General features: G+C 63.6%; 212 protein-coding genes and 2 tRNA genes (1 of these 214 running past the window's edge). 104 read left to right on the top strand and 110 right to left on the bottom strand.

Annotated features, from left to right (window positions below; genetic code table 11):
- Positions 1–499, bottom strand: partial view of an N-formylglutamate amidohydrolase gene (locus JQ553_RS27535; RefSeq protein ID WP_212503178.1) — the 5' portion only. The gene continues 389 nt to the left of window position 1, outside the view; 499 of the gene's 888 nt are visible here — the first part of the coding sequence; its start codon is at positions 497–499; its stop codon lies beyond the left edge, outside the window.
- Between the two features lie 302 nt (positions 500–801).
- Here JQ553_RS27535 and cpdR point away from each other — a divergent pair, with 302 nt between their 5' ends.
- A complete protein-coding gene (gene cpdR, locus JQ553_RS27530) occupies positions 802–1,161 on the top strand; it encodes a cell cycle two-component system response regulator CpdR (protein ID WP_044539148.1) in 360 nt (119 codons plus the stop codon).
- Between the two features lie 80 nt (positions 1,162–1,241).
- Positions 1,242–1,316, top strand: a tRNA-Val gene (locus tag JQ553_RS27525).
- A 916-nt stretch (positions 1,317–2,232) separates the two neighbouring features.
- Here JQ553_RS27525 and JQ553_RS27520 read toward each other — a convergent pair.
- From JQ553_RS27520 to JQ553_RS27505, 4 genes are all read right to left on the bottom strand, one after another.
- Positions 2,233–2,490, bottom strand: a complete 258-nt coding sequence (locus tag JQ553_RS27520; protein WP_212503177.1) for a hypothetical protein — start codon at positions 2,488–2,490, stop codon at positions 2,233–2,235.
- Between the two features lie 345 nt (positions 2,491–2,835).
- Complete coding sequence (locus JQ553_RS27515; RefSeq protein WP_212503176.1) at positions 2,836–4,500, bottom strand: phospholipase D-like domain-containing protein; 1,665 nt, start codon at positions 4,498–4,500, stop codon at positions 2,836–2,838.
- Between the two features lie 470 nt (positions 4,501–4,970).
- Entirely contained in the window at positions 4,971–5,834 is an 864-nt protein-coding gene (locus tag JQ553_RS27510) for a tetratricopeptide repeat protein (protein ID WP_212503175.1), read from the bottom strand.
- Positions 5,835–5,920: 86 nt separating this feature from the next.
- Positions 5,921–6,577 (bottom strand): FecR domain-containing protein, encoded by a 657-nt coding sequence (locus JQ553_RS27505; protein ID WP_212503174.1) that lies wholly within the window; start codon positions 6,575–6,577, stop codon positions 5,921–5,923.
- A 441-nt stretch (positions 6,578–7,018) separates the two neighbouring features.
- On the opposite strand from JQ553_RS27505, the gene JQ553_RS27500 reads away from it, so the two are divergent.
- Entirely contained in the window at positions 7,019–11,398 is a 4,380-nt protein-coding gene (locus JQ553_RS27500) for a VCBS domain-containing protein (RefSeq protein WP_212503173.1), read from the top strand.
- 227 nt (positions 11,399–11,625) lie between these two features.
- The gene (locus JQ553_RS27495) at positions 11,626–12,690 is read left to right on the top strand and encodes a ketopantoate reductase family protein (RefSeq protein WP_212503172.1); all 1,065 of its coding nucleotides are present in this window, start codon (positions 11,626–11,628) and stop codon (positions 12,688–12,690) included.
- Positions 12,691–12,783: 93 nt separating this feature from the next.
- Here JQ553_RS27495 and JQ553_RS27490 read toward each other — a convergent pair whose 3' ends face one another.
- The 9 genes from JQ553_RS27490 to JQ553_RS27450 form a co-directional block, all read right to left on the bottom strand.
- The gene (locus JQ553_RS27490; protein ID WP_212503171.1) at positions 12,784–13,188 is read right to left on the bottom strand and encodes a hypothetical protein; all 405 of its coding nucleotides are present in this window, start codon (positions 13,186–13,188) and stop codon (positions 12,784–12,786) included.
- Positions 13,188–14,786: a lipopolysaccharide assembly protein LapB gene (locus JQ553_RS27485; RefSeq protein ID WP_249144614.1), complete on the bottom strand. Its 1,599-nt coding sequence runs from the start codon at positions 14,784–14,786 to the stop codon at positions 13,188–13,190. Before JQ553_RS27485 ends, JQ553_RS27490 begins: the two co-directional genes overlap by 1 nt.
- Before the next feature lie 169 nt (positions 14,787–14,955).
- Complete coding sequence (locus tag JQ553_RS27480; protein WP_212503228.1) at positions 14,956–16,818, bottom strand: bifunctional sugar phosphate isomerase/epimerase/4-hydroxyphenylpyruvate dioxygenase family protein; 1,863 nt, start codon at positions 16,816–16,818, stop codon at positions 14,956–14,958.
- A 43-nt stretch (positions 16,819–16,861) separates the two neighbouring features.
- On the bottom strand, positions 16,862–17,695 hold the full coding sequence (locus JQ553_RS27475; protein ID WP_212503170.1) for a shikimate dehydrogenase: 834 nt from the start codon (positions 17,693–17,695) through the stop codon (positions 16,862–16,864).
- 57 nt (positions 17,696–17,752) lie between these two features.
- Positions 17,753–18,292 (bottom strand): lipocalin-like domain-containing protein, encoded by a 540-nt coding sequence (locus tag JQ553_RS27470; protein WP_212503169.1) that lies wholly within the window; start codon positions 18,290–18,292, stop codon positions 17,753–17,755.
- Complete coding sequence (gene pcaG, locus JQ553_RS27465) at positions 18,285–18,911, bottom strand: protocatechuate 3,4-dioxygenase subunit alpha (RefSeq protein ID WP_212503168.1); 627 nt, start codon at positions 18,909–18,911, stop codon at positions 18,285–18,287. The genes JQ553_RS27470 and pcaG overlap by 8 nt, the downstream gene beginning before the upstream one ends.
- A gap of 2 nt (positions 18,912–18,913) precedes the next feature.
- On the bottom strand, positions 18,914–19,639 hold the full coding sequence (gene pcaH, locus JQ553_RS27460) for a protocatechuate 3,4-dioxygenase subunit beta (protein ID WP_212503167.1): 726 nt from the start codon (positions 19,637–19,639) through the stop codon (positions 18,914–18,916).
- Between the two features lie 85 nt (positions 19,640–19,724).
- On the bottom strand, positions 19,725–21,116 hold the full coding sequence (locus tag JQ553_RS27455; protein WP_212503166.1) for an MFS transporter: 1,392 nt from the start codon (positions 21,114–21,116) through the stop codon (positions 19,725–19,727).
- A gap of 192 nt (positions 21,117–21,308) precedes the next feature.
- Entirely contained in the window at positions 21,309–22,226 is a 918-nt protein-coding gene (locus JQ553_RS27450) for a LysR family transcriptional regulator (protein ID WP_212503227.1), read from the bottom strand.
- Between the two features lie 189 nt (positions 22,227–22,415).
- Between JQ553_RS27450 and JQ553_RS27445 the strand changes: the two genes are divergently transcribed.
- Positions 22,416–23,171, top strand: coding sequence for a ThuA domain-containing protein (locus JQ553_RS27445; protein WP_212503165.1), 756 nt, complete (start codon positions 22,416–22,418; stop codon positions 23,169–23,171).
- Positions 23,172–23,226: 55 nt separating this feature from the next.
- Here JQ553_RS27445 and JQ553_RS27440 read toward each other — a convergent pair whose 3' ends face one another.
- Together JQ553_RS27440 and JQ553_RS27435 are read right to left on the bottom strand one after the other, a co-directional pair.
- Positions 23,227–24,162, bottom strand: a complete 936-nt coding sequence (locus JQ553_RS27440) for a ketopantoate reductase family protein (RefSeq protein ID WP_212503164.1) — start codon at positions 24,160–24,162, stop codon at positions 23,227–23,229.
- A gap of 223 nt (positions 24,163–24,385) precedes the next feature.
- Positions 24,386–24,718 (bottom strand): HNH endonuclease, encoded by a 333-nt coding sequence (locus JQ553_RS27435; RefSeq protein ID WP_212503163.1) that lies wholly within the window; start codon positions 24,716–24,718, stop codon positions 24,386–24,388.
- A gap of 206 nt (positions 24,719–24,924) precedes the next feature.
- On the opposite strand from JQ553_RS27435, the gene JQ553_RS27430 reads away from it, so the two are divergent.
- The 5 genes from JQ553_RS27430 to JQ553_RS27410 all read left to right on the top strand — a co-directional run bounded on the left by JQ553_RS27430 (position 24,925) and on the right by JQ553_RS27410 (position 30,380).
- On the top strand, positions 24,925–25,989 hold the full coding sequence (locus JQ553_RS27430; protein WP_212503162.1) for an amidohydrolase family protein: 1,065 nt from the start codon (positions 24,925–24,927) through the stop codon (positions 25,987–25,989).
- A gap of 16 nt (positions 25,990–26,005) precedes the next feature.
- On the top strand, positions 26,006–27,118 hold the full coding sequence (locus JQ553_RS27425; RefSeq protein WP_212503161.1) for an amidohydrolase family protein: 1,113 nt from the start codon (positions 26,006–26,008) through the stop codon (positions 27,116–27,118).
- Between the two features lie 70 nt (positions 27,119–27,188).
- Positions 27,189–27,602 (top strand): Rieske (2Fe-2S) protein, encoded by a 414-nt coding sequence (locus tag JQ553_RS27420; RefSeq protein ID WP_212503160.1) that lies wholly within the window; start codon positions 27,189–27,191, stop codon positions 27,600–27,602.
- Between the two features lie 15 nt (positions 27,603–27,617).
- Positions 27,618–29,099, top strand: coding sequence for an aldehyde dehydrogenase (locus JQ553_RS27415; protein WP_212503159.1), 1,482 nt, complete (start codon positions 27,618–27,620; stop codon positions 29,097–29,099).
- 132 nt (positions 29,100–29,231) lie between these two features.
- Positions 29,232–30,380 carry an ABC transporter substrate-binding protein gene (locus JQ553_RS27410; RefSeq protein WP_212503158.1) on the top strand — a complete coding sequence of 383 codons (1,149 nt, stop codon included), beginning with the start codon at positions 29,232–29,234 and terminating at the stop codon, positions 30,378–30,380.
- Positions 30,381–30,558: 178 nt separating this feature from the next.
- Here the strand turns inward: JQ553_RS27410 and JQ553_RS27405 are convergent, their stop codons facing one another.
- On the bottom strand, positions 30,559–30,882 hold the full coding sequence (locus JQ553_RS27405; RefSeq protein ID WP_212503157.1) for a hypothetical protein: 324 nt from the start codon (positions 30,880–30,882) through the stop codon (positions 30,559–30,561).
- A 172-nt stretch (positions 30,883–31,054) separates the two neighbouring features.
- Between JQ553_RS27405 and JQ553_RS27400 the strand changes: the two genes are divergently transcribed.
- The 3 genes from JQ553_RS27400 (at position 31,055) to JQ553_RS27390 (ending at position 36,896) form a co-directional block, all read left to right on the top strand.
- Entirely contained in the window at positions 31,055–32,437 is a 1,383-nt protein-coding gene (locus JQ553_RS27400; protein ID WP_212503156.1) for an FAD-binding oxidoreductase, read from the top strand.
- Between the two features lie 31 nt (positions 32,438–32,468).
- A complete protein-coding gene (locus tag JQ553_RS27395) occupies positions 32,469–32,975 on the top strand; it encodes a cupin domain-containing protein (protein ID WP_212503155.1) in 507 nt (168 codons plus the stop codon).
- A gap of 774 nt (positions 32,976–33,749) precedes the next feature.
- A complete protein-coding gene (locus JQ553_RS27390; RefSeq protein WP_212503154.1) occupies positions 33,750–36,896 on the top strand; it encodes an autotransporter outer membrane beta-barrel domain-containing protein in 3,147 nt (1,048 codons plus the stop codon).
- 12 nt (positions 36,897–36,908) lie between these two features.
- Here JQ553_RS27390 and JQ553_RS27385 read toward each other — a convergent pair whose 3' ends face one another.
- A complete protein-coding gene (locus JQ553_RS27385; protein ID WP_212503153.1) occupies positions 36,909–37,517 on the bottom strand; it encodes a TetR/AcrR family transcriptional regulator in 609 nt (202 codons plus the stop codon).
- Positions 37,518–37,639: 122 nt separating this feature from the next.
- On the opposite strand from JQ553_RS27385, the gene JQ553_RS27380 reads away from it, so the two are divergent.
- The 3 genes from JQ553_RS27380 to JQ553_RS27370 all read left to right on the top strand — a co-directional run bounded on the left by JQ553_RS27380 (position 37,640) and on the right by JQ553_RS27370 (position 40,203).
- Positions 37,640–37,819, top strand: a complete 180-nt coding sequence (locus tag JQ553_RS27380) for a hypothetical protein (protein WP_212503152.1) — start codon at positions 37,640–37,642, stop codon at positions 37,817–37,819.
- A 325-nt stretch (positions 37,820–38,144) separates the two neighbouring features.
- Positions 38,145–39,833: an NAD-dependent malic enzyme gene (locus tag JQ553_RS27375; protein WP_212503151.1), complete on the top strand. Its 1,689-nt coding sequence runs from the start codon at positions 38,145–38,147 to the stop codon at positions 39,831–39,833.
- Between the two features lie 163 nt (positions 39,834–39,996).
- On the top strand, positions 39,997–40,203 hold the full coding sequence (locus JQ553_RS27370) for a hypothetical protein (RefSeq protein ID WP_212503150.1): 207 nt from the start codon (positions 39,997–39,999) through the stop codon (positions 40,201–40,203).
- Positions 40,204–40,207: 4 nt separating this feature from the next.
- Here JQ553_RS27370 and JQ553_RS27365 read toward each other — a convergent pair whose 3' ends face one another.
- Together JQ553_RS27365 and JQ553_RS27360 are read right to left on the bottom strand one after the other, a co-directional pair.
- The gene (locus JQ553_RS27365) at positions 40,208–40,768 is read right to left on the bottom strand and encodes a DUF2478 domain-containing protein (RefSeq protein ID WP_212503149.1); all 561 of its coding nucleotides are present in this window, start codon (positions 40,766–40,768) and stop codon (positions 40,208–40,210) included.
- A gap of 61 nt (positions 40,769–40,829) precedes the next feature.
- The gene (locus tag JQ553_RS27360) at positions 40,830–42,239 is read right to left on the bottom strand and encodes an aldehyde dehydrogenase family protein (RefSeq protein ID WP_212503148.1); all 1,410 of its coding nucleotides are present in this window, start codon (positions 42,237–42,239) and stop codon (positions 40,830–40,832) included.
- Positions 42,240–42,400: 161 nt separating this feature from the next.
- Between JQ553_RS27360 and JQ553_RS27355 the strand changes: the two genes are divergently transcribed.
- Entirely contained in the window at positions 42,401–42,781 is a 381-nt protein-coding gene (locus JQ553_RS27355; protein ID WP_212503147.1) for a hypothetical protein, read from the top strand.
- Between the two features lie 138 nt (positions 42,782–42,919).
- Here JQ553_RS27355 and JQ553_RS27350 read toward each other — a convergent pair whose 3' ends face one another.
- Complete coding sequence (locus JQ553_RS27350; protein WP_212503146.1) at positions 42,920–43,771, bottom strand: SDR family oxidoreductase; 852 nt, start codon at positions 43,769–43,771, stop codon at positions 42,920–42,922.
- A gap of 205 nt (positions 43,772–43,976) precedes the next feature.
- Between JQ553_RS27350 and JQ553_RS27345 the strand changes: the two genes are divergently transcribed.
- Positions 43,977–45,473, top strand: a complete 1,497-nt coding sequence (locus JQ553_RS27345) for an aldehyde dehydrogenase family protein (RefSeq protein WP_212503145.1) — start codon at positions 43,977–43,979, stop codon at positions 45,471–45,473.
- Positions 45,474–45,642: 169 nt separating this feature from the next.
- On the opposite strand, the gene JQ553_RS27340 is transcribed toward JQ553_RS27345, so the two are convergent.
- Positions 45,643–46,026: a winged helix-turn-helix domain-containing protein gene (locus JQ553_RS27340; protein WP_212503144.1), complete on the bottom strand. Its 384-nt coding sequence runs from the start codon at positions 46,024–46,026 to the stop codon at positions 45,643–45,645.
- Between the two features lie 102 nt (positions 46,027–46,128).
- Between JQ553_RS27340 and JQ553_RS27335 the strand changes: the two genes are divergently transcribed.
- Both JQ553_RS27335 and JQ553_RS27330 read left to right on the top strand, forming a co-directional pair.
- On the top strand, positions 46,129–47,256 hold the full coding sequence (locus JQ553_RS27335) for an alkene reductase (protein WP_212503143.1): 1,128 nt from the start codon (positions 46,129–46,131) through the stop codon (positions 47,254–47,256).
- 150 nt (positions 47,257–47,406) lie between these two features.
- Complete coding sequence (locus JQ553_RS27330; RefSeq protein WP_212503142.1) at positions 47,407–47,928, top strand: GFA family protein; 522 nt, start codon at positions 47,407–47,409, stop codon at positions 47,926–47,928.
- A 76-nt stretch (positions 47,929–48,004) separates the two neighbouring features.
- Here JQ553_RS27330 and JQ553_RS27325 read toward each other — a convergent pair whose 3' ends face one another.
- The gene (locus JQ553_RS27325; protein ID WP_212503141.1) at positions 48,005–48,313 is read right to left on the bottom strand and encodes a hypothetical protein; all 309 of its coding nucleotides are present in this window, start codon (positions 48,311–48,313) and stop codon (positions 48,005–48,007) included.
- 117 nt (positions 48,314–48,430) lie between these two features.
- Between JQ553_RS27325 and JQ553_RS27320 the strand changes: the two genes are divergently transcribed.
- The 4 genes from JQ553_RS27320 (at position 48,431) to JQ553_RS27305 (ending at position 52,865) form a co-directional block, all read left to right on the top strand.
- Positions 48,431–49,393: a LysR family transcriptional regulator gene (locus JQ553_RS27320; protein WP_212503140.1), complete on the top strand. Its 963-nt coding sequence runs from the start codon at positions 48,431–48,433 to the stop codon at positions 49,391–49,393.
- Positions 49,394–49,495: 102 nt separating this feature from the next.
- Positions 49,496–51,160 (top strand): thiamine pyrophosphate-binding protein, encoded by a 1,665-nt coding sequence (locus JQ553_RS27315; RefSeq protein ID WP_212503139.1) that lies wholly within the window; start codon positions 49,496–49,498, stop codon positions 51,158–51,160.
- Between the two features lie 671 nt (positions 51,161–51,831).
- Positions 51,832–52,257, top strand: a complete 426-nt coding sequence (locus tag JQ553_RS27310; RefSeq protein ID WP_212503138.1) for a hypothetical protein — start codon at positions 51,832–51,834, stop codon at positions 52,255–52,257.
- Between the two features lie 260 nt (positions 52,258–52,517).
- Complete coding sequence (locus tag JQ553_RS27305; RefSeq protein ID WP_212503226.1) at positions 52,518–52,865, top strand: antibiotic biosynthesis monooxygenase; 348 nt, start codon at positions 52,518–52,520, stop codon at positions 52,863–52,865.
- Between the two features lie 142 nt (positions 52,866–53,007).
- On the opposite strand, the gene JQ553_RS27300 is transcribed toward JQ553_RS27305, so the two are convergent.
- The 6 genes from JQ553_RS27300 to JQ553_RS27275 form a co-directional block, all read right to left on the bottom strand.
- Complete coding sequence (locus tag JQ553_RS27300; RefSeq protein ID WP_212503137.1) at positions 53,008–53,904, bottom strand: carbohydrate ABC transporter permease; 897 nt, start codon at positions 53,902–53,904, stop codon at positions 53,008–53,010.
- Positions 53,897–54,853, bottom strand: coding sequence for a carbohydrate ABC transporter permease (locus JQ553_RS27295; RefSeq protein ID WP_212503136.1), 957 nt, complete (start codon positions 54,851–54,853; stop codon positions 53,897–53,899). The genes JQ553_RS27300 and JQ553_RS27295 overlap by 8 nt, the downstream gene beginning before the upstream one ends.
- Before the next feature lie 121 nt (positions 54,854–54,974).
- Positions 54,975–56,321, bottom strand: a complete 1,347-nt coding sequence (locus tag JQ553_RS27290; protein WP_212503135.1) for an ABC transporter substrate-binding protein — start codon at positions 56,319–56,321, stop codon at positions 54,975–54,977.
- Positions 56,322–56,464: 143 nt separating this feature from the next.
- Positions 56,465–57,508 (bottom strand): C-terminal binding protein, encoded by a 1,044-nt coding sequence (locus tag JQ553_RS27285; protein ID WP_212503134.1) that lies wholly within the window; start codon positions 57,506–57,508, stop codon positions 56,465–56,467.
- A gap of 397 nt (positions 57,509–57,905) precedes the next feature.
- On the bottom strand, positions 57,906–58,880 hold the full coding sequence (locus tag JQ553_RS27280) for a tripartite tricarboxylate transporter substrate binding protein (protein WP_212503133.1): 975 nt from the start codon (positions 58,878–58,880) through the stop codon (positions 57,906–57,908).
- An 86-nt stretch (positions 58,881–58,966) separates the two neighbouring features.
- A complete protein-coding gene (locus JQ553_RS27275; protein WP_212503132.1) occupies positions 58,967–59,914 on the bottom strand; it encodes a DMT family transporter in 948 nt (315 codons plus the stop codon).
- A 174-nt stretch (positions 59,915–60,088) separates the two neighbouring features.
- On the opposite strand from JQ553_RS27275, the gene JQ553_RS27270 reads away from it, so the two are divergent.
- Positions 60,089–60,490: a DUF1330 domain-containing protein gene (locus JQ553_RS27270; RefSeq protein WP_212503131.1), complete on the top strand. Its 402-nt coding sequence runs from the start codon at positions 60,089–60,091 to the stop codon at positions 60,488–60,490.
- Between the two features lie 40 nt (positions 60,491–60,530).
- Here JQ553_RS27270 and JQ553_RS27265 read toward each other — a convergent pair whose 3' ends face one another.
- The 4 genes from JQ553_RS27265 to JQ553_RS27250 all read right to left on the bottom strand — a co-directional run bounded on the left by JQ553_RS27265 (position 60,531) and on the right by JQ553_RS27250 (position 63,950).
- Positions 60,531–61,340 carry an MlaD family protein gene (locus tag JQ553_RS27265; protein ID WP_212503130.1) on the bottom strand — a complete coding sequence of 270 codons (810 nt, stop codon included), beginning with the start codon at positions 61,338–61,340 and terminating at the stop codon, positions 60,531–60,533.
- Positions 61,341–61,414: 74 nt separating this feature from the next.
- The gene (locus JQ553_RS27260; RefSeq protein WP_212503129.1) at positions 61,415–62,341 is read right to left on the bottom strand and encodes a DMT family transporter; all 927 of its coding nucleotides are present in this window, start codon (positions 62,339–62,341) and stop codon (positions 61,415–61,417) included.
- A gap of 152 nt (positions 62,342–62,493) precedes the next feature.
- Positions 62,494–62,832, bottom strand: coding sequence for a hypothetical protein (locus JQ553_RS27255; RefSeq protein WP_212503128.1), 339 nt, complete (start codon positions 62,830–62,832; stop codon positions 62,494–62,496).
- 29 nt (positions 62,833–62,861) lie between these two features.
- Positions 62,862–63,950 carry a LysR family transcriptional regulator gene (locus JQ553_RS27250; protein WP_212503127.1) on the bottom strand — a complete coding sequence of 363 codons (1,089 nt, stop codon included), beginning with the start codon at positions 63,948–63,950 and terminating at the stop codon, positions 62,862–62,864.
- Between the two features lie 73 nt (positions 63,951–64,023).
- On the opposite strand from JQ553_RS27250, the gene JQ553_RS34665 reads away from it, so the two are divergent.
- The 5 genes from JQ553_RS34665 to JQ553_RS27225 all read left to right on the top strand — a co-directional run bounded on the left by JQ553_RS34665 (position 64,024) and on the right by JQ553_RS27225 (position 67,812).
- Positions 64,024–65,235 carry a GNAT family N-acetyltransferase gene (locus tag JQ553_RS34665; protein ID WP_249144613.1) on the top strand — a complete coding sequence of 404 codons (1,212 nt, stop codon included), beginning with the start codon at positions 64,024–64,026 and terminating at the stop codon, positions 65,233–65,235.
- Between the two features lie 5 nt (positions 65,236–65,240).
- Positions 65,241–65,828, top strand: coding sequence for a cysteine hydrolase family protein (locus tag JQ553_RS27240; protein ID WP_212503126.1), 588 nt, complete (start codon positions 65,241–65,243; stop codon positions 65,826–65,828).
- The gene (locus tag JQ553_RS27235) at positions 65,816–66,052 is read left to right on the top strand and encodes a hypothetical protein (protein WP_212503125.1); all 237 of its coding nucleotides are present in this window, start codon (positions 65,816–65,818) and stop codon (positions 66,050–66,052) included. The genes JQ553_RS27240 and JQ553_RS27235 overlap by 13 nt, the downstream gene beginning before the upstream one ends.
- A gap of 75 nt (positions 66,053–66,127) precedes the next feature.
- Positions 66,128–67,333, top strand: coding sequence for a CynX/NimT family MFS transporter (locus tag JQ553_RS27230; RefSeq protein ID WP_212503124.1), 1,206 nt, complete (start codon positions 66,128–66,130; stop codon positions 67,331–67,333).
- A gap of 314 nt (positions 67,334–67,647) precedes the next feature.
- The gene (locus JQ553_RS27225; RefSeq protein WP_212503123.1) at positions 67,648–67,812 is read left to right on the top strand and encodes a hypothetical protein; all 165 of its coding nucleotides are present in this window, start codon (positions 67,648–67,650) and stop codon (positions 67,810–67,812) included.
- Between the two features lie 38 nt (positions 67,813–67,850).
- On the opposite strand, the gene ybaK is transcribed toward JQ553_RS27225, so the two are convergent.
- Positions 67,851–68,333, bottom strand: a complete 483-nt coding sequence (gene ybaK, locus JQ553_RS27220) for a Cys-tRNA(Pro) deacylase (protein ID WP_212503122.1) — start codon at positions 68,331–68,333, stop codon at positions 67,851–67,853.
- 352 nt (positions 68,334–68,685) lie between these two features.
- On the opposite strand from ybaK, the gene JQ553_RS27215 reads away from it, so the two are divergent.
- The 4 genes from JQ553_RS27215 (at position 68,686) to JQ553_RS27200 (ending at position 75,107) form a co-directional block, all read left to right on the top strand.
- A complete protein-coding gene (locus JQ553_RS27215) occupies positions 68,686–69,978 on the top strand; it encodes an adenylosuccinate synthase (protein ID WP_212503121.1) in 1,293 nt (430 codons plus the stop codon).
- A 35-nt stretch (positions 69,979–70,013) separates the two neighbouring features.
- Complete coding sequence (locus tag JQ553_RS27210; protein WP_212503120.1) at positions 70,014–71,570, top strand: hypothetical protein; 1,557 nt, start codon at positions 70,014–70,016, stop codon at positions 71,568–71,570.
- Between the two features lie 273 nt (positions 71,571–71,843).
- Complete coding sequence (locus JQ553_RS27205) at positions 71,844–72,275, top strand: DUF5413 family protein (RefSeq protein ID WP_212503119.1); 432 nt, start codon at positions 71,844–71,846, stop codon at positions 72,273–72,275.
- 639 nt (positions 72,276–72,914) lie between these two features.
- Positions 72,915–75,107, top strand: a complete 2,193-nt coding sequence (locus tag JQ553_RS27200) for an ATP-binding protein (RefSeq protein ID WP_212503118.1) — start codon at positions 72,915–72,917, stop codon at positions 75,105–75,107.
- A 120-nt stretch (positions 75,108–75,227) separates the two neighbouring features.
- Here the strand turns inward: JQ553_RS27200 and JQ553_RS27195 are convergent, their stop codons facing one another.
- From JQ553_RS27195 to JQ553_RS27185, 3 genes are all read right to left on the bottom strand, one after another.
- Entirely contained in the window at positions 75,228–76,013 is a 786-nt protein-coding gene (locus JQ553_RS27195) for a fumarylacetoacetate hydrolase family protein (RefSeq protein ID WP_212503117.1), read from the bottom strand.
- A gap of 12 nt (positions 76,014–76,025) precedes the next feature.
- A complete protein-coding gene (locus tag JQ553_RS27190; RefSeq protein WP_212503116.1) occupies positions 76,026–77,393 on the bottom strand; it encodes an LLM class flavin-dependent oxidoreductase in 1,368 nt (455 codons plus the stop codon).
- A gap of 120 nt (positions 77,394–77,513) precedes the next feature.
- Positions 77,514–78,566, bottom strand: coding sequence for an Ldh family oxidoreductase (locus tag JQ553_RS27185; protein WP_212503224.1), 1,053 nt, complete (start codon positions 78,564–78,566; stop codon positions 77,514–77,516).
- A gap of 358 nt (positions 78,567–78,924) precedes the next feature.
- Between JQ553_RS27185 and JQ553_RS27180 the strand changes: the two genes are divergently transcribed.
- The gene (locus JQ553_RS27180) at positions 78,925–83,037 is read left to right on the top strand and encodes a GAF domain-containing protein (protein WP_212503115.1); all 4,113 of its coding nucleotides are present in this window, start codon (positions 78,925–78,927) and stop codon (positions 83,035–83,037) included.
- On the opposite strand, the gene JQ553_RS27175 is transcribed toward JQ553_RS27180, so the two are convergent.
- The 3 genes from JQ553_RS27175 to JQ553_RS27165 form a co-directional block, all read right to left on the bottom strand.
- Positions 83,011–83,352 carry a hypothetical protein gene (locus tag JQ553_RS27175; RefSeq protein WP_212503114.1) on the bottom strand — a complete coding sequence of 114 codons (342 nt, stop codon included), beginning with the start codon at positions 83,350–83,352 and terminating at the stop codon, positions 83,011–83,013. The two genes, JQ553_RS27180 and JQ553_RS27175, sit on opposite strands and share 27 nt — an antisense overlap.
- A gap of 53 nt (positions 83,353–83,405) precedes the next feature.
- Positions 83,406–83,645 (bottom strand): DUF2171 domain-containing protein, encoded by a 240-nt coding sequence (locus JQ553_RS27170; RefSeq protein WP_212503113.1) that lies wholly within the window; start codon positions 83,643–83,645, stop codon positions 83,406–83,408.
- Positions 83,646–83,826: 181 nt separating this feature from the next.
- Entirely contained in the window at positions 83,827–84,297 is a 471-nt protein-coding gene (locus JQ553_RS27165; RefSeq protein WP_249144611.1) for a cupin domain-containing protein, read from the bottom strand.
- A gap of 213 nt (positions 84,298–84,510) precedes the next feature.
- Between JQ553_RS27165 and JQ553_RS27160 the strand changes: the two genes are divergently transcribed.
- On the top strand, positions 84,511–85,110 hold the full coding sequence (locus tag JQ553_RS27160; RefSeq protein WP_212503112.1) for a DUF1080 domain-containing protein: 600 nt from the start codon (positions 84,511–84,513) through the stop codon (positions 85,108–85,110).
- A gap of 89 nt (positions 85,111–85,199) precedes the next feature.
- Here JQ553_RS27160 and JQ553_RS27155 read toward each other — a convergent pair whose 3' ends face one another.
- The 6 genes from JQ553_RS27155 to JQ553_RS27130 all read right to left on the bottom strand — a co-directional run bounded on the left by JQ553_RS27155 (position 85,200) and on the right by JQ553_RS27130 (position 92,363).
- Entirely contained in the window at positions 85,200–85,997 is a 798-nt protein-coding gene (locus JQ553_RS27155; RefSeq protein ID WP_212503111.1) for a WecB/TagA/CpsF family glycosyltransferase, read from the bottom strand.
- On the bottom strand, positions 85,990–88,284 hold the full coding sequence (locus tag JQ553_RS27150) for an exopolysaccharide transport family protein (RefSeq protein ID WP_212503110.1): 2,295 nt from the start codon (positions 88,282–88,284) through the stop codon (positions 85,990–85,992). The genes JQ553_RS27155 and JQ553_RS27150 overlap by 8 nt, the downstream gene beginning before the upstream one ends.
- A gap of 153 nt (positions 88,285–88,437) precedes the next feature.
- Positions 88,438–89,190, bottom strand: coding sequence for a polysaccharide deacetylase family protein (locus JQ553_RS27145; protein WP_212503109.1), 753 nt, complete (start codon positions 89,188–89,190; stop codon positions 88,438–88,440).
- 2 nt (positions 89,191–89,192) lie between these two features.
- Positions 89,193–89,999 (bottom strand): bifunctional 2-polyprenyl-6-hydroxyphenol methylase/3-demethylubiquinol 3-O-methyltransferase UbiG, encoded by an 807-nt coding sequence (locus JQ553_RS27140; RefSeq protein ID WP_212503108.1) that lies wholly within the window; start codon positions 89,997–89,999, stop codon positions 89,193–89,195.
- A 4-nt stretch (positions 90,000–90,003) separates the two neighbouring features.
- The gene (locus tag JQ553_RS27135) at positions 90,004–91,446 is read right to left on the bottom strand and encodes a lipopolysaccharide biosynthesis protein (protein WP_212503107.1); all 1,443 of its coding nucleotides are present in this window, start codon (positions 91,444–91,446) and stop codon (positions 90,004–90,006) included.
- Positions 91,440–92,363 (bottom strand): DUF6492 family protein, encoded by a 924-nt coding sequence (locus JQ553_RS27130; RefSeq protein WP_212503106.1) that lies wholly within the window; start codon positions 92,361–92,363, stop codon positions 91,440–91,442. Before JQ553_RS27130 ends, JQ553_RS27135 begins: the two co-directional genes overlap by 7 nt.
- A gap of 493 nt (positions 92,364–92,856) precedes the next feature.
- Between JQ553_RS27130 and JQ553_RS27125 the strand changes: the two genes are divergently transcribed.
- From JQ553_RS27125 to JQ553_RS35145, 3 genes are all read left to right on the top strand, one after another.
- Entirely contained in the window at positions 92,857–93,759 is a 903-nt protein-coding gene (locus JQ553_RS27125) for a glycoside hydrolase family 26 protein (RefSeq protein WP_212503105.1), read from the top strand.
- Positions 93,760–93,960: 201 nt separating this feature from the next.
- Entirely contained in the window at positions 93,961–94,983 is a 1,023-nt protein-coding gene (locus JQ553_RS27120) for a glycosyltransferase family 2 protein (protein ID WP_212503104.1), read from the top strand.
- Positions 94,980–96,293 (top strand): O-antigen ligase, encoded by a 1,314-nt coding sequence (locus JQ553_RS35145; protein ID WP_212503103.1) that lies wholly within the window; start codon positions 94,980–94,982, stop codon positions 96,291–96,293. Before JQ553_RS27120 ends, JQ553_RS35145 begins: the two co-directional genes overlap by 4 nt.
- Here the strand turns inward: JQ553_RS35145 and JQ553_RS27110 are convergent.
- On the bottom strand, positions 96,238–97,377 hold the full coding sequence (locus JQ553_RS27110; RefSeq protein WP_212503102.1) for a glycosyltransferase: 1,140 nt from the start codon (positions 97,375–97,377) through the stop codon (positions 96,238–96,240). The genes JQ553_RS35145 and JQ553_RS27110 overlap by 56 nt on opposite strands.
- A gap of 185 nt (positions 97,378–97,562) precedes the next feature.
- Here JQ553_RS27110 and JQ553_RS27105 point away from each other — a divergent pair, with 185 nt between their 5' ends.
- On the top strand, positions 97,563–98,498 hold the full coding sequence (locus tag JQ553_RS27105) for a cupin-like domain-containing protein (RefSeq protein WP_212503101.1): 936 nt from the start codon (positions 97,563–97,565) through the stop codon (positions 98,496–98,498).
- A 259-nt stretch (positions 98,499–98,757) separates the two neighbouring features.
- Positions 98,758–99,699 (top strand): GNAT family N-acetyltransferase, encoded by a 942-nt coding sequence (locus tag JQ553_RS27100; protein WP_249144610.1) that lies wholly within the window; start codon positions 98,758–98,760, stop codon positions 99,697–99,699.
- Here JQ553_RS27100 and JQ553_RS27095 read toward each other — a convergent pair.
- The 5 genes from JQ553_RS27095 to JQ553_RS27075 all read right to left on the bottom strand — a co-directional run bounded on the left by JQ553_RS27095 (position 99,696) and on the right by JQ553_RS27075 (position 103,676).
- Positions 99,696–100,643: a DUF5996 family protein gene (locus JQ553_RS27095; protein ID WP_212503099.1), complete on the bottom strand. Its 948-nt coding sequence runs from the start codon at positions 100,641–100,643 to the stop codon at positions 99,696–99,698. The genes JQ553_RS27100 and JQ553_RS27095 overlap by 4 nt on opposite strands.
- A gap of 428 nt (positions 100,644–101,071) precedes the next feature.
- Positions 101,072–101,281: a hypothetical protein gene (locus tag JQ553_RS27090; RefSeq protein WP_212503233.1), complete on the bottom strand. Its 210-nt coding sequence runs from the start codon at positions 101,279–101,281 to the stop codon at positions 101,072–101,074.
- Positions 101,282–101,407: 126 nt separating this feature from the next.
- On the bottom strand, positions 101,408–102,007 hold the full coding sequence (wrbA, locus tag JQ553_RS27085; RefSeq protein WP_212503098.1) for an NAD(P)H:quinone oxidoreductase: 600 nt from the start codon (positions 102,005–102,007) through the stop codon (positions 101,408–101,410).
- A gap of 144 nt (positions 102,008–102,151) precedes the next feature.
- Positions 102,152–102,850, bottom strand: a complete 699-nt coding sequence (locus tag JQ553_RS27080) for a pirin family protein (RefSeq protein WP_212503097.1) — start codon at positions 102,848–102,850, stop codon at positions 102,152–102,154.
- Between the two features lie 76 nt (positions 102,851–102,926).
- Complete coding sequence (locus JQ553_RS27075; RefSeq protein ID WP_212503096.1) at positions 102,927–103,676, bottom strand: SDR family NAD(P)-dependent oxidoreductase; 750 nt, start codon at positions 103,674–103,676, stop codon at positions 102,927–102,929.
- Between the two features lie 116 nt (positions 103,677–103,792).
- Here JQ553_RS27075 and JQ553_RS27070 point away from each other — a divergent pair, with 116 nt between their 5' ends.
- The 3 genes from JQ553_RS27070 (at position 103,793) to JQ553_RS27060 (ending at position 106,291) form a co-directional block, all read left to right on the top strand.
- Positions 103,793–104,701: a LysR family transcriptional regulator gene (locus JQ553_RS27070; RefSeq protein WP_212503095.1), complete on the top strand. Its 909-nt coding sequence runs from the start codon at positions 103,793–103,795 to the stop codon at positions 104,699–104,701.
- Between the two features lie 109 nt (positions 104,702–104,810).
- Entirely contained in the window at positions 104,811–105,800 is a 990-nt protein-coding gene (locus tag JQ553_RS27065; RefSeq protein ID WP_212503094.1) for a tripartite tricarboxylate transporter substrate binding protein, read from the top strand.
- A 134-nt stretch (positions 105,801–105,934) separates the two neighbouring features.
- A complete protein-coding gene (locus JQ553_RS27060) occupies positions 105,935–106,291 on the top strand; it encodes a hypothetical protein (RefSeq protein ID WP_212503093.1) in 357 nt (118 codons plus the stop codon).
- A 69-nt stretch (positions 106,292–106,360) separates the two neighbouring features.
- Here the strand turns inward: JQ553_RS27060 and JQ553_RS27055 are convergent, their stop codons facing one another.
- The 5 genes from JQ553_RS27055 to JQ553_RS27035 form a co-directional block, all read right to left on the bottom strand.
- On the bottom strand, positions 106,361–106,792 hold the full coding sequence (locus JQ553_RS27055; protein WP_212503092.1) for a CBS domain-containing protein: 432 nt from the start codon (positions 106,790–106,792) through the stop codon (positions 106,361–106,363).
- A 212-nt stretch (positions 106,793–107,004) separates the two neighbouring features.
- Complete coding sequence (locus tag JQ553_RS27050; RefSeq protein ID WP_212503091.1) at positions 107,005–108,354, bottom strand: NAD(P)/FAD-dependent oxidoreductase; 1,350 nt, start codon at positions 108,352–108,354, stop codon at positions 107,005–107,007.
- Positions 108,355–108,595: 241 nt separating this feature from the next.
- Positions 108,596–109,063: a YbaK/EbsC family protein gene (locus JQ553_RS27045; protein ID WP_212503090.1), complete on the bottom strand. Its 468-nt coding sequence runs from the start codon at positions 109,061–109,063 to the stop codon at positions 108,596–108,598.
- Positions 109,064–109,221: 158 nt separating this feature from the next.
- Positions 109,222–110,058 (bottom strand): dienelactone hydrolase family protein, encoded by an 837-nt coding sequence (locus JQ553_RS27040; protein ID WP_212503089.1) that lies wholly within the window; start codon positions 110,056–110,058, stop codon positions 109,222–109,224.
- 37 nt (positions 110,059–110,095) lie between these two features.
- Positions 110,096–110,980 (bottom strand): amidohydrolase family protein, encoded by an 885-nt coding sequence (locus JQ553_RS27035; RefSeq protein WP_212503088.1) that lies wholly within the window; start codon positions 110,978–110,980, stop codon positions 110,096–110,098.
- A gap of 593 nt (positions 110,981–111,573) precedes the next feature.
- Here JQ553_RS27035 and ykgO point away from each other — a divergent pair.
- Together ykgO and JQ553_RS27025 are read left to right on the top strand one after the other, a co-directional pair.
- Positions 111,574–111,699: a type B 50S ribosomal protein L36 gene (gene ykgO, locus JQ553_RS27030; protein ID WP_006611362.1), complete on the top strand. Its 126-nt coding sequence runs from the start codon at positions 111,574–111,576 to the stop codon at positions 111,697–111,699.
- A gap of 117 nt (positions 111,700–111,816) precedes the next feature.
- On the top strand, positions 111,817–112,473 hold the full coding sequence (locus JQ553_RS27025) for a M48 family metallopeptidase (protein ID WP_212503087.1): 657 nt from the start codon (positions 111,817–111,819) through the stop codon (positions 112,471–112,473).
- 168 nt (positions 112,474–112,641) lie between these two features.
- On the opposite strand, the gene JQ553_RS27020 is transcribed toward JQ553_RS27025, so the two are convergent.
- A complete protein-coding gene (locus JQ553_RS27020; protein WP_212503086.1) occupies positions 112,642–112,818 on the bottom strand; it encodes a hypothetical protein in 177 nt (58 codons plus the stop codon).
- Between the two features lie 328 nt (positions 112,819–113,146).
- On the opposite strand from JQ553_RS27020, the gene JQ553_RS27015 reads away from it, so the two are divergent.
- Together JQ553_RS27015 and poxB are read left to right on the top strand one after the other, a co-directional pair.
- Positions 113,147–114,109: an alpha/beta fold hydrolase gene (locus JQ553_RS27015; RefSeq protein WP_212503085.1), complete on the top strand. Its 963-nt coding sequence runs from the start codon at positions 113,147–113,149 to the stop codon at positions 114,107–114,109.
- A 138-nt stretch (positions 114,110–114,247) separates the two neighbouring features.
- Entirely contained in the window at positions 114,248–115,984 is a 1,737-nt protein-coding gene (gene poxB / locus JQ553_RS27010) for a ubiquinone-dependent pyruvate dehydrogenase (RefSeq protein ID WP_212503084.1), read from the top strand.
- A 69-nt stretch (positions 115,985–116,053) separates the two neighbouring features.
- Here the strand turns inward: poxB and cycA are convergent, their stop codons facing one another.
- Positions 116,054–116,446, bottom strand: a complete 393-nt coding sequence (cycA, locus tag JQ553_RS27005; RefSeq protein WP_212503083.1) for a cytochrome c-550 CycA — start codon at positions 116,444–116,446, stop codon at positions 116,054–116,056.
- Between the two features lie 230 nt (positions 116,447–116,676).
- Between cycA and JQ553_RS27000 the strand changes: the two genes are divergently transcribed.
- The gene (locus JQ553_RS27000; RefSeq protein ID WP_212503082.1) at positions 116,677–118,170 is read left to right on the top strand and encodes an FAD-linked oxidase C-terminal domain-containing protein; all 1,494 of its coding nucleotides are present in this window, start codon (positions 116,677–116,679) and stop codon (positions 118,168–118,170) included.
- Positions 118,171–118,323: 153 nt separating this feature from the next.
- Here the strand turns inward: JQ553_RS27000 and JQ553_RS26995 are convergent, their stop codons facing one another.
- Positions 118,324–118,659: a putative quinol monooxygenase gene (locus JQ553_RS26995; RefSeq protein WP_212503081.1), complete on the bottom strand. Its 336-nt coding sequence runs from the start codon at positions 118,657–118,659 to the stop codon at positions 118,324–118,326.
- A 439-nt stretch (positions 118,660–119,098) separates the two neighbouring features.
- On the opposite strand from JQ553_RS26995, the gene JQ553_RS26990 reads away from it, so the two are divergent.
- Positions 119,099–120,337, top strand: coding sequence for an FAD-binding protein (locus JQ553_RS26990; protein WP_212503080.1), 1,239 nt, complete (start codon positions 119,099–119,101; stop codon positions 120,335–120,337).
- A complete protein-coding gene (glcF, locus tag JQ553_RS26985; protein ID WP_212503079.1) occupies positions 120,334–121,650 on the top strand; it encodes a glycolate oxidase subunit GlcF in 1,317 nt (438 codons plus the stop codon). The genes JQ553_RS26990 and glcF overlap by 4 nt, the downstream gene beginning before the upstream one ends.
- Positions 121,651–121,793: 143 nt before the next feature.
- Here the strand turns inward: glcF and JQ553_RS26980 are convergent, their stop codons facing one another.
- A complete protein-coding gene (locus JQ553_RS26980; RefSeq protein ID WP_212503078.1) occupies positions 121,794–122,060 on the bottom strand; it encodes a hypothetical protein in 267 nt (88 codons plus the stop codon).
- 540 nt (positions 122,061–122,600) lie between these two features.
- Between JQ553_RS26980 and JQ553_RS26975 the strand changes: the two genes are divergently transcribed.
- The gene (locus JQ553_RS26975; protein ID WP_212503077.1) at positions 122,601–123,614 is read left to right on the top strand and encodes a TorF family putative porin; all 1,014 of its coding nucleotides are present in this window, start codon (positions 122,601–122,603) and stop codon (positions 123,612–123,614) included.
- Between the two features lie 71 nt (positions 123,615–123,685).
- The gene (locus tag JQ553_RS26970; RefSeq protein WP_212503076.1) at positions 123,686–124,192 is read left to right on the top strand and encodes an HPP family protein; all 507 of its coding nucleotides are present in this window, start codon (positions 123,686–123,688) and stop codon (positions 124,190–124,192) included.
- Positions 124,193–124,201: 9 nt separating this feature from the next.
- On the opposite strand, the gene JQ553_RS26965 is transcribed toward JQ553_RS26970, so the two are convergent.
- Entirely contained in the window at positions 124,202–125,944 is a 1,743-nt protein-coding gene (locus tag JQ553_RS26965) for an ABC transporter ATP-binding protein/permease (protein ID WP_212503075.1), read from the bottom strand.
- Positions 125,945–126,252: 308 nt separating this feature from the next.
- Here JQ553_RS26965 and JQ553_RS26960 point away from each other — a divergent pair, with 308 nt between their 5' ends.
- Both JQ553_RS26960 and JQ553_RS26955 read left to right on the top strand, forming a co-directional pair.
- The gene (locus tag JQ553_RS26960; protein WP_212503074.1) at positions 126,253–127,917 is read left to right on the top strand and encodes an L-lactate permease; all 1,665 of its coding nucleotides are present in this window, start codon (positions 126,253–126,255) and stop codon (positions 127,915–127,917) included.
- Between the two features lie 207 nt (positions 127,918–128,124).
- On the top strand, positions 128,125–128,538 hold the full coding sequence (locus JQ553_RS26955; RefSeq protein ID WP_212503073.1) for an META domain-containing protein: 414 nt from the start codon (positions 128,125–128,127) through the stop codon (positions 128,536–128,538).
- Between the two features lie 34 nt (positions 128,539–128,572).
- On the opposite strand, the gene JQ553_RS26950 is transcribed toward JQ553_RS26955, so the two are convergent.
- Positions 128,573–129,262: a hypothetical protein gene (locus JQ553_RS26950; RefSeq protein ID WP_212503072.1), complete on the bottom strand. Its 690-nt coding sequence runs from the start codon at positions 129,260–129,262 to the stop codon at positions 128,573–128,575.
- A gap of 177 nt (positions 129,263–129,439) precedes the next feature.
- On the opposite strand from JQ553_RS26950, the gene JQ553_RS26945 reads away from it, so the two are divergent.
- Positions 129,440–129,637, top strand: a complete 198-nt coding sequence (locus JQ553_RS26945) for a hypothetical protein (protein WP_212503071.1) — start codon at positions 129,440–129,442, stop codon at positions 129,635–129,637.
- A 71-nt stretch (positions 129,638–129,708) separates the two neighbouring features.
- Here JQ553_RS26945 and JQ553_RS26940 read toward each other — a convergent pair whose 3' ends face one another.
- The 3 genes from JQ553_RS26940 to groES all read right to left on the bottom strand — a co-directional run bounded on the left by JQ553_RS26940 (position 129,709) and on the right by groES (position 133,146).
- Entirely contained in the window at positions 129,709–130,908 is a 1,200-nt protein-coding gene (locus tag JQ553_RS26940) for a hypothetical protein (protein ID WP_212503070.1), read from the bottom strand.
- 119 nt (positions 130,909–131,027) lie between these two features.
- Entirely contained in the window at positions 131,028–132,671 is a 1,644-nt protein-coding gene (gene groL, locus JQ553_RS26935) for a chaperonin GroEL (protein ID WP_212503069.1), read from the bottom strand.
- A 178-nt stretch (positions 132,672–132,849) separates the two neighbouring features.
- A complete protein-coding gene (groES, locus tag JQ553_RS26930; RefSeq protein ID WP_212503068.1) occupies positions 132,850–133,146 on the bottom strand; it encodes a co-chaperone GroES in 297 nt (98 codons plus the stop codon).
- Positions 133,147–133,468: 322 nt separating this feature from the next.
- Here groES and JQ553_RS26925 point away from each other — a divergent pair, with 322 nt between their 5' ends.
- Complete coding sequence (locus JQ553_RS26925; RefSeq protein ID WP_212503067.1) at positions 133,469–133,978, top strand: hypothetical protein; 510 nt, start codon at positions 133,469–133,471, stop codon at positions 133,976–133,978.
- Between the two features lie 62 nt (positions 133,979–134,040).
- Here JQ553_RS26925 and JQ553_RS26920 read toward each other — a convergent pair whose 3' ends face one another.
- Together JQ553_RS26920 and JQ553_RS26915 are read right to left on the bottom strand one after the other, a co-directional pair.
- On the bottom strand, positions 134,041–134,415 hold the full coding sequence (locus JQ553_RS26920) for a hypothetical protein (RefSeq protein WP_212503066.1): 375 nt from the start codon (positions 134,413–134,415) through the stop codon (positions 134,041–134,043).
- Between the two features lie 283 nt (positions 134,416–134,698).
- On the bottom strand, positions 134,699–135,484 hold the full coding sequence (locus JQ553_RS26915) for a protein phosphatase CheZ (protein ID WP_212503065.1): 786 nt from the start codon (positions 135,482–135,484) through the stop codon (positions 134,699–134,701).
- A gap of 308 nt (positions 135,485–135,792) precedes the next feature.
- On the opposite strand from JQ553_RS26915, the gene JQ553_RS26910 reads away from it, so the two are divergent.
- Positions 135,793–136,590, top strand: coding sequence for a L,D-transpeptidase (locus JQ553_RS26910; protein WP_212503064.1), 798 nt, complete (start codon positions 135,793–135,795; stop codon positions 136,588–136,590).
- 62 nt (positions 136,591–136,652) lie between these two features.
- On the opposite strand, the gene JQ553_RS26905 is transcribed toward JQ553_RS26910, so the two are convergent.
- The 5 genes from JQ553_RS26905 to JQ553_RS26885 all read right to left on the bottom strand — a co-directional run bounded on the left by JQ553_RS26905 (position 136,653) and on the right by JQ553_RS26885 (position 141,694).
- Positions 136,653–137,462 carry a DUF2076 domain-containing protein gene (locus tag JQ553_RS26905; protein ID WP_212503063.1) on the bottom strand — a complete coding sequence of 270 codons (810 nt, stop codon included), beginning with the start codon at positions 137,460–137,462 and terminating at the stop codon, positions 136,653–136,655.
- Positions 137,463–137,590: 128 nt separating this feature from the next.
- The gene (locus tag JQ553_RS26900) at positions 137,591–138,436 is read right to left on the bottom strand and encodes a ChbG/HpnK family deacetylase (RefSeq protein WP_212503062.1); all 846 of its coding nucleotides are present in this window, start codon (positions 138,434–138,436) and stop codon (positions 137,591–137,593) included.
- A complete protein-coding gene (locus JQ553_RS26895; protein WP_212503061.1) occupies positions 138,433–139,479 on the bottom strand; it encodes a glycosyltransferase family 2 protein in 1,047 nt (348 codons plus the stop codon). The genes JQ553_RS26900 and JQ553_RS26895 overlap by 4 nt, the downstream gene beginning before the upstream one ends.
- A 77-nt stretch (positions 139,480–139,556) precedes the next feature.
- Positions 139,557–140,534, bottom strand: coding sequence for an ATP phosphoribosyltransferase (hisG, locus tag JQ553_RS26890; RefSeq protein ID WP_212503060.1), 978 nt, complete (start codon positions 140,532–140,534; stop codon positions 139,557–139,559).
- Positions 140,531–141,694 carry an ATP phosphoribosyltransferase regulatory subunit gene (locus JQ553_RS26885; RefSeq protein ID WP_212503059.1) on the bottom strand — a complete coding sequence of 388 codons (1,164 nt, stop codon included), beginning with the start codon at positions 141,692–141,694 and terminating at the stop codon, positions 140,531–140,533. Before JQ553_RS26885 ends, hisG begins: the two co-directional genes overlap by 4 nt.
- 251 nt (positions 141,695–141,945) lie before the next feature.
- Between JQ553_RS26885 and JQ553_RS26880 the strand changes: the two genes are divergently transcribed.
- Positions 141,946–142,197: a type II toxin-antitoxin system ParD family antitoxin gene (locus tag JQ553_RS26880; protein ID WP_212503058.1), complete on the top strand. Its 252-nt coding sequence runs from the start codon at positions 141,946–141,948 to the stop codon at positions 142,195–142,197.
- A gap of 12 nt (positions 142,198–142,209) precedes the next feature.
- Positions 142,210–142,512 (top strand): type II toxin-antitoxin system RelE/ParE family toxin, encoded by a 303-nt coding sequence (locus JQ553_RS26875; protein WP_212503057.1) that lies wholly within the window; start codon positions 142,210–142,212, stop codon positions 142,510–142,512.
- Positions 142,513–142,551: 39 nt separating this feature from the next.
- Here the strand turns inward: JQ553_RS26875 and JQ553_RS26870 are convergent, their stop codons facing one another.
- Positions 142,552–143,304, bottom strand: coding sequence for a 16S rRNA (uracil(1498)-N(3))-methyltransferase (locus JQ553_RS26870; protein WP_212503056.1), 753 nt, complete (start codon positions 143,302–143,304; stop codon positions 142,552–142,554).
- 205 nt (positions 143,305–143,509) lie between these two features.
- On the opposite strand from JQ553_RS26870, the gene JQ553_RS26865 reads away from it, so the two are divergent.
- A complete protein-coding gene (locus tag JQ553_RS26865; protein WP_212503055.1) occupies positions 143,510–144,196 on the top strand; it encodes a hypothetical protein in 687 nt (228 codons plus the stop codon).
- A 10-nt stretch (positions 144,197–144,206) separates the two neighbouring features.
- On the top strand, positions 144,207–145,133 hold the full coding sequence (gene ubiA / locus JQ553_RS26860) for a 4-hydroxybenzoate octaprenyltransferase (RefSeq protein ID WP_212503054.1): 927 nt from the start codon (positions 144,207–144,209) through the stop codon (positions 145,131–145,133).
- Positions 145,134–145,884: 751 nt separating this feature from the next.
- On the opposite strand, the gene JQ553_RS26855 is transcribed toward ubiA, so the two are convergent.
- The gene (locus JQ553_RS26855) at positions 145,885–146,409 is read right to left on the bottom strand and encodes a DUF6101 family protein (RefSeq protein ID WP_212503053.1); all 525 of its coding nucleotides are present in this window, start codon (positions 146,407–146,409) and stop codon (positions 145,885–145,887) included.
- 283 nt (positions 146,410–146,692) lie between these two features.
- Here JQ553_RS26855 and JQ553_RS26850 point away from each other — a divergent pair, with 283 nt between their 5' ends.
- The 6 genes from JQ553_RS26850 to lpxK all read left to right on the top strand — a co-directional run bounded on the left by JQ553_RS26850 (position 146,693) and on the right by lpxK (position 152,261).
- A complete protein-coding gene (locus JQ553_RS26850) occupies positions 146,693–148,087 on the top strand; it encodes a TldD/PmbA family protein (protein WP_212503052.1) in 1,395 nt (464 codons plus the stop codon).
- Entirely contained in the window at positions 148,074–148,883 is an 810-nt protein-coding gene (locus tag JQ553_RS26845) for a 3'(2'),5'-bisphosphate nucleotidase CysQ (protein ID WP_212503051.1), read from the top strand. The genes JQ553_RS26850 and JQ553_RS26845 overlap by 14 nt, the downstream gene beginning before the upstream one ends.
- Before the next feature lie 107 nt (positions 148,884–148,990).
- On the top strand, positions 148,991–149,239 hold the full coding sequence (locus tag JQ553_RS26840) for a DUF4170 domain-containing protein (protein ID WP_212503050.1): 249 nt from the start codon (positions 148,991–148,993) through the stop codon (positions 149,237–149,239).
- Positions 149,236–149,949: a lysophospholipid acyltransferase family protein gene (locus JQ553_RS26835; protein WP_212503049.1), complete on the top strand. Its 714-nt coding sequence runs from the start codon at positions 149,236–149,238 to the stop codon at positions 149,947–149,949. The genes JQ553_RS26840 and JQ553_RS26835 overlap by 4 nt, the downstream gene beginning before the upstream one ends.
- On the top strand, positions 149,912–151,246 hold the full coding sequence (locus JQ553_RS26830) for a 3-deoxy-D-manno-octulosonic acid transferase (RefSeq protein WP_212503048.1): 1,335 nt from the start codon (positions 149,912–149,914) through the stop codon (positions 151,244–151,246). Before JQ553_RS26835 ends, JQ553_RS26830 begins: the two co-directional genes overlap by 38 nt.
- Positions 151,239–152,261 carry a tetraacyldisaccharide 4'-kinase gene (gene lpxK, locus JQ553_RS26825; protein WP_212503047.1) on the top strand — a complete coding sequence of 341 codons (1,023 nt, stop codon included), beginning with the start codon at positions 151,239–151,241 and terminating at the stop codon, positions 152,259–152,261. Before JQ553_RS26830 ends, lpxK begins: the two co-directional genes overlap by 8 nt.
- Positions 152,262–152,263: 2 nt before the next feature.
- Here lpxK and JQ553_RS26820 read toward each other — a convergent pair whose 3' ends face one another.
- Positions 152,264–152,491, bottom strand: a complete 228-nt coding sequence (locus JQ553_RS26820; RefSeq protein ID WP_212503046.1) for a DUF2093 domain-containing protein — start codon at positions 152,489–152,491, stop codon at positions 152,264–152,266.
- A 186-nt stretch (positions 152,492–152,677) separates the two neighbouring features.
- Here JQ553_RS26820 and JQ553_RS26815 point away from each other — a divergent pair, with 186 nt between their 5' ends.
- Positions 152,678–153,511, top strand: a complete 834-nt coding sequence (locus JQ553_RS26815) for a dienelactone hydrolase family protein (protein ID WP_212503045.1) — start codon at positions 152,678–152,680, stop codon at positions 153,509–153,511.
- Positions 153,512–153,578: 67 nt separating this feature from the next.
- On the opposite strand, the gene JQ553_RS26810 is transcribed toward JQ553_RS26815, so the two are convergent.
- The gene (locus JQ553_RS26810; protein WP_212503044.1) at positions 153,579–154,574 is read right to left on the bottom strand and encodes a VOC family protein; all 996 of its coding nucleotides are present in this window, start codon (positions 154,572–154,574) and stop codon (positions 153,579–153,581) included.
- Positions 154,575–154,904: 330 nt separating this feature from the next.
- Between JQ553_RS26810 and JQ553_RS26805 the strand changes: the two genes are divergently transcribed.
- Positions 154,905–157,070 (top strand): anthranilate synthase component I, encoded by a 2,166-nt coding sequence (locus tag JQ553_RS26805; protein WP_212503043.1) that lies wholly within the window; start codon positions 154,905–154,907, stop codon positions 157,068–157,070.
- A gap of 16 nt (positions 157,071–157,086) precedes the next feature.
- Positions 157,087–157,626, top strand: a complete 540-nt coding sequence (locus JQ553_RS26800; protein ID WP_212503042.1) for an adenine phosphoribosyltransferase — start codon at positions 157,087–157,089, stop codon at positions 157,624–157,626.
- A gap of 147 nt (positions 157,627–157,773) precedes the next feature.
- Here JQ553_RS26800 and JQ553_RS26795 read toward each other — a convergent pair whose 3' ends face one another.
- The 4 genes from JQ553_RS26795 to JQ553_RS26780 all read right to left on the bottom strand — a co-directional run bounded on the left by JQ553_RS26795 (position 157,774) and on the right by JQ553_RS26780 (position 161,214).
- Complete coding sequence (locus JQ553_RS26795; protein ID WP_212503041.1) at positions 157,774–158,442, bottom strand: hypothetical protein; 669 nt, start codon at positions 158,440–158,442, stop codon at positions 157,774–157,776.
- Between the two features lie 60 nt (positions 158,443–158,502).
- Positions 158,503–159,252 carry a hypothetical protein gene (locus JQ553_RS26790; RefSeq protein ID WP_212503040.1) on the bottom strand — a complete coding sequence of 250 codons (750 nt, stop codon included), beginning with the start codon at positions 159,250–159,252 and terminating at the stop codon, positions 158,503–158,505.
- A gap of 165 nt (positions 159,253–159,417) precedes the next feature.
- Positions 159,418–160,617: a M48 family metallopeptidase gene (locus tag JQ553_RS26785; RefSeq protein ID WP_212503039.1), complete on the bottom strand. Its 1,200-nt coding sequence runs from the start codon at positions 160,615–160,617 to the stop codon at positions 159,418–159,420.
- A 36-nt stretch (positions 160,618–160,653) separates the two neighbouring features.
- On the bottom strand, positions 160,654–161,214 hold the full coding sequence (locus JQ553_RS26780) for a LemA family protein (RefSeq protein ID WP_212503038.1): 561 nt from the start codon (positions 161,212–161,214) through the stop codon (positions 160,654–160,656).
- A 480-nt stretch (positions 161,215–161,694) separates the two neighbouring features.
- On the opposite strand from JQ553_RS26780, the gene JQ553_RS26775 reads away from it, so the two are divergent.
- A complete protein-coding gene (locus tag JQ553_RS26775; RefSeq protein ID WP_312015204.1) occupies positions 161,695–162,681 on the top strand; it encodes a transporter substrate-binding domain-containing protein in 987 nt (328 codons plus the stop codon).
- 695 nt (positions 162,682–163,376) lie between these two features.
- On the opposite strand, the gene JQ553_RS26770 is transcribed toward JQ553_RS26775, so the two are convergent.
- Entirely contained in the window at positions 163,377–163,865 is a 489-nt protein-coding gene (locus JQ553_RS26770; protein WP_212503037.1) for a cupin domain-containing protein, read from the bottom strand.
- Between the two features lie 239 nt (positions 163,866–164,104).
- Between JQ553_RS26770 and JQ553_RS26765 the strand changes: the two genes are divergently transcribed.
- Entirely contained in the window at positions 164,105–165,388 is a 1,284-nt protein-coding gene (locus JQ553_RS26765; protein WP_212503036.1) for an adenylate/guanylate cyclase domain-containing protein, read from the top strand.
- A gap of 8 nt (positions 165,389–165,396) precedes the next feature.
- Here JQ553_RS26765 and JQ553_RS26760 read toward each other — a convergent pair whose 3' ends face one another.
- Complete coding sequence (locus tag JQ553_RS26760) at positions 165,397–166,410, bottom strand: small ribosomal subunit Rsm22 family protein (protein WP_212503221.1); 1,014 nt, start codon at positions 166,408–166,410, stop codon at positions 165,397–165,399.
- A 138-nt stretch (positions 166,411–166,548) separates the two neighbouring features.
- Entirely contained in the window at positions 166,549–170,013 is a 3,465-nt protein-coding gene (gene smc, locus JQ553_RS26755; protein WP_212503035.1) for a chromosome segregation protein SMC, read from the bottom strand.
- A 327-nt stretch (positions 170,014–170,340) separates the two neighbouring features.
- Between smc and JQ553_RS26750 the strand changes: the two genes are divergently transcribed.
- Both JQ553_RS26750 and JQ553_RS26745 read left to right on the top strand, forming a co-directional pair.
- Positions 170,341–170,583 carry a hypothetical protein gene (locus JQ553_RS26750; RefSeq protein ID WP_212503034.1) on the top strand — a complete coding sequence of 81 codons (243 nt, stop codon included), beginning with the start codon at positions 170,341–170,343 and terminating at the stop codon, positions 170,581–170,583.
- A gap of 241 nt (positions 170,584–170,824) precedes the next feature.
- On the top strand, positions 170,825–172,024 hold the full coding sequence (locus JQ553_RS26745) for a cupin domain-containing protein (RefSeq protein WP_212503033.1): 1,200 nt from the start codon (positions 170,825–170,827) through the stop codon (positions 172,022–172,024).
- A 333-nt stretch (positions 172,025–172,357) separates the two neighbouring features.
- On the opposite strand, the gene JQ553_RS26740 is transcribed toward JQ553_RS26745, so the two are convergent.
- Entirely contained in the window at positions 172,358–173,014 is a 657-nt protein-coding gene (locus JQ553_RS26740; RefSeq protein ID WP_212503032.1) for a DsbA family protein, read from the bottom strand.
- A gap of 122 nt (positions 173,015–173,136) precedes the next feature.
- Positions 173,137–173,616, bottom strand: coding sequence for a DUF721 domain-containing protein (locus tag JQ553_RS26735; RefSeq protein WP_212503031.1), 480 nt, complete (start codon positions 173,614–173,616; stop codon positions 173,137–173,139).
- Positions 173,617–173,787: 171 nt separating this feature from the next.
- On the opposite strand from JQ553_RS26735, the gene JQ553_RS26730 reads away from it, so the two are divergent.
- Complete coding sequence (locus tag JQ553_RS26730; RefSeq protein WP_212503030.1) at positions 173,788–174,921, top strand: A/G-specific adenine glycosylase; 1,134 nt, start codon at positions 173,788–173,790, stop codon at positions 174,919–174,921.
- 73 nt (positions 174,922–174,994) lie between these two features.
- Positions 174,995–175,414, top strand: coding sequence for a PaaI family thioesterase (locus JQ553_RS26725; protein WP_212503029.1), 420 nt, complete (start codon positions 174,995–174,997; stop codon positions 175,412–175,414).
- A gap of 169 nt (positions 175,415–175,583) precedes the next feature.
- On the opposite strand, the gene JQ553_RS26720 is transcribed toward JQ553_RS26725, so the two are convergent.
- Complete coding sequence (locus tag JQ553_RS26720; protein ID WP_212503028.1) at positions 175,584–176,855, bottom strand: flavin-dependent oxidoreductase; 1,272 nt, start codon at positions 176,853–176,855, stop codon at positions 175,584–175,586.
- A 140-nt stretch (positions 176,856–176,995) separates the two neighbouring features.
- Between JQ553_RS26720 and JQ553_RS26715 the strand changes: the two genes are divergently transcribed.
- Positions 176,996–177,616: a glutathione S-transferase family protein gene (locus tag JQ553_RS26715; RefSeq protein ID WP_212503220.1), complete on the top strand. Its 621-nt coding sequence runs from the start codon at positions 176,996–176,998 to the stop codon at positions 177,614–177,616.
- Between the two features lie 65 nt (positions 177,617–177,681).
- On the opposite strand, the gene JQ553_RS26710 is transcribed toward JQ553_RS26715, so the two are convergent.
- Positions 177,682–178,596 carry a LysR family transcriptional regulator gene (locus tag JQ553_RS26710; protein WP_212503027.1) on the bottom strand — a complete coding sequence of 305 codons (915 nt, stop codon included), beginning with the start codon at positions 178,594–178,596 and terminating at the stop codon, positions 177,682–177,684.
- 86 nt (positions 178,597–178,682) lie between these two features.
- On the opposite strand from JQ553_RS26710, the gene JQ553_RS26705 reads away from it, so the two are divergent.
- Entirely contained in the window at positions 178,683–179,111 is a 429-nt protein-coding gene (locus tag JQ553_RS26705) for a nuclear transport factor 2 family protein (RefSeq protein ID WP_212503026.1), read from the top strand.
- An 80-nt stretch (positions 179,112–179,191) separates the two neighbouring features.
- Here JQ553_RS26705 and JQ553_RS26700 read toward each other — a convergent pair whose 3' ends face one another.
- From JQ553_RS26700 to JQ553_RS26690, 3 genes are all read right to left on the bottom strand, one after another.
- Positions 179,192–179,872, bottom strand: coding sequence for a glutathione S-transferase family protein (locus JQ553_RS26700; RefSeq protein ID WP_212503025.1), 681 nt, complete (start codon positions 179,870–179,872; stop codon positions 179,192–179,194).
- A gap of 127 nt (positions 179,873–179,999) precedes the next feature.
- Entirely contained in the window at positions 180,000–180,326 is a 327-nt protein-coding gene (locus JQ553_RS26695) for a hypothetical protein (protein ID WP_212503024.1), read from the bottom strand.
- Between the two features lie 249 nt (positions 180,327–180,575).
- Positions 180,576–181,709, bottom strand: a complete 1,134-nt coding sequence (locus JQ553_RS26690; RefSeq protein WP_212503023.1) for a site-specific DNA-methyltransferase — start codon at positions 181,707–181,709, stop codon at positions 180,576–180,578.
- A 378-nt stretch (positions 181,710–182,087) separates the two neighbouring features.
- Between JQ553_RS26690 and JQ553_RS26685 the strand changes: the two genes are divergently transcribed.
- Both JQ553_RS26685 and moaB read left to right on the top strand, forming a co-directional pair.
- Entirely contained in the window at positions 182,088–183,020 is a 933-nt protein-coding gene (locus JQ553_RS26685; protein WP_212503022.1) for a neutral zinc metallopeptidase, read from the top strand.
- 99 nt (positions 183,021–183,119) lie between these two features.
- A complete protein-coding gene (gene moaB, locus JQ553_RS26680) occupies positions 183,120–183,683 on the top strand; it encodes a molybdenum cofactor biosynthesis protein B (RefSeq protein ID WP_212503021.1) in 564 nt (187 codons plus the stop codon).
- 77 nt (positions 183,684–183,760) lie between these two features.
- Here moaB and JQ553_RS26675 read toward each other — a convergent pair whose 3' ends face one another.
- A complete protein-coding gene (locus JQ553_RS26675) occupies positions 183,761–184,702 on the bottom strand; it encodes a helix-turn-helix domain-containing GNAT family N-acetyltransferase (protein WP_212503020.1) in 942 nt (313 codons plus the stop codon).
- Between the two features lie 98 nt (positions 184,703–184,800).
- Positions 184,801–185,370 (bottom strand): glycosyltransferase, encoded by a 570-nt coding sequence (locus JQ553_RS26670; RefSeq protein WP_212503019.1) that lies wholly within the window; start codon positions 185,368–185,370, stop codon positions 184,801–184,803.
- Between the two features lie 160 nt (positions 185,371–185,530).
- Between JQ553_RS26670 and JQ553_RS26665 the strand changes: the two genes are divergently transcribed.
- The 4 genes from JQ553_RS26665 to JQ553_RS26650 all read left to right on the top strand — a co-directional run bounded on the left by JQ553_RS26665 (position 185,531) and on the right by JQ553_RS26650 (position 189,726).
- Complete coding sequence (locus tag JQ553_RS26665; RefSeq protein WP_212503018.1) at positions 185,531–186,697, top strand: PA0069 family radical SAM protein; 1,167 nt, start codon at positions 185,531–185,533, stop codon at positions 186,695–186,697.
- 45 nt (positions 186,698–186,742) lie between these two features.
- Entirely contained in the window at positions 186,743–187,198 is a 456-nt protein-coding gene (locus JQ553_RS26660; protein ID WP_212503017.1) for a VOC family protein, read from the top strand.
- Between the two features lie 72 nt (positions 187,199–187,270).
- Positions 187,271–188,026, top strand: coding sequence for a ribonuclease HII (locus JQ553_RS26655; RefSeq protein WP_212503016.1), 756 nt, complete (start codon positions 187,271–187,273; stop codon positions 188,024–188,026).
- Between the two features lie 191 nt (positions 188,027–188,217).
- The gene (locus JQ553_RS26650; protein ID WP_212503015.1) at positions 188,218–189,726 is read left to right on the top strand and encodes a glycosyltransferase family 39 protein; all 1,509 of its coding nucleotides are present in this window, start codon (positions 188,218–188,220) and stop codon (positions 189,724–189,726) included.
- Between the two features lie 165 nt (positions 189,727–189,891).
- On the opposite strand, the gene JQ553_RS26645 is transcribed toward JQ553_RS26650, so the two are convergent.
- A complete protein-coding gene (locus JQ553_RS26645; RefSeq protein WP_212503014.1) occupies positions 189,892–190,707 on the bottom strand; it encodes a uracil-DNA glycosylase in 816 nt (271 codons plus the stop codon).
- A gap of 142 nt (positions 190,708–190,849) precedes the next feature.
- Here JQ553_RS26645 and JQ553_RS26640 point away from each other — a divergent pair, with 142 nt between their 5' ends.
- The 3 genes from JQ553_RS26640 (at position 190,850) to JQ553_RS26630 (ending at position 195,724) form a co-directional block, all read left to right on the top strand.
- Complete coding sequence (locus JQ553_RS26640) at positions 190,850–192,508, top strand: electron transfer flavoprotein-ubiquinone oxidoreductase (protein WP_212503013.1); 1,659 nt, start codon at positions 190,850–190,852, stop codon at positions 192,506–192,508.
- A gap of 370 nt (positions 192,509–192,878) precedes the next feature.
- Positions 192,879–194,660 (top strand): tetratricopeptide repeat protein, encoded by a 1,782-nt coding sequence (locus tag JQ553_RS26635; protein WP_212503012.1) that lies wholly within the window; start codon positions 192,879–192,881, stop codon positions 194,658–194,660.
- 176 nt (positions 194,661–194,836) lie between these two features.
- On the top strand, positions 194,837–195,724 hold the full coding sequence (locus tag JQ553_RS26630; protein ID WP_212503011.1) for a 4-(cytidine 5'-diphospho)-2-C-methyl-D-erythritol kinase: 888 nt from the start codon (positions 194,837–194,839) through the stop codon (positions 195,722–195,724).
- 136 nt (positions 195,725–195,860) lie between these two features.
- Here the strand turns inward: JQ553_RS26630 and JQ553_RS26625 are convergent, their stop codons facing one another.
- On the bottom strand, positions 195,861–196,871 hold the full coding sequence (locus JQ553_RS26625; protein WP_212503010.1) for a polyprenyl synthetase family protein: 1,011 nt from the start codon (positions 196,869–196,871) through the stop codon (positions 195,861–195,863).
- Positions 196,872–197,007: 136 nt separating this feature from the next.
- Between JQ553_RS26625 and JQ553_RS26620 the strand changes: the two genes are divergently transcribed.
- From JQ553_RS26620 to glyS, 6 genes are all read left to right on the top strand, one after another.
- The gene (locus tag JQ553_RS26620; RefSeq protein WP_212503009.1) at positions 197,008–197,235 is read left to right on the top strand and encodes a DUF2007 domain-containing protein; all 228 of its coding nucleotides are present in this window, start codon (positions 197,008–197,010) and stop codon (positions 197,233–197,235) included.
- Entirely contained in the window at positions 197,228–197,992 is a 765-nt protein-coding gene (locus JQ553_RS26615) for a tRNA1(Val) (adenine(37)-N6)-methyltransferase (RefSeq protein ID WP_212503008.1), read from the top strand. Before JQ553_RS26620 ends, JQ553_RS26615 begins: the two co-directional genes overlap by 8 nt.
- A 243-nt stretch (positions 197,993–198,235) precedes the next feature.
- A complete protein-coding gene (locus JQ553_RS26610; protein WP_212503007.1) occupies positions 198,236–199,147 on the top strand; it encodes a S49 family peptidase in 912 nt (303 codons plus the stop codon).
- A 115-nt stretch (positions 199,148–199,262) separates the two neighbouring features.
- Positions 199,263–199,454 carry a hypothetical protein gene (locus JQ553_RS26605; RefSeq protein ID WP_212503219.1) on the top strand — a complete coding sequence of 64 codons (192 nt, stop codon included), beginning with the start codon at positions 199,263–199,265 and terminating at the stop codon, positions 199,452–199,454.
- Between the two features lie 135 nt (positions 199,455–199,589).
- Positions 199,590–200,522 carry a glycine--tRNA ligase subunit alpha gene (locus JQ553_RS26600; protein ID WP_212503006.1) on the top strand — a complete coding sequence of 311 codons (933 nt, stop codon included), beginning with the start codon at positions 199,590–199,592 and terminating at the stop codon, positions 200,520–200,522.
- Positions 200,522–202,618 (top strand): glycine--tRNA ligase subunit beta, encoded by a 2,097-nt coding sequence (glyS, locus tag JQ553_RS26595; protein ID WP_212503005.1) that lies wholly within the window; start codon positions 200,522–200,524, stop codon positions 202,616–202,618. The genes JQ553_RS26600 and glyS overlap by 1 nt, the downstream gene beginning before the upstream one ends.
- 138 nt (positions 202,619–202,756) lie before the next feature.
- On the opposite strand, the gene JQ553_RS26590 is transcribed toward glyS, so the two are convergent.
- On the bottom strand, positions 202,757–203,113 hold the full coding sequence (locus tag JQ553_RS26590; protein WP_212503004.1) for a DUF1236 domain-containing protein: 357 nt from the start codon (positions 203,111–203,113) through the stop codon (positions 202,757–202,759).
- 239 nt (positions 203,114–203,352) lie between these two features.
- Here JQ553_RS26590 and JQ553_RS26585 point away from each other — a divergent pair, with 239 nt between their 5' ends.
- From JQ553_RS26585 to JQ553_RS26555, 7 genes are all read left to right on the top strand, one after another.
- Complete coding sequence (locus JQ553_RS26585) at positions 203,353–203,508, top strand: DUF3096 domain-containing protein (protein ID WP_212503003.1); 156 nt, start codon at positions 203,353–203,355, stop codon at positions 203,506–203,508.
- Between the two features lie 91 nt (positions 203,509–203,599).
- A complete protein-coding gene (gene ppdK, locus JQ553_RS26580) occupies positions 203,600–206,473 on the top strand; it encodes a pyruvate, phosphate dikinase (protein WP_212503002.1) in 2,874 nt (957 codons plus the stop codon).
- A 345-nt stretch (positions 206,474–206,818) separates the two neighbouring features.
- Positions 206,819–208,285, top strand: a complete 1,467-nt coding sequence (locus JQ553_RS26575; RefSeq protein ID WP_212503001.1) for a cell wall hydrolase — start codon at positions 206,819–206,821, stop codon at positions 208,283–208,285.
- 231 nt (positions 208,286–208,516) lie between these two features.
- Positions 208,517–209,761 (top strand): MFS transporter, encoded by a 1,245-nt coding sequence (locus JQ553_RS26570; RefSeq protein ID WP_212503000.1) that lies wholly within the window; start codon positions 208,517–208,519, stop codon positions 209,759–209,761.
- 44 nt (positions 209,762–209,805) lie between these two features.
- Positions 209,806–210,792 carry an MDR family oxidoreductase gene (locus JQ553_RS26565; RefSeq protein ID WP_212502999.1) on the top strand — a complete coding sequence of 329 codons (987 nt, stop codon included), beginning with the start codon at positions 209,806–209,808 and terminating at the stop codon, positions 210,790–210,792.
- Between the two features lie 183 nt (positions 210,793–210,975).
- On the top strand, positions 210,976–211,563 hold the full coding sequence (locus JQ553_RS26560; RefSeq protein ID WP_212502998.1) for a hypothetical protein: 588 nt from the start codon (positions 210,976–210,978) through the stop codon (positions 211,561–211,563).
- A 142-nt stretch (positions 211,564–211,705) separates the two neighbouring features.
- Entirely contained in the window at positions 211,706–211,939 is a 234-nt protein-coding gene (locus tag JQ553_RS26555) for a DUF6894 family protein (protein WP_212502997.1), read from the top strand.
- A gap of 27 nt (positions 211,940–211,966) precedes the next feature.
- Here JQ553_RS26555 and JQ553_RS26550 read toward each other — a convergent pair whose 3' ends face one another.
- The 5 genes from JQ553_RS26550 to JQ553_RS26530 all read right to left on the bottom strand — a co-directional run bounded on the left by JQ553_RS26550 (position 211,967) and on the right by JQ553_RS26530 (position 217,524).
- Entirely contained in the window at positions 211,967–214,648 is a 2,682-nt protein-coding gene (locus JQ553_RS26550; RefSeq protein ID WP_212502996.1) for a DUF2339 domain-containing protein, read from the bottom strand.
- 112 nt (positions 214,649–214,760) lie between these two features.
- Positions 214,761–215,267: a tyrosine phosphatase family protein gene (locus JQ553_RS26545; RefSeq protein ID WP_212502995.1), complete on the bottom strand. Its 507-nt coding sequence runs from the start codon at positions 215,265–215,267 to the stop codon at positions 214,761–214,763.
- A 147-nt stretch (positions 215,268–215,414) separates the two neighbouring features.
- A complete protein-coding gene (locus JQ553_RS26540) occupies positions 215,415–216,023 on the bottom strand; it encodes an HD family hydrolase (protein WP_212502994.1) in 609 nt (202 codons plus the stop codon).
- Positions 216,020–216,646 (bottom strand): DNA-3-methyladenine glycosylase I, encoded by a 627-nt coding sequence (locus JQ553_RS26535; protein ID WP_212502993.1) that lies wholly within the window; start codon positions 216,644–216,646, stop codon positions 216,020–216,022. Before JQ553_RS26535 ends, JQ553_RS26540 begins: the two co-directional genes overlap by 4 nt.
- Entirely contained in the window at positions 216,643–217,524 is an 882-nt protein-coding gene (locus JQ553_RS26530) for a folate-binding protein YgfZ (protein WP_212502992.1), read from the bottom strand. The genes JQ553_RS26535 and JQ553_RS26530 overlap by 4 nt, the downstream gene beginning before the upstream one ends.
- A gap of 126 nt (positions 217,525–217,650) precedes the next feature.
- Between JQ553_RS26530 and JQ553_RS26525 the strand changes: the two genes are divergently transcribed.
- Positions 217,651–218,985: a dihydroorotase gene (locus tag JQ553_RS26525; protein ID WP_212502991.1), complete on the top strand. Its 1,335-nt coding sequence runs from the start codon at positions 217,651–217,653 to the stop codon at positions 218,983–218,985.
- Here JQ553_RS26525 and JQ553_RS26520 read toward each other — a convergent pair whose 3' ends face one another.
- The 5 genes from JQ553_RS26520 to JQ553_RS26500 form a co-directional block, all read right to left on the bottom strand.
- Positions 218,986–219,252, bottom strand: a complete 267-nt coding sequence (locus JQ553_RS26520; protein ID WP_212502990.1) for a hypothetical protein — start codon at positions 219,250–219,252, stop codon at positions 218,986–218,988. It abuts the gene before it with no gap.
- Between the two features lie 136 nt (positions 219,253–219,388).
- Positions 219,389–220,045, bottom strand: coding sequence for an HAD family hydrolase (locus JQ553_RS26515; RefSeq protein ID WP_212502989.1), 657 nt, complete (start codon positions 220,043–220,045; stop codon positions 219,389–219,391).
- 1 nt (position 220,046) lies between these two features.
- Positions 220,047–220,424 (bottom strand): TIGR02301 family protein, encoded by a 378-nt coding sequence (locus JQ553_RS26510; RefSeq protein WP_212502988.1) that lies wholly within the window; start codon positions 220,422–220,424, stop codon positions 220,047–220,049.
- Positions 220,425–220,499: 75 nt separating this feature from the next.
- Positions 220,500–220,919, bottom strand: a complete 420-nt coding sequence (locus JQ553_RS26505) for an NUDIX hydrolase (protein ID WP_212502987.1) — start codon at positions 220,917–220,919, stop codon at positions 220,500–220,502.
- A 42-nt stretch (positions 220,920–220,961) separates the two neighbouring features.
- Complete coding sequence (locus JQ553_RS26500; protein ID WP_212502986.1) at positions 220,962–221,462, bottom strand: hypothetical protein; 501 nt, start codon at positions 221,460–221,462, stop codon at positions 220,962–220,964.
- Between the two features lie 61 nt (positions 221,463–221,523).
- Here JQ553_RS26500 and JQ553_RS26495 point away from each other — a divergent pair, with 61 nt between their 5' ends.
- Complete coding sequence (locus JQ553_RS26495) at positions 221,524–222,282, top strand: SOS response-associated peptidase (RefSeq protein WP_212502985.1); 759 nt, start codon at positions 221,524–221,526, stop codon at positions 222,280–222,282.
- Between the two features lie 23 nt (positions 222,283–222,305).
- Here JQ553_RS26495 and JQ553_RS26490 read toward each other — a convergent pair whose 3' ends face one another.
- From JQ553_RS26490 to JQ553_RS26475, 4 genes are read right to left on the bottom strand one after another with little or no spacing between them, the layout of a single operon-like run.
- Positions 222,306–222,887, bottom strand: coding sequence for a GDP-mannose pyrophosphatase (locus tag JQ553_RS26490; RefSeq protein ID WP_212502984.1), 582 nt, complete (start codon positions 222,885–222,887; stop codon positions 222,306–222,308).
- A gap of 22 nt (positions 222,888–222,909) precedes the next feature.
- Positions 222,910–223,359 carry a GNAT family acetyltransferase gene (locus JQ553_RS26485; RefSeq protein WP_212502983.1) on the bottom strand — a complete coding sequence of 150 codons (450 nt, stop codon included), beginning with the start codon at positions 223,357–223,359 and terminating at the stop codon, positions 222,910–222,912.
- Between the two features lie 2 nt (positions 223,360–223,361).
- Positions 223,362–224,789, bottom strand: a complete 1,428-nt coding sequence (locus JQ553_RS26480; RefSeq protein ID WP_212502982.1) for an FAD-binding oxidoreductase — start codon at positions 224,787–224,789, stop codon at positions 223,362–223,364.
- Positions 224,790–224,817: 28 nt separating this feature from the next.
- Complete coding sequence (locus tag JQ553_RS26475) at positions 224,818–225,810, bottom strand: L-threonylcarbamoyladenylate synthase (protein ID WP_212502981.1); 993 nt, start codon at positions 225,808–225,810, stop codon at positions 224,818–224,820.
- A 67-nt stretch (positions 225,811–225,877) separates the two neighbouring features.
- On the opposite strand from JQ553_RS26475, the gene JQ553_RS26470 reads away from it, so the two are divergent.
- Positions 225,878–225,954 (top strand) — tRNA-Pro (locus JQ553_RS26470).
- Positions 225,955–226,331 lie beyond the last annotated feature (377 nt).

Here is a 226,331-nt window from a genome sequence, read left to right as displayed (position 1 = left end):
CCGTGCCGAACGCCTGGTGCGCCTTGTTGATCAGCCGCCGCAGTGCGCGGTGATAGGGCTTGTAGAGCGCCTCGATCCGGCTCAGCGCTTCATCGACATCGAGCCGCTCGCGATAGATTTCCTGGCCGTCGCCAACCACGCGCGGAATGGTGCCGAGACCGCCTGCCACCCGCATCGAGCGCGTATTGGCAAAGCTTGGCAGCCGTCCGGTGAACATGCGCGGATCGAGCTCATAGGGCTCTCGATTCACGTCAACATAGGAGCGCGGAAAATTGACCCTCACGGTCGGGAAGCCGCGGTCGCCGAGGCCTTCGATCAGCTCGTCCATGAACGAATCTTCCGAGCGGCGCAGCCCAGCCAGGTCGATCCGGGAGGCGTTTAGAAACTCGGGTGGATAGACCGAGCCCGAATGGGGCGAATTGAAGATGATCGGCGCCCGCCAGGTCTGCGGCTCAACGATCTCGAACGGAGGCGACAACTCGCCATCAAACTGGGTCATTCACTTGGCGCCGTCCCTTGCGTCCGCCGTATCCAGGAAAAACTGATTCTGCCGGAAATGCGGTGGTTTATGGGCCCACATTGTCGGTAATCGCGGCCATTCTGCCAAGTGAAAAGAGCGAGCGCAGCGCTGGAACGCGTCTTAAGAACAGAAAAGGCGCGCAAATTGATTTGCCGGGGTGGCCTGCTCCACAAATCGGCCACGCTTGCCGCCGACGGTGGAACCAACTTTCACCCGAAATTTACCGTCTGTCGGGCTTAGTGTTCCGAATGATCCTCCAGCCGGATTCGACGATTCCTGCCATGCCGAAGATTCTCCTCGCCGAAGACGACAACGATATGCGCCGCTTTCTGGTCAAGGCGCTGGAAAACGCGGGTTTCAAAGTCTCGCCGCACGACAACGGCATGTCGGCCTACCAGCGCCTGCGCGAGGAGCCGTTCGAGATGCTGCTCACCGACATCGTGATGCCGGAGATGGACGGCATCGAGCTCGCACGTCGTGCTTCGGAACTCGATCCCGACATCAAGATCATGTTCATCACCGGCTTTGCCGCGGTCGCCCTGAATTCCGATTCCGAGGCGCCGAAAAACGCCAAGGTGCTGGCGAAGCCGGTTCACCTGCGCGAGTTGGTCAGCGAAGTGAACAAGATGCTGGCGGCCTGATTCGGACGCCAAACCCGCATTTTGCATCCTTGCCTGCCCCGCCGGGGTCCGTTATAGGGACCCAACCCAATACGACATTCGGGCGCGTAGCTCAGCGGGAGAGCACTACCTTGACATGGTAGGGGTCACAGGTTCGATCCCTGTCGCGCCCACCACGCTTCGCCCTGAGGGACAACGCGTGGTGCAGTCACGGCGACACCGTCAGGTCGAACCCCGTGAAACCGAACACGGACATCAGCGCCGGAGCGGAAGGGTGAAGGCGGACCCGCTGGGCACAAGCTTCGGCTCGGCAAGACACATTACCCCAATTCACCTGTCAAACAGCGGTTCAGACATACGTTCGCGCTCTCGCGGCGCGATGCGTCCGAGCTTTGCATCTCGTTTCGCCCTCATGAGGAAGTGAGGGCGCAGGGAAAGCCGGGTGCCGATTGCACCCATGGGCCCGGTGCAACAAGAAGCACCGGGGTAGGACCACAGGTGTAACCGGAAACAGCCCGGCTTTCCCTGCGCGATGGTTTTACGGTGTCCTTCGTGCTCTTCTCGGTGAGACCAGCTTTGTTGTCACCGTCGCCAGTGAGAAGCTTGCTTCTCGCCGGCTTGACACCTGCATCGGGGCGTCGGAACCACACGACTTCGCCGTCCGCTTCGCGCATGCTCGTCAGTCACACGCTCAAGCGTCCACCGCATCTCGACCCAACGCCCGTGACGATCGCGAAGCGCCCCTCGATCGGGTGAGATGGGCGCGATTGAACAACTGATTTGGGTCAAACGCGAAGCAGTATATTTTTCAGGCGAAGGCTTGCCGCGTCGGGCAAATCAGTGATCCGACTTTCGACGAGGGAGGCTGCGCGCTTCGACTGACTCTGATGTGCTGCGTCACGCGCCGGCGAAATAGACCCGCCGCAGCTCGTATCGTCGGCTGCCGCCTCATCCACCACGATGGGCGAGGACATCGTCGAGCAGACCAAGGAGGTCAGCAACGCCTACAGCCAATATGTGGCGGCGTGCGTCAAGTTCATCACCGAGCCCGCCTGCGTCTGGTGACGATGCAGGCGGCACGCGGTTTTCCTGTCAATTGATGTACTCGAGATCGGCGGGATCGGGCGCGCCCCCGCGCAGGGTCGATTCGATGACGCGGAGTGCGGCGTGCCGCAGGTCGCTGTTGTCGTTCGCCCTCGCACGCTCGACCACGCGCCAGACCTCGGCTCGCAGCTCTTGCCGCGCCTTGTGGCAGGCGCGTCGCGATGCGGCGATCTCCTGCTCCGTTTCCCCCAATCGCCGCAGCAGTTCAACGACCCATGCGCGGTCGCAGCGCAATCGTTCGATCATTATTCCGCAATCCTCTATTTGGCGGCCCGCACATGCGCGGTGACGCCAATAAACAGTTTGATGGTGAGTAAAAAAAACAGATCGCTTTCAGCGATCCCGCCTTGCGGGCCGCCTTTTCTTGCATGCATTTTTCGTTTTTGTGGATTCCGGATGACTACGGCTTCTCCGGCACGCGCTTACGCCTTTAGTTGCAGGGGCAGCGCGCTTTTCCTAGGTCGAAGCAACGGAGGAATTCTGGCCACCCAGCTCCGCATCGAGCAGCAGCTCACCAACGGAGGTGCGGATTTGTTCGCGCCGTGAAGAGGTGCCGCGTGAAGTCGTCAACGTGGCTGCCAAACTGCTGCGTCAGGCGCCGGCGAAATAGAGCCGCCGCAGCGCGTACTCGCTTCCCTTCTTGTAGTGCTGGGGCACCCACTTGCCGGGCGTGTCAAACAGGTCCTGCGGCGTCCAGTCGTCGAGCGAGCCGTGCTTTTCCAGGTGAATCGCTATCGCCTCGCGGAAGCGGTAATGGGCGAAGATGCGCATGAATTCGCCGAAATAAATGTCGGCCACGCGCTTGCTGCCCTTGATCACCACGAGGTTCTCGTCGTTGACGTTGATGCTGGAAAGACTCCAGTTGGCGGAGCCGGTGACGACGATCGGCGCGTCGCCGAGAGGATCGACCAGCATGAATTTGGTGTGCACCCAGTTGACATGGGTGCCGATGCCGCCGCGCTCCTTGATCCAGCCGTCGATCGTGGGGACTTTGATGTAGGAGCCGAGCGCCATCCCGACGTTGGGAAACCTTCGGATCCGGATCGTGTCGTCGGTCGCTTCCTTGCGGCTCTTCGCGTTGCCGCCGTTGACGTACATTTCGAGCATCGCGTAGCGCAGGATGTCGTCGTTCTTGTCGTAAACCTCGGCGCGGAAATCCTTGACGATGCCGAACGGGAAAGTCATGAACAGCCCGGCCTTCGCCGTATTGGCGATCGAGATCAGCCAGTCGAACGGTATTCTTCCGCTGTGGGGAGAGAACAGGTATTCCCCATCCTTGGCCGGCTTGTCCGGATCGATGGGATTGTTCTGGTCGATCCATTCCTTCTCGCTGTCGGCGTCCGGGTCGTCCTTCAACTCGGTCCAGTAGGCGAGGAACTGCTTGGCGAGGTCCGCATCCTCGACGACATGGCCAACATTGAGTTGACCGTACACCGCGTTGGTCGACCAATTGGTCGAGCCGGTCCAGACGGCGATCGGCTTGTCGTTGCGCGACAGCACGATGAATTTGTTGTGCGCGAGCTTCGCCTTCTTGCGCGGAATCGCGATGCCCTTGAGGTTCGCATCCCTGATCGCCTTGGTGTTCAGCTTGGTGATGTCATCTGCGGGCTTGGCCCCGTAGATCAGGTGGACCTTGGCCTTGCGCTTGCGCGCGTCGGAAAGCGCCTTGAGCGGCTCGTCCAGGTGCGCCTCGTAGATCGCGGCATGCAACGAGAAGCTCGAATCCTTCGCCCGTTCGATGAAGGCGAGGAGGCCGGGCAGCAGTTCGCGCGTCAACCAGTCGAGCGCCTCCTGACCGACTTTCAGCGGATCGACCAGGCCGAACCGCTTGACATAGGCCTGCGAGGAAATCGCCGCACGGTTGAAGTAAACCGAGTGCGGTTTGCCTTCCGGCGTCTCCGTCTTCACCGCGACCGTGGTGCCTTTACCCTGCGTGAGTTTGCCGGGTTTGCCGAACATCGGATACACCGTGTACTCGTAATTGTAGTCCGGCTTCGCCGTGTAGTCGGCCCATTGGAAGGCCTGAAATGGATTGTCGAGGCTGCTGTAGTCGTTGAGCGCCGTGCCCTTCCGCGCGATATTGAACGACTTGTTGCCGCGTAGCCAGGTGACTTCCTTTTCGATCTTGTCCTCGCGCTGAATGGCGAATCCCATCAGGCCGGTGGCATCCTTCCTGTCCATGTCCATGGCCAGGAATACAACGTGAGTCCCGGCGATCGCGTTGACGGTGACAAGTCCTTCGACACGACGACGCATGGGCCCCTCCCATTGAAATGACCGGTGCTTTCGGCGGCACCGGCGCTACACCGCGCAGCTCCGTGACGCTCCCGTGTCGGTCAACTTGCGAGGGAAAATATCTTCGCCAGGCATGACGTTGTCTCATGAAACGGCGGGCCGCCGGCTTGGCGAGTGCAATAGCCACGGCTGCAAAAGGCCCCGACCAAAGCCGGGGCCGATAGTGATATCGATTGATGACTACGACCTTAAGTTGATCACGGGCGGAATGCTTTGGCAAGAGGCATGCGAATTTGCGCCGACGTGGCGGCAGGTGGAGGGGCGCGGGCAAGACCGCGGAGCATTGCCGCCAGCGCGGTGGCTCGGTCACGCGACCATCCGGCCTATCTTGCGGGGGTCGAGCGCGCGGCGAGGGCATGCGAGCGGCGGGGTGCCGGAGGGGTGATGTCGCGCTCGCCTTTCAGACGCCCAACATCGACGTCGATCCGCCTCTACCGCACGCCATATCGCGTGAAGTCGTCACCGATCCCGGCCTGAATTCTCCTTGCCGCCGAGATATCGGTGTCGCCGCCGGCTTCATCGCCCGTCTTGCGCTTGGCCAGCCCGCGCCCATAGAGCGCGCTCGCCAGGCTGGGATCGAAACGCAGCGCGGAACTATAATCATTGATGGCCGCGCCGAGCTGGCCGAGCTTCAAATAGACCAGCCCACGCGAATCATAGGCGGCGGCGCTGTTCGAAGTCGACTGAAGCGCCTTGTTGCAGTCGTCCAGCGCCGCCTGCAGCGCGCCGAGGATGGCGCGGGTCCAGCAGCGTCCGTTCCACGCGGCTTCCAGGTTGGGATCAAGACGAATTGCCTCGTCATAATCCCGCGCCGCGCGATCGAACTCGTTCTTTTTCAGGTGGGCTTCGGCCCGGTTGGCGAAGGCTCCACTGTATTTGGAATCGAGCCTGATCGCCTCATCGAAGGCTTCAATCGCGATATCGTATTCGCCCTTCCTCAAATAGGCCACACCGCGGTTGTTGAAGGCCTTGGTGTAGGTGCGATTGAGTTTGATCGATTGATCGAAATCCTGGATGGCGCGGTCGTAGTCCCCCTTTGCGGTATAGGCATTGCCGCGATTGTTGTAGGCGATAGGCAACGCGGCCGCGCTGTCCCGGCCCGCGCCGATGAGTTCCGTGCACCCTTCAATCCGGGCTTCAATCGAGGTGTGAGCCGAGCCGTTGCACAACTCGATGTTCTGGACGTAGCTGTTCTTCTGCTTTGGATCCTGTGCCGCCGCCGATGACTGCGACATCAGCACGACGAGAAGGAGCCCCGCGCCGTCGATGATACCGCCTCTTGCTCTTGATCCCATGTCAGGCTTCCTGATTTGGAAATCAGGGAATGATCTCTATGAACTGCGCTGCCCGTGTCGAGAGCGGGCTTGCGCGCGGAAACGATCTAGCACCCTCGACAGATCTTGGGATTGAACTCGAGTTGGTGTTTTTGCTCGGGCTGCGGCGCCGCCGCTGCCTTGGATTTCTTTGCGAGTTTGCTCTTGCCCTCTTCGATGAGGGTGGAGAACTTCACTGTGCCATCATCCGAAATTTCGACGCGTGGCGTAGTGCCTCGAATACCCATGGTGGCGACAGGGGTATCGACCTTCATATCTCCAGTCTTCGCGATGTTGCCGGCAACAAAGGTGAAGGTTCCCTTGGTCAGGTTGAACAGGGTCGAATTGGATTTCCCATTGGGGTCGTAGACGAACTCGTTCAAAACCATCCGCGCGTTGCTGGAGAGGTTGAACGAGCTTCCGTCTGCAAAATTGATGCCGAGCCGGCCATTGGCTCCGGTCAGAACCACATCGCCGAGATAGACGAGATCGCCGACCTTCGCCTGACCCGGTTGGTCGCCGAGATTTGCCTGAACGACAGTCGCGCCCGAATGTTGGATGGTGACCGCACCGGTGGCGGTTACAACCTTCCCAATTGGTTTTACTGGCAAATCCTGAACAGCCGGCTGAACAGAATCGACCTGAGCTCGAGCCGGGCCGGGCGAAAAGCCGGCCAACGCCAAGACCAAGCTTGTCACCAATAACGTGAACTTATGCGTGCACATGACCCCCCCTTTCCTGAGAAGATCTGGTTCGTGCGGCAGCCTATGCCAACTTTGGCCGAGTGCCCGCACGACATCTAGTGCCGTCTGGTCGCAGCCGACCAGCCTATCCAAATTGGGTACCCCTTTATTGCCATCGTTCTATTCCCGAGACCGGCACGCCGCCAAGAAAAAAGGTCGTAATTTGAACCGGAAGTGAAACTTATAGTCAAAGAACAAAGGGGGGCAGCCAGTGGCGCCAGGCAATTCGCCGACACCGCGCTGATTGGCCCTTTCGGAAGAAGTGAAGTTGTTTCTGCGGGTTAGCCTGCGGCTACCAGCGTAATTGTTTTTACCTCGTGGCGTCGGGCAAGCCAGAGCAAAGATTTGGGCAGCACGCCGGGGGGCCGAGTTCCCCGGCAGCACGCCGGTGGCTGAGTTCCCCGGCAGGCGAGGTGGAGGCCAATGTTTGTTGCGTCCCGCGTCGAGGGCACGGCCACGGCGGCCATGTTTCCCCAAATCATCGGCCGTGTTCAGACCGCGATAGGTCACGCCACCCTCACACGCGCGTACGGCATTGCCGTTGAAGTCATGGTTGGCGATCCAGTTTGCCTGGGTGACGCGATCGAGACTGCGACCGACGGACGAATCGGAATTCGCTTCATCGACAGCACCGTGTTCAACTTGTCCGGCGGCACTCGCGTGGTGTTCAACGAGTTCCTCTGCGATTCGAGCGGTGCCCCGCGCTCGGCCCTGTTCTCGGTGACCCGAGGGGCGTTCGCTTTCATTTCGGGCGACGTGGCAAGGACCGGTTCCCTCAAGGTCGACACACCTTTCGGAAGCATTCGCGGCCGAGCCCATGCCGGCGGGTTCGGAATGCTGTCGCTCGCTGCGCTGACCTTCGCGATGATGAAGGACGTCCACGCCGCGGACCCGAACGCTACATGGTTGGACGACGATAGCATCACATACAAGGATCTCGCGCATGGCGCCTTTGAGCTCGTAACCAAGGAACTGATCCCGCGCCACATCATCGTTGACGATCCTGGAGAGACAGTCGTCCTGAACAAGAGGGGCTCCTCTGTCAGCGTGGACCAGTTCACGAATTCGGCCGCACGAATGGAGGAGTTGCACGCGGCCCAACAGGAGGTGCTCGACAACTACGCGAAGGAGCACGCAAGAAGCGGGTCGGGCGTTACTCCGAACGGCGATTTGCCATTGGCGCAGCCGATCAATTTTACGGAGACCGACGACGTCACGGTGCATAATGTGCTCTTGCCGATCCTATCGGCCCCGATTGTCGTTCCTGACGTCATTCGTTCGCCGCCGACGCTGAGCACCCCGTCGGGGCCGACCGAAAACGACACGGTGGTGTTCGACGCCTTCACCGCGACGAGCGGAACGTTCGCTGCCAGCAGCACCAACGGCAACGCGATACTCATCTTCGGCATCAGCGGGGGCATTGCGGTCGACACGGTACTGAACGGAATTACCTATAACGTGTCGAAGCCAGACCCCTACGGCACGCTCTATCTCAACAGTTCGAACGGAGACTACACCTTCGTTCCGAACAGCGATGCGATCAATGCCCTGAAGACGCCAACGGTCGAGAGCTTCATCATCACTGTCTCGGACGGTTCGCTGTCGACCAGCCAGACCTTCACGATCACGATCAACGGCGTCAATGACGCGGCCTTCATTTCCGGCACAGCGAACGGATCGGCGACCGAGGCCGGCGGCGTCGCCAATGCCGCGGTCGGGACGACTGCCTCCGGTACGCTCACAGACACCGACGTCGACGACACACCCAACACCTTCACGGAGGTCAGCTCGAAGACGAGCGAGGGCGGCTACGGCACCTTCTCGATGACGACGGGCGGCACCTGGACCTACACAGTCGACAATGCCAACAGCGCCGTACAAAAGCTCAATGTCGGCGACACGCTGACCGACCAGTTCACGGTGACGAGCGTCGACGGCACGCCAAAGCTGGTGACGGTCACCATCCACGGCGTCAACGATGCCGCCGTCATTTCCGGCGCCACGACCGGCGCCGCGGTCGAGGCCGGCGGCGTCGCCAATGCCGCTCCGGGCACGCCGACCGCATCAGGCTCGCTCACCGACACCGACGTCGATAACGCGTCCAACAGCTTTAAGGCAGTAAGCTCGCCGACGGCAAGCGCTGGTGGTTACGGCAAGTTCACGATCTCGGCGGACGGTGCTTGGACCTATACGGTCGACAATGCCAACAGCGCGGTGCAGAAGCTCAATGTCGGCGACACGCTGATCGACAAGTTCACGGTGACGACCATCGACGGCACACCGCAGGAGGTGACGGTCACCATTCACGGCGCCAACGACGCGGCCATCATTTCCGGCACCACGACCGGTTGCGTGATCGAGGCCGGCGGCGTCGCCAATTACAAGCCGGGCATGCCGACCGCATCGGGCACGCTCACCGACACCGACATCGACAATGCGCCGAACACCTTCGCGGCCGTCAGTGTGCCAAAGGCGAGCGCGGGCGGCTACGGCACGTTCACGATAACGGCGGCCGGCGAGTGGGCCTACACGCTCGACAACAGCAACAGCGCGGTCCAGGCGCTCAATGTCTGCGACAAGCTGACCGATACATTCACGGTAACCACGATCGACGGCACGCCGCAGGTGGTGACGATCACGATCCAGGGCAGCAATGATGCGGCCGTCATCTCCGGTGCCACGACCGGCTCGGTGACGGAGGCCACGGCCGCGGCGTGCGACAAGGCGATCGCCACCGGCACGCTCACGGATGCCGACGTCGACAATGCGTCCAATTGCTTCACGCCGGTGAGCTGTCCGACGGAGAGCGATGCAGGCTACGGCACCTTCACCATGACGGCGGCCGGCGCATGGATCTACAAGCTGGACAGCAACAACTGCACGGTGCAGGCGCTGAACGCCTGCGACACGTTGACCGATACCTTCACAGTGACCACCATCGACGGCACGTCGCAGGTGGTGACGATCACCATCCACGGCGCCAACGATCCGGCCGTCATATCCGGCACCACAACCGGCTGCGTGATCGAGGCCGGCGGCGTCGCCAATTGCAAGCCGGGGGAGCCGATCGCATCAGGCACGCTGACAGATACCGACGTCGATAATCCATCGAATACGTTCACAGAGGTCTGCTCGCCGACCAAGAGCAATGGCGGATACGGCACCTTCACGATGACGGCGTGCGGGGTTTGGAGCTACACGCTCGACAATGCCAACTGCGCGGTGCAGGCGCTCAATGTCTGCGATACGCTGACTGACACCTTCACGGTAACCACCATCGACGGCACGCCGCAGGTGGTGACGATCACGATCCAGGGCAGCAATGACGCGGCGGTCGTTTCCGGCACCACCACCGGCGCAGTGACCGAGACCGGCGCCGCCGACTGCGGCAATCCGATCGCCTGCGGTGCGCTGACCGACACCGACGTCGACAATACGCCCAACACCTTCACGGCGGTGAGTTGTCCGACGGCGAGCGATAAGGGGTTCGGCACCTTCACCATGACGGCGGCCGGCGAGTGGACCTACAAGCTCGACAACACCAACTGCACGGTAGAGGCGCTAAACGCCTGCGACACGCTGACCGACACATTCACGGTGACCACCATCGACGGCACCAAACAGGTGGTAACGATTACCATCCACGGCGCCAACGACTCCGATCCCAACGATTTCGATTTCCTGGCCACGGGGACGCACGTCGTATCCGATCCGCCGCACGTGTACGGGACGCCCGGACACGACAGCATCGCAGGAGGCGGCGCCTACAAGCAGATCGTCTACGCGGGCGCCGGCGATGACACCATCAACGGCACCAGCAAAGACGACGTCATCTACGGCGGCTCCGGCAACGACATAATCAAGGGCAATGGCGGGAATGACACGATCTATGGAGGCTCCGGAAACGATACGATCAAGGGCAATTACGGCTGCGACACCATCGTCGGCGGATTTGGAGCGGACTGGCTGACAGGCAGCAATGGAAACGACCGCTTCGTCTATTTGTCAGCAGCGGATTCCAACGCTGCTCATTTCGATACCATCACGGATTTTCAGTCGGGGTGTGACAAGATCGATTTGTCGTCCCTCGGCGCATTTGCCTTTGCCGCACTCACTCCTTCGAGCACGAGCGTGCCGGAGCATGCCGTCGCCTGGCTCTGTGACAGCGCGAACAATGTCACCATCGTGTACGCCAATCCGACCGATCAGGCCCTGAAGGTCGGAGATTGCGGCCTGGTGGAAATTCACCTGGCGGGGACGCCGACCGTTCAAGCGTCGGACTTCGTCACCGAGCCGGCCGCGGCCGCAATGACGGACAACGTCGCCACGACCACCGCTGGCGTTTCGTCCGCCCCGACCGAATTCGCCGCGGGCCTGTCGGAGAATAGCTTCACCTTCGATCAAACGACGCCGCAAGGCAGCGCCGGTACGACGACGACGGATAGCGGAGCCGCATTGCCGCCGGATCAGACAATCAACGATAACAGTATCACCGCGCCGAGTACGGCCGCCGCGCCGCCGCTCGTCGAACCGGCTCACACTGATTCTGAAATGAGCCTGCTCGCCGCGCCGGGCGATACGCGTGCTGCTGGAGACACATTCCACTTCAAGGACGTCGTCGCCCCCGCGAATGGCAGCCAGATTCCAACGTCGGTCGATCAACTCGGTCAGGCTGTTGGAGATCACGAGCCGGCACCTTCGGAGACATTGGCGATTGAGTTGTCTCAGCCGGTGGGGCATTCAGCGGATCACTCCAATGTGGTTCCCAGCCATACTCATGCGTCGCATGATCTGATCTTGTGACGGAATTGCCCGCCGTCTCGCGCAATTTCCTCGGAAACCTGGGCCGGAATTCCCGACAGGTTGGCGATGACGTGCCGCCGCGCGCCGGAGATGATCGGCGGCGCCATGTGATTGTGGTGCCTATCAATTTGCGATAGACACAGCCGCTCCTGCGGCAGGGGCCGCTCCCATGTCCTGACATGGGCGTGGGCGTTGGAGATATTTCCGGGTCGTTTGAAAGAGAGAGCATGGCGCGCAACATTCTGATCCTTGGAGCCTCGTATGGCTCCTTGCTGGGGACCAAGCTTTTGATGGCGGGGCACAACGTCACGCTGGTTTGCCGGACCAAGACAGCGGAACTCATCAATCGCGACGGCACCGAGGTTCGCATCAAGCTGCGTGACGAGGCGACGCACCGTGCGATCGTCTCGCGCGATCTGCCTGGGAAGCTCGACGCGATCACGCCCGACAAGGTGGATGTCTCCCGCTACGATCTGGTTGGCCTTGCGATGCAGGAACCGCAATACACCAACCACACGGTCCGGGTTCTGATGATCAAGATCGCGGCGGCAGGACTGCCCTGTCTTTCGATCATGAACATGCCGCCGCTGCCTTATCTCAAGCGGATTCCCGCACTGGCTGAGATGGATCTGGAGGAGGCCTACACCAATGCCCAGGTGTGGGAGCGCTTCAAGCCGGGACTGGTGTCGCTATGCTCGCCCGATCCGCAGGCGTTCCGTCCGCCTGACGAGGCGGCGAACGTGCTTCATGTCGGCCTGCCGACGAACTTCAAGGCCGCGGCATTTGCCGACGACGCGCACAACAAGGTGCTTCGCGAGTTGGAAGCCGATATCGACGCGGTGACGCTGGATGGCCAGGACGTTCCGGTCAAGCTCAAGGTGTTCGACTCGCTGTTCGTCCCTCTCGCCAAGTGGTCGATGCTGTTGACCGGAAACTACCGCTGCATCACGCCACACGAACCGCAGTCGATCCGCGATGCGGTGCACCGCGATCTGAAGCTCTCGCAGTCGATCTATGACCACGTCGACACCGTCGCGCGTCGCCTCGGTGCCGATCCAAAGGATCAGGTTCCTTTCGAGAAGTACGCCAAGGCGGCCGAGAGCCTGCTCAAGCCCTCATCGGCGGCCCGAGCGGTCGCGGCCGGCGCGCCTTTCATCGAGCGGGTCGACCTGCTGGTGAAGCTGATCTCGCATCAGCTCGGCGCGCCCAGTGCCGAGATCGACCGCACGGTCGAAATCGTCGATCAGAAGCTGAACGAGAGGATCGTGCAGGGCGGATCTGGCGCGTCGTGACGGTGGCGACATCCGCCGGACCTCTGCCAGATCTAAACAGGTGTTGCTGCATTACCGGCGGCGGACATCTGGTGTGCGTATCACGCGGGACCGTTATTTAAGCCACACGAGCAGCGGAACGGGTGCGCGCCCGGCGCACGACAGCGTCCCCTCATAGGCGTACGCTTTGCGGGCGCTGTACGTACAGCGAGCGCCGTCCAGCACCAGTTCCGCCGTCACCTGCAATTCCGAGCCGGCGAGTTGCAGCCGTATCTCTCCGGCTCGTTCCTCCGGACCGTCCTGCGTGCAGATTCCCACGTGCTTCATCTTCAGGGGGCCGGAAAATTCCTTGCGCGGGCCCGGGCCGTTCTCGGCGAGATTGCCGGTCAGCTCCCATTCGCCCAGCACGCCTGCCTGGCCAAGGAACTCCATGGCGCCAAGCCTCGGCATGTGGCAAAGGCACAGCGCGACGGCGCCGAGCAGCGCCGCCCCGACATCGCGCCAGTTCGTTCGTCGCATCACGGTTTGCTGCCGGTCGTCTGTCGTATTTCGATCAACTCGGGTCGGGATACATCGGCGTCGGAGGTGAGCCGGGCAACCTGCACCGCAGAGTCGCGGAGCTTCGCCTGATCGCCGCAAGCCTTGGCGCTCTTGCTCAGCCCGACGTAAGCCGCCAGCCGATTGGGCTCCTTCTTGAGCACGGCCTCGTAGGCGGCCAGCGCTTCCTTGGCCATGCCGCGATCGAGCAGCATCGCGCCATAAAGCTCGCGCGCCGGCGCCAGCGGTCCCGGCGTTACCGGATGTTTTTCGGTCTTGTCTTCCGCTTCCGCCGCGGCACTCATCGCATTGAGCGCCTCGTCGTATTTTCCCTCGGCGTACAGCACCCAGGCTCCCGCGACCTGCTGCTGGATGTCGACGATGTTGGACCAGTAGGCATCCTTGGCCTCTTTCAGCTTGTCGCGCAACTCGGCGAGCTTGGCGATATCGGCCTTTGCGGCAGCGGGGTTATCCGAGCGCGCGGCGCCGACCGCCCGTGCAAAATAGGTGATGGCGTCCACATAGGGATATTTCGTCGGCTGGACCTGAAGGGCGGCAGCCGCCTTCCAGTCGCCGCGCTCGAACACATAGCGGGCCTGGCTTGCCGCGACCGCGTAAGGGCCGGGGAACCGCTCGAGCTTGAACTGAAGCTTGGCGAGTTCGTCGACCACCGCGCGCGCCTCCTTGTCCTCGCCCAGCTGGAGATAGGCATAAACCATGTAGTCCATCGCGTGCGCCTGATCGTGCTGTTCGCCGTCCTCCTTGGCGATGCGCGCGGATTCCTGGTTCGAGGCAATCGATTCCTTCCAATAGCCGACGCGGGTGAAGATGTGTGACGGCATGTGCTGGGCGTGCGGCGCGCGAGCCGCGATCTTTGCATAGCGCCTCGCCGCGTCGAGACCTTTCTCAGCAAGCGGCGGATAGTCGTAGAGGTGGATCAGATAATGGGCGATGCCCGGGTGCTCGGGCTGGCGCTTGAAGATCGGCTCCAGCAATGCCGCGCCCTTGAGCTGGTTGGCATAGGTCTTGTCGCCAGGGGAGGCCGCGACATTGAGCGTGATCGCGTAGGCGATCTGCGCCTCGTCGTCGTCCGCATAGCGTTTCGCAACCTGCTCTTCCTCCGCGAGGAACCTCTGAACGCGTGTGCGGTGGTCGACCTTGTCATAGTCGACATACATCGCAGCGACCGCATTGATGTAGTCCTGCTCGCGCTGCGTCTTCGCACCCAGCGCCTGGCCCTTCTTCACAGCTTCAAGACCGAGCGGGAGGCTGTCCGGGGGCGGCGGCGCGTGCGGATTGTAGAGATAGCTGAGCGCTATTCCCCAATAAGCAATGGCGCATTGCGGGTCTTCCTTGAGGGCCTGCTCGAAGGTGCGCCGCGACGCGCTGTACCAGAACGAGTGCTGATAAAGCATGCCGCGGTCGAACAACTCCTGGGCCTGCGGGTTGCAGGACGTGGCAAAATGCACTTTGCCCAGCCGTTGTTCGGAGGATTGTTGTTCAGCGGATTCCGAGGCAGCAGGTTGCGAAATGGCCGCGGCAACCAGGCCAACGACCGCAGCGAGAGGATACCGTGTCATGAGCCCGCTCCGTGCCGTCGATGAGGAGCGATGACAATATCACCTTTCCCGCTCGGCCGGAACGAGACAATTCGTCATTCCGGGTTACTCATGTCCGAGCGGGCCAAAATCGGCGCGCTCGCCACCCGGGCCCGAAACGGCGCGACAGTTTGCGGACCAAATCTTCCGTTCATCCAATGCGGGGCATCGTGCGGGGACGCGCCTCGCGCGCCTGTGCCGCCAGACGTATGCCGGCGTTTGGCGCGCCGAATCCCTTGTATTCACGCCGCTGCACGATCTCGAAGAAGAATCGCTCGTCAAATGCGTGCGTATAGATCTGGAAGAACTCTCCTTCCTCGTCGCGATCGTACAGAATTCCGTTTTTCTTCATCGAGTCGAGCAGATCGGGATTCAGCTCGTATCGGCTATCGATGTCGTCATAATAGTTGTCTGAAATGTTCAGAAACGTTGCACCTGCCGCGCGCATGGCGGATGCGGCCTTGAAGATGTCATCGCAGGCGAACGCAATATGCTGAACTCCAGCCCCAAAGAACTCCGTGAGGAACCGGGACGACATCGTCTGTGTCGCCGTTGACGCATTGAGGATGAGCCGAAGCGACCCGTTCTGGTTCTGCAGGACCTGGCTCTTCACAAGCCCGAGCGGATCGGCGATCTCGAGTTGTGGTGATCTCTGAACGTCAAAGAGCGCGGTGTAGAACTGCTCCCACGAGAGCATTTCCTCAAATCGCATCGATTGCGATATGTGGTCTATCCGTTCCAGAAAACCCGAATCGCATTCGCTTTCGACAGCCACGAAATCGACATCCCACTTGGGAGAGTCCGGCTCGATAAAATACAGCAGACTTCCTCCGACGCCGCGAATCGCGGGGATGGTCATTTCGCTGGGGCCAACCGGTTGTCGAAAGGTAGTCGCTTGAAGGGCGTCGGCACGCTTCATCAAGGCCGCCACATTGTCGACCTCGAGCGCGATTGCGCACACTCCAGAACCATGTGTGACGTAGTGTGATCTGGCAAAGCTGTCCTCGGAACTATTGATAAGCAGGTTGATGATGCCCTGGGACCAGCGCTCCACGGCTTTTGACCGGTGACGTCCAGTTAACCTGAAGCCGAGATCGCTTAGCAGCTTGGCCAACCCGGACGCATGCGTTGGATCGACGGCAAACTCGACAAAGGTGACGTTCGAGACTTTGGATCGGGCGTCCAGAGTCGGGGCGCCGCTCTCCTTCGCCTGTTCGTGGCCGGTCAGCAACAGCGAGCGCATGCCGTCGATCGCGACATCCTTGGTCGATTGCGCACGAAACTGGTCGTTGAAGATTTCGAGCGAGAGGGGTCCATCGTAGCGGGTCGCATCCAGTGCCCGCATGAAATCCCCGATAGGGAGGTTTCCCTGCCCCGGAAAACAGCGGAAATGCCTGCTCCACGACAGCACATCCAGGTCGAGTTGCGGAGCATCCGCGAGTTGAACCAGAAATATCCGGTCCGCAGGTATCGTTCTGATTGGAGCGACGGGAAAGCCGGGGGCCAGGGTATGGAAGCTGTCCAGTATGATCCCGATCGCGTGGTGATCGGCTCGCCGGACGATTTCCCAGGCGTCTCTGTAATCGTTGACATGACGTCCCCAGGCCAACGCCTCGAATCCGACACGCAATCCCCTCGCGCTCGCTCGCTCGCCCAATTCGCGAAGGTCATCGGCCGCCCGGTCGATACCGCCAAGCGATATGGGCGAGACGTTGCTGCAAACGAGGAGCAGATCGGTGCCGAGCTCCTGCATGAGATCGAACTTTCGTTCGGCTCTCCTGAAGGCGTGCTTGCGCTGCTGTTCGGGCATGCCCTCGAAATCGCGGAATGGTTGCAGAGCGCAGATGCCAAGGCCGAGATCGCTGCACATCCGCGCGACGTCGCGCGCGGAGCCGTCAAAGCAGGTAAAATCGCTCTCAAAGATTTCCACGGCGTCGAAGCCTGCCGCCGCTATCGTCTTGAGCTTGTCGTCGAGAGCGCCGCCAATCGAGACCGTTGCGATCGAACGTTTCATTTCTCTACTCCGGCTTGCTTCGATAGGCCAACGCTGCCCGCGATCAGTAATGAATCTGCGCGACTTCGCGCAGTTCATCCGACGTCGCCGAGCCGAAGCCGAAGAATTCAAGATAGGCGGGAATCTGCTCGAACAGCATATCCGTGCCCACTTGATAGTCGCAACCTCTCGCACGCGCCGCGGCCAGAAATGGTGTGATCTCCTCTTTCATGACGACCTCACCAACGAACGTCGATGGTGAAATACGATCCACTTTGATCGGAAGCGGATCATCCTTTTTCATGCCGAGCGGAGTGGCATTGATGACGACATCGTATCCGGCGGGGTCCGCAGAACCGGTGATCACCTCCAGAGCCGGATAATAGGATTTGAGACGCTCCGACAGCCCGTTCGCCGCCTGTAGGGACGCGTCATGCAGTCCGAGTCTCGATACCCCGGCCTTTGCCATGGATGCAGCGATGGCAGAGCCAACCCCGCCGCAGCCGGCGACCAAGACCTTCGCCCCGGCCAACCGGCGCCCCTTCCTCAATACGCCGCGAACAAAGCCCTCGCCATCGAACAAATCGCCGATCATTGCGCCATGTTGATCGATCCGCACGGCATTGCAGGCCCCCGCGATCCTGGCAGAAACGGAAGCGTCATCGACGAGCTCAAGAGTTGTGATCTTGTGAGGCATGGTGATGAGCGCGCCGTGCATGTTGGTAAGCTTGAAGACAAGCTTCAGGAAGGCCTTGAAGTCCTCGCTCTTGCAGCCCATCGGTACAACAACCGCGTTGATCTTTCGCTTCGCGAAGAACGGATTGTAGATCATCGGTGCCTTGAACGACTCCGTCGGATAGCCGATGTGGGCGATGAGCCTTGTCCTTCCGTCAATCATCTTTTCGAGCCCTCTGGCGCAGAGCGACGCTCTTGCGGTCGCACGTTTCGAAACCCGTCAATTGTCCTTGCCGTCGTCGTGTTGGTGGTCAACCACTCTGGTCCAAACCAGGATCGAGCGACCCAAGGTCCCATCGAGGTAGCTCCTGTAGGGAGCCGTGGTGATAGTCAGGGTGTCGCCTTCCAGCACGAAGTGCCTGATTTGGTCCGTTCCGGTCCAAGCCTGGTTCCAGGACGTGTCGATGTGATGCACCACCACGTCGTCACCAAGCGAGAAGGTTCCGGCGTAGGCGACCATGCTTCCGATCAGTTCAACGCCCTCTTCATCCGTGGGGACGACATCGCGTGGCATAATTCGATCGTTTCGCGTGAAGATCGCGTACATCCTGCCGTCAGGACTGTAGCCGATGTAGCCGGCAGGGGAGTCGCCGAACTGATTATGTCGATGTCCATCCGATAGGCGTTCGCGCACGTAGGATTGCAGTGTCCAGGTTCCAAGTACAGGACAGTCGGCCGGCGGCTTTCCATGCCTGACCGATTTCAGAACTTCCTCGCTCGCGGTCACGGTGCGCCTCATCGGTTCAAAGGGCTCAGACATCGAAGAAAACGGTCTCTCGGTCGCCCTGAAGAAAAATGTCGAAAGTGTACACGGCTTGTCCAGCGCGCTCGGACCGCCATGCGATCAGCGTCCGGCGGCGCTCCGGCTGCTCGATGATGTTGAGCACCGGGTCTTCGGCGTTGGCGGCCGTTTCGTCGGGAAAGTACATCCGCGTCGCGAGACCGATGTTGATTCCACGCGCGGCGATCCAGAAGTTGATGTGAGGCGCCATGGTCTTTCGACCCCGCCGCCCGACGACCGGACCCGGCTTGATGGTCAGAATGCGGTAGAGGCCCGTCTCGAAGTCGGTTCCGGCTCGCGCCCAGCCGCGAAAGTCCGGATCAAGCGATTTGTCCTGTCGATCTGCCGGATGGTTGTAGCGCCCCGCTGCGTTTGCTTGCCAGGTTTCAACCAGGACGTCTTTGGCGGGCTGCCCGGAGGCGTCGTAGATCCTTCCCTCGACGACGATGCGCTCACCGGCCACGTGCGGCCCGGCAATGTCGCCGCCAAAATTGTTCTTGAAGATGTCGAAGCCGGCCTGGTTCGGAATCAATCCGATGTGCACGTAGGGGCCTGCTGTTTGCGATGGCGTCTCCGGAAGATAGAGTTGGGTCGACATCATCAGGATCCCTGGAGTTTGTTCTCGAACAAGGTCTGGCGGCTGCCGCGCAATACAATGTCAAAGCGATAGGCAAGACATTCCAGCGGCAGGGAGGCATTGAGATCGAGTTTGGCGGTCAGCCTGTCTGCTGCCGACCTGTCGGGAATGGTCGCAATGATCGAGTCGTGGGGGATCAATGGGTCGCCTTCGAAGTACATTTGGGTGATGAGCCTCTGCGCAAATCCTGAGCCGAATACCGAGAAGTGGATGTGGGCCGGCCGCCAGCTGTTCACGCGGTTGCGAAACGGATAAGCGCCCGGCTTGACGGTGCGGAAGAAATAGTAGCCGCTCTCGTCCGTCAGCATCCTTCCGCAGCCGCCGAAATTGGGATCGATCGGCGCGATGTAGGTGTCGTTGCGATGGCGATAGCGACCACCTGCATTGGCCTGCCAGACCTCGACAAGGGTGTCGCGGACCGGACGTCCGTTGCCATCGAGAACGTGGCCATGAACGATGGTCTGCTCGCCGATCGGCTTGCCGTTCTTTGCATAGTTCAGGATCAGGTCGTTATCGAGCGGGCCCAATTCATCGCGGTGAAATGTCGGACCCGTGACTTCCGATAGCGAATTCTGCAGCGACCAGAGCGGAATTCGCGGCGATCGCAGCGCGCTCGTCTTGTAGACGGGAGTGAAGGCGGGGGGATGGATATCCCGATCGCGCTGATGAAACTCGTATTCGGGCGTCATGAAATCCTCACACGTGTTGCATGGGCGTCGCGGGGCGCGGACAGTCAACGGACAACTCCGTGCCCCGGCTTGATCGCCAAAGCGGCTATGCCGGCGCGACACCACCGAACGAGGCTGCTCTCAGTCGATCGTAGTCCGACTTTGCCATCGGTGCGGCACCCGGGTTGCCAAGGTCGCTCACCGGAAGCCGGTAGGTTTCCCGCGCTGAGTAGGCGGCGATCGCCGCGACGGCCGTGATGGCGAAGGTGATCAGGCCTACGGTGAGCGGGACGTTGGCTGATCCCGGAGGAGCAGCGGTCGCAAACAGTGCGGGGAGCAAGGCTGTGATCGTCGTGCCAATGTTCTGCGAGATGGCCATTGCGGACACACGGTATCTGGTCTGGAAGAGCTCCGGATAGAAGCTCGGGAAGACCGCGTTGTAGCCCTGATAGACAATGCCCCACATCAGGATGGAAACGACGATCGCCATCGGGACATTCGCGATGCTGATGGCATAGAGATACGCAAAGGCCAGCAAGCCGGAACACAATGCGCCGACGATAATCGGCGGTCTCCTTCCGATTTTGTCCGAGAGATTGCCAACCAGCGGGATAATCACCACGGCTGCAATGTTGCCGAGCACCGGAATCCAGAGATAGACGTCGGGCTTGAAGCCAATTCCGTAGGCGGGTTGCACGGCATAGGCTGCCCCGAAGATGGTCGCGACGACGGGAATCACGTTCATGAGCGCCATGCAAACGACCCGGAGCATGTCAGCCCAGCTGGTCTTGAAGGCCTGGATGATGGGTGCCTTCGATACCTTGCCTTCCTCGCTCTCCTTGGCGAAGGCCGGCGTCTCATCGACTTCCCGCCTGATGAGATAGCCGACTACGATGACAAAGAAGCTCAGCAGAAACGGAATGCGCCAACCCCAGCTGTTGAAATCTTCCTTCGGCATGTAGGCGGCGATCGGAAGGAACAGAGCGGCTGCAAGAATCTGTCCTGCCTGAACTCCTTGCAGCGTAAAACTCGCAAAGAAGCCGCGCCTGCCGAACGGCGCATGTTCGAGCACCATCGAGCTTGCTCCCGAAATCTCTCCGGCGACCGCAAAACCCTGGACCAGCCGCAGCGCGACAAGAAGGATCGGCGCCCAGATTCCGACCTGCTCATAGGTCGGGAGCACCCCGACCAGCATGGTCGAGAAGCCCATCAGGAACATGCAGAGCACAAGGACGTTCTTTCGCCCGTGCGTGTCACCCCAATGGCCGAGGACAAAGGCTCCGATCGGTCGCGCGACGTAGCCGACGCCGTAGGTCGCGAGCGAGGCGACGATCGCGGTCGTTGGGTTCTGCGAAGGAAAGAAAATCTGCGGAAAGACCAGCGAGGCAGCGGTCGCGTAGATGAAGAAATCGTAGTACTCCAGGGCCGATCCGATCCAACCGCTTGCCGCCGCGATCTTCGATTGGCGCTGGGTCCTGGGGCCGTTGGCTGACGTCATGTTGATTTTCCTCCGCTGTTATTGATGGAAAGCCGTTTGCCGGCGAACTCTTTTGTTGCGGAGCCTCTCAAAGAGACGGTCAGCGTGTGTCCCTTCGGGGGCCATGGCCGCTTCTGCTCCGAATGGAGCGAAAACATATCCACGAGCCTGGATAACACAATTACTCATTTATGCGTGAAACTTAACGTCATGTTATTTTCGCGGGCGCACCGGTCGTGACTTGCCATCGGCTCCCATCTCGGCGCGCAGAGTTTCTATGAAATGCGTTGCATAAGGCGACAGCGCTGCGCCGCGCTTGATTGCAATGAAGGTTTCGAACCGCGTCGGTTCCTGAATTTCCAGAAGTCGCACGCCGGGAATGCTGCCGTGCGCCACCGAGAACTGGTCGATCACGGCAATCCCGAGGCGAGCCTGGACGAGCGCGCAAACGGTGTTGCCGAAACGGGCTCGGATCGTAATCTCATAGGGCAATTTGTTTCGCGCAAAGAGCTCCGACATGATGCGGCCATAGGGATCGGTCGGATCGATGCCGATCAGGGGAAACCGCGTCATTTCGGCGGCCGATATCTTCTTGCGCTCCGCAAGCGCATGGCCTTCCGGCACGATACAGTACAAGCGGCCGGAAGCGAGCGGCAGAAAATCCAGCGCGGGATGATCCAGACGATAGCTGATGGCGGCGCAGTCACCCTTGCCGAGCAGGAGATAGTCGATGACCTCTTCGATCTTGAGGATGTTGATGTCCATTTTCAGGTCGGGGTAGCGCTTGCGGATCTTCTCCACTGCGCGCGGCACCATGACCTGGGCGATGCTCGGAACCGATCCGATTCTGAGTTCGGATAATTGGCCCCGACCGATTTTGCCGATGACGTCGGCAAGGTCATCGACCTTCTTGTAGATCGCGTTGATTTGCTCGAAGATGAGCTGGGCGTCCTGAGTAGGAAAGTAACGGCCGTTCTGCCGCATGAAGAAGCGGACGCCAAGCGAACGCTCGGTATATTTGACGAGGCGGCTGATTCCTGGCGCAGAGACATTGAGAAGTTTTGCCGCGCCGGTGATCGTTCCCGAGATCATCACGGCCCGAATGACTTCTATCTGCCTCAGCGTCATCATCGCCGCAGGATAGCCCATCGCTGATCGACCAACTCACTGGCGAATGCAATCATCGCCGAGTTGGTTGAGCATGTCCATCCAGCCGGATCGCGCATTGGGTCGTTTTGCGGAGTTAGCTGGGCATCAACGCCGGTCGAAATGTGGTAGGCTCATTCGACGCATAGTGGATCAGCGCATCAGGAGAGAAGGGTGAGGCGCCGCGAGTTCATCGCACTCCTCGGCGGCGCGGCGGCAATGCGTCCGCTCGCCGCGCGTGCGGAGCGTGCGCCTGAGCAGATCCTCTATTTCACGTGCTCGGCCGGCTACCGGCATGAAGTCATACCGCTGTCTCAGACAATCCTCACCCAGCTCGGGAAGAGTTCCGGTCGCTTTGAAGTCTCTGTCACGGAAGACCCGTCCGAGTTTTCAGCCGAGAGACTCGAGCGCTACGCTGCGGTGATGTTCTACACGAGCGGAGAACTTCCGATGAGTGCCAGCGAAAAGACCGCGCTTCTCGATTTTGTGCGTTCGGGCGGCGGGTTCATCGGTATTCATTCGGCCACGGACACATTCTATGGATGGCCGGATTATCTCGACCTGATCGGCGGCTATTTCAATGGCCATCCGTGGCATCAGGCGGTAACGATCGAAGTGGTTGATCCCGGTGATCCATTGGTGGCGTTTCTCGGCAGTGCGCTGCAGTTCGAGGACGAGATCTACCAGATCAGCGACTTCGACCTTGGTGGATCGAACGTGCTGCTACGCCTCGACCAAAGCTCGGTGGACCTTGGCAAGAACGGTGTGCATCGAAGGTTCTATGGCTGGCCTCTCGCCTGGACGCGGTCTTACGGCCAGGGGCGTGTATTCTATGTCGCGCTTGGCCACGATGCGTCGGTCTGGCACGACGCCCGCTACCAGCAACTGCTCGGTAACGCGATGCTCTGGTCCATGCGAAGGCCGCGCTGAAGCATGTTCGGAGAAAAGCAGTGGCCCCGCCATCCCGTTCGTTCACCACGACCAATCAACCCGGAAAGTCGATCTTCCCACGTGCGCGCAATTCCAGAGGTAGCAAGCAGTCGTAGATGAATCGATGCGTCGGCGTCGGCACGTCGACTTCGCGGCCGAGACGCACAACTGCGCCATTCCAGTACTCCAGTTCGGTCATTTTCCCGTCCGCGATGTCGCGCTGCAGCGACGTCGTGCCGTTCGCAGGCACGGTGTCGTAGAACTTCATCGTGTCGGTTACCGCACTATCCGCCATCGGCACGTTGCGCGCCTTCGCCACGGCCAGGGTCTCCTGCAAGCATTGCTCCAGCAGCCTTCGGGTCTCGGGAATGGCGCGTGTCACGCCAATCGGAGCTCTCGTGATCGCGCCGACCCCGCCAAATGACGTCACCATCAAGAACTTGTTCCACAACGCCTTGACGATATCGGCGGGCACCTCCACGGGCACCTTTGCACCGACGAGGCATTGCCGCAGGCGTTCAACGCGATCGGACGACTTGTTGTCGAGCTCGCCGAACTTGATGAAATTCTGTCCCCCGACATTCCGGATATGGCCGGGCCCTGCAATAAGGCTCAAGGTTCCGCACAGACCGCCCAGCGTGTTGGAGCCGAATACGGCGGCAAGTTCGGTCGCGGCCTCGACACCGTTCTGCAAGGGTACGATAACGGTATCGGGCCCGACCAGGGGACGCATCGCGTTGGCGGCGTCGGTCACCTGCCAGGCCTTCACGCCGACAAGAATCGCGTCGACATGGCCTATCTCCGCGGGATTGTCGGTTGCGACTGCTCGTACGATAGTTTCGCCCGCCGGCGTCTCGAGACGCAGACCGGTCGCCTTCAGCGCGCGAAGATGATCGCCCCTCGCAATGAAGACAACCTGCTCGCCGGCGAGCGCAAGTTGCGCGCCAAAATACCCGCCAGCACCTCCCGTCCCGAAGATCGCGATTCGCATCTCTCCCTCTCGGCAAAGCGCGTGGCCGATTGCATCATGAGGCCGAAGGAACCATATCATGGAATGAAGGACGTGACCGCGATGGTTTTGGCGCAAAAGGGGTAGGGGCTATCGGCTCGGGTCCGGCCGCGCCTCATAGCGTCTTCGAGCGCAGTGGACGCCGCTTCGCGCCAAGAAAAACTGGAATCCAGAGCCTCGGTTCTGATTCGAGCAGAATCGTGCGCTAGCCGCCGAGCTGCCTGGTCAATTCGGGAAGAAGCCGCTTGAGCTGCCGATGACTGATGATCGGCGACGCGGCAATCTCGGCAAGCCGCTGTTCAACGTGCGGCCATTGATTGGTCTCGCGCGGATCGGTGTCGTTCTTGGCGAGATTGCACGGATAGCAGGCCAGCACGCGGTTGCATCTCGCGTTCCGGCCGCCCTTTGACAGAGGGATGAAATGGTCGATGCTGCCCTTGGTCTTTCCCAGCGTCTTCTGTCGCTGCAATATGAAGCCGCAATAGGCGCACCGTCCGCCCCAATCGAAGTAGCAGCGCTTGTAGATCACGTCAGCCATCGGCCCTGGCTATTTCCCCGTGCTTCTTCCAACCTGCCGGCGATTGATACCCGAGTCGTCTTGAAGACGATACCCGGCGCGGTCGGTACGCCGGCAAAGCAGACCGGCCCTGCGCCTATTGGCTTGCGGGATCGGGCCATCGGCGTCACAGTCGCGCTTGCGGCCGCGATGCCGCCAACGACCAAGACCAAGACCCGAGGAACGCCATGGCGGCCAAGCGCATCGACTGCGACATCCATCCGGCGGTTGGAGGAACGCGCACCACGTTGCTGCCCTATCTCGACGACCACTGGAAGGAGCAGGTCGTGAGTCGCGCGATCGATGGACTCGATCTCAATTCCTATCCGCCGTCGATGCAGTTCTGCGGCCGCGCCGACTGGCGGCCGGCCGATGGCCGCAAGCCGGGCAGCGATCTTGCCATGGTGCAGCGCGGCGCATTCGATCAGCTCGGCGCCAGCCACGCGATCTGCAACGTGGTCTACGGCGCGCAGGCGGTGTTCGATCCCTATATGGCGGCGGGCTTCTGCAAGGCGATCAACGACTGGATCGCTGCCGAATGGCTGTCAAAGGACAAGCGGCTGCGCGCGTCCATCGTGGTGCCGATCCAGGCGCCGGATCTCGCGGTCGAGGAGATCGAGCGCAGGGCGAGCGACCACCGCTTCGTCTCGGTGCTGGTGCTGGCGCAAGGCGAGACGCTGCTGGGACGGCGGCACCACTGGCCGATCTACCAGGTCGCGGAGAAGTACAAGCTGCCGATTGCGATTCATGCCGGCAGCGCTTACCGGACCGCGCCGAGTTCGATCGGCTGGCCGTCCTACCGCTACGAATATTATCTTGCCGAGGCGCAGGCGTTCCAGGCGCAGACGCTGAGCCTGATCTATGAGGGCGTGTTCGGCAAATTCCCCGATCTGAAGATCGTGCTGATGGAATCGGGCGTGAGCTGGCTGCCCGCCTTCATGTGGCGCGCCAACAAGACCTGGCGCGGCGTGCGCGTCGAGGTGCCCTGGGTCGAGCGCGAGCCGGCCGCGATCATCCGCGACCACTTTCGCGTCACCATGCAGCCGTTTGACGGTCCGCCCGACGCAACCGATGTTGCGGACGTGATCGACCAGATCGGCTCGGACAGGATGTTCCTGTTTGCGTCCGATTATCCGCACTGGCAGTTCGACGGCGACGACCCGATCCCGCCGCATCTGCCCGAGAGCATCGTTGCGCGGATGTGCGAAGACAACCCGCTGGAGACGTTTCCGCGTCTGAAACTTGATTCGTGAGTCAACGGAGGATCGCATGAGTGAGGTCATCGACCGCCCCATCCTCGAGCAGGAGAACACCGCCGCGACGCGGCTCAAGATCATCGATTGCGACGTCCATCCGAGCATCCACGCGCTCAGCGACCTCAACGAATTCCTGCCGAAGCGCTGGCAGCAGCATTTGAAGGAATATGGCAGCCACCTGCGCACGCCTTACATCGGCACCACGCCCTATCCGCGTTCCTCGCCCTTGATCGCGCGGCGCGACGCCTGGCCGCCGACCGGTGGGCCGCCGGGCTCCGACCTCGATTTCATGCGCAAGCAGCATCTCGATCCCTTCGACGTCGAGTTCGGAATCCTGCAGGTGCTCGACCTCTTCATCTTCTCGCAGCAGAATCTCGAGTTCGGCGCCGCGATCCAGCGCGCCATCAACGACTGGCAGCTCGCCTTCTGGTCGCACCGCGATCCGCGGCTGAAGGCCTCGATCCTGGTCGGGCAGGATGATACGCAGCTTGGCATCGCCGAAATCGATCGCTGCGCCAAGATCGGCGAATACATCCAGATCAACGTCTCGCCGCGCGCCAACGAGCCGCTCGGGCGCCGCCGCTACTGGCCGATCTACGCGCGCGCCCAGGAGCTTGGGTTGCCGCTCGGCCTCCATGTCGGCGGCTATGGCGGGCACGCGCCGACCGGCGGCGGTTGGCCGTCCTATTATTGCGAGGAACATCAGTCGAACGCGCACACGGTGGCCTCGCAGCTTGCGAGCCTGGTGCTCGAAGGCATCCCCGAGCGCTTTCCGCAGCTGAAGATCGTGTTCATCGAGGGCGGCTTCGGCTGGATCCCTTCGGCGATGTGGCGGATGGATCAGCATTTCGAGCACTTCCGCAGCGAGGTGCCGCATTTGAAGCGCAAGCCGTCCGAATATGTGAAGGAGCATTTCTGGTTCACGACGCAGCCGATCGACGAGCCGGATGAGGCGAGGCATCTGCGCTCGCTGATCGAATGGGTCGGCATCGAACGGCTGTTGTTCTCGTCGGATTATCCGCACTGGGATTATGACGACGCACGTTACGCGTTCAAGACGCCGCTGACCGAGGCCGAACGGCGCAAGATCTTCAACAGCAACGCCCGCGCGGTGTACAGGTTCTGATTCTTGTTTTGACGCGGTTTCTTTACGCGAACCGGAGTCCACTTCGCTTGCAGACGCTACAAGGAATACAATGGCCCGTCACATCGTCGCGTGCACCAGCGATATCCCTTCGGGGGGCAACAAGGTCGTCGGCGTCGAGGGGCGCGACATTGTCGTGTTCCACGTCAACGGCGAATTCTTCGCGCTGCTCAATCGCTGCCCGCATGAGGGCGCTCCGCTCGAGAAGGCGGCCTGCGTCGCGCGCCTGACCTCGCCGGAGCCCGGTGTCTACCACCGCGAACGCATCGGCGAAATGCTGCGTTGTCCATGGCACGGCTGGGAATTCGACATTCGCAACGGCCAGTCCTGGTTCGATCCGAAGCGCTTCAAGATCCGCTCCTACCCGGTCGCGGTCGAGAGCGGCGCGGAGCTGCAAAAGGGGCCGTACGTGGCGGAGACATTTCCGGTGCATGTCGAGGACAATTACGTGATTGTCGAAGTGTAAGGCGTGGAGGGTATCGTGAAGACTTATCAGCTTTACATTGGCGGCCAATACGTCGACCCCGCCAACGGCGAGTGGTTCGATTCGATCGACCCCTATCGCGGTGAGCCCTGGGCGAAGATTCCGCGCGGCTCCAAAGCCGATGCCGACAGGGCCGTGAAGGCGGCCAATGAAGCGATGTGGCGTGGTCCCTGGTCGAAAATGACGGCGTCGGCGCGCGGCAAGGTGATGCGCAAGCTCGGCGATCTCGTCGCCGCGAACGCAGAGCGTCTCGCCGAGATCGAGGTGCGCGACAACGGCAAGCTCATGGCTGAGATGCTGGGCCAGCTCCGGTACCATCCAGAGTGGTGGTGGTACTACGGCGGGCTCGTCGACAAGCTGGAAGGCGGGCTTGTGCCGATCGACAAGGCCGAGACCTTTGCCTACACGACGCATGAGCCTGTCGGCGTCGTCGCGGCGCTCACTGCCTGGAATTCGCCGCTGCTGTTCGTCGCCTGGAAATGCGCCGCGGCGCTCGCCGCCGGCTGTGCCGTCGTCGTCAAGCCGTCGGAATTCACTTCTGCCAGCACGCTGGAGTTCGCTGCCTTGACCAAGGAGGCCGGGATTCCCGATGGCATCTTCAACGTGGTCACGGGGTTCGGGCCCGAGATCGGCAGCGAGTTGATCTCGCATCCCGGCGTCGCCAAGATCACCTTTACGGGGTCGGATGCCACGGGCGCGAAGGTCTACGAGACCGCCGCGCGCAGCCTGAAGCGGGTGTCGCTCGAGCTGGGCGGAAAGTCCCCCAACATCGTCTTCGAGGATGCCGATCTGGGCGCTGCCGCGGCCGGCGCTGTTTCCGGCATCTTCGCCGCGACGGGCCAGACGTGCATCGCCGGATCGCGCCTGCTTGTGCAGAGCTCGATCAAGGACAAGTTCGTGGCTCGACTTTTGGAGCTCGCGCGGTCCGCCAGGATCGGCGATCCGATGCAGCCGGACACCAATATCGGCCCGATCACCACGCCCGCGCAGTACAAGAAGGTGCTCGATTATATCGACGTTGCGAAAGCGGAGGGAGCGCGCTGCTTGCTCGGCGGAAAGCCGGCGTCCGGCAAAGGCATCATCGGCGGCCAGTTCGTCGAGCCGACCATCTTCACCGACGTCGATAACACCATGCGGATCGCGCGCGAGGAGGTATTCGGGCCGGTTCTCTCGATCATCAGCTTCGACACTGAGGAAGATGCAATTCGTATCGCCAACGACACGATTTACGGCCTTGCCGCGGGCATCTGGACCCGCGATCTAGCGCGCGCCGTGCGCGTTCCGAAGCAGCTGCGCGCCGGAACCGTGTGGGTGAACACTTATCGGGCCATCAGTTACATGATGCCGTTCGGCGGCATGAAGCATTCGGGTGTGGGGCGCGAGAGCGGCATCGACGCGGTCTACGAATATCTGGAAACCAAGAGCGTCTGGATTTCGACTGCGCAGGATGTGCCGGCCAATCCTTTCGTCATGCGCTGATCGATTCGAAAGCCGGCCAGGTCCCTGATCCGAGGGACAGACGTGTTCCACGGAATCGGCTATGCGAAGCTGACGTGGCGGCTATTTTCTGCCGCGCGTCACACAACAAAGAACTGCCCGGGAGGATTTGCGATGAAGCTGGCTCTTGCCGGACTTTGGATGTTCGCGACCGCGATGCTCGTAGCCCCGAACGCCAATGCGGACATCAAGGTCGGCATCGTCGTGTCCGCTTCCGGACCGGGCTCGGCGCTCGGTCAACCCCAGATGCGAGCGGTTGCTGCGCTTCCGCAGGAAATCGGGGGCCAAAAGATCGTCTACGTGGCCCTCGACGACGAGTCGGACCCTACCAAGGGTACTCAAAACGCCCGACGCCTGGTGATCCAGGACGGCGTGGACATTCTGATTGGCTCATCGCTCACTCCGGTGACGATGCCGATGCTGGACGTCGCCGCGGAATCCAAAACACCGATCATTTCGCTCGCCGCGGCGACGGCAATCGTGCGGCCGATGGACGACCGCCGCCGATGGGCGTTCAAGGTGGTTCCCAACGACGATCTGATGGCAGGAGCGATCCTCAAGCACATCGCGAAATCCGGGATCAAGACTCTCGGCTACATCGGCGTATCGGATGGATATGGCGAGGGCTATTACAAGGAAATCTCCCGGCTCGCACCGACCCTGGGCCTGACCGTCACAACGCACGAAGTCTACGCGCGCGCCGACACCAGCGTCACCGGTCAGGCCCTCAAGGTGCTAGGGACCAACCCGGAGGCGGTGTTTATCGCCTCCGCGGGCACGCCTGCCGTGTTGCCGCAGGAGGCGCTTCGCGAACGTGGTTATTCAGGCAAGATCTTCCAGACCCACGGTGTCGCATCGGAAGAATTCATCAAGCTCGGTGGCGCCAATGTCGAAGGCGCCGTGTTCACCGGGGAGGCCTTCACCATCGCCGACGATCTCCCGCCGAACGATCCATTCCGGAAGGTGCGCGAGGAACTCGTCTCAGCCTACGAAAAGGTGAACGGGCAGAAGCCGAACATCTTCGCCGCGCATTTGTGGGATGCCATCGCACTGTTCAAGAAAGCGGCGCCGAACGCGCTGAAGGCCGCCAAGCCCGGCACGCCGGAATTCCGAGCCGCGCTGCGCGACGAGCTGGAGCAAGGCAAGGACGTCTATCTGAACAACGGCCTCTCCACGATGAGCTCCACCGATCATAACGGCTATGACGAGCGCTCCGCCTTTCTCATCAAGGTGGAGGGAGGAAAGTTCAGGCTGGCAAGATAGTGCCGACACCAGCCGATGTCTGGCAGTGCGACTCCGTTTGGCGAAATGCTGTGCTGAACCGTTCCCAAAGACGACAAGAGTGCGGCGACCCGCACTACGGCTGTAACCGCATTTTGCGCAGTTGAGATAATATCGTAGCAGGCAAGGCAGATTCTTCGCATCGATTAGCGGAGGTCTTCTATTGCCTGAACATCAGTCCTGCTTGCCGGCTCGGGCCGCCGATTTTGCAGCTCTTTTGCTTGCTGGCGCCCCGACATCCCGGACGATCCGGCGGCGCCTCGCCGATGGCCGTGCGCTGGTCCAATCGTTTGCGCGCCAAGCTCGCGCTCTTCGCGATCTGCACAAGCTCGGTGGTGGCTTTGACGCCATGCACGTCATCCAGCTCGTCGACCTGATCGCACGACGCGGTCACTCGGGCGCGGAGACAAATGGTACGGAGCCAAGCCGAGCAATCGCCGCGGCCGATGGTGCCTTCTTCGGCAGATCTCGGGCGGCCGCGCAACAACGGATTCCCATTCAACGAGGCTAGAGCATGATCCGGAAAAGTGTGTCGCGGTTTTTCTCGCGACAAACGCGCAGCGTTTGCGCGGAGATCACGCTCAAACAAGGACCTAAAGCGCGATGACGATTCAACCTAATCTGATCGCGCTTCAGGTCGCGGAGACCGGAAAACAATGACTGATTTGATCGAAGACACACTGGGTGTACTGAACGGCCAACTTCGTGGCCGCGTCTCAAGGCCGGGCGACGACCGGTACAGCGCAGCAACGGCTATCTGGGCAAAGCCGGTCGGCCCCATGCCGCGCATGGTTGTTCACTGCCAAGCGCCCCAAGACATTCAACTCGCGATCGCAGCCGCGCGTTCCGCCGGGCTTTCGTTGTCGGTACGTGGCGGCGGACACGACTGGACCGGCCGCGCACTCTGCGACGGACTCGTGCTGGACCTCAGCGAGATGAGGGACGTGGTCGTCAGCGCGGACCGTCGCAGTGCGCGCATCTCGGGAAGTGCACGCGCTTCGGACGTCGTAGCGACAACCGATCCGCTTGGTTTGGCCGCCGTGACCGGCACGTGTAGCACGGTCGGAATGGCCGGCCTCACCTTGGGCGGCGGATACGGACCACTCATTGGCCGTTGCGGCCTTGCGCTCGACAATCTCCTCGCCGCCGATGTGGTGCTGGCGGATGGGCGCATCGTTACCGCCGAACGCGGCCGCGAAGAGGATTTATTCTGGGCATTGCGTGGTGGCGGCGGAAACTTCGGCGTCGTGACCACAATGCGCATTCGTTTGCACGAGATACCGAACGTCGTCTTCGGCACGCTTGTTTATCCGTTTTCGGAAGCCAAAACGGTTCTGCAGCGCCTCGCCGACGCGACGCGTTCCATGCCCGACGAGTTGACAGTTCAGGTCAGCGCCGTTGTCCGTCCGGACGGCACGCCGATGATCCTGCTGATGCCAACATGGTGCGGCGTTCAGGATCAGGGCGGCAGCCATATCGCACCCTTGCTTGAACTCGGTACGTTGCTCAGCAACACGGTGGGCACGGTTCGCTACGGTACATCGATATCGGTGCTCGACGCGCATATCGTGAACGGGCAGCGGGCATTCGTGGATACGTGTTCGCTTCCGGCGCTCGACGAGGCTGGGATAGACGTCCTTGTCGAGGCCATGGCGAGGGCCGAGTCGGCCGGATGTAAAATCATTACCCACGAGTTCAGGGGCGCAGCCACCCGAGTACCGGTCAAGGCGACGGCATTCGGGCTTCGCCGTGACCACGTGATGATCGAAATCATCGCTTCGTGGTCCGACCGATCGGATCTATCGGAAGAGCGCCGGCACCAGCAGTGGGTCCGCGACACGCGGCGGGCCTTCGACACGCTGGCACTTCCCGGCGGATATCCGAGCTTGCTGGGGGGCGACGATATGGACCGAGCTGCTGAAGGCTATGGTCCCAACATCGAACGGTTGGTCAGGATCAAACAACTCTACGATCCCGACAACGTCTTTTGTTCCGCCATTCCCCTGCCGACCGGCCAGCGCGCGGTTGCGTCGAAATAGTTTGCCAAACCCAGCTTGGGTCGAGAGCAATATGACAACCAACAAGGCAATTGAGAGCAGCGCCGCCCGCGATCAAGCCAATGATGAATGGCTGCAACTCACGCCGGGTGAACGGTTCAGGATCAGTGTCTCCTCAGCGCAGACGAAGGGAGCCTATTCGGTCATGGAGTTTGTCGCCCATCATAACAACGGCGTGCCACTTCATATTCACGGCAACGAAGAAGAGCACTTTATCGTACTGGGGGGCACTCTCGACCTCGCCGTTGGCAACCGGAGATGGCATGTAGCCGCCGGTTCATGCGCCACCGCAAAAAGGGGCGAACCTCATGCCTGGCGCAATCCAGCGGATACGCCCCTGCACATGCTGGTGGTGTTTTCGCCGGGCAGTATCGACGCGATGTTCAGAGCGTGTGCAGGTGTCAATGATGTCGACAAGATTGTGGCCATTGTTGCGCCCTACGGTACTCAGCTAACCGGACCGCCGCTGGGCGAGAGCGACTATTCGATCTACTCTCCGCGGGAAGACAGTGGCCTTTGAGCCGAATCGGCTTCAGCGCAGAAAGAACGCGGCGTGGCGTCTCCCGGTTTAGGAAAAGCTTTGGGGGTGCCAAACCTGTCTCCGTGTGCGGCCTCAGTCGTTTTCCACGTTAGGCCGGCTCCAATCCGAGCACCTGCGCACTCTTCAGCCAGATTGGCGATCCCTTAGGCCGCGCGCGCCGGTTCCAGCGGAAAGTGCTGCGAACATCCTTCACCTTCGGATCGTTATTGAGTTCCGTTCAAGAGGTCGGCGACCGGTAGCGGCACTGTTGCCGGTGGCGGCAGCGCTGCCGGTGCTATGCCAATCGAGCACCGGCCGCATTCGGTTCATCCGATCGATCGTCCGAACACGCGCAATGAATGGGAACCCCAGCGGAAATCACAACGCATCGTTCTTTGTGTGACTCAAAGACAACAGCCCGTGCAGCAAATTGCAAAACATTCGCGACTGCCACAATCGTGGCGATCTGTCACAACACTGTTGTGTCAACGATTTGCGATTTGAGATTGCAACAATTTTTGCGCGTTTTGCGGCGGGATAGCGCGACCCACTTCTTTCAATTTTTAGTTGTAGACGGCTGACGCCTACGAAAGGGGGTTGCGCGCAATGAAGTGCGAACGCTTTCGCTCGGACAATAGCGAGAAAAAGGCATCATCAAAGGGCGTTTTGCGCGTTTTGCGAAAACTGCCTGCTGTCCCGCGGACGCAACGTTCGGAGCCGGGCAATCTCAGGTCACGGGGCGTTCCGAAGCCGAGCCAGTTGAGTCTTGCGGCGTTGGCTGTAATTGCGTCGGGTGCCATCGTTGATACGGCCGAGGCTCAATCCTGCACGGTTGCGGCAAATTCGACGGTCACACTCACAAGTGGAACTTGTTCAATCAATCAGAATACCACGCTCACGGGGTCTCCCGCTGTTCACGCAAGCACCAGCGCACAGATCACCACCAACAACGTCAACATCAATCCCTTCAACGGTGGCAGCATCGGCGGTCTGGCCGATACCACCGGCACCATCATCTTCAGTGCCGGATCGAGCATCAACGGCAATTGGAGTACGGCCGCATCAGCGCAAAGCGGCGGCCAGATCATCTTTCAGTCAGGGTCGGCCATCAACCCGGCTTTCGGGGGCGGCGGAACTGCGCTGCTTGCCAACGGGGCAGGCTCCCAGATCAGCGCGACGGGCCTTGCCGTCAATCTCAACAGCGCCGGTAACAACGTGGCCGCGAGGGCGACGAATGGCGCCACTATCAATCTCACGAGCGGCAATTCGATCAGCTACGCCGCTGGCGGCGGCGGCAACACGGCGCTTTGGGCAACCGGCGCCGGCAGCCAGATTATGTCGCTGGGCACGACGATCTCGATGCCCGGCGGCGGAGGTAACGATGTCGGCGCGCGGGCGGACACGAGCGGTACCGTAACGCTGAGCGGGGGAACCGTCAGCGTTACGGGCAATGGCGGCGGGGAGACCGGTCTCTTGGCGCAATCGGCCGGAAGCAGCATCACGGCAAACGATGTTGCGGTCACTACCTCCGGCGGCGGCGGGGACGTTGGCGCGAAGGCGCTTAGCGGTGGCGCCATTTCGTTAACAGGAGGCAGTGTTGCCGCAATCGGCAGCGGCGGCGGCGAAATCGGGCTGCAGGCGAGCGGCGCCGGGAGCTCGATCACTGCGACCGACTTGGCTGTTACCGTTCCGAGCAGCAGCGGCGGCCGCGGGGCGCAAGCCGCGTCGTCCGGCACGATTACACTGAACGGAGGCAGCGTCAGCACCGGCGGCACCTCCGCTATCGGGCTCCAGGCGACCGGGACCGGCAGTTCCGTTGCAGCCAACGGGACCGCGGTCAGTACCAGCGGCGACAACGCTGTTGGTGCGCAGGCCGACAGTGCGGGGCACGTCGGGCTCATGAACGCGACCGTCAAGACATCCGGCGCTTCGGCGACCGGCTTGCTCGCAACCGGAACAAATTCGTCGATGAGTGCGATCGGCGGCGTTGTAACCACGTCGGGTTCGACCGCTCACGCCGCCGCAGTGACGGGCGGCGGCACGCTGGACGTGACGGCGGATTTGACCGCCACTGGCGCCGGCTCAAATGCGCTCAATGTGAGCGGCGGCAACGCGACTGCGACCGTATCCATCCTGACCAGCCCGAACGGTGCTTCGATCGCCGCCCCCGGCGGCACCAGCAATGTGACCTTAAACGGCGTGGAGGCGGTCGTGAACAACGGCGAATGGCTGAATGTCAGCGGTGGCGCCACGCTCAACCTCACGTCCGATGGCTCGATCCTGCAGGGCGTTGCACTCACCGACGCCGGCAGCACGTCCAACGTCACGCTGCAAAATGGCTCGCTTTGGACAATGACGGGCAACTCAAACGTCACCAACCTGACCAACGTGTCGAGCGAAATCCAGTTCACGCCGCCTGTCGGGGATCCCACCCTGCTGTCGAGTTACAAGACGCTGACGGCGGTGAACTATGTGGGCCAAAGTGGCACGATCGGGCTCAACACGTTTCTCGGCGCAGACGGCTCACCCTCGGACAGGCTCGTCATCAACGGAGGCACGGCAAGCGGCAACTCCTTCTTGAGGATTGCCAATACCACCGGCGCCGGCGCGCTCACGACGGGGAACGGCATCCTGGTCGTCGATGCGATCAGCGGCGCCATTACGGAGACGGGAGCGTTCGCGCTGGCTCGGCCGGTGCTGGCAGGCCCCTACGAATACGGCCTGTTCCGCTCGAGCGTTGACGCCAGCAACCCTCAGGCCTGGTATTTGCGCTCCGCCCTCGACTGCGCCGCCCATCCCAGCCTGCGCATCTGTGGAGGCGGAGGTGGAGGTGGAGGTGGCGGCGGCGGTGGTGGCGGCAGCGGAGGCGGAGGAGGAGGTGGTGGAGGTGGAGGTGGTGGAGGAGGCGGCGAAGGTGGAGGCGGCGGCAACATCATCCCAAACTTCAGGGAGGAGACCTCGCTTTACGCGGCTCTGCCGTCGATGTCGCTATTGTACGGTCGCAGTCTGCTGGACACGCTGCATGAGCGCGTCGGCGAGGAGGAAGACGCGCGCTTTCGCGCCGATCCCGAACACGCAAGGGTTGGTTGGGGCCGCGTGATCGGGCTCAACGGCGTGCACGAGGGCGACAGTGTTGGTGTGCTCGGCGGCTCGGCCGGCCCGCACTTTTCGTATAATTTCCTGGCACTCCAGGCCGGAATGGATTTCTTTCGATACGACCATCCCGACGGCTCGCGCGATCAGGGCGGGGCCTATTTCGCGATTGGTGGCGCCCAGGGGCGGGTCGCCCATTTCGATGGCCAGATAGGCGACAGCAATTTTGCGGCCTACACGCTCGGCGGCTACTGGACGCATTTCGGCCCGACAGGCTGGTACATCGACTCGGTCCTGCAAGGCACACTCTACGACATGCGCAGTTCGGGAGATCGTGGCATTCCGGCACTCAAGACCGGCGCTCAAGGGGGTGCTGCCTCGATCGAGGGCGGATACCCTTTCAAGTTCGCGGGCGGATATTTCATCGAGCCGCAAGCGCAACTGGTCTATCAGAACATCCATGTCGATGATGCGAGCGACATCGCGGCACGGATCCGCTTTACGGACGTGAATTCATTGGCTACCCGGATCGGTGCCCGGTTTGGTCGGACTTGGGCGATCGACGATAGTCCGCGCACGATCACGGCCTGGATACGTCCAAATCTTTGGAACGAATTCCTGGGGAACCCGACGACGTTGTTCTCCTCGGAAACCGGCTTCGTTCCCTTTCATGCCGATCTCGGCGGCCTGTGGGGAGAGATCAATGCCGGCATCAGCGGCCAGCTGACGTCGACAACGACGCTATATGCCAATGCGTCATATCAGAGCCGGTTCGATGGCGGCGGCTTTGCTTATGATGGAAAGGTCGGACTCCGGGTCAATTGGTAGCGAACGCGCGCCCTAATCGCGCTTCGCCGTCAGCCCGTCGATCATCGCGCGCGTCAGTGTCGCGATCTCTTGGCGCAGCGCGTTGAGCGGGACGGCGATCAGCTTCTGTTCGAGCCCGAGCGCGACCATGCCGTGCACGGCGGAGAACAGGCTGCGCGCGGTGACGCCGAGCTGGGTGGCCGAGCGTTGCGGGAAGAGGACGGCGAGCGGCTTGTAGATGTGGCGGAACAGGTCCATCTGCTCGGTTACAGCCCATTCCGGCACCGGCTTGCCAGGCTGCATGCGGTGTTCGAACAGGGCGCGCCACAGTTCGAGATTGTCGGCTGCGAAATCGCAATAGGCGACAGCGATCCGCGCCAGCATCTCGCGCGGCGTTGCCGGGCCGCTGATCTCGGCAAGCGAGAGCGAGGCGTCGAGCCGCGCCAGCGTGCGCGAGCCGACGCGCAGGATCAACTCGTCGACATCCTCGACCAGATTGTAAACGCCGCCATTGGCGACCCCGATTTCCTGCGCCAGTTTGCGCGTTTTCAGGCCCGAAAGGCCTCTTGCCGCTATCGCGCGCTCCGCCGCCTCAATCAGCGCCTCGCGCATTCTTGCACGCCTTTCCAATGCCTTGGACATAATTTTCCCAATTCCACCCGCCAATAAGCGTGATCGTGAGCGTCGCTCAAATATATCTTGAGCGATGATCAAGATATGGTATTGCCGATTCATGAGCGATGCTCATAACAGGGAGCAGCCAAATGTTCAAAACTGTTTTGATGCCTTTCCGCGGCGTCGCCGCGGTGGGGGAGAACTGGAAGACCGGTATCGCCCATATCGAGGTCCGCGCGACCGCGGTGCTGGAGGGCGGCCGGCAGGACCCGCCCGCGAGGCGGCGCAGGCGAAAGCCAATCTGGAGGCCGAGCACGATGCGGCGATGATCGCGCGTACGCTGTTCGCCTCGGAGATCACGCGCCTCAAGCTCGATCGCGGCCGCCGGCTTTTTGACGCGGGATATCGATGCAGCCCGGATCGTCCCATTCGTCGACGTTGCCGTCGCGGGCGTGCTCACCATCGGCCTGATGACGGATGCGCGCGCTGTTCGAATCGCAGGAGCCGGGCGCGCTGAATTCCGTCGCCGTCTTGCCCGCGCTGACGCGCGAGCAATTGATTGCATGCCTCAGCGGTCGTCCGAAAAGATCATGCTCAAACAAAAATCCGGGTAGGCTACAATCCCGTTGCATTCCGCATTGAAGGGGTCCCGTCATGACAGAGGCGACATCAGCTTTCGTGACCACGGCGCTGAGCGGCTACGAGTTGCTGGCCGATCCGCAGTTCAACAAGGGAACGGCCTTCTCCGAGACCGAGCGCGAGGCGTTCGACCTTCACGGCCTGCTGCCGCCCAATGTCGCGACGCTGGACGAGCAGGTATCGCGGCGTCTCCAGGCACTGCGCGGCTTCGAGACCGATCTCGAGCGCTACGCCTTCCTGCGCGAACTGCAGGATACCAATGAGACCCTGTTCTACGCGTTGCTGGTCGCGAACCTGGAAGAGCTGCTGCCGATCGTCTACACGCCCACGGTGGGCGCCGGCTGCCAACAGTTCAGCCGCCTGTTTCGGAAACCGCGCGGGCTGTTCCTCAGCATCCCGCACAAGGCGCGGATTGATCGCATCCTTGGGCAGCCGCGCTTCGACGCGGTCGAGGCGATCGTGGTGACCGATGGCGAGCGCATCCTCGGCCTGGGCGACCAGGGCGCCGGCGGCATGGGTATCCCGATTGGCAAGCTTGCACTCTATACGGGATGCGGCGGCCTGCATCCCGCCACAACCCTGCCGATCCTGCTCGATGTCGGGACCGACAATCCCGACTGCCTGGCCGATCCGCTCTATATCGGCTGGCGCCACGAGCGCGTGCGCGGCCAGGAATATGACGACTTCATCGAGGCCTTCGTTTCGGCCGTGGTGAAGCGTTGGCCGCGTGTCCTGCTGCAGTGGGAGGATTTCGCGAAGAACAATGCGACGCGCCTGCTCGAGCGCTATCGCGACAGGCTCTGCACCTTCAATGACGATATCCAGGGCACGGCGGCCGTAGCGACCGGCACCTTGCTCGCCGCCATCAACGTCACCGGTGTGCCGCTCAGCGAGCAGCGCGTAGCAGTGCTCGGCGCCGGCTCGGCCGGGTGCGGCATCGCCGGACTGATCCGCGCCGCCATGCGCGATGCCGGCCTGCCGGAGAGTGAGGCCGCGTCACGCTTCTTCATGGTGGACCGTGACGGTCTGCTGATCGACGGCATGGCCGGACTTGCGCCGTTTCAACTCCCCTTTGTCCAGCAGAAGCAGGCGATCGAAGGCTGGCAACTCAGCCATCCCGACAAGATCGCGCTGCTCGACGTCGTGCGCAACGCCCGCCCGACCGTGTTGATCGGCGTCTCCGGTCAGGCCGGCGCGTTCTCCGAACCGATCGTCCGCGCGATGGCCGAATGCAACAAGCGGCCGATTATCTTCCCGCTGTCGAATCCGACCTCACGTGAGGAGGCGGCGCCGGCCGATATCGAGGCCTGGACCGAAGGCCGGGCGCTGATCGGCGTCGGCAGCCCGTTCCCGCCGATCACGCGCGACGGAGCCCCTTTCAAGATCGACCAGACCAACAATTCCTACATCTTCCCGGGTGTCGGCCTCGGCGCGCTTGCGGTCGGCGCCAACCGTGTCAGTGACGGGATGTTCATGGCCGCAGCAAAGGCACTGGCCAGTTCCTCGCCCGCGCGCAGCAACCCGAAGCACAATTTGCTGCCCCTTGTCGGCGGATTACGCGAGGTGGCGGTCACGGTCGCCCTCGCTGTGGCACTCCAGGCGCACAAGGAAGGGCTCGTCACCGATGTGTCGACCGACCAGATCGAGCAGCGCATTCGCGCCAAGATCTGGACACCGCACTATGCACCTTATCGCCGCGCATAAGCGCGGTCAGCCATGGCTCCTCTCGGATTGGTAATCGGTTCTGATTGAATCAGGACCGAAGCTCCTGATTTTCGTTTTGACGCGTTTTCTTTACGCGCACGGGTGGCCACTTCGCTCGAAAACGCTATAAGACCGCACCCGCAACAACGATCGGTAAGGACCCATGTCGAAGCAATCGATGCGCGAGGAGGCCGAGCGCCTGATCCGCGAGACCATGGAAAGGCGGAACCTCGTCATCAAGCAGGGGACGACCCGGATCGACGCCGTCTGCGGCAAATGCGGTGCACCGAACCGCGTGCAGGCAGCGAAGGGCCAGTCGCGTGTCAAATTCGCCTGCAAGGACTGCGGCCATAAGCAGGAAACGCTTTGAGAGCCTATTTGAGGGCTTCGCAGACCGTGACGTGGTCTGGCGCGATCTGCGCCGCGCCCCGCAGCGAGACAATGCTCCACCATGCTTCGAGTGCGCGGCGGCTGCACGCGAGCTTCACGCTCATCCCGCCGGCAAATCTGATCCAGGCCTCAAAATTGTGGCGTGACACCGCGATCACCACGGGAATGTCGGCGTCGAGCGCGCGTTCAATCAGAAACGCAAGGCCTTCGCCATTGCGCTCGCGTTTTCCGAAGCGGTTGACGATGAGGAGGTCGGCGCCTGCTTGCAGCGCACCGGCGACGCGAGCGCCCGCGTCCTGAAGCCGCGCCAGGTCGAGCTTGCAACCGGTCGCCGCGGAATCGGCCGCCTGCGCCAGCCGCAGTTTTTCACCGGTAGGGATGAGGACGGCCGAGAGACTCGAGTCGTCGCATTCTCCAGCCTGCACCATTCCGACGGCGCGGAAACCGCGCGCATTGAGATCATCGGCGAAACCGCGCAACACAGCATCGGGATCATCGTTGTCGTCATAGACAAGAGCGGCAAAATCGCACTGGGCGTCGAACATGGTGCGCCTCCCGTCGAGAGACGGCGACCGCGGCGCTCGGCCGCGATCGCCGGATCATGAATCAAGCGGCCGGGGGGCCATTGATGATCTGCAACTGGGTGAATTCGGCGAGGCCTTCCTCGGCGAATTCGGTGCCGATGCCCGACTGCTTGGCGCCGCCGAACGGGATGTGCGGCGCCATGTCGAGGTGCTTGTTGATCCAGACGGTCCCGGCCTCGATCCTGGTCGCAACGTCATGGGCGCGATCGATGTCGGACGACCAGACCGACGCACCGAGGCCATAGGTCGTCGCATTGGCGCGGCGGATCACGTCGTCCTTGTCGGAATATTTGATCACCGGCAGCACCGGGCCGAACTGCTCCTCATCGACCAGCTTCGAGCCCTCCTGGATATCGCGCACGATCGTCGGCTCGATGAAATAGCCGGGACGGTCCATCGCCGAGCCCCCGGCAATGACATTGCCGTTCTTGCGGGCGTCGTCGAGGAAGGCCTTCACCTTTTCATACTGCATCTTGTTTTGTAGCGGGCCGAGCTTGGTGCCCTGTTTGGAACCATCGTCGACCACGGTGTTCTTGGCGATCGCGACCAGCTCGTTGCAGATTTCGTCATAGACGGACTCGTGCACGTAGAGCCGCTTGATGGCGAGGCAGACCTGGCCCGAATTCTGGAAAGCGCCTTCGAAGATGCCGGGTGCGACCTTCTTCGGATCGACATCGTCGAGCACGATGCCGGCATCGTTGCCGCCGAGCTCGAGCGTGATCCGCTTCAGTGTCTGCGATGCACTTGCCATCACCTTCTGTCCCGTCGCGGACGAGCCGGTGAAGGAGATCTTGCGAATGTCAGGATGCTTGGTCATGTGATCGCCAAGGTCGTTGGCGTCGGTGATGACGTTGAGCACGCCCCTCGGCAGGATATCCTTGACGAGTTCGGCAAAGCGCAGCGTCGACAGCGGCGTGGTCGGTGCAGGCTTGACAACCAGCGTGTTGCCGGCGAGCAGCGCCGACGGCAGTTTGAAGCTGAGGATCAGCAGCGGATAGTTCCAGGGGATGATGGCGCCGACCACGCCAAGCGGGCGGCGATAGGCCTCGACCTTGCGGTCGCCGGAATTCTCGATCACACGCATCGGCAGTTCGAGCGACCCGAGATAGCGGAAGAAGCCGGCCATGCCCATGACCTCGGCGGTCGCGTCCGCGAGCGGCTTGCCCTGCTCGCTGGTCAGCAGGCGAGCGAGATCGTTGGCATTGGCTTCGATCGCATCCGCCATCCTGACTACGAGCTTGCGACGTTCCTCGATCGGCGTGCCCGACCAGGCCGGGTAGGCGGACTTCGCGGCGGCGACGGCCTTGTCGAGCTGTTTCTTTGAGGCGCGCGGGCACTGCGCCAGCACCTCCTCGGTCGCCGGGTTGAGGACGGGCATGGTCTGATCGCCGGGCACCATCTTGCCGTCAATGAGAAGATTGTAATCGCTCATATGCTTTGCTCTCCCTGGGTCAACGGGCCTTCACGGCCTCGCTATATCCAATCATATATCACGAATTGCGGCGAGTGGGCCACGGCCAATAACGGCTGGACGGCGAGTGGGATATCGATATATTCTTTAGACTATAACGAAGAAATGATCGGAGTGCCGACATGAAGATCGAAACTCAGGAGCTCACCACCTGTGAGGTAGCGCCCGACGGTCGCGCCATCTCGCTGGGTTTCGTGGATTCCAACGGAGAGCCCGCGACGATCCGCCTGTCGGTCAACCAGGTGGGCGCGCTGGTCATGACCCTGCCCGGGCTGATCAGCAAGGCGTTGCAGACCCGCTTCGGCGACCGGTCGTTGCGCTACGCCTATCCGTTGGATTCCTGGATGATCGAGCAATCCACCGATCCGGCCCAGGGCATGATGACGCTGACGACCACCGACGGATTCAGCGTCTGCTTTTCGATACCGCGCACGCAGCAGAGCGAACTGGGCGAAGCCTTGGTGGCGCAACCTGCGACGCAGGGGCGGGTGCGCGCGAATTAGAAGGTTTCGTAGGGTGGATTGGCGAAGCGCAACCCACCAGTTTTCTCACCCACCAAAGATGGTCGGTTACGCCGGAGGTTCTCGCGCGTTGAGTCAGCGCCGACGTAGCCGGCTAACCCACCCTGCGCACTGGAGCGTCTACGTCTGCTTCACGAACGCCGCGAACGCGACGGCGTAGTCGGGGTGCCAGCGCGACAGCGCCGGACGGTTCTCGACGATATCGCCGGCGGCCCAGAGGATGCGGCGCTCGTCGAGCGTGCGCGGCACGTCGTTGTCGGGGCACAGGATGTAGAAATCGCCGGCATCGAGGCGCTCGATCATGAAGTCGACAGTCTGTTCCGCCGTCCAGGCGCCTGCCGGCTTCTCGGTGCGGCCGCGCGCGGTGAGGCCGGTAAAGACGAAGCCGGGGATCAGGAGATGCGCTGATATCCTGCAGCCAGCGGTGTTGCGCAACTCGTGCTGCAGCGCTTCGGTGAAGGATTTCACGCCGGCCTTGGAGACGTTGTAGGCGGGATCGCCGGGCGGCGTGGTGATGCCCTGCTTGGATCCGGTGCTGATGATCAGTCCCGGCCGCCCGCGCGCGATCATGTTGGGCGCGAACGCCTGCGTGCCGTTGATCACGCCCCACAGATTGACGGCGAGGATGCGCTGCCAGTTGTCGGATGGCCCGAACATTGTGCTGCCGGGCCCGATGCCGGCATTGTTCATCAGGATATCCGTGCCGCCGAATCGCTGTGCCACGGCGGCCTCGAGTCCCGCAACCTCGTCGGCGCGGCTGACATCGACTGCGGCCGTCATGATGTCGGCCGGACCGCCGGGCGCGACGGATGATAGTTTTGTCTCAGCCTCCCTCAGCCTGTCGGCGCCGATGTCTGCGATGCAGACCTTCATGCCGGCCTTCGCGAACCGCAGCGCGGCGGCCAGTCCGATGCCGGACGCCCCTCCGCTGATCACGGCAACATGATTTGGCGACATCGCGGGATGGGGCATCGTCTCTCTCCAGACAGATTAGGGCCGATCATCACTAGCCTAACACGTGGCGCGCAGCATGCACGCAGGTGCATGGGAGACCTTCACGCATGCTGTCTCTATCAACGGCGGCTCGGCTTTACGGTTCAACGGCACCGCTGTAAAATCGGCTATATAACGCGTCAGAGACCTCAGCCGAATATCCGGAAAATCAGGAGAGCAAGAAATGGCTGTTACGCAGGCGGTTCCGATCACGCGCCATCCTTACGCGGATGGCTCCTGCAAGAAGATGCTGATCGACGGCAAATGGGTCGACGCCGCCTCCGGCAAGACGTTCGAGACGCACAATCCGGCAACCGGCGAACTGCTTGCGACCGTGGCCGAGGGCGATGCCGAGGACATCAACCGTGCGGTTGCCGCCGCGCGCCGCGCCTTCGAGGGACCATGGAGCAAGGTCAAGCCGTTCGAGCGGCAGAATATGCTGCTCAGGCTTGCCGACCTCGTCGAAGCGAATTTCGAGGAACTGTCCCAGCTCGACACGCTCGATATGGGCGCGCCGATCAGCCGTACCCGCGGCAACAAGCTGCGCGCGCTCGGTATGCTGCGCTACTACGCGGGGCAAGCGACCGCGATCCATGGCGAGACCATCGAGAACTCGCTGCCGGGCGAGATCTTCTCCTACACGCTGAAGGAGCCGATCGGCGTGGTCGGCGCCATCATCCCCTGGAACGGGCCGCTGACCGCGACGATCTGGAAGATTGGACCTGCAATCGCGACCGGCTGCACCGTGGTGCTCAAGCCCGCCGAGGAATCGCCACTCACCTCGCTGCGTGTCGCCGAGCTCTGCATGGAAGCCGGGATTCCCGCCGGCGTCGTCAACGTCGTGCCGGGCTATGGCGAGACCGCGGGTGCGGCGCTCGCCTCGCATCCCGACGTCGACAAGGTCGCATTCACCGGTTCGCATGTCACGGGCCAGTCGATCATCCGTGCATCGGCCGGCAACCTCAAGCGCGTATCGCTCGAGCTTGGCGGCAAGTCCCCCGACATCGTGTTCGCCGACGCCGATCTCGATGCCGCGGTGCCGGGTGCGGCAATGGCGGTGTTCGCCAATTCGGGGCAGATCTGCAGTGCGGGCACGCGGCTGTTCGTCGAGCAGAAGGTCTATGATGAATTCGTCGGCCGTGTCGCCGAGTTCGGCAGGAAGCTGCAGGTCGGTAACGGCCTTGATCCCAACACCCAGATCGGCCCTCTGGTGTCGCAACAGCAGATGGACCGCGTCTCCGGCTATCTCGAGATCGGCCAGAAGGAAGGCGCAAGGGCAGTGGCGGGCGGCGCCCGCCTGATCGAGGGCGCGCTGTCGAAGGGCTACTTCGTGCAGCCGACCGTGTTTGCCAATGTGCAGGACAACATGCGGATCGCGCAGGAGGAGATATTTGGCCCGGTCATCTCGGCGATCTCGTTCAAGGATCCGGAAGAACTGATCAAGCGCGCCAATGCCACGACCTTCGGTCTCGGCTCAGGCGTGTGGACCACCAATGTCAGCAAGGCGCACCAAGTGGCGAAAGCGCTGCGCGCCGGCTCGGTCTGGGTCAATTGCTATCAGGCGATGGACCCGGCGGTGCCGTTCGGCGGCTACAAGATGAGCGGCTATGGTCGCGAGTCCGGCAAGCAGCATGTCGAGGAGTATCTCAACGTGAAGGCGGTCTGGATCAAGACGGGCTAGGCGCTGTGATCTTCACTCCCCCCTTGCGGGGAGAGGTCGGATCGCATCGGCCCCTCATCCTAACCGTCCAAGGCGAGCTTCGCTTGTCTCGACTCCGCGGGAGCGGGATGAGGGGCACTTCGCTTGGTTTGCTAGAGATCCGGGCAATGGCGGCCCTAGGCCGCCATTTTCATTTCGCTGCAACCTTCTTCGGCTTGCCGATGTCGCTGTGCAGCGCCTCGAGGTCCTTGCGCACGGCGCTGGCGGCGTCGCGTTCGATCTTGCGATAACGTGCCACCAGGGAGATGCCGAACGGCGTCAGCACCGCACCGCCGCCGTTCTTTCCGCCGGTCTGCCGCGCCACCGCGGCCTGCCGGCAGATGCGGTTGATCTCGTCGACGAGATCCCAGGCGCGCTTGTAGCTCATATCCATCGCGCGGCCGGCGGCGGAGATCGAGCCGCATTCCCTGATGTTTTCCAGCAGCTGGATTTTGCCCGGCCCGATCCGGCCCTCGGCATCGAGGTCGATGCGGAGACTCAGGGAGGGGAGCGATCTGGCGCCCGGCTTTGGCATGGAAGACCTGTTTTTCGAGCGATGAGATTGCCACTACCCGCTTTTGCAAACAAGATGAACCCGTTACATAACGGGAAACCACAAGCAATAACCGGGGCAGGCATGAATCCTCCGTCGCTCTTCTCTCCGCTCAAGATCGGTCCCTATCAGCTCAAGCACCGTGTCGTGATGGCGCCGCTGACGCGGATGCGCGCGGCGAAGCCCAGCCTCGCGCCGCGGCCGCTGAACGTCGAATATTACGCGCAGCGTGCGACCCCAGGCGGATTGATCATCGCGGAAGCCTCCCCCGTGGCCGCGAACGGCTTCGGCAGTCCCGGCGTTCCCGGCATCTACAGCGAGGCGCAGATCGCGGGCTGGCGCGAGGTGGTGGACGCCGTGCACGCCAAGGGCGGCTTCATCTTCCTGCAACTCTGGCATGTCGGGCGCGTCTCGCATTCCTCGTTCCAGCCGGGCGGCGTGCTGCCGGTCGCGCCGTCGGCGGTTCCGATCTCCTCCGAGTTCAAGGCGATGACGGCGGATGGCAAGGTCGTCGACTATGAAACCCCGCGCGCGCTGGAGGCAGGCGAAATCCTGCTCCTGGTCGAGAGCTACCGGGAGGCTGCCAGGAACGCGCTTGCCGCCGGCTTCGACGGCGTCGAAATCCACGGCGCCAATGGCTACCTGGTCGAGCAGTTCCTGCAGTCGCGCAGCAACCTGCGCACCGACCAATATGGCGGCTCGATCGAGAACCGCGTGCGCTTCTTGATGGAGGTGACGCAGGCCGCGATCGACGTCTGGGGCGCCAATCGGGTCGGCGTGCGGCTGTCGCCCTACGGCATCGCCAATGGCAGCGGCGAGGCCGACCCGATGCCGCTGTACAGCCACGCCGTGAAGTCGCTGGACAAGCTCGGGCTTGCCTACCTGCATTTCATCGAGCCACGCTCGAGCGGCGCCGGCCGCGCCGAGGTCAACTGGCAGAACGTGCCATCGGCGATGGTGCTGTATCGCCCGCTTTGGAGCGGGGTTCTGCTCACTGCAGGCGGATTTTCCGGCGATGCGGCGCAGGCCGCGATCGCCGAAGGGCATGCCGACGCGATCGCGTTCGGCCGCATATTCATCTCCAATCCGGACCTGCCGCAGCGCCTGCAGCACGGCCATGAGTTGACGCCATATAACCGCGCGACGTTCTATGGCGGGGAAGAGAAGGGCTATACGGACTACCCGGTGCACGACGAGATGGCGCAGGCGTAAACTTCCGTCATTGCGACGGAGTTCGCGACAAAATTGCAAAGCAATTTTGCGCTGATGCGACGAAGCGATCCATCGTTCCTCGCGCGCGGGCGCATGGATTGGCTTCGCTTCGCTCGCAATGACGACGTTAAAAGCGAACCGGGAGACCCAATGTTTCCTGACGACGACGAAACGGAGACGAAGAAGAAGCGAAAGCAGCCCGTCGCGCTGGCGAAGCCGGCCGCGGGCCAATGCCTGTGCGGACAGGTGCGCTTCGAGATCGACGTGCCGGCGCGCTGGGCGTGGCACGACCACACGCCGGCGAGCCGCCGCGCGCACGGCGCGGCCTACGCGACCTATGTCGGGTGCTGGCGCAAGCGCTTCCGCATCACAGAAGGCCAGAATTCGCTCTCGCGCTACGAGGACGCCGCAACCGGGACCGCGCGCGCCTTCTGCTCCAACTGCGGCACGCCGATCATCTACGAACGCGCCCATTCGCCGCACATGGTGAACATTCCCCGCGCGCTGTTTTCGGGACGCACCGGCCGGCAGCCGCTCTATCACATCGCGATCGAGGAATTGCAGGAATGGGCTTATACCGGCGAGCCGCTGGTGCCGTTGAAAGGCTTTCCGGGAGTGGTCTGGCAGCGGTCCAAAAAGAAGAAGCGGAGCGATCGCGAGGGCATGTTCTAAAGCATGATCCAGAAAGTGCGCAGCGGTTTTCCGTTCGTGCCGGAGCGACGCCTGCAGTAAGCAACGATACTGGTTGCTAGAGCACTCCGGCCGTTTCGGCGGCGGATCTTTCGCGCTGACGACGCCTGATTTCGGCAAGGTCGGTAACGCACGCCGCAAAATTCTCGTTTCCGGGCGGCATCTGGAATTTTGTACAGTACTCGCGGTCTTCCTGCTGAATTTGCTCGGCCCTGAGACGTTCCGCCGTTCGTCTCATCGCCGGCGCTTCGATGAGCGCGTGGACTGCAAGTGCGCTTACTGCCACACCCACGGTAATGCCCGGCATCCAGGATCGCGGTAAACGCCACGTCAACAAACTCCCGGCTCTGGAAATGTCGGTGTTCATGGGCTCCTCCTAACGTCGCGGCGCCCGGCGCTGCGGCCTCCCGCCATCCCTCTAGACCCTTTACAGTGCCCGGATAATCGGCGATGAACGCGTAGCACTCATGAATTGAGTTCACGTATGACCAACGCGGCCAACGAAATGGGCGTGTTCGAGCGGGTGGTCGAGCGCGGCAGCTTTGCCGCCGCAGCACAGGATGTTGGGCTTTCACCCTCGGCGATTTCGAAGCTCATTTCGCGATTGGAGCAGCGGCTGGGGGTGCGCCTCATTAACCGGACGACCCGGCGCCTGGCGCTCACGGCGGAAGGCAGAATCTATCTCAAGCGTTCCCAGGAGATTCTTGCCGCCATCGAGGCGACGGAGTCAGAGATCGCTTTGGCTCGCCTGTCACCGCGCGGCCTGCTGAGGGTGCAAGCGCCCCCGGTCATGATCGGAGATCATTTCGGGCCGGCATTGTCGGATTTCCTTGCTCGCTATCCGCGGATGACGGTCGAGTTTCTGGTGACGAACCGTCCCATCGATCTCGTGGCTGAGAATGTCGACGTAGCGATGCGGACAGGAAAGCTTCCAGACTCTTCAATGATCGCATGCAAGATCATCGATCTCACCCAGATCATCTGTGCGAGTCCGGAATATCTGGCTCACCATGGCCGTCCGATGGCTCCTGCCGATCTCGCGCGACATCAATGTTTGATACTCAACGGCATCCCTGAACCGACAACGTGGACCTTCAAGGGCCAGGGCGGCCGCATCGCAGTGGAGGTCAAGGGTACGGTCAGCGCGGACAGCTCTGATGTGCTCCTGAGACTGGCCATCGAAGGTGTCGGGATCGTTCGCCTGGGCGAGCTTGCGGTCGCGAGAGCACTTAGGACCGGATTGCTGGAGCCGCTCCTGCTCGATGTGCAAGTGAGCGAGGGATATCCGCTGTGGGCTCTCTTGCCGCCGGGTCGGCAACGATCTCCCAAGGTCAAAGTGTTTCTGGATTTTCTCAGAGAACGGCTTGGGCTGGCGCCATGGCGAGCGACAGCCGCAAAGGTGAGCCAGAGGCGCCGGCACCATAGAGCGCACACTGATGCTTGCTGATGCAAGGCAGCCATGACCGCGCGCTCCGTTGCTTCAGCGGAACGAGTTCGCGCATGATCCTCGCACCCCGGATGCCAACGAGCCATCGGGTCTGGAGGAGATATGAAGAACCGCATTACCGGCCGCTCCGCCTTCCTCGCATTGCTGAAGGACGAGGGTGTCACGCATCTGTTCGGCAATCCTGGCACCACCGAATTGCCGATCATGCACGCGCTGAAGGATCATCCCGACCTCACCTATGTGATGGCGATGCAGGAGAGCCTGGTCGTCGCGATGGCGGACGGTTTTAGCCGCGCCTCGGGCAAGCTCGTCGCCTGCAACGTCCATGTCGCGCCCGGGCTCGGCAATGCGATGGGCTCGCTCTACAATGCAAGCTTCACCGGCACGCCGCTGATCCTCACTGCCGGGCAGCAGGAGCAGGGCCACGGGCTGACGGAGCCGGTGCTTTATGGCCCGCTGGTACAGATGGCGACGCCGCTGGTGAAGTGGGCGGTCGAGGTAACGCGCCTGGAAGACCTGCCGCGAATCGTGCGCCGCGCCGCCAAGATCGCAACCACGCCGCCAAGCGGACCCGTCTTCATCTCGCTGCCCGGCGACATCCTCAATTCCGAGGCCGGCATCGAGCTTGGCCGCCCGACTCGCGTCGATACCCGCGTGAGGCCATCGGAGGGATCGCTTCAGGCGCTTGCGGCGCGCATCCTGAAGGCCGAGCGTCCGGTGATCGTGGTCGGCGACGAGATCGTGAAGAGCGACGCGCTGCGCGAAGCCGCCGACCTTGCGGAGACGCTGGGGTGTCCCGCCTATCAATCTTCGACCCCATACGGCGCGCATTTCCTATCCGAAAGCCCGTGCTTCATGGGTGCGCTGGCGCGCATTCAGAAGATCGCCCGCGATGTGCTCGCTCCGTACGATCTCCTGATCGCGCTCGGCGGCGATCCGCTGCGCATGTCCGTCTATAGCGAGGTCGATCCGCTGCCGGATGGGCTTGGCATCGTGCAGGTTGGTCTTGTCGATGGCGACCTCGCAAAGAACTATGGCGTCGAGATCGCGGTGAAGGCCGATGTGAAGGAAACGCTGCGCGCGCTGGTGCCGGCGCTGAAGGCTGCGGGCGGTGGCGCGCTGGAGGCGCGCGCGAAACAAGGGCGTGCCGCGCTGGCATCGAAGAACTGGACGGCGAAGCGCAAGGCGCTGGTCGAGCAGATCTCGAAAGCGAGCCACACCGCGCCGATCGATCCGGACTGGCTGGCGCTGCAAGTCGTCGAGGCGATGCCCGAGAACGCCATCCTGGTCGACGAGGGCCTGACCTCGTCGCGCCAGATCATCGCGTTGCGTCCGCATCGCGACCGCTACGGCTATCACGCGCTCGCCTCCGGCGGCATCGGCTGGGGTCTGCCGGCCGCCGTCGGCGTCAGCCTTGCCAATCCGCAGCGGCCGGTGGTCTGTTATTCCGGTGACGGCTCATCGATGTACTCGATCCAGTCGCTGTGGACCGCTGCGAACCACAAGCTGCCGTTGACCTTCGTCATCGTCAACAATGGCGGCTATCGCATCATCAAGCAGCGCCTGCTCGCCTTCCATGGCGACGACCATTATGTCGGCATGGATTTCGTCGATCCGCCGGTCGATTTCACCGGCGTCGCACGGTCGCTCGGGCTCGAGGCGATCAGGATATCAGATCCGCAGGAGCTGAAGGGCGCGATGACATCCGCGTTCAGCCGGCCCGGCGCCAAGCTGATCGAGGTCGTGGTGAGCAATGCCGTGAATTGAACTTCACGGCGCGCGGGGTCATCGCTGTCGCGTCAGCGGGCCTTGGCGTCGCGGCTTCGAGACCGACTCCGAGATGCGCTGGGTCGAGATATCCGCCCGATTTCGCGGAGAAAGAGTTCTGCGCTGAAACTTGAACCGACTATCCTTCGTATATCGTTGCGCAGGGCGAGGCTGACAGTTGGAGTAAACCCGTCATGTCGAAACTGCGGACGTTGTTGACCTGCATCCTGTTCATTTGTTCCGTTGGAACTAGCGAAGCCGCGCCGCCTGATTCACCCGGTACCGTTTATATGGACGGGCTCCCATGTAACATCGCCTGCCAGTCCTATATGGCTTGGTCCCGTCAGCTATCTATGTCACGGCAGGCTTCGGTTCCGGCTCAGTTTGCCAGACAGGCGTCGAGGGCGAGGGCGCAACGTCCAAATAAAATCAGCACGCCGAACCGAGCGGCGCTGACTCGTGTAGCAAGGAAAGTCACACCAAGACACATTGAATCGTCGCCCGCTAGCCTTGCCGATCGGCGGCTCCCGAATCGTGGAGAAGCGAAGTCCGTCTCTTCCGAGAGCGCGGAATCCTTGCCGGTACCCAATCCCTCCTCGGCTTCAGGAGCTGGAACACCACCGGGTCAGGCCGCAACTTCCCCAGTGGTGGAGGATCTCACGACCGCGAGCGTGGCACCGAAACAAAATCCGGACAGCGACATAAAATCTTTCGGTCCCGCGGAAGGCGTTCCCCCTGCTGATGCCGAAACGGCAGCGCTTGCACCACCAAACAACACCGATCAACTGGTTGCTGTTCTTCTCGTTCGCTCGGAAATAGCGTCGGTGTCCGATCTGGCCAATAAGATCGTCGCGATCGATGTCTCACGATCCGATTCTGTTGCCGATGTGAGGACCGCGATGGTGGCAGCGGGCGCAACTGAAATTCAAATGAGCGAGGGTGAAACGCTAGCTTTTCTCCGGGTGATAGATGGAGAAGTGCCGGCCGCGGTCGTGACCGTAGCGCCTCCGGAGGAGGCGGAGATATGGGCCGAAGTTCCGGGCTTCAAAATCCTTCGAATCCCGCTTTCGCCTTCAGAGAAAGCGGGTCGCGGATAGTCAATGAGCATTCGTCAGGCCTGAATGGAATCCACTTCATTTCCGCGCGCAATCCGACCGCGGCGTTCCCAGACTTCCGGCACAGGTGGTAGATTGGCCGCATGATCTGCGGCGGCAGGAACGGCACGCCCTGGTCGGTGTGGTCGATCGCAACATCGACCTCGAAGATGCGGCGGATGGCTTCGGGCGTCCACGTTTTCAACGAGATCAATCGGCAGGATTGCCGCAGCGCATGTCGCCGCAAGCAGGAGAATTCAATCATGTTCATCGCGATGAACCGGTTTCAGGTGAAGAAGGGCTCGGAGCAGGCGTTCGAGACCGTGTGGAACACGCGGGAGTCCTATCTCGGCGACACGCCGGGCTTCATAGAGTTTCATCTGGTGAAGGGACCGGAGGCCGAGGACCATACGCTCTATGCGACACACACGATGTGGGCCGACAGGGGCGCTTTCGAGGCCTGGACCAGGTCGGATGCGTTCCGCCGCGCCCATTCCCGCGCCGGTAACGAGACCGGCGGCAGCCTCTATCTCGGTCATCCGAAGTTCGAAGGATTCGACGTGCTGATCACCGAACGCGCCACGACCCCAACTCTCTCACCGTCACCCTGAAGGAGCGCGCTCTTGCACGCGTCTCGAAGGGCGACGGCGCAGCCCGGGCCGCTCATGCTTCGGGTCCGCTACGCGAGCGCCTCCAGCGACAATGGCGAAGCCGTTGCGCGGGCATGAGGGGGATGGAGACGAGCGCACATCGCTACTCCTTCACCGCGCCAGTAAGAGACGATACGTAGTAGTCCACGAACAGGGAGTAGAACAGCGCGACCGGCAACGAGCCGAGCAGCGATCCGGCCATCAGCGCGCCCCATTGATAGACGTCACCGGTGACGAGCTCGGTCAGGATCGCGACCGGCACCGTCTTGTTGGCGCCGCTCTGGATGAAGGCAAGTGCGTAGATGAACTCGTTCCACGACAGCGTGAAGGAGAAGATGCCGGCCGAGATGAGGCCGGGCACGGCGAGCGGCAGCGTGATCCGACGCAGGATCTGCAGCCTTGTCGCGCCGTCGACCAGCGCGCATTCCTCGAGCTCGTAGGGGATCGACTTGAAATAGCCGATCAGGAGCCAGGTGCAGAACGGCACCAGGAAGGTCGGGTAGACCAGGATCAACGCCATTGGGCTGTCGAACAGGCCGAACTGCACGATCACGGTCGCGAGCGGAATGAACAGGATCGACGGCGGCACCAGATAGGCGAGGTAGATGCCTAGGCCCACATAGGGGCTGCCACGGAAGCGCAGCCGCTCGATCGCATAGGCTGCGAGCGTGGACGCAAACAGCGACAGGAAGGTCGAGCCGATCGCGACCATCATCGTGGTCTTCAGCCAGTGCGGATAGGACGTATTGAACAGCAAGTGCCTGATGTGCGCGAGCGTCGGCGAAGAGATCCAGAACGGATTGTGTTCCCTGAAGTTCAACAGTTCCGCGTTCGGTTTGAACGCGGTGATCGTCATCCAGTAGAACGGGAACAGAAGGATCAGCACGAAGCAGGACAACGGCAGATAGATCATCACCACGCGTCGGGTGCGGGAGTCCCACGACATTGTATCGGGGGTGGCGCTGCCGACATTGCTCGATTGGGCGACAGCGTCAGTCATTGGCCTCTCCCTGCTGCCATTTGCGGCGCGCGAGGCCGAAGTAGCTAAACAACGTCGCGAACACCAGGAACGGGATCATGGAGACCGCGATCGCCGCGCCCTCGCCGAGTTCGCCGCCGGCGATGCCGCGCTGGAATGCGAGCGTGGCGAGCAGGTGCGTCGAGTTGACCGGGCCGCCGCGGGTAATGGCGTAGACGAGCTGAAAGTCGGTGAAGGTGAAGATGATCGAGAACGTCATCACGATCGCAAGTATCGGCATCATCATCGGAAAGGTGATGTAGCGGAAGCGCTGCCAGGCGCTGGCGCCGTCGAGCATCGCCGCCTCGTAGAGCGAGGGCGAGATGGTCTGCAGTCCCGCGAGCAGCGAGATCGCGACGAAGGGGATGCCGCGCCAGATATTGGCCGCGATCAGCGAGAACCGCGCTGCCCAGGGCGTGCCGAGGAAGTCGATATTGGTGGAGCGGATGTGCAGCACGTCGACCAGAAGATACGAGATGATCGAGAATTGCGGATCGTAGATCCACCAGAACGCCAGCGCCGAAAGCACTGTCGGCACGATCCACGGCAGCAGCACGATGGCGCGCAGCAGGCTCTTGAACGGGAAGTGGTTGTTGAGCAGAAGCGCGAGCCAGAAGCCGAGCGCGAATTTTCCGAAGGTCGCCACCCCGGTGTAGAAGATGCTGTAGAACACCGCGCCCCACCACAGCGGATCCTTCAGCAGATACTGGAAATTCTCCAGGCCGATGAAGACGCCTTTCTGGCCGATGGTAGTATCGGTGAAGGCGAGCCAGATGCCGAGGCCAAGCGGATAGGTGAGGAACACGGCGAGCAGGCCGATCGCGGGCGCGAGGCACATCGCGATCAGGAACGGCTTGTAGTCGAACAGGCGCACGATCCAGCCCGGTTGCCGGATCGCCACGCTACGCGATGGTAGGGTCGTTACAGACATCGAATGCTCGTCCAGCGTCGCCATTGCGCGGAGCGAGGCGACGAAGCAACCCATTTCTCCTGTATGGTACTATGGATCGCTTCGCTTCGCTCGCAATGACGGTTGATCCAGATATGCGGTCTCACCGGCCCTGTCGGCGGAAATACCGCTTGCAGCGCTGCTCGGCTTCCGCGGCCGCAACCTCCGGCGTCGCCGCGCCGGTCGCAACCGATGCGCACATCTGGATCAGCACGTAGTCGGCGCTGACCGCTCCGGTCGCCGTCGAGATCGGACCCTTGTAGCCGTCATAATAGGTGCTGTTCATCGTGTTCTTGAAGATCTTGACCTTGGGATCTCCGGACCACACCGTGGCGTCGGCATAGGCGGCAAGCGGCTGTGCCCAGTAGCCCGAGTTGGCGTTGAGCCACGGCTCGTACTGTTCCTTTTCCAGCATGAATTGCAGGAATGCCTTCGCGGCATTCGGATACGGGCTGTGCTTGAAGACCATCGCGTTCAGGGTCAGACCAGCCATCGGCGAGATCTTGGCGAGGCCCTTCGGCAGCAACTGGTGTTCGCTGTCCTCGGCGATCGCGCGTGTCGCCGGATCGTTCTTCAGCGAGAAATACAGCGAGACGCCGTTGGCGGTCAGCGAGATTTCCTGCGAAGAGTAGGCACGGTTGTTGCTGACGTCGTTCCACGACGGCGTGCCGGCGATGAAGGTCGGGTACAACTCCTTGACCCATTTCAGCGCATTGATCGTTTCCTTGCTGTTAATGACGACGTTGCCGTCCTCATCGAGCAGGGAGGCGTTGTGCGACCACAGCACCCAGTTGGCGAAGCCGTTGCCGTCGCCCTTCGCATTACCCAGCGCGAAGCCCGCCGGTTTGCCGGCCTTATGGAGCTTCTGGCACAGGTCCAGGATTGTGGCGTGATCTTCCGGGACCTTGTCGTAACCGACCGATTGCAGCACCGATTTGCGGTAGATTAGTGGGCCGGCGGTCGCGCCGAACGGCAACCCGATCCAGGCGTCGCTCTTGTTCTTCTTGCCATAGCGCTGTGCCAGTGGCAGCCAGCCGCCATAGCGCTTGCCGAGATAGTCGGCGACATCGGTGAGTTCGATCAGCTTGTCGATGTAGACGTGCGGAGAATCGGAAAAGCCGATGATGACGTCAGGGCCGGCGCCGGAATTCGAGGTCACCGCGGTCTGCTGGTTGATGTCCTCCCAGCCGACGAAGTCGACCTTGACCTCGACGCCAGTCTTGTCGGCGAATTTCTTCGCATTCTCGCGGAACACGTCCTCGTCGGCCTGGACGAAGCGCACCGGGCGCAACATGCGCAGGCTCGCGCCCTTTTCGATCGGCAGCGATGGCGCCGCAACATCGGCGGCCTTCACTTTCGATGCATCCTGCGCCGAAGCGCCGGTTGCCGCCAGTGCCGCGGCGGATAGCCCGAGTGCCAACGCATCACGACGGGTGAGGTCGTTGCTCATCAATTTCTCCCTGCTTTTGTTGCCTTCCCGGCGTTGATCGCCGGTGAAGGGTCTTCGTGGTTCTGACGCGTTCTCGTCACGCGAACCGATCTGTCGCGCACGCATGCCGGACAGATCGGGCTCGAAAACGCCGTCCCCGTGGCTCAGCTATTTGGACCGCGATCCATGCTGACGGGTTGCCAGCGTCGCAGCGTGGTGTGTTGCAGCACCGACGGGTTGACGCAGCTTACCGGCCACATGCCCGAAAGCACTAGTGACAATTCGTAGCCCACCCGGCGCTTGCGCGCTTCGTCAAAACGTGCCGAGGCGGACGCGACATGGGCGGTCAAGGTAACATTGTCCATTCCGAGCATCGGATTGTTGTGCGATGGCGGCTCCTTCTCCAGCACGTCGAGCGCGGCATGGGCGATCCAGCCCTCCTGCAACGCCTTGACCAGCGCCTCTTCGTCCACGGTGGCGCCTCGGCCGGTGTTGATGAAGATGGCGGATTTTTTCATCTGGCGGAAATGCTTCTCGGTCAGCATGTGGTGCACCTCGGGGCGGGCCGGGGCGTGCATCGAGATGAAATCCGATTGCGATAGCACCTCGGACAGCGTGGACGGGATCACGCCGTGGTCGTACATCAGCGTTTCCTGGATAAAGGGATCGTAGGCCATCATCCTGAGGCCGAAGGGTGCGGCGCGCTTGGCGACCGCGCGCGCGACGCGGCCGAACGAAACGAAGCCGAGCGTCTGGCCCATCAGGCGCGGAATTTTCAACAACGCCGGCCGCCCCTCGGCCCAACGTCCGGTGCGCACCATCTTGTCCTGCTCGATCAGGCGGCGGAAGCCCGCCAGCAGCAGCATCATCGCGTGGTCGGCGACCTCCTCGATGAAGGTGTCGGGGATGTTGGTGACGGGGATGCCGCGGGCGGTGGCGGCCTTCACGTCGACCGAGTCGACGCCGACGCTGCCAAGCGTGATCACCTTGCAATTATCGAGGGCGTCGATGACCGTCTTGGTGATCGGCATGCCCTTGGCGTAGATCGCGTCTGCGCTCTTCGCGGCGGCGATAAATTCCGCCTCGTTGGCCGGGGCCTCGACGATCTCGGCACCGATCGGATCGAGCGCCTCCCTCTCGTAATCATAGCCGCCGCCGGCGACGGTGAAGCTTGCACCCTTCGGCGTGACCACTCTGAATTTCGACATTGCTTGCTCCCGCTTCTAAGTCTTCTGTTCTTGCTTCTTGCTCGTTTTCGTCATGCGTGCGGCATGGCCTTGCGCCGCAGCCTTCGAATGCTTCGACGCGAGTTGTGGATGGAGGCCACAATCGCCGGTTGGTCCGCGGCCCGAGCCGCCAGGTTTCTCAGGCGCAGGTCCGTAACCAACGCCTGAAGGCTCTCATACTACCGTGAGCGGAATCAATCCGCTTGTCGCGTCGCGTTCCCGCCTCCTGTAGGGTGGGTTAGCCGAAGGCGTAACCCACCGTTCGACGGCGAAAACCGGTGGGTTACGCTAACGCTAACCCACCCTACGTGCTTGGTCGCTTCAGCGCAAAATTGCTCTGCAATTTGGTCGCGAGCTCCCCGCAATCACGGTGATCCACCTACTGCTTCTCGATTCCGGCGTCGGTGATCAGCTTCTCCCACAGCACGAGCTGCTCCTTGAGGAAGGCGTCGAACTCCTCCGGCGTGCCGGAGAACGCCTCCATGCCGCGCTCGGCGAGCTGATTCTTGATATCGGGCCGCTCGATCACCTTGCGGATCTCCGCGTTCAATTTGGTGACGATCTCCTTCGGCATGTTGGCAGGGCCGAGGTAGCCTTGCCACGAGGTGATATCAAAGCCCTTCACGGTCTCGTCCATCGTGGGTAGCTCCGGCAACAGGGCGGACTTCCGCTTGGTGGTGACGGCGAGCGCCTTCAGCGCCTTGGCGTTGACATGCGGCAGCCCGGTCGGGACGTCCACGAACATCATGGAGACGCGGCCGGCGATGACGTCGGTGAGCGCCGGGGGCGAACTCTTGTAGGGCACGTGCAGGAGGTCGATCCCGGCAAGCCGGGCAAACGTCGCGCCCGAGACGATCGCCGACGAGGAGCCGCTGGCATAGGAGTATTTGCCGGGGTCCTTCTTGGCGAGCGCGATCAGCTCGGCGACCGAATTCGCCGGAATCTCCGGATTGATCACCAGCATGAATGGCAGGTCGCCGGTGCGCGCGATCGGCGTGAAGTCCTTGATCGGATCGTAGCTCATGGTCTTGAGCAGATACGGATTGGCCGAATGCGTCGTGTTCGTCGTGACGAACAGCGTGTAGCCGTCGGGCGCGGAGCGGGCGACATAGCTTGCCGCGATCGAGCCGTTGGCGCCGGCCTTGTTGTCGATCACCATGCCGACGCCGAGCGCGACGCCGACCTCCTTGGAGATCAGGCGCGTCGTCGTGTCGGTGCCGCTGCCGGCGGCGAATGGCAGGACCAGCGTGATGTTGCGGTTCGGATAGGGCGTCTGCGCGGAAGCGGATGAGGCCAGGGTGAAGAGAGACGCCGCGGCCGCGGCACGTGAAATGAATCCAAGAAATCCCGGCATCCGGAAGCGCCTCCCAGCTCTTTGTTGGTGTTGGCCGGCAGGCTAGCCGGTCCACGCGCAAAGCGGAAGCACCGACATCGCCGCATTCAACGCCTGGCCGATCGTTGCCGCGAGGCGATCACGACGCCGGCGAGCACCAGCGCGTAGCCGATCAGGTGAAACAGTGCGAGTTTCTCGCCGAGCAAAAGGATCGCCATCGCCGAGCCAAACACCGGCACCAGGTGAAAGAACGGTGCGGCGCGATTCGGACCGATCAGCGCGACCCCGCGGTTGAAGAACAGGTAGGCGAGTGTGGAGGGAAAGATCAGTACATAGGCGAGTGTCGAGACGGTCAGAAGGTCGAACGTCAACGCCGCGCCGGCGGAGAATTCCCAGAGCGCGGCAGGCAACAGCATCAGTGCACCACAGCAGGTGGTGAACGAGATCAGCGAGAGCTGGTGAATCCTGGGCCGCCGAGGGATCAGTGCCGAATACAGCCCGAACGACACCAGCGAGGCCGCGAACATGATATCGCCCCTGTTGAAGGCAATGCTTGCGAGTGCCGAGAAATCGCCGCGCAGTATAATGATGAGCACGCCGGCCAGCGAGATCGCGATGCCGGCAAGTTGCGCCGGCGTCAGCCGCACGCCGAACAGGATCAGCGACCACAGCGCCACGAATAACGGACCGGCCGACTGGATCAAGAGCGCGTTCAGCGCCTCGGTGTATTGCATGGCCCAGTAGGAGATCGCGTTGTTGAAGGCAAAGCCGACCGCCGACAGCAGCAGCATCAATGGCAGGTGCGCGCGCAGCTTCGACCGGTCCTGCTTCAGATGCGGCCAGGCGAACGGCAGCAGGATCAGGAACACGCCGAACCAGCGGATCGTGGTCAGCGTGATCGGCGGCACATGGCTGCCGACATGCCGCGCCAGCACGATGTTGCCGGCCCAGAACAGCGATGTCAGGCTGAGCAGCAGATAGGGTTGATTGTCGAGCCAGCGCAGAGGCGAGCGATTGGATGCAGCAGGTGCGGGCAGGGCGCGAAGATCGGTCATTCTGGCGGAATGTTGTGCCTGAAAAGGTGCTGCGACAAGACGGGCGGGAAGATTGGTGCCATGCGCGGCCTTACAACATGCGCCGCCCGCACTTGATTTCAGGGTGGCTCCGCGATGTGGCATAATCTCTTGCGGCCTCGCCGCATTCCGGGGCGAGCCGTACAGGGAGCAGCGATGGGTGTCGATCTCTTGCACGTGAAGGGCCTGAGCGAGCTTGATGCCGAGGGGCCGGTGGTGATGCTCAACCTGATGCGGTTTCGCGCGCGGTCGCTCGACGGCGACGGCTCGGGCTGGGATGCGTATTTGCGCTACAGCGCGCTGACCGTCCCCATGATCAAGGCCCGCGGCGGCACGCTGTTGTGGACAGGCAGAGCGGAGACCATCGCGCTGGGCGAGCCGGCCGGCCAGAAATGGGATTATCTCGCGCTCGTCTATTACCCCCGCGTCGCCGCCTTCATCGACATGATGACCTCGCCCGACTACGAAAATCTCTGCGACCCGCACCGCAGGAACGGCTGCGAAGACCATTTGATCATCGCGACGCGCGAGACCTATAGCAAGTTCAAGGCCGGGTGAGATTTGCCGTCCTTGCTCCGGAGCGCCGCGAGGCGGGCCTTCAGCGCCTGCCGCCGGCCCCACCGAATTTCTGGTTGAAATTGTTGACGGACTGGCTGACGTCGCTGAGCGTCCTGCGGGTCTCGGCCATCACGGCGCCGGACTTCTTGTCGAAGCTTTCGATCAACTCGCGCAGCGAGATCACGGTCGGCAGCAATTCGCCGCCATATTTGTCGCTACCGAGGCTTTTCAGGAATTTCTCCGTCGCGGTCACCTTGTCGTCGACGGCCTTGACGCCGGACTCGGCGGCATCGACGAAGCCCGCGATCAGTTCACCATTTCCGGACAGCGAGTTGGTGAAGGTCTCGAAATTGCGCAGCGTGTCCTTCACCGCGGCCTCGTTCTCGATAATCGCCCGGTCGACATTGCGCAGTGCGACACGGAGCTTCTCCTGGATGCCCATCATCCCTTCGGGGTCGGCGGTCAGTTCGGGAATGCCGTCGGCGCCAAGTGGCGGTGGCGGGGCCTGGTCCGAGCCGCCTGTGAATGAGATCGCGGCGATGCCAGTCAGGCCCTGGAACTCGAGGCCGACCTCGGTGTCCGCCCGGATCGGCGTGTTGCTGTCGATCCGCGTCATCGCGATCACGCGGTGATGGTCGAGCTTGAGCGCGATCACGTCGCCGACGCGCACGCCGGCGAAATTCACGCTGCCGCCGCGGCGCAAGCCCGAGGCCGAGCCCTCGAAGATCACGCGGAACGGCATCTGGCGCTTGATGCCGGCATAGCGCTGATAGCCGAGCCAGCCGCCAAGCGAGCCGGCGACCAGGGCCAGCGCAAGGGTGCCGATCATCAGATTGCTGGCGCGCGCCATGCCCGAGATCCGTTCGCGAAGCAGACTCCAGAAATAGCGGATTCCTCGCAGATAGTCACCGCAACCTTGTCGGGTTATGCGGCTTGCTTCCGCGACGCCGCGAACACGCCGGCCAGCACCAGCGCGAAGCCGATGAAGTGGAAGGCTTGCGGATGCTCGCCGAGGAAGATGATCGACATGACGGTGCCGAAAACCGGAACCACGTGGAAGAACGGTGCGGCGCGGTTGGCGCCGATCAGCGCGACGCCGCGGTTGAAGCAGAGATAGGCGAGCGTCGAGGGGAACACCGCGACATAGAACAGCGAGAGGAGATTGTTGATGTTGAGCTGCATCACCGGCCGGACGTTCAGTTCCCAGACCAGCAACGGGAGCAGCACCAGCGCGCCGCAGCCGAAGGTGAAGCCGACGAACGACAACCCGTGGATGGCGGGCCGCTTCAAGGTCAGCACCGAATAGAGCGCGAAGATCACGAGCGCGACGATGAAGATCAGGTCGCCCTTGTTGAACTCGATCTTCGACAGCGTGGTGAGGTCGCCATGCAGCAGGATGACGAGCACGCCGAAAAGCGACAGCAGCACACCGAGCGTTTGGGCGAGCGTCAGCCTCACGCCGAGCAGGATCAGCGACCACACCGCGACCACCAGCGGCCCTGCCGATTGCAGCAGCAGCGTGTTCAGCGCCTGGGTGTGCTCGAGGGCCCAGTATTGCAGCGTGTTGAAGGCGCCGATGCCGGTGATCGACAGCAGGACCATGATGCCGATGTTCTTTCGAATCGTGCCCCAGTCGCGCATCAGATGCTTCCAGGCGAACGGCAGGATCAGCAGAAATGCCGCCGACCAGCGCAGGAACGACAGCGTCACAGGCGGAATGTGGCCCGCGGCGAGCCGTCCGACGATCGCGTTGCCGGCCCAACACATCGCGGTGATGCTGAGCAGGAGATAGGGCTGGTTGGCGATCCAGGTTCCGGACGCAGGCGTTGTGGCGGATTCGGAAGCAGACATTGCAAGGCCCGGTTCATGACGCCGCGGCCCGCCCGGAGATCGATCACCGGGCCGGAATAAGATACCCGGCGCGTCTCAGAGACACGGAATTTCGCCCTGCATCAATGGCGGCAGATGCATCGCGACCATGCGCGGGTCGCGAGGTAACCAGGTCAGCCCGCCGCCGGCGGTGGCGCCTGCCGCTTGACGATCTGTTCGGCGAGCTGGACCAGCATGCGTCGGGTGTCGGGATCCCGCAGTTCGCGGAACAGCCGCAACAACCGCAATTCGAGCAGCATCTCCGCTGGCATCGCCTTGCCCGCGCCAGGTCCCTGCGCTGCCACGCCGCCGCGGCCGTTGGCGACGCCGAGCGCGGTCGCGATCTGCAGCAAACGATCGACGCTGATCTCGCTCGCGCTCTCGTTGGGTCTCGCGCGCTGCTCTGACACCACGCCCAGCACCTCGGCGAGATCGCTTGGCGAAAGCCCGATCGCGCGCCAGCGTGCTTTCACGAATTGATCAATTTCGCTGGATTGGCCTGTCATCGGTTGGCCCCGTTCGATTGTTTCGGGAACATCGGAACCACTTTCGGACGCGACACCTTCTTGAAGCCCGCAAACAGGTTCACCAGCGGTTCGGCATCCTTGTAGGCCCGCTGCAGGTCCTTCGGATGCACGAACTCGTCGCCGAACCAGGGAAATTTCCGTCCGTCGAACGACTGCACGATCCAGTCGATCAATTGCCGCACGCGCGGAATCTTCTTCGCGTCCGGATGATAGGCGAGCCAGATGTCGAGCTCGAACTTGTAGCCGATGTCGAGCGGGATCAGCGGATCGCCAAGGGCGGGCACGTAGGTCGGCAGCCAGCCGATGCCGGCTCCCTTTGCGATCGACCACAGATGCGCGGTCGAGACGTTGTTGCGCATCGCGACGAAGCCGACCTGCTCGCGCCCCGCATGTTTTTCGTACCACTCCCTGCCCTTGGTCTGCTCGGCGTCCTGCACGACGATGCGGTGGTTCTGCCGGATGTCGTCGGCGCTCCGCGGCATGCCGTAGACTTCGACATAGGACGGGCTCACGAATGGCATGATGTGCAGCCGGCCAAGCTTCAACCGCTTGAGGTCAGGTTGCTCCGGCATCTCGAGCTGGACGGCAACATCCGCCTCGAGCCGGAGCAGGTCGGCCGAACGCATCTCGCATTTCAGATCGACCAGGAGGCCGGGATACACGCGCTGGAATTCGACCAGCCGCGGTGCCAACCAGAACGTGCCGAGACCCTCGGTCACCGCAAGCCGCACCTCGCCGCTCAGCGCCGGGGTCACCTGGTTCAGCGCGCGGTCGAGCTCGAATGAGGCTTCCTCCATCCGCTTGGCCGCATCCAGGACCTGTTGGCCTTCACGCGTCAGGCGGATACCGTCGACATGTCGAGTCAACAGGGTGGTGTTGTAGGCCCTCTCGAGAAGAGCGATGCGCTTGCTGAGGAAATTGGCCGACATGTTCAGTCGTTCCGCCGCGGCGCGAAAACTGCCGATCCGCGCCACCTCGAGGAACATCCGCACCAGATCCCAATTGGCCATCCGGCCCGGGATGTGCGCACCACTGTGCGCACCCCTGCGCTCACCTGAGTGCATACAAATTCCCCTCCCTGGTCCTTCATTATTCATTGCAGAACTATGGCTTTTCCACAACCGAGAGACGAACGAAATGACTGCGCTCGACCTCGATCTTCTACGCAAAACTGCAGGCGGAAGGACCATGGAAGGCCGTTCTGCCGCGCATTCACTCGATCGGATGACCGCGCTGCAAATGGCTAAGCGCACGGTCATCTTCAATGTTGACGCCGAAAGCATCGGCTCCTTGATCGACGCCGCCCGCGTCGACATTCCAGGTCTCACCGCGAATCGTTTGTTTCAGACGGTCGCCAACCACAACCCCGATACGTTCTGGGCGATCGCCCGGCGCGACCGGTTTGACATCAACTCTCCGAAGGGCGACGGCTTCCTTGCGGTCCTGCCGCTGACCCACGAGGGCACGCGGCGGCTGATCGACGGCCGGCTCGACACCAAAAATCCCGAACTGTGCTACGTCGCGCGGCAGTCGGAGCGGCCCGCCGGCATCTATGTCTGGGCGATCCACGCCAAGGGCGTGCTCGCGGCGGGAATTCCGCTGGTGCTGGAGAAATTCTCCGCGCCGCTCTATCGCGGCGTCAACATCTACTCGCGCCCGGTCACCAAGGGCGGCCTGCGCGTCCTGGAGCCGCTCGGCTTCAAGCCCGGCGCCCAGTATGACGGCCTGTTCACGTCGAAGCTGCAGATGTTCGACCGTTCCGGCGACCTTCCGCAAATTGCACCCAACGATACGGTGACGGTCCAGGTGGTGCGCTCGATGGACGAGATGGCGCGCGTGATCGCGATCCGCGGCGCAATCTACATGGGCGAGCAGCGCTGCCCGTTCGAGGAGGAATTCGACGGCAACGATTTCTCCGCGACCCATCTGATCTGTCACAAGAATGGCGAGCCGGTTGGCTGCATGCGCATCCGCTACTTCGCCGAATTCGCAAAGCTCGAGCGGCTCGCAGTGCGTCATGAGGGACGCGGCGGCGGGCTCGCAGGCCGCATTCTCGATGCGGCAATCGATCTTTGCCGCAAGAAGGGATACCGCGTGCTCTATGCGCATTCGCAAAGGCGCTTCCTGAAGGTCTGGGAATCGCGCGGCTTCCGCATGATGGGTGGGCGCGAACTGGTGTTCTCCGACTTCGACTATGTCGAGGTGAAACTCGAGACCGAGAAGGATCCACACAGCATCACGCTGCAGGATGATCCCTACAAGATCATCCGTCCCGAAGGTCAATGGGACCGGCCCGGCATCCTCGAACGCTCCGCCGGCAGGGGCCTGTGCCAGGCGGCAACTCAATGAGCTCGGTGATCAACCTGCGCAGCTACGTCGGGGCGTCCACCAGCCGCCTGCTGGTGATGGTCGACCTGCAGACGCGCGGCTGCGACGAACTGGCGCAGGACAATCCGCAGGACCTCGCGCGCGTGCTGGACAATTGCAGTGCCGCGATCCGGCACGCGCGCGCGAACGGTATCCCGATCGCCTTCACCCGCCCGTGCAAGACGCTCGGGCTGGTCGAGCGAGGGGTGCAGTCGCCCTGGCTGCAGGGGCTCGAACCGAAGCGCGCCGACATGGTTTTCGAGCGGCAGCATCCTTCCTGCTACGGCAACTCGCTGTTCAGCGACGTGGTATCGCGGATCGAAAGCTTCGCGATCGGGGGGCTCGGAGCCGAGGAAATATGCCTCGCCACCGCAATCGACGCCGCGCATCGTGGCCATCACGTGACTTTTTTGAGTGATGCATCGGCAAGCCGCCAGCGCCCGCATGCCGATGCGTGCACCGTGCACGGTGTCGCCACGTCCGCCGTTGAATTGTTCGCCGACGTCGCCACCACGAGCCGCTGGCTGGTCGCGACGGCGCCACGGCCGGTGAGGGGGCATGTATGGATGAGTTGAGTGCCCGCCGCATGCGCAACGTCATTCCGGTACTGACCGAGCAGCGCAATATACTTGTCGGCGCGGGCCTCTCCTTCGCCGGTCATCTGCTCGATCTTACCATCATGCAATTGCGTTTGAGCCTGCATGATATTTCCGAGGATGAACTGTCCGAATTCTCCAATCGCGTCAGCCTCGACCTCGTCAATGGAACATCGTCGGATGAGAGCCCTGTCGGACGCTGACCCTGGTTTCACTGCGGCGTCGCGCGAACCGGCAACCGCCCGGCGCGATAACGCCGCAGTCCAGGGAGGCCGCTCATGCCGGACCTGAGATGGATCATTCTCGCGGTGCTGTTTGCGGCACGCGCGGCGACCGGGTTTCAGTTTCAGTCGATCGGCTCGGCGACCAGCGCATTGATGGGCGATCTGTCGCTCGGCTACGCCGAGATCGGCGTGCTGCTCGGCGCCTATCTGTTGCCCGGCGTCGTCGTCGCGTTTCCCGCGGGCCTCATCGGCCAGCGCGTCAGCGACAAGACACTTGGCGTGATCGGCCTCCTCCTGATGGCGCTGTCCGGCGCGGCGCTCAGCGAAGCCGACGGCCTTGCGACGGCGCTTGTCGCGCGCATGATCGGCGGCGTCGGTGCCACCATCCTCATCCTGGCTGCCACAAAGATGACGACGGACTGGTTCGACGGTCGCGAGATCGTGCTCGCGATGTCGCTGTTGCAGATGAGCTGGCCGTTCGGCGCCATGGTGGCGTTACCGGTGCAGAGCTGGCTGTTGCAGTCCGCCGGCTGGCCGGCGGTGATGCTCTCGGGCGCGATCTGCGCGCTCGCGGTGCTGGCGGCCTTCGTTATCGTCCCGCGCGGCGCGCCGCAGACGCAGGCGGCGGGAACGTCGCAATCGCGCGGGCGGCTGCCGCCGGCCGTGCTGCTTCCGGTCATCGTCGCGGGTGTGATCTGGGGCGTAATGAACCTGTCCTGTGTGCTGTTCTTCAGCTATGCCCCGATGCTTTTGCAGGTGCGGGGCCTGACGCCAACGACTGCGGCCTCGCTGACCAGCCTCGCAATCTGGTGCACGATTGTCGCGATTCCGCTTGGCGGCTACCTCGTGCATCGTTCCGGCAAGCCGGTCGCGGCGATCGTGGGCTGCGGGCTGGTGGCGGCCTTAGCGCTCGCTCTGTTCGCCGCCGGCATCCTTCCGCCGATCATCGGCCTCATCTTCGGCATCGCGATCGGCCCGTTGTCGGGCGCGATCCTGTCGCTGCCGGCGCGCGTGCTTGAGCCACGTGACCGTTCGCTCGGCTTCGGCGTGTTCTACACCTGCTTCTACGTCCTGATGGCGGTCGGGCCCTCCGCCGCGGGACAGCTGCAGGACGCGTGGAACACGCCGTCGGCCGCGCTCTTTGGCGGTGCCGCGCTGCTGGCGTTGATGATACCACTGGTACTCGGGTTCGAGGCGCTGTCTCGGCGACGGGAAGCCGTCGCTGTCGAGGCGAATGCGGAACTGCGCACGGCGTCTTGATGCCGCTGCTGCCTTGATTCCGGCGCTGGCGGCAAAGGCCGGCGTCATCCGATCGATCTCGATCTCCAATCCGGGCTATGCCGTCTTAGAGCGAAGCGGCCACTTTTCGAAAAGCCGCGCACACTTTTCCGCATCATGCTCGCGTGTCAGACGGGCACTGCATGCGCCGCTACCGGCCGCCGGAGTTGATCGACAACAATCTATTCTGTACAATCAGGAGGTGAGGGGCCAGTCGATTCCAACCCAGACACGTTGCTCTCACTTGTATTGAAGCGTGCGCATTGCCAGCAGATCTTGCGAAGAGTGAAATTCTTATGGAAGTGAAAGTTCCGGCGCCAACCGACGACGAAGATCGCCGCGAGCGATTCGCCGCGCGCGCCAATTCGATCCTCGCATTCATTGAATGCTCGGAGCAGGTGCGGCCGAAGCTGCGCGAGGCGATCGTCGAGGCGATGCTGTGGGCGCAGAAGCAACCGTGAGACGGCGGCCTGCGCGCCCTCGATCCACAGGTGCCCGCTTACCCGTTCGACGCCGTCAACGCCGTGATCTTTGCGCCCGCCGCCAGAGCGGCATCGTTCGGGTCGATCTCGATCTGTAGTCCGCGTTGCCCGCCATTGACGAAAATGGTGGCATGGGTGAGCGCCGACTCGTCGATTGCGGTTGGGACGCGCTTCTTCTGTCCGAACGGGCTGATGCCGCCGACATGGTAGCCGGTCAGCCGCTCGGCCTCGGCCGGGCGCATCATTCTTGCAGACTTGCCGTCCATCGCGGCAGCGAGCTTCTTCATGCTGACTTCGCAGTCCGACGGCACCACGGCGCAGACTGGCTTGCCGTCGACCTCGGCCATCAGCGTCTTCAGCATCCGGTTTGGCTCGACGCCAAGCGCTTCCGCCGCCTGCCGCCCAATGCTCTGGGCGCTGGAATCGTAGACATAGGTGTGGAGCCTGAAAGCGAGGCCAAGCTTCCTTAGGGCCATGGTCGCTTGTGTCGAATTCGGCATCGATCGGACCGGTTGCGTGTCCCCGGATGATCGCCGCAATGGCCGGAACGATCAATTGCCCCGCGGGGATTACCCCGCGACGTGCAACATTAAATCCTCGCAGGCTTTGCCGCGCGCCCCCTGGGGCGAGAGATTTTAAGGGGATATCAAGGGGTTGGAGCCCTCTCAAAAGGATGAGCAATCCCCCTTCTTGCTTGCGCAGCCGACCTGCTTCCTTTATCCGGTGAAGTGTTCGTGCGAGCGGACTTGAGGCCGGGATTTCGGCTGGGGACACAAAAGTTTGATCGGCTTTGGAACGACGCGCTTCTGCCTCGTTCATGGTTCGAAAACACTTGAAGGGAACATCTTCGAAATGGCCAACGTTGTCGTCGTCGGCGCCCAATGGGGCGACGAGGGAAAGGGCAAGATCGTCGACTGGTTGTCGGAACAGGCCGACATCGTCGTGCGCTTCCAAGGCGGCCACAATGCCGGCCATACGCTCGTGATCAACGGCGAAACCTACAAGCTCGCGCTGCTCCCCTCCGGCGTGCTGCGTCCTCACAAGCTCGCCGTGATCGGCAATGGCGTGGTGTTCGATCCCCAGGCCTTCCTCGACGAGATCGCCAAGCTGCGGGGGCAGGGCGTCGCTGTCGGCCCGGAGAACCTGCGGATCGCAGAGAACGTGACACTGATCCTGCCGTTGCACCGCGAGCTCGATGCGTTGCGCGAATCCTCCAACGCGGTCACGGCGATCGGTACCACCCGCCGCGGCATTGGCCCCGCCTATGAGGATAAGGTCGGCCGCCGCGCCATCCGCCTGATGGACCTCGCCGACCTGGATACGCTGCCGCACAAGATCGACCGACTGCTGGCGCACCACAATGCGCTGCGCCGCGGCCTCAATCTCGCGGAGATCGACGGCAAAGGCATTCTGGCCGAGCTCTCGGCGTTGGCGTCGGAGCTGCTGCCCTATGCCGAGACGGTGTGGCGGCTGTTGGACCTCAAGCGCCGCGAGGGCAAGCGCATCCTGTTCGAGGGCGCGCAGGGCGCGCTGCTCGACGTCGACCATGGCACCTATCCCTATGTCACCTCGTCCAACACGGTGGCGGCGCAGGCCGCGACCGGCACGGGCTTGGGCCCGGGCGCGGTCGGCTACGTGCTTGGCATCTGCAAGGCCTACACCACCCGGGTCGGCCAGGGTCCGTTCCCGACCGAGCTGAACGACGCGATCGGCGAGGAGATCGGCCGCCGCGGCAAGGAATTCGGAGTCAATACCGGGCGCAAGCGGCGCTGCGGCTGGTTCGACGCCATGTTGGTGCGACAGACTGTCCGTACCTGCGGAATCGCCGGGCTCGCGCTGACCAAACTCGATATTCTTGACGGGTTCGACACCATCAAGGTCTGCACCGGCTACCGGCTGGACGGCAAGGAGATCGACCACCTGCCGGCCGGCGAGGGTGCACAGGCGCGGGTCGAGCCGATCTACGAGACCATCGAGGGCTGGAAACAGCCGACCGCCAATGCGCGGTCCTGGGCAGATCTGCCAGCCCAGGCCATTAAATATGTGCGCCGGGTCGAGGAACTGGTGGGTTGTCCGATCGCTCTGCTTTCCACCAGCCCAGAACGTGAGGATACTATCCTGGTACAGAATCCGTTCGAGGCTTAACCGGATATTACCTATATCGCTCAAATTGTGTGGAAATGGCTGACTACTACCCGCTCATTGCCCGTGCCATCGCCGGATTGGACCCCAATGCGCCCGGCGAGAGCCGCCGCGCGCTCTATGAGCGGGCGCGGGCCGCGCTGATCCAGCAGCTCCGCAGCGTCCAGCCGCCATTGTCCGAATCCGAGATCACCCGCGAACGGCTGTCGCTGGAGGAGGCCGTTCGCAAGGTCGAGGCCGAAGCCGCCCAACGCTCCCGGAGCGGCGAGGCCTCCCGTTCCGGCGGCGCGACGCGCGGCGGCGATGCCTTTCGCCGCGCCAATGCCCGTCCGCCGGAGGCTGGGGCCGCGGGCCGCCCGCCGCGCCCCCCGGCGCCCCAGCGCGACGCCGAACCTCGTCCGCCGCGCAATCCGCGCGGTGACGCCCCGCCAGCCCCGCAGGCGCCGGCGCCCGATCCGCAACTGCCACCGGCCCGCGAACGATCCGCCCCGCCGCGCCGTGGCGGCGACAATGTCCCGCCGCCGACTCAGCCGCAGGCGCCGGGCATGCGCGGTTTCCGCGACATCGCCGCCGACGCCGACGATCTCGGCCGCGCCGCGGCGCAGGCGAGCCGCAACGCGCGCAAGACCTACGCCAACGTGCCGTCGCCTTCGCCGGAATTCGACCGGCTCGAGCCGAGCATGGAGAACCGCGGCGCCGATCCCGAGGTGCCGTACGCCTACGACGAGTCGATCGAGGAGGCCGAGGGCTACGCGCCGCAGGTGCCGCCAACGCAGCCGCAGCGCGCGCGGATCGGCAATGGCGACGGCGATTTCGAGCCCAAGAAGCGCGTCCGCACCCGCTCGGCGTTCCCGTTCAAGAGCGCAATCGCGATCGGCGTCGTGCTGATCCTGGCCGGTGCCGGCATCCTCTGGGGGAAGCCGGCCCTTACCTACGTCAGCAACCTGTTCAAGTCCCAGCCCGCGGTCGAGGCGCCGAAGGACGCATCCGCGCCGACGACCAAGCCGAAGATCGCCGACCGGGTCGGCCAGCCGTCGAGCGAGCAGGTCGCGCCGGTCGCGCAGCGCGTCGTGCTCTATGACGAGGACCCGTCGGATCCCAAGGGCAAGCAATATGTCGGCTCGGTGGTGTGGCGCACCGAACCCATCAAGGCCTCCGGCAACCAGAAGGCCGACATCGCCGTTCGAGCCGACATCGAGATTCCCGATCGCAAGTTCAAGATGACGATGTCGTTCCGCCGCAATACAGATTCTTCGCTGCCGGCAAGCCACACTGCGGAGCTCACCTTCATCCTGCCGCCGGACTTCGCCAATGGCGGCGTAGGCAACGTGCCGGGCATTCTGATGAAGTCCAACGAGCAGGCGCGCGGCACCCCGCTTGCAGGCCTCGCCGTCAAGGTCACCGACGGCTTCTTCCTGGTCGGCCTGTCCAACGTCGAGGCCGATCGCTCGCGCAACCTGCAGCTCCTGAAGGAGCGCTCCTGGTTTGATATGCCGCTGGTCTACACCAACCAGCGCCGGGCCATCATCGCGATCGAAAAGGGCGCACCCGGCGAGCGCGCGTTCAACGAGGCATTCGCGGCGTGGGGGGAGTGAAGGGTTCTTACGTGCCTCTTGCTCGCCTGTCGTCGTCGCCCGGCTTGCCACCTCGGCCAGTGCATTATCGGTTCTGATCGAATCAGAACCGAAGCTCCAGATTTCTGTCTTGACGCGTCCTCTTCACGCGAGCCGGCATCCGCTTCGCTCGAAAACCCCGTAAGGGGCCTCGGCGCGCCTGACCCACATGGAACAACGTGCCCTCCATCGAATTTCCCATAGCGCGATCGGGCGACTGAATTACACTCGGTTCAGGTTTCGCAAGGGTGCGCCATGAAACGCTACCTCATCTTCGCGGCGATCAGCCCGTTCATCGGTGGTTTCCTGCTGCTGCTCACGACCACCTATCAGTCCGGCTACTGGACAGAGACCAGCTCCGGCGAGGTCGGGAAATTGTTCGCGGTGTTCGCCAAGTCGCTGCCTTTCAGCTACATCATCGGCATCGTGCCCGCGCTGATGTTCGCCGCGATCGACGACATCCTGATGCATGTCCGGCGGATTTCGCCGGTGGTGCGGATGCTGATGATCGGTGCGGTGGCGTTTGTCGTGGCGGTCCTGACCTACGCCTCGCATGGGTCCGATAGCGGCGCGCTACAAATCATTCTCTATGGGCTGGTCGGCTTCGTGCCGGGCGTGATCTCGTCCTGGGCGGCGCACAAATACGCCGAAGAGCCGCATCCCGCGGTGACTCCGGCGCAGCGCTAGACGTTTGATGTCGTCGTCGCTCAAAGCCAATCAATGCTTTCGGTCTAGTGGGGCGGACCGCCCGCCGCGATTTGTCAGCAGCTCGCCGGCTGACGGCGGGAATCCAACTTTACGTCCGCAATGCCCCGATAGCGCCCGAAGTCCGCGATGGGCCAGCCTCGACCGCCTGTCTTTGCTTTTCAAGCGCCATAATTTTGGCCGTTCGACTACAACTGCAATCGTTTGCCGACGGACTGAAACAGCCTTGTAATACCGCCGGTTCAGTTTGATAGCAAAAGACTGGCAGCACAGACCAGTTCAATGACAGTTACTCATTGGTGCCTTGACGTGCCGAGCGCAACCGTACGGGGCAGTCGACCACCAACAAGGCTTCAGCGATGTCGGGCGCCGGTCAAGGACGCCGCATCGAACGTAAGCTTTAGTTGCCGGGGCTCCTGACATCTTTGGCTGAATGCTATCCCTGCGCCCCAGTTGGCTTACCTTCCGCCACTTCTCGTCGACCTGCCATGCCTTGGCGTAGGCATGAGCCAGCCTGTCTTCACGGCCATGGGTGTTATCTCCGCGCCGAGAACGATTTGGACAATGCGCTTGTCGGTGGACTGGTACGGTCGGCCTCGTGCAGCGGATCCTGAGTGAGCAATGCTAAAAAACAGTAGCCTCTTATCGCGCCTATTCGTGCTGGTGGCTGCGGCCATGCTGCCAGCTATAGCGATACAGGCGTACAACGAAGTCGACCTGCGCCGCATGCGCCAGATTGAAGTGCAGGACGAAGTACTCGGGCTCGCCAGGCTCGCCGCCGCCGAGCAGCAGCAGATCGTTCAGGGTGTTCGTCAGGCTTTGATCGCGCTTTCGGAGCTTCCGGCGATAAAGGCGAAAGACGTTGCGGGATGCGACGCCTATCTTTCCAGGATCAATCGACGATACCCGGAGTTCATCGTGTTTATCGTAGTCGACATGAATGGCAACTCCTTCTGCGACTCAGCCAGAGAGCACAAGCCGTCTACCGCGGCTGGACGGGGCTACTTCGCCCGCGCCGTGGAAACCGGAAAATTTACAGTCGGAGAGTTTGCAATCGGCCGAACGACCGGTCGCAACGTCCTTCAGTTTGCGGTGCCATTCTACGACGATGAGGACCGCATGGGCGGTGTCGTCGTAGCGGCTCTCAGCCTCGATTGGCTCGCTGACTACATCGCGAACAAGGGCGTTCCGGCGGGAGCTGCGCTCGCCATCACGGACCGCAACGGCGTCATTCTCGCTCGCTATCCCGATAATGACCTGTTTGTCGGCAAGAAGTCGCCTGCAGACCGAGATCCGATACGCGGCAATGGCACCGTGGCGGACATGGCTGGCATTGACAACGCGCGAAGGATTGTTGGCTTCGCCGCCGTGGGGCAGGATCTTCTTGTCAGCTTCGGACTTAGCAAAACCCAGACTTTCGCCAAGATCGAACATCGCACGCAGCGCGACGTGTTGTTCATCGTTATGAGCGCCCTGATTGTTCTGATTCTAACGGCGTGGGGCGCCCAACGGTTCATCCAGCGTCCGTTCGCGCAACTGGTCGACGCTGCAAACCGATGGCGGCTTGGCGAATTCAGCCGGCGCGTGGACATCCCGGGCAACTCGGAAATAGCTCGGGTCGCCAAGGCATTCAACGCCATGGCCGATGCGCTCAAGCACCGTGATCACGAATTGTCGGAAGCAAGGGAGCAGTTCCATCAGAGCCAGAAGATGGAGAGCGTCGGCCAGCTCACCGGTGGCGTCGCGCACGACTTCAACAACCTGCTCACGGTGGTCTCCGCTAACCTCGAACTCATCGAGGCTGGCGACGATTTTGGCAAAGCCAAGCGCTTCGCTGCTGCTGCACGGCGGGCCGTTGATCGGGGGGCAAGGCTGACGGCGCAGCTTCTCGCCTTCTCGCGCCGGCAGGTACTGAATCCAAAGCCGGTCAACGCAAACCGGCTTGTTTCCGAGTTCCAGGGACTCATTCGCAAGGCCGTCGGGGAAGCATGCCGGGTGAAGGTGTGGACCAGTGAAGGGTTGTGGCTATGCCATGTCGACCCGGCACGGCTGGAGACCGCTCTCCTCAATCTGGCCCTGAACGCGCGCGACGCCATGCCTAATGGTGGTGTGCTCGACATCGAGATGAGGAATATCGTCGTGAACGAAGGAGCAGTGCCCGGCTGCTTGCCCGGTTCGTATGTCAGGCTGTCGGTTAGAGACATTGGTTCTGGAATGTCGGCCGAGGTGCGGGACCGGGTGTTTGAGCCCTTCTTCACAACGAAGGAGGTCGGTAAAGGTAGTGGGCTCGGCCTTAGCATGGTCTACGGCTTTGTCCGTCAGTCCGGGGGTCACATTGCCATCGAAAGCGCATTGGGAAAGGGGACCACCGTCGCTCTCTACTTGCCCAAAGCCACGCAAAGGCCTGAGGTCGAAACGGAGGACGCCCAATCCCAAGCGTTTCCGGCCGGCTCGGAGCGAATCCTGGTTGTCGAGGACAACGACGATCTTCTGGACCTCACGTCGGCGATGCTGACCAGGTCAGGCTATCAGGTTCGTTGCGCTCGGAACGGCACGGAAGCGATTCGCATGCTCCGGAGCGAGGAATTTGATCTTGTGCTAAGTGACATCGTGATGCCAAACGGGGTTAACGGCATTGAGGTTGCCCGCGAAGCGAGGCGATTGAACAAGCGCATCAAGGTCCTGCTTGCCTCGGGCTACGCGGGAGAGGTGCTGGAACGACATCAGGCGGTGGGGGAATTTCCGATTATCGACAAACCATTCCGCATGTCAGATTTGGCGGCGCGCTTGCGGTCAATCCTGCACGAAGGTTGAGATGATTTCCTGCCGTTGCTTTCTTGCCGCGCATGGCGCCATTAACGAGGTTTGCCGGGACGCCGGTGAATCTGACCTGTACTCATCTGATCTCATTCATCTGCTGCGTAAACCGCCGCCTCAAATCTCCTCCGCCACGAAGCGGTTGCGCAATGTGCCGATGCCGGTGATGTCGATCTCGACGACGTCGCCGGCTTTCAGATCGGGTGAGGCGCCGTCGGTGCCCATCCAGATCACGTCGCCGGGCCACAGCGTGAAATATTTGGTCAGCTCGACGATGAACGGGACGACGCCGAAGATCATGTCGTTGGTGTGAAAGCGGCCGGTCTCCTTGCCGTTGACGCGGATCACGGTCTCCATCCTGTCGAGGTCGACATCGGTCTCGATCCACGGGCCCATCGGCTTGAAGGTGTCGGCATTCTTGGAACGCCACAGCCCGCGGTCGGCCTTCTGCCAGGTGCGTTCGGAGACGTCGTTGCCGATCGTGTAGCCGAGCACGCAAGACATCGCGTTGTCCGCGGTGAGGTGCTTCACCTTCTTGCCGATCACCACGACAAGCTCGCCCTCGTAATGGATCTTTTCGGTCGCGCTCGCCGGGATTATGACGTCCTCCTCATGGGCGATCAGCGCGTTCTGCGCGCGGTAACCGATCTCGGGACGGTCGGGGATGTTGGGCACTTCGCCGCGCTTGTTGGCGGCCTCCCTGAGGTGCTTCAGATAGTTCAGCCCGACGCAGTAGAAGGTGCGCGGGATCAGCGGCAGCTCGATCTTCACATCCTTCAACGCATGCGTTTGCGCCGTCTTCGTCCATTCACCGAAGGGATCGCCGCTGACGGTCGTGACGGTGTCGCCCTCGATGATGCCCCAGGATGTCTGCCCTGCCGCGGTGAATTTGAGCCAGCGCATGGTGTGTCCTCCCTATTCCGCCGCCGCCGGAGCCTGCGTTTTCCACGCACCGGCAACGGGACGCTTGAGTCCAAGGTTCTCGCGCAGCGTCTTGCCCGCATAGTCCTTGTGAAACAGTCCGCGACGCTGCAGCTCGGGCACCACATGGTTGACGAAGTCGGCGTAGGAGCCTGGCACATAACTAGCCGCGATGACGAAGCCGTCGCAGCCTCGGTCGACGAACATCTCTTCCAGCCTGTCGGCGATCTCCTTCGGGCCGCCGACGATCGCGTCCTGCACCTGGCCGCGGCCGGAAAAAGTGATGAAGTCGCGCGTCGACGGGTTGGTCTTGCCCGACGTGCGCAGCACGCCGTCGCGGATGCCGAGCATGCCTTGCATGCCCTGCAGCTCCTCAGTGGTCAGTGGCTCGTCGATGTCCTTGGCGCCGAAATCGAAGTTGAGGCCTTCGGCGAGCAGCGACAGCGCGTCGATCTCGAGCGGCAGCTTCTGGATCAGCGCCATCTTGTCCTCCGCCTCGGCCTTGGTGGCGCCGCAGACCGGTGTCGTCAGGTTGCACAGGAACATCTGATCGGGATCGCGGCCGGCTCTTGCGGCCTCGCCCCGGATCGCGTCATAGCCCTGTCTGGCACCGGCGAGATTGCGTGAGGCGGTGAAGATGACTTCGCCCCACCGTCCGGCAAAGCGCTGGCCTCGGCCGGACGCACCGGCCTGGATGACGACCGGATGGCCCTGTTGCGAGCGTGGCACCGTGAACGGGCCGCGCGACTTGAAGAACGCGCCCTTGTGGTCAAGCCGCTTCACCTTGGTCGGGTCGGCGAAACGGCCGCTGGCCTTGTCAATGATCAGTGCGCCGTCTTCCCAGCAATCCCAATGACCGAGCACCACCTCCATGAACTCGTCGGCGCGGTCGTAGCGCAGGTCGTGCTCGAGATGCTGCTCGCGACCCATATTGAGCGCCTCGCCATCGTTGACGGATGTGACGACGTTCCACGCGGCGCGGCCGTTCGTCATCAGGTCGAGGGTGGCAAAGCGGCGGGCAACGTCGAATGGCTCGTAATAAGTGGTCGAGCAGGTCGAGGCGAGGCCGAGCTTCTCGGTCACCATGCCCATCGTGGTCAGCACCACGATCGGGTCCATCTTCACACATCGGATGCCGTACTCGACGGTGTGAGCGTGATCGTTGCCGTAACGGTCCGGCATTGCCAGGCGATCGTCGAAAAATGCCATATGGAACTTGCCGGCTTCCAGGATCCGCGCGATCTCCTGGTAGTAGTCCGCCGACATCGAATCGTCGCGCGAGTCGGGGTGGCGCCATGAGCTCGGCAGATTGGTGCAGTTTTGCGCCTGCAGAAAACCCACCAGCACCATTTGCCGTGTCATGCCGTTCTCCTTGTGCATAGGCGACGTCCTAGAGCATGATCCGGACAAGTTTGTAGCGGATTTCCGAACCGATCATGATCAAAATAAAGAGCCAAGACGCAATGGGGATTGATCGCGCTTTTAATGAAGGTCGAGGTCTTGGGCGAGCTTGTACTCGCCGGCGAGCGCCTTGAGCTTCTCCCAGGTCGCGTCCTCGATCTCGATGCCGTCCCTGCGCCTCTGCTGCTCGCGCAAAAATTCGACCTCGCCCGGATAGAACACCCCGCGGCTTCCTTCCGATGGCAGCGTCGATTTCAGGTAGCGGGCGAAGTCGGCGACCTCCCGCTTGAAATCCTTGAGCGGGCGGAACGCAGCGACGTTGAATGCCGCCATGAAGCAACCGTCGTTGTGGCGGCCGGTCGGCTCAACGCCGAAGCCGAGGCCGGTCAAGAGGCCGCACAGCACCTCAACCATCGCGGCGAGGCCGCTTCCCTTGTAGCCCTCGCTGCCGCCGAGCGGCAAAAGCGCACCGCCCTTGCGGTAGTCGCGGGGGTCGGTGGTGTCGCGCCCTTCGGCATCGATGATCCAGCCCTTCGGGATGTTCTCGCCGCGCGCGACCGCGAGCTGGATCTTGCCGGCGGCGACCGCCGAGGTCGCCATGTCAAGATAGAAGGGCGCGTCGAGATCGGATGGCACCGCGATCGAGATCGGGTTGGTGCCAAGCCGCGCCTCGCGGCCGCCGAAGGGGGCGACATGCTTTGGCGAGCGGCCGGAATCCGCGGCGGCAATCCCGATCATGCCCTCACGCATCGCCATCAGCGGATAATGCGCGAGACGCCCGACATGGCTCTGGCGGAACACGGTACAGGCGGCGACATTGGCTGTCTTCGCCTTCGCGATCGTCAGCTCCATCGCCTTGGCATTGACGTGGAAGCCGAAGCCCCAATGGCCGTCGATCACGGTGGTGGTCGGGCTCTCCCGCACGATGGTCCATTTGGCGCCGGGCACGATGTGGCCGGCAGCGATGCGGTCGATATAGGTCGGGATCGCTATCACGCCGTGCGAGTCATGGCCGGCGAGATTGGCGTTGACGCAGCCGGAGGCGACGGCGTTCGCCTCCTCGTCCGACGCGCCGGCGGCTTTCAGGAGCGCCGCGCCGATGCGCTTGAGACGGTCGGCCTGGACGATCGGCATGAGCTTCCTCGCCATGCCCGCGCACTCAGCGGGTCTTGCTTGATGTCGTTGCGCCCATGCTCTCAAAGCGCGGCAAAGCGAGCAAGGGCGGAAAATCCGGTCGGCCATGCCGGGAGCAAGGTGCTCCGGGTGTCATTTCACGCCGCGGAATGTGATGGGGCGTGATTGCAGAATCCATCCCGCCAGTCGGCTCCGCCGGCCCGGCGCCAGGCTGGCTCATAGCTCTCCGGGGGAGGGCGTTCGTCAGGCGTTTACTCTAACTCGTAACTCGGCGGCCGTCCTAACCTCCACTTAGGCCTCTCACCGGCAATGTCCCCCGGCCAAAGCGAAGGGGGGTGGCCGCCGGGCCGCTAGGATTGTGAAGTCGACCATCGGGCGCACGTTCGCGGCGTTGAATGCGACCAACGAAGCAATCCAGTACGCGAAATCGCCGCAGGAATTGTACGACAAAGTCTGCGAAGCTGCCTTTTCCAGCGGCGACTTTCTGGCCGTCACCGTCTTTTTGCTGGAGGCGGATGGCAGCCTGCTAAGATTCGCGGCCGGCTTCGGCGACGATATCGCGCGGCTGCGCAGCATCGACATTTCGGTCATCGCCAATGCCCCCGAAGGCGAGGGCGTTTGCGGGCGGGCGTTCCGTGACCAGAAGGCTTGCGTCAGCAACGACTATATCAACGACGTCTATTCGGCGGCCTGGCGCAGTGGCGCGGCCAAGGGCGGCGTTGGCGCGGCGGCGGCGATGCCCCTGGTCTGCGACGGGCGCAGCGTCGGCGTCTTCATGGTCACGCGACGCGAGCCAAACTCGCTCGGCGAGGACGTGGTCCTGCTGCTCGAGCGCATGGCGGCGAACATGTCCTTCGCGCTCGGCAATTTCGACCACGAGGCGTCGCGCAAGAATGGCGAGCGCGCAATGCGCCGGCTGAACCGCATGTTCGGCGCCATCAGCGCGACCAATGAGGCCATCCTGCGCGCCAAGACGGAGCACGATCTCTATCAACGCGTATGCGATGCCGCGGTGTTCAGCGGTAAATCCTTTGCTACCGTGGTGCTGCTGGCCGAACCGGATTCGCACTGGCTCGAACCCGTCGCCGGCACCGGCGAGGCGATCGACCTCATTACGCAGACGCGGTTCTCGACCGATCCGGACAACGTCTATGGCAAGGGCGTCTGCGGCGAGGCGTTCCGGACCCAGCGGCCCTGCATCAACAACGACATCCCGATATCGGCGGACGCCGCCCAGAAGGAGGGCCGCGACGGCGGTCTGATGGCCTGCGTCGCGCTTCCGCTCACGCGGTTCGGCAAGAGCATCGGCGTGCTGATCTTCTTCGTCGGCAACTCCTGGGCGGCGGACGACGAGATCATCGCGCTGCTCGCGGGAATCGCGGAGAACGTATCGGTCGCCCTCGACAATTTCGGCCGCGCGACCGAAAAGGCGAAGGCCGACGCCGAGAAGGAGCGGCTGTCGCGCATGTTCGCCGCGCTCAGCGCGACCAACGAAGCGATCATGCGTGCGAGATCGCGCCTGGAGATGTTCGAGCTGGTCTGCGCCGCGGCGGCCCAGGGCGGAGGATTCAATTCGACCAGCATCCTGATGGTGAAGCCCGGCGACGATTATCTGGACATGGTCGCGGTCGCCGGTCCGACCGCGGACAATGCGCGACGCCTCAAGATCTCGCGCAACGAAGCGCATCCGGAAGGGCGCGGGGTCTCCGGCAGGGCGTTTCGCTCGCGAATGGCCTGCATCGAGAACGATCTGCTCCGCGACAGCGCCAGCAGTGCTTTCCGCGATGTCATCGACAGCGAGCATGCGCGGTCCGGGGCGGCGTTTCCGTTGCTGGTCGAGGAGCAGGTGGTCGGCGTGATGCTGTTCATCTGCGCCAAGCGCAACACCTTCTCGCCCGAGTTCGCCGAGTTGCTGCAGCGGTTGGCCGACAATGTCTCCTTTGCGCTCGGCAGCTTCGATCGCGCCGACGAAAAGGCGCGGACCGAGGAACAGAAGGAGCGGCTGCGGCGGATGTTTGCGACCCTCAGCGCGACCAACGAGGCGATCATGCGGGCGAAGTCCCGCAGCGAGATGTTCGATCTCGTCTGCGACGCCGCGGCCGTCGGCGGCCAGTTCACCTCGACCGCGATCATGCTGACACGGGCGGGTGACGTGTTCCTGGAGACCGCGGCATTCTCGGGGTCCGATCGCGCCCGCGCCATGGACGTTCGATTGTCGGCGGATGCCTCGCGCCCCGAAGGCCAGAGCCTGACCGGCGTCGCGATCCGCACGCGACGACCCTGCATCAGCAACGACTATCTCAGCGATTTCGGAACGGAAGCGCATTTCTACCAGACCGTCCGTGACAGCGGCGCCAAGTCGGGCGCGGCCCTGCCGCTTCTGAAAGACGGCGAGGCGATCGGCGCGCTGGTGCTTCTCTCCAGCGAACTCGGCGCGTTCAGTTCGGAGATGATCGCGCTGTTGCAGCGGCTCGCGGAGAACGTGGGCTTCGCACTCGACAATTTCGACCGGGCGGACGAGAAGGCCCGGGCCGACCAACAGAAGGAGCGCCTGTCGCGCATGTTCGCGGCGCTGAGCGCCACCAACGAGGCGATCATGCGGGCAAGATCCCGCACCGAACTCTATCGACTGGTCTGCGAGGCGGCGGCGAACGGCGGCAAGTTCACCTCCACCACCATCGCGCTGGTGCACCCGGGCAGCGACTATCTCAGCATCGTCGCGACTGCCGGACCGGCCGCGGAGGGGGCGCGCCAGGTGAGGCTCTCGACCAACGCAGCGCATCCGGAAGGGCGTGGCGCCTGCGGCAGGGCGTTCCGTTCACGCAAGGCCTGCATTATCAACGATTATCAAGCTGATCCGCACACGGCGGTCTTCCATGAAAGGGCCCGCCTCGATGGGACGAAGTCCGGTGCCTCGTTTCCGCTGATCGTCGGCGGGCAGGTCGTTGGCATCATGATCTTCGTCGCGATCGAGAAGGATACCTTCACTCCGGAGTTCGCCGAGTTGTTGCAGCGGCTCGCCGACAATCTCTCGTTCGCGCTGGAAGGCTTCGACCGCGCCGACGAGAAGAACAAGGCTGATGAGCGGATCGAATATCTCGCCTCGCATGACAGCCTGACCAATCTGCCGAACCGCGAGATGTTCAACGAGCTCTTGCGTCGCGCTGTCGAAGCGGCGGACCGCCACCGGCGCCCATTCGCGGTGCTGTTCATCGACCTCGACCGCTTCAAGGTGATCAACGATTCGCTCGGGCACGACGCCGGCGACATGCTGCTCGTGGCGACCGCCGAGCGCTTGCAGACCTGCTTGCGCCCGAGCGATGTGGTCGCGCGGCTCGGCGGGGACGAGTTCGTCGTCATCCTGGAGGACGTTGGCGAGCGCGGCAGTGTGGAGCGCATCGCCGCCGACCTTCTGACGGCGCTCAGCCAGCCGCTGCAGCTCAGCGGCCACGAATGCCACACGACAGCCTCGATCGGGATCGCCATGTACCCGAATGACGGCTCGGACCTGCAGACGCTGACCAAGAATGCCGACATGGCGATGTATCTCGCCAAGGAGGACGGCAAGAACGGTTTCCGCTTCTTCTCCAAGGAGATCAAGGCGCAGTCGATCGAGCGGCTGACGCTGGAGAGCGCGCTCCGCCGCGCGCTCGAGCGCGACCAGTTCTCGCTCCACTATCAGCCGAAGGTCGATATGGCGAGCGGACAGATCAGCGGCGTCGAGGCGCTGCTGCGCTGGAATCATCCAGAGCTCGGCATGGTATCGCCTGGCCAGTTCATCCCGCTCGCCGAGGAAATCGGGCTGATCGTGCCGATCGGCCGTTGGGTGTTGAAGGAGGCGTGCGCGCAGAACATGGCGTGGCAGCGTTGCGGCCTCAAGCCGGTGACGATGGCGGTCAACCTTTCGCCGCGGCAGTTCGCCGATCCGCGCCTGCTCAACGATATCGATGAGGCGCTATCGGCGAGCGGCATGTCGGCGGTGCTGCTGCAGCTCGAGGTCACCGAGAGCATGGTGATGCGCAACGTCTCGCGAGCGATCCGGGTGCTCGACGCGATCCAGAGCCGCGGCATCCGGCTGGCGATCGACGATTTCGGCACCGGTTATTCGTCGATGTCGCTGATGAAGCAGTTTCCGATTGACACTATCAAGATCGACCGTTCCTTCGTGCGCGATCTGCCCGACGATTCCGAGGATGTCGCGATCGCGCAGGCGATCATCAGCATGGGAAAGGCGCTCGGAATGACCATCGTCGCGGAGGGTGTCGAGACCTCCGAGCAGCAGCAATTCCTGCGGGCGCATGCCTGCGACGAGATGCAGGGATTCCTGTTCAGCAAGCCGCTGCCGCCGGGCGATCTTGCCAGGCTGCTGCATTCGACGCCGGTGCTTGCCTCGCCGGCGCTTCAGCCGACGCCCGACGAGGATGCGTTCGTGGCCGAACTGGGCTCAGGGCGGAAACGCGCCGTCGTCTAAAGGTTGCACGTGCAGGTCCCGCACGTCGGAGTCGGCGGATGCGACCTTGCGCGAGAAGTCGTAGGGCCATGGCAGGACGGTCTGGCCGGAAAGAGTCCGGCAGAGCAACTCGGCGCCATCGTTGCAGGTCGCACCGTCGGCCAGTCCGAGCTGACGGCACCAGGCGGCGGGCAGCGCCTCGGTGATCTCGTGCATCCCGAGCGCCGGTCCCCACCACCATGCGGGGGCTGGCGGCCGTTCGGGCTCGGGGATCGTGCGCCAGCGTACGAACTCGTCGACAATGCGCGCAAATTGCAATTTCGCGGCCGGGTGCATCGGAAGCTCCTTGTCGGCCGCGATGATACAAGCCGTCCCGATCTGTGCAATCGTTACTCGCGGCCGTGCTGCCAATGCAAGGTTACGTCGGCGCCCGACTTGTTGAGATGAACATGCTCGTCGACCCGGTCCACCCAAGACAGGGGAATAAAGTGATGGTGTTGCCCGTCGGGTGAACTCTGCTTGGTCAGCTTGATCTTGTCCGTTCCTTCCATGTGATCGACCTTGCCGACCGTCTTCTTGTCGGCCGAGATCACATCCATATGTTCCCGTATTTGCGAAGCCGTCACCATGCGTCATCTCCTTACAATGATGAGGTGATGAACGTCTCGTGTCATGAAAAGTTGCTATAGCGTTTCCGGGCGAAGTGGATACCGGTTCGCATGAAGAAAACGCATCAAGACAACAATCTGGAGCTTCGGTTCTGATCAATCAGAACCGATAATGCTCCAGGCTCGTCGGCGGTGCCCCGGGCTACTTCTCCTCCGCGGCCGTCGCGGTCGCCGGCCCGTCGCCCATGATCAGCAGCACGGCGTCTTCATTCTTGGCGCCATCCCAATGCACCTGCTTGCCGTAGTGGGTGACAAAACTGCCCGCCGGCATGGCCACGGTGCCATGCTCCGGATCGAATTTCGGTCCCGAACCGACGTACCAGGTGCCCTGCAGCACTACGATATAGCGGTCGTTGGGATGGAAGTGCGGGCGGCTGAAGTGGTTGCCCTTGGTCCATTTGGTGTAGACCATGTAGAAGCCGGGCTTTGCGGGATCGCCCACAACGACGGCATTCTGAGCGCCGCGCGCGTCTACCGGTCCCCAGGGAATCTGGTCCGGCAATTTGTAGGTGACGGCGGCGGGATTGAGCTCCGCGGCGGCGCTGGCGCCCAACATGCCGGCAAAGGCCGACAGCATCATCAAATATCGCCAGGACCGGTTCAGCGCCCTCATCTCGTCCTCCCGTTGTACGACGGCCATCGGTCGTTACCGTGATGTTGCGCCAATGCTAGTCTTTCTCGTGGGGCGGGCAAGACGCGCGCGCGCATGCGTGATGCGACACCAGAGACGCCGTAGAACGCAGTTGCAACATGAAAAACGGGATTTACGTGGCGTGCGGCGATGCTAGGTTGCGCGCCAACCACAACAAACCGGAGGATCACCTTTATGAAGTACCTGTCGACGCTTGCGGCCGGCCTCTTGATCGGTAGTGCCGCGCTGCAATTTTCCACCACCGCGTCGGGGCAAAGCGACGGCTGGATCACGCTGCTCGACAGCTCCAAGATGGGCGAGTGGGACGAGGTCGGCAAGGCCAATTGGGCGATGAAGGACGGCGCGCTGGTCGCCGACAAGCTCGACGGCAAGGATCTCTCCTATCTCGTCACCAAGACCCCCTACAAGGATTTCCAGATCAGGGCCGAGTTCTGGACCGACGAGGACGCCAATAGCGGCATCTTCATCCGCTGCGACACCAACAAGACCATCGATTCCAAGGTTTGCTACGAGGTCAACATCTTCGACAAGCGGCCGGATCCGACCTATGGCACCGGGGCGATCGTCGATGTCGGCAAGGTCGATCCGATGCCAAAGGCGGCGGGCAAGTGGAATGTCTACGAGATCACGGCGCAGGGCCCTCACTTTGTTGTCACTCTGAACGGCCAGAAGACGGTCGATGCGCAAGATTCCAAGCATGCGAGCGGCTACGTCGCCCTCCAATATGGCGCGGGAGTCGTCAAGTTCCGTAAGGTGCAGATCAAGCCGCTCTGAGAAGGGCGTCACGAAAATGGATGTCCCGGCTGTTGCGCAGCCGGGACATTTGTTGTTTCAGACGGCGTGGACGCAGTCGCTGTGGCTCTCTACGGATCGCTCCTGTTGACCAGAAGATAGAGTGCGCGCGGGTTGGTGGTCAGATAGCGCCAGAACAGCCGGCGTGGTTCGAGCCAGATGCGCCAGGCCCATTCCAATCCGACACCTTGCATCCATCGCGGAGCGCGCGCCCGGGAACCTGACAGGAAATTGAACAGTCCGCCCGACGTCTTGATGACACCCACATTGGACAATTGCGGGATGAACTGCTCGACAAACGACTGTTCATAAGGGACACCAAGCGCGACCCAAAGGATATCGGGCGCCAGCCCATTGATCTCGTCGACCTTGGCGCGCAACGCGTCGCCGCGCAGATAGCCGTGCGAATGGCCGACGATCTTCAGGTCCGGATACATCTCCCGCACATTGGCTACCGCCGCCGCATTCTCTTCCTCGTCCGCGCCGAACATGTAGAAGGTCAGACCGCTCGCCTGCGCCTTGCGGGCGACGACATGGAAAAGGTCGGTGGTGGCGACGCGCTCGGGCAGCGCACGGCCGGGTCGGAATCGCGACACCGTGACGAGCGGCTGGCCGTCGGCATTGATCATGTCGGCCGAGCGGAACAGCCGGTCGGTCATCGGCTCCGTCGAGCAGCGCGCCAGCACCTCGCCATTGGCCGAGGTCAGGTAGAGCGGCCGGTTCGTGCGTCGCTGCGGGAACACGACATCGATCATGAACTTGGCGGTCTGATCGAGATCGAGCACGGCAAGCCGCAATCCGCCGATGGAGACGCGCGGTACGCCGGCGGTAGCGGCACGGCCGATTGGATTGGTACGACGCTCACGCATACTGTTTGTCTCGCTGGCGAGTTACGACCGTGGGGTTGAGTTCGCTGAGGATCACGCCCACCAGCTTGCGGTCAGCCCCGCCGAGCGCGGTGATGATGTCTTCCATGCGGTCATTGATGTCGAGATCGACCGGCAGGACCGCAACGAGACCGTCGGCGACGTCGAGCAAATTGCGATCCGCGGTGGCCCACGGCATCGCGGGTCCATCGAGGATTACGAGGTCATGGCCGCCAGCGGAGCGCGCTTGAGCAATCGCCTTGCGGCTCGCGTCACTCGCCTTGGCGCGGTTACCCGTGATCGCAGGCAGGATCGCGATGCCGTTGGTGGTGTTCACCGCGCGGGCGGCCTTGCCGCCGATCGTGAGCCAGCCGAGACGGCTCGGTTCACGCTTGCCGAAATGGGTGACCTTGTCGGACAGCGCGTGTGTTCCGGCATCAGCGTCGATCATCAGCACCCTGACACCATCGCGCGCGGCGGCAAGCGCGATGTTCAGCGCAACGACGCTGCGATCCTGACCGTCACCTGCGCCGATGACGGCGAGCACTGTGGCGCCGCCGGCCGTGGCTCGCTTGGCGGACGCCGCGCGCATTTCGCGCAGCTCTTTCAGGAATACCGTCTCGGATGCGCCGGTGCGCAGCGTCGGCCAGCCAAACCGCGTGGCGTCGGCGGTGTTGCTGCCGGCCAGGATTCCGCCGAGGGTGCGGATGACATCGGACTCCCGCAATTGGGCGATCAGTGGCTTCTCGATCAGGGCGACCGCAGGTTGCGGCTCTGGTGCCGGCGGCTGCTCCGCTGTCGCGACGACGGCCTGTTGGCTCGACGCCGCATCGTCCTTCTGGATCTTCGGCCCGACCGGATCTGCGGCGGGCGCAAGCTGGCTGGCGGCGACGATCCAGGCGGCCGCGGCCAGGCCGCCGAACATGAAGCCGATCATCGCGAGCAGGCTCATCGCCGGCGGGAAGGTGCGGCGCTGCGGGACGGTGGCTTCGCCGATCACGCGCGCGCTTGAGGTGTTGAGGCTTTCCTGCTCCTCGGTTTCGCGCGAGCGCTTGAGAAAAGCCTGATACACATCGCGGCTTGCCTCGACGTCGCGTTCGAGCTCGCGCAGGCGCACCGACGCCTGGCTCATCTGCACGCTCTGGCGCTTCTGGACGTCGAGCGCCTTGTTCAATGACGCCTCGTAGTCGCGGGCGCGGGCGAGATCGTTCTTTGCAGCTTGCGCGAAGCGGTCGACCTCTTCCCTGATGGTGCGACGCAGGTCCTCGACCTGCTGCTCGACCTGCCGCAGTGCCGGATGTCGCGGCCCCAGCTCGGTCTGCAGCTCGGCCTGCCGCTTCTTCGCATCGGCATATTGCGCGCGCAGATTGGCAATCGTCGGCGATTGCAGCGCTTCGGCAATCGCGCCAGGATCGCTCGAATTCCGGCGGCCGGCTTCGATCTGGTCGCATTTGGCCTGGGCGTCGAGCGTCAGGGCGCGCGCGGCGGCGAGCCGCTGGTTGCTGGCCGAGAGCTGCTGGTCGGTGATCAGGTTGTCCTGTGAGCCGACAAAATTGTTCTGCGCCTTGTAGGTCGCGAGCGCCTCTTCCGCGTTGCGCAGGCGCTGCTGCAGCTCCTTGAGCCGGCCGGACAGGTCGCTGGTGGCGCGACGGGCCGCCGCTGCCTGCGATTGCTTGGACTCGGCGAGATAGGCCTTCGAGATTGCATTGGCGAGCATCGCCGCCTTCGCCGGCTCATACGACCAGACGTCGATATCGACGATGAAGGTGCGATCGGTCTTCTTGACGTTGACATGTCGGTTGAGCGCGTCGAGCGCGCTCATCTCGGCCTGCTGCTGCTGTTCCGCCGTCGGCCTGAATTCGATTCCGAACAGGCCGAGGAGCGAGGCGAAGATGCCCTTGCGCGCCGGTCCGCCGCCGAACTCGGGATCGTTGACGAGGTTGGTGGCGCGGATCACCTGCAGCAGCACGTTGTTGGAGGTGATCAGGCGAGACTGGCTCTCGACCACCATCGAAAGACCGGAGACGTCCTGGGCGCGCGGCGTCAGCTCGCGCTCGACGAGCTGCAACTCGCGCGGATCGACATAGAGCTGGGCGCTCGCGGTGTACTTCGGGGTCAGGCTCTTTCCGATCGCGACCGCGACGCAGGCACAGATCAGCGCCGCCGCCGCGATTGCGAACCTGCGCTCCCACAGCAGCCGGATCAGGTCGAGCACGTGGAGGCCCGACGAAGCCCTGGCCTGGCGAGGTTCGGACTTCGCCTGGTCTATCGGCTGGTCATAGATAAGCATTGGCCCCAGCTTCCATCTCAACGGCCGCACGGATCGGCCGAGGGGTTACCTTCCGGACCGCGTGACGCGCGCGGGAGGGCAACGCGGAAACGCAACAGGGAAAATTAACCATACGCATCGAGGGACTATTCGCCAGAAAGGCAAACAAAGCGTTTAAGCGCGGGCGCATTGGAACGCCTCCGCCATGGTCAATGCAGGGATGTTTCGTCGCGCGGCCGCTTCGAGCGCGTAGGTCATGAGATCGGGCGTGCAGCCGTAAAGGCTCGGCCGCTCGGCGACGTCGTGCCCATAGAAAATTAACCAACCGTTACTGTCGCACGCCTCGTCGAACGCACGATCGATCCGCTCGCGGCTCATCTGGCGGTTGATCAGCGGCATGGCGCGCAGGAACTGCAGGTCGACCTCACCGGCGTTCACGCCCGGCACGATGCTGCGGCAGGTCAGGAATTCAGACTTCAATTGGTGCTTGCGGGCATAGGAGCCATATCCGAACGGGTAGGCGAACGTCTCGATCGCCATCGAGCGATCGAGCGAACGGAAATAGGCGCGGTTGCGCGCGATCTCGTTGGCGAGCAACGACTCGTCGAGATCGCAGGCGCGAAGGTGCGAATAGGTATGGCACCCGATCTCGTGACCACGGCGATGCAATGAGACCACATCCTCGGCGCGTCCAGCGGCCCACTCCGGTGTGTCGAGACCGACCAGGCCGCCCGACACGTAGAACGTCCCGCGGGCGCCGTAGGATTCCAGGATGTCGGCGCCGATCGTCGCGGCGCTTCTCGGCAGATCGTCGAAGGTGAAACTCACCATCGGCGTCGCATTGTGCAGTCGGAAATGTTCGACCTGCACATGCATCGCCAGCCGGTGGCTGACCCTGACCCTGGCCTCGGACCACAATGCGTTCATCGTCACAGCTTTCGCAGGATCACGTGGTAATCGCCGTGCCGGACGTCGGTCTTGCCCGGCAGCAGCGCGTTCATCGTTCGGGCGGCGGCATCGACCAGCGCGGCCAGGATCGGCTTGCGCCGGCGCATCTCGGGATAGCGCGGGCTCTCGTATGTCTTGCGGTAGATGACCTGCAGCCCGTGCTCGGCGGCGAACGCCTCGAGATTGCTGAGCGTGACCAGCGGATGGAAATGGGTCGGGAAGGGCGCCTCGCCTGGCAGACCCGCATGCTTCTCGCCGCGGATATGGCGGTAGAACCAGACGTGGAACCAGTGCGGGGAGTATTTCGTGACGACACCCGACAGCGATTTCGGGTTCGGCGCTCCGATCAGCAACAGGCCGTTCTGCTTCAGCGCCTCGCAGAAGCCGGTCAGCGCAGCCTCGACATCGGGGACGTGTTCGATCACGTTGTAGCAGGTGATGAGGTCAAAGCTCCGCGGTGCGAATCGATGGCTCTGGATATCGCCGAGAATCGCTTCCTGCGCGTAATCGTTGTTGCGGATCTGGTCGGGGTCGATGTCGACCACGGTGATGTGGGCGCGGCGGAGCACGTTGAGCGGCAGGAAGCTGGTTGATCCGCCGCCGGCTTCGTAGATCGAGAGCGGGCCGGCCGGCAACTTTGCATCGAGAATGCTGTGAACCGTCAACAGGCTCTGCTTGGCCTCGCCGGGCGGAAGCGCCAGCAGCGATGCGGGATGGATCGCCGCGGCCGCTGTCGTCGTTTCGGCGGGCGTGGCATGGATGGGATCGAGCGCAAATGTCTTGGTCATTGGTTCATCCAATGTTGCTGTTTGCGAGTTTGGCGCGGAACGTCGTCAGGCCCTGCGTCAACCGCCCGCGGACGCGCGCGATATCAAACAGCCAGCACAGCGCGGCGTAGACGGTGAGGCCCGCGCCGACCAGCGCGACGCTGGCGGGAAGATCGGCGAGGGGCAGGCGGCGGTCGAGCGCGCCGACGGTCAGCGCCATCGCGAGCGTCGCGATGACGATCAGAGCCAGCCGGCCAGGCTGGATCGGGACCGGGAAGGCGAAACGGCTGAGGACGAAAGCGCACACAAGGCCGATGACGTCGGCGCCGAGGCGCGCCCAGGCCGCGCCGATCGTGCCGTAGTGGCTGACCAGCACGCAGGACAGAACCAAATTGGCCGCGATGATGGTGGCGGTGTTGACCAGATAGAGAGAGTTGCGGCCCGAGAGCAGGAAACTGGCGTGCAGATATTGCTGCGTCAGCACCTGGAAAATCACGGCCACCGCGATGATCGGCATGATCTGCGCAGCCGGTGCGCGGAAATCGGCGCCGAGAACGATGTTGGCGACATGCGCGGAGACCACCGCGAAGCCGACGCAGGCTGGCAGCGTGACGCCCGCGAGCAGTTCCAGGCATTCGGCGAGATGGGACTTGACCGCGGTGTCGCCGTGCCGGGCGTGAATTTGCACGGCCATCGGGAAGAAAGCGGCGGCAATGCTCATCGCGGGCATCATCAGGGTCTGGCGAACCAGGTCGAGGGCGGCGACATATTTGCCGGCATCCGCGGCGCCAACGAGGTTGGCGATCATGAAACGGTCGGTGACGCTGGAGATCGCCAGCAGCGTGAGCGACAGCGTCAGCGGAAGTCCGGTGCGCGCCAGCGTCGAAAGATCGGCGCGGTCGAATGTGATGGTCGTGCCCCGCCACACGCTGCGTGACTGCACCAGCACCGCGACGAGATAGGCGGCCGCCGCCGCGAGCAGGAGCCAGAAGCCGTTCGGGCTCGCCAGCGCGACGACAATGCCGAAGCCGAGCAAGGCGGCGGCGCGGACCAGCGTCGCCTTCATCACCGAGAGCGCCATCAGCCGCGCGCGCAGCAGGTCCTGCGTCAATTCGAACAGGCCGATCGCGACCGCGAGAGCGACCGCCGCCACGGCCGCGGCTGCATCGAGCCCTACGAGACGCGCCAGCGCATAGGCGATCGGCGCGGCGAGGCAGCAGATCAGATAGCCCGAGATCACGAGGCCGCGGACGTCGGTGCCGTCGTTGCGGGCGTGTTCGCTCAGGATCAGGTTGCGGAACCAGCCGACCAGAAACACGGAGATGACAGAAGCCAACCCGACGCCAAGCAGGTAGACGCCGTAATCATGCGGCGCGAACAGCCGCGTGAAAATGAACACGCTCAACAGTCCCAGCAGCGCCGAGACGATGTTGGCTGTCAGGTTGATGCCGGCTTGTCCGATCAGCATGAGACGGCAAGCCCCACGGGTTCGGCGGCCATGGCAGCAAGAATGGCGTCGCTCTGGGCGACGACCTCGCGAATCGTATCGACCGGCGTCCCGGAGAAGGACGCGATCGAGAACGCCACATCGGTCCTGTTGGCCCGCAGGAGAAGCCGGTTCAGTTCGTTCTTGCTCAGCGTGGGGTCATCCCAGTAGCTGATGCAGGGCGTTCTCGGCACGACGGCGTGGCGAAGGGCGGCGGCCGGATCGTTCTGCACGAAGAAGCCGTACAGGAGGTACTCGGAGAACTCGCGGGTCTTGCACAGCGCCTCGATCCAGCTCACGCCGGTGACAGCCTCGATGCGCTCGGCCAGCGCTCGGGTGGTCTGCTTGTCCCAGAATATGATGTGTCCGATGAAGTCGGCCGCCGGAAAGGGCGGCGTCGGCAGGCCGAGCAGCCTGTGGCTGGTCTCGAGCCAGCGCGAGTGGCGTGGCTGGTCGGCGGTGACCTCGTCATCGATCTTCAACAGCGGAATCGTGTTCGGATATTCGAAGCGGGCGAGATCGAAATCGCGAAAGAACACGATGTCGGAGTCCAGGATGCAGAAGCGCTCATGGGGCAGCGTGATGGTGGCTGCGATCTTCAGGAATTGCTGGACGTGCCAGCCGCTGACCGGCTTTGCGCGCAGCGACCACCAGAATTGTCGCCGCTTGCGCTGAATCATCCGCGGTAGCGGGCGAAGCCAGCCGGGCAGGAAGGCCGAAGCGGGGATGATAACGCGCCGCTCGCTCGCCAGCGGCGCGAACAGCGGCAGGTCGCAATCCGGAACGAGCAGGTAGTGCCGCCCGAAGGAGGTGACGTGGCGATCCACACTCTCGCAAAGCAGAGTGCAGATTTTCAGATCGCGCCCGTAGGTCGGGGTCAACAACGCGACAGGATTCATCTCGTAGATCTCTCCGGCAACACCGTGTCAGGGCGGTACGCTGCGGCCGCCAAACAGCCTCGGTGCCCCTTTTCAGCAAGATCAATGCCGGGCATTTGTCGCGCCTGCTGCGCGTGCCGCTGATGGTTAAGCGTTGGTAAATGGCCGCGCGGAGCGCCGGTTAACGAGCGCGAAGTAACCATGCGCGGGCGCGATTTTCGTGCCGGATCGAATGTTGCCCGGATATTGCAGTGCTCATGCCTGCGTTTGCCGACGCGGTCGGCGCAGGTGAGCAGGTATGAGAATTGATCGGTATTCCCGGCGGGTGGTCGGCGCAAACGAACTGCGGGCTGCGTCGTCAGCCCGTTTCGAAACACCGGCGTTGCCGGCGGTGTCTGGTTTTGACACGGCCCGCACCGCGACAGAACGCGTACATCGGAGCGTCCGGAACGGGAGATATGTCGGTCGGCTTGGCATCATTCTGACTGCGCTGGCGGTTGGTGGTCTCCTCGCGATGCAGGAAGCATCGACGGCCGCATCGCGGCTCGGTCCCGGCTCGGCGCGATTTGCCGGAGCGTTTGTCAATTGGGGCGAAAGCGGTCGCGAGCACATGCTGCAGGCCTGGGAGAAGTGGTTGGGACAGACGCAGTCGTCGGTGATCGGGGTCGACTTTTACGGGCAGGAGACCTGGGAGGATTTCCACAAATTCAACTGGGTGCCGGGCGTCTGGAAGAAGCTCAATCCGGCGCGCAATGTCGTCTGGTCGGTGCCGCTGACCATCACCGGCACACCGCTCGCCGACGTTGCCGAGGGCCAACACGATGCCGAGTTCGAGGCGGCGGCCCGCGCGATCGCCGACGCACAGCCGAAGGCGATCATTCGCCTCGGCTGGGAAATGAACATCTCGAACATGGGGTGGTTCATCAAGGGGCAGGAGGACCAGTACGTCCGCGCGTACCGGCGCGCCGTGCAAATCTTCCGCCGCCACTCGTCCGATTTCACCTTCGACTGGTGTCCCGGCTGGGGATTGCAGGACGCGCCCGCCGACCGCGCCTATCCTGGCGACGACGTCGTCGACTACATCGGGCTCGACGTCTACGACTTCAAGCTTGAGGGTACCGTCGAGGAACGCTGGCGGAACTTCTATCTCAAGGCGCCGTTCGGCCTGGAATGGCAGCGTGACTTTGCCGCTCTTCACGGCAAGCGCATGAGCTATCCGGAGTGGGGGATCGGCAATTCCGGCGACAATCCCTACTTCATTCAGAAGATGCACGACTGGCTGAATGCGAACCGCGACAGCGTCGCCTATGCCGCCTATTTCAATGTCGATGGGCTATGGCCGACCCAGATCGACACCGGCCGCTTTCCGCAATCGCAAGAGCTGTTCCGCACGCTGTTTGGCGGACGTCGGCATTAGGCGTTGCTTAACCGCGTCGATTAACCTTGCCGCGAATTACGCGTGTCGGGAGAGGCAGGCGGACCCGATATTGCAACATTGTCCGCGTATCGCCTGAACGCTCGGGAATTGCCAGGGGCGGGTAACCAGATCGAAACGCCGATGTTCCGCAACGGGGCGCAAGCCTCTTTTCGGGACGGCGAGACATTGGACGCAACAACCATGACCGCGACCGAACTGCCAGAGATCGATCACGCAACAGCCACGCAGCCGGCCGAGCGCGCCTGGGCGGTGGCTTCGCCTGACCTCGATCCCTCGATCGGGATCGTGGTCTGTATCCCGAGCTTCCGCCGGCCGAAACATCTGCGTCTGACGTTGCAGTCGTTGGCGCGCCAGCGCACCGGCCGGCAATTCGCGGTCGTCATTGTCGAGAACGACGCGGCGAAATGCGCGAGCGTGCCTGTCGCCGCCGAGTTTCTGGAGTCACGGTTATCGGGCATCTGCTTGGTCGAGCCGCGCCAGGGCAATTGCTACGCCATCAACGCGGCGTTCGAGACCGCGCTGGCGCTGTTTCCGGTCGCCGAGCATTTTCTGATGATCGACGACGACGAGATCGCCTCGCCCGACTGGATCGACCGGATGGTGTCGACCGCCGAGATATCGGGCGCCGATTTGGTCGGCGGACCGGTCTGGCCGAACTTCCACGACGAGATGAAGCGCGGCCTGCGCCGCCATCCAGCCTTCGCTCCGGCCTATGAGCAGAGTGGCCCGGTGCCAGTCATTTACGGCTGCGGCAATTGCCTGGTCCGCCGCGCGGTGTTTGCGGAAGTCGGCTTCCCCGCCTTTGACCTGCGCTTCAACTTTCTCGGCGGCGGCGACGTCGATTTCTTCTACCGTTGCAGGCGACTCGGGCTGCGTTTCCACTGGGCCGCGGATGCCACGATCAGCGAGACCGTGCCGCAGAACCGCACCCAGCTCGGCTGGCTGATCATTCGCGGCTTGCGGATCGGTGCCATCAATTATCATGTCCAGCGCAAGGCGACGCCGACGCTTGCATCTCGGCTGAAACTCGCCATCAAGCTCGCCGCGGCGCTGCCGCTGTCGCTCGTCCATGCCGCTTGCGCGGTGTTCACCGAGCGCAAGGCGGTGATCGCCGTGCATCCGATGACGGTAGCGCTCGGCAGCGCGCTCGCTGCCGTCGGCATCGAGCCGCAGCAGTATAAAGCCTCGAAAATCGTCTCGTGAGCCGCTTCGTCACCACGTCGGAGCTGCGCGCCGTCGTCGGCGAGATCCGGCGAGCGGAGGTGCTGGACATCGCCCGCGCGGTGACCTTCATCGGTGTGCTGCTGCTGGCGTGGATTTCGCTGCAGCCGTTCGAAGATCTCAGCGACATGCAGATCGGCGAGGTGACGCTGGGCAGCAATGCCGTGACGTATGCCGTTTACGGCCTGCTCGCAGCGCTGACCGTGGCGCTCGTCCTGCATGAAAATGCCCGGGGACTTGCGACGCTGGCCAAGCCCGTCTTCCTGTGGTTCGCCGCGGGGCTCTGTATCTCGGTGCTGATCTCCTTCGATCCCGGCACATCGGTTCGGCGCTTTTCGTTGACGGCCTTCGTGATCGTGGTGGCGGCCTGCATGCCGCTGCTGGCGAAGACCGAGCGGGAATTGATGCACTGGCTTTCGATCGCGTCGCTGGTGCTGCTGGTGACGTGCTATCTCGGCATCCTGCTCGTGCCGCATTTGTCGATCCATCAGGCCGGCGATCCGCAGGAGCCGGGCCTCGCCGGCAACTGGCGCGGAGCCTTCGGCCACAAGAACATGGCGGCCGCCATCATGGCGATGCTGCTGTTCCTCGGCATCTATCTGATCCGCGCCGGCGGTAGAATCTCCGGAGTCACGGTGATCGTCCTGTCGTCGCTTTTCCTGTTGTACTCCGCAGGAAAAAGCTCGCTGGCGCTGTGCTTCTCAGTTCTGTTGCTGACCTCGCTGACCGCTTTCGTCCGCTCGTTCCGGGGGCGTGTCGTGATGTGCCTGACGCCGCTGGTGCTGCTCAACATGCTCAGCATCGGCACGGTGATGAGCGAGACGCTGGCGCAGATCGCGCAATTGCTGCCGCTGGATTCCAGCTTCACCGGGCGTACCGACATCTGGAACTTCGCGCTGCAATCGCTGCAGCCGAAACTGATGACCGGTTACGGCTACGCCTCGTTCTGGGGCTCCAGCGCGATCCAGAACCTGCCGGAAGGCAAGGAGTGGGCGGCCTATGCCTCCCATAGCCATAACGGCTATCTCGACACCGCGCTCGGCATGGGGCTGCCGGGCCTCGTGTTGTTGATCGCCGCACTTGTCATCGCGCCGCTGCGCGATTTCCAGTCCGCTGACGAGGGCGGCAACGGCGGCCCGCTGTTGATGATGTTCTTCCGGATCTGGCTGTTCGGTCTCTATCTGTCGACGATGGAGAGCTTCTATCTCGATCGCGCCGATCCGATCTGGGTAACGTTCATGATTGCCGTATTCGGCATGCACTATCTCGCCCGGTTCCGCCTGCGGGAATGACCGCGCCGATCGCTTTCGCCGCATCCGTCCACCAGCCATCGAAATCAAACGGCACAGAGGCCGTCGGCCGCTCCAGCGCCGAGACGATTCGATCGGCATAGGCTGTGCTGTCCGAACCGCGCGGCACCAGCACAATGGCGCCGCGGTCGATCAATTCCTTAAAGCGCGGATGATGGTCGAACTCATCCGCCAGCGCAGGCCCGGTTACGATCAGCGGCCGGCCGGATTGGACGCAAGCCAGCACGCTGGATCGCCGCGCAGTGAGGCCCTCGTCGAGCGGATAGCAGAACGCGCTGGCCGCGCCGAGCAGGCCGGACAGTTCATGGTTGGAGGCGACAAAGCCCGACACGATCACATCGTCCTTCAGTCCAAGCTCGGCGGCGCGCGCATGAAACTCCTCCTCGACGCGGTCGATGCCGCGGATGAAGGAGCCGATATAGACGATCAGCGGCTTCAGCCCGCGCGCTTTCAGGATCGCTCCGATCTCGAGCAACGCGTTTGGCTGCTTGCCGGGATAGATCGAGCCGAAATGCCCGATGACCAATTGACCGTTTTCACGTGCGGCAATCAACCGTTGCCGCAGCGTTGAATCCTGGATTTCGGCCGAAGTCTCGAGGTTCGGCGGCAGCGGCGCCAGCACGCATTTGCGCGTCATGCCGCGCATGAGCCAATCGTCAGCGAGTTCCTGCCGCACCAGCGGCGAGAACATCACGATGCTGTCGGCGAGCCACAGCGCCGGCACGTAGGTGATCCGGCGCATCCAGTTGAGGCCGCGCCACTCGTGCTGAATCAGGACAATCTTGCGCTTGCGCAGGCGGGCGAAAGCGAGTGCCAGCAACGGGCGGGCGATCACCCGCTTCCAGGCCACGATCGGGAAATTGCAGACCACGCTCCGCGCGGTGCCGACCGCGCGCCAGATTTCGGCGATTGTGCCTTCCGTCCGCGTCAGGGTTAACGGCGTGCTACCACCTGGATCGATCTCTTCGAACGTCTGCTGCAGGAGGCGGGTGAATTGCCCGACGCCGCACTGCATCTGCGGTCCGGCGCCGAGGAACAGCGCCCGGTATCGGGATTTTTCGGTCATCGTGGCTTGACGGTGAATTCTAGTGGTGTCGCGGTTAGCCATACAGGCGAGACATTAGCTTCGGGTAAGCGGCCGGCCTCTCCGCGCGGCACCGTTCTTGCCAATTCCTGTCCAAAGGCCGTCCATCCGTCCCGGAACGGGACATCGGACGATGCGAAAGAGGCAAGGCGACCAGGAGCGTGGCAATGACGACGGGCAAGATCTTCACGAACTGGGATGACAGCCATTCCGAACTGTGGAGCCATCAGCCGATCCGGCTCGAGCACAGTATGCACCGGCAGCCGGCCTTCTCGATGGATGATCTCGCCAGGCTGATCGAGACCTATCCGCGCGAGCATTACAGCCTGGTCAAGACCGGCGCCAAGGGTTCGAGCCGGGTCTGGCGCGAGGGCGAGATCGGCAAACTCAGCGGCCGCCAGGTGATCGGAGCGATCTCGCGCGGCGGCCTGTGGCTCAACCTGCGCAACGTCACCTCGATCGATCGGCGCTACCGCGACATGATCGACCAGATGTTTGCCGAGGTCGCAGCCAAGGTTCCCGATTTCGAGGCGCCCACGCATCAGGCCGGCATCCTCATTTCGTCGCCGGACGCGCAGGTCTATTATCACGCCGATCTGCCGGGGCAGGGGTTGATCCAGATCGCCGGCCGCAAGCGCGTCTACATCTATCCGAATACGGCTCCCTTCATCCGTCCGGAGCATCTCGAAGACATCGCGTTGTTCGATGTCGAGGTCGATATCCCCTATGCGACCTGGTACGACAAGCATGCGCAGGTGATCGATCTCGAGCCCGGCCAGATGCTGAACTGGCCGTTGAACGCGCCGCACCGTGTCGAGAACCTCGGCAGCGTCAACATCTCGATGACGGTGTCCTACGTGAACGAAGACATTCGCCGTGCCCAGATCCTGCATCTCGCCAACGGCATGCTGCGTCATCGGTTTGGTTACGCGCCGAGAAGCCGCAGCCTGCGCGGTCCGTCCTTCTTCGCCAAGCAGGTGATGCAGAAGCTGCTGCGCGACGGCAAATGGGTGAAGCGCGAACGCGCCGTGCGTCGCCCGGTCGACTTCCGCCTCGATGCAACGGATCTCGGGAAGATCGTCGATCTGCCCAAGGCTGCTTGACGGGTTTGCGAAAATGACGGTGTTGACGACATCGGCCGGACAATCAAGGACACGGGAAGCGTCCCGCGCGGCCGGCTTTCGCGTCGAGTTGCTCTCGGACTGGACACGAGCCGCGGCGCGATGGGGTGCGTTCGACCCACCGACCGCGTTCCAGCATCCGCAATGGTATGCATCGTGGTACCGCGTCTTCGCGGCGGCCGATGGCGTCGAGCCGCTGATTGCCGTCATCACTGATGCCGCGACCGGCGAGCATGCCGTGATGCTGCCGCTGATCCGCCGCCGGCAAGGCGGTATCCGCGTGATCGAATTCGCCGATCTGGAACTCACTGATTACAACGCGCCGCTGCTCGGGCCCGCGGCACCGCGCGACGCGGTCGCGGCGCGACGGCTGTGGCGTGAGCTGCGCCGGGCGCTGCGCAAATCAGACGGCGGTGCTGATCTCATCCGCCTGCGCAAGGTGCCGGCTCGACTCGACGGCAGGGCCAATCCGCTGGCCTTGCTCGATGAAGCCGCGCCGTGCCCGCTCAACGGCAACCCGGTCTTCACCGGTGAGGACTACGACGCCTGGCGCTACACGCTGGAAAAGACCGTGCGCAAGGAGCTGGAGCGGAGCTGGCGCGTGTTCACCCGCGATCCATCGGTGGCATTCAGGATCGCCGCCGATGCCGACGAGGCGTTGAAGATCCTGTCGGCCACGGAGGCGCAGCAGGATTCGCGGATGCAAAGCCTCGGGCTCAACTTCATCCTCAACGACGAGCATTGCGCCGCGTTTTATCGTGGTCTCGTCCGCGACGGCACCGCCAGCGGCTATGCGGTGGTGACGGCGCTCACAGCGGGCGAGGAGGTGGTGGCCACGCTGCTCGGCATCCGCATCGGCGCGCGCTATGTCATGATCCGTATCAGCAACGCCGGCGACAAATGGTCGAACTGCTCGCCGGGTCGGCTGATCATCGAGCGCACCATGGCGGCCCTGCACAAGGACGGCGTACGCGAGTTCGACTTCTCGGTCGGTAATTATGCCTACAAGCGCCGCTTTGGACCCGTGCGGATGCCGCTGGTCGATCTCAGCGCGGCGCTTGCCTGGCGAGGATGGCCCTATGCGCTGCGCGACCGCGCCGCGCGCGCGCTGCGTCGCTACCCGAAGCTCACCGCGCGCCTGAAACAGGCGCTCGGGAAGCCGTCGTCGCGGGAAGAGAGTTAGATCTTGCGAACCACGCCTGCTTGGCCGAGCTCGCATTCGAGCGCAGCGCGATCCCATTTTGCGTTGATTGCCGCCGCCTCGTAGCTCGATTGCAGGAACGCGAGCAACGCCTTGTCGGGATCGGGAGCCGTGCGCACGGCATCATATGGCAGCACGAATTCGCCGAGCGCCTCGCTGAAGAACGCCGCGTCCGGCTGGACTTTCGAGGTGCGATAGCCCTTAGGCTCCGGATAGGCGTAGGAATAGAATGCAGGGTAATCGATCGCGCCGCCGCCCGGCCAGAAACCGGCGCTGCTCACCTCGTGCGAATAGGCTTCCTGTGCCACGTCATCGGGCAAATGCGGTACGCCGCCGGGATGTCGCGGCGCCGTCCTGCCTGAGAAGCGCGTGACCGCGAGATCAAAGCTGCCCCAGAAGAAGTGCACGGGGCTTGCCTTGCCAAGAAAGCCGGTACGGAATTGCTTGAACACGCGGTCGCAATTCACAAGGATCTGGTGAAAACGGCGCACGGCGTCCGCATCGTAGGATGCGTGCTGCGTATCCTGGGAAAAGCGGATCGGGTCGGGCATTTCATTCGGCGTCTCGTCGATCGTGACGTCAATGCCAAGCTCCTTCAGGCCGGCCATCAGGGCGGCGTAGAAACTCGCCACCGATTGCCCCGCCAACGCAAACTGCCGCTCCGTGCCGTCGCTGGTCGACACACGCAAGATGTGGTCGATGAAATCGAAGTCGATCTGGAAGCTGCGTCCGCCGTCCGGGATCGGCGAGGTCGTCAGTCCACGCGCGGTGACGTAGAGCGTGACGTGCCAGGAATGATTGAGCCAGGGCGATTTCGTTAGCCGGATCTTGCCGGCGATCTGGGTCCAGAGCTGCAGCGTGGCAGAGGTGTCGCGCCAAGCGGCGGTCGGCAAGTCCGGCCAGTGGGTCTTCGTGATCGTGCTCATGCAGGGACCTCTGAGCTGCTCGACGTGTACACTTGCGCGGCTTATCACGAATTGGTCGCGATGGTCTCGGGAACCCGAGCGGTCGCCTTGCGTTTTCTTGTCCGGCTCTTTGCAAGCCGCCATGCTTTTCTCGTGACCATGCGTGCCGATCGAGGGCAGTCATCCCTGCGGGGCGCCGCTGGCCAACGGCGTCATGCGATGGCCTTCATTTTGTCATGCGACTGCGCACCCGCGCCACAGGTACCTGCGCTGCGCTCGTCACAGAATTGCTGCGGGGAGCGTAAAGAACTTTTGCCGGGTTCGTCAGACCGAAGTAGGCGCAGGTGGCTGTGCTCTATGAAAAACTTGGCTCCACGGCGATTGATGACAGAAGTGCAACGCACATTATCGAGCCTGATTGCGGCCCACCAGTTGGCAATTTAATCACTTCAGGATGCCGTGCATTCCGGGCAACGCCGCTGTCCGCGCGTGGCGCGGAACATACTCTTGCACCACCAGCGCCGCGCAAACGCCTGCACCGGATTGCGGATCATTTGAGCCATCAGCAGAAGTTCGACCATAGCCATATCCGTCGCCTCCTGACGGATACATAGGGCGGCATTCGCTGGCGAGAATGCCGCCCTGATCGCATCAGCCATGCGGTTGGCTATAGATCCTGTGTCATAATGCGATCATGTCGAATGGCATGATCTCATCTCTTTGTTTGAGCATGATCCTTTTCGGAAAGCCGCTACAGACTTTCCGGATGCTGTAGCGCATGGAGTTCAGCCATGCAGCTTCCTGGCGGTTTCCGCGATCACGCGTCCTTGATAGCGCGCGCCGGCAAGCTCGTTCTCGCTCGGCTGGCGGCTGCCATCGCCGCCGGTGATGGTGGTGGCGCCATAGGGTGCGCCGCCGGTGATCTCGTCCAGCTTCATCTGGCCGGCGAACCCGTAGTTGAGGCCGACAACGGTCATGCCGAAATGCAGCAGGTTGGTGATGATGGAGAACAGCGTCGTCTCCTGGCCACCGTGCTGGGTCGCACTCGCGGTGAAGGCGCCACCGACCTTGCCGTGAAGCGCACCCTTGGCCCAGAGGCCGCCGGCCTGATCGAGGAAGTTGGCCATCTGCGACGTCATCCGGCCGAAGCGGGTGCCGGTGCCGACGATGATCGCGTCATAATTGGCGAGGTCATCGATTTTGGCGACCGGCGCGGCCTGATCGAGTTTGTAGTAGGACGCCTTCGCGACCTCGGCCGGCACCAGTTCGGGCACGCGCTTGATATCGACGCTGGCGCCGGCCTCACGCGCGCCTTGCGCGACCGCATTCGCCATTGCCTCGATGTGACCGTAGGCGGAGTAATAGAGGACGAGAACCTTGGCCATGATGGCTTTCCCTTTGAGTTTGATGTGAGATGTTTGAGAAAACATCCGTCGTCATGCCCGCGCTTGTGACGGGCATTTACTTCCTGCGTCAAGCCGTGAGATGTCGCGACAAACCCCGACATCACGGCGGTTTGATCGATGGCCTTACGCCGCGTCGACCAGCACCAGTTCGGAGTCTTCCAGCGCGGTGATCTTGAGCTTGGCCTCGTCGCGGATCGCAGCGCCGTCGCGCGCATTGACGCGCACGCCGTTGACTTCGACGCTGCCGGCCGCCGGCACCAGGTAGAGATGACGCGCCTTGTCGGCTGCATATTCTGCGCTCTCGCCGGCCTTCAATGTGGTGGCCAGCACCCGTGCATCGGCACGGATCGGCAGAGCGTCGTTGTCGTCGTCAAAGCCTGAGGCGATGGTGACGAGCTTGCCGGAGCGGTCGGCCTTGGGGAACGGCTTCGAGCCCCAGGTCGGCTGGCCGCCACGCGTAGTCGGCTCGATCCAGATCTGGAAGATCTTGGTCTTGGCCGGCTCGAGATTGTACTCGGAGTGACGGATGCCGCTGCCGGCGCTCATCACCTGGACGTCGCCCGCCTCGGTGCGCCCCTTGTTGCCGAGCGAGTCCTGATGCGTGATCGCGCCTTCGCGCACGTAGGTGATGATCTCCATGTTGGCATGCGGATGGGCGGGAAAGCCGGTGTTCGGCGCGATCTCGTCATCATTCCACACCCGCAACGCGCCATGGCTCATGTTTTCGGGGTCATAGTAGCTCGCAAAGGAGAAGTGGTGTTTCGCCTTCAGCCAGCCGTGGTCGGCACCGCCAAGCGTTGCGAATGGTTTCAGTTCGATCATTTGTCGTTCCTTTCGATTCAGACCTGTCAAACGTCGCCGGGCGCGGTGGGCCCGGCAGTTTCAGGGGATGTTTCAATCAGGCGCCGAAGCCGCCATCAACGTTGAGCACGGTGCCGGTTACGAACGAGGCTTCCGGGCTTGCCAGGAAGACGACGCCGGCTGCGACTTCTTCGGGCCTTCCGAACCGCTGCAACGCGTGCTGCTTACGCTGTGTTTCGGCGAACTCGCCGCCGTCCTTCGGATTCATGTCGGTGTCGATCGAGCCGGGTTGCACCACATTGACGGTGATGCCGCGCGGTCCGAGGTCGCGCGCCGCGCCCTTGGTGTAGCCGACGACGGCTGCCTTTGTGGCGACGTAGTCGGCGAGGCCTGGAAACGATGCGCGGTCTGCAAGCATCGAGCCGACGGTAACGATGCGACCGCCTTCACCCATCAACTTCGATGCGGCCCGGATTGCGGTGATGACACCGTCAAAGTTGATTGCTTCCTGGCGGGCGAGGGTGGTGGTGTCTGCCTTCGGATCATCCACCGCACCACCGGCCGCAACGCCGGCGTTGTTCACGAGGATATCGAGCCGACCAAAATCCTTGGCGACGTTCTTGACCAACTGGTCAACGTCGGCCGGAGACGCCTGGTCGGCCTTGTAGGCGCGGGCATTGACGCCCTTGGCCTTCAACTCGGCAACGACTGCTTCCGCCTTTTCGGGGGACGCGACATAGCTGATCGCGACGTTGGCGCCCTTCTCGGCGAGAGCGCGGGCCGACGCCGCGCCAATGCCGCGCGAACCACCGGTAACGAGGGCAACCTTCCCTGAGAGCTTCTTCATTGGATTTCTCCGTTGATTGAATTTCGATTGCTCTTGGATAGGTCTTCGGCTGTGATATAGAAATAGAAACTATCGAAACTCATTGTTTCCATTATTGTGCAGCAGGGTGGCCGGTCATGTCGAAACTGCCTGACTTCGAGGCGCTCGCGATCTTCGCAAAAGTCGTGGAGTTACGGTCATTTGCGGCGGCGGCTACGGAGCTCGCGCTCTCCAAGGCCACGGTTTCAAAGGCGGTCAGCCGGCTCGAGGAGCGGCTCGGCGCGCGCTTGTTCAACCGCACCTCGCGGCGGCTCGCCCTGACTGACGCCGGCCAGAAACTGTCGGAACGCGCCGCGCGCCTTCTTGCCGACGGCGAGGCCGCGGAGAGCGAGGCCTTGGCGCAATCGGCCACGCCGCGCGGACTGGTGCGGTTCGCGGTGCCGATGACCTTCGGCGTGAGGGAGGTGGCGCCGCTATTGCCCGAATTCCTGACAAAATATCCGGAGGTTTCGATCGACCTGCATCTCAGCGATGCGACGGTGGACCTGATCGGCGAGGGCTTTGACGCAGGGCTGCGCATCGCGCGGCTGCCGGATTCCTCACTGATCGCGCGGCGACTATGCGCGATGCCGCGCCACACGGTGGCGGCACCGTCCTATCTGAAGCGCTACGGCCGACCGACGCACCCGATGCATCTCGCCGAGCACAAATGCTTCGGCTACGCCTATCTCTCGACGCAAGGCGTGTGGCACTACACCAACGCCGCAGGCGAGCAGGCGAGCGTGCGGCCCGCAGGCCAATTGCGTGTCAACAACGGCGAGGCGCTGATGCCCGCGCTGCTCGCCGGCCTCGGCATCGCCGATCTGCCCGATTTTCTCGTCGGCGACGCGATCGCGCGCGGCGAGGTTGAGGTGATCCTCAAGGGTTGGACGCAGCCCGAAGGTGCGGTGCATCTCGTCACTCCGCCCGGCGGCCCGCGCCCCGCCCGCGTCGAGGTGCTCGCGGATTTCCTGGCGAAGCATTTTGCCAAGGGGAAGAGAAGGTAGGGCGATGAAGGGATTCTGTAGCGTGGGCACGCTTCGCTTTGCCCACCCTACATTTTGGAGTTAGGCTCGCGCCACACACCAAAAACAATATGCTGGGGAGCAACTTCCAATGAACCGCCGCGAAATCTTGCGCGCCGCTGCCGTCCTTCCGCTCGCGCACACTGCGCTCGCAACCGCCGCTTTCGCGCAAGATGCCTATCCCAACCGCAATATCACGATGATCGTGCCTTTTCCGGCCGGTGGCCAGGCCGATTTGGCGGCGCGTCCAGTGGCGGCCGCGCTGGAACGGATTCTCGGCAAGCCCGTGATCGTCGACAACCGCGCCGGCGGGGCGGGCGGATCGATCGGCAATGCGCAGGCCGCGCGTGCCGAGCCTGACGGCTACACGCTGTTGATGACGCTGTCGTCGCTCGCGGTGCTGCCGGAGGCGGATCGGCTGTTCGATCGTCCCGTCGCCTACGAGGTTTCGCAATTCGCGCCGATCGCGCGCGTGCTGGCCGATCCCACGCTGCTTGCGGTGTCGGCCTCGGCGCCATGGAAGACGTTGCAGGACTTCGTCGACGACGCGAAGAAACGCCCCGGCCAGATTCCCTACGGCTCGTCGGGTCCCTATGGCACGCTGCATATCGCGATGGAGATGTTCGCGGCCAGCGCGGGCATCAAGCTCTTGCATGTGCCGTACCGTGGCGCCGGTCCCGCGCTCACCGCGCTGCTCTCGGGCACCGTGCAGGCGCTGGCGTCAGCGCCGGGCACGCTGAAGCAGCAGGTCGAGGACGGCAAGATGCGCGTGCTCGCCAACTGGGGCGCGCAGCGGATCGCAAGCTTCCCGGACCTGCCGACATTCAGGGAACTCGGCTACACGGATGTCGAATTCTACATCTGGGCCGGCCTGTTCGCGCAAAGTGCGCTGCCGGCGCCGATCATGACGCAACTGCGCGAAGCGATGGCCGAGGCCGTGAAAGCGCCCGAGGTGATCAAGACTTTCGAGACCGCGGGCAGCCCGGTTGCCTATATGGACGCGCCCGCGTTTTCGAAATTCGTCGCCGACGACAGCGCCCGCCTGATCGCGGCGGTGAAGAAGATCGGAAAGGTCGAGTAGGGACTGATCAGGGCGAAATTCCCTTCACATTTAGTTGTGCACCCGAACGATCCTTGGCCGCATTCATTTGCCAGTCTTGAGGTCAAGACCGCGCGGAACATTTGCGCGCCACGGAATGGAAAGGGAACTGGACCATGCGAACGCAGCGGATCGTCCTGAGCCTTGCGATAGCGATCGGCGGCGGCGCCGCGACGACCGCGTTTTCCGAGGAATATCAGGGAACCTGGGAGCAGCAGATGGCGTGCACGCCGGACGTTTGGCGCCTCTGTGGCGATCAGATCCCCGACGTCAACCGGATCGTGGCGTGCCTTCGACAGAACAGGCCGCAGCTCTCTAATAATTGCCGCGCGGTGTTTGAATCCAGCGCGAGCGCGCAACCCTCTCCGGGGGCTCGCGCGCCGCAACCGCAGATGCAGCAGCGGCCGCGCGCACCGCGTCCGGTCCAGCCCGCACCGCCGCCGCCGCGGCCGTTCATGGACGACGATGATTAGGGCGTGAGCCCGATATCGGGAAACAGCACGTCGAAACAGAGGCACGCTTATGAGCAGACGTCCGAGCCGTCAACGCGCGGCGTTGTAGGCGTCACGGAGGACGTTCGTCTCGAGCTCCAGATCCTCCAGCCGATGCTTGACGACATCGCCGATGCTGACGATACCGACGAGCTTGCCGCCGCGTAGCACCGGCATATGGCGCACGCGATGGTGTGTCATCAAGCTCATCACGCGATTGATGCTCTCGTCCGGGGACACCGTCGTCACACCGTATTGCATGATCTCCTTCACAGGCATCGACCCGGCCGCCTCGCCAAAGCGAGAAAATGCATGAACGATTTCACGTTCGGAAATGAGACCAAGAATTGTGTTCTCACTCGTCACCACAAGAGCGCCAATATTCTTGGCGCGCAGCCAGTCCGCTGCCCTCTTGATACTGGCGTCCGGAGCGATTGTTGTGACGTCGCTGCCCTTCCGCTTCAGGATGGTTTCGATGGTCATAGCCTCCTCCCATCGTGTGGCCTAGCCGCCTGTCTCATCTCGCCCCCTGCAACTGGGGCATGCCATGCAATCCGCTCTCCCCTGCGAAGAGCTTAGCATAACATATCGGCAGGAAGCAGTCAGCGAGCATCCCCTGCTTGCTCGCGCGGCTTTGCTCGTCCCGTTCGCGGTTTCTCCGCGGGCACGACGCATGTTGCGCGCCATCAACCCGTTCAAGCAATCGCTTTGGCTGAAGCCGCCTGGATACGTTCCATAATGTGCGGTTCATCGAACAGGTCGTGATGTCGCAGAAGCTGGCCGACCTCCGCCATGGCGCGGTGGACAACCGGGTCGGCGACGGCGGCCCGGAAAAGCGCGGCCTCGAACTCTCGACCTTTCTGGAAGTTCTCCGGCCGTTCGCCGCGCGTCTCCGGAAAAGCAAGATCGGCGCTCGTGGAGAACCTCCAGGGCGTCTGAAGCACAGATTCGACCCTGGCCATAAAGCCGGTCTGTGCCGCTGCAAGCGGATCCGATTCCGTAGCCGCCTGTTTCAACACGTTCTGAAGGAGTTGGGCCTGCTTGGCGGCGGACGACATGCCTTGACCGTGAATCGGGTTGAAGCGGCAGAGCGCGTCGGCAATCGGCAGCACCCCGCGCGGCAGGCGCTGCAGGCGTTCGAAATGGTTCCAAACATTCGCAGGAAAGCCGTAGTGCCGGATGCGGTCCAACGGCCTCGCGTGACCCAGCATGTCGTATATTGTTGGCGTGATCAGCCGGCGGAATGCAGCGTGGAAATTCTCCCAGACGTCCAGCCGCGGACTTGGCCCATGGTTGGCGATCGTGGCGATCCAGCGACCGTCCTCCAGGGGCACTAGCGCGCCGTACGTCGCTACGGCTGGCGGAGCCGGCTGCGTTGTTGCCAGCTTCCAGTCCTGTATGGCACCGGCAGGAATCTGCACCACTCCGGTTGCGTAGCTGAGATCGACACCGATCTCGGTCACAGGCGGCCGTTGCCAGCCGATTGTGCCCAGCAATGCAATCGTCAATGCGCCGCGACCAGACGCATCTACGATCAGATCGGTCTCGAGCGTTTCCGATTGTCCTGCCTCAGTATTAAACCGAACGCCATGGGCGGCATCGCGAGATGCCATGACCTCGGTGACCAGGCACCCCTGCCGCAGCGCGATATTGGCGACCGCCGTGGCCCGGCGTCGCAGCACGAACTCGATAAGCGGTCGCGACGCGCAGAGGATCGACAGGCCGAGATCCCGCTTCGGGAGGGCACCCACATCGGCACGCTCGTAACAGATATCCTGTGCCAACCCCACGGAGACAGCTCCGGCTTCGGCAAGATCTCGCTCGAAGTCCGGGAAAATTTCGTCCAGAGCCTTGAGGCCACCAGCCAGCAGGATGTGTGCGTGTCGGTCCTGGGCGGTACCGGGACGCGATGCTGCGGATGCCGCGAGACAGTCGCGTTCAAGAACGTCGACCTGCTCGAAATAACCGGCCAGAGCCCCCGCTACTGACAAGCCACCGATTCCGCCACCGACCACCACCGCGCGTCGACCAACGAAACTGCTCATGCTGCTACGCTCCGCAAATTTCGGAACGAGCAGAGCATCGTGCGCAGATTGCAATTGAATTTCGGTCGAGGAAAAAGCGGTTACATGTGTAACACGCGGACCGCGCGCCGGAATCGACACCAGATGCTGCTTCCGGCTGGTGTCGGTCGCGGGGTCAGATGCGGCAGTTCGGCCGCCTCCGCATCGTCAGGCCCGCAGCTATTCCCGGTCGGGCTGCGCGCTTATGGTTCTGTCGCTGTTGTCAGGAGCGATGCTCGCAGACATCGATCCATTCGGCCGATGTCAGTTCCGCCATCCGTTCCGGCGTGATACGCACCGCGCTGTGGGTCGAGCCAGCGGCCGGCACCACGACGTCGAACGCCTTCAACGACAGATCGCAGTACACCGGCAGCGGCGTCTTGAGCCCGAACGGACAGACGCCGCCGACCTCATGGCCGGTGATCTCAGCGACCTCGTCGAGGCCGAGCATCTTGGGCTTGCCCCCGAACAGCCCCTTCACCTTCTTGTTGTCCATCCGCGAAGTGCCGCTGGTGACGATCAGCACCACGCGGTCGCCGACTCTTAAGCTCAGCGTCTTGGCGATTCGCGCCGGCTCCACGCCGTAGGCTTCCGCCGCCAATACGACGGTCGCCGAACTCACGGTGGATTCGATCACGGAGATGTCAGGCGCCTTCTCGGCGAAGAAGGCGCGAACGGACTCGAGACTCATCTGATCTGGGACCTTTGGGCGCACACCGGGGCGGGACGTTCGGAGAGATCGCGATCCGATGAGCGGACGCGATGCCGACGCTGCCCGTCTGCGTACGCAATGCCCGAAGCATCGTCAATGCCGGCAGCGTCGGGGCGAGACTGCCGTGATGGTCGCCGCTACTTCTCCGGTCCGCCGAGCGTGGCATACAGGAATTTCCTGAGCGCGTCGGCGGATTGATCCCGTACGGTCTCGTTGAATTCGAGATGGTGGCCGAGGAGCTTCGCCGGCGTGCTGTACTGGGGCACGTCGAAGTCGTGATAGGCGCCGGGATAGACGATCAACTCGATCGGATAGCCCTGATCTTTTTGACGCGAGATGCCGTAATCGTCGCGGCCTTCGGCCAGGTTTCGGCATTCCTTGGCCGGCGTCCAGTCGTCGAGCTCGCCGACCAGGATGAGGGTCGGCACGGTCATGTTGCCGTTGATGCCGAGGCAGGGCGGGTAGAAGGCCACAGCCGAGCGGAATTTCTCTGTCGCATTGCGTTCGATCGCGCCGCGCTCGACCGAGAACAGCGCGAGCCACGCGCCTTGGGAGAATCCGATCACCGCCACGCGTGCCGGATCGATCGACGGTTGCCGGGTGAGGTAGCTCAACGCGCGATAGGCATCATGAACGGTCGCAGGCGGCGCGCCGGCCGTGCAGCTGCTCGTGATGCCGCGCGGCCCAAACCGGTCGACGGTGAGCGTGACGTAGCCCCATCCCGCGAGCCGCTTGCCCCATCGTTCATCGAGCTGCCGCCAGAAGCCGCTGCAGCCATGCAACAGGATCACGGCGGGCAGGGGGCCTGCGCCGTCGGGCCGCCGCAAGTATCCTTGCAGCGGCTGCGGGCTCGCGAGCGGGCTTTCGAACTCGACCAGCACCGGAGGAGCATCGGATGCCGATGCAATGGTCGCACCCGCGCTCCCGAACAGGAGCGCGGCGAGGAGGGCGGCAAGTCCGGCGACGTTCGTCATGGACCACCTCGCGCAGCTTGCCGCCGATGATACTCCCTTAAATTCCCAAAATCCTCCGCGCGTTGGCTTTCAAGACCTTGGGCCGGATCTCCTCGCGGATGTCGAGTTTCGCGAAATCGGCAAGCCAGCGGTCCGGCGTGATCACCGGCCAGTCTGAGCCGAACAACATTTTGTCCTGCAGGATCGAGTTGATGTAGCGCACCAGGATCGGCGGGAAATATTTCGGCGACCAGCCGGAAAGGTCGATATAGACGTTCGGCTTGTGGGTTGCGACAGAGAGAGCTTCCTCCTGCCAGGGGAAGGATGGGTGCGCGAGGATGATCTTCAGGTCCGGAAAATCAACCGCGACGTCGTCCATACACATCGGGTTGGAATATTTCAGCCGCATCCCCATGCCGCCCGGCATGCCGCTTCCGACCCCGGTCTGCCCGGTATGGAACAGCGCAATCGCGCCGCCGTCATTGATCGCTTCATAGAGCGGATAGGCCATGCGGTCGTTGGCGTAGAAGCCCTGCATGGTCGGATGGAATTTGAAGCCGCGGACGCCGTACTTCTCGATCAACGTCTTCGCCTCGCGCACGCCGAGCTTGCCCTTGTGCGGGTCGATCGAGACGAATGGGATCAGCACGTCGAGATGCTCGGAGGCGGCTTCGAGCATCTCGTAATTGTTGTAACGGCGGAATCCGGTCTCGCGTTCGGCATCGACCGGGAAGATCACCGCGGCGATGTTCTTGCCGCGATAGTAGGCGGCGGTTTCCGGCACTGTCGGCGGATGCTTGTGCGGCGATTTGAAATACTCCGCCATCTGCGCCTGGAAGTCGTCATAGCCGTCGTCGCCATGCATGCCGCAGGGCTCCTCGGCGTGGGTGTGGATATCGATCGCGACGACCTTTTCGATATCGGGCAATTTGAGCTTGGGCATGGGCTGTTCCGGCGGCTTGATTTTCGGGTTCGGGAAATTGATTATATGATATAACGATTTTCGCAAGGTCCGCGAAATGGACAGGGGATCGGGCGGATGACCGCATCGCGGAGCGCGCTTGGCAAGGCCATTACCGGCCCGCCCAAACGCCGCCGTTCACTAATCGCGAAATCGTGTTTCGGGCGCAGTCGGGTGTGAGGCAGATCATATGGGCGCCGCGCAGGCGAGGCGAGAATGCAGCCTCGTATCGTGCACCGTCATTCCTCCCTGGTGCGGGCACGATTGGCTGCCCTCATGACTCGCTTGGACCCATGACGGCAGCGATGCGGCGGCCGAGAGAGGCTGGTCGAACCGATCGGCCGCCGCTGTTTTGTCAGCGATTTCAACGCCAGATCCGCTGCGCAGGCAGGTTCCCCGCGGGTTGCGCCCGGCGACAACCGGCGCGATTGCATTGACATCCGACCGTCCGATGGCTTAGAAGGCCTTCGTCCCGGGCGGCAGGGCCGCTCTTCGGGATAAACCCCGTTTTTGCCACTCTCGGGCATTGATCGCACGGCCTCCAACGCGGCCTTTCGAAGCAACAGGATTGTCCCATGAAGGTCCGTAACTCGCTGAAATCGCTGCGCGGCCGCCATCGCGCCAACCGTCTGGTCCGTCGCAAGGGCCGGGTCTATGTCATCAACAAGGTGCAGCGCCGCTTCAAGGCCCGCCAAGGCTGATTCCGAACGGTTGGTCCGGCCCGCGAAGCGTTTGCCGCCCGTTCATCCGTTACGCTTTCACAGGTGTTTGACGCCGCGCTGCTTTGCAGCGCGGTTTTGTGCGTCTAGACTTGCGTCATGAGATTGGCACGCTTGAGGACCCGCAACCGCTTTCTGGCGATCCTGATCGCCACGCTATTGATGGCGCCTGTCGCCGCGTCCGCGCAGGACGACCCCCGTGTCATTCCGCCGCCGCGCGCGCAGAAGAAGCTCCCGGAAGCCCCCAGCAAGCTGCCGAAGGTTCCATCCGATCGCACCCGTGGCCTCGATTTCCTGTTCGGCGCGCTGAAGGCCGCGCCCGATGAAGCGAGCGCCCGGCATGTCGAGGCGCGCATCTGGGCTCTCTGGTTGCAGACCCCGAGCGACACCGCGGCGCTGTTGATGGTGCGGTCCAAGGCGGCGATCGACGCCCAGAACTACGACATCGCACTGAAGCTGTTGGATGCGGTGGTCAAGCTGCGCCCCGACTACATCGAGGCATGGAATCGGCGAGCGACGATCTATTATCTGAAGAACGACTACACGCGTTCGCTCGAGGACATTCGGCAGGTCCTGGCTCGCGAACCCCGCCATTTCGGCGCGCTCGCGGGTCTCGGCATGATCATGCAGGAGATCGGCGACGACAAGCGCGCGCTGGATGCGTTCCGCAAGGCGCTGGCCGTCGATCCGTACCTTGAGAAGGTGCCGGAGATGGTCAAGCAGCTTTCCGAGAAGGTCGAAGGCCGCGATATCTGATCGCATCAATCAAGCACCATTGCCTTACGGCGATGAGCAAGAACGCCACCTGCGGGCGCAAGGCTTGCGCACCCGATGATCGGTAACTGTGCAAGAGATGATGGGACCGCCTGCTGCCGACGATGCGCCGGGAGCAAGCAACGCGTCGGAGCGTTTGATAGGCGCTGGCTAGTGCAGGAACTTTCCGCGGGCCACGCTGTCCTGCGCCGCCGCCGCATAAAACTGCTGCAACTCGGCCTCAAGATGCTCATTGACCAGCAAGAGCGCCCTCAGCGCTCCGCGCAGATCACCATTACAGCTCGCCACGATCTGGTCGATGGCCGCATCGCTGGGGTCGGAAACCATGGTACTCCTCCGAATAATCCCGTTAAACTCGTGGTTTGGTCTTGAGTTCTGCACACACTATGGACAGGACAGGAACTCTTTCGCTTTCGATCAAACCGCGCTTCGTGGCGAAAGTGCCACCGCCAATCTATAAAATGGCTAATGACGCTGGTATGAACCCGCTATCCACAGGCTTGGCGCATTGTGGAAAACGCCGAACCGCGATGATCCGCACAATGCGGCACCTTCCCCTACCCAACCGGATCATGCCGGCACCCTCGCGCCGCACGAAACCCGCCGCCGATGGCGCCGTAATTCGCCGGTGCCCGGGATAACCTTGGCCGTTTCAATGCTGACACTGACCGTCGTGATGGTGATAGCGCTGGCGGGGCTGGCGCTGGCCGCGCAGGCCGGAGTCCTGCTGATCGAGCGCGCCTTTCCGCCTCAGGGCCGTATGGTCGACGTCGCGGGCGCGACACTTCATGTCGTTGAGCTAGGTCCGTGCGATGCGCCGGGACTTCCGATCGTGATGCTGCACGGCGCAAGCTCGAACCTTCGCGTGATGCAGCAACCTGTCGGGGACAGGCTTGCTATGACCCATCGCGTGATTCTGATCGACCGGCCCGGCCATGGCTGGAGCACGCGCGATCGCCTGGCGGGTTCGACGCCTGCCATTCAAGCTCGGATGATCGGGGAGGCGTTGACAAAGCTCGGGATCGGCAAGGCGATCGTGGTGGCACATTCGTGGGCCGGCGCGCTCGGCCTGCGCATGGCGCTCGATGGTCCGGAGCAGATTGCCGGCCTCGTGCTGCTTGCTCCTGTCGCCTATCCCTGGAGTGGCGGCGTCGGCCGCTACAACAAGATGATCGCGACGCCGCTGATCGGCCGGCTGCTCGCCTACACGATCACGCTGCCGCTCGGCTATCTCGTTGCGGAATTCGGCGCAGACGGCGTGTTTGCCCCACAACAGATGCCGGAGAATTTTGTGAGGGACACCGCGACGCCGCTGCTGTTGCGGCCGCGCGAATTCATGGCCAATGCGCGCGACCTGGTGACACTGAAGGCCGCGGTCGCAGCGCAGGCGCCGCGCTACGCCGAGATCAAGGCGCCGCTGACGATCATTTCGGGTGACATCGACAAGACGGTGTCGACCGGCATCCACTCGCGTCCGCTCGCCGCCGCAGTGCCGAACGCCAGGCTGATCGTGTTGCCGGGCGTCGGGCATATGGTGCAGAACGCAGCGCCGGATATCGTGACCGCCGAGATCGTGGCAATGGCCGGACAGACAGCGCGGCACGAGGCAGCCCAATAGTGCCGGCCGTCAGGCCGACCACCGTACCACCTATCTGTTATCACCGTATGGCCTTGCCTGGTCGCAGCGCGGCGCACATCATGCCGGCCGGTCAACTGCGCCGAACCAGCGTTCGGGGCACAACAAAGGATACGCCTCATGCGGATCGACAATGTTGCGGACCTCATCGCCGAAACGCTGATCCAGGCAGGAGTGAAACGGGTTTTCGGCATCGTCGGCGACAGCCTCAATGGTTTGACCGAAGCGCTGCGCCGGCGCGAGACGATCGACTGGATCCATGTGCGGCATGAGGAAGTGGCCGCCTTCGCCGCCGCAGCGGAATCGCAGATCACCGGCGGCCTTGCGGTGTGCGCGGGATCGTGCGGACCCGGCAACCTCCATCTCATTAACGGGCTGTTCGACGCGCACCGCAGTCGCACCCCGGTGCTCGCGATCGCGGCCCAGATTCCGTCCGCCGAGATCGGCGGCGGCTATTTTCAGGAGACCCATCCGCAGGATCTGTTCCGCGAATGCAGCCATTTTTGCGAGCTGGTATCCGATACGGCTCAGCTTCCCTATGTGCTGGAAAATGCGATCCGCGCGGCGGTCGGCAAACGCGGCGTCGCCGTGCTGGTGCTCCCGGGCGACATCGCGCTGCGGGCGGCGCCAAAACGCGCCATCTCGCCCAATGCCGGGCTGTTGCCCGCCACTCCCATCATTCGTCCGGCCGAGCCCGGGCTGAACGCGCTGGCCGATCTGCTCAACGGCGGCAAACGCGTGACGCTGTTCTGCGGGCGCGGTTGTGCCGGCGCGCATGACGGCCTGATGAAGCTTGCGGAGGTGCTGAAGAGCCCGATCGTTCACGCGCTCGGCGGCAAGGATCATGTCGAATACGATAATCCCTATGACGTCGGCATGACCGGTTTCATCGGCTTCTCGTCTGGCTATGCCGCCATGCACGCCTGCGACGTGCTGCTGATGCTCGGGACCGATTTTCCCTACAAGCAATTCTTCCCGACCGGCATCAGCATTGCCCAGGTCGATATCCGGCCGGAGAATCTTGGCCGCCGCTGCAAGCTCGACCTCGGCATCGTCGGCGATGTCGGTGAGACCATCGCGGCCCTGCTGCCCCGACTCACCGCGAAGACCGATCGCAAGCACCTCGACGCCAGCCTCGCGCATTACAAGGAGGCCCGCGCGAGCCTCGACGATCTCGCGCGCGGCAAGCCTGGCCAGAAGCCGATCCATCCGCAATACCTGGCGCGGCTGCTCGGTGAGCAGGCTTCCGACGACGCGGTGTTCACGGCCGATGTCGGCACGCCCACGATCTGGGCCGCACGTTACCTCAAGATGAACGGACGCCGCCGCCTGATCGGGTCCTGGGTGCATGGCTCGATGGCGAATGCGATGGCCCACGCGATCGGCGCGCAGGCGTCGCAACCCGGCAGGCAGGTCATTTCGATGTCCGGCGACGGTGGCTTTGCCATGCTGGGGGGCGATCTCATCACGCTGACTCAGATGAAGCTGCCGGTGAAGGTCGTGATCTTCAACAACGGCGTGCTCGGCTTCGTCGCGCTGGAGATGAAGGCGGCGGGCTTCATCGAAACCGGGGTCGATCTCAAGAATCCCGATTTTGCGGCGATGGCCCGCGCCATGGGCATTCATGCTGTGAGGGTGGAAGATCCCGGGGAGCTCGAAGGCGCGATCCGCGGCGTGCTCGCCCATGACGGCCCGGCCGTGCTCGACGTCGTGACCGCGACGCAGGAATTGTCGATGCCGCCGACCATCACGCTTGAGCAGGTCAAAGGCTTCAGCCTGTGGGTGCTTCGCGCCGTGATGAACGGCCGCGGCGACGAGGTGCTCGACCTCGCCAAGACGAATTTGCTGCCGCGTTGAGCGCAACCGCGATCGCCCCGGTACATCGTCCAGGGCGGTCGCTGATCGATCGACACGGGTGTGATAGCGCTACTTCTGCTTACCGTCCTTGTCGAAGGACGACAGATAGGCCCAGAGGTTGTTCGCCTCGGTCTCGTTCTTGATGCCGGCGAAGGCCATCTTGGTGCCCGGGATCTTGGCCTTCGGATCCTTGATGTATTCGAGGAAGGTCTCCTTGTTCCAGGTGATGCCCGAATTCTTGTTGGCATCGGAGTAGTTGTAGTCCGGCGCCGTGCCCGAATGGCGGCCGTCGATGCCGTTGAGTTCCGGGCCGACCTTGTTCTTGGCACCTTCGCCGATCGCGTGGCAGGCCAGGCACTTGTTGAACGAGGTCTTGCCTGCGGCGGCGTCCTGCGCCACCGCGTTGGAAACGGCAGCCAGTGAGGTAACAGCAGCCAAGGCGCTCAAGGTCAGTATCTTCATGGGGTGCCCTTCGTTTCGTCCCGGAAAAGTGAAGTAGATTGTTTTTGGCATGGACCGCTCGCACTGGACAAGCCACGAAACCTTGACAGTTTCGGTGCCCGAGGACTTGCCCCAGAGAGAAGTCACGGCTCGCCCGCGCCGCAGCCTTGGGCGGACCTACCCAAGGGCAAGGGGACGTGGTTGACTTGCGGAAACAAGTCGATAGATGGCCAGAAACCGAGGAAACACCGATGTCCATCATGATGCCGGCTGCGGATCAGGCGGTGCTCAATCGCCGTGGCGAAATCGTGGCCGCGTTGCGCGCGATTGTCCCGGGCGAGGGCGTGATCGACAGCGCGGCCGAGATGCTGGCCTACGAGTCTGACGGGCTGACCGCCTATCGGCAGAGGCCGATGGTCGTGGTGCTGCCCGACACCACCGAGCAGGTCGCGCGAGTCCTCAAATATTGCCATGAGCATGGCATCAAGGTGGTGCCGCGCGGCTCCGGTACATCGCTGTCCGGCGGCGCACTGCCGCTCGAAGACGGCGTGCTGCTGGGCCTTGGCAAGTTCAAGCGCATCCGCGAGATCGATTTCGACAACCGCGTGGTGGTCACCGAGCCCGGCGTCACCAACCTGGCGATCAGCGAGGCGGTGGCCCATGCCGGCTTCTACTACGCGCCCGATCCGTCCTCGCAGATTGCCTGCTCGATCGGCGGCAACGTCGCGGAGAATTCCGGCGGCGTGCACTGCCTGAAATACGGCATGACCACGAACAACGTGCTGGGCTGCGAGATCGTGCTGATGTCCGGAGAGATCCTGCGCATCGGCGGCAAGTCGGCCGAAAACTCAGGCTACGACCTGATGGGGATCATCACGGGTTCCGAAGGCCTGCTCGGTGTGATCACGGAGATCACGGTGCGTATCCTGCAGAAGCCGGCGACGGCGCGCGCGCTGATGGTCGGCTTTGCCCAGGTCGAGGCAGCCGGCGAATGCGTGGCGCGGATCATCGGCGCCGGCATCATCCCGGGCGGCATGGAGATGATGGACAAGCCCGCAATCCACGCCGCCGAGGCCTTTGTCCATGCCGGCTATCCGCTCGACGTCGAGGCGCTGCTGATCATCGAACTCGACGGTCCCTCGGTCGAGGTTGACGAGTTGATCAGGCGGGTCGAGGCGATCGCGCAAGGCTGCGGCTCCGTGACCCTGCAGATCTCCAATTCGGAGGCCGAGCGCAATCTGTTCTGGGCCGGCCGCAAGGCAGCCTTTCCGGCGGTGGGCCGCATTTCGCCCGACTATCTCTGCATGGACGGCACGATTCCGCGCGGCGCGCTTCCGCAGGCGCTGGCGCGCATCCGCGAGTTCTCGGAAAAATACCAGCTCGGCGTCGCCAACGTGTTCCACGCCGGCGACGGCAATCTGCATCCCCTGATCCTCTACGATGCCAACAAGCCCGGCGAAATCGAGCGCGCGGAGGCGTTCGGCGCCGACATCCTGCGCTGCTGCGTCGAACTCGGCGGCGTGCTGACCGGCGAGCACGGCGTCGGCATCGAAAAGCGCGACTTGATGCCGGAAATGTTCTCCGAGATCGATCTCAATCAGCAGCAGCGGCTGAAATGCGCCTTCGACGCGCAGGGTCTGCTCAATCCTGGCAAGGTGTTTCCGACGCTGCATCGCTGCGCCGAACTCGGTCGCGTGCACGTGCACGGTGGCAAGCTGGCGTTTCCGGATATCCCGCGGTTTTAGAGCATGATCCGGAAAAGTGTGTCGCGGTTTTCCGAAAGGATCATGCTCAAACAAAGACATGAGATCATGATGCGATTCGACCTAATCGCATCTTGATCTAGACGATGGCTCGGTGGGAAGGGCTTGCCATGCAGGCCCTTCCCGTAGCGAGCCTTACAACAGCGCGTATTGCGTGCGCTCGCGCTTCGCCAGCAGCGGCAGCGCCTCGCCGGCGATGTAGCTCTTGAAATGCGCGCTGTCCTGATGCGCCTTGAACGCGGCCTCGTCGCGGAACAGTTCGTAGAACAGGAACTGGGCCGGATTGTCCTTGGCCCGCGAGATCAGGAACAGCTTGACGCCTTCCTCGCGCTGCGCTTCGGGCAGAAAGCGATCGAGGATCGCGGCGACCTTGTCGGCCTCGCCCGGCTTCGCTTCCCATTGTGCGACGATGAGCAGGCCGCCGCCGTCGACGGCGTCGCTGATCGTTTTCTGCGTTGCATAGTGATTCATTGCTCTGGCTCCTTGCTCCTGGGATCGGGATGTCGGCATCGTCCATGGCGAGAAATTGATCGCCAGGACCGCGCCAATTGCCGAGATCACCGACCGGCGGCTGAACATTTCGGCAGATTGCGGCCTGCGCCACGCTGGTGTCGATCGCTCCATGTCTGTCTCCATCGGTTCGATTCGATCGCGATCGGCGTCACCTTGTACCGACGGCGCGGCGGTCTCGTTTCGCCGGTAATCGAAATGTCGATGTCGTGAAAAAGGTTCGATACCGATCGAAGCGTCGATGTCGCTGGATTGTCCGCCGCGGGCATTTCCAGGCGGCGGCTTCGACTTGCTTGCGGCGCGACTGGATCGATCCCGCCGCCGGCCGTGACTTCGATCATCAAAAATATATTCGGGCGCAATTTGATTTTGGAGCCAAACTTGGCTACTCGCTGAAAGCGTGGATACACTCAAGGTAAGAGACGCCAAAGACGTCGAGGATGTGGTGCGCGCGGCGATCGCCGGCGAGCAGCCGCTCGAGATCGTTGGCCATGGCTCGAAGCGCGCCATCGGCCATCCGATGGCGACCAATGCGGTGATCGACGTTTCGGCGTTGAACGCGGTCACCTCCTATGAGCCGCATGAACTGATCATCACGGTGCAGGCGGGGGCGCCGCTCGCCGACGTGCAGTCGCTGATCGATGCCAGGAACCAGCAATTCGCCTTCGAGCCGATGGATACGTCGGTGCTGCTCGGCACGCCCGCGATCGGCACCATCGGCGGCATGATCGGCGCAGGCTTGGCCGGGCCGCGCCGCATCAAGGCTGGCGGCGTCCGCGACCATCTGCTCGGCGCGCATGCCGTGTCCGGCTTCGGCGACGGCTTCAAGAGCGGCGGCAAGGTGGTGAAGAACGTCACCGGTTATGACCTCTGCAAGCTGCTCACCGGCTCCTGGGGCACGCTCGCGGTCATGACCGAGGTGACACTCAAGGTGATGCCGAAGCCGGAGGCCGAGCGCACTCTGGTGCTGCGCGCCCTCGACGACGTCACCGCCAACAAGGCGATGACGGCAGCCCTCTGTTCGCCGTTCGATGTCTCGGGCGCGGCGCATCTGCCGGGCTCGGCGTTACGGGAGACGGCCGGCTCACTCGCGAGCCTCGCCGCATCCGGCCAGTCGGTGACATTGGTGCGGATCGAGGGCATCGCCGCTTCGGCCGCGAACCGGGCGGCCTCGCTCAGCACGACGCTGTCATCGTATGGGACGGTCGAAATCCTCGAAGACGGCGCCTCGCTTATGGTCTGGACCGCGCTCGGCGAGGTTCGGCCCTTTGCCGCCGATGGCGCGCTCGGGACCTGGCCGGTGTGGCGCATCGTCTGTCCGCCGGCCACGGGCGGCGCCCTTGGCCAGGCGTTGGCGCGGGAGACCGGGGGCGAGATATTCTACGACTGGGGCGGCGGGCTGATCTGGGCGGCACTGCCGCCCAGGCCGGACGCGCAGGCGGCGCTGCTGCGGAGCCGGGTCGAGGCGGCGGGCGGCCATGCGATGCTGCTCCGCGCGACCGAAGAGGTGCGCCGCAATGTCAATGTGTTCCAGCCGCAGCCCGCCGGACTCGCCGCACTCGGCGAACGCGTCCGCAACAGCTTCGATCCCAAAACCATCCTCAACCGTGGCCGGATGACGCGGAGCAAGGCCGCATGAAAACCGAATTCACGCTCGCGCAACTCGCCGATCCCGACATCAGGGAAGCCGACAAGATCCTGCGCGCCTGCGTGCATTGCGGCTTCTGCACCGCGACCTGCCCGACCTATGTCCTGCTCGGCGACGAACTCGATAGCCCGCGCGGACGGATCTACCTGATCCGGGAGATGCTCGAGAAGGAGAGGCCGCCGACGGCGGATGTGGTCAAGCATATCGACCGCTGCCTGTCGTGTCTCGCCTGCATGACCACCTGCCCGTCGGGGGTGCACTACATGCATCTCGTCGATCAGGCCCGGGTCCGGATCGAGCGGGACTTTGCGCGGCCGCCCACCGACCGGCTGCTGCGGTCGGTGCTCGCCTTCGTGTTGCCGCGGCCCGGCGTGTTCCGGCTCAGCATGACGCTGGCAAGGCTCGCCCGCCCGTTGGCCGCGCTGTTGCCGACGCCGGCCGTGGGTGCGTCGACCCCGGGCCTGTTGCAGCGAATCAAGGCCATGCTGGCGCTGGCGCCGTCTGGCCTGCCGCAGCCAGGCCCGGCCGCGGGCAGCGTGTTTCCGGCAATCGGGACGCGACGCGGCCGCGTCGCACTGCTGCAAGGCTGCGCCCAGCAGGTGCTGGCGCCGCGTATCAACCAGGCTGCCATCAGCGTGCTGACGCGGCACGGCGTCGAGGTGGTGCTGGTCAAGGACGAGCAATGCTGCGGCGCGCTGACTCACCATATGGGCCAGGACGGCGACGCGCTCAGGCGTGCGCGGGCCAACGTCACGGTGTGGCAAAGGGAAGCGGACCAGCGCGGCCTGGACGCTATCCTGGTGACGACGTCGGGCTGCGGCACGGTGGTCAAGGACTACGGTTACCTGTTGCGCGAGGACCGCGAATTCGCCGCGCCGGCGGCGCGAATCTCCGCGCTGGCAAAGGACGTCAGCGAGTATCTCGCAGGCATCGAACTCACTCCGTCGACGCAAAAAGGCGACGTCACCGTCGCCTATCACTCCGCCTGTTCACTTCAACACGGGCAGAAAATCACTCAACTTCCGAAAGAATTGCTTTCCAAGAATGGATTCGTGGTGAAAGATGTACCCGAGAGCCATTTGTGTTGCGGTTCGGCGGGGACGTACAACATTCTCCAGCCCGACATTGCGAGCAGATTGCGCGATCGCAAGGTCGCCAATATTGCGATGATCAAACCGGACATGATCGCTGCGGGCAATATTGGTTGCATGGTTCAGATTGCCGGCGGTACGTCTGTTCCTGTGGTGCACACGATTGAGCTTCTCGATTGGGCGACAGGAGGCCCCCGGCCAGGATTGAATTGATCGACTGCCACTCGAGCATGATCCGGACCTGGAGCCTTGCGCAAGCGCAACGTGGGGACCGGCGCTCCGACAGGATCATGCCCGGCGAGCGAACGGAGAGGTGCCCCCGCGAAGCACGCTCCCCATTCCGGCAAGCGAACATTTCACCGCGCGCGGCGGCCTCGAATCAACAGGAGGACCACCATGGCGAAAGCGAAGAAGACTAAAAAAGGCAAGAAGGCCAAAAAGGCTAAAAAGGCCAAGAAGACGCTAGCGGCAAAGAAATCCGCGAAGAAGTCAGCGAAGAAATCAAAGAAAAAGAAATCGGCAAAGAAGGCTGCCAAGAAGTCCGCGAAGAAAGCGAGGAAGATGCCGAAGGCGGCCGCGAGCAAGGCTGCGAAGAAGGTCGCCGCTCCGAAGAAGGCCGCCAAGAAGAGTGCGCCGAAGCGGCCGGCCGCACCTCGACCGCCGGCTTCCGAGCCTGCGCCGCAGCCGGCTCCGAGCTGGGCGACGCCGAGCCATGAGCCGGCTCCGGCCTGGAGTGCCGGCGGCCCTTCAGAAGGGGGCGAGCAGCACTAGGGACAGGCGACTCTTCAACGCCTCTGTCCGGATCGATTGCCAGGCCGCAGCGGCTCGCCGCTGCGGCTTTTTTGCGCTCCGTCGTCAGGACGGTCCGCGGACTTGCGGGTACGGCGATTCGCCGAACGAGGTCTTTGCGTCCTGCACGCGCTCGACGTTCCCTACGTCCGATCTGGGCTGCGGCACCGGATTTTGTTGTCCGGAAGCAACACTCGCCAATCAATGCGACGCCGGACCGTCATCGAGCCCAAAAAGTCAGCAGATGCTTGTCTTTTTGGCTTCAACAGATTGTCTGCGCACTTCACATTGATCACGCAAAATTTGGTTGCAGTCGGTTGTCGTTTGCCCGGGGGCCGCCGGAACCGATTGTTCAGAAAGCGATGGGGATCATCATGAAGAAACTAGCCTTGTTAGCAACGGCGCTAGCAATGATTTCGGGCTCGGCGATGGCTGCCGATATGACGGTGAAGGCCGTCAAGGCACCGCCCCCGCCCCCATTCGAGCCCTGGGATTTCGCCTTCGGCAGCGCCATCATGAACGACTATATCTTCCGCGGCATCACCCAATCCAACCACAACCCGTCGGTCGCCGCCTATTTCGAGCCGCGCTACAACGTCACCAAGGACTTGCAGTTCTACATCGGCGTGGCCGGAGAGAGCATCTCGTTCCCGAACCGCGCCGCGGCCGAAATCGATGTCTACGGCGGTATCCGCCCGACCTTCGGCGCCTTCGTATTGGACATCGGCGTGTGGGGTTACCTGTACCCCGGCGGAACCTGCTTCTTCGGCGCGCCCGCCGACGCCGCTGGCAACCCGCTGAGCCCGGAATGCGCGGCCAACTTCCTGCCGAACGGCAACGTCGCGAAGAGGGATGCGAGCTTCTTCGAAGTCTACGGCAAGTTCACCTACAACGTGAATGAAAACTGGGCGTTCACCCTGAACGAGTACTACTCGCCAAACTTCCTGAACCTCGGCTCCTGGGGCAACTACACCTCGATCATCGGCAAATGGACTGCGCCAAGCACCATCTTCGGGACCAGCGGTGTCGGCATGTACATCTCCGGCGAGTTCGGCCGTCAGTGGTTCGGCACCTCGGACTCCTTCTATGGCACCTCGTTTGCCGCGCCGGGATTTGCCGGCCCATTCCCGAACGGCATCAAAGAACCCGACTACAACACCTGGAATATCGGCATCGGCTTCACCTACAAGGTGTTCACGCTCGATCTGCGCTACTCCGACACCAATCTGTCGAAGGCCGATTGCAACGCGTTCACCAGCGACTACACATCGAGCTTCAACAACAGCTTCAGCAACATCAACCCGACTGGCGTCGGCTCCAACTGGTGCGGCGCCGCCGGCATCGCCAAGCTCTCGGCTGACCTGACCGCGCTGAGCAACTTGAAGTAAGATTTTTCCTCCAAAGATAAGGGGGCGGCAGAGCGATCTGCCGCCCTTTTTGTTTCTAGCGAGGACGTCGAATGAAAATGGATCTGCCGCGGACGGCAGCCGGAACGAACAAGTTGCGCCGCGATCTCATCGCCGGCACGGTGGCCGGCCTTGGCGGTGCGATCGCCATCGGCACCATGGAGTGGTTTTCGGTGAGCGCGCATTACCCGCTGGCGGCGATCCCGTTCGCGACCTCGATCGTGCTGGTGGTGGGATCGCCGGAGGTCGAACCGGCGCAACCGCGTGCCTTGATAGGCGGTCACGTGGTGTCGGCCCTGGTCGGCCTTGTCGTGCTGTGGCTGACCGGTCCGCACTCCTGGGCGGCCGCGCTCGCGGTCGGCCTCGCCATCCTCGCGATGTACCTGACCGACACCTTCCATCCGCCCGCCGGGATCAACCCGCTGCTGGTCGTTTCGCACAATCTGCCATGGTCGTTCCTGCTCGCACCGGTGCTCGCCGGCGCGTTGCTGCTCGCGGCCTTTGCGTATTCCTGGCACCGCTGGGTCAGCCGCAGGTTCTGGCCGCGGCCGCCCCGCTGATGGCGAGACCTATGACGCTGCGACCCTGGTGGCGTCGCGCAAGGTGAAGCGGTCGCCGTCGCGAACCAGCGCGACCTTTCGCTCGTGGAAGGTGTCAAGGGTCGAGCGGTGCCCGATCGATACGATCGTGGTCGCCGGGAGCCGTTCGGTGACGAGCCTGTAGAGCGCCGCCTCCGACGGCTCGTCGAGCGACGCAGTCGCTTCGTCGAGGAACAGGAAGTTCGGCGCATGCAACAGTGCCCGCGCAATGCCGAGCCGCTGCTGCTCGCCGAGCGAGAGCATCCGGTTCCAGTGCGCCTCCTCGTCGAGCCGCGTGGCGAGCTGCGGCAGGCCGACGGCGGCGAGCACGTCGCCGACCCGCCCCGCATCATATTGCGCGGCTTCGCCCGGATAGACGACGGCCGCATGCAGCGAGCCGATCGGCAGATACGGGCGTTGCGGCAGCATCATCAACGCCGCGTCGGTGGGGATCTCGATCGCGCCGTTGCCGAATGGCCAGATGCCGGCGACCGCGCGAAACAGCGTCGACTTGCCGGCGCCGGAGGGGCCGGTGACCAGTGTCCGCTCGCCGGGACGGAAACTGAAATGGTTCGCCGACACCAGCGGCGCGCCGTTCGGCAACCTGACCAGCAGTTGCGGCAGGGTGATCTCGGCACCGGCCGCGGGCGCAGTGCGAATCGAGGCGGGATCGCTGGCGAGCTTTTCGGCGCTCCCGATCGTGCCCTCGAACCCGTCGAGGCGGGCGACCACCGCGCGCCATTCGGCCATGGTGCGGTAGACCGAGACGAAGAAGGAGAGCGCATCCTGCACCTTGCCGAAGGCTTCCGAGGTCTGCAGCAGCGCTCCGAGCTGGATCTTGTCGGCGAAAAAGGCGGGCGCGGCCAGCACGAAGGGAAACACCACGGCGGCCTGCGCATAGCTTTGCGTGAAGGCGGTCAACCGCTTGGTCCGGCTCATGATGCCGTACCAGTTGCCGATGACCCGGGCGAACCGCTCCGACAACCGCTCGTGCTCCGCCGGTTCGCCCTTGAGCAGCGCGATCTGTTCGGAATTCTCGCGAACCCGCACCAGGTTGAAACGGAAATCGGCTTCCAGGCGTTGCTGGTCGAAATTGAGGTTGACCAGCGGCGAACCGATCCACTGCGTCAGGATCGTGCCGAATATCGCGTAGATCAGCGCCGCCCACACCAGATAGCCGGGAATTGAGAAATCACCGCCGAACAGCAGGAACGGCGCCGCCGCCGACAGCCCCCAGAGGATGACCACGAAAGACGCGAGCGAAACGATCGAGCTCAACAGGCCGACGCCGATCGCGAGCGTCTGGCTGACGAACAGCTTGACGTCATCGCTCATGCGCTGGTCGGGGTTGTCGGCCGCGTCGCCGGCGAGCTGCATGCGGTAGTGATTCGCGCCGTGCATCCAGCCGGCCAGATATTTGTTGGTCATCCAGTTGCGCCAGCGGATCTGGAGCCACTGGTTCAGATAGAGCTGATAGACGCCAAGCACGACCGAAATGGAAGCGAGCGCGCAAAACACCAGCATCTCGCGCTTGAAGCCGTCCCAATCCTTGTTCTGCAGCGCATTGTAGAAGCGGTTGCGCCATTGGTTGACCAGCACGTCGTTGCCGACGAGCAGAAGCTCGATCAAGATCACCGCCCCGAGCAGGCTGCGGCCCGCCCATTTGTCCTCGGAGTTGAAATAGGGCGTCGCGATGCGCCACACCGTTGCGAGCGTCGAGCGAATGTTGTTCACAGATTATCGTCTCCGGGGGGATGGCCCGCAAAGGCCTGAAAAATCGGGACAATCGGAAACGACCTAGACCAAAGTCGTAGGTCGGCATGCAAGCGTTGGCTTGTCCCGCCGTTGGAGTCAATCCTAGCATGGCGGGAACGGCGAGGGGCGGGGACCTTCAGGTCGCGGCGACGATGTGAGCGAATTTTCGGATCGTCGATCCGCGAACCGGGGTTGGCACATCCACTGACACCCGCGATCACGCCAGCAGCGCCCGGACCGTTCACGCCGGCCAGCGCACCGCAAGTTGCGTGGGGAGGAGGCCGAACATGTGGAACCAAGTTTACAACCCGCTCGGAAACGCAGCGCTGTCGACCATCGCGGCCGCCATTCCGGTAGTCACGCTGCTGGTGCTGATCGCCAGCGGCAGGGTCAAGGCGCACATCGCCGCCATCATCGCCGTGGTCGTGACCAACCTGATCACGATCTTCATCTTCACGATGCCCGCGAACATGTCGATCCGCGCCACGCTGCTCGGCGTCGTCACCGGCTTCTTCCCGATCGGCTGGATCGTGCTCAACGTCATCTTCCTCTACCAGGTCACGGTGGCGACTGGCCGCTTCGAACTGTTGAAGCGGGCGGTCGGCGGCGTCACCGAGGACCGGCGCCTGCAACTCCTCCTGATCGCGTTCTCGTTCGGCGCCTTCTTCGAGGGTGCCTCCGGCTTCGGCACACCGGTCGCGATCACCGGCGCGGTGCTGATCGGGCTCGGCTTCTCGCCGCTCGCAGCCTCCGGCCTGTCGCTGATCGCCAATACTGCGCCCGTTGCCTACGGTGCCCTGGGCACGCCGATCCTGGGCCTCGCTTCCGTCACCGGCCTTGACCCCTACGTCCTCGGCGCGATGGTCGGCCGGCAATTGCCGGTGTTCTCGCTGATCGTGCCGTTCTGGGTGGTGTGGGCGTTCGCAGGCTGGCGCGGCATGAAGGAGGTCTGGCCGGCGATCCTGGTCACCGGCGTCGCGTTCGCCGTCCCGCAATTCGTGATCTCGAACTACATCAACCCCTGGATCGTCGACATCGGCGCATCGCTGATCTCGATGGGTGCGCTGATCCTGTTCCTGAGGGTCTGGCAGCCGAGGGAGCTCTGGCTGTCGCCGGCGCTGCGGCACCACGATAACTCGGCCGCGACCATGACGGCGGCGAAGCCGTTCGACAGGACACCGCTGACGCAATCCGAAATGTGGAGCGCATTGCTGCCTTGGATCATCGTCTGCATCCTGATGCTGATCTGGGGCAACGGCGCCTTCAAGTCCTGGGCGAACGTGAACTTCGTCTGGAACTATCCGGTGCCGGAGCTCGACAAGCTGATCAACAAGGTGCCGCCGGTGGCGGCCAAGCCGACGCCGGAAGGCGCCGTGTTCGGCTTCACCTACCTGTCCTTCACCGGCACCGGCATGCTGATCGCGGCGATCATCTCGGGTCTGCTGATGGGCTTCTCGCCGATCAAACTGATCGCGGAATACGGCCGCACCATCCGCCTGTGCGCGATCTCGCTGATCACGATCTCGGCGATGCTCGCGATCGGCACGTTGACACGGCTGTCCGGCGTCGACGCAACGCTTGGCCTCGCCTTCGCGGCGACTGGCGTGCTCTATCCCTTCTTCGGCACGCTGCTCGGCTGGTTGGGTGTCGCGCTGACCGGATCGGATACCGCGTCGAACGTGCTGTTCGGCAATCTGCAGAGGATCACGTCCGAACAGCTGGGCCTGTCGCCGATCCTGATGGCCGCCGCCAACTCGTCCGGCGGCGTGATGGGCAAGATGATCGATGCGCAATCGATCGTGGTCGCCTCGACCGCGACCAACTGGTACGGCCACGAAGGTTCGATCCTGCGCTACGTGTTCCGGCACTCGATCGTGCTGGCCTGCCTTGTCGGCCTGTTCGTGACGCTGCAAGCCTATGTCTACCCGTTCACGCTGATGGTCCTGAAATAGGCGCGGCGCCTGCCCGATCGGCGGACAAATCCCCGCGAGCGGCAAGCTCGCGGGGATTTGGTTTTGCAGAGGAATTTTATCGCGCCCAAGCTGGCCAAGGGCGTCCATGTCCAATACAAGGCGCCCGTCAGGGCGTGACAGGGAGGCGAGCCAACCGGTCTTGCGGAACCATTATGCTGAGGCGAAGTGCGATTTCGAGGGCGTGGCATGATTTCGGTCGGGCGGATTTTGAGGGGCGTCGCAGCCTTGGCGCTCATGGTCGCGGCGTGTGGATCGAACCCGGCGGGGGCCCAGGAGGAATTCCCGTTCGGCCTCGAGATAACGCTGGATGCCGCGCGCATGCCGGGCTCAAAGAAGATTCCCTCGCTCGACATCGGTGACAACGGCGAGGTGGTGCTCGAACTCTGGTGCAAGGGCGGCAAGGGCCAGTTCTCGGTCGCCGGCAACACCATCGTCTTCGTTCCCGGTGCAATGGAGACGCGCAACTGCCCGGCGGACCGCGCGCAGGCCGATGACGAGCTGATCGCCGCGCTCGGTGAGGCCACGAGCTGGAAGCGGCAGGGCGACTTCGTCACGCTGGCCGGCGCGAAGATCTTGCGCTTCCGCATCAACACCAATTGATCGCCTGACAACGCCGCCCGGCGGCCTTCGGCGGCTACGGCGTCGCGATCAATCCGCTTGCGGTAGCGACGATCCAGCGATTGCCCCAGCGCACGATCGAGTCGACGCGGCCGATACCGGGGATCGTGTCGCCGCGTGCGGCCATTTTGATGCCATCGGGTCCCTCGAGAACGGCAGTTCCGTCCCGTACCTCGATCACCGTCCATCCCGAAATCGTGGTCGGCCGCGTTTCCGGCGCCGGCGCCAGCGGTTGGCGCATCGCGAGCACCACGCCGGAATCGCCCGGATTTGCCGGGGCGGCTGCCGCCGCAGGCAGACGTGCGCCGGGCAACATGCTCGGGGAGGGCCTGGGAATGCTTCCCGTAACAGCGGGATCATATGTGGACGCCGTCCTTCGGGCGCCGTTACTCCTGCTGATGGGCCGCGCGTCGGCAACGTGAGGGGCGGGTGTATCCTTCTGTGCCATCTGGCCGGAGCCGAGCGCGCCGGTGAATTCAGGCCAGTTCAGAGCCCCCACCCATCCGAGCACGAAACTTGCCACCACCGCCGCTGCGACCAGGGACATCGTGCGCATGCGATCGCCAAATGGCTCCCGCACCATCAGAACCTCATCGCGGGTGGCGCTTGGGAAGTCCCATAGGTCCACCGGCCGCTCCGGCAACCGGCCGCCGGCCGCGTCGTTCGACCAGATTCTTCCAATGATACCCGGCTCACCGTCTTGCATGGCGTGACCTACGTTCGCGACGCGATGATGATCCCGGAAGCTAAATCGAGTCTTAACGATCGGTGGCCGGACTGCGGCGCAGCGGCATTGAGCAGATCTCGGCGCCTGGTCGCTCGGGAAACGGGTGGCTCGCCGGTTCGGACCTCCTACGATGCCTCCAACACACAGGAGTCCACCATGCGCGAATTCCACTCGATCGCCGCGCTTCGCGGCGAGGGGCTTCGGCCCGAGTTGCAAGCGCTGTTCGATCGTCCCGCGGTCGACTCATATTCCGAGTTTTTCGCAAGAGACGACGGGATGATCCAGTCCGGTCCGGACCCCGCTTCCGAGGCAGCCCGCGAGAACGTCGTGCCTCTCGCGAAAAGAGCGGCCTGATCAACGATCATCCACGTCGCTCTGCAAGTGAAGACGCGGACGCCGCTGTCTTCGCGAAAGCAACGAAGGAGCTATTTCCACACCGAGTTGTCGGCATCCCAGCGCTGGCCGCGAAACTCCTTGGCGAGCGCCTCGATCGAGCCGTTGTCGTCCCTTGGCTCGCCGCCCTCCTCGTCACCGCTGGTCTCTTCCGAGAGGTGCAGCTTCGGTCCCGCGCCATCGTCGCTCGTTGATATCACCGGGCTCGAGACCCACAGCATCAGCCGGTCGGAACCGCCCGGCTTGTCGGATGATACCAGCGCCGTGACTTCGACATTCTCGGTGAGGCCGAGTGCCGGATAGATCGGGCTCGGGCGCTTCAGGATCAGTTTCAGCTTGCCGGTGTTCGGGTCCCACGATGCGGATGCCGGCTTGGCCGACAGCGTCCTTGCCAGCACGTTGGAGATTGCGGCCGCGATCTTGTCCTTGTTGATCCTGTCGCCGCTCGTCCAGTCCGCGCGCGCAAAGCGGATGGTGCGGTCCATCTCGACCACGCCGCTGGTCCAGCCCGCCGCGGTCACGCCCGGCGCGGATTTGGCCTTGGCGAGCAGCGCCGCGGCGCGCTCGGGATCGACGGTGAGGCTGATGGTCTGCTCGCCGGCGCGCATCGCGTCGCACGAGACGGCGAGGCTGCTGGCGCCGACCTCGACCGGTTCGCCCTTCAGGCTCTTGAGGAAGTCGCGCGCGGAATCGAGCTTGACCCGCACGCCGACCGATTCCGGCGAGACCTCGGTGAAATCCTTAGGCTGCGGCGTGATGCCGTCGTCGGTCGTCTGGTTGTCGAGGAATTCCTTCTCGCTGAGGTCGGAATTGTCTGATGAGGCGACCTCGGTCACGGTCTGGCCGATCGTGATCTGGCCGCGGAATTCAAAGCTGTCGCCGGTCTGCTTGCGGTTCAGTTTCACGGTGACCGGCTGCTTGTCGGCAACGCTCTGCGTGGTGCCCGAAAGGGTCTGGCCGTTGACGGCGAGGTTGGCGATGAAGCGGTCCTTGCGGTCGGAGCCCTTTTCGGCGGGATAGCAGACATCGAGCACGGCTGCCGTGACCGTTTTGCCCTGGCGCGTCTCCTTCAGCACCGCATCGGCATTGCCGTCCATCAAGCCGTCGATCGCGGTGAAATAGCGCGTCTCGGGACCGCCGGCTCCGCCCTTGGGCTGAAGTTTCATCTGGGCAAACGCGACGTCGGAGCACATCGTCACGAGACCGAACAGGCAGAGCCACAGCGCGCGCATGCGAATGTCCTCGACAGGCAGAATCGGTTTCCGAATAACTACCAGACCTCCATCTCATCGGACAAAAAGAAGGCCGCCGGGAGGCGGCCTTCGATCTCGGTGCGGACGGGTGCGCGAGCTCAGAAGCCGCCCATGCCGCCCATTCCACCCATGCCGCCGCCCGGCATTGCGGGGGCCGCGTCCTTCGGCGTCTCGGCGACCATCGCTTCGGTGGTCACCAGCAGGCCGGCCACTGAGGAGGCGTCCTGCAGCGCGGTGCGCACCACCTTGGCGGGGTCGATGATGCCCTTGTCGACCATGTCGACATATTCCTCGGTCTGGGCATCGAAGCCGTACGTCTCCGACTTGTTCTCGAGGATCTTGCCGACCACGATCGAAGCCTCGACACCGGCATTCTCCGCGATCTGGCGGAGCGGAGCCTCCAGCGCCTTCAGCACGATGTTAATGCCGGCCTGGACGTCGGCATTGTCGTTGGTGAGGCGTCCGACCGCCTTCTTGGCGCGCAGCAGTGCGACGCCGCCGCCGGCCACGATACCTTCCTGCACCGCGGCGCGGGTCGCGTTCAGCGCGTCCTCGACACGATCCTTCTTCTCCTTCACCTCGACCTCGGTCGCGCCGCCGACGCGGATGATGGCGACGCCGCCCGCGAGCTTGGCGAGCCGCTCCTGCAGCTTCTCGCGGTCGTAGTCCGAGGTGGTCTCCTCGATCTGCGCCTTGATCTGCGCGACGCGGCCATCGATGTCCTTCTTCTTGCCGCCGCCGCTGACGATGGTGGTGTTTTCCTTGTCGATCACGACCTTGCGGGCGCGGCCCAGCATGTTGACGGTGACGTTCTCGAGCTTCATGCCGAGCTCATCGGAGATCAACTGGCCGCCGGTGAGGATCGCGATGTCCTCCAGCATCGCCTTGCGGCGATCGCCGAAGCCCGGTGCCTTGACGGCAGCGACCTTCAACCCGCCGCGCAGGCGGTTGACGACCAGCGTCGCCAGCGCCTCGCCCTCGACGTCCTCGGCGATGATCAGGAGCGGACGGCCCGACTGCACCACGGCTTCCAGCACCGGCAGCATCGCCTGCAGGCCGGAAAGCTTCTTCTCGTGCAGCAGGATGTAGGCGTCCTCGAGCTCGGCGGTCATCTTCTCGGCATTGGTGATGAAGTAGGGCGACAGGTAGCCGCGATCGAACTTCATGCCCTCGACGATATCGACTTCGGTCTCGAGCGACTTGTTCTCCTCGACGGTGATCACGCCCTCGTTTCCGACCTTCTGCATCGCCTGCGCGATCATCTTGCCGATCGCGGCATCGCCATTGGCCGAAATGGTGCCGACCTGGGCAACTTCCGACGAGGCAGCCACCGGCTTGGCGCGCTTCTCGAGGTCCTTGATCACGGCCTGAACCGCGATGTCGATGCCGCGCTTGAGGTCCATCGGGTTCATGCCGGCGGCGACCGACTTGCCGCCCTCTCGGACGATCGCCTGCGCCAGCACGGTCGCGGTGGTGGTGCCGTCACCGGCGGTGTCGTTGGTCTTGGATGCGACCTCGCGCAGCATTTGCGCGCCCATGTTCTCGAACTTGTCCTCGAGCTCGATCTCCTTGGCGACGGTGACGCCGTCCTTGGTGATGCGCGGGGCGCCGAAGCTCTTCTCGATGACGACGTTGCGGCCCTTGGGGCCGAGCGTCACCTTCACGGCATTGGCGAGTACGTCCACGCCGCGCAGCATGCGCTCGCGGGCGTCTCCGGCGAATTTTACGTCCTTGGCAGCCATTGTTTGCTCCTGTCAGTATTGGGTTATGCGTCGCTGCGTTCCGCTTGCGTCATCGCCGGGCGTGCCTTTGGCAGTCCGTCCCGGAGAGCGATCGATGCACGGATCAGGTCCGTTCAAGTCGCGGGCGGGCGTCCGGGCACGACGATTGCAGGCGTTGCAGCCGCTCAATCGAATTTCGTCAGGTCAGTACGCCCATGATGTCGGACTCCTTCATGATCAGGAGCTCCTCGCCGTCAAGCTTGACCTCGGTGCCCGACCATTTGCCGAACAGCACGCGGTCGCCGACCTTGAGGTCGATCGGGATCAGCTTCCCGGTCTCGTCGCGGCCGCCGGGGCCGACCGCGGTCACTTCGCCCTGCGAAGGCTTTTCCTTGGCCGTGTCCGGAATGATGATGCCGCCCTTGGTCTTCTCTTCGGCATCGATGCGCTTGACCACGACACGGTCGTGCAGCGGGCGGAATTTGGATTTAGCCATGACGTTCCCTCTTGGAGGCTTGGTTTCAGGTCCGGTTCATCTGGACCGGCGCTGGATGCCGGCCGGAAGGCGACGGGCAGGGACGCCCGGTGCCTTTAGCAATCATGGGGTTAGAGTGCTAATTGCGCGCCGGAAATATGGCTTGGCGCAGTTCCTGTCAAGCAAAGGGGTTAAAGCCTTGGTGAGGCCAATATAGGATGATGGTAGGGAAACCAAAGCGGTAGCGATGACGGAAGCTCGATTGACATCGTTGCTCCGCGCTGAGTTTTAGGCTTGGCTGCGGAATTGGGTGCGGCCAGGACATTGTCGGGGGGATTTTCGAATGATCAGGTCACTCAACGCGCGCACGCCGGAACGGCTCGCGGCTGTCGCAGCGCTGACGATATTCCTGGGGGCGTGCAGCAGCACGAACCTGCCGCCGCTGTCGTCGAACACCGCACCGGAACCGGGGGGCGGCCCTGAGATGCCTGCGACAATCCGCCCCGACGAGATTGTCGGCCGCTGGGGCCTTGCCTCGTTCCAGAACCCCGCCGACCGCGCCCGCACCGAGGCCGCCGCGCGCGCGCAGTGCAAACAACCCTACGTGATCGGCGCCGGCCAGTCCGGCGGCGTCATCATGCATCTGGCCGACCAGGCGACCCCGCAGGAGTTGCGACTGAAGGGCAGTCCGAGCGGCAAGAACTATATCGGCCCGGCAGGCCCGACCCCCGGCGACCAGGACCGGGAGATCATCTCGTTCGACGGCCGGGTTCTGATCACCCGCTTCGTCGACAAGGACGCCGGCGTCCGCTACGGCAATATGGTCTACGTTCGCTGCGCCCCGCGGGCGTGATTTTCAGCAAGCCGTTGGGTCCGCACCTCGCCTCGGGTGAATGATACGACGAGATGCGTGGTTCACGCCGGATCGAGCGCGCGGAATTTTCTGAGAAGCCAGTTCAGGGCCTTGGCGGTCAACGTGTCGACGTCGCCGTTGCCCCTGCCAGTATTGGCGGCCATCGGAAGGTTTTGCAGTTCGTCTTTGAGCCACCGAGGCTGAGCAGGCATGTAATCCGGCCAGTTCTTCAGCTGAAACTGCCATATCCCGACAAGTTCCGCGGTCGCACTGCCGAACGTCTGAGTGCGCACATCGGCCGCGAGTCGCAGTTGCAGTGACTTGCGGTTGTTGTGGGATATGCCGGGTTGATGGAGAACAAGAAACAATAAGCCCTTATGCAGATTGGACACTTTGGGACCGCTGTCGCCCATATGAACCGGCTTGATGTCCTTCATCCGAAAAACCTCCCCGCCGAATGAACTGCAATCTGATTTCGCTAAAGCCACGGTCAGCAATCAATGCCGCAGGACAAGAAAGGAGTTGGCTAGGCTACTCAAGGTTGGGTGCGTGGACAAGCGTTGCGAGCCGTTGCGTTGCTGATGGTGCGGCCATCGCCACCATTCGCGGCGGAGGCCATCGTCCTGAAATCGCCGGGGGTGACGGCCTCCGCCCCACCGCTCGGCAAACAAAAACGCCGGCCCTCGAGGCCGGCGTTTTGCATGTATCCGAGCCGTTCGCTCAGTTGAACATCGCGTCGATGTCGTCCTGCGAGGCGTGACCGGCGTCGCCCTCGAGCTTGGGTCCGTTGAGCAGCTTGGCATCGCCTTCGCGGGTATCGACGATCGGCGGCGCATGCGACTTAATGGCGTCGACGCCGCCCCAGATATTCATCATCTCGTAGATGTGCTGCTCGATGAACTTCATCGTCTGCATCACCTTGTTGATGCGCTGGCCGGTGAGGTCCTGGAAGTTGCAGGCCTCGAAAATCGCGACCACGCGCTCCTGGATTTCCTCGCTGAGCAGGCGCTGCTGATCCGGCGAGACGTTCTTCGAGAGCGCGGTCGCAGCCTGGTCGATCGCCTCCGCTGCCTCGAGGATCTGCTGGGTGGCCTGCTCGGTGCCGCCGACGACCGCCCCGAGTTCGCCATTGACCTTGGCCATCTCCTCGCCGTTGAAGCTCTTGCCGTGCAGGACCGCGATCTCGCGCTTGGTGCGGCTGATCGCGTCGTGGATCAGGTCTATCTCGACCTTGAGCTTCTCGCATTGCTCGATCTGGGCGCGGTAGGTGTCGAGCAGCGCATGCGTTTCGGCGACTTCGCGCGCAACCACAGCTTCGCTGATTTCGGTCGCGGCAGCGCGCGGTGCGCTGCTGGCGGCCATCTGGGCACGGATCAAGCGAAGCTCCGCCATGATCTCGCGATGCATCGGGCTGATGTCGCCGCCATCGCTGCTCACAGGCTCCGGCATCGGCATATCGCCCATCATGGCCTGTTCGACACGAAAACGCTTGCGATTGACCGACATGAATTCATTCCCACCCATTCACTCCGCCTCTTCTAGAGGACGGCGATTTAACGTGAGGTTCACGCGGAACACTTCGCCATTTCAATGGCTGGTGCTTCTTCAAACCGGCGGTTAACCATGCCGGTCGTGCGTTCATCCAAAATAAACGCTACCCGACAAAACCGCGCGTCGTTGACGACGTGGTGAATCCAAAGGGCCCGTCCGTTTACCAAACCGATGCGGTTTTGATTGTTTATTGACCACGTGCAACGGTGCATGCGGTGCGCCAGCGACCAAACAGTCACGACGAAACAGTACAGAGTACGTCGATGTTCAAGAAAACTACGCTTGCGCTGCTTGCCGGCGCGTCCTTCCTGTTTCCCCGTCAAGCCCTCGCGATCGACGCGATGCAACCGACCGAACCGAGCGTAATCTATGCCAACCGGCGAGCCGCGCCGCAGCAGGTGCGCACGGCCTACATGCAGCCGCGTTCCACCATGGGCGGGGGCTTCATCGAATTCCTGTTCGGCGACGCGCCGTCGTCGCAGGGTTATCAGCCGCAGCGGCCGGTGTATCAGCAGCAGCCGGATTACTACGGGCGCGCGCTGCCGCCGATGGATCCGCAGCAGCAGATGATGATGCGCCAGCAGGAAGAGGCGATGGATCCGACGCAGCGCTCGTTCGACCCGAGATATGAAATGCAGATGGTCGAATATCAGGGCAAGGAAGCCGCGGGCACGATCATCGTCGATACCCCGAACAAGTTTCTCTATCTCGTGCAGGGCGACGGGCGTGCGCTGCGCTACGGCATCGGGGTCGGCCGGCCCGGCTTCACCTGGTCGGGCGTCAAGACGATCTCGGCCAAGAAGGAATGGCCGGCCTGGACACCGCCGCCGGAAATGCTGGCGCGCCGTCCCGACCTGCCGCGGCACATGGAGGGCGGGCCGGAAAATCCGCTCGGCGCGCGCGCGATGTATCTCGGCTCAAGCCTCTACCGCATCCACGGCTCAAACGAACCCTGGACCATCGGTACCAATGTCTCCTCGGGCTGCATCCGGATGCGCAACCAGGACGTGATCGATCTCTATGGCCGAGTCGGTGTCGGCACCAAGGTGATCGTGATCTGATCGCAATCCTGTCCGGAACTAAAACGGCCGCATCATCGAGCGGCCGTTTTTCTGTTCACCGATCAGGCGTAATCGCTATCGCCGCCGCCGTCGTCGAAACCGCCATCGTCATCGTAGTCGTCGGAATCGCGATCGTCGGTGTAGTCGTCATTGGTTTCGTTCGACGCCTGGTCGAACAGGCCGGAGCGCTGATTGTCGTCGCCGCGCCCGCCGGACGAGCCGACGTCGTTGACCCCGGCATCACGCGCGAGATCGCTTGAGGACTGATCGCCCCAGGGGCGCGAGCCGCCGCCGAGGCCGGTTGAGTCGCCGAACGCCTGGTGGCTGCCGCCGCCCATCATTCCGCGAATGCTGTTGAGCAGCAGAGAACCGCCGACCACGCCGGCTGCGGCCGCCGCGGCGGTGCCGAGGAACGAACCGCCTCCGCCGCCAAATGGGGGCTGCTGCGTGCCGTAAGGTTGCGGCTGGCCGTAAGGCTGGCCATAGCCGCCGCCCGGCTGCGCCCGCTGCATCGCCTCGCCCGAGTTCCAGACCGGGCGGCTGCCCATGTCGGGTGCGCGCACCGGCGGCACCGAACCCTGCGACTGGTTCTGTCCGAACAGCGCGCCGCGCATCGAATCGAGGAAGCCGCCGGGCTGCTGCGCAGGCGGTTGCTGGCCGTGCGAAGCCTCCAGCTCCTGGATGCGATCATTGGCGCGCTTCAGCGCCTCGTCCTGCACCAGCGCCGTCTGCACCAGCGCATACACCGCGTTCGGTGCCCTGCGCAGGCCCTCAATGATCGCGGACATCGCCTCGGAATCGCGCGGGGCGTTTTCCAGTCTGGTGAGCCGGTCGAACAGATCGTCAATCAATTGGCGTTCTTGCGGTGTCATGGCCTTCTCCATCGCATCGATCGAATCGACGCGCTCAGGATGTAAGGCGGGCTTTGTGGCGCATGGAGTGGGGAGGCGGATTAAATTTCAGTATGCGACAATACGACCGCCAGCTTTCCTGAGCGTTGTCACGACAGTGTAACATTGTTCGCTTCCAGCAGCGGCAAAAACTGCTCGCTGCCGAGGAACGCGTGCTCCTTTTCACGCTGCGTCGTCAGCGGGTCGAGGCTGCTGAGCGTCTCGTCGACGAAGCCGGGATGACACATCACGAGCCCGCCATCGGGCATGCCTTGCAGGAATTGCGGCATCAGCGCGGCGAAGTCAGGTTCCTTCGTGAAATCATAGGCGCCGGCGAAGGCCGGGTTGAAGCGCAGCCCGGCCTTTGCGGCCTTGTTGCGGAATCGGGTGCTGAGCGCATCGAGCACCAGCGCCTTCGGCGCCGCGAGCCGCTGCGCCAGCGGCTGGTTGCGGCCGCCCTGGCGCACCCAGGCCTCCGGCGCGCGCTCCTTCACCGCGCGCAGGAACCCGTCGCGCACTTGCGGGAAGAGCTGCGCATGCTGGTGGCCGTCGACGAAATCCGGCGCGCGGCCGAACAGGTCATGGAAGGCTTCGAGCTGCGCCAGCACCTCGGCATGAACAAGCTCGGTGTCGAGCCGCCGCATCAGCCCCGCGCGCAACAGCTTCGGGAAGGGCAGGAACATGTCGCCGTCGAGCGGCCGGAAATGCAGCGTCAGCGGCCGGAACGGCGCGGTCAGCGTCACATGCAGTCCGATCGCGCAAGCCGCGTTCTTCGCGGCGGATGTCCGGAGCGCCGCGGCGGCATCGCGGCCGATCGCGGGCGCGACCATCATCACCGATGTCGCGTTGAGGCGGCCGCGTTCGATCAGGTCGAGAATCGCGCGGTTGACGCCGTCACTCAAGCCATAATCGTCGGCGCAGAGCCAGATCCGGCGCGGCGGCGCGGAGGCATTCATTCGGCGGCGGTCCGCTCGCCGGTGCGCTCGATGGCCTCGTCGTCGGCGCGCTTCTCGCTGTGCTCGGCGACGAAATAGATCGGCCGCGCCTTCAGCTCGGAGAGGATCTTGCCGATATACTCCCCGACAATGCCGATCATGATCAGTTGCACGCCACCGATCGTCATCAGCCCGATCACCAGCGAGGGATAGCCGGGGACCTGCTTGCCGGTGGTCCAGACCTCCCACAGGATCGAGAGACCGAACAGGAAGGCGGCGGCCGCGAGCAGCACGCCGAACAGACTTGCAAAACGCAGCGGCGCCACCGAAAACGAGGTCAGGCCCTCGATCGACAGGCCGATCAGGCGGCCGGCGCTGAACGTGGTGACGCCATGCGCGCGCGGCGCCGGCTCGTAGTCGACGCGGATCTGCTTGAAGCCGATCCAGCTCGCCAGTCCCTTGAAGAAACGGTTGCGCTCCGGCAATTGCCGAAGTGCTGCGACCGCGCGCGGCGACAGCAGACGGAAGTCGCCGGCGTCCTGCGGGATCTTCTGCCGCGCGCCCCAATTGATCAGCGCGTAGAAGCCGTGCACCGCGACCCGGCGCAGCGCCGATTCATTGTCGCGATTGGCCTTCGCCGTGTAGACGACGTCGTAGCCGTCCTCGATCCAGTGCGCGACCAGCTTCTCCACCAGGTCAGGCGGATGCTGGCCGTCGCCGTCCATGAACAGCACCGCGCCGCGGCGGGCATGGTCGAGGCCGGCCATCAGCGCCGCCTCCTTGCCGAAATTGCGCGACAGCGACACCACCTGGACGTCGAGCGTGTCAGGGGTCAGGCCGCGTGCGATCTTGAGCGTATCGTCCTTGCTGCCGTCGTCGACATAGACGACCTCGCAGGCAAGCCCATAGCGCGCGCGCAGCGTCCGCGCGAGTTCGGTCAGCCGCTGGTGCAGCCGCGCGAGACCCGCGGCCTCGTTGTAGACGGGCACGACAATCGACAGCCCGCACGCCGCCGCACTGGCGGCGGTGGTGGTCAGGCTGGAAACGTCAGAGCCCAGCATCATCGATCAGGTCCCAAAATACGCATCGAACAGCATATTACCGACTGCCGGCTGTCGCCAGGATGAACGGCCCCGACGACTCATTGCCGCAGGAATGCCTCGAGTTTGGCGAACAGCGGGTTCTCGCGGTCGAACACATAGTCGAGCGACACTACCGAAACCGTGTCGGCGCCGTGGTCACGCAGGAAGCTGCCGAGCGCGTAGAGCTTGCCGGGCGGGCAGTGCAGCGTGAGCATGCCCGATGAGGTCGGCCCGCCGAACGGCGCGACCACGCCGAAGCGGTTGTGCGCCTCCGACAACAGCGCGTCGTTGCATCCGGCGAAACGGGTACGGACCTCGCGGTGCTTGGCGGCGCGGGCGCGCGCCGCAATATGGTCGAGGATGACGCGCGCGGTCTCGCGCGCCCCGTTCGACCAATCGGCATCCTTCGAGGCGACGAGATTGGCCTGGCTGCGCAGGATCACGCCGTCTTCCAGCACCTTCAGCCCGTTGGCGGCGAGCGTCGCGCCGGTCGTGGTGATGTCGACGATCAGCTCGGCGGCGCCGGCCGCGGGCGCGCCCTCGGTCGCGCCGGCGCTTTCGACGATGCGATAGTCGCTCACGCCGTGTCTTGCGAAGAAGCTCCGCGTCAGGTTGATGTACTTGGTCGCGACCCGCATGCGATGGTTGTGCTGCTCCCGGAAGCCGGAGGCAACGTCGTCGAGATCGGCCATGGTGCGGACGTCGATCCAGGCCTGCGGCACCGCGACCACGACATTGGCGCTGCCGAAGCCGAGGCCCTCGATCAACAGCACGCGCTTGTCGGCATCCGCGATGCTCTCGCGCACGAGGTCCTCGCCGGTGACGCCAAGGTGCACCGCACCGCGCGCGAGGTTGGCCGCGATCTCGCTCGCCGAGAGATAGGCGATCTCGACATTGTCGAGGCCGGCGATGGTGCCGCGATAATCGCGCGCGCCACCGGGCTTCGCCAGTGCCAGCCCGGCACGCGCAAAGAACGCCTCGGCGTTCTCCTGCAGGCGGCCTTTTGAAGGGACCGCCACGACGAAGGGTGGGCTCATGCTGCGCCTCCCTTCGCTGCGGGCTTGCCGAGTTGCGTCAGGGTTTCGATCCAGACCGAGAAGCCGACCGCGGGGATCGGGTTGGCCGAGCCGAGCTGCGTCATCAATCCATCGTAGCGGCCGCCGGCGACCAGCGGCTCGGCGCCGTTGCCTTTGGCGTGCAACTCGAACTCGAAGCCGGTGTAATAGTCGAGGCCGCGGCCGAACGAGGTCGAGAACCGCGTCCGGCGGGGATCGATGCCGCGCGCAGCCATGAAGCCGACGCGGCTTTCGAGCTGGTCGATCGCCGCAGTGAGGTCGAGTTCGGCGTCGTCCGCGAGCGCGCGCAGTTGCAAGACCGCGTCGTCAGGATCGCCCGAGATCGCCAGGAAGCGCTTGATGATGGTGACGGCATCGCGCGGCAGCGCGCCCGCCTTCAGGGTCGATTGCTCGAGGAAGCGGTCGGCGATCTCGGCGACGGTGCGTCCGCCGACATTGGTCGTGCCGGCGATCGACATCAGGTCGGTGACGAGCGCGAGCGCCGCCTTGCGGTCCGACCCCGCGAGCGCGGCCAGCACGCCCTCATATTCATTGCGGCCGGGCGCGGTTGAAAGCGTCAAACGCTCGATGTCCTCGGTGAGCGAGAGCTTGCGGTTGAAGTCCTTGATCAAGCGCCGCCGCCACACCGGGTAGAGACCGAGCGCATCGATCAGCGCGTTGAACAGCGCGACGTCGCCGGTGCGGATCTCGACATCGCTCACCCCGAACGCGGTGGTCGCCGCCAGCGCGAGCGCCAGCATCTCGGCATCCGCCGCAGCGCGGTCCTGCCGGCCGAAGGATTCGATGCCGGCCTGCAGGAACTCGCTGGGAGCGCCGCCGCGATAGCGGAACACCGCCCCGAGATAGCTGAAGCCTGCCGGCTCGCCCGCGCGGGGGGAGGCGAGGTAGTCGCGCGCCACCGGAATCGTCAGGTCCGGGCGCAGGCAGAGTTCCTCGCCGCTCGGGTCGGTCGTCAGGTAAAGGCTCTTGCGGATGTCCTCGCCGGAGAGATCGAGGAACGGCTCGGCCGGCTGGAGGATTGCGGGTTCGGCCCTGAGGTAGCCGGCCTGGGCGAACGACAACAGCAGCGCATCCGCCCACGTGGCGGATCCATTGGTGCTGATAGCGTCAGGTCCGGTCATCTCGACGTCCAATTCGCCCGGGAATCGGGTTCCAGGGCGAGTTCCAAAACGGGGTTCCAAGCTCTTATTGGCGCAGCGCTTACCACGGCCGGACCGGGGTTTCGACAGGGATCGGCCAAGTGGCTTAATGTTTGGGTGCGTTAACGATTTTACGATGGCTTGGCTAGCCGCAACATGCCCATCCGCTCCCTAATGGCAAATATTGCCAAAGTTTGTGGTCACGCCCATGATGAGGCGTGAGGGATACCGCTATGAACATGAATGTCTCGCTGACTGAGGAACTGAGCGAATTCGTCAAAGCCAAGGTTGCGAGCGGCCGTTACACTTCCGCAAGTGAAGTGGTGCGCGAAGCGTTGCGAATTATGGAGCTGACCGAAGAAGCGCGGTTGGCTTTCCTCCGTCATGCCTGGGCGGCGGGACAGGCGAGCGGGGATGCTGGTCCGGTTGATTTTGCGAGCATCAAGGCGCAAGGGCGCGCTCTGTTGAAGACATCGGGCAAGTAACGGGCAAGTAAGTTGGGAGAAGTTCGCCTTTCCCGGCTCGCGGAACACGATCTGCTGGAAATCTGGTCTCACATCGCGACTGACAAAGGTCCGGCGGCTGCCGACCATTGGATTGATCGCATTGAAGCGCGGTGCCGCCAGTTGGCGGAATTTCCGGAGTCGAGGCCGCCCCGGCGCGATATTGCGGCGACTGGGCGCATGCTGGTGATTGCGCGGTGGCTGGCGCTCTATGAGATCACGGCGAACGGCGTGCGTGTCATGCGGGTCGTCGACGCTGCGCGCGACCTGGGAGAAGTGGACCTATCCTCCGAGTGAAAGCGCGGCGTGATCGGCCCCGCAGGACGCGCTGGCGCTTCATCCCAGCCGCCCCCAATCGCCCAGCGCCGCCTGCACGAGTGCGAGCGCCGCCACGCCCGCGGTGTCGGCCCGCAGGATACGCGGCCCCAACGCGAGCCGGAGGATGGTCGGCTGGTGCAGGAGCAGTGCGCGCTCCTCCTCGGCGAATCCGCCTTCCGGCCCGATCAGGACGTCGATTCCCGCATTGGCCACCTTTGCTGCCTGCAGCGCCTGCACGGGATCGGCGACCTCGGCGGCCTCGTCGCAGAACACCAGCAGGCGCTCAGGCGCGCGCTGGCTCAGGAAGCGCTCTAAGGTGACAGGTTCGGCCACCTCGGCGAGCGAGATGATGCCGCATTGCTCGGCCGCCTCGATGACGTTGCCGCGCATCCGATCGCCATTGACCCGCGACACCTGGGTGTAGCGCGTCAGCACCGGCTGGAGCCGCGCTGCGCCCATCTCCACCGCCTTTTGCACCATGTAGTCGAGCCTGGCGTGCTTCAGCGGGGCAAACACATAGGCGATGTCGGGCAGGCGGTCCTGCGCGCGGGTCTGTGCCGAAATCGTCAGCGTGTCGGCCCGCTTGCGGCCGGAAATCTGCGCGCGCCACTCGCCGTCACGCCCGTTGAACGCCAATACCGTGTCGCCCGCCGCAAGCCGGAGCACGTTGCCGAGATAGTTGCTCTGGTTCCGGTCGAGCTCGACCGTCTGGCCGACGCCCAAGGGCACGTCGACGAACAGTCGCGGCGCGCGAAAGTCGAATTCAGGCATAAGTGATGGTCCGCTTTTACCGCCGCATTTAGCCTAAAGGTTTAGAATCAGGGAACAATTTAATGTGGGCGGTGTGCGCTTGCGCCGCGCTGTCGCCCAAATCCACGGGTTGTTAAGGCTTTGCAGGAATCGTAAAAAGCCCCTCGACATTGTTTGCTTCGTTTGATGCGTCGGGGTTGCCTGCATCTTTGCCGGAGAAAAACTCTTGAGAATCCGCCGCCTGATCGTGCTGACCCTTGCCGCGACCGCCCTTTCCGCGGGGCAGGCCGCCGCCCAGAGCGCCTTTCCCGCCCCGCTGCCCAATCAGGCCGCTGCGCCCGCCAACGGCGCGTCGCCGTTTCCGCCGGTCAACAGTGCATCGCCCTTCCCGCCGGTCAATGGCGCGGCGCCCTCGGCGACTGTCAGCGCGCCATCGGCGTTTCCCGGCGGCGGTGCGGGGCCGATTTCGGGTGGATTCTCGCCGGCGCCGGCCCCTGCGACATCAGGCGCCTCCGAAGCCTGCATGAAGAACTTCGTTCCACTGCGCGAGGAGGCTGAACGGCGCGGCAAGCTGATCAAGGCCGCGAGCGATCGGCACGCCTCGCCGGACGAGGCCTGCAAGCTGATCGGCAATTACGGCCAGGCCGAAGTCAAGATGATCAAATATGTCGAGACCAACGCGGCCAAATGCGGAATTCCGCCGCAGATCGGCGACCAGCTCAAGACCGGCCACAAGAACACCGAAGCTCTCCTGAAGAAGGTCTGCAACATCGCGCAGCAGGCGCAGGCGCGCGGTCCGGCCGGTCCGACGTTCAGCGACGTGCTGGGCTCCGCCGCCGCACCGGAAGCGACCCCGACCAAGAAGGGCGGCAGCACCTTCGATACGCTGAACGGCAACGTTCTCACCCGATGATCGATCGCCGATGAGCGACGTCACCGCCCGCGTTGCCGACGCCACGGGCAACTGGGTCGATACGCACGCTCCGTCATGGTCGCGGCCTTACCTCAGGCTCGCGCGCTTTGATCGTCCGATCGGGTCGTGGCTATTGTTGATGCCGTGCTGGTGGTCGGCCGCGCTCGCCGCCGGCATCGCGCATGACGTGAGGTCGTTGCCATCAGTCATCCTGCTGTTCTTCATCGGCGCCTTTGCGATGCGCGGCGCAGGCTGCACCTGGAACGACATCACCGATCGCGATCTCGACGCCATGGTCGAGCGGACGCGGTCGCGGCCGATTCCGGCGGGGCAGGTGACGGTTCCTCGGGCGCTGGCCTTCATGGTGCTGCTGGCGCTGGTCGGGCTTGCTGTGCTCTTGCAGTTCAACCGCTTCGCGGTCGCGACCGGCATCGCCTCGCTTCTGATCGTCGCGATCTATCCGTTCATGAAGCGCATCACCTGGTGGCCGCAGGTCGTGTTGGGCCTCGCTTTTTCCTGGGGCGCGCTGATGGGATTTGCGGTGATGCTCGGGCGGATCGACCTCACCGCGCTCGTCCTCTATGCCGGCGCGATCGCCTGGGTGATCGGCTATGACACGATCTACGCCCATCAGGACGCCGAGGACGACGCGCTGATCGGCGTTAAATCCACCGCGCGCCTGTTCGGTGCGCGCACGCATCGCGCGCTCGCGGTGTTCTACGCCCTCGCGACCGTGCTGATCGGTGTCGCGCTGGCGCTCGCCGGCGTGCGGTGGCCGGGCTGGCTCGGGCTGGCCGCCTTCGCAATTCATCTCGTCTGGCAGATCAGGCGGCTCGATATCGCAGATTCCGTGCTCTGCCTGCGCGTCTTCAAGTCCAACCGCGACGCGGGCCTATTGTTGTTTGCCGGCTTGCTGGTGGATGCGGCGCTGCGTTGATCTTGTGTAGGGTGGGTTAGCGAAGCGTAACCCACCATTTTGGTGCACAATGAAGATGGTGGGTTACGCGTCGCTAACCCACCCTACGCAACGCACCTTGCGACTGAAAAGCCGATCACTGATTTGCCCGACGAGGCAAGTTCGCGCGTGAAAAATATAGTGCTTCGTGTTTGACCCAAATCAGGTGTTCAATCCCGCCCGTCTCACCCGATTGAGGGGCGCTTCGCCATCGTCACGAGTGTTGGGTAGAGATGCGGTGGACGCTGCGGCACACGAGGCGAACGTGCCAAGGCGGACGGCGAAGTCGTGTGGTTCTGACGCCCCGATGCAGGTGTCAAGTTCGCGAGCGGCAAGCCGCTGCGGGCGACGGTGACAACAAAGCTGGTCTCACCGGGAAGATCACGAAGGACACCGTAAAACCATCGCGCAGGGAAAGCCGGGTTGATTCCGGTTACACCTGTGGTCCTACCCCCGTGCTTTTTGTTGCACGGGACCCATGGGTGCGATCGGCACCCGGCTTTCCCTGCGCCCTCAACTTTCTGCGGGCGGAACGAGACGCAAAGCTCGGACAAATCATGCCGCGAGAAGGCGAGCGCATATCCACGCCTTGGCGGATGATGACACTGCAATCAGGTTGTTTGAAATGTTGATCGGACTCTCACCCGTCACTGCGAGAAGCGGTGGTGACGACGTGTCCGCCGAAGCACGGATCGTGTCGCTTCGCCCGCTATGACGAGTGAACAGTGCCTCGTCAATTCCGGGCGATGATCTCGCGCTCGCCACGATGCACGCGTGTCCGGTTGAGTTGAAACCCGGCGCGGCGACGGACCAGAAATTTCGGGCGGCGGGCGCGGATCGCATTGCGGCGGCGACGGCGGGCGGCCGGATCGCGCGGCGCGTCCTCGGTCAGTTGCGGCAGGTGGAAGATCTCACTCCACATCTGCCAGGCGGAAGCGATCTCGTCGGCATCGGAACTGGTGCCGAGCGGAATGGTGAGCGAAGGGTCGCGATGGACCAGCACCAGCATCTGCGCATCGTCGATGCCGCGGACGGCGACACCGAGGAAATCGCTGACGCGAAGATTGACGGCCATCCGCATGCCCTTGACGGCACGGCGCAGCACGACGCGTTCGCGATGAAGCTCGACTTGCCGCACGCCGCCATCGGCGCGCGTATCCTGCGCATGGAAGCTGAGCGGAAGGGAAAGAGGGTCGAGCCGCTGCGCACGGCTCGACCCGGCGGGATTGATCCCGCTTGTTGGTGTTTGACGCCTCACGGCTTTATCTCCCCGCCGGAATTATGTCCCCGGTCGATGGGTGAGAGCCTAGCCGAGCTCCTTCCGTTTCGGCTTAAAAAGGCTGGTTAACCTGACGTCACCGAAGCTCGTTCTGCAGTCATGATTGACAAGACCTTGGCTTGCATGATTGACGAAGCCTTGCCCGGAAACCGAGAATCTTTGCTTTGCCCGGTGCAAGAAGCTTGAAATCCCTGTGAATCCGGCACATCTGGTTGATCTACAAATCCGGTTCCGACCTGGTCAAAACCGCGGGAATTCGTTCGTGAACTCTTCACCATCTGCAATTTCGTCGGCTCGACACGATACTTCCGATCTTTTCGATCAATCCGCGTTGAGCACGCTCGCCCAGCGCCTGGTCGAAGCCGCGAAGCGGGCCGGCGCCGATGCGGCCGATGCGGTCGCGGTGCGCGGCGTGTCACAAGGCGTCGAGGTGCGCGACGGGCGCGTCGAGGAAACCGAGCGGTCGGAAGGTGACGATGTCGGCTTGCGCGTGTTTGTCGGCCAGCGCCAGGCTGTAGTGTCGACCAACGACATCAGCGGCGACGGGGTCGCGAAGCTTGCGGAGCGCGCAGTCGCGATGGCGCGTGTCGCGCCCGACGACAAATATGTCGGGCTTGCCGATCCTACGCTGTATGCGCGCGATTTTGCCGATCTCGATCTGCTCGACCGCAAGGTCCCTACGACCGCCGAACTCGAGCAGCGCGCGATGGAGGCCGAGGCCGCGGCGCTCGCGGTGAAGGGCGTCAAGAAGTCAGGCGGTGCATCGGCCTCGACCGGAATAGGCGGCATGGTGCTGGTCACATCGACCGGATTCCATGGCTCCTATTTGCGCTCCAGCCAGGGCATCTCGACGACCGCGATCTCCGGCGAGGGAACAGGCATGGAGCGCGACTATGATTTCACCAGCGCGCCGCATGCCTCCGATCTCGATTCACCTGCGCTCGTCGGGCGCAGGGCTGGCGAGCGCGCGGTGGCGCGTGCCAATCCGCGCAAGGTCGAAACCTGCAAGGTGCCGGTGGTTTACGATCCGCGTGTCGCGGGATCGATGATCGGCCATCTCGTCGGCGCCATCAACGGCGCCTCGATTGCGCGCAAGACGAGCTTCCTGAAGGATCGGCTCGGCGAGCAACTGTTCTCGAAAGCTATCCGCATCATCGACGATCCCTTGCGGGTGCGCGGACTGCGCTCGCAGACTTTCGACGCCGAGGGCGTCAAGGTGAAGAGGATCGCGCTGATCGACGCGGGCGTGCTCACGACATGGCTATTGGATTCCGCGACCGGGCGCGAGCTCGGCATGATCACGACCGGACACGCGCAGCGCGGCGTGTCATCCTCGCCGTCGCCGGGATCATACAATTTGCATCTCGAGCCCGGCACCATGACGCCGAAGGAGCTGATTTCGGACATCAGGCAGGGATTCTATGTCACCGACCTGATCGGGTCCGGCGTCAATGGCGTGACCGGCGACTACAGCCGCGGCGCGTCGGGCTTTTGGATCGAGAACGGCGAGATCACCTATCCCGTCAGCGAGGTGACCATCGCGGGCCATCTCTTGCAGATGTTCAAGTCGCTGGTGCCGGCCAATGATCTGGAGTTCCGCTACGGCGTCAATGCGCCGACGCTGCGCATCGAGGGCCTGACGCTTGGCGGACGTTGAAACGGACGGCTGGACCAGGGCGCGTGAGGCCGCGTTGCTGATCAGGAGCGTGCGCGAGGCGGGGCAGCTTGCGCTGTCGCTGTTCCGCACCGAGCTGAAGAACTGGATCAAGGGCGCTTCGTCGCCGGTCTCCGAAGCCGACATCGCGGTCAACGACCTGCTCGAGGCGCGGCTACGTGCAGCGACGCCCGACTACGGCTGGTTGTCGGAGGAAAGCGCCGATGACGCGACGCGGCTTGGCAAGCATCTGGCCTGGATCGTCGATCCGATCGACGGAACGCGCGCCTATCTCGCCGGGCGCGAGGACTGGTGCGTCAGCGTGGCGCTGGTTGAGGAGGCTTCGCCGGTGCTTGCGGCGGTCTATGCGCCTGCCAGCGAGGAATTCTTTTTCGCCGCACGCGGGCAGGGCGCGACCCGCAACGATCTGGCCGTGCACGCAACCTCAGGGACCAATCTCGATTTCGCGCGCATGGCCGGTCCGAAGCCGCTGGTGCAGCGGCTTGCCCTCACCGCGGAGGAGATCACGCTGCATCCGCGGATCGGATCACTGGCGCTCAGGCTGTGCCGGGTCGCGCAAGGCGAGCTTGACGTCGCCTTTGCGGGAGGGCAAAGCCACGACTGGGATCTCGCTGCCGCGAATTTGATCGTACAGGAGGCGGATGGTAGGATGACTGCGCTCTCGGGGGATGCGATCAAGTATAATCGCCGGGAGGTGGGGCACGGGGTGCTGGTGGCAGCGGGACGCGATCGTCATGCGCGTATTGTGGAGCATTTTCGCAGCCGTCCGTTGCCGTAAGAGCCCGTCGATCCTCACCGCACATCCGACCTAGACTTTCGGCGACCATGATCACGACGACCCTGACCACACTGTCTTGCCGGGCATCCCGTTAGGAAAACGCAACCATGCCAGACCATGCCCAGCCGCAACTTCTCCATCTCGTCTTCGGCGGCGAGTTGGTCGATCTCGAGCACAATGTTTTCAAGAACCTGGACCAGCTCGATATGGTCGGCGTATTCCCGAACTATGCGACCGCTTATGCGGCCTGGAAGGCGAAGGCACAGCAGTCCGTGGACAACGCCCATATGCGCTATTTCGTCGTTCACCTCCACCGGCTGCTCGACCCGGAGCAGGACACAAAGCACTCCCATTGAAACGACAATTTCGCGATTTGTCGCGCAGCAGCTTCGTGCAGCGCTCATTGGGCGTGCTCGCGGCCGAGTATCTGCGGCTGGTCTGGCTGACAAACCGCTTCAGCTACGATCCGCTCGACATTTATGAGCAGGTCGAGCCGATGATGCCCGCGATCTTAGTGTTCTGGCACGGCCAGCACTTCCTGACGCCGTTCATCAAGAAAAAAGATCGCTACAGAGCCAAGGTCCTGATCTCCCGCCATCGTGACGGCGAGTTCAACGCGATTGCCGCCGAGCGCCTCGGCGTCGGCACGATCCGCGGCTCCGGTGACCATTCCGGCGGGTTCCACCGCAAGGGCGGCGTCGGAGCGTTCAAGGAAATGGTGCGGGCGCTGGAGGAGGGCTGGAACGTCGCGACCACCGCCGACGTTCCCAAGCGGGCGCGGGTCGCGGGCATGGGGGCGATCATGCTGGCGCGGGAGACCGGCCGGCCCATCCTGCCCTTTGCCATGGTCACCAGCCGATTTGTCCGGTTGAAAAACTGGGATTCGACCACCATCAATCTGCCATTCGGGCGCGGCGTGGTGGTAGGTATTGAGCCGGTTCACGTCCCGCCCGACGCCGACGCCCAGACCATGGAGACGCTTCGGCTGAAGGTCGAGACACTCCTGAACGAAGCGACCCGGCGCGCCTATGCAGCCGTTGGGCGACCGGAGGCAGCGCTTGGCTAACTCGCTCCCGATGACGTTGCGCGTTTACCGCAAATTGTCGTCCGCGATGGTGCCGCTCGCGCCAGTCGTGATCAAGCGGAGGCTCAGGCTCGGCAAGGAAGATCCCGAACGCGTCGGCGAGCGGCGTGGCGTGAGCGCTGACGTCCGGCCGCAGGGTCCACTGGTCTGGATCCACGGCGCGAGCGTCGGCGAGGTGCTGGCCGCGGCGGCGCTGATCGAACGGCTGCGCGCGCTGAATCTGCGCATCCTGCTGACATCGGGCACCGTGACCTCGGCCGCGATCGTGGCAAAGCGCTTCCCACCCGACGTGATCCATCAATATGTGCCGTACGACTCGCCGCGCTACGTCACGCGCTTCCTCGACCATTGGCGGCCGTCGCTGGCGCTGTTCATCGAGTCCGATCTGTGGCCGAACCTGATCCTGGCGGGCGCGGCGCGGCGGCTGCCGATGGTGCTGATCAATGGGCGGATGTCGCCGCGCTCGTTCCCGCGCTGGCGCCGCGTTTCCAACACCATCTCCGCGCTGCTCGGCCGGTTTGACATCTGCCTCGCGCAGTCGAAGACCGACGCCGAGCGTTTCGCCGCGCTGGGCAGCCGCAACGTCATCACGACCGGCAACCTCAAGCTCGACGTCGCGGCGCCGCCGGCGGATCCCGCCAAGCTCGAGCGACTGATGTCGGTGACGCGCGGACGGGCGATGGTGGTCGCAGCCTCGACCCATCCGGGCGAAGAGGAAATCCTGATCGAGGTGCACAAGACGCTCGCAGGCTTCTTTCCAGGCCTGCTCACGGTAATCGTGCCGCGTCACGCCGAGCGCGGCGAGGCGATTGCGCAGCTCGTGACGTCGGCTGGCCTTCGCCCTGGCCTGCGGTCGCATGAGGACCTGCCGGTCGCAACCACCGACATCTATGTCGCCGACACCATGGGCGAGCTCGGCCTGTTCTACCGGCTCGCGCCAATCGTCTTCATGGGCGGTTCGCTGGTCGAGCATGGTGGGCAGAATCCGATCGAGGCAGTGAAGCTCGGCGCCGCGATCGTGCACGGCCCGCACGTCTTCAATTTCTCCGACGTGTACGACGCACTGGACCGTGCCGGCGGCGCCAGGGCCGTCGACAACCAGGAAGCGCTGGTCAAGCAACTCGGTCACCTCCTCGCCGACCCCGCGGCGCGCGACGCGTCGCTGGCGGCGTCCGAACGCGTGGTCGCACAGCTAGGCGGCGCGCTGGAGCGCACGCTTGCGGCACTTGAGCCCTATCTGTTGCAGTTGCGGCTCGAGATGGGAGCCGCCAATGCGTGAGCCGGCCTTCTGGCACCGGCCTTCGTCCTGGGAATCGTATCTGTTGAGACCGCTCGCTGCCATCTATGGCGCAATTGCTGCGCGGCGCATGCGGCACGCGGGAGTGGAGGCCGGCATCCCGGTGCTTTGCGTCGGCAACTACCATGTCGGCGGCGCCGGCAAAACGCCGACCGTGCTCGCGCTGGCCAGGCTGTTGCGCGAGCTTGATGAAGTGCCGGTGGTGCTTAGCCGTGGTTATGGCGGCAGCTCGCGCGGGCCGGTCAAGGTCGACCCCGATAGCCACACGGCCACAGATGTCGGCGACGAGCCGCTGATGATGGCGGCCATACTGCCGGTCGTGATCGCTCGCGACCGTGCCGCGGGTGTCGCGCTGGCGCGCGCGCAGGGGGCGAGTGTCATCCTGATGGATGACGGCTTCCAGAATCCGAGCATCGCCAAGGACGCCGCGCTGATCGTGATCGACGGCACGCGTGGTCTCGGCAACGGCGAAGTCATTCCGGCGGGACCGCTGCGCGCGCCGCTGAAGTCCCAGCTTGCGCGCACCGACGCGCTGATCGTGGTCGGCGACGGGGAGGCGGCGAAGACGGTCGCAGCCGAGATCGCGGCAAGTGGCAAGCCGGTGCTCGCGGCGCATCTGCGGCCCGATGAGACCTCGCTCGCGGCGCTCCGCGGCAAACGCGTGCTGGCCTTCGCCGGCATCGGCGATCCCGCGCGCTTCTTCAATACGCTACAGGCGAGCGGCATCGCCGTCGTGCAGAGCCGCGCCTTCGCCGATCACCATCCGTTCACGAAGAGCGAGCTCGACGCGCTCATCGCGGACGCCGGGCGTGACGCCCTGACATTGGTAACGACGGAAAAGGATATTGCGCGGTTGCGCGGTGTGGACGGCCTGCCGGCCAAGGTGCAGGCGATCGTGCCGTTTGCGGTGACTCTGCAATTCGAAGAGTCCGCACAAGTGCGGCGCTTCGTAACCGATCAGCTCTTCAAGGCGAGAAACAGGAGATTACGCGGGTGAGCCTAGCTCTGCGTCTTGAGCGCGCCGGGGAAATGGCGCTGCAGCACGGCGCTCGGAACGGCGTAAGCCTCCTGCAGGTCGACGCTCCAGTACTTCAATTCGTCGAGCGGGATCCGCGCATCGGTGATCGCGCAGCGGACGTAGGTCCCGGGCGAGATCACGCGGAAATCGCCGTCGAGATACTGCACCTGCGCCTCGCCATGGCCCGAGGGACCGAACTTGTTCAGCACGATTGAGCTCTCCGCGTTGCCTCGCACGAGGCTTACTGAATGTTCATGAAGCTGTGTAGCACAGATAGGGGACCATGTCCGTCCGTTAAACCACCGACTTGTGATCATTTGGCGGCGGGAGCGCATGGTAGCGTTGCGCGCATGGTTCGACGTCTATCCAGCGCCACAACGACACGGCCGGATCGGATGCGCCTTAAGTCGCTCGTGATGTTCGTAGCGATACTTGCCGTGCCCGTCGCCGCCGCTGCGCCGCTGCCGGCCCCGCATCAGGTCGAGATTCCAGACGGCAAAGTCACCCTGCATGCGCAACTTTATCGGCCCCCCGGCGATGGGCCGTTTCCAACGGTCATTGCGCTGCATGGCTGCGGCGGTCTCGCTGGCCGCGCCGAGGCGGTGCGGCCCCGTTATCGCGAGTGGGCGGAACAGCTCCTCGCCACCGGTCACGCGGTGCTGCTGCCTGACAGCTACGGCTCGCGCGCGCTTGGCCCCCAATGCGGTGTGCGGGACCGCCAAGTCCAGATCCGCCGCGAACGGGTCGCCGACATCAACGCGGCGCAGCGCTGGCTGATACAGCAGGCATGGGTGGCGCATGATCGCATCAGCCTGGTCGGCTGGGGTAACGGCGGCGGTGCGCTGTTGTGGGCGGTACGGCCGCAATTGCTTTCGCGCGGTGCGGAACCCGATTTCCGTTCCGCGGTCGCGTTCTATCCGGATTGTCGCTCGTCGTCGGGTCTCGGCTGGAGCACGCGGGTGCCGACACTGGTCCTGATCGGCGGTCGCGACGACGTCTCTTCGCCATCCGCCTGCCACCAAATGGTCGACGGCGCGCGCGGTCGCAGCGCGCTCGCCAGAATCGTGGTGTATCCCGATGCCTATCACGATTTCGACCGCGCCAACCTGCCGCTGCACGCCATTAGCAGCTCCGCGGATGCGACCCTGCCCGAGGGCGGCCATATCGGCACTGACGCCGATGCACGCCGCGACGCGCAAAAGCTCGTCGCCGAATGGCTGGCGCGCTGATGCATGATCCGGAAAAGCGCGTGCCGCAGCAATCCGTGCTTCCTCGGGCGCGGCGAGAACCTGGTGGCTATGCCCCGCGTACCCCGTCCCACCACGGGCACGTGCCCGACATCAGCTTGAAATTGCCTTCCATCACCTGCACCGGCGCGCGCTTGCCTTCAGCGGCTGCGCGCATACGCATCTCGCGCGCGACCGCGCGGTCTTCCGACGAGAGCCAGACGCGCTCATGGCCCCACAGGCTTGGGCCGTCATGCATCTCGACCGGCGTCCAGTTTGCCGGATCGATCTCGCGGCCGCCCCAGCCGCACTCGACCATGAAGGATGACGGTGATTTCGCATAGAACGACGTCATCAGATCGTTGGTGTGACGGCCAAGCGTGACGTTGACGCGGTCCTCCGTCATCGCGACGTCGTAAGACTGGCCGACGTCGTCGAGCGAGAACAACTCCACCATGAGATGATGCATGCCGCTCTTGCCGGTCTCGATCAGCGCCAGGCTGTGGTGGCGCGCGTTGATGTGGAAGAAATAGGCGCGGAACGGTCTTTCGATGTAGTCGCTGAGGCCAAACCCGAGCACGTCGACATAGAACGCCATCACGGGTTCGATGCGCTCAACGGTGAGCACGGCGTGGCCGAGACCCTGAGGGCCGGTGCGAAAACCCGAGATCGCGCGCCCAGGCTCAAAGGGCGTGTCGGCGATCTCGGCGCCATGAAACGCCTCCAGGCGATTGCCAGCCGGATCGCGGAACGAGATCAGGCCGCGCACCCGCCGCGCGTCGGCGAGCGAGGCGGGCTCGGCGGTCGCGGCGACGCCCGCCCGCTCCAGCCGCGCCGCCAGCGCGTCGAGTGCGGCCGCATCCGCCACCTCCCAGCCGAAGAAGCGCGCGCCTTCGCCGAGCGCGCGATCGATCAAGATGCGTTGCTTGCGGTCGTCCATTCGGAATGCGAGCAGCGAATTGCCGTGCTCGATCGCCTGCAGCCCGACGAGGCCGGTGCCGAACTGCCGCCAATCGTCGAGCGCGTCAGATCCGAACCCGGCGTATCCGAGACCCAAAATCGTCATCTGCGCGCCTCCGCCTGCTGTCTGATTTCTGGGCGGTCGACCGACCCCCATTTAGGCAAATCCTACGCGGATTCCACCCCTTTCAAATCCCGAAAGTGCGATCCGACCGAGGCGGGGCAGGGCCATCCCTTGACACGGCTTCCGCCGGATGGTGTGACTACGCCCATGTGCATCGCGATCAACCCATCCCGTCCGTGGTGGCCCACCTCCTGACAGGTGGCCGGTGCGATTTCATTTCTCAAAGTCGTCGAAGGTCGCCATCGCAGTGCGGCGGTCCCTTCGTTTGTCCTGTGTGTGGCGCTCTCTCGGCAAGTTTCTTAAGAGGATCACATGAACAGGACAGTCTTCTCCCTGCCGGCTAGAAGCGAATACCTCACCGAGCGTGGCCTTGCGGTTACGCGCGTGGTCGAGCAGTTCACCGGCGGCGCCAACCGCCTCGACGACCTGATCGCGCTGTTGGACCGGCGACGCGGCGTCGTGCTGTCCTCGGGCACGACCGTGCCGGGGCGCTATGAGAGCTTTGACCTGGGATTCTCCGATCCGCCGCTGGTGCTGGAGACCGCGGGCACCAATTTCTCGCTCCAGGCACTCAATGCGCGCGGAGAGGTGCTGATTGCCTTCCTCGGCGACGTCCTGCACGAGCCCTGCGTCGTCATCTCAGAAAGGAGCGCCACCAAACTTGCCGGCCACATCATCCGCGGCGCCGCGCCGGTCGAGGAGGACCAGCGCACCCGCCGCGCCAGCGCAATGTCGCTGGTGCGCGACATGGTGGCGGCGTTTTCCTACAGCGGCGATCCGCTGCTTGGTCTGTTCGGTGCCTTCGCCTACGACCTCGTGTTTCAGATCGAGGACATCGTGCAGAAGCGCGCGCGCGAGGCCGACCAGCGCGACATTGTGCTCTACGTGCCGGACCGCCTGCTCGCCTACGACCGCGCCACCGGGCGCGGTGTGCTGCTGAGCTACGATTTTGCCTGGAAGGACAAGTCCACGCAAAATCTGCCGCGCGACACATCCGAGAGCGTCTATCAAAAGACATCGCGGCAGGGCTTTGCCGATCACGCACCCGGCGAATATCAGGCCACGGTGGAGGTCGCGCGCGCGGCCTTTGCCCGCGGCGATTTGTTCGAGGCGGTGCCTGGCCAGCTCTTCGCCGAGCCCTGTGAGCGCTCGCCTGCGGAAGTGTTCCAGCGGCTCTGCCGTATCAATCCGTCGCCCTATGGCGCGCTGATGAATCTCGGCGAGGGCGAGTTTCTCGTTTCCGCTTCTCCCGAAATGTTCGTGCGCTCCGATGGGCGGCGGGTCGAGACCTGCCCGATCTCAGGCACGATCGCGCGCGGCTCGGACGCGATCGGCGATGCCGAACAGATCCGCCAGCTCCTGAATTCGGAGAAGGACGAGTTCGAGCTCAACATGTGCACCGACGTCGACCGCAACGACAAGGCACGCGTCTGTGTGCCCGGCACCATCAAGGTGCTGGCGCGACGGCAGATCGAAACCTATTCAAAGCTGTTCCACACCGTCGATCACGTCGAGGGCATGCTGCGGCCGGGCTTCGACTCGCTCGATGCATTCCTCACCCATGCCTGGGCGGTAACGGTCACCGGCGCGCCGAAATTGTGGGCGATGCAGTTCGTCGAGGATCATGAGCGCTCGTCGCGGCGCTGGTATGCCGGCGCGATCGGCTGCGTGAATTTCGACGGCAGCATCAACACCGGCCTCACCATCCGCACCATCCGCATGAAGGACGGTCTCGCCGAAGTGCGGGTCGGCGCGACCTGCCTGTTCGATTCCGATCCGGCGGCCGAGGACCGTGAATGCCAGGTCAAGGCAGCGGCGCTGTTCCAGGCGCTGCGCGGCGATCCGCCAAAACCGCTGTCGGACTTCGCGCCAGATGCCACCGGCTCCGGCAGGAACGTGCTCCTGATCGATCATGACGACAGTTTCGTGCACATGCTGGCGGATTACTTCCGCCAGGTCGGCGCCAATGTCACCGTCGTCCGGCACATCCACGCCCAGGACATGCTGAAGCGGACCGGCTGGGACCTGCTCGTGCTGTCGCCCGGGCCCGGCCGCCCCGAGGATTTCGGCATCGCCAAGACCATCGGCACGGCGCTCGAGAAGAAGCTGCCGATCTTCGGCGTTTGTCTCGGCGTGCAGGCGATCGGCGAATATTTCGGCGGCCGGCTTGGCCAGCTCGGCCAGCCCGCGCACGGCCGGCCCGCGCGTGTCCAGGTGCGCGGCGGCCGGCTGATGCAGAACCTGCCCAATGAGGTCGTGATCGGCCGCTATCATTCCCTCTTCGTCGAGCGCGACAGCGTGCCCGATGTGCTGACCGTGACCGCGACCACCGAAGACGGCGTCGCGATGGCGATCGAGCACAAGACGCTGCCGGTCGCCGGTGTGCAGTTCCATCCGGAGTCGCTGATGTCGCTCGGCGGCGAGGTAGGACTGCGGATTGTCGAAAATGCATTCCGGCTTAACCCGCCAGCCAATTGAGGATTGCGAGACACAAATGACCTTTGACCAGGACATCAAGTCGACCATTCGCACCATCCCGGATTACCCGAAGAAGGGCATCCTGTTTCGCGACATCACCACGCTGCTCGCGGACGCCCGCGCCTTCCGCCGCGCGGTGGATGAGCTGGTGCATCCCTGGGCCGGCTCCAAGATCGACAAGGTCGCAGGGATCGAGGCGCGCGGCTTCATCCTCGGTGGCGCGGTGGCGCATCAGCTCTCCGCCGGCTTCGTGCCAATCCGCAAGAAGGGCAAGCTGCCGCACACCACGGTGCGGATCGCATACTCGCTCGAATACGGTATCGACGAGATGGAGATGCATGCGGACGCCGTGCAGCCCGGCGAGCGCGTGATCCTGGTGGACGACCTCATCGCGACCGGCGGCACCGCGGAAGGCGCGGTGAAGCTGTTGCGCCAGATCGGCGCCAACGTCGTCGCAGTCTGCTTCATCGTCGATTTGCCCGATCTCGGCGGCGCGGAAAAATTGCGCGCGATGGACGTCCCGGTGCGGACGCTGATGGCGTTCGAGGGGCATTGAAAGTCACCTCGCCCCGCTCTTTGCGGGGAGAGGTTGGCGCGAATGCGCCGGGTGAGGGGACCTTCCGCGCACAGCGCCGACAGCTGAATCTGCGGAACTGGCCCTCGCCCCGACTTTCTCACCGTGAAGAACGGGGAGAGGGGAAAGTTACGACCTTTGCAGCAGCATGCTCAGTTCGAGATCGCGGAACGTGGTGTAGTTCCTGCGAATCCACTGATGCAACTCGGTCGACGAATCCTTTTCCTGGCGCAGATAGCCGGTGAAGGAAAAGCTCAGGCGATCGATATAGGTTTTCAAAAACACCGGCAGCGCGCCGAAGCGAAGCACGCGGCCGCGGCTCATCGCGGGCGGCAGCTCGCCGCGCACCACGAATTCATTGTCGACGGCGACGAGCGCGTTCGACGGGATCAGGCCGCGCAGCATCTCAAAGCCGCGCGCGGAGACGCGGTCGGTATCGGCGACGAACAGGATGACCGGCGCGACGCGGCGGCGCAGCGCCTCCTTCATCAGCCCGATCTCGTCGCACATTTTGAAGAATTCATCGAAGGCATGGTAGCCGAGGTCGATTACCTTGGCGGTGCCGTCATTGATGATGACGCGGTCCATGAGCTGCATCTTGCCGTAGGTGTCGATCACGTCGGCCGTTTCGGTGATCCGCGGCAAATAGTCTAGCAGCGACGGCTCCTTCAGATTGACGTCGAAGGAGATCACGCCGCCGTTCTTGAGCAGCAGGAACTCGCTGAGCAGCCGCGCGATCAGCGTCTTGCCGACCTGCGGGCGGGGCGAGCAGATGATGTAGACAGGCGTAGATGACATCGCCCGCTATATCAGGCGAAATCCGCGCCCAATCCAGCCCCGTCGCGGGCCCGCACGCAACTATTTTTCGCTGGCGCGGGTCGTCGACTTGGCGCCGACCAGGTCGGTCAGCTTGATCCGGTCGTACTCGCTCCAGACGTTCGCGAGCCAGTGGCGGACGTAGCCGCGCAGCACGAAGGAGTAGTTCGCGGCGTCGTCATTCATGCCCTTGTTGGCGACGAACTTCAGGAACGGGACCGAGGAGACCTCGACCTGCTCATAGGCCATTTCGTTGAGCTTTGGGATCGTGAGGTCGACGGCGTCCTTGATGCGGTGGAAGTAGGAATTGTAGGTCGCCTGGTCCCACTGGAAGAACTGCGTGTCGTTGATGAAGTTCTTCACCAGGTAATATTTCGCGCCCTGCATGAAATTCGCGGTCTCGGCGATTTCGTCCAGCGAGGCGATCGAGGGACCCAGGATATGGAACACGGCGAACGTGATCTGGCCGGACCTAGCCGCATCGAGGAAACCGATGTCGCGCAATGAGGCCAGCGCCGGCGACAGCAGCCCGGCCCGGACGTCGATGACGGTGACCGAGGGACCCGAATTCAACGTATCGAAGATCTTCATCTGGTCTGCGGTCGTCGTCATGTCGACGATCTCAGTGATATCGGGGTGGAAGCGCTTGAGCGTGCCGCGCGGCGATTCGGTGTCGAACGCCCGGGTTTGCACGTTGTTGGCACTGAAATAGTCCAGGAGCGTCCGCGAGACGGTGGTCTTGCCGACCCCGCCCTTATCGGCGCCCACCACGATCACAACTGGCTTTGCCATGGAATTCCCTTAACCGCGCCCCCGATCGCGAGTGCGATCGGCAGGTCCCCGTACCTGCTTTGGGCGCGAACATGGCAGAAACAAGGGATAATTCAATTCCATAAGGCGTCGCTCGTGGGTTTAGTGGGGATTTTCTTAATGGAATGAGAGAGGCTCGCGGCGCGATCAGAAACGACGGCCCCAAGGGCCGTGCGCTGGCCCTGGCGCCGGCAGAGGTGGCGGTGCGCCCGGCGCGGTGGCATCGCCCCGCGGACCCCCGCGCGGCGATGGATCCGTCGCTTCGGACGGCGGCGTCTGTGCGTCCGTTGGCTCGGAGGTGTCCTCACGCGGCGCCAGCGGTCCGGGATCGCGCCCGCCGGCGTAGTTCACCAGCGCGTCGACCCGGGACTGCACTGACGGGTGGGTTGCGAACAGATCGGCGAAGCCTTCCCGCGGGTTGTCGACACAAAGTTCCATCACCGCTGAGGTGGCGCCAGGCAACTCGCCGCGGTTTTCGATCTTGCGCAGCGCCGAGATCATGGCATCGGGATTTTTTGTCAACTCGACCGAGCCGGCATCGGCGAGGAATTCACGCGAGCGCGACAGCGCGAGCCTGACCACCTGCGATAGCAGCCAGGCCAGCATGATCAGCACAACCGCGATGACGATCACGATGATCGCGCCGCCGCCGGAGCTCTTGCCGCCGCAGTCCGACGAGGATGACGAAGACGAGGATGACGACGAGGACGACGATGACCAACCGCCGCCGGTTGAGTTCCACGACAGATTGGTGAAGGCACGGAAGAACAATTCGCCGAAGAATCCGACCACGCCTGCAATGATCACGGCGACCACCATCAACTGCACGTCGCCGTTCTTGATGTGGGTAAGCTCGTGGCCGAGCACGGCCTCGATCTCCTGGTCGTTCAGGGCCCTCAGCAGGCCCGTGGTGACGGTGATGGCATATTGGCGCGGATTCAGCCCGGTCGCGAAGGCGTTCAGGGCGGGGCTGTCCATGATCTTCAGCTTCGGCATCGGGATGCCGCGCGAGATGCAGAGATTCTCCAGGAGATTGTAGAGCCGCGGCTCCTGTAGCCGCGTCACCGCCTCGCCGCCGGTGATGGCGTCGATCATATTCTGATGGAAGAAATAAGCGATCGCGACCCAGGCGGCCGCTGCGATCGTCGCCCAAGGGAAGGCCGAGACGAGATCGCGCGAGGCCCGCGTCAGGTAGTAGTCGGCCGGGCGGCTGCTATCGGTTATCACCTCCGCGACCAGTGCGCCGGCGTAGACCAGCACGTAGATCAGGAGAAACAGGCCGCCGAGCAGCAGCATCGATCGAAACTTGTTCGACGCGATGTGCGTGTAGAGACCGTAGGCGGCCATGAGGAAGCTGCCTCTCGCCGGAGGACGTCGCGCGCCCTAAAACTTCACGCTCGGCGCCACCTCGACTTCGGTGCGGCTGGCGCCGAGGTCGAAGAAGTCCTTGCGGGTGAAGCCGAACATGCCGGCGAACAGGGCGGCAGGCATCTGCTGGATGCCGGTGTTGTATTCCTGAACCGCGTTGTTGAAGAAACGGCGACTGGCGGCGATCTTGTTCTCAAGGTCGGAAAGCTCGGAGGCAAGCTGCTGGAAATTGGCGTTGGCCTTCAGATCCGGATAGGCCTCCGACAGTGCGATCAGCCGGCCGAGCGCGCCGGAGAGCTGGTTCTCTGCAGCCGAGACCTGCGCCGGCCCCTGCGCCGACATCGCCGAATTGCGCGCCCTGATCACGTCATCAAGCGTGCCGCGCTCGTGCGCCGCATAGCCCTTCACGGTCTCGACCAGGTTCGGAATCAGGTCATGGCGCTGCTTGAGCTGGACGTCGATGTCGGCGAAGGCCTGGCCGACGCGCTGGCTGAGCGCGACGAGGCGGTTGTACGCGCCGAACGCAAACAGCACGAGGAGGACGATGACGCCGATTACGATCCAACTGGTCGACATGAGGCATCTCCTGATGGGGACGAGACGGCGGCACCGTAGCGCAAAACCGGGCGCACGGCAGCCCGCCGGGGGAAATCCGGCCGGTGAACTACGGAACGACCCTGGCGCTGTCCCTTACCGGCGTTCCATGAGTGCGCGCGCAAAGGTTGAGAGGGGCGGACATCAGGATCATTTCGTCAAGACATCCGTTGAATTTGCAAATAGCCGTGCTTGGGTTGAGAATTGAGATATGCATCGAGGTTCACAATGAATTCGTTCGATGAATTTCTGTCAGCCCCGCAAAGCCCGCGCCTGAAGGAAGACGTCTCATGCCGGATCGCCATCGATTGCGCGGACCGGCAGGGTCCGGGCTCTCGATCCAAACCGACGACATCGTCGCCTCGACCTGCCTCATCATACCTCGTGTTGCTGGCCGTGCTTGCGTTTGGCCTCAGCGTGCTCCACGCCCAGGAGAGACCGGCTCCTGACAAGGAATTAGTGGTGGCGACCAAGGCGGCACCACCGTTTGCGATGAAGCAACCGGATGGAGCGTGGAGCGGTATCAGCATTGCGCTCTGGAAAAGGATCGCTGACCGGGAGCATCTGCGCTTTCGCTTGGTCGAGACCGAGACCGTCCCCGACCTGCTGGATGGCGTCGCGAACGGCACTTTCGACGCCGGTGTTGCCGCCGTCACAGTGACTGCCGCGCGTGCACGTAGCGTCGATTTTACTCAACCCTTTTACAATACCGGGCTCGGGGTTGCCGTGCCGATTCATGAAAATCCGTGGGTCGCGATCGGGCGAGCGCTTCTTTCCTTCGGCTTCTTCCAAGCGGTCGGGGTGTTGCTCGGTTTCGCAATGGCGGTCGGCTTCCTCATTTGGGTGCTGGAGCGGCGGAAGACGGAGCACTTCAGTGGTGGCGCCAAAGGACTCGGCACCAGCTTCTGGTGGTCGACGATAGCCATGACCCAGGCCGGAGCCGCGCAGAATGCCCCGGCAACCCTCCCGGGACGGATCGTCGCAATGGGATGGATGATCGCTTCCGTCATCGCAATCGCCGTATTCACCGCCGGTATCACTTCCACCCTGACGCGCAGAGGGCTCGAGGGCGCCGTTCACGGCTTCAATGACCTGCGCTCCGTGCGTGTCGGCGCGGTCGCGAGCTCCGCGACGACCGACTATCTCGGCCGTCAACGGCTTTCCTTTCGAACATATCCAGACATACAAGCCGGCCTCTCCGCGTTGCAAGGCGGCGAAATCGATGCCTTTGTCCATGACAAGCCGCTACTGACCTGGATGGTTCGGAACGACTTTTCGAGTTCGGTCCGTGTCGTCGATACCAGCTTCGGCAGCGAGAGTTATGCGATCGTGCTACCGAGAAGCAGTGCCTTGCGGCCAATGCTCGATCTCGCTGTACTCGATCAGGTTGAAAGCGATTGGTGGCAACAGACGCTGTTCGAGACCCTTGGAACTGCTCGATCCCGCTGACGCCGCCTAGCGTTATCCGGACGCCGACAACTGCATCGCTCTCAGCGGACAAACTTTCCCTGATCGCCGTGGGAGGAGGATCGATGGACCTTGCTCAAATCATCGGCTTCGTGGCGGGGTTCGGGACAACTTTCGCGGCTCTGCCCGATTACGCCGTTGCAGCGAGATGCGCCAAGCGCTCTGAACCTCACGTTTACCACTCCTCTAAAGCTCGTGAGAACCAGTTTCCCTAATCACACGGCAACGACCTCCTGCTATTGAAAGATGAGAAAAGGGAGCGACCCGTGCTCAACATTGTCCGGATTCTCGTTTTGATCGGCTGCGCGTATGGCGGATCTGCTGTCGCGGAAATGCAGCTTGACGACTCTCCATCCTCACAAGCAGTCCACGTCCATGACTGACCGTCATCAGATTGCGTCTGAACACGCGCGCGCCATCTGCGAAGAAATTGGCGAGAGATTACGCTACGCTCTGCGAGACAATTACGCTGATTTACCACCAAGGCTGCGAGAACTCGTAAATCGGCTCGCTGAGCGGGATTATGATGCACCGTCGCTGGTGCCCGCGGTGGAGGAGATGACGAAACCTCTGGTGGAAGCAGCCTAGCAGGCTCTTGAAGACCATTCCCGAAGTTAGTTTTGACACGCGGCGGGCTGCGCGGCAGAGGAGTCGTGGCCTTCATCCTTTCAGCCGGCCTATGGATGGATGGTGATACCATACTGCTCAGCGATTGCAGCAATGGTGTCAACAGCGGGCATATGTCCGCTCCTTTTTCCCACTTCGTCAAAAGCGGCGAACATGCGATCGAGCCCAGCGCCTGGCATTGCGAACACAAGCAGGCGAGCCGTATCGATGCCAACATTGCGATAGCCGTGGCGCCGATGGCGCGGGGCAAAGAGGAATGCGCCAGTGCCGAGACGTAATGGATTGGCGGTCCCTTCGACTTCGACAAGCACTTCGCCACTCAGCACATAGAAGGCTTCGTCCTCACGGGTATGCGTGTGCGCCGGCGCGCCGCGGCCTGGCGGTACGATCGATTCCCACACCGAAAATTGCTGGCCGGTCTCGCTCGCCATCGCCTTGTAGCTGTGCGTCACACCAAGCACGTCGAGCGTGGGTCCGGTGCCCGACGCCCGAAAAAGCGGGCTCAATCGCGAAAAGTCACGGCTCGTACTGCTGTTCATGGCAGTTCCCTCCGCAGATCGGTGGGCGACGCATTGTCCAGCGGGAGTGAACCCGCCCGACGCCGCAACGTTCCGCGAGATTGAGCGGTAGTGGAACCGGAGTTGCTCCATTGGTGGAACGCCACTTGCCGCAGCTACAGCACTTCCCAAATGAACAAGATGGTCTGAACAAAGCGGTCGCACCGCCTGCTTTCTGGAAAGCGAGGTCCGTCCTAGCTTCTCGGCCACGGAGAGCGACTATGCCGTTGCCGGTACCGGCAAACGAAACTGAACGGTTGGCTGCCTTGCAAGCGCTCGACATCGTCGATAGTGCGCCGGAAACCGCTTACGATGAAATCACCGAGCTAGCGGCGCAAATCTGTGGTTGTTCAGTCTCCTATATCAGTTTCATCGATGACGACCGACGGTGGCTCAAGGCAAGATATGGTTTGCCGGCTGAAGTAACTGACGCCCCCCGTGAGAGCGCGGTCTGCTCGACAACGATTTGTGGCACCGAGCTGCTGGTCGTTCACGATCTGAGGCGGGATCCTCGCTTCGAGAATAGCCCGATGGTCACGCTGGAGCCGCCCTGCCGCTTCTATTGCGGGATGCCGCTCATTACCGACGAAGGCTATGCGCTCGGAACACTGTGCGTGATGGATTTCGAGCCACGGCAGCTCACTTTCGAGCAGACCGAATCGCTGCGACGGCTATCGCACCAGGTATTGGCGCAACTGGAACTCCGCCGGAAGCTGATTGAGTGTGGCCGGGCCATCAGGGAGTTGGAGCAGGCGAGACTTGAGGCCGCTGCCGAGAAAGCTCGAGCCGAGGAGCTGCTCCGCAATGTCTTGCCGGCACCAGTCGCCGACGAGTTGAAGCGGAACGGCAGGGTGCTGCCCAAATACACGCGGTCGGCAACCATCCTGTTCGCGGATATCCAGGGCTTTACGCTGCTGGCCGAACGGACCGAGCCGGCGCGTCTCATCAGTCTTCTCGACTCGTATTTCTCGGCTTTGGATGAAATCGGCGTCCGATACGGCCTCGAGAAGGTCAAGACCATGGGCGACGCCTATATGGCGGTAGCAGGCGTGCTTTCACCCGATCGGCGCCACTCGATCGACGTTTGCCTGGCCGCACTGGAGATGCGGACCCAATTCAAGGCGCGATCCGAAGGCATTGGAGAACATTCTGTGCAATTGCGCATCGGCATCCACACTGGACCCGTCATTTCCGGTGTGGTCGGTAGCCGCAGGATGACCTTCGACATCTGGGGTGATGCAGTCAACACCGCGCGCTTGATGGAAACGTTCGGAGTCGCGGGACGGATCAACGTCTCTGAAACTGTGGCCGGACACGTCCATGGGCTCTTCGAATTGGAGTCACGCGGCCCTATCGAGGCCAAGCACGAGCGCGCGCATGAAATGTTCTTTCTCAATGGCTTGAGGAAGGAATACTCGCGCAATAGCGACGGCCATTTGCCAAATGACCATTTTCTCGCCGAATATAACCGCCTTGGTGGTTCGCGGTTGGCGGCAGCCAGGTGATGGGGTCGTCAATGAGAATTTATTTCTTTGGATTCGCTATGTCCCGCATCGGATGCTTGGACGGCATCGCCCCATCGCCAGCGCCGGGCGAGGGCGTAGTCGGCCTTGGCGCGACGAGGGATTTTTTTGACAGCAAGACCCTCGCGCGTGCAAAGCTTCGCTGAAATCTCGGCCTTGCCGACCAAGGTTTGCGCCAGCACGCGCGACGGTCGCTGCGGAAGCGGTGCGCGCGTCAGCGCGACATAGGCAAATCGCTCGTCTTCGAAAGGCACCTCGGCGCCCTTGACCTGCTTGTGCGCGCGCGAGCGCTGCAGGCGCTGGGAGAAATGGCACCAATCAGGCGCGGCCAGCGGGCATGCGCCATCGTGCGGGCAGGGCGCGACGACATGAGCGCCGGCTGCGATCAGCTGGGCGCGGAGCGCGATGATCCGTGCGTAGCCCGCCGGCGTGCCGGGCTCGACGACCAGCAGGGTGTCTGTTGTCCGGGCCCACAGCGTCTCGGTAAGAGCCGCGCGGTCGGCATCGCCGATCTCGCCGATCATGTAGCTGGCGACGATGAAATCGGCTGCTTCAGTCTCGGCGAGCAGGGCGCGAGCCTGCCCGAGCTGGTACACCACGCCGCCGAGCCGCGTGCTGTCGCGAAACAGTGCCTGCGCGAGCGTTTGCAGGGCGTCGTTGGCGTCGAGCAGGGTGAAGTGTTGCAAGGACGGAAATGCTTCTGCGGCAGCCCATGTCGCTGTCCCGGGACCAGCGCCAATATCAAGCAGGCTGTTCGGCGCGAAATTTGGCCTGATCTCGACGAGCGCATTGAGGCTTGCGATGACGGCCGCGTAGGTTGCCGGCATCCGCGCCAGCGCATAGGCCAGCGCATCGGTCTCCGATTTGATCGTGCCCGAGCCGCCGCCTTCGCGATAAACTTTCGAGATCACCGCAGCGCGGCTCGCCGCATCGCTGCGCGAGAGTCCCTCGAGCTTGGCGTTGAGCGCCGCCTTGAGTTCGGCGGGGAGATCGGGTGAGACCATCGCTTCCTCGTCATGCCCCGGCGGATGCGAGGCACCCGGCACGCCGAGGCGGACGTGAGTCACACGATAGGCACGGCGTGCTGGATCATTCGCCTTCGCGGATGATGACGTCAATGGTTGGGGTCGCTCGGCGCGATTCTACGCCACGTTCTGGTCGAGGATATCAACCGCACCCTGCAGGTCGACCGAAACCAGTTGCGACACGCCGCGCTCGGCCATGGTGACGCCGAACAGGCGGTTCATTCGCGCCATTGTGATCGGATTGTGCGTGATGATGATGAACCGCGTCTCGGTCGAACCGGTCATCTCATGCAGGAGGTTGCAGAATCGTTCGACGTTGTGATCGTCGAGCGGCGCGTCGACTTCGTCCAGCACGCAGATCGGCGACGGGTTGGTCAGGAACACGGCGAAGATCAGCGCAAGCGCGGTAAGCGCCTGCTCGCCGCCCGACAGCAGCGACAGCGTCTGTGGCTTCTTGCCGGGCGGCTTGGCGATGATTTCGAGGCCCGCTTCGAGCGGATCGTCGCTCTCGATCAGATGCAAGGCTGCCTCACCGCCGCCGAACAGCTCGACGAACAGTCGCTTAAAGTGATTGTTGACGGTCTCGAACGAGGTCAGCAGACGCTCGCGCGCCTCGCGGTTGAGACTCTGAATGCCCTGGCGCAGTCGCTTGATCGCCTCGACGAGGTCGTCGCGTTCGGTGGTCAGCGCGGTGTGCTGGGTCTCGACCTCCCTCAGCTCTTCCTCGGCGCGCAGATTGACCGCGCCCAGCCGCTCGCGATCGCGGCGCAGCTTTTCGAGCTCTTCCTCGATCTGCGCGACCGGCGGCAATTCCATGCCCGGCTCGATCCCGGCGAGGCCTGCGACTGCCTGCGGCTCGACTTCGAGCATGTCGTGGATCTCGCGCTCGATGTCGGCGAGGCGGCGGCGAGTGCCTTCCATGCGTTCCTCGGCACGTGCAGTGGCCTCGCGCGCGCTGGAGAGCGCTTCGAGCGAGGCCTTCGCGGTACGGTCGGTCTCGGCCATTGCGGCCTCGGCGGTCGCGAGCGCATCCGCCGCGATGCGGCGGTCGCTCTCGGCATGCTCGATCTCCGAGATCAGCGCGCTGCGCTTCTCCGCAAACACCTCCGGCGCGTTGGCGAGTTCCTCGCGCTCGGCCGAGACCTCGGTGATGCGCGCCTCGATGGTTTCGACCTGGGAGGCTGCGCTCGCCTTCCGGTTCTGCCACTCATTGCGCTCGGCGAGGATCGCCTGCACGCGGCGGTCGGCGAGTTCGGCCTCGCGGGCGAGCGCCTGCGCCTCGGCGCGCACCTGCGCGGCCGCGCGGCGCTGGTTGTCGATCTCGGCGCGCACGGTGGCAAGCTGAGTCTCGGTCTCGACGCTTGGCGGCAGCTCGGTCAGCGCGGCAGCGGCGCTTTCATGGGAGGCTTCAGCCTCGGTGCGGTCGGCCGCGAGACGGGTGTGCGCCTCGGTCAGCGCCGATTTCCGTGCGGCGTGACGATTGATCTCACGCTCGGTCGCGGCATGGCGCTCGCGCGCGGCATCGGCCTCGCGGCGGACGGCACGCACCGCTTCGCGGGACGCAGCTTCAGCGGTCGACGCCGAACGCAGCTCCGCTTCAGCCGTCTCCAGTGCCTGGCGCTTGACCGCGGCGTCGCCGCGGGCCTGCTCCAGGTCATGCTCGATATCGACGAGGCGGGCGCGCTCGGCGAGACGCCGCGCCGCTCCGGTCGGCGCGTGCGCGCCGGCGACAAAGCCGTCCCAGCGCCAGACGTCGCCTTCGAGCGACACCAGTCGTTGGCCGGTCTTGAGCTGCGACACCAGCGCCGCGCCGCGGTCCTTCGCGACGACGCCGATCTGCGCCAGACGCCGCGCCAGTTCCGGCGGGGCCTGCACATGATCGGCGAGGCGTTCGACGCCGTCGGGCAGGACAGGGTCATCGCTGGATACGCCGGCATTGGTCCAGCGCATCGGCGCGGAGGGATCGACCGGCGCGTCGAGGTCGTCGCCGAGCACGGCGCCGATCGCCTTCTCATAACCCTTGGCAACCGTGATGCCGTCGATGATCGGCGGCCACAGGTTCTTGGTCTCGCTGTTGACGAGCTTGGAGATGGTCCTGGCTTCGGTCTCGAGCCGCTGCACGCGCTTCTCGGCTTCCGCCAGCGGGTTGCGGGAAGATTCCAGCGTCTGCCGGGCGGCGGCGTGATGGGCTTCGCTCGCCTGCGCCGCGGCCTCGGATTCGAGCAGCGTCTGCTGCGCGGTCTCCACGGTGGCCGCGAGAGCGTCGATGTCGCCGAGGCTGCCGGTCTCCTGCGCGAGCCTCGCTTCCTCCGCCTGGACGTTGGCGATCTCCTGATCGAGCCGCGCCAGGCGGTCGCGATGGGTGCGCACGCCGGCCTCGAGCTGGTTGCGCTTCGCGGTGAGGTCGGCAAGCTGCGTGGTGAGTTCGGCGAACTGGCGCTCGGTCCCCGCCAGCATGGCTTCCGCTTCCGCGACGCGCTCATCGACGCCGGAGCGCTTCTCGACGCGCGATTTGATCTCTTCCTTCAGCTCCGCGTCTTCGGCGTCGAGCCGTTGCAGCGCGATGTCGGCATCCGAGGTCTGCTGCTGCTCGCGCGCGATGTCGGCGGCAAACTGCGTCAATCGGCGATCGAGCTCACTGACGCGTTCCTTGGCGCGCTGCTCCTCGCGGTCGAGCAGTTCGCGCGCATTGGTCAGGCGCTGCAGCCCGGCGGCGGCGCGCGCCTCGGCCTCGCGCAGCGCTGGCAGTTCCGAGGCGCGGATCGCCTGGATGCGGGCGGCTTCGGCCTGCTCGCGGGTGCGCTCGGCCATCTCGCGCACGGCGAGATCGTGGGTGTGCGCGGCGTCATTGACGTCGGCATTGGCCTCGAGCCAGCGCAGGTGGAATAGCATGGCTTCCGACTTGCGCACCTTGGCCGCGACCTCGCGATAGCGGATCGCCTGGCGCGCCTGCTTTTTCAGCCCGTCGATCTGGCCGCTCAACTGGCCGATCACGTCCTCGACGCGGGTCAGGTTGGTTTCGGCCGCCTTCAGCCGCAGTTCCGCTTCATGGCGGCGTGCGTGCAGACCGGCGACGCCAGCGGCGTCTTCCAGCACGCGGCGGCGCTGTTCTGGCTTGGCCTGAATGATCTCGCCGATCTTGCCCTGGTGGACCAGCGCCGGCGAGCGCGCACCGGTGGCGGCGTCCGCAAACAGGATCTGCACGTCGCGGGCGCGGACGTCGCGGCCGTTGATACGGTAGACGGAGCCCGCCTCGCGCTCGATGCGGCGGGAGATTTCGAGGATCTGGCTGTCATTGACGGCGGCCGGCGCCGCGCGATCGGAATTGTCGATCGTCATCACGACTTCGGCGTGGTTGCGCGCCGGGCGGTTGCCGGAACCGGCGAAGATCACCGCATCCATGTCGGCGGCGCGCAGCGATTTATGCGAGGTCTCGCCCATCGCCCAGCGCAGCGCCTCGACCAGATTGGATTTGCCGCAGCCGTTCGGCCCAACGACTCCGGTGAGACCGGGTTCAATCATGAAGTCGGTGGGTTCAACGAATGACTTGAAACCGTGCAGGCGGAGGCGCGTGAGCTTCATGAACACAGATCTCGGTTGGCCGGGCGCGAATCTCCCTGCCGTGACAGTACCATAGAAGGCAATGTCGGTGTGGGTGAGTCGCTGCGTGCAGCTCTCAGGGAGCGGGACAATGGCGAGGCCCGCGCGCGAGGGCAACCGCTTGACGCAGCTTTTCCCAAGGGTTTTGTGATGGTTATGCGGCAGCTATCGGCCGTCGAGATTCGCTTCGCGCGAATCAGGTTTTCAACAGCGAATTGATGCGCCTTGCCCGGCCGTGCGTCGATAATCGCCGCTTCGATGGACCGAGGCGCCGGTACGGCGACATACGAGAAAGCGGGTTCGAGCGGCGTGGATACCGGTTCGCCGGAAGAAACGCGTCAAGACATGACGCTGGAACCGCGGTTTTTGAGCCAGCGGAACCGCAAAGGCTCCCGTCACGATACCCAGGTGCGCCAATTCCTTTCGAACCACATTCGGAAGCCGCTGGCGCGTATCACATCAATTGCGGAACGTCGTGCCATCGTTCGCGATGCTGTCAGCATGCAGGGACGGAAGCTGATCGTGGCGACCGAGAATGCAACGGCGCTGTGAAGCAATTCTTACAATAGCGACAGAGTGATCGATGGGGGATGTCTGCAGAAGCGCTTTAGCTCGCGCCCAAATCCATGAGGCGCCTTGCATTTCGAAACACCAAGCGCGTGAAGTCGCCAGACCTTTGCTCGGTAGAGATATCGTGTGGCAACAGCAAGGTTCTCTCGATTGAACGTGATGCGGTTCGCGCGCGTCTGCGCAATATAATTCTGAACCTACAAAAACAGACTGGGCACGTATCATGCTCGAAACAGACCGCCGCTTCTTCGTGCAAGCCGTTGGACTCGGCGTTGGCGCCTTGGCTAGCTCGCAAGCCCTCGCGGCCAACGCCGACGGCCACGCCGCCGGATATGACGTGTCACCCGCTTCGGACTATTTGAAAACGATCCCAAGAAAGCCGGGCGATCCGGTCACCTTCACGACGTCGCTCGACAAGGGGCCGATCAAGGCGACATCGGGCGGTTGGGCCCGTGAAATCACAACGCGCAGCCTCCCGATCGCGACCGGTATCGCGGGCGCGCACCTTTTTATCAACGCCGGTGGCTGCCGCGAAATGCATTGGCACAATTCGGCTGAGTGGGCCTATATCGTCAACGGCCATTGCCAGATTGCGGTGGTCGATCCGGAAGATCGGATCGAGGTCGCAAATCTCGCGCCGGGAGATCTCTGGTATTTCCCCAAAGGTCATAGCCACGCGATCCAGACGCTTGGTTCTGAACCTTGTCACGCCATACTCGCCTTTGACGATGGGAGTTATGGGGAGCACGGAACGTTCGGTGTCAGCGACTGGATGAGCCGCTACGACGCGCCCACGCTTTCACAGGCGCTTGGCGTTTCCGCCGATGTATTCGCACAAATGCCAAAGGGCGAGACCTATATCATGCAGGGCGACGTCTTGCCGGTCGATGGTCCTCAGGCGCACGCCGCGCGGCCGCTCGATCGCGATCAGACCCATCGTTATGCCCTCATGTCACAAAAGCCTCGGATTACCACAGCCGGAGGCGCACTCTATCTGGCTTCGGCGAAGGAATTTCCGATGTCGGCCTCAATGACCGGCCTCGTCCTCAAATTGAAGCCCGGCGCGATGCATGAACCGCACTGGCACGCAAATGCCAACGAATGGCACTACGTATTGAAGGGACGCGCTCGTGTGACCTTGTTTGCGACCGATAAGCGCATGGCCGTGGCAGAGGTCTCCGCAGGTGATTGCGCCTACATTCCAATTAACTGCGGGCACTCGATTCAGAATACCGGATCCGAGGACGCGGAAATCGTCGCTGTCCTCGACAATGGTATCTACAACGAGAGCAGCCTGTCAGACTGGTTCGCAAAGGCGCCACGTCACATGGTGGCAAACAATTTCGGACTGTCTGAGAAAGCAGTGGCCACGCTTGGGTTGAAGCATGCGGTCATCGCGCCACCAAACGATAACAAAGGATAGCGGCAGCCTGGGGCCTCCCGGCGACACCAGCGTTCGCACGTCGATTGCAGTGGCGCCTTTGGGCGAAGCGGCTTGGAGGCGCTTTCGAGCAAAGTGGACACCGGTATGCGTAAAGAAAAACGCGCAAAAAGCAGAGATTTAACGCGCGATGGGATTGGGCTCGATCGTCATCGCGCGTTAGCTACCTTGTTTGAGCATGGCCTGCGTGCAAGCGCCCCGCGTTTGTCGCGAGGGAAAGCCGCTACACACTTTTCCGGATCGTGCTCTGGTTCTGACGTGTCGGTTTCACGCGAACCGACATCCGCCGCGCTCGACGACGCTGTAAGGGGCCAATCAGCTCTTCAGCAGCGAATCGATCTTCTTGCTGAATTCCTCGAACGAGGTCTCGCCCTTCACCATCTCGCCATTGACGAAGAAGGTCGGCGTCGAATTGACCTTCAGCACCTCGTTGGCATACTTCTGGTCGGCGGCGATCTTGTCGAGCAGCTTCTGATCCTTCAGGCAGTCCTCGACCTGCTGCTGGCTAAGGCCCGCCTGCTTGCCGATCCGGGTCAGCGTCTCCGTGGTGTTCTTCACCACCCAGTCGTTCTGCTGGCGGAACAGGAGATCGATCACCGCGAAATATTTCGGCGCGTCGTCCCTGGCGATGCAGCGTGCCAGCATCGAGCCGGCCGCGGCCTTGATGTCGAGGGGGAACTCGCGGAACACATAACGGATTTTGCCCGAATCGATATAGGTCGACTTGATCTTCGGGAACACCGCCTCGTTGAAGTTGGCGCAGTGCGGGCAGGTCATCGAGGCATATTCGGTGATGGTGACCTTGGCGTCCTGCGGGCCGAGCGCCATGTCGGGCAACGACTGCGGCTTTGCAACTTCGGCCGCGCTCTGCGCAAAGGCGTCAGTGATCAGGCCGAGGGGCGAGAAACCGGCGAGGGCGGCAAGCCCGGTCAGCGAGAGAGCGGTGGTGAAAGCGCGGCGCGTGATGATCAAGGTGTGCTCCCGGATTGGCGCATTCACGCCGAAATACAGTGGTCCAGAAAAAGAAGCCTTCGCTAGCTTGAAACGGCCATTGTGGCAATGGCGGGATGTTGCCGCCAAACCGTCGAAAAACCTCAATTTCGCTTGATCGAGGCGCCCAGCCGGGCCAGTGCCGCGCGCAAATCCTCGTCCTCCACGGCCGAGAGGGTTTCGGAGACGCGGGCGACCGCCTTCGCTTCCGGCCTACGGGAGACCTTGGGCCGGTGGCGGCGCGACAGCGGCGCCTGCCTGATCGTCAGGCGGCCGACCGCATGCCAGCCGAAGAAGCGGTTCACCCGCTCGAGGATGACATCCGAGGAATGCTGGATCTCCAGCGCCATCGGCCCTTCGACCCGCAGCACCAGGGTTGCCGGTTCCTGCGGCTGCCCCTCCACCGGCCGCGGCCACTGCATCTTCAACGGCTCGCAATGCGCCGCGATCTGCGCGCCCGCGATCTCGCTCCAGCGCGTCACCAGCTCGCGCGCCGCGAACCCCTGCTTGGCGTAAGCGTCGGTGAAGACGTCGCTGAGCAGGATGGACAGGGGTTTTGCGCTGATCGGGCCCGGCTTGGACATGAAAGGCTTATATCACTCCGCGGTTCGCGTGAGGAACAGTCCGGCTGTCATGGCCGGGCTTGCCCGGGCCACCCACGTCGTGGTTGGCCTCAAGAGAAGAAAGACGTGGATGCCCGGGACAAGGCCGGGCATGACGTGGAGAGATTTGTGTCGCGGGATTAAAGTGTTTCCATGAGCTCTCGCATAGCCGCACAGGCGAAACTGATCGAAGATTCCGCCGGTCGCCCGGCGCTGCTGCTGGCCTGGTACGACCGTCATCGCCGTTGGCTGCCGTGGCGGGCCGCGGCGGGGGAACGGGCTGATCCGTACCTTGTGTGGCTGTCGGAGATCATGCTGCAGCAGACCACCGTCAAGGCGGTCGGTCCCTATTTCGAGAAATTCGTGACGCGCTGGCCGGACGTCGCGGCGCTTGGCCGCGCGTCGCTGGACGACGTGCTGCGCATGTGGGCAGGGCTCGGCTACTACTCGCGGGCTCGCAACCTGCATGCCTGCGCGGTGGCCGTGCTGCGCGACCATGGTGGGGCCTTTCCGGAAACCGAGGAAGGGCTTCGCGCGCTGCCCGGGATCGGGCCCTACACCGCGGCGGCGATCGCGGCGATCGCATTCGACCGGCGCACCATGCCGGTCGACGGCAATATCGAACGCGTGGTGTCACGGCTGTTCGCGGTCGAGGAGCCGCTGCCGCAATCAAAGCCGCTGATCCAACAATTGGCAGCGACACTGCTTGTTCCGTCTCGCGCCGGCGACGGGAAATCTCGCGCCGGCGACGAGAAGTCTCGCGCCGGCGACAGCGCGCAAGCCCTGATGGACCTCGGCGCGTCGATCTGTACGCCGAAGAAGCCGGCCTGCGCGCTGTGTCCGCTCAATGACGATTGCGCGGGTCGGGCGCGCGGCGATCAGGAGACGTTCCCGCGCAAGGCGCCGAAGAAGACCGGCAGCTTGCGCCGTGGCGCGGCCTTCGTCGTCACGCGCGGCGGTGAGCTGCTGGTGCGCTCGCGCCCCGAGAGAGGGTTGCTCGGTGGCATGACCGAGGTGCCGGGATCGGAATGGCGCGCGGGGCAGGAGGACGATGCCGCGCTCGCCGCGGCGCCCGCGATCAAGGCCGTTAGGCGCTGGCGTCGCAAGGCCGGCGTCGTCACCCATGTTTTCACGCATTTTGCGCTGGAACTCGTCGTCTACACGGCCCAGGTTCCAACGCGGACGCGCGCGCCGGCTGGCATGCGCTGGGTGGAGATCGCAACGCTCGCCGACGAAGCTTTCCCCAGCGTCATGCGCAAGGTGATCGCGCACGGCCTGGACATCTAGCGCCGTCGAATCCTGCTGACACCATGCTGGCAGTAGGGATCGGCTATCGGCTTCGGCAAAATGGAGGCGTACCATGATCGCAACCGCGCTTGACCACATCCCCGCGCCGCCCTGTGCCAGACTGCTCGGCTGGCGGCTGCTCGACGCACGGCCGAAAGACGGTTGGATCCGGATCGGATTCGACGGCAGGGAGGATTTCTGCAATCCGGCCGGCTTTATCCAGGGTGGTATCCTGTCGGCGATGCTCGACGACACGATGGGGCCGGCGGTGTTCGTGATGACCGAGGGCAGGCTCTACAGCACGACCATCACCATGACCGTGAATTTCCTTTCGCCGGCAAAGCCAGGGCCGATCACGGGCGAGGCGACCGTCACCCAACTCGGCAAGACGATCGCGTTCGTCGAGGGCCGGCTTTTGGCCGAAGACGGCACACTGCTCGCGACCGCGACCAACAGCGTTCGCCTTGTCGAGTCGGCGCGGGCGCTGCGCTAATGGTGAAGCTCTCGTTCACCTCGCCCCGCTTGCGGGGAGAGGTCGAATTGCATCGCAGATGCAATCCGGGTGAGGGGGTACAGGTCTTTCGATAGATTGCGACCGCGGACGCAGCCCCTCACCCCAACCCTCTCCCCGCGAAGAGCGGGGCGAGAGTGTTTGCCTCGGCTCACGCCGCGCCTGCGCGCTGCACGATCGGCGGTTTCGCGTTCAGCGCCTCGACCTGGAAGCCGGCCACGCGCTTGTAGTTGGCGGCGATGTCTTCGAGCTCCTGCTGCGATAGCACGTCGGTGACGACGCGAAAGCCATTCGGCGCACGTTCCTCGACGAGCTGCATCACCTGCTCCGGCCCGTTGCGGCGGTTCAGCATCACGAGGTCGGTGGTGGCGGGCCGCCGCTCGGCCTCGTAGGCCGTCAGCGCGGCATGCGTCGGCCCATGCGCCAGGATTTCGCGGGTCAGCACGCGCGCGTCCAAAATCGCCTGCGAGGCGCCGTTGGAGCCGATCGGGTACATCGGATGGGCGGCGTCGCCCATCAGCGTGACCCGGCCGAAGGTCCATTGCGGGATCGGATCGCGATCGACCAGCGGATATTCATAGGCATGCGAGCAGGCCTTGATCAGGCCGGGCACGTCGAGCCAGTCGAAATTCCAGTTCTCAAACCATGGCAGGAATTCGTCGAGATCAGCGGCGCGGTTGTAGTCCTCGCGGCGCCACTGATAGGTCGGTGGCATATGCCGCTCGGCGATCCAGTTGATGTCATATCTGCCGTCGCTGCCCGCTTCCTTCGAGATCGGGTAGCAGACGAATTTCAGGATCTCGTGGCCCGCCATGATCATGGTGCGGCCGGTCAGAAAGGCGTTCGCCCGCGTGATGCCGCGCCAGAGGATGCGGCCGTTCCAGATCGGCGGCCCCTCCTCAGGGTAAAGCCTTTCGCGCACCGCCGAGTGGATGCCGTCAGCCGCGATCAAAAGCGCGCCTTCAAACGATCCCGCGGGCTTGCCGGTCGCGCGGTCGATGAAATCGGCGCGGACGCCGTCCGCCGTCTCGGTCCAGCCGGTGAGGTGATGGCTGGTCCGGATGTTCTCCGGCCCCAGCCGCTCGGTCGCGGCATCGAGCAGGATCTGCTGCAGCCGGCCGCGATGGATCGAGAACTGCGGCCATTTGTAGCCGGCCTCGAGTCCGCGCGGCTCACTCCAGATCGGCTTGCCGTGCTTGGAGAAGTAGGCGAGCTCGCGCGTCCGCACCCCCGTGTCGTCGAGGCGGTCATGCAGGCCGAGCTCGCTCAGCTCGCGCACCGCATGCGGCAGCACGTTGATGCCGACGCCGAGCGGTTTCAGCTCGCTCACGCTCTCGAACACACGCGCGGCGATGCCGATCTGGTGCAGGCTGAGCGCCAGCGTCAGCCCGCCGATTCCGCCGCCTGCGATCAACACGGTCATGTCAGGTCCTCGTGACTGGCCAAGGTCATGGCATGACAGCGCGGCTGTGGGCAACCGCGAAAGGTTCGGGCGCGGGCCGGGGATGGACGGTCGATGGCCGCGTGGCTAACCTCCCGGAACCCGCCAAGAGGACCGACAACATGCTCAAGCTCTATTACGCTCCCGGCACTTGCGCACTCGCCTCCCACATCGCACTGGCCGAAGCCGGAGCGCCCTATGCGACCGAAAGGCTCGACTTCAAGGCCAATCAGCAGAACAGCCCGGACTATCTGAAGATCAATCCGAAAGGCCGCGTTCCGACACTTCTGACGGATCGCGGCGTGCTGACCGAGACGCCGGCGATCCTGGCCTACATTGCGCAGAGCTTCCCGCAAGCGAAGCTCGCGCCACTCGGTGACCCCTTCGCATTCGCCAAGGTGCAGGCGTTCAACGCCTATCTCTGCGCCACGGTGCATGTTGCGCATGCCCACAAGGGGCGCGGCTACCGCTGGGCGACCGAGGAGAACTCGTTCGCCGACATGAAGCAGATGGTGCCGAAGACCATGGCCGCCTGCTTCGGCCTGATCGAGCGCGACATGCTGCAGGGGCCGTGGGTGATGGGCGAGAGCTACACGATCTGCGATCCCTATCTCTACACGTTGACCCTCTGGCTCGCTGGCGACGGCGTCGACACTTCGACGTTACCGAAGGTGACCGCCCATCGCGAACGTATGGAGCAGCGCTCCGCCGTGCAAAAGGTGCTGACGGATCACAAGACGTAAGCAATTCTCCCTCCGTCGTCCCGGCCCAGCGAAGCGCGGTCCGGGACGACGCGTGGAAGCAGCCCCTACGCCTTCCGTGCTTCCAGCTCACGCCCAGTCTCCAGCATCAGCCGGCGCAGCCAGATCGAGCCGGGGTCCATCTGGGCCCGGGTCGGGTAGAACATGTGCTGCTCGTCGATTCCGGGATCGAGCGGCGGCGTCAGCGCTACCAGCGACAATTGCTTCGACAACGCTGCTATCAGCCGGCGCGGCACGAAGCCAACGAGGTCGGTGCGCGCGACGACGTGCAGCGCCTCGATGTAGCCCGGCACGACCAGCGCGATCCGCCGCTCAATGCCTTTCGCGCGCAGCCAGGTGTCGATCAGATCCTCGTTCTGACCGCGGATCACCACGGCGACGTGCCGTGCAGCGAGGAACACCTCGCGCTTCCCGAGCTTCGTGCGAAGAGGATGGCCGCGTCGCACCGCGAGCGCGTCGCTGTCGGTGTAGAGCCGCTGGCGGTGAAACCCCTTGAAGGCGTTGCCGATCGAAATAACGAGATCGATGGTGCGGGCGAATTCCGGCGTGAAGATCGCCGGCCCCCGCCACGGCACTACGTCGATGGTCACGTTCGGCGCCGCCCGCGTCACCTTCTCCATCAGGGACGGCATCAGCAGTTCGACCGCGAGGTCCGGCATCATCAGCCGGAAATGCCGCTCGCTGCGCGTGGCGTCGAATTCATCCGGCACGAACAGCGCGCGCACCTGGTCGAGTGCGTGCGCGAGCGGCCCGCGCAATGCCTGTGCCCGCGGGGTCAATTCCATCCGCGCGCCGTTGCGCACCAGGAGCGGGTCGCCGATCAGGTCGCGCAGCCGCTGCAGCGCGTGGCTGGTCGCGGGCTGCGACAGGCGGAGCCGCATCGCGGCGCGGCTGACGCTCGTCTCCCGCAACAACGCGTCGAGCGCGACCAGCAGATTGAGATCAAGCAGATTCAAATTCATTATATGAATATATATCATATCATCTATCGATTGGAAGAATGCGCGGCTCCGCGGCAATGATCGGCTGTCAACCAAAGGAGAGCGTCATGAGCGCAGCCGACAACAAGAGACTGGTGCAACAGGTCTTCACCGACTCCGCCAGCCGTAGCGGCACGACCTTCGCCGACAACCTTGCCGAGGACGCGAGTTGGATCGTGACCGGGCAATACTCATGGTCGCACGAGTTCAAAGGACGCGAGGCGATCCAGAACGGCTTAATGGGGCATTTCCGTTCCTTCTTCGCGGAGCGGCCGCGCACGGTCGCGTTCAACTTCATCGCCGACGGCGATTATGTTGCGGTGGAGGCGCGCGGCGACAACGTCACGAAAACGGGCCAACGCTACGACAACGAGTATTGCCTGGTGTTCAAGCTCGAGAACGGCAAGATCAAGGAGATCAAGGAGTATTGCGATTCCGCGCTGGTGGAGCGCGTGCTCGGGCGATTTCCCGAATCGCGCAAGCCCGCAGCGGGCTGAGATCTCATCCGTGGGCGTCGGCGCCTTAAACGAAAACGGCGCCCGCAAGGAGCGCCGTCTTGCCGTCTTGTCGGCGAGGTTCAGGCCGCCCTGGTCTTGAGATGGCCGAACATGATGCTGCGGGCCTCGTCGTCCATCTCGGCCTTGAAGGTGAACTTATCCTTCACCGCGATCGCGCGGGCCGCCGCCGGGCGCGCGGAAATCTCGTCGATCAGCCGCTTCACATGCGGGTACTTGGCATTGGCCTCGTCCCCGAGCTTGAACGGCAGCATCCGTCCCCAGCCCCACAGCGCCATGTCGACGATCGAGTAGCTATCGCCGACCATGTAGCGGCGGTTGGCCAGATGACCGTCGAGGACCTTGTAGTGCCGATGCGTCTCGTACTGGTAGCGGTTGTGGGCGTAGTCGTGGTTCTGGTCGTTCGGCGCAAAATGCTTGAAGTGAACGGCCTGACCCGAAAAGGGGCCGAGACCGGTCGCGACGAACATCAACCAGGACAGCAACTCGGCGCGGTTGGAGGGGAGGAATTTGCCGGTCTTCTCGGCGAGATAGAGCAGGATGGCGTTGGAATCGAACACGATCGCGCCATTGTCGTCGATCGCCGGCACCTTGCCGTTCGGGTTGACCTTCAGATATTCCGCTTTGAACTGGTCGCCCTTGCGGGTGTCGATCGCGACGGGCTCGTAGGGCAGTCCTGACTCTTCGAGGAAGAGCGCGACCTTGGTCGGGTTCGGCGATGCGTTGAGATAGAATTTGAGCACGATGGGACTCCGTTCGATTTCTGATGGACGACACGGATGCGGCCGGTCGCTGACATGCTCTCATGTGCAAATTTCGCAGCAATTCGCAAGCGACGAGTTTGTAGGGCAGGGGCGCGCGGCGCGCCGGTCAAGCAAGATAGAAAAAGCCGACCCCGCCGGCAGCGATCAGCACAGCACCCGCGACCTCGAGCAGCGCGGCAAAGCGGGTCGCGACATGCAGGTTGGAGACCTGCGTCGCGCGTTCCGACGCCTTCGCATAGCCGTGAACGATGACTTCCTCGTTGAAATCGCCATGGGCTTCGAGACCTGAGCTCAGCCCGACCGAGACAAGGAGAACACCGAAAATGATCAGGCCGAAAAAGCCGAGCAGGCCGATCAACAACATCGGAAACATTCCGATCAGGAAGATCGGCAACAAGGGCAGCAGCAGCAGGATCTCGGATTGTCTGCGCATCGGGCGACCAATCGAAACGGGCAACTGACCGCTATAAGCGTAGGCCCGTAACAGACGGGTATCAAGGCGGACGTGTTCAACAGGCCGTCATTGTGAGATGCGTAGAGAACAAATTGCAGGGTGGGCAAAGCTACTCGTCCGTCGTAGCTCGAAGAGCGAAGGCGGGAGCGTGCCCGCCATCAAGGCACCGCGGGGAAAGCGGAGGACACAGCGCTTGGCGCTTTGCTCACCGTGCAATTTCTCGGAGGTTCAACCCGCCGCCGTCTCGGAGCGGATCTCGGCGCGCAGTTCGTCGATCAGCTTCAACCCGTTCTTGGTCTCGACGTGCCAGAAGGTCCAGCCGTTGCAGGCCCCCGAGCCCTGCGCGACCGCGCCGATGCGGTGGATCGAGCCGACCTTGTCGCCGAGCATGATGGCGCCGTCGGCGCGCACCAGCGCGCCATGGCGCTTCTTGGCGTCGACGAGTTTTGCACCGGGCATGATCATGCCGCGTTCGATCAACTCGGAGAACGCAACGCGCGGCGCCTCGCGCGCCGTCATGAACGGCGCAAGTGTTGCTTCCGGCAGCGGCTCGATCGCAGCGATGCGCGCTTCGGCCGCAGCCGCGTAGGTCTTGTCGCGTTCGAAGCCGATGTAGTTGCGGCCGAGGCGTTTTGCCACGGCGCCGGTGGTGCCGGTGCCGTTGAAGGGATCGATCACGAGATCGCCGGGCTTCGAGGACGACAGCAACACGCGCGCGAGCAACTGCTCCGGCTTTTGCGTCGGATGGACCTTCTTGCCGTCGTTGCCCTTGAGACGCTCCTCGCCGGTGCAGAGCGGGATCAGCCAGTCGGAACGTGCCTGCACGTCCTCGTTGGCCGCCTTCAGCGCTTCATAGTTGAATGTATAGCCCTTGGCCTTCTCGTCGCGCGCGGCCCAGATCATGGTCTCGTGCGCGTTGGTGAAGCGGCGGCCGCGGAAGTTCGGCATCGGATTCGACTTGCGCCACACGATGTCGTTCAGAAGCCAGAAGCCGAGATCCTGCATGATCGCGCCGACGCGGAAGATGTTGTGATAGGAGCCGATCACCCACAATGTCGCCGACGGCTTCATCACGCGGCGGCAGGCGAGCAGCCAGGCGCGGGTGAAATCATCGTAGGCGGCAAAGGACGAGAACTTGTCCCAATCGTCGTTGACCGCATCGACGTGCGATTCGTCGGGACGCTTGAGATCGCCCCTGAGCTGCAGATTGTAGGGAGGATCTGCGAACACCAGATCGACGGAGCCGGCCTGAAGCTTCGACATCTCGGCGACGCAATCGCCGACGACGATTCGGCTCGACGGGGTGCTCTCAAATTTAGTGCGGGGCGCCTTTGCAGACGCCCCGCGACGCGACACAACCATGACTCAAGAACTCTGACTCAGGCGACGCTGCCGGCGACGCGGGACCAAACAACCGACTGGCGTCACATTGACCGGCCAAAGTAAAAATCGACTTAATTGAAAATCATCGCAGCAAAGATTGCGGTGTCTCTTAAGCACGATCTCGCGCATTTCGCTTCGATGCGGTGTTGCAGCATTCGCGTGGCGCGCAGTGACATCCGAAATGCGTTGGCGCGACACAATCTGGTGGATCGGTTTCGTCGCGTTATCATCGATTCCGGTGGGCAGATCGCGCGTCTGCGCACTAGGCAATTTTTGCCGGCCGGGTTATTGATTAACGGAATGGAAATTTTACGTCTGTGCCGCAGAGGTCACCGACCGAATTGAGGGGAAACCGTCATGCGCTATGATGACTTCCGCCGCAGCGACGACATCGAAGACCGTCGTGACGAAGGCGGGATGGGAGGCGGTGGCGGCGGCTTCGGTATTCCGATGGGCGGTGGCGGACTCGGCATCGGCACCCTCATCGTGCTCGGCCTGCTCGGCTATGCCTTCGGCATCGATCCGCGCATCCTGATCGGGGGCGCCGAGATCCTGACCGGCGGCGGCCAGGCGCCGACCTACCAGACCGATCGCCAGTCCGGCGGACAGGCCAAGCGCGGCGCGCCGACCGACGAGATGGGCAGTATGATCGCCGGCATCCTGGGCGAGATCGATGATCGCTGGAGCGAGATATTCCAGGCCTCGGGACAAAGCTACACCGGCCCGAAGATCGTGTTGTTCCGCAACGTCACCAATGGCGGCCGCTGCGGCATGGCGCAGTCGGCGATGGGCCCGTTCTATTGTCCGCCGGACAAGACCATCTTCCTCGACACCGGCTTCTTCCGCGAGGTCGAGACGCGCTTCCGCGGCTGTTCCGGCAATGCCTGCAAATTCACGTCGGCCTATATCATCGCGCATGAGGCCGGCCACCACATCCAGAACCTGCTCGGCATCATTCCCCGGGTGACGCGGCTGCAGCAACAGGCCGGCAGCAAGGCGGAAGCCAACGCGCTGCAAGTAAGGGTCGAGCTGCAGGCGGACTGTCTCTCGGGCGTCTGGGTCAACCGCGAGGAGAAGAAGCGGCCGGGGTTCCTCGAGGCAGGCGATATCGACGCCGCGCTGACCACCGCGACCGCGATTGGCGACGACACGCTGCAGCGCCAGGCGACGGGCCGGGTGGTGCCTGACTCCTTTACCCACGGCTCGGCCCAGCAGCGCCGGCAGTGGTTCATGATCGGCTACAAGGAAGGCACCGTGCAGGCGTGCAACACGTTCGGCGGCGGAGCGTAGCAATCGGGTGCCGGTGACGGTACCTGTGGCCCATGCTTCGAGGCGCTTGCGCGTGCGCCTCAGGATGACGTCAGTGGGCGGACGAAGAAGGTCAGGCAAATGTCCTCCATCGACGAGACAAAACCGTTCATCCCGCTCGGCATCGCGGTACTGACGATCTCGGACAGCCGCACGCTGTCCGATGACAAGTCCGGCACCACGCTGGCCGATCGCATCACCGCGGCCGGCCACAAGCTCGCCGCGCGCGAGATCGTTACCGACGATGTCGAGGCGATCCGCGCCGTCATCAGGCGCTGGATCGCCGACGCGGGCGTCGATGCCGTCATCACCACCGGCGGCACCGGCTTCACCGGCCGCGACGTGACGCCCGAGGCGGTGGAGCCGCTGTTCGAGAAGCGCATGGACGGTTTTTCGATTGCCTTCCACATGCTGAGCCACGCCAAGATCGGCGCCTCGACGATTCAGAGCCGCGCCACCGCCGGCGTCGCGGGCGCGACCTTCATCTTTTGCCTGCCGGGCTCGCCGGGCGCGTGCCGAGACGGCTGGGACGGCATCCTGGCCGCGCAGCTCGACTATCGCACCCGGCCCTGCAATTTCGTCGAGATCATGCCGCGGCTCGACGAGCACCTGCGCCGCCCGAAGGCGCAGGGGGCGAGCGCTTGAAGCGTGATGCGATCGGGTCGAGACGCGACCGACTTCGCTCCCTTCCCAGCAAGCAAGCGGGAGAGGTCGAAGGGCAGCTAAAGCTCCAGCTCCCAGGTCTCGCCGACCAGATCGACGCCGAAACTATGGTGCTTCTCTTCCTTGACGCGGCGGAAGCCGGCGCGCTCGTATATCCCTCGTGCGGCGACCAGGATGCTCTGGGTCCACAGCGTGATCGTCTTGTAGCCGTTCTCGCGCCCGAAGCGGATGCATTGCTCGACGAGGGCGCGGCCGACGCCGAGGCCGCGAGCCTTGTCTTCCACCAATAGCAGCCGCAGCCTGGCGATCTCGTCGGTTGCCCTGACGAGGAAGATTGAGCCGACCGGCTCGCCGTCGACCTCAGCGATCCAGCAATGCTCGCAAGCGGGATCATATGATTTGAGGAACTGCGCGCAGATCTCCGCGACCAGTCCCTCGAAGCTGATGTCCCAGCCATATTCCTGTGCATAGACAGCGCCGTGCCGCGAGATCACCCAGCCGATGTCGCCGACGCGATGGCTGCGCAGCAGGAAACCGGCGGACTTGAGCGCGGGCTGCTCGAGCGACTGTTCGATCGTGCCCATGGCGCGCACTACGGCGGCGCGCCGGTTGCCGTCCATCTGCCGCAGAAGCGCCGCGACCTCGCGGCGCGAGCGGTTGTCGAGATCGGCGGCGGCGGCGCGGCCCTTTGCCGTGAGCGTCACTTCGTTGACGCGCTTGTCGGTCTTCGACGGCTTGCGTGCCACGATCTGTTTTCGCTGCAGCGCCTGCAGCGTGCGGCTGACGAATCCGGCGTCGAGATCAAGGTCGCGCACCAGATCGGTCGCCGTGCAACCGTCGCGATGCGCGATCTCGTAGACGATCCGCGCCTCCTGCAGCGTCCACGGGCTGTGCAACAGCTTCGGCTCGATGATGCCGAACTTGCGGGTATAGAAGCGGCTGAAGCCGCGAACCGCGGCAATCTGCCCTTCGAGGGTCTTGTCGAGGATGTTTGATCTCATCAAATATATTATTTGACAAAATCAAGTAAATTGCAAGACCTGTAACGCCGCGGGGGAGGTGGCTGCCTCTCGCGTCAATAAATGCGTCGGAACAGACTCTACGCGATTATGATCCGGCTGCGCAGCATGATGCGGGAAGAGCGGCCGAGCCGCCGCAACAGCCGCATCTCCGAGCGGCGGGCATCGGGGCGGAACCCGCCGAGCCGCTCGTAATGGTCGCGCGCGATCAACAGGCCCTGCTCGGCCGAGGGGCCCGCGATCAAGCGGGCGATGAATTTGAAGCCGTCACGGAAGCTTGGATTGGCGTAGGGCGAGCGGGCGTAGCGGAAGATCCCGGCGCGGTCCTTGCCGCTCGCCGCCACGGCCTGGATGAATTGGGTGGTTTCCTCGATCCAGCCCGGGTCGAGCACCGCGCCGGGATGCAGGAACATCAGCCAGGGCGAGCGCGCCTGCCTGGCGCCCGCGGCGAGCGCCGCGGCTCGCGTGCCCTCGAATCGCAGAAAACGGCAACCCGCGACGTCGGCGACGTGCTCGATCACGTTGGTCGTGGTCCGGTCCACCAGCAGCACCTCGCGGATGACTCCCGCCGCGGCACCCGGCACCAGTGCCGCCAGCGTCGCAACCGCTGTGCGCTCGACCCCGTCGGTCGGAATGATCACGCTTAACATGATGATGGCTTGGGCGGCTCGAACGTTGAAAACCCGCTTCTGTTATCACCTCGTCATATTCAAAGCAGCCGTTCGGGGTGCCGATTTTTGCGGCAGGGTTTGGACGAATTTTCTTACGTCATGTTCTTGATTTGTTCTTATGCTGTGCTAGCTTTGCAGCATGAGCCGAGCATCCTCTCATGCCCTCAAGCACCCGCCGGTAGCGGCGCCCTCCGATAGCCCGGCGGGTGCGCCTCCCCCTTTTCCAGAACTTGCGGTCGCGATCGAGCGCGAGCGGCGGCGCGGCCGAGGCGCGCAATCCAATGCCAGCGGCCGCTATGAGGCCGAGGCACGAGTCGCGTTCGACGACGGCTGGCAGAGCCTTGACGACCTTCCACCGTTCAAGACCACGGTCGCGATCGACACCTCGCGCAAGGTGATCACTCGCAACGACTCGCCTGACATCGGCTTCGACCGATCGATCAATCCCTATCGCGGCTGCGAGCACGGCTGCGTCTACTGCTTCGCGCGGCCGACTCATGCCTTTCTCGGGCTGTCGCCGGGGCTCGACTTCGAATCGAAGCTGCTCGCCAAGCCCGACGCTCCCGATCTGCTCGAGAGGGAACTGGCGGCGCCGGACTACGAGCCGCGCATGATCGCGATCGGCACGAACACAGATCCCTATCAGCCGATCGAGCGCGAACGCAAGATCATGCGCGGCATTCTGGAAGTGCTCGAGCGTGTCGGCCACCCGGTCGGCATCGTCACCAAGTCGGCGCTGGTGACGCGCGACATCGATATCCTGGCGCGGATGGCGCGGCGCAATCTGGTCAAGGTCGCGCTCTCGGTGACGACGCTCGATGCCAAACTCGCGCGCACCATGGAGCCGCGCGCCTCAACTCCGCCGAAACGGCTAGAGGCCATCAGGCGCCTTGCCGACGCCGGCATCCCCACGACAGTGATGGTTGCGCCCGTGATCCCGGCGCTAAACGATTCCGAGATTGAGCGCATCCTGGATGCCGCGGCCCATGCCGGCGCCAGGGAGGCGAGCTATGTGCTGCTTCGTTTACCGCTCGAGGTGCGCGATCTGTTCCGCGAATGGCTGATGGCGAATTATCCGGACCGCTATCGCCACGTCTTCACGCTGATCCGCGACATGCGAGGCGGTCGCGACTACGACTCGCAATGGGGCACGCGGATGAAGGGCACCGGTCCGATGGCCTGGATGATCGGCCGCCGCTTTGAGATCGCCTGCGAAAAGCTCGGCCTTAACAAGCGGCGGACCAAGCTGACCACGGACCATTTCGCCAAGCCGAAACGCAGCGGACAGCAGCTCAGCTTGTTTTAGTGCAGTCAGTCGCTCGCCCTCCTCGTCATGAGGAAAGCGGCAAGCATGAGTAACGACATGAAAGCACCGACCCCGCGCCTCACCGTGATTTCGCTCGGCGTCAGCGACATGAAGGCGAGCATTGCGTTCTACGAAGCCCTCGGCTTCGTGCGCAAATGCCGCGGAACTGGCGAGGAGGTCGCCTTCTTCGACACCGGTGGCACCATGGTCGGACTTTATCCGTGGCACCTGCTCGCCGCGGACGCCACGCTCCCGGAACAGCCGCGGCCGACGGCATTTCGCGGCATGACGCTGGCGTGGAATTGCCGGAGCAATGAGGAAGTCGATGCCGTTCTGGCCTTCGCGGTGTCCAAAGGCGCCTCTCTGCTGAAGCCCGCGCAGGCCACACACTATGGCGGCTATTGCGGTTATTTTACTGATCCCGACGGACATGCCTGGGAAGCCGTCGTCGCGCCCGGATTCGTGATCGGCCGTGATCGGCGTGTGTCGCTGCCCGACTGAAGAGATTGAATAGCGGGGAAGGGCGGCGGGTTCCCGGTTGCGCCACAGGCTCGGCTTGAGCACCATCCCGGCATGATTCGGGACAAATCTGCCAGGAAGGCGCCGGACGAGCCAGCCAAGCCGGAGAAACGCGTCATCGCGGTGACGCGGCCGAGCTTTCGGCGCGAGCGCGCGCTGATCAAGCGCGGCGTCTGGCCGATTGCCGGCTGCGATGAGGCGGGGCGCGGGCCGCTGGCCGGGCCAGTGGTCGCGGCCGCCGTGGTGCTTGATCCCGCGCGGATTCCCAAGGGGATCGACGATTCCAAGCGGTTGACCGCCGAACGCCGCGAGGAACTGTTCGAGGAGATCTGCGCGACCGCGGCCTTTTCGGTCGCGGTCGCCTCGCCGGCGCGAATCGACCGCGACAATATCCTGCGCGCCTCGCTGTGGGCGCTGGCGCGCGCGGTCCACGCACTCCCCGAGATACCCAAACACGTCTTCGTCGACGGCCGCGACAGGCTCGCCACGGCCTGCGACTGCGAGGCGGTGATCGGAGGCGACGGCCTCGTCGTCTCGATCGCTGCGGCCTCGATCATCGCCAAGGTCACGCGCGACCGCCTGATGAGCAAGTTGGCGCTGGATTGTCCCGGTTACGGCTTTGAACAGCACAAGGGCTACGCTGTGCCCGAGCACCTCGAAGCGCTGGACCGGCTCGGCCCAAGCGCCCATCACCGCAGCTTCTTCGCCCCCGTCGTCGCAGCACGGCTGAAGCATTTCCCGGAAACGGTGGAGCCCGACCTGTTCACGGTGGACCCGGAAGCCGGCGCGGTAGCATCCGCTGCCGCGTAATCGTGCCCAAGCCGAGACGCCGCGGCGTACCGGATGCCCCGTACTGGATGCCTGCGCGCGGGCATGACGGTAGTGGTTGACTTTGCACCGTGAACAAGTCCAACGCCGGTTGCCTCCGTCGCCGACGCCCGTTATCAAATCGTCCGGATCAGATTGCGCCGCGGACGCGACAGCAGGGCATCGGACGGTTCATGCGGTTCACTTCCCTGGTTGTCGAGTTGATCCGCGCCCGGCCGCGGCTGGTCGTCTGGATCGTGGTGCTGGCGCAGGCGGCGCTCTGGTTGGTCGTGCCGCTGATGATCTACCGCAGCCCGCCCGGCGACGTCGCGACCGTCCTCGCCTTCGGCCGCGAATATCAGGTCGGCACCGGCCTGGGGCCACCGCTTGCATTCTGGGTCGCCGACATCGCCTACCGCGCCGCCGGCAATCACGTCTTCGGCATCTATCTCCTCGCGCAAGCCTGCGAGGTCGCGACCTTCATCGCCTTCTATCACCTCGCGCGCGCCATCGTCGGTGGCCCCCAAGCGGTGCTGGCAGTGCTGTTGTCGATGACGGTCGTGGTGTTCTCCTCGCCGAGCGTCGAGTTCGGCCCGGCGATCCTGGCGCGACCGCTGTGGGCGCTGCTGTTGCTGCATTCCTGGCAGCTGATTGGGCAGAACCGGCGCAGCGCCTGGTTCGCCTGGTCGATCGATTGCGGACTGCTGCTGCTGACGACGCCGGCGGCGATCGGGATGATCCTGCTGGTCGCCGGCTTTGCCGTCGCGACCGCGCGCGGCCGGCGCGCGCTGATGTCGATCGATCCGCTTTATGCGCTGCTCGTCATCGTCGTGCTGGCGCTGCCCTATCTGATCTGGCTTGTCCGCGCCGATGCGCTTGCGATGCCGCCGCTGCCCGCGCTCGCCGATCTGTCTGTCCACGCGAAGCGCTGGGGCGTTGTGCTCGGCGGGCTGATCGTGGCGACGGCGGCCATCGTTCTGCTCACGATCCTCAATTCGCGCTGGTTCGCGCGCGGCTCCGATGACGCGCCAATCATCTACCGCCCGCCGGTCTCCTCGCTGGAGCGCCAGTTCGTCTATTTCTTCGCGTTCGTGCCGGCGGTTCTCGGCAGCTTCGTGGCCGCTCTGTTCAACTACGACGGTGTGTTCGGCGGCGCCGGCGTGGCGCTGTTGATGTCGGGGCTCGCCGTGATCGTCGCCACGGGCGACCTGATCTACCTGCGACGGCAGCGGCTGTTGCGCATGGCCTGGGCCGCCGCCATTGCCGCGCCGGCCGTGGTGGCGCTCGCGGCCACGCTGTTCATTCCATGGACCGGCGATACGGAGGTCGCGACCTCGTTGCCGTCGGCCGCGATCGGGCATTTCTTCGACGACAGCTATCAACGGCGCACCAACCAGCCGCTGCGCGCGGTCGCCGGCGATCCGCAGCTCGCCGGCCTGATCGCGATGCAGGCGCCACGCCCGCATCTTCTGCTCGACGCCACGCCGCAGCGGACGCCCTGGCTGTCGATCGCTAAATTCAACGAAACCGGCGGCGTCGTGGTCTGGCGCGCTTCGGATACCTCGGGCGCTCCACCGCCCGAGGTCGCGCAGCGTTTTCCCGGCCTCGTGCCCGAAGTGCCGCGCTCATTCGAGCGGCTGGTCAACGGCCGGCAAGGCCTGTTGCGGATCGGCTGGGCGATCGTGCGGCCGAAGGAGCAGTGAAGTGCGGATCAGGATGAACCATCATCGCGCGGCTTGTTGTTTGCGCATGATCTCCGCGTAAACGCTTCGCGTTTGTCGCGAGGGAAGACCGCCGCACACTTTTCCAGATCATGCCTTGGTTTGGGTCAGCCCTGATCCTGGAGACGCGCTGCGAGCCGCTCCATCCTACGAAGCCGCCGCCTGCTGCAGCGCCTTCGCGATCGCGCGCAGGTCCTGCCAGGACATCCGCTTGTAGGACGGCGAGCGCAACAGATAGGCCGGATGGAACGTCGCAATGGCGCGGATGCTGCGCGTGCCGGTGTCGTAGTCGAACCACCGCCCACGCGTGCGCATGATGCCCTCGCGGGTCCCGAGCAGTGCCTGGGTGGAGGGGTTGCCGAGCGTCACCAGCACGTCGGGGTTCACGAGCTCGATCTGGCGTCGGATGAAGGGCAGGCAGATTTGCGTTTCCTGCGGCGTCGGCGTGCGGTTGCCGGGCGGGCGCCAGGGGATCACGTTGGCGATATACGCCTTGCCGCGGTCGAGCCCGATCGCCGCGATCATCCGGTCGAGCAGCTTTCCCGAACGGCCGACGAATGGCAGGCCCTCGATGTCCTCGTCGCGGCCCGGTGCCTCACCGACGAACATCACGCGCGCTTCCGGATTGCCGTCGGCGAATACCAGTTTCGTTGCGGTGTGCTTCAGCGCGCAGCCGTCGAAATTTTCCAGCAGCGACCGCAGCAGCTCAAGCGTCGGCGCGGTGCGCGCGGCTTCCCGCGCGGACGCGATCGCGGCCTCCGGCGCGACGGTGATTTCGCTGCGCGGAACGGCCGGCATCGGCCGCGGCGGATCGGGCTGCACCATCGGGCGCGGCGCGGGCGAGGGAACAGCGTCCGTCTCCTCCAGCCGGTTCACGGGCTCGTCGGACAGCGCGCAATCGACCCCGGCCTCGAGGTAAAAGGCCAGCAATTGCTTCAGCGTAGGGGTGGGTTCAGGCGGCACGGTCATGATATCGGCAATTTAGGACGGATCGGGCGCGCGCGAAACGTCTCAACCGGCAATTCCATGGTTGTCCTTCTGCCAAAAATCGGAAACAACGGCCCTGAAAAGCTTAGAAGCGTTCTCAACGGGCTGAGATCAGATCATGAGTGCTGAAGAACTCCCTCCGCGCGAGTCCATGGAATTCGATGTCGTGATTGTCGGCGCCGGCCCCTCGGGCCTGTCGGCTGCGATCCGGCTGAAGCAGCTCAATCCCGAGCTCTCGATCGTCGTGGTGGAGAAGGGGTCGGAAGTCGGTGCACACATCCTCTCCGGCGCGGTGATCGATCCGCTGTCGCTCGACAGACTGATCCCCGACTGGCGCGAGGATGCCGATTGCCCGCTGAAAACGCAGGTGAAGGACGACCGCTTCTACTGGATGACTGCCGGTGGCGCGATCCGGCTGCCGAACTTCATGATGCCGCCGTTGATGAACAACCATCACTGCTACATCGGCTCGCTCGGCAATGTCTGCCGCTGGCTCGCGCCGAAGGCGGAGGCGCTCGGCGTCGAGATCTATCCGGGCTTCGCGGCGGCGGAAGTGCTCTATGACGACAGGGGGAGCGTGCGCGGCATCGCGACCGGCGACATGGGCATCGCCAGGGACGGCACGCACAAGGATTCCTACACTCGCGGCATGGAGCTTCTCGGCAAGTACACGCTGTTCGCCGAAGGCGCGCGTGGCTCGCTTTCCAAGCAGTTGATCGCGAAGTATCAGCTCGACGCCAAGAGCGAGCCGCCGAAATTCGGCATCGGACTGAAGGAGGTCTGGCAGGTTGATCCGGCCAAGCACCAGAAGGGCCTGATCCAGCATTCGTTCGGCTGGCCCCTGAACAATTCCACCGGCGGCGGCTCGTTCCTCTACCACTACGACGACAATCGCGTCGCGGTCGGCTTCGTCGTTCATCTGAATTACGACGATCCGTACCTGTCGCCGTTCGACGAATTCCAGCGCTTCAAGACCCATCCCTCGATCCGCGGCGTGTTCGAAGGCGGCAAGCGGCTCGCCTATGGCGCGCGTGCGATCACCGAAGGCGGCTACCAGTCGGTGCCGCGGCTCACCTTTCCGGGCGGCGCGCTCATCGGCTGCGCGGCCGGCTTCGTCAACGTGCCGCGCATCAAGGGCGTGCACAACGCGATGGGCTCGGGCATGCTCGCCGCCGAGCACGTCGCCGCCGCGCTCGGCGCCGGCCGCGCCAATGACGAACTCGTCGAATACGAGAATGCCTGGCGCGATTCCGCCGTGGGTAAGGACCTGCACAAGGTCCGCAACGTCAAGCCGCTGTGGTCGAAGTTCGGCACCATCGTCGGCGTTGCGCTCGGCGGCATCGACATGTGGTGCAACACGCTGGGCTTCTCGCTGTTCGGAACCCAGTCGCACGCCAAGCCCGACCGCAAGACGCTGGATGCAGCCAAGCAGCACCAGCCGATCGCCTATCCGAAGCCGGACGGCAAGATCTCCTTCGATAAGCTGTCGTCGGTATTCCTCTCCAACACCAATCATGAAGAGGACCAGCCGGTCCATCTCAAGGTCGCCGACATGAATCTGCAGAAGGCCTCGGAGCACGATGTCTTCGCCGGCCCTTCCAACCGCTACTGCCCGGCCGGCGTCTATGAATGGGTCGGGGAGGGATCGGAAGTGCGCTTCCAGATCAACGCGCAGAACTGCGTCCATTGCAAGACCTGCGACGTGAAGGACCCAAACGGCAATATCACCTGGGTTCCCCCCGAGGGTGGCGGCGGACCGAATTACGAGGCGATGTAACAAATGCGGGGCGCGACCACGTTTGCGTGAGTGGGGCGCCGCTGCCGCGAGGAGGCGCCCCAAACTCCATTCCGCCTCGTCTTTTGAGACCTTCCGAAAGGGGAGAGGTGGAACCTGTCGCGCGTCGATCATTCGGTTTTCCAGCGCGATTGGGCCGGGACGGCCACGATACGGCCACAGTGCAAGCGTTTTGCGATGGCACCGGCTGGCTCGGTGGCCGTAAAGGTCTAATCTGCCGATCGATTCGCCGCGTCCTTGCGGTTGGACGCCAAAAGCGGCATTGTCGCGAGCCGTGATGCCGCCGCTTGGGTTCGCATGCGAGATTGATCGCAGGATCTTGGCCGTAAATCCCTGGAGCAAGGCGACCGTGATGCTGTCCAATCGTTTCAACCGCCTGACGTTTGCAATCATAGCCGCCGCAGCGCTTGCCGCGCCCGGCTCGCTGTTGGCGCAGACGCCCGACCATCCCACCGACAATACGGCGCAGTTTCCGACCAGGAACGACCTGAAATCATTGACCACCGCCGGCAGCTATCTTGCCGCGCGTCATGCGAGCGTGGAGCGCGACGCGGCGTCGGCTGCGGCGTTTTACCGCTCGGCGCTGCGCACCGATCCGAAGAACAGTGAGCTGCTGGACCGCGCCTTCATCTCCTCGCTCGCGGACGGCGACATCGACGAGGCGGTCAAACTCGCCGACCGCATCCTGAGCCAGGACAAGGCCAATCGCGTCGCGCGTCTCGTGGTCGGCGTCCGCGATCTCAAGCTGAAGAGATACGCAAGCGCGCAGTCCAACATCAATCAATCGGTCCGCGGGCCCATCACCGACCTCATCGCGACTCTGCTCACGGCGTGGGCAAGCTACGGCGCCGGCGATTCGAAGACCGCTGTCGCGAATATCGACAAGCTGACCGGGCCGGATTGGTACCCGATCTTCAAGGACCTGCATGCCGGCATGATCCTTGAACTCGCGGGCAAGGAAAAGGACGCGGGCGCGCGTCTCGAGCGCGCCTACAAGCTCGACGATTCCATGCTGCGAACGGTTGACGAATATGCGCGCTGGTCGTCGCGCAACAAGGATGCGGCAACCGCGACCGCGATGTACGAGGCGTTCGACAAGAAGCTGCCGCGTCATCCGCTGGTGATCGACGGCATCAAGGAAGCGAAGGCAGGCAAGAAACTGCCGCCGCTCGTCGATTCGGCGCAGGCCGGCGCCGCCGAGGCGCTCTACGGCATCGGCGCGACGCTGACGCGGCGCGGCGGGGAGGATCTCGCGCTGGTCTATCTTCAGCTTGCGCTCTATCTGCAGCCCCATCACCCGCTGGCGCTGTTGTCGCTCGCGGATCTCTATGAATCCGTGAAGAAGCCGCAGATGGCGATCAAGATCTACGAGCGGATGCCGGCGAGTTCGTCGCTGAAACGCAACGCCCAGATTCAGCTCGCGACCAATCTCGACGCCGCCGACCGCAGCGACGAGGCGATCAAGATTCTCAAGGACGTCGCCGCGGAATCGCCGAAGGATGTCGAGGCGATCATGGCGCTTGGCAACATCGAGCGCGGCCGCAAGAAATTCTCCGACTGCGCGACCACCTATTCGCAGGCGATCGACGCGCTGCCGGCCGGCGGCGACAAGAACGCCTGGGTCACCTACTACTATCGCGGCATCTGCGAGGAGCGCTCCAAGCAGTGGAACAAGGCCGAGGCGGATATGCGCAAGGCGCTGGAGATGCAGCCCGAGCAGCCGCATGTGCTGAACTATCTCGGCTATTCCTGGATCGACCAGGGTATCAACCTCGACGAAGGCATGAAGATGATCAAGCGTGCCGTCGATCAGCGCCCCGACGACGGCTACATCGTGGATTCGCTCGGCTGGGCCTATTACCGCATCGGCAATTACGACGAGGCGGTGAAGAACCTCGAGCGCGCGATCGACCTGAAGCCCGAAGACCCGACCATCAACGACCATCTCGGCGACGCCTATTGGCGCGTCGGGCGTACGCTGGAGGCGAAATTCCAGTGGGCGCATGCGCGCGACCTCAAGCCCGAGCCCGAAGAACTGCCGAAGATCCAGGCCAAGATCGACAACGGTCTGCCCGAGGACACGTCGTCCGCGGCCTCCGTCGACAAGAAGAAAGAAGAAGGCAAGGGCGGCTGATCGGAGAGGGCCGCGGCCGCGCGGGACTTCGGCGCTAACGCTTTCGAATTGTCACACCCGGGACAGGCCGGGATGGCAGATTGCGCGTGAAATCCGTGTCAAACAAAGGGATAGGATCGTGATGCGATTTACTGTAATCGCATCCCGATCTGATTTTTATTGAGGGTTGTTTCGCCGTGCCGGCGTTGGTTGAAGAGGGGCGTGCCAAGGTCAATCTCACCTTGCGGGTCGTTGGCCGCCGCGTCGATGGTTATCATGATCTGGAGAGCGTCGTCGCATTTGCCGATTGCGCCGATCGCCTGACGCTAGAGCCGGGCTCCACGCTCTCGCTGGAGTTGGCGGGTCCACTCGCGGCCGACTGCGGCGAAACGTCAGACAATCTGGTGATCAAGGCCGCGCGCCTGCTCGGCGAGCGCGTCGCGGACCTCAAGGTGGGCCACTTCACGCTGGAGAAGGTGCTGCCGGTCGCCGCCGGCATCGGCGGCGGCTCGGCGGACGCGGCCGCGGCGCTGCGGCTGCTCGCGCGGCTCAACGAGCTTGCTATCGACGATGTGCGGATCCGCGAGGTTGCGCTGCAGGCCGGCGCCGATGTGCCGGTGTGCCTCGGCTCGCGCGCCTGCGACATGACCGGCGTCGGTGAGACCCTGCTGCCGCTCAGCCTGCCGAAACTACCATGTGTGCTGGTCAATCCGCGGGTGCCGGTCGCGACCAAGGACGTGTTCAATGCGCTTGGCCTGCGTCATGGCGAACTCCTGATCGGCGCCACCGATGTCCTGATGCAGACGCCATCCTGGCCGGAGGCGGGCTGCGCGATCAATGAATGGATCGACGCGCTCGCCGGCGGTACCAACGACCTCGAAGGACCAGCCGCGCGCGTCGAACCCGTGATCCGCGATGTGCTGGCGGCGCTCGGCGCTGCCGCCGGCGTGCGGCTCGTGCGCATGTCGGGATCGGGTGCGACTTGTTTTGCGATCTTCGAGAAAGACGCTGATGCCCGCGCCGCCGGCGAGAAACTTCGCGCCGATCACCCCACTTGGTGGGTGCATGCGGGCTCGCTGAGCTAGCGTATGATCCGGAAGAGTGTGTAGCGGTCTTCCGAAAAGGTCGTGCTCAAACAGAAAATAGAGCGCGATGATGATTCATCCTCGCCTCATCGCGCTCAACAGCATTATCGGTTCTGATGGAATAAGAACCGAGTTGTCAATGCGATCGTGCGAGGCAGAACGCGACCACCTCTTCCAGCGCCGTCTTCATCGGCGAGGGCGGGAACAGCGCGAGCGCGTCGACGGCCATCGCGCCATAGTGCTGGGCGCGGCTGATCGTGTCTTCGAGGGCGCGGTGCTTGGTCATCAGGCCGATGGCGTGGTCGAGATCGTTCGGGCCGATCTCGCCGCGCTCCAGCGCGCGAATCCAGAATTTTCGTTCGCTGTCGTTGCCGCGGCGGAACGCCAGAACCACCGGCAGCGTGATCTTGCCCTCGCGGAAATCGTCACCGACATTCTTGCCGAGCTTGGCGGACTTGCCGCCATAGTCGAGCACGTCGTCGACGAGCTGGAAGGCGATACCGAGATTCATGCCGACCGAGCGGCACGCAGTCTGCTCTGCCTTCGGCCGATTGGCGATCGCGGGGCCGACCTCGCAGGCGGCGGCAAACAGCTCGGCGGTCTTCCCTCTGATCACCGCGAGGTATTCGTCCTCGGTGGTCGCGGTGTTCTTTGCGGCCGCGAGCTGCATCACCTCGCCCTCGGCGATGGTGGCGGCGGCAGCCGAAAGGATGTCGAGCGCGCGCAGCGAGCCGACCTCGACCATCATGCGAAACGCCTGCCCGAGCAGAAAGTCGCCGACCAGCACGCTCGCCTCATTTCCCCACAGCATCCGCGCAGACAATTTCCCGCGGCGCAGCTCGCTCTCGTCGACCACGTCGTCATGCAGCAGCGTCGCGGTGTGCATGAACTCGACCGCGGCCGCGAGCTTGACATGGCCGTCCCCGGAATAGTCGGAGAGCTGCGCCATCGCCAATGTAAGCATCGGACGCAGCCTTTTTCCGCCGGAAGAGATCAGGTGGTTGGCGACCTCGGGGATCATGGTGACCTCGGAGCCAGTGCGCGAAATAATGGTCGCGTTGACACGTTCCATGTCGGCGGCGACAAGCCCAACCAGCCCGTCGATCGATGCATTGGACGGGCTCTCGAAGGGTACAATAACCGCCACGCTGGTCTCCAATTTTGCCGAATTCGCGCTATCCTGAGCTATAACAATAGAAACTGCGCGTTGAAGCGGCAAGGCCACGAAGCTGTTGACAGGTGTCGCAGGCGCGTGAAAGCCGGCTTTCTCAGGAGAACGTGATTTGAGGGAATTGGTTCGGACCAACGACCTGGTGCTGGTTTCCGCCATCGGCGCGCTGCTCGATGGCGCCAACATCCATCATCTGGTGCTGGACCAGAACATGAGCATCATCGAGGGCTCGCTCGGCGTGCTGCCGCGGCGAATCCTGGTGCATGAAGATGATCACCGAGAGGCGCGCCAGATTCTGACCGAGGCCGGCCTCGGCCACGAATTGCGCTCCGATGAGTGAGCCTGCCGCCGTTACTGAGGACGGTTTTCTCGGCGGGCAGTTGTTGTTGCGGCAGCCGCGTGCCGGCCATCGCGCCGGCCATGACGCCATCCTGCTTGCTGCCGCGACGCCGGCCCGGGCGGGCGATCGTGTCGTCGATCTCGGCGCCGGCGTCGGCGCCGCGGGCCTCGCCGTGGCACGGCGGGTTCCGGGCATCGCGCTTGTTCTTGTCGAGATCGATGCGGCACTGGCGGAATTGGCGCGCGGCAATGCTGCGGCCAATGCGATTGCAGCCGACGTCGCGGTGCTCGACGTCGAGGCGTCAGCCGAAGCTTTCGCAGCCGCAGGTCTTCCCCCCGACGGCGCAGACGTCGTGCTGATGAACCCGCCGTTCAACGATGCCGCAAGGCATCGCGCCTCCCCGGACAAGATCCGCGAAGTCGCGCACGTGGCGAGCGCGACGACGCTGCAAGGCTGGGTGCACGCCGCGCGGCGGATCCTGAAATCGAACGGCAGGCTGGCGCTGATCTGGCGGGCCGACGGCATCGGCGAGGTCTTGACTGCGCTTGAGCGCGGCTTCGGCAGCGTCGAGATTCTGCCGGTTCACGCTGATGGGACCGCGCCGGCGATCCGGATCCTGATCCGCGCCACCAAGGGCGGACGGGCGCCGACATGCATCCATGCCGCGCTGCTGCTCAATGATGAGTCAGGTGTGCCTAATAAAGAGGTGAAGGAGGTCTTGGCCGGGAAAGGGAACTTGCCACTCGTTGGACGGTGAGGGCAGCGTGGCTGCCCCTGTCATTGCGTGGGGAGCTTACTGGGAAGCCGTTTTCGACTGCCGTTCAGGCCTCGACGTAAAGTGAATCGCCGCGAGGAGGGTACTGATCAACAGAATCAAAAGATAGATTTTCATGTCGCTCTCCGCAGCGCCATTGCAGCCACAACGACCAAAATGCAAAACGCGTTCCAACCATCCCAATGACAGTGACGGGATAAAAAATGGTTAATTCGAGGTAACTGCATGAGTGAACAAATAAGTGATCGCGCGGGACGGCCGGGACTGATCGAGCGCGTGCAGAGCGTGCTTCCGGCGCGGTTGCGGCGGGGCGTCGCCATCGTTCCGGTGGTGCGGCTATCCGGGGTGATCGGCGCGGTGACGCCGCTCAGGCCCGGCATGACGCTCGCCGGCGTTGCCAAGATGCTGGAACGGGCATTTGGCACGAGGAATGCCAAGGCTGTGGCGCTGGTGATCAATTCGCCGGGTGGGTCTCCGGTGCAATCGCGGCAGATTTACCTGCGGATCCGTCAGCTCGCCGCCGAGAAAAAGCTGCCGGTCCTGGTGTTCGTCGAGGACGTTGCGGCCTCCGGCGGCTACATGATCGCTTGCGCCGGCGACGAGATCTATTGCGATCCATCATCGATTCTGGGATCGATCGGCGTGGTCGGCGGCAGCTTTGGTCTGGAGGGACTGATCAAGAAGATCGGGGTCGAGCGGCGCCTCTACACGGCCGGCAGCCACAAGGCGATGCTCGATCCGTTCCTCCCCGAAAACCCTGATGACGTTGCACGGCTGAAGGCGATCCAGCGCGAGATCCATGCGATCTTCATCACGCTGGTGAAGCAGAGCCGCAGCAGCCGGCTGAAGGGCGCCGACGACGTGCTGTTCACGGGCGAATATTGGGCGGGCGAAACCGCTGTTGACCTTGGCTTGGCCGACGGTATCGGCGACCTCCGCTCGACGCTGCGCGCCCGTTACGGCGAGAAGGTGCTGACGCCCGTGATTGCGCCTGCAAGTGGCCTGCTCTCCGGTCTGTTCGGCAGGCGGGCGCCCGGGGCAGGGTCGCTCGCGGCGTTGGACGGTCTCGGAAGCCTGCCGGACGATCTGATCTCCGCGCTCGAAACAAGGGCGATTTGGGCCAAATTCGGGTTCTGACACATGGACGTGAGCGCGCCATTTAGCCCCAAAAGCCCAATTGCGGTGCAGCCGCGCTTGCGCGACAATGCCTGATATTGGGGGCATGACCGAGCTGAACGACAAGGATCGACTGATGCCGCCGTTGATCGCATTCGCAGGGGTGCTGGGTGGTTTGACCGTGGTCCGCTGGGCTTATCGGACTGCCACGCGGATCAACCAGGAACTGGAAGAGGCGCGGCTTGCCCGCCTCGCCGAGGCCGCCCGCACAGGCGAGATCAAGACTCTCCGCCGCGACCCCGTGACCGGAGCCTACCGTCCGGATTAAGGCTTGGATCTCCATCGCCCGCTCTTGCGGGGAGAGGCGGGCCTGCCGGAACTACCCCGCATCGCCTTGATTCCGTTGGCTGCCGCCGATACGGTCCCGCGCGCTCACCACCCCCTCGCGAGACCGTTTCTGACGATGGACGCTTTGCCTGACCACATGCGCCCGGAACGATCGTTCCAGGGCTTCATCCTTGCTCTCCAACGATTCTGGGCCGAGCAGGGCTGCGTCATTCTGCAGCCTTATGACGTGGAAATGGGCGCTGGCACCTTCCATCCCGCCACCACCCTGCGCGCGCTGGGCCCGAAGCGCTGGAATGCGGCCTATGTGCAGCCCTCGCGGCGGCCGAAGGACGGACGCTACGGCGAAAACCCGAATCGCCTGCAGCACTACTACCAGTTCCAGGTGATCATGAAGCCGTCGCCGCCGAACCTTCAGGAACTGTACCTGAAGTCGCTTGCCGCGATCGGTATCGATTCCAGCGTCCACGACATCCGCTTTGTCGAGGACGATTGGGAAAGCCCGACGCTCGGGGCATGGGGGCTGGGCTGGGAATGCTGGTGCGACGGCATGGAAGTGTCCCAGTTTACCTATTTCCAGCAGGTCGCCGGCGTAGAATGCGCGCCGGTATCAGGCGAGCTCACCTATGGGCTGGAGCGCCTTGCGATGTATGTGCAGGGCGTCGACCGCGTCTATGACCTCAACTTCAACGGCCGCGAAGGCGACGAGAGGGTCACCTATGGCGACGTATTCCTGCAGGCCGAGCAGGAATATTCGCGGCACAATTTCGAATTTGCCGATACCGCGATGCTGTTCGAGCAGTTCAGGATGGCCGAGGACGCCTGCCGTAAATATCTCGCGGCCGGCTGGCAAGAGGGCAACCGGAAAGAACATCTGATGGCGCTGCCCGCCTATGACCAGTGCATCAAGGCGAGCCACGTGTTCAACCTGCTCGATGCGCGCGGCGTCATTTCGGTGACGGAGCGGCAGAGCTACATCATGCGCGTGCGCGAGCTCGCGAAAGCCTGCGGCGAGGCGTGGGTCCACACCGAAGCGGGCAGGGCGGTCTGATGCCCGAACTTCTCCTCGAGCTGTTCTCCGAAGAAATCCCCGCGCGCATGCAGGCCAAGGCGGCGGACGATTTGCGCCGCATGGTGACCGACAAGCTCGTCGCCGAAGGCCTCGTCTACGAAGGCGCGAAAGCGTTCGCGACGCCGCGGCGTCTGGCGTTGACCGTGCACGGCATCCCCGTGCGTCAGCCTGACCTCAAGGAAGAGCGCCGAGGCCCGCGTGTCGGCGGCCCGGAGCCGGCGATCCAGGGATTTCTGAAGGCGACGGGCCTGTCCTCGGTCAGCGAAGCAAAAATCCAGAACGACAAGAAGGGCGATTTCTATATCGCACTGATCGAGAAGCCCGGCCGCCCCGCGATCGACGTGATCGCGGAAATGCTGCCGGTGATCATCCGCACCTTCCCTTGGCCGAAATCCATGCGCTGGGGTGCGCGTTCGGCCAAATCCGGCTCGCTCTCCTGGGTGCGTCCGCTGCACGCGATCACCGCGACGTTTGGGCTGGAGACCGAGGAGCCTGACGTCGTGAATTTCTCGGTCGACGGCATCGAGGCGGGGCAGACGACCTACGGCCATCGCTTCATGGCGCCGGGCGCGATCAGTGTGCGTCGCTTCGAGGATTACGAGGCGAAGCTAACGGCCGCCAAGGTCGTGCTCGATCCGCAGACGCGCAAAGACATCATCCTTGAGGACGCCAAGGAACTGGCGTTCGCGCAAGGCTACGAGGTCGTCGAAGACCATGTGCTGCTCGACGAGGTTGCCGGCCTCGTCGAATGGCCGGTCGCGCTGATGGGCTCGTTCGACAAGGAATTCCTGTCGATCCCGGATGAAGTGATCCGCGCAACCATCCGCAACAATCAAAAGTGCTTTGTGGTGCGCGACTCCAGGACGGGCAAGCTCGCCAACAAGTTCATCCTGACCGCCAACATCGAGGCGACCGACGGCGGCAAGACCGTCATTGCCGGCAACGAACGCGTGATCCGTGCGCGACTGTCGGACGCGAAGTTCTTCTATGAGACCGACCTGAAGACGAAGCTGGAAGCCCGGCTGCCGAAGTTCGAGCAGATCGTGTTCCATGAAAAGCTCGGCACGCAGGCCGAGCGGATCAAGCGGGTTGAGCGGCTCGCGGCGGAGATCGCGCCGCTGGTCAGCGCCGATGTCGAGACGGCGAAGCGCGCTGCGCGCCTTGCGAAGGCGGATTTGCTGACCGAAGTGGTCGGCGAATTCCCCGAATTGCAGGGCCTGATGGGCAAGTATTACGCGCTGGCGCAAGGCGAGGATGCCGCCGTCGCCACAGCAAGCGAAGACCATTACAAGCCGCAAGGGCCTGCCGATCGCGTGCCGACGGATGCGGTGAGTGTGGCGGTGGCGTTGGCGGACAAGATCGACACGCTTGTCGGCTTCTGGGCGATCGATGAGAAGCCGACGGGGAGCAAGGACCCGTATGCGTTGCGCCGCGCCGCGCTCGGTGTCATCAGGTTGATTGTCGATAACACGCTGCGCCTGCCGATCCTGACGACCGCCAAGTCCGCGATGAAGGGCTTTTCTGCGAACGCGGATGTCGACACGCTTCCGAATGATCTCCTCTCCTTCTTCGCCGACCGTCTGAAGGTCCAGCTCCGCGACCAGGGCGCGCGTCATGACCTTGTCGATGCTGTGTTCTCCCTCGGCGGCCAGGACGATCTCCTGCTCATCGTCCGCCGCGTCGAGGCGCTCGGAAAATTCCTCGACAGCGACGACGGCAAGAACCTGCTCGCGGGCACCAAGCGTGCCGGCAACATCCTCGCGATCGAGGAGAAGCGGGACAAGCGCACCTTCGATGGCGCGCCGGATGCCGCGCTCTACACGCTCGGTGAAGAAAAGGCGTTGGCGAAGGCAATCGAACAGGCAAAGCGCGAAGCTTCTGCCGCGGTGGCCAAGGAAGATTTTGCCGCCGCGATGAGCGCGATGGCAAAATTGCGGCCGGCGGTCGATGCCTTCTTCGACAAGGTCAAGGTCAATGACGAGGATCCCAAGGTCCGCGAGAACCGGCTGAAACTGCTGAACGAAATCCGCGCCGCGACGCGTGCGGTTGCGGATTTCTCCAAGGTCGAGGGTTGATGGACCAACAGCGTGGGTGTTCTGCAGACAACAGAAAAGCCCCGCCCAAGAAAACGCCGGGCGGGGCTTCCAGGTCCGGTCGCATCTCGCGCACATCCGCTTGCGCGGCGCCCGAACCCATCGTCCAGGCGATCTGGTTTATTCGACCACCTGAATGATGCGACGCGAGCGCGGCTCGACCAGGACGGTCTCGCCATTCACGACGGTGTAACGATAAGGCGTCGCGCCGAACCGCTGCGGCACGTCGTAATAAGTCACGCCGACTTCCGGCAGCACGGAGCCGACCACGACGCGATCCGGAATCGTGTAATTTGGTACGCGTTCGCGCACGATGTATTCGCGGAACGCCGGGCGCTGGTCGGCCGCGATGCCTCCGTCCGCTTCGATCGCAACCGAACCGCCGCGAACGATGCCCACAGTTTGCGCCTGCGCGGCAACAACCGGCACCGCGATCGCAGCCGTAACCGCTGCAGCGGCAAGAATTCTGTTTCGCATGGCTCACTCCATTCCATTCGTCACGCTGAAGGACGCCGGCCTTCGCCAGCGCGCTTGCGAGCCAATGCATCCGCGACGCCGATGTTCCGAAAAATTGCTGTCATATGCGCGGCATTTTCAGGGCAAATGCCGTGGGTGCGGAACCCATTGGCGCGGCGGGCGTCTTGATGTCGGAACTTCCTCAGCGGATAAGATGCCGCCTCGATTCGATCTTCCGAAAACCAGCCGGAGAAATTTCAATGGTCATCACCGCTGCGCATGTGCCTGCCATCGTGGCCCTGATTGCGGGCATCCTGATCCTGATCATGCCGCGGCTCCTCAATTTCATTGTCGCGATCTATCTGATCTTTGTCGGACTGGTCGGAATGGGCTTGTTGCGCTGGCTGCACCTCTAACGCGAAAGCAGGGTTTCGCGGCTTGCGCGAGACCCTTCAAAATGGTGTAAGGCGCGCATCTTCGACCCCTCTTACGGAATTGTTGTCTGACATGGCCAAAGCCGTCGCGAAGTCCAAGAAAGTTGCAGCGAAATCAAAGTCCTCCGTCTCGGCCCGCAAGGCCGCGCCGCAGGCGCGCAAGACACTGAAGAGCGCTGCCAAGGCGGCGCCGAAAGCCGCCGCCAAGCCGGCTGCAAAACCCGTGGCCAAGGTCCCGGCTGCGAAAACGGCAGCCGCCGCAATCAAGGCCGGCAAGTGGGTCTATACGTTCGGCGACGGCAAGGCGGAGGGTCAGGCTGGCTTGCGCGACCTGCTCGGCGGCAAGGGTGCCAACCTCGCGGAAATGGCCAATCTCGGCCTGCCGGTGCCGCCCGGCTTCACCATCCCGACGTCGGTCTGCACCTATTTCTACGAGCACGACAAGACCTATCCGAAGGAATTGAAGGCGCAGGTCGAGAAGGCGCTCGACTATGTCGGCAAGCTGACCGGCAAGGCGTTCGGCGACGCCAGGAATCCGCTGCTCGTGTCGGTGCGCTCAGGCGCGCGCGCCTCGATGCCGGGCATGATGGACACCGTGCTCAATCTCGGCCTCAACGACCGGACGGTCGAAGCGCTCGCCGAGCTCTCGGGCGACCGCCGCTTCGCCTATGACAGCTATCGCCGCTTCATCACCATGTATTCGGACGTGGTGCTCGGCTTCGAGCATCATCACTTCGAGGACATTCTCGACACCTTCAAGGACAGCCAGGGCTATTCGCTCGATACCGACCTCACCGGCGATGACTGGGTCGAGCTGGTTGCCAAGTACAAGGAGGCGGTGGCGCGGGAGACCGGACACGATTTCCCGCAGGATCCGCACGACCAGTTGTGGGGTGCGATCGGCGCGGTGTTTTCATCCTGGATGAATGCGCGTGCGGTGACTTATCGCAAGCTGCACGACATTCCGGAGTCCTGGGGCACCGCCGTCAACGTGCAGGCGATGGTGTTCGGCAATATGGGTGAGACCTCGGCCACCGGCGTTGCTTTCACGCGCAACCCCTCGACCGGCGAGAGCAAGCTCTACGGTGAATTCCTGATCAATGCGCAGGGCGAGGATGTCGTTGCCGGCATCCGCACGCCGCAGGACATCACCGAGGACGCGCGCCAGGAAAGCGGTTCCGACAAGCCGTCGATGGAAGCTGCGATGCCCGCGGCGTTCAAGGAGCTGACGCGGATCTATACGCTGCTCGAGAAGCACTACCGCGACATGCAGGACATGGAGTTCACGGTCGAGCAGGGCAAGCTGTGGATGCTGCAGACCCGCAGCGGCAAGCGCACCGCGAAGGCGGCCTTGCGCATCGCGGTCGAACTCGCCAATGAGGGTCTGATCTCCAAGCAGGACGCGGTGACGCGGATCGATCCGGCCTCGCTCGATCAGCTGCTGCACCCGACCATCGATCCGGCCGCGAAGCGCGACGTGATCGCGACCGGTTTGCCGGCTTCGCCCGGTGCGGCCTCGGGCGAGATCGTGTTCTCGTCGGACGAAGCGGCCAAGCTGCAGGCCGACGGACGCAAGGTGATTCTGGTCCGCATCGAGACCAGCCCCGAAGACATCCACGGCATGCACGCCGCCGAAGGCATTTTGACGACGCGCGGCGGCATGACCTCGCACGCGGCGGTGGTCGCGCGCGGCATGGGCAAGCCCTGCGTCTCCGGCTGCGGCACCATCCGCGTCGATTACGGGCGCGGCACGATGAGCGTGGGCCAGCGCACCTTCAAGACCGGCGATGTCATCACCATCGACGGCTCGGTCGGCCAGGTGCTGGCCGGCCGCATGCCGATGATCGAGCCGGAACTCTCCGGCGAGTTCGGCACGCTGATGGGCTGGGCCGACCAGGCCCGCAAGCTCGGCGTCCGCGTCAACGGCGACACGCCGGATGACGCGCGCACCGCGGTGAAGTTCGGCGCCGAGGGCATCGGCCTCTGCCGCACCGAGCACATGTTCTTCGAGGAGACGCGCATCCGCACCGTGCGCGAGATGATCCTCTCCGAGGATGAGCAGTCGCGCCGCGCCGCGCTGTCGAAACTGTTGCCGATGCAGCGCGCCGACTTCGTCGAATTGTTCGAGATCATGAAGGGCTTGCCCGTCACGATCCGCCTGCTCGATCCGCCGCTGCACGAGTTCCTGCCGCACACGCAGGCCGAGATCGAGGAAGTGGCGCGTGCCATGAACACCGATCCGCGCAAGCTCGCCGATCGCGCTCGCGAGCTTGCCGAATTCAACCCGATGCTCGGGTTCCGTGGCTGCCGCCTGGCGATCGCCTACCCCGAGATCGCCGAGATGCAGGCGCGCGCCATTTTCGAAGCCGCCGTCGAAGCCGGCAAGCGTACCGGCAAGGCGGTTGGCCTCGAGGTGATGGTGCCGCTGATCGCGACCAAGGCCGAGTTCGATGTCGTGAAGGCGCGGATAGATGCGACCGCGCAGGCCGTGATGAAGGAGACCGGCGTCAGGCTGAACTATCAGGTCGGCACCATGATCGAGCTGCCGCGCGCCTGCCTGATGGCCGGCCAGGTGGCGGAGACTGCGGAGTTCTTCTCCTTCGGGACCAACGATCTGACGCAGACCACCTACGGCATCAGCCGCGATGACGCCGCGAGTTTCCTCGGCACTTACGTTGCGAAGGGCATTCTCGAGATCGATCCGTTCATCTCGGTCGATCGCGACGGCGTCGGCGAACTCGTCAGGATCGGGGTCGTGCGCGGGCGCAAGACGCGGCCGAGCCTCAAGGTTGGTATCTGTGGCGAACATGGCGGCGATCCCGCTTCCGTCGCCTTCTGCCACGAGGTCGGCCTCGACTACGTCTCGTGCTCGCCCTATCGCGTGCCGATCGCGCGTCTCGCCGCGGCGCAGGCGGCGCTGGGCAAGGCGATCGCCAGCCAGGCGTGATGCTGCAGCGATATTGGCGAACACAACGTCATGCCCGGGCTCGTCCCGGGCATTTTCGTTTCTTAAAGCATGATCCAGCCGCTGACCCCGGCCTCGTCATTGCAAGCGAGGCGTAGCGCCGCTCGGCTTCGTTGTTTTGTTGACCGATTGTTTACCACTTCCATCCGTCGCGCATTTACCAACGCTTTCGATGCGTCGGGCAAAAAGCCCGCAATCGCTTGTGTGTAGCGCGCAAGCAACGCCGGTTAACCCGGCGGCAACCTAAATTCGATAGCAACAAAAAAGGTCGAATTGCGCGGACGTACCGTATTCGATTGCACTGAGTAAGCGTTGCGTGAGCGTACGATGTTTGTGTTGTGTAACCAGCCGAAGAGCGTCCGCCTTGCGCTCTTCGGCCTCGGTCTCAGCATCTTCGCGTTGATGCCAACCGAGATCGGATATCAGGATATCGCCGCGCTGCTGGCCCGACAGCCGGGCGTCGCCGAGCGCTGGCAGAAGCGAGTGTTTGCTTCCGCGGTTGGTTCCATCCAGGTCGCGACCTACAGCTTTGGCCGTCCGATCGGCACATCCGCTCCACAGACCGCGACATATCGCTTCGCAAGCCTCGACAATCAGGGCATCAACATCACGGGGAGCGTGACGCACAATCCGCTCGCCGCGCCGCCACCGCGCTACCAGGCCTCCGATTTTCCCAAGGTCGATCGCACGCTGAAGGGCGACCGTCTCGCCATCGCAAAGCCCGGTCCGGTCGAGCCCGCCGCGCCGGCAGGCAATGCGCCGTCTAACGCGGATCCGTCGACCTCGAATTCATCGGTCATGGGCATGAAGACCGCCGAGAGCGCGCCGCTCGATCCCGAGCTGCAGGAAGCGCTGCGTGCACCGCCGTTGCCGCAATATGCGGCGCCGCCGCAAGATCCGCAGTATGATTTGTCGTCGTCACGCGAGGTTGCCCCGCACGACGACCTCAAGGGTGAGGGCGCCGCGAAGGCTGCAGCCGAGCCCGCAACGACGCCGCGCGATGCGTTTTCGTTCAAGACCTCGACCCTGTTCTTTGGCTCGTCGCTCGGCACGCCCGAGAACATGGAGCGCTGGCAGCCCGGCGAGGAGCCGACAATCATCACGCCCCCTGCGGGGCCTGATCCGGACATGAAAGTGATGGCGTCGCTACCTGTCGATGCTGACGGCCCGGTCCGGGCCGGCGAGATGGGCGAGAGCATCGCGCCGAAGGGCGAGGTCAATGCCGACAACCAACGCGCCAAGACGCCGGCGGAGCGGCTTGGCCTGTTCGACGAGAAATCGCGCGCAAAGTCGGAAAAGTGCCTGGCCGAAGCGGTCTATTTCGAGGCCCGCGGAGAAGCGGTGCGCGGCCAGATCGCGGTCGCGCAAGTCGTGCTGAACCGTGCCTTCTCAGGAAAATACCCCGACACCGTGTGCGGTGTGGTCTACCAGAACAAGCACCGCCATTTCGCCTGCCAGTTCACCTTCGCCTGCGACAACATCCGAGATGTCATCCGCGAGCCCGATATGTGGGAACGCGCGCAGAAGATCGCGAAGGCGATGCTGGATGGCCGCTTGTGGCTGCCGGAGGTCGATCGCTCGACCCATTATCATGCCTATTGGGTACGGCCCTCCTGGGTCAGCGAAATGAAGAAGACCTACAAGTTCGGTGTGCACACCTTCTATCGCCCGCGTGCCTGGGGCGACGGCAGCGACGCGCCGAGCTGGGGCAACCCGACCGAGACCGCCGCGATCTCGGCGCAGCTCGCCGAAGCCGCGCAAAGTTCCGCCGAACACGCCAGCGCGAAGCGGTAGCTTCACCCCGCCAGGGCCGGGCTGGGACCTGCAGCGGGATTGGCTCAAGCGATCATCGGCTCGTCGAATCGCACTTCGTGGCGGGACGCGCACTCTCCCAGATTTTGCAGAGCTGCTCTGCGCCTTGATTTTTTCCGCCGCCCCCCCTTGGGATTTGCATGCACCTGCATTAACTCCCCGTAACATTTTGCGCGGGGGCACTCCCGCCAGAAACTGCGGGGGACCGACAAGATGGCTGTGACCACCGGCGAGCTTCGTCCAACCTCCGCCACGTGGCGCACCCCGCTCGTGATCATCATCTGCGGCTGCGCGATCGCGCTTCTGAGTTTCGGGCCGAGGTCGAGCCTCGGCTTCTTCGTGCAGCCGATGGGTCGCGAGTTCGCCTGGGGTCGCGACGTGTTCGGCCTTGCGCTCGCGCTCCAGAACCTCTTATGGGGCCTCGGCCAGCCCTTCGCCGGTGCGATCGCCGACCGCTTCGGCGTTCTGCGTGTGATGGTGGTCGGCGCGCTGCTTTATGCCGCGGGCCTGCTGCTGATGCGCTACTCGACGACACCGTTGTCGCTCAATATCGGCGCGGGCGTGTTGATCGGCTTCGGCCTGTCGGGCTCGTCCTTCAACCTCGTACTGTCGGCCTTCAGCAAGCTCTTGCCGCCCGAACGGCGCGGCATCGCGCTCGGTGCCGGCACCGCGGCGGGCTCGTTCGGCCAATTCCTGTTCGCTCCTTTCGGCGTCGCGCTGATCGACAATTTCGGCTGGCAGACTGCGCTTGTCGTGTTCGGCGCGCTGATGCTGCTGATCCTGCCGCTCTCGCTCGCGCTTTCGACGCCGCGCGCGGAGACCGGCGCCGCTCCGGCCGCCGATCAGCAGTCGTTCAAGACCGCGCTTGCCGAGGCCTTCGGGCACCGCTCCTATGTGCTACTCGTGCTCGGGTTCTTTACCTGCGGCTTCCAACTCGCCTTCATCACCGTGCATCTGCCGGCTTATCTCGCCGATCGCGGCATCCCGGCGTCGACCGGCGGCTGGGTGATCGCGGCGATCGGCCTGTTCAATATTGTCGGGTCGCTCAGCGTCGGGTGGCTGCAGAACCTGTTTCCGAAGCGCTACATCCTGTCGCTGATCTATTTCACCCGCGCACTCTCGACCATCGCCTTCATCTCGTTTCCGATCACGACCTTCTCGGCGATCGCGTTCGGCGCGATCTCCGGCCTGACCTGGCTCTCTACGGTGCCGCCAACCTCAGCGCTGGTGGCGCTGATGTTCGGCACGCGCTGGTTTGCCACGCTCTATGGATTTGCATTCGTGAGCCATCAGGTCGGCGGCTTCCTCGGCGTCTGGCTCGGTGGCATCGTGTTCGAGCACTATGGTTCCTATACGCCGATCTGGTGGCTGTCGGTGCTGTTCGGTGTGTTGTCAGCGCTGATCAATTTGCCGATAGTGGAAGCACCCGTCGCCCGCGCGGTTGCGCGGCCGGCCTGATGGGCTAAACATTCCCCGAAACCGGAATTTCGGGGAGAGCTATCGTGGCAACCTTCAAGGCGATCAGGATCGACAAGGCGGACAAGGGTACCTCCGCCGCGCTCACGCAGTTCGACGAAGCCGAACTGATGGATGGCGACGTTACCGTGCGGGTCGAGTGGTCGACGCTAAACTACAAGGACGGTCTCGCGCTCACCGGCAAGGCGCCGGTCGTGCGCCGGTTCCCGATGATCGCCGGCATCGATTTTGCCGGCACGGTCGAACAATCCAGCCATCCCGCCTGGAAGGCTGGCGACAAAGTGGTCTGCAACGGCTGGGGCATGGGTGAGACCCATCTCGGCGCCTACGCCGAGAAGGCGCGCGTGAAGGGCGATTGGCTGGTGCGGCTGCCGGATGGAATCTCGGCGCGCGATGCAGCGGCGATCGGCACCGCCGGCTACACCGCGATGTTGTCGGTGCTGGCGCTGGAGAGACACGGGCTAACGCCCAAGAGCGGCCCGATCGTGGTGACGGGCGCTGCCGGCGGCGTCGGCTCGGTGGCGACCGCGGTGCTGTCCAAGCTCGGCTATCACGTCATTGCCTCGACCGGGCGAATGGCCGAAGCGCACTATCTGAAGAGCCTCGGCGCGTCCGAGGTGATCGATCGCGCCGAGTTGTCCGGCCCCGCCAAGTCGCTGGCGAAGGAGCGCTGGGCCGGCGGTGTCGACAGCGTCGGGTCGACCACGCTCGCTAATCTCCTCTCCATGACCCGGTATGGCGGCGCCATCGCCGCCTGCGGTCTGGCGGGCGGCATGGACCTGCCGACCTCGGTGGCTCCCTTCATTTTGCGCGGAGTGTGCCTTCTCGGTATCGATTCGGTGATGTGTCCGATCGAACTGCGGCGAACCGCCTGGCGTCGTCTCGCCAGCGATCTGGATAAGGCAAAACTCACTGATATAACTAGTGAAATTTCCTTGGGCGATGTGATGGCTTACGGCCCGAAAATCCTCGCCGGCGAGGTCCGCGGCCGGATCGTGGTAAAAATAGTCTGACCGCGTTCAGAATTTACCAACCAAGCTGCTCCAATGTTGCCACTGTTCGTATGGTAAGCAGTGGGTAAAGAAGCCTGCGGCATGATCCGGGGGGCCGGATTTCCCTCGCTATCGGCGCGGAAGCGTTTGTGCGAGGATCATGCTCAAGGTGCGGGAGCCCGCGCTCGTAAGTGGAGTAGGTACATGCTTGCGCGTTTGGTGTTGGGGGCCGTCACGGCCGGAGCGATGGTCGTGCCGGCACTCGCAGGCATGATGAGTGCGGAAGAGGCGCGTAAATTCGTCGCTGGCAAGGTGTTCGCCTTCACCTGTTTCGATGGCACCCGCGGCGCGGGCCGCATCCTCGACGACATGGGCGCGGCGGGCTCGATCCAGTTCTCCGGCTCCGGCCCGCTCCGTCATGTGCGCTTGCCCGGCAACACGTTGCAGATCCGCGGCCAGAGCGTCTGCGCCTCGCTGAAGGGCCTGCCATTCGAGCCTTGCTTCAACCTCGACAAGCGGGATGAACGTTCGTTCCGCGGCTCGGTCTCCGGCATGGGCTTCGCGTATTGCGATTTCCGCAATCAGGGCGGCAAGCAGATGCTGATGGCGCGCGCGGTTGCGCGGCCCCGTTCGCTACGTGCATCGGAGCAGACTCGTTCAGCCGATGCGTCGCGCGCCGACGTGACGTCGCGTGTGGAAACGCCTCGCGTCGAAAGCACCAAGCTCGAGCCCGTCAGGGCCGAACCGGCGAAGATCGAGAACGCGCCCGAGTTGCGCCGCTCGACTGACTGACGCGACCGATATATCCACGCGCGAGAAATGTCTCCGCCGACAAGCCGTAGTCATACGGATGGCGGTGCTCATGCCTTGGTAGCTACTCACTCTCCAACGTCTCACGAGGGATCGGAGGCGGCTCTCGCATTTGAGTAGTGTTATGGCGCAGTATTTTTTTCGGATCAGTCACGGTGCCTACGCCGGTGCATACGATCAGGGGACGGAGTTCGAGAGCCGCGAGGCCGCGTGGGCCGAGATGACGAAAGTCTGCAGCAACTTCCTCGGCACCATCTCGCGCAATCTCAAGCAGAACAGCGAGTGGCATATGGAGTTGCTCGACGAGGGCAGGAAGCCCGTGTTCAGGATTCGCCTTGTGGCGGAATCCGTCGTTTGACAGCGTTCGCATCCGCCGCGACGGCGCCTATCCCTCTGCCTGCGGAACAGGCGGGGGCGAGGCTGGCGCGGCGGCTGGCCTGCGGAACAGGATTCGCTGGTACAGCCATCCGATCGCGACCAGCACCATGCCGAGGCACATGAACGACAGCGCGCGGTAGACGCCAGCCAGCGTCGACATATCGATCAGAAAGGCCTTGAGGATCGTCAGGCCGATTACCGCGGCGGAAGCGAGCCGCGCGCGCTGCGAATTGACGAGGATGCCGATGCCGAGCAGCGCCACGCCGAACATCAGCCAGGCAATCGAGTAAGTGTACTGTTCGGCGCCGGTGGTCTCGCCGCGGGTCAGCACTGGACCGTGGTAGATCCTGCGAATCTCGAACGTCACATAGGCGAGCGCGAGGATCAGCGCGCCGGCGGCGATGCAGTTGGCGTAGCCCGCGGGGCGATAGCCCGCCACCGCATGGGACAGAACCAGCGCCAGTGCCGCGGGGACGGCGTAGCCGAGCAGCAGCAGGTTGATGAAGGTGCCGCCGACGTCCTCGGGCCACAGCATCGGGTTCTGCAGCCCGAGCAGCCCGAACAAGCTGCCCAGTCCGGCGAAGGCGGTGAGCAGCACTGCGCCGACATTGTGCACGATGCTGCCAGTGCGGATGCGCAACCGTTCCAGCCCGATCGCCATAGCGAGCGCCACGCAGACCTGCAGCGCGATCTCGGTCAGTCCGGCGCTGTCGCGATAGACGTCGCCATGGTTGACCGCATGACGGATTTCCATGAAGGCGAGCAGCACCGTAAACAGGATTGCGGCGGATTCGACCATGCGAAGCGGCACGTCGTCGCCGTTGCGGCGCAGGAAGCGGCTTCCGGCCCAGAACGAGGCCGCCGGAATGCCGTAGCCCCACAAGAGCCAGTTGAAGATCGGCATCGTGCCGACGGCGTCACCCGCTATACGCGGCTCGTAGCCGATGCGCAGCACCACGATGCCGGCGAGGATAGCCGCGAGCCAGCGCAGGAACGGGATCGGCCGCCGCACCGAAATCCAGGCCGTCCCCATCGACACCAGCGCGAGCGCGATGGTGAGCCAGCCCTTTTCGAGCGCGAAGGTGAGGGCCAGCGCAAGAGAGGCGAGCGCGCCGGTCGCAAACAGCGCAATCGAGGGTATGAACTCGGGCCGATCGCCGCGCCTGGCCAGCGCTTCCGTCGCGGCGGCGTAGGCCGCGCCCAGCAGCACCGCCACGACCGCAAAGGGAATTGAACGATCGAGATGTGCGATGCGGGCGTAGAGCGCAACAAGCAGCGCGAGCGGCGTGAAGACGGCCGATGCGGCCCAACTCACCACGATCCTCGTCGTGGCAAAGCGCGTCTGGGCGAAGAAGCCAGCGACGCCGAAGGCGGCTGCAAAGATGGCTGCGGTGACGAGATGCAGCGACACCGAGCCGTCGGTCGCCGAGGGGCCGATACCGGGGATGGCGCCGCCCGGCAGCACCAGCATGTCCACATTGCGGCGGACGGCCCATTCGCCGAACACGATGAAGACGAGGATCGACGCGGCACCGACCGCGCCTGTGGCAGCTGGCGCGCGCCAGGCGACGAGGAGGCTGCATGCGGCCAGCAGCGCGAAAGAGATCATTGCGGCGTCCGCGTGGGCGCTGTTCAGCACGATCAAGGTCGCGCCGAACAAATAGGCCGCAAGCGAGCCCGACGAGATTGGCTCTATCTCCTCACTATCGCCTGCCGGGCCGAACATGAAGCCGCAGACGACCAGCAGCGCCGCGAGCACGAAGCCTGCGATCACATGGAACGCGTGCGGCGCGACTATGCCAGGTCCGCATTGCAGGCAGGGGAAGGTCCAGAGCAGCGCGAACACGATGGTTGTGACCGCAAGCCAGCGCCACAGCCGGATGCGCGCGAGCCCGAACGACGCGGCAGTCACGATCGCAAGGTAGACGTAGAGCGACCAGAAGTCGGGCTTGTCGGATGACACCAGGATCGGCGTGACGAAGGCGCCGACCACGCCAAGTCCCGCCAGCGCCGGCCCGTGCAGCAGCGCGGCCGCGAGCGTGCCGAGCGCGACCATGCCGAGCAGGATGAAGGCAGTGGCGGGTGCGAGGAAATCATAAAGCGCGTAGGCGGCGTAGACCGTGGCGAACGCCACCGCGGTGCCGGCGGCTGTGAGGATTGCCGGGATATTGGCGATCGGCAGCGCGGCGATGTTCGAGATGCTCTCCTTGCGCCGCGTCCATTCGCCCGCCGCGAGGAGGGCCAGTGCGAACAAACCGCCGAGCATGGTGCGCACGCCGGGGCCAAGCAAGCCGGCCTCGATCGAATAACGCACCATGAAGAAGCCGCCGAGCGCGAGCGTCAGCCCACCGAGCCAGACCACCCAGCGTGTGCCAATGGTCTCCTCAAAACCGCGCTCCGCCGGTGGCGGCAGCGCGGCGGCGGGCGCGGTCTCCGGTGTGTCCGGCGGCGCGGAAACGGCCTCGGGCGGCAGCGGCGGCGGCCGGGTCGAAGACGCTGGCAGCGTCTGCTCGACCTCCTGCAGCGGCGTCAGCGGCGGCGTGACCCCGGGCGCGGCGATTGCTGCCGCAGCCTCGATCGCGTCCAGCCGGCTCCTCAGCGCCGCAACCTGGTTGAACGCCTTGCGCGCGAAGATGATGGCGATGATGGCGACGACCAACGCGAGGAAGTCGAACGGCGAGTCGAGCATTGGGCCTCCGGCAAAGCACGCCGGGCCGTTGGCCGGTCGGCCGCCCGTCGCAACTCATTAGGTGCAGCCTTGAAGCCCAAAAGTTCAAGCGGTTCGGTGTGGCACGTTGGTGCTATTCCAAATCGATCCGGAAGGGCCGTCCTTCGACCGACATGGTGCCTGGACCTATCGCGTCGAGTGCGCGCAGCATCCGGCCCTCGCGTCCCAGCGCCTTGTCGGCCAGGCTGACGATAAGCCGGTTCGGCGAGGCGATCGGGGAGGCCTGGCGGATCTGGCGGGCGATTGCCATCTCGTCGCGATGCGGATTGAGCGCGCAAACCGCGGCGAAAGCGCTCGCGGTCGAGCGGCTGATGCCGGCATAACAGTGAACGACCATCGGCGCGCGGCGGTCCCAGCCTCGCACGAAGGCCAGTACCTTTTCGATGTGGACCTCCGATGGGGCGACGAATCCGACCATCTGCTCAGTGATGTCGTCCATCGACACTTTCAGATGATTGGCGGCAAGCACCGAGGGCGGCCGCAGTACCTGGTCGACATTGGCCATCACCGTCAGCACATGGCTGGCGCCGGTGGTCCTGACCGTGTCGGGAAGCGCGGCAAGCGAGCAGACGTGGAGCATGGTGATCCCGGGAGTATTCAGTCTGACGCGGATTATAACGGCTGCCGCAGGGTGGGCAAAGTGAAGCGCCCCGCCATTTGCACCGCGAAACGAAGGGTGGGCACGACGCTTCACGGGTCTTGCGTGCCCTGCAACAGATACGATCGGTCATCTGTGCAATGCGTTGAAGCGCTGGACGAACTGCTTTTCGGCTCTGGCCGCTGTCCACGGCGTCAGATAGTCGCGTTCGGTCGCTTCGGGCAGGCCGGGGTCGCGGCCGAAGAGCCGCTTGGCTTCGGCTTCCGAGAAACCCGCAAGACGCGTCGCTTCGAGATAGGCGGCACCGCGATCGGCGGCCTTGATCTGCTGCGTAATCTCGTCGGCGAGCAGTGCAGGCAAGCCAAAGCGAACATGGATCGCAGATAGCAGACGCTTCTCCACCACCTTGTAGTCGCCGCCGAGCACCGCCTTGAATGGTGAGATCATGTCGCCGATGACATATTCGGGCGCATCATGCAACAAGGCTGCCAGGCGCATGCGCATATCGACGCGCGGCACCTGCTGGCGCAGGACGGCCTCCACAAGGAGCGTGTGCTGCGCTACCGAGAAAATGTGAGCACCGCTGGTCTGGCCGTTCCAGCGGGCGACCCGCGCCAGACCGTGCGCGATGTCGACGATCTCGATGTCGAGCGGCGACGGGTCCAGCAGGTCGAGCCGGCGCCCGGACAACATCCGTTGCCAGGCGCGGACGGATTCGGCCGATTTGCGGACCGTCATTTCGTCTTGAGCCGCGGCGCGCGATGCTTGCCGCCGCAGCTCTCGTGGCAGAAGCAGGTGACGAGGTGATCGTTGACCATGCCGGTCGCCTGCATGAAGGCATAGACGATGGTCGGACCGACGAATTTGAAGCCGCGTGCAGCAAGCTCCTTGGATATCTTCACCGAGACCGGCGTCGACGCCGGCACGCTTGCCGTGGTCTTAAACTGGTTGACCTGCGGCTTGCCGTCGACAAAGTCCCACAGGAACTTCGAGAAGCCCGGGCCTTCCTCCATGATCTTCCCGTATGATTTCGCGCTCGCGATCGCGCCCTCGATCTTTGCGCGGTTACGGACGATGCCGACATCGTTCATCAGCGCATGGATCTTCTTGGCGTTGTAACGCGCGATCTTTTCGGGCTCGAAGTCGTCGAAGGCTTTGCGGAAATTCTCGCGCTTGCGCAGGATCGTGATCCACGAAAGCCCGGCCTGGAAGCCGTCGAGGATCAGCTTCTCATAGAGCGCGCGGTCGTCATATTCCGGCACGCCCCATTCCGTGTCGTGATAGGCGATGTAGAAAGCGTCGTCACCCGGCCAGGGACATCGCATCTTCCCGTCGGGATGCAGTCGCGCGGAACGGGTCATGTGACAGTCTGCTTCGGTGCGGCGCGGACGGCGTCCGGCTCGGCGAGACGAAGGCCGAGGCCGCCTGCGGTCAGCGACAGCCCGGCGTCGAGCGCGTCGGCAACGCGATCGGTGCGGACCAACGCGAGACCGTTCGGTCCGGCGGTCGAGCCGATGGTGCCGACCGGCTTGTCACCGGCCAGGATGGTCGCGCCGGCCTCCGGCGAAGGACCGTCAAGGATGACCTTCACTGTGCGGGTGCGCGCAGTGCCGCGATGCTGCATGCGCGATACCACTTCCTGGCCGACATAGCACCCCTTGTCGAAATCGACGCCATGCAGGCGGTCCATGTTGGACTCGTGCGGAAAGGCGTCGCCATAGATGAAATCGAGCCCGCCGCGCGGGATGCCTGTGGCGATGCGATGCGCTTCATAGGCGTCGTTGTCGACAAGATCGGCGCCGATCACGTCGGCGAGTTTCTGCTTCAGCTCTTCCGGGATCAGGATACGCCAGCCGAGCGCCGCGTTGCGCGGGTCGGCAAAGGACAGATCGGGATGCATCGCCGGTTCGCCATCCCAGGCCGCGAGCACGCCGAGGCTGTCGGACAGATTCTCGACTGCGACCTTGGCGCGCAGCTTGTAGAAGCCGAGCTTATCGGCGAGCCCCTTGGTAAGGGCCCGCGGCGCGTCGATCAGGAAGCCACCGCCATGGCCGGCAGGCGCCTCGGTGATCAGGAAATCCACAATGATCTTACCCTGCGGCGTCAGCAGCGCGCCGAACTGTCCGAGGCCCGGCCGCAATTGCTCGACGTCTGTTGTGATGAGGCCGTTGAGGAAGTTGCGGGCGTCCTCGCCAGAGACCTTGACTACACCTCGATCTGGAAGAAACGCTGCTTTCATTCGTAAATCTGGCTCTTTTCCAAGTTCCTTTGGGAAACGCCGGAGGCGGTATCCCCTGCCAAACTAAGGCGCTAGAGTGCATCGAACAAGGCCCGCGCGACAGCGGAGAGCGGGCGCCGAGGACCGATGAATCAGCATTTTGACACCATTCTAAAATCTGGCACCGTGGTCAATCAGGACGGCGAGGGCGTGCGCGACATCGGCATTGTCGGCGGCCGCATCGCAGCGATCGGCGGGCTCGGCCAGGCCTCGGCGGGCGAAGTGATCAACTGCAAGGGCCTGCACATCCTGCCTGGGGTCATGGACACCCAGGTGCACTTCCGCGAGCCCGGCCTGACACACAAGGAGGATCTGGAGACCGGATCGCGCAGCGCCGTGATGGGCGGCGTCACCGCCGTGTTCGAGATGCCGAACACCGATCCGCTGACCGTGACGGAAGCGGCCTTCACCGACAAGGTGAAGCGCGGCCAACACCGCATGCATTGCGATTTCGCGTTCTTCATCGGCGGCACCCGGGAGAACGTGCAGGACCTGCCGGAGCTCGAGCGCGCGCCGGGCTGCGCCGGGGTCAAGGTATTCATCGGCTCCTCCACGGGCGCGCTCCTGGTCGAGGACGACGAGAGCCTGCGGCGCATCTTCCAGGTGATCCGGCGCCGCGCCGCCTTTCATGCCGAGGACGAGTATCGCCTCAACGAGCGCAAGCCGTTGCGCGTCGAGGGCGATCCGCGCTCGCATCCGGTGTGGCGCGACGAAACCGCCGCGCTGATCGCGACCGAGCGCCTGGTCGGGCTCGCACGCGAGACCGGCAAGCGCATTCACGTGCTGCACATTTCAACCAAGCAGGAGATCGAATATCTACGCGACCACAAGGATGTCGCGTCCTGCGAGGCGACACCGCACCACCTCACCATGGCCGCGCCTGAATGCTACGAGCGGCTCGGCACCCGTGCCCAGATGAATCCGCCGGTACGCTCGGCCGATCACCGCGCCGGCATCTGGTACGGCATCGAGCAGGGCATCATCGATGTGCTCGGCTCGGATCACGCGCCGCATACCGCGGAAGAGAAGGCCAAGACCTATCCGGCCTCGCCCTCAGGCATGACCGGCGTGCAGACGCTGGTGCCGTTGATGCTCGATCACGTCAACGCCGGCCGCCTGTCGCTGCAGCGTTTCGTCGATCTGACCAGCGCCGGCCCGGCGCGGTTGTTCAACATCGCCTGCAAGGGGCGCATCGCCGCGGGTTATGACGCCGACTTCACCATCGTCGACCTCAAGCGCAGCGAGACCATCACCGACAAGTGGATTGCCTCGCGCGCAGGCTGGACACCCTATGACGGCGTGCGCGTGCAGGGCTGGCCGGTCGGCACCTTCGTGCGCGGCGAGCGCGTGATGTGGCAGGGTGAACTGACGACGCCCTCGCTGGGAGAGCCGGTGCGGTTCCTGGAGACGTTGAAGCCGTAATTACTGCTTGGCCAGCGCCAGCGAGAACTCGCCGTTACGCACGCGCGTGGCGAGGCCCTCGGTGAATTTTGCTACCGCATCCTCGCCATAGGTGCTGACGAGTTCGGCCAGTGCCGCGAACAGGCTCGCCTGCGCCAGACAGTCGCCATCGACGCCATCATGACGCGCTTCCGCCCAGGCTTCGTTGAGATAGTTCAGCGCGGCCCGCTTTTGCTCGTGGTCCGGTAGCGGGCCGTGATGGAGGGGCGATGACGCAGGATGGCGCATGAAATTTCAACAAATGTGTGCGGCCCGGAATCGGACGCAAGGCCGGCGAGATGTAGCACGCATGCCGATACCGCCTAGGCCGTATCTTTAGGAAAGGTTAACGCGCGTCCACGTGTTTGAAGGAGAATTTCGCCCATCAGTCAAAAGAGCTGTGGATACAGTCCAGCACCGCGCGGGGCGAGGTGCAGCGGTACGCCGCGCCGGCCTCTGTCAGCTCGTCCCGGCTGCCATATCCGTAGAGCACGCCGATAGCGCGCATGCCGTTGCTTTTCGCGCCGATCACGTCATGGCTGCGGTCGCCGACCATCACCGCGTGAGCCGGGTCGATCCCGGTCTCTCCGATCGCGTAGGCGAGGAGATCGGCCTTGTTGACGCGGGTGCCGTCGAGTTCGGAGCCGAACACGTGATCGAAATAGGTCGCCAAGCCGAAATGGTCGATGATGCGCGTCGCAAAGACGTGCGGTTTGCTGGTCGCCACGAACATGCGACGCGAGGCCTGCCTCAGCGTTGCCAGCACGTGTTCGACATCGGGATAGACGCTGTTCTCGAACAGCCCGACATCGCCGAACCGTTCGCGGTAGAGCGCGACCGCGCGGTCAGCGAGCTCTTCGCCGCCGAGCAGCGTGGCGAAACTCGCGCGCAACGGCGGCCCGATGCACCAAGTCAGTTCATCCTGCGAGGGAGTCGGGTGATCCAGCTTCCGCAATGCATACTGGATCGAGCCGGTGATGCCGGGCTTGGGATCGGTCAGGGTACCGTCGAGGTCGAAGAAGATTGCAGTCTTGGTTCGCATGCTAGTTGGCATACCGGGCTGTGAGATCGCGGGAGATTTTCGAGCCTTCCTCGATGTAGCGGCGGATTGCCACCGCCGCGGCCGGCGTGCAGGTCCGATAGGTCTGCTGGAATCCGTTATAGCCGCGGTTGAAGCCGGCAATCATGCGGGCGCGGCGGTCGCCGGAGGGCGTCTCGGCGTCGATCAGCGCCTGCATCTCGTTGCGCCATTTGGAACCTTCATTGGCGCCGCAGATGCCGCGCAGATAGTGCAGGGTGCCGAGGATCTCGGCGAGCCGCTGCAATTCGCCGTCGAACGGCGCAGCCGCGTCCTGCGCCCGCACGGGCGCGGCGAGGCATGCCGACATCAGGATCAAAACGGCCAGAAAGGATTTGGACATCAGGGGTTCCGGAACGGCCGTGATATGCCTCCTCAATGCGCCCGAGGCAAGGCCGCATCGATCCAGAGAACGGCGTTAGACCAGCCGTCTGGCCGCCTGGACAATCTCCCGCAGGCCGCCTGTGAGCTTGAGATCGCCGATCTCCTCCGGCACCAGCCATTTGAAGTCATCGTGTTCCTCGTTCAGCACGGGCTCCCGGGAGACCCAGCGCGCCGCGAACGACATGATCAGATAATGCCCGCCCCCCGCGCCCGCCGGCAGCACCTCGCGCCAGCCGGCAAGGCCGACGATATCGATCCGCAGACCGGTCTCCTCATCGACCTCCCTGTGCAGGGCGGTGTGGAGGGATTCGCCGAATTCGACCCGCCCGCCCGGCAGCGAATAGAAGCCGTTGCCCGGTGAGCGGGCGCGGCGGACCAGCAAGACCTTGCCGTCGCGAAAGATCGCGCCGGAAACCGCGAGTTGGGGACGGGACGGAGGCTCGGACGAATTCAAGGCAATCGGCGACCGGTTGGGGATGTCATCATGACCGATAAATCAACCGGCCGCCATAATGGTGTCGACGTCGGCCTCAGCCGCGCCGTTGATCACGCCAGCCGTCTGCATCACCAACGGCTTGACCCAGACGATCGCCTGCCTCGCCAGCGTGACGCGGGTCTCGTCCAGCTGCACCCGGCGCATCGCAGCGCCGACCTCGGTCAGGATCCTCGTCATGTCGCCGGTCAGATGATCGAACTCGGCGCGGATTTGCGCATCGGCCGTCTCATAGGCCTCGATTGCAAGGTCGCGCGCCTTGAAATTGGAGGCGATGAAATGCTCGGCATAGGACAGCGGCCGCCATTCGAGGAAATCGCTGGCGCATTCCGGCATGTCCGGAATCATATCCAGCAGCATGATGGCTTCATTGAAGTGATTGAGGTAATCGGTGGCGAGGCCGGTGCGGGGATTGATGTTGGCAGCGCGCAGCCGCGCGGTCCGCGCCTCATCGGGATCTCCAGCTTGCAGGGGAAGGTCCGCTATGGCGGCCGTTGAAGTCATCTCGCCCACTCTTGATGCTCGGGGTTAAAGGGCAATAAACGGATGGATATCAGGACCCGGTATGTGCGGACGCTTTGTCATAACTTCGGCGCCGGCGGCGCTGCGGCAGTTGTTCGGTTATATCGAGCAGCCCAACTTCCCGCCCCGACATAATGTTGCGCCGACCCAGCCGATCCCGGTGGTTCTCCTGGAGAATGGCGGCCGGCATTTTCAGCTGATGCGCTGGGGCCTGATCCCGTCATGGGTCGAGGACCCCCGCAAATTCGCATTGCTGATCAACGCCCGCTCCGAGACAGTGCGGGACAAGCCGGCGTTCAAGAACGCCATCAAGCGGCGCCGCGCCCTGATCCCGGCCGACGGCTACTATGAATGGCAGGATGCCGGCGGCCGCAAGCGGCCCTTCTTCATCCATCGCCGCGACGGGCATCCCATCGCCTTCGCGGCCCTGACCGAGACCTGGATGGGCCCGAACGGCGAGGAGCAAGACACGGTCGCGATCGTCACCGCGCCGGCGAGCGCCGATCTTGCGACGTTGCATCACCGCGTGCCGGTCACGATCGCGCCCGGCGAATTCGAGCGCTGGCTCGACAGCCGCGCCAACAGCGTCGACGATGTCATGCCGATGCTGAGGGGGCCTGAGGTCGGTGAGTTCGCCTGGCATCAGGTGACCAAGCGGGTGAACCATGTCGACAACGATGATCCGCAGCTGGTGCTGCCGATGACTGTCGAGGCGATCGCGGCCGAGGAGGCGCCGCCGAAGAAGGCCGCGCCGCGCAAGCCCGCGGCGACCGAGGACGACGGGCAGGGGTCGTTGTTCTAGGCGATCTATGCAGTTCGAGTTCGTCATTTGAACAAATGCAGCGCCGCGTATTGCAGCAGCATGATGGTTTTGGCATCGACGATGCGGCCGTCGGCGACCATGGCAAGCGCTTCGTCGATCTCAAGCTCCAGCACCTCGATGTCCTCGCCCTCGTCGGCGACACCCCCACCGTCGCCGACGCGCATCGTGGCGTCATACTCGGCGACGAAGAAATGCAGCTTCTCGGTCACGGCACCGGGCGTCATGAAGGCCTCGAATACCTTCCGCACGTGCTCGAGCCGATAACCGATCTCTTCCTCAGCCTCGGCGCGGATGCGCTCCTCCGGCATAGCGTTATCGAGCATGCCGGCCGCGGCCTCGATCATCAGATCGTCATAGCCGTTGGCGAAGGCGGGGTAGCGAAACTGCCGCACCAGCACGACCGTTCGGGCGTTCAGATTGTAGGGCAGGAGCGCCGCGCCGTTGCCGCGGTCGTAGCTTTCGCGGACCTGCGTCTGCCACTCGCCATTGGCGCGGCGGTAGTCGAAGGTGGTGCTCGTGAGCAGATAGCGGGCGTTGGAAAGGATGCGAACGTCCTTGACGCGCACGCGGTCGGAGATGGTCATCGCTGTACCTTGCGCGTGCGCTTCACGGCGTCGGCTCACGGCCGTCAAGCCACTTGGCGAAGGTGACCCGCTCCTGGTCGTAATAGCCGAGCGACTCGTAGAAGGCACGGACCTTTGCGTTGTCGCCTCGCACCATCAACTGAAGCTTCGGGATGCCGCGTGCCCGCAGCCAATCCTCGGCCGCCGTCATGATGGCGCGACCGTGGCCCTCGAAACGATGATCGGGATCGACCGTGACATAGTAGACCCAGCCGCGATGTCCATCATGTCCGACCAGCACGGAGGCCACGAGCATGCCGTCGCTGCGGCCGAGCAGAACCGTCGAATTCGTTTCCTTGCGCGCAAGCGCGATATCTCCGGCCGGGTCATTCCAGGCGCGCAGCGAACCGCAGCGTGCCCACAAGGCGATCACATCGGGAACGTCGCTGTCCTCGATCGAATTGATCGTCAGCCAGTTGCCGTTCGCAGCCATGCTCACAGCACCTTGCCGGGATTCATGATTCCGAGCGGATCGAGCATCGCCTTGATGCTGCGCATCAGTTCGATCGCGACCTTGTCCTTTACCTCGGGCAGTTCCTCGCGCTTGAGCACGCCGATGCCATGCTCGGCCGAGATCGAGCCGCCCATCCGGAGCACGATCTCGAACACCAGGGCGTTGACGTCGTGCCAGCGCGCCAGGAAGTCGGCGGCATCGCCACCGACCGGCTGCGAAACGTTATAATGAATGTTGCCGTCGCCGAGATGGCCGAACGGCACCGGCCGCGATCCCGGGATCAGCTTCACCACCGCCGCATTCGCCTCCTCGATGAAGGCGGGGACGGCGGCAACCGGCACCGAGATGTCGTGCTTGATCGAGCCGCCCTCCGGCTTCTGCGCCGCCGACATCTCGTCGCGCAGCTTCCAGAACGCCTGGCGCTGGCTCAGATTTGCGGCAATGACTGCGTCGTCGACGATGCCGTCCTCCATTCCCTTGGCGAGGATGGCCTCCAGCGTGTCGCGGGCATCCTCGCGCGAGGACGACAGCTCCATCAGCACGAACCAGGGATGCTTGCTCGTCAAGGGATCTCGGATCTCGATACCGTGGCGGATCGAGAAATCGACCGCGATGTCGGCGAGCAATTCGAAGCTGGTCAGCGCGCCCGCCGCCTCGTCGCGCGAAATCGACAGCAGTTTCAGCGCGGCCGCCGGTGACTTCAGGCCGACATAGGCGGTCTCGATCGCGCGCGGCTTCGGGAACAGCTTCAGCGTCGCCGCGGTGATGATGCCGAGCGTGCCCTCAGCGCCGATGAAGAGGTTGCGCAGATCGTACCCGGTGTTGTCCTTCTTCAGCTTCGACAGCGCGTTCAGCACGCGCCCGTCGGCCAGTACAACCTCGAGCCCGAGCGCCATCTCGCGCGCCACGCCATAGGCGAGCGCGGTGGTGCCGCCGGCATTGGTCGAGAGGTTTCCGCCAATGGTGCAGCTTCCTTCCGCGCCAAGCGAGAGCGGGAACAGCCGGTCGACGTCGGCCGCGCGCTGCTGTGCCACCTGCAGCACCACGCCGGCCTCGCAGGTCATGGTGTTCGACTCGATGTCGAGGTCGCGTATCTTGTCCATGCGCCGCATCGAGACGACCACTTCGCCGTTATGCGGCGTCTGGCCGCCGACGAGGCCGGTATTGCCGCCTTGCGGCACCAGCGCGATCCTGCGCTCGGTCGCGAGCCTGCAGATCGCGGCGACTTCGGCGGTCGAACCCGGGCGCAGCACCAGCGGCGAACGGCCGTGGAACAGGTCGCGCTCCTCGGTGACATAAGGCGCGATGTCGGCGGCGTCGGTCACCGCATATTTCTCGCCGACGATGGCGCGGAATTGTTGGATCAGTTCGGGCGGAAGCGGTGGCGCGGCAGGCTGGACGAGATTCATTGTTCTTGGTCTTTCACATCCGGCAGGATCAGTTCCGGCCGACAGCCGCTCTGCGCAGCCGGTCGTTGATGGCTTCGCCCAGCCCGTCATCCGGAATGGGCATCACCGCGATCGCGTCTGCGTTTCTCTTGTCGAGCGCACGAAGGTAGCCAAAGAGATTGGCGGCGGCCTCGGCGAGATCGCCATGCTCGGACAGGTTCATCACCACCGAGGCGAGTTCGGCCCGCGCGACCTTGGCCGGCCCAAACGCGAGCAGCGCTTCGCCCACATGGACGTCGCTGGCATTGAGCCGCACAGGCGTTTTCGGTGCATAATGCGAGGCGAGCATGCCGGGCGCGATTGGCTGACCGCCGTCGCCTTCCAAATCCGGCGGTGCCTGCAGCACCGGATGGCCGAGCACGCGCTCGATCTCGGCACGCGTTAGTCCGCCCGGCCGCAATAGCGTCGGATCGGAGAAACAGCCGACGATGGTGGATTCGACGCCGACCTCAACCGGACCGCCATCGATGATCAGGTCGATGCGGCCGGCAAGATCGCCGTTCACGTGCTCAGCGGTGGTCGGCGAGACATGGCCGGAGATGTTGGCCGAGGGCGCGACCACGGCGCCGCCGAAGGCTTTGATGATGTCACGCGCCACCTTGTGGGCCGGGATCCGGATCGCGACCGTATCGAGGCCCGCGGTGGCAAGCTCCGCCACCGGGCAGGAGAGGGCTCTCGGCAGCACCAGCGTCAGCGGACCGGGCCAGAACGCCTCCGCAAGCCGCAAGGCCTGTCCGTCAAACAGCGCGATCCGCCGGGCGCAGGCGAGATCGGCGACATGGGCGATCAGCGGGTTAAAAGCCGGTCGGCCTTTGGCTTGGTATAGGCGGGCGATTGCACCTGCATTGCCCGCATCGGCGCCGAGGCCGTACACGGTCTCGGTCGGGAACGCCACCAGGCCGCCCTCGGCCAGCACGCCCGCTGCGGTCGCCGTGGCAGCGGCGCCAGCGGGCAAAATGAGCGTTTTCAGGCCTGTATCCACTGTGACTAAATCCTTAATCGGTGCCTTGCGGTCCCCGAAACCCAACGCTATAAGCCGCGGTCTCAGTCGGAGTGTGGCTCAGCCCGGTAGAGCACTGCGTTCGGGACGCAGGGGTCGCAGGTTCGAATCCTGCCACTCCGACCATCCATTTTTCGGGCGTTTTCTGATTGCTGCCGGTTCCCAAGTCAACCGACAACGCCCGCTTCATGCTCATGTCATATCAGCTTCCGTCGCGCCGGTCCCGCAGGAACCGCATTTCTTCGTCCTCACGAGGACGGGTCCCCTGGGTCGCGCGGCAAAATGGCACTTGGGTAACGACTCCTGACTTTCGCCAGGTACTGGATCCCCCGCCCGCGCGAGACATGACAAATCGACAGGACACGAGCCCGCGTTCTCGCGGCGCGATGCGTCCGAGCTTTGCGTCTCGTTCCGCCCTAAGAAAATTGAGGGCGCAGGGAAAGCCGGGTGCCGATCGCACCCATGGGTCCCGTGCAACAAAAAGCACGGGGGTAGGACCACAG

It is taken from the genome of Bradyrhizobium lablabi, assembly GCF_018131005.1.
GTDB classification, from domain to species: domain Bacteria; phylum Pseudomonadota; class Alphaproteobacteria; order Rhizobiales; family Xanthobacteraceae; genus Bradyrhizobium; species Bradyrhizobium lablabi_D.
Note: the sequence above shows the minus strand (reverse complement) of the source record. Positions and strands in the feature narration are given on the sequence as shown.

Bases quoted from the DNA above. Each gene is read 5' to 3' on its own strand.
- JQ553_RS27490 (WP_212503171.1), bottom strand. From the start codon at position 13,188: ATGCGACGAACGAACTGGCGCGATGTCGGGGCGGCGCTGCTCGGCGCC.
- JQ553_RS27140 (WP_212503108.1), bottom strand. From the start codon at position 89,999: ATGACCAAGACATTTGCGCTCGATCCCATCCATGCCACGCCCGCCGAA.
- JQ553_RS27145 (WP_212503109.1), bottom strand. From the start codon at position 89,190: ATGAACGCATTGTGGTCCGAGGCCAGGGTCAGGGTCAGCCACCGGCTG.
- JQ553_RS26735 (WP_212503031.1), bottom strand. From the start codon at position 173,616: ATGTCCAAGCCGGGCCCGATCAGCGCAAAACCCCTGTCCATCCTGCTC.
- JQ553_RS27345 (WP_212503145.1), top strand. From the start codon at position 43,977: ATGGCTGTTACGCAGGCGGTTCCGATCACGCGCCATCCTTACGCGGAT.
- JQ553_RS26690 (WP_212503023.1), bottom strand. From the start codon at position 181,709: ATGGTTGTGTCGCGTCGCGGGGCGTCTGCAAAGGCGCCCCGCACTAAA.
- groL (WP_212503069.1), bottom strand. From the start codon at position 132,671: ATGGCTGCCAAGGACGTAAAATTCGCCGGAGACGCCCGCGAGCGCATG.
- JQ553_RS27270 (WP_212503131.1), top strand. From the start codon at position 60,089: ATGGGTGTCGATCTCTTGCACGTGAAGGGCCTGAGCGAGCTTGATGCC.
- JQ553_RS27335 (WP_212503143.1), top strand. From the start codon at position 46,129: ATGAATCCTCCGTCGCTCTTCTCTCCGCTCAAGATCGGTCCCTATCAG.
- JQ553_RS26670 (WP_212503019.1), bottom strand. From the start codon at position 185,370: ATGTTAAGCGTGATCATTCCGACCGACGGGGTCGAGCGCACAGCGGTT.
- JQ553_RS27430 (WP_212503162.1), top strand. From the start codon at position 24,925: ATGGCGGCCAAGCGCATCGACTGCGACATCCATCCGGCGGTTGGAGGA.
- JQ553_RS27330 (WP_212503142.1), top strand. From the start codon at position 47,407: ATGTTTCCTGACGACGACGAAACGGAGACGAAGAAGAAGCGAAAGCAG.
- JQ553_RS27285 (WP_212503134.1), bottom strand. From the start codon at position 57,508: ATGTCGAAATTCAGAGTGGTCACGCCGAAGGGTGCAAGCTTCACCGTC.
- JQ553_RS26810 (WP_212503044.1), bottom strand. From the start codon at position 154,574: ATGACGATTTTGGGTCTCGGATACGCCGGGTTCGGATCTGACGCGCTC.
- JQ553_RS26640 (WP_212503013.1), top strand. From the start codon at position 190,850: ATGAGTGCTGAAGAACTCCCTCCGCGCGAGTCCATGGAATTCGATGTC.
- pcaG (WP_212503168.1), bottom strand. From the start codon at position 18,911: ATGTCGACCCAACTCTATCTTCCGGAGACGCCATCGCAAACAGCAGGC.
- JQ553_RS26535 (WP_212502993.1), bottom strand. From the start codon at position 216,646: ATGACCCGTTCCGCGCGACTGCATCCCGACGGGAAGATGCGATGTCCC.
- JQ553_RS26605 (WP_212503219.1), top strand. From the start codon at position 199,263: ATGCCGCCGTTGATCGCATTCGCAGGGGTGCTGGGTGGTTTGACCGTG.
- JQ553_RS26945 (WP_212503071.1), top strand. From the start codon at position 129,440: ATGCGCGAATTCCACTCGATCGCCGCGCTTCGCGGCGAGGGGCTTCGG.
- JQ553_RS27045 (WP_212503090.1), bottom strand. From the start codon at position 109,063: ATGAGTCTCGAGTCCGTTCGCGCCTTCTTCGCCGAGAAGGCGCCTGAC.
- JQ553_RS27435 (WP_212503163.1), bottom strand. From the start codon at position 24,718: ATGGCTGACGTGATCTACAAGCGCTGCTACTTCGATTGGGGCGGACGG.
- JQ553_RS26940 (WP_212503070.1), bottom strand. From the start codon at position 130,908: ATGCGCGCGCTGTGGCTCTGCCTGTTCGGTCTCGTGACGATGTGCTCC.
- JQ553_RS27105 (WP_212503101.1), top strand. From the start codon at position 97,563: ATGACGACGGGCAAGATCTTCACGAACTGGGATGACAGCCATTCCGAA.
- JQ553_RS26720 (WP_212503028.1), bottom strand. From the start codon at position 176,855: ATGACCGTGTTGATCGCAGGCGGCGGAATCGGCGGGCTGACGCTGGCG.
- JQ553_RS27020 (WP_212503086.1), bottom strand. From the start codon at position 112,818: ATGGTTTCCGACCCCAGCGATGCGGCCATCGACCAGATCGTGGCGAGC.
- JQ553_RS27440 (WP_212503164.1), bottom strand. From the start codon at position 24,162: ATGCGAATCGCGATCTTCGGGACGGGAGGTGCTGGCGGGTATTTTGGC.
- JQ553_RS26510 (WP_212502988.1), bottom strand. From the start codon at position 220,424: ATGTCCAAATCCTTTCTGGCCGTTTTGATCCTGATGTCGGCATGCCTC.
- JQ553_RS27275 (WP_212503132.1), bottom strand. From the start codon at position 59,914: ATGACCGATCTTCGCGCCCTGCCCGCACCTGCTGCATCCAATCGCTCG.
- JQ553_RS27500 (WP_212503173.1), top strand. From the start codon at position 7,019: ATGTTTGTTGCGTCCCGCGTCGAGGGCACGGCCACGGCGGCCATGTTT.
- smc (WP_212503035.1), bottom strand. From the start codon at position 170,013: ATGAAGCTCACGCGCCTCCGCCTGCACGGTTTCAAGTCATTCGTTGAA.
- JQ553_RS27210 (WP_212503120.1), top strand. From the start codon at position 70,014: ATGGCTGACTACTACCCGCTCATTGCCCGTGCCATCGCCGGATTGGAC.
- JQ553_RS27365 (WP_212503149.1), bottom strand. From the start codon at position 40,768: ATGTTCGACGCCCAGTGCGATTTTGCCGCTCTTGTCTATGACGACAAC.
- JQ553_RS26615 (WP_212503008.1), top strand. From the start codon at position 197,228: ATGAGTGAGCCTGCCGCCGTTACTGAGGACGGTTTTCTCGGCGGGCAG.
- JQ553_RS26770 (WP_212503037.1), bottom strand. From the start codon at position 163,865: ATGAACAGCAGTACGAGCCGTGACTTTTCGCGATTGAGCCCGCTTTTT.
- JQ553_RS26500 (WP_212502986.1), bottom strand. From the start codon at position 221,462: ATGACTTCAACGGCCGCCATAGCGGACCTTCCCCTGCAAGCTGGAGAT.
- wrbA (WP_212503098.1), bottom strand. From the start codon at position 102,007: ATGGCCAAGGTTCTCGTCCTCTATTACTCCGCCTACGGTCACATCGAG.
- JQ553_RS27120 (WP_212503104.1), top strand. From the start codon at position 93,961: ATGACCGCGACCGAACTGCCAGAGATCGATCACGCAACAGCCACGCAG.
- JQ553_RS26745 (WP_212503033.1), top strand. From the start codon at position 170,825: ATGCTCGAAACAGACCGCCGCTTCTTCGTGCAAGCCGTTGGACTCGGC.
- JQ553_RS26920 (WP_212503066.1), bottom strand. From the start codon at position 134,415: ATGAAGGACATCAAGCCGGTTCATATGGGCGACAGCGGTCCCAAAGTG.
- JQ553_RS27350 (WP_212503146.1), bottom strand. From the start codon at position 43,771: ATGCCCCATCCCGCGATGTCGCCAAATCATGTTGCCGTGATCAGCGGA.
- ppdK (WP_212503002.1), top strand. From the start codon at position 203,600: ATGGCCAAAGCCGTCGCGAAGTCCAAGAAAGTTGCAGCGAAATCAAAG.
- JQ553_RS27325 (WP_212503141.1), bottom strand. From the start codon at position 48,313: ATGAACACCGACATTTCCAGAGCCGGGAGTTTGTTGACGTGGCGTTTA.
- JQ553_RS26915 (WP_212503065.1), bottom strand. From the start codon at position 135,484: ATGTCGGTCAATCGCAAGCGTTTTCGTGTCGAACAGGCCATGATGGGC.
- JQ553_RS27425 (WP_212503161.1), top strand. From the start codon at position 26,006: ATGAGTGAGGTCATCGACCGCCCCATCCTCGAGCAGGAGAACACCGCC.
- JQ553_RS26520 (WP_212502990.1), bottom strand. From the start codon at position 219,252: ATGCGCCATCCTGCGTCATCGCCCCTCCATCACGGCCCGCTACCGGAC.
- JQ553_RS26560 (WP_212502998.1), top strand. From the start codon at position 210,976: ATGCTTGCGCGTTTGGTGTTGGGGGCCGTCACGGCCGGAGCGATGGTC.
- poxB (WP_212503084.1), top strand. From the start codon at position 114,248: ATGCGGATCGACAATGTTGCGGACCTCATCGCCGAAACGCTGATCCAG.
- JQ553_RS26600 (WP_212503006.1), top strand. From the start codon at position 199,590: ATGGACGCTTTGCCTGACCACATGCGCCCGGAACGATCGTTCCAGGGC.
- moaB (WP_212503021.1), top strand. From the start codon at position 183,120: ATGTCCTCCATCGACGAGACAAAACCGTTCATCCCGCTCGGCATCGCG.
- JQ553_RS26675 (WP_212503020.1), bottom strand. From the start codon at position 184,702: ATGAGATCAAACATCCTCGACAAGACCCTCGAAGGGCAGATTGCCGCG.
- JQ553_RS26655 (WP_212503016.1), top strand. From the start codon at position 187,271: ATGATTCGGGACAAATCTGCCAGGAAGGCGCCGGACGAGCCAGCCAAG.
- JQ553_RS26880 (WP_212503058.1), top strand. From the start codon at position 141,946: ATGAACATGAATGTCTCGCTGACTGAGGAACTGAGCGAATTCGTCAAA.
- JQ553_RS27050 (WP_212503091.1), bottom strand. From the start codon at position 108,354: ATGAGCAGTTTCGTTGGTCGACGCGCGGTGGTGGTCGGTGGCGGAATC.
- JQ553_RS27205 (WP_212503119.1), top strand. From the start codon at position 71,844: ATGAAACGCTACCTCATCTTCGCGGCGATCAGCCCGTTCATCGGTGGT.
- JQ553_RS26830 (WP_212503048.1), top strand. From the start codon at position 149,912: ATGCAGCCGTTGGGCGACCGGAGGCAGCGCTTGGCTAACTCGCTCCCG.
- hisG (WP_212503060.1), bottom strand. From the start codon at position 140,534: ATGAGCCCACCCTTCGTCGTGGCGGTCCCTTCAAAAGGCCGCCTGCAG.
- JQ553_RS27420 (WP_212503160.1), top strand. From the start codon at position 27,189: ATGGCCCGTCACATCGTCGCGTGCACCAGCGATATCCCTTCGGGGGGC.
- ubiA (WP_212503054.1), top strand. From the start codon at position 144,207: ATGAGCGACGTCACCGCCCGCGTTGCCGACGCCACGGGCAACTGGGTC.
- JQ553_RS27070 (WP_212503095.1), top strand. From the start codon at position 103,793: ATGTCGAAACTGCCTGACTTCGAGGCGCTCGCGATCTTCGCAAAAGTC.
- JQ553_RS26710 (WP_212503027.1), bottom strand. From the start codon at position 178,596: ATGAATTTGAATCTGCTTGATCTCAATCTGCTGGTCGCGCTCGACGCG.
- JQ553_RS26795 (WP_212503041.1), bottom strand. From the start codon at position 158,442: ATGTCATCTACGCCTGTCTACATCATCTGCTCGCCCCGCCCGCAGGTC.
- JQ553_RS26910 (WP_212503064.1), top strand. From the start codon at position 135,793: ATGTTCAAGAAAACTACGCTTGCGCTGCTTGCCGGCGCGTCCTTCCTG.
- JQ553_RS27520 (WP_212503177.1), bottom strand. From the start codon at position 2,490: ATGATCGAACGATTGCGCTGCGACCGCGCATGGGTCGTTGAACTGCTG.
- JQ553_RS26730 (WP_212503030.1), top strand. From the start codon at position 173,788: ATGAGCTCTCGCATAGCCGCACAGGCGAAACTGATCGAAGATTCCGCC.
- glcF (WP_212503079.1), top strand. From the start codon at position 120,334: ATGAAAACCGAATTCACGCTCGCGCAACTCGCCGATCCCGACATCAGG.
- JQ553_RS27410 (WP_212503158.1), top strand. From the start codon at position 29,232: ATGAAGCTGGCTCTTGCCGGACTTTGGATGTTCGCGACCGCGATGCTC.
- JQ553_RS27135 (WP_212503107.1), bottom strand. From the start codon at position 91,446: ATGCTGATCGGACAAGCCGGCATCAACCTGACAGCCAACATCGTCTCG.
- JQ553_RS27065 (WP_212503094.1), top strand. From the start codon at position 104,811: ATGAACCGCCGCGAAATCTTGCGCGCCGCTGCCGTCCTTCCGCTCGCG.
- JQ553_RS26905 (WP_212503063.1), bottom strand. From the start codon at position 137,462: ATGACACCGCAAGAACGCCAATTGATTGACGATCTGTTCGACCGGCTC.
- JQ553_RS26665 (WP_212503018.1), top strand. From the start codon at position 185,531: ATGAGCCGAGCATCCTCTCATGCCCTCAAGCACCCGCCGGTAGCGGCG.
- JQ553_RS26805 (WP_212503043.1), top strand. From the start codon at position 154,905: ATGAACAGGACAGTCTTCTCCCTGCCGGCTAGAAGCGAATACCTCACC.
- JQ553_RS26725 (WP_212503029.1), top strand. From the start codon at position 174,995: ATGATCGCAACCGCGCTTGACCACATCCCCGCGCCGCCCTGTGCCAGA.
- JQ553_RS27455 (WP_212503166.1), bottom strand. From the start codon at position 21,116: ATGACGTCAGCCAACGGCCCCAGGACCCAGCGCCAATCGAAGATCGCG.
- JQ553_RS27015 (WP_212503085.1), top strand. From the start codon at position 113,147: ATGCTGACACTGACCGTCGTGATGGTGATAGCGCTGGCGGGGCTGGCG.
- JQ553_RS27400 (WP_212503156.1), top strand. From the start codon at position 31,055: ATGACTGATTTGATCGAAGACACACTGGGTGTACTGAACGGCCAACTT.
- cycA (WP_212503083.1), bottom strand. From the start codon at position 116,446: ATGAAGATACTGACCTTGAGCGCCTTGGCTGCTGTTACCTCACTGGCT.
- JQ553_RS27000 (WP_212503082.1), top strand. From the start codon at position 116,677: ATGTCCATCATGATGCCGGCTGCGGATCAGGCGGTGCTCAATCGCCGT.
- JQ553_RS26790 (WP_212503040.1), bottom strand. From the start codon at position 159,252: ATGGCAAAGCCAGTTGTGATCGTGGTGGGCGCCGATAAGGGCGGGGTC.
- JQ553_RS26885 (WP_212503059.1), bottom strand. From the start codon at position 141,694: ATGACCGGACCTGACGCTATCAGCACCAATGGATCCGCCACGTGGGCG.
- ykgO (WP_006611362.1), top strand. From the start codon at position 111,574: ATGAAGGTCCGTAACTCGCTGAAATCGCTGCGCGGCCGCCATCGCGCC.
- JQ553_RS26610 (WP_212503007.1), top strand. From the start codon at position 198,236: ATGAGTGAACAAATAAGTGATCGCGCGGGACGGCCGGGACTGATCGAG.
- JQ553_RS27190 (WP_212503116.1), bottom strand. From the start codon at position 77,393: ATGACACGGCAAATGGTGCTGGTGGGTTTTCTGCAGGCGCAAAACTGC.
- JQ553_RS27495 (WP_212503172.1), top strand. From the start codon at position 11,626: ATGGCGCGCAACATTCTGATCCTTGGAGCCTCGTATGGCTCCTTGCTG.
- JQ553_RS27125 (WP_212503105.1), top strand. From the start codon at position 92,857: ATGCAGGAAGCATCGACGGCCGCATCGCGGCTCGGTCCCGGCTCGGCG.
- JQ553_RS27355 (WP_212503147.1), top strand. From the start codon at position 42,401: ATGAAGATCGAAACTCAGGAGCTCACCACCTGTGAGGTAGCGCCCGAC.
- JQ553_RS26650 (WP_212503015.1), top strand. From the start codon at position 188,218: ATGCGGTTCACTTCCCTGGTTGTCGAGTTGATCCGCGCCCGGCCGCGG.
- JQ553_RS27215 (WP_212503121.1), top strand. From the start codon at position 68,686: ATGGCCAACGTTGTCGTCGTCGGCGCCCAATGGGGCGACGAGGGAAAG.
- JQ553_RS27195 (WP_212503117.1), bottom strand. From the start codon at position 76,013: ATGCGCTGGCTCAAATTCACCGCGGCAGGGCAGACATCCTGGGGCATC.
- JQ553_RS26870 (WP_212503056.1), bottom strand. From the start codon at position 143,304: ATGCCTGAATTCGACTTTCGCGCGCCGCGACTGTTCGTCGACGTGCCC.
- JQ553_RS27320 (WP_212503140.1), top strand. From the start codon at position 48,431: ATGACCAACGCGGCCAACGAAATGGGCGTGTTCGAGCGGGTGGTCGAG.
- JQ553_RS27360 (WP_212503148.1), bottom strand. From the start codon at position 42,239: ATGAGCGATTACAATCTTCTCATTGACGGCAAGATGGTGCCCGGCGAT.
- JQ553_RS27095 (WP_212503099.1), bottom strand. From the start codon at position 100,643: ATGAGCACGATCACGAAGACCCACTGGCCGGACTTGCCGACCGCCGCT.
- JQ553_RS27175 (WP_212503114.1), bottom strand. From the start codon at position 83,352: ATGCACCCGGCCGCGAAATTGCAATTTGCGCGCATTGTCGACGAGTTC.
- JQ553_RS26575 (WP_212503001.1), top strand. From the start codon at position 206,819: ATGTTTGTGTTGTGTAACCAGCCGAAGAGCGTCCGCCTTGCGCTCTTC.
- JQ553_RS26715 (WP_212503220.1), top strand. From the start codon at position 176,996: ATGCTCAAGCTCTATTACGCTCCCGGCACTTGCGCACTCGCCTCCCAC.
- JQ553_RS27250 (WP_212503127.1), bottom strand. From the start codon at position 63,950: ATGCACTCAGGTGAGCGCAGGGGTGCGCACAGTGGTGCGCACATCCCG.
- JQ553_RS27290 (WP_212503135.1), bottom strand. From the start codon at position 56,321: ATGAGCAACGACCTCACCCGTCGTGATGCGTTGGCACTCGGGCTATCC.
- JQ553_RS27225 (WP_212503123.1), top strand. From the start codon at position 67,648: ATGGAAGTGAAAGTTCCGGCGCCAACCGACGACGAAGATCGCCGCGAG.
- JQ553_RS27480 (WP_212503228.1), bottom strand. From the start codon at position 16,818: ATGAAACGTTCGATCGCAACGGTCTCGATTGGCGGCGCTCTCGACGAC.
- JQ553_RS26780 (WP_212503038.1), bottom strand. From the start codon at position 161,214: ATGTCGACCAGTTGGATCGTAATCGGCGTCATCGTCCTCCTCGTGCTG.
- JQ553_RS26480 (WP_212502982.1), bottom strand. From the start codon at position 224,789: ATGAATCTCGTCCAGCCTGCCGCGCCACCGCTTCCGCCCGAACTGATC.
- JQ553_RS26815 (WP_212503045.1), top strand. From the start codon at position 152,678: ATGCGCCTTAAGTCGCTCGTGATGTTCGTAGCGATACTTGCCGTGCCC.
- JQ553_RS26895 (WP_212503061.1), bottom strand. From the start codon at position 139,479: ATGATGCTGGGCTCTGACGTTTCCAGCCTGACCACCACCGCCGCCAGT.
- lpxK (WP_212503047.1), top strand. From the start codon at position 151,239: ATGCGTGAGCCGGCCTTCTGGCACCGGCCTTCGTCCTGGGAATCGTAT.
- groES (WP_212503068.1), bottom strand. From the start codon at position 133,146: ATGGCTAAATCCAAATTCCGCCCGCTGCACGACCGTGTCGTGGTCAAG.
- JQ553_RS27265 (WP_212503130.1), bottom strand. From the start codon at position 61,340: ATGGCGCGCGCCAGCAATCTGATGATCGGCACCCTTGCGCTGGCCCTG.
- JQ553_RS26760 (WP_212503221.1), bottom strand. From the start codon at position 166,410: ATGGTCTCACCCGATCTCCCCGCCGAACTCAAGGCGGCGCTCAACGCC.
- JQ553_RS27475 (WP_212503170.1), bottom strand. From the start codon at position 17,695: ATGATTGACGGAAGGACAAGGCTCATCGCCCACATCGGCTATCCGACG.
- JQ553_RS26685 (WP_212503022.1), top strand. From the start codon at position 182,088: ATGCGCTATGATGACTTCCGCCGCAGCGACGACATCGAAGACCGTCGT.
- ybaK (WP_212503122.1), bottom strand. From the start codon at position 68,333: ATGCCGAATTCGACACAAGCGACCATGGCCCTAAGGAAGCTTGGCCTC.
- JQ553_RS26975 (WP_212503077.1), top strand. From the start codon at position 122,601: ATGAAGAAACTAGCCTTGTTAGCAACGGCGCTAGCAATGATTTCGGGC.
- JQ553_RS26785 (WP_212503039.1), bottom strand. From the start codon at position 160,617: ATGGCCGCCTACGGTCTCTACACGCACATCGCGTCGAACAAGTTTCGA.
- JQ553_RS27075 (WP_212503096.1), bottom strand. From the start codon at position 103,676: ATGAAGAAGCTCTCAGGGAAGGTTGCCCTCGTTACCGGTGGTTCGCGC.
- JQ553_RS26960 (WP_212503074.1), top strand. From the start codon at position 126,253: ATGTGGAACCAAGTTTACAACCCGCTCGGAAACGCAGCGCTGTCGACC.
- JQ553_RS26515 (WP_212502989.1), bottom strand. From the start codon at position 220,045: ATGCGAACCAAGACTGCAATCTTCTTCGACCTCGACGGTACCCTGACC.
- JQ553_RS27370 (WP_212503150.1), top strand. From the start codon at position 39,997: ATGTCGAAGCAATCGATGCGCGAGGAGGCCGAGCGCCTGATCCGCGAG.
- JQ553_RS34665 (WP_249144613.1), top strand. From the start codon at position 64,024: ATGACTGCGCTCGACCTCGATCTTCTACGCAAAACTGCAGGCGGAAGG.
- JQ553_RS27300 (WP_212503137.1), bottom strand. From the start codon at position 53,904: ATGACTGACGCTGTCGCCCAATCGAGCAATGTCGGCAGCGCCACCCCC.
- JQ553_RS26995 (WP_212503081.1), bottom strand. From the start codon at position 118,659: ATGAATCACTATGCAACGCAGAAAACGATCAGCGACGCCGTCGACGGC.
- JQ553_RS27515 (WP_212503176.1), bottom strand. From the start codon at position 4,500: ATGCGTCGTCGTGTCGAAGGACTTGTCACCGTCAACGCGATCGCCGGG.
- JQ553_RS27385 (WP_212503153.1), bottom strand. From the start codon at position 37,517: ATGTCCAAGGCATTGGAAAGGCGTGCAAGAATGCGCGAGGCGCTGATT.
- JQ553_RS27025 (WP_212503087.1), top strand. From the start codon at position 111,817: ATGAGATTGGCACGCTTGAGGACCCGCAACCGCTTTCTGGCGATCCTG.
- JQ553_RS27170 (WP_212503113.1), bottom strand. From the start codon at position 83,645: ATGGTGACGGCTTCGCAAATACGGGAACATATGGATGTGATCTCGGCC.
- JQ553_RS26900 (WP_212503062.1), bottom strand. From the start codon at position 138,436: ATGAATGCCTCCGCGCCGCCGCGCCGGATCTGGCTCTGCGCCGACGAT.
- JQ553_RS27165 (WP_249144611.1), bottom strand. From the start codon at position 84,297: ATGAGGGCGCTGAACCGGTCCTGGCGATATTTGATGATGCTGTCGGCC.
- JQ553_RS26705 (WP_212503026.1), top strand. From the start codon at position 178,683: ATGAGCGCAGCCGACAACAAGAGACTGGTGCAACAGGTCTTCACCGAC.
- JQ553_RS27155 (WP_212503111.1), bottom strand. From the start codon at position 85,997: ATGCGTGAGCGTCGTACCAATCCAATCGGCCGTGCCGCTACCGCCGGC.
- JQ553_RS27395 (WP_212503155.1), top strand. From the start codon at position 32,469: ATGACAACCAACAAGGCAATTGAGAGCAGCGCCGCCCGCGATCAAGCC.
- JQ553_RS26955 (WP_212503073.1), top strand. From the start codon at position 128,125: ATGATTTCGGTCGGGCGGATTTTGAGGGGCGTCGCAGCCTTGGCGCTC.
- JQ553_RS27315 (WP_212503139.1), top strand. From the start codon at position 49,496: ATGAAGAACCGCATTACCGGCCGCTCCGCCTTCCTCGCATTGCTGAAG.
- JQ553_RS26970 (WP_212503076.1), top strand. From the start codon at position 123,686: ATGAAAATGGATCTGCCGCGGACGGCAGCCGGAACGAACAAGTTGCGC.
- JQ553_RS27055 (WP_212503092.1), bottom strand. From the start codon at position 106,792: ATGACCATCGAAACCATCCTGAAGCGGAAGGGCAGCGACGTCACAACA.
- JQ553_RS26695 (WP_212503024.1), bottom strand. From the start codon at position 180,326: ATGCGCAGACAATCCGAGATCCTGCTGCTGCTGCCCTTGTTGCCGATC.
- JQ553_RS27100 (WP_249144610.1), top strand. From the start codon at position 98,758: ATGCTGCCGCTGATCCGCCGCCGGCAAGGCGGTATCCGCGTGATCGAA.
- pcaH (WP_212503167.1), bottom strand. From the start codon at position 19,639: ATGACGCCCGAATACGAGTTTCATCAGCGCGATCGGGATATCCATCCC.
- JQ553_RS27375 (WP_212503151.1), top strand. From the start codon at position 38,145: ATGACAGAGGCGACATCAGCTTTCGTGACCACGGCGCTGAGCGGCTAC.
- JQ553_RS27380 (WP_212503152.1), top strand. From the start codon at position 37,640: ATGTTCAAAACTGTTTTGATGCCTTTCCGCGGCGTCGCCGCGGTGGGG.
- JQ553_RS27485 (WP_249144614.1), bottom strand. From the start codon at position 14,786: ATGACACGGTATCCTCTCGCTGCGGTCGTTGGCCTGGTTGCCGCGGCC.
- JQ553_RS26570 (WP_212503000.1), top strand. From the start codon at position 208,517: ATGGCTGTGACCACCGGCGAGCTTCGTCCAACCTCCGCCACGTGGCGC.
- JQ553_RS26635 (WP_212503012.1), top strand. From the start codon at position 192,879: ATGCTGTCCAATCGTTTCAACCGCCTGACGTTTGCAATCATAGCCGCC.
- JQ553_RS26550 (WP_212502996.1), bottom strand. From the start codon at position 214,648: ATGCTCGACTCGCCGTTCGACTTCCTCGCGTTGGTCGTCGCCATCATC.
- JQ553_RS26540 (WP_212502994.1), bottom strand. From the start codon at position 216,023: ATGACGGTCCGCAAATCGGCCGAATCCGTCCGCGCCTGGCAACGGATG.
- JQ553_RS27260 (WP_212503129.1), bottom strand. From the start codon at position 62,341: ATGTCTGCTTCCGAATCCGCCACAACGCCTGCGTCCGGAACCTGGATC.
- JQ553_RS27235 (WP_212503125.1), top strand. From the start codon at position 65,816: ATGGATGAGTTGAGTGCCCGCCGCATGCGCAACGTCATTCCGGTACTG.
- JQ553_RS27200 (WP_212503118.1), top strand. From the start codon at position 72,915: ATGCTAAAAAACAGTAGCCTCTTATCGCGCCTATTCGTGCTGGTGGCT.
- glyS (WP_212503005.1), top strand. From the start codon at position 200,522: ATGCCCGAACTTCTCCTCGAGCTGTTCTCCGAAGAAATCCCCGCGCGC.
- JQ553_RS26485 (WP_212502983.1), bottom strand. From the start codon at position 223,359: ATGGCTGCGAACGGCAACTGGCTGACGATCAATTCGATCGAGGACAGC.
- JQ553_RS26840 (WP_212503050.1), top strand. From the start codon at position 148,991: ATGCCAGACCATGCCCAGCCGCAACTTCTCCATCTCGTCTTCGGCGGC.
- JQ553_RS27160 (WP_212503112.1), top strand. From the start codon at position 84,511: ATGAAGTACCTGTCGACGCTTGCGGCCGGCCTCTTGATCGGTAGTGCC.
- JQ553_RS26555 (WP_212502997.1), top strand. From the start codon at position 211,706: ATGGCGCAGTATTTTTTTCGGATCAGTCACGGTGCCTACGCCGGTGCA.
- JQ553_RS27080 (WP_212503097.1), bottom strand. From the start codon at position 102,850: ATGATCGAACTGAAACCATTCGCAACGCTTGGCGGTGCCGACCACGGC.
- JQ553_RS27040 (WP_212503089.1), bottom strand. From the start codon at position 110,058: ATGACGAACGTCGCCGGACTTGCCGCCCTCCTCGCCGCGCTCCTGTTC.
- JQ553_RS27110 (WP_212503102.1), bottom strand. From the start codon at position 97,377: ATGACCGAAAAATCCCGATACCGGGCGCTGTTCCTCGGCGCCGGACCG.
- JQ553_RS27510 (WP_212503175.1), bottom strand. From the start codon at position 5,834: ATGGGATCAAGAGCAAGAGGCGGTATCATCGACGGCGCGGGGCTCCTT.
- JQ553_RS27035 (WP_212503088.1), bottom strand. From the start codon at position 110,980: ATGCCCAAGCTCAAATTGCCCGATATCGAAAAGGTCGTCGCGATCGAT.
- JQ553_RS26950 (WP_212503072.1), bottom strand. From the start codon at position 129,262: ATGCAAGACGGTGAGCCGGGTATCATTGGAAGAATCTGGTCGAACGAC.
- JQ553_RS27305 (WP_212503226.1), top strand. From the start codon at position 52,518: ATGTTCATCGCGATGAACCGGTTTCAGGTGAAGAAGGGCTCGGAGCAG.
- JQ553_RS27295 (WP_212503136.1), bottom strand. From the start codon at position 54,853: ATGTCTGTAACGACCCTACCATCGCGTAGCGTGGCGATCCGGCAACCG.
- JQ553_RS27470 (WP_212503169.1), bottom strand. From the start codon at position 18,292: ATGTCTGAGCCCTTTGAACCGATGAGGCGCACCGTGACCGCGAGCGAG.
- JQ553_RS26590 (WP_212503004.1), bottom strand. From the start codon at position 203,113: ATGCGAAACAGAATTCTTGCCGCTGCAGCGGTTACGGCTGCGATCGCG.
- JQ553_RS27060 (WP_212503093.1), top strand. From the start codon at position 105,935: ATGCGAACGCAGCGGATCGTCCTGAGCCTTGCGATAGCGATCGGCGGC.
- JQ553_RS27340 (WP_212503144.1), bottom strand. From the start codon at position 46,026: ATGCCAAAGCCGGGCGCCAGATCGCTCCCCTCCCTGAGTCTCCGCATC.
- JQ553_RS26660 (WP_212503017.1), top strand. From the start codon at position 186,743: ATGAGTAACGACATGAAAGCACCGACCCCGCGCCTCACCGTGATTTCG.
- JQ553_RS27230 (WP_212503124.1), top strand. From the start codon at position 66,128: ATGCCGGACCTGAGATGGATCATTCTCGCGGTGCTGTTTGCGGCACGC.
- JQ553_RS27130 (WP_212503106.1), bottom strand. From the start codon at position 92,363: ATGAATCCTGTCGCGTTGTTGACCCCGACCTACGGGCGCGATCTGAAA.
- JQ553_RS27280 (WP_212503133.1), bottom strand. From the start codon at position 58,880: ATGCCGGGATTTCTTGGATTCATTTCACGTGCCGCGGCCGCGGCGTCT.
- JQ553_RS26585 (WP_212503003.1), top strand. From the start codon at position 203,353: ATGGTCATCACCGCTGCGCATGTGCCTGCCATCGTGGCCCTGATTGCG.
- JQ553_RS26765 (WP_212503036.1), top strand. From the start codon at position 164,105: ATGCCGTTGCCGGTACCGGCAAACGAAACTGAACGGTTGGCTGCCTTG.
- JQ553_RS27450 (WP_212503227.1), bottom strand. From the start codon at position 22,226: ATGATGACGCTGAGGCAGATAGAAGTCATTCGGGCCGTGATGATCTCG.
- JQ553_RS26925 (WP_212503067.1), top strand. From the start codon at position 133,469: ATGATCAGGTCACTCAACGCGCGCACGCCGGAACGGCTCGCGGCTGTC.
- JQ553_RS26495 (WP_212502985.1), top strand. From the start codon at position 221,524: ATGTGCGGACGCTTTGTCATAACTTCGGCGCCGGCGGCGCTGCGGCAG.
- JQ553_RS26525 (WP_212502991.1), top strand. From the start codon at position 217,651: ATGAATCAGCATTTTGACACCATTCTAAAATCTGGCACCGTGGTCAAT.
- JQ553_RS27505 (WP_212503174.1), bottom strand. From the start codon at position 6,577: ATGTGCACGCATAAGTTCACGTTATTGGTGACAAGCTTGGTCTTGGCG.
- JQ553_RS26530 (WP_212502992.1), bottom strand. From the start codon at position 217,524: ATGAAAGCAGCGTTTCTTCCAGATCGAGGTGTAGTCAAGGTCTCTGGC.
- JQ553_RS27150 (WP_212503110.1), bottom strand. From the start codon at position 88,284: ATGCTTATCTATGACCAGCCGATAGACCAGGCGAAGTCCGAACCTCGC.
- JQ553_RS26800 (WP_212503042.1), top strand. From the start codon at position 157,087: ATGACCTTTGACCAGGACATCAAGTCGACCATTCGCACCATCCCGGAT.
- JQ553_RS26545 (WP_212502995.1), bottom strand. From the start codon at position 215,267: ATGCTCCACGTCTGCTCGCTTGCCGCGCTTCCCGACACGGTCAGGACC.
- JQ553_RS27090 (WP_212503233.1), bottom strand. From the start codon at position 101,281: ATGGCTGATGCGATCAGGGCGGCATTCTCGCCAGCGAATGCCGCCCTA.
- JQ553_RS26490 (WP_212502984.1), bottom strand. From the start codon at position 222,887: ATGACCATCTCCGACCGCGTGCGCGTCAAGGACGTTCGCATCCTTTCC.
- JQ553_RS27185 (WP_212503224.1), bottom strand. From the start codon at position 78,566: ATGCCGATCGTCCAGGCCGACCGTCTCAAGCGCATCGGCGCGGCGCTC.
- cpdR (WP_044539148.1), top strand. From the start codon at position 802: ATGCCGAAGATTCTCCTCGCCGAAGACGACAACGATATGCGCCGCTTT.